Annotated in this window: 216 protein-coding genes and 2 riboswitches (3 of these 218 running past the window's edge); of the genes, 120 read left to right on the top strand and 96 right to left on the bottom strand. The window is 58.5% G+C overall.

Going from position 1 to position 228,777, the window contains the following annotated elements:
* Positions 1–1,079: the 5' portion of an AbgT family transporter gene (locus FRH_RS04195; protein ID WP_281997857.1), read on the bottom strand. It extends 427 nt beyond the left edge of the window; the window shows 1,079 of its 1,506 coding nt (coding positions 1–1,079); the start codon lies at positions 1,077–1,079; its stop codon lies beyond the left edge, outside the window.
* Between the two features lie 67 nt (positions 1,080–1,146).
* The gene (locus tag FRH_RS04190; protein WP_281997856.1) at positions 1,147–2,316 is read right to left on the bottom strand and encodes an amidohydrolase; all 1,170 of its coding nucleotides are present in this window, start codon (positions 2,314–2,316) and stop codon (positions 1,147–1,149) included.
* A 300-nt stretch (positions 2,317–2,616) separates the two neighbouring features.
* On the opposite strand from FRH_RS04190, the gene FRH_RS04185 reads away from it, so the two are divergent.
* Positions 2,617–3,933: an MFS transporter gene (locus tag FRH_RS04185; protein WP_153842927.1), complete on the top strand. Its 1,317-nt coding sequence runs from the start codon at positions 2,617–2,619 to the stop codon at positions 3,931–3,933.
* Here FRH_RS04185 and FRH_RS04180 read toward each other — a convergent pair.
* Positions 3,909–4,301, bottom strand: coding sequence for a DUF4149 domain-containing protein (locus FRH_RS04180; RefSeq protein WP_153842928.1), 393 nt, complete (start codon positions 4,299–4,301; stop codon positions 3,909–3,911). The two genes, FRH_RS04185 and FRH_RS04180, sit on opposite strands and share 25 nt — an antisense overlap.
* 133 nt (positions 4,302–4,434) lie before the next feature.
* Between FRH_RS04180 and FRH_RS04175 the strand changes: the two genes are divergently transcribed.
* The 6 genes from FRH_RS04175 (at position 4,435) to FRH_RS04150 (ending at position 9,977) form a co-directional block, all read left to right on the top strand.
* Entirely contained in the window at positions 4,435–6,198 is a 1,764-nt protein-coding gene (locus FRH_RS04175) for an ABC transporter transmembrane domain-containing protein (protein ID WP_281997855.1), read from the top strand.
* A 377-nt stretch (positions 6,199–6,575) separates the two neighbouring features.
* Positions 6,576–7,037, top strand: coding sequence for a curli assembly protein CsgF (locus tag FRH_RS04170; RefSeq protein ID WP_196781567.1), 462 nt, complete (start codon positions 6,576–6,578; stop codon positions 7,035–7,037).
* 75 nt (positions 7,038–7,112) lie between these two features.
* A complete protein-coding gene (locus FRH_RS04165) occupies positions 7,113–7,970 on the top strand; it encodes a CsgG/HfaB family protein (RefSeq protein ID WP_281997854.1) in 858 nt (285 codons plus the stop codon).
* 227 nt (positions 7,971–8,197) lie between these two features.
* Positions 8,198–9,013, top strand: coding sequence for a hypothetical protein (locus FRH_RS04160; RefSeq protein ID WP_281997853.1), 816 nt, complete (start codon positions 8,198–8,200; stop codon positions 9,011–9,013).
* Positions 9,014–9,115: 102 nt separating this feature from the next.
* The gene (locus FRH_RS04155) at positions 9,116–9,697 is read left to right on the top strand and encodes a hypothetical protein (RefSeq protein WP_281997852.1); all 582 of its coding nucleotides are present in this window, start codon (positions 9,116–9,118) and stop codon (positions 9,695–9,697) included.
* A 43-nt stretch (positions 9,698–9,740) separates the two neighbouring features.
* Positions 9,741–9,977, top strand: a complete 237-nt coding sequence (locus tag FRH_RS04150; RefSeq protein ID WP_281997851.1) for a hypothetical protein — start codon at positions 9,741–9,743, stop codon at positions 9,975–9,977.
* On the opposite strand, the gene speB (FRH_RS04145) is transcribed toward FRH_RS04150, so the two are convergent.
* Positions 9,969–10,871 (bottom strand): agmatinase, encoded by a 903-nt coding sequence (speB, locus tag FRH_RS04145; protein ID WP_139526231.1) that lies wholly within the window; start codon positions 10,869–10,871, stop codon positions 9,969–9,971. The genes FRH_RS04150 and speB (FRH_RS04145) overlap by 9 nt on opposite strands.
* A 151-nt stretch (positions 10,872–11,022) precedes the next feature.
* Between speB (FRH_RS04145) and FRH_RS04140 the strand changes: the two genes are divergently transcribed.
* The 3 genes from FRH_RS04140 to FRH_RS04130 all read left to right on the top strand — a co-directional run bounded on the left by FRH_RS04140 (position 11,023) and on the right by FRH_RS04130 (position 15,193).
* A complete protein-coding gene (locus FRH_RS04140; protein ID WP_281997850.1) occupies positions 11,023–11,946 on the top strand; it encodes a LysR family transcriptional regulator in 924 nt (307 codons plus the stop codon).
* 216 nt (positions 11,947–12,162) lie between these two features.
* A complete protein-coding gene (locus FRH_RS04135) occupies positions 12,163–13,734 on the top strand; it encodes a Re/Si-specific NAD(P)(+) transhydrogenase subunit alpha (protein WP_281997849.1) in 1,572 nt (523 codons plus the stop codon).
* 16 nt (positions 13,735–13,750) lie between these two features.
* Entirely contained in the window at positions 13,751–15,193 is a 1,443-nt protein-coding gene (locus FRH_RS04130; protein WP_281997848.1) for an NAD(P)(+) transhydrogenase (Re/Si-specific) subunit beta, read from the top strand.
* A gap of 89 nt (positions 15,194–15,282) precedes the next feature.
* Here the strand turns inward: FRH_RS04130 and FRH_RS04125 are convergent, their stop codons facing one another.
* Genes FRH_RS04125 through FRH_RS04105 form a run of 5 tightly spaced genes read right to left on the bottom strand, consistent with a single transcriptional unit; the run spans position 15,283 to position 21,092 of the window.
* Positions 15,283–18,666 (bottom strand): PilC/PilY family type IV pilus protein, encoded by a 3,384-nt coding sequence (locus FRH_RS04125; protein WP_281997847.1) that lies wholly within the window; start codon positions 18,664–18,666, stop codon positions 15,283–15,285.
* A 44-nt stretch (positions 18,667–18,710) separates the two neighbouring features.
* Positions 18,711–19,157 (bottom strand): PilX N-terminal domain-containing pilus assembly protein, encoded by a 447-nt coding sequence (locus FRH_RS04120; RefSeq protein WP_153842938.1) that lies wholly within the window; start codon positions 19,155–19,157, stop codon positions 18,711–18,713.
* A gap of 1 nt (position 19,158) precedes the next feature.
* The gene (locus FRH_RS04115; protein WP_239297186.1) at positions 19,159–20,193 is read right to left on the bottom strand and encodes a PilW family protein; all 1,035 of its coding nucleotides are present in this window, start codon (positions 20,191–20,193) and stop codon (positions 19,159–19,161) included.
* A gap of 1 nt (position 20,194) precedes the next feature.
* Positions 20,195–20,602, bottom strand: a complete 408-nt coding sequence (gene pilV, locus FRH_RS04110; protein ID WP_139525895.1) for a type IV pilus modification protein PilV — start codon at positions 20,600–20,602, stop codon at positions 20,195–20,197.
* Positions 20,603–20,621: 19 nt separating this feature from the next.
* A complete protein-coding gene (locus FRH_RS04105; protein WP_239297184.1) occupies positions 20,622–21,092 on the bottom strand; it encodes a GspH/FimT family protein in 471 nt (156 codons plus the stop codon).
* A 449-nt stretch (positions 21,093–21,541) separates the two neighbouring features.
* Here FRH_RS04105 and katG point away from each other — a divergent pair, with 449 nt between their 5' ends.
* The 3 genes from katG to FRH_RS04090 all read left to right on the top strand — a co-directional run bounded on the left by katG (position 21,542) and on the right by FRH_RS04090 (position 25,549).
* The gene (gene katG / locus FRH_RS04100) at positions 21,542–23,698 is read left to right on the top strand and encodes a catalase/peroxidase HPI (protein WP_239297182.1); all 2,157 of its coding nucleotides are present in this window, start codon (positions 21,542–21,544) and stop codon (positions 23,696–23,698) included.
* Between the two features lie 149 nt (positions 23,699–23,847).
* Positions 23,848–24,036 carry a hypothetical protein gene (locus FRH_RS04095; RefSeq protein WP_219862133.1) on the top strand — a complete coding sequence of 63 codons (189 nt, stop codon included), beginning with the start codon at positions 23,848–23,850 and terminating at the stop codon, positions 24,034–24,036.
* Positions 24,029–25,549 (top strand): sodium:solute symporter family protein, encoded by a 1,521-nt coding sequence (locus FRH_RS04090; RefSeq protein WP_281997846.1) that lies wholly within the window; start codon positions 24,029–24,031, stop codon positions 25,547–25,549. The genes FRH_RS04095 and FRH_RS04090 overlap by 8 nt, the downstream gene beginning before the upstream one ends.
* A gap of 42 nt (positions 25,550–25,591) precedes the next feature.
* On the opposite strand, the gene FRH_RS04085 is transcribed toward FRH_RS04090, so the two are convergent.
* The 3 genes from FRH_RS04085 to FRH_RS04075 are packed head-to-tail and all read right to left on the bottom strand — an operon-like array spanning position 25,592 to position 27,974.
* Positions 25,592–26,524 carry a biotin-dependent carboxyltransferase family protein gene (locus FRH_RS04085; RefSeq protein ID WP_281997845.1) on the bottom strand — a complete coding sequence of 311 codons (933 nt, stop codon included), beginning with the start codon at positions 26,522–26,524 and terminating at the stop codon, positions 25,592–25,594.
* Positions 26,521–27,225, bottom strand: a complete 705-nt coding sequence (gene pxpB / locus FRH_RS04080) for a 5-oxoprolinase subunit PxpB (protein ID WP_281997844.1) — start codon at positions 27,223–27,225, stop codon at positions 26,521–26,523. The genes FRH_RS04085 and pxpB overlap by 4 nt, the downstream gene beginning before the upstream one ends.
* A complete protein-coding gene (locus FRH_RS04075; protein WP_239297173.1) occupies positions 27,222–27,974 on the bottom strand; it encodes a 5-oxoprolinase subunit PxpA in 753 nt (250 codons plus the stop codon). Before FRH_RS04075 ends, pxpB begins: the two co-directional genes overlap by 4 nt.
* A 527-nt stretch (positions 27,975–28,501) precedes the next feature.
* Between FRH_RS04075 and FRH_RS04070 the strand changes: the two genes are divergently transcribed.
* The 4 genes from FRH_RS04070 to FRH_RS04055 all read left to right on the top strand — a co-directional run bounded on the left by FRH_RS04070 (position 28,502) and on the right by FRH_RS04055 (position 32,465).
* The gene (locus tag FRH_RS04070; protein WP_281997843.1) at positions 28,502–29,494 is read left to right on the top strand and encodes a LysR family transcriptional regulator; all 993 of its coding nucleotides are present in this window, start codon (positions 28,502–28,504) and stop codon (positions 29,492–29,494) included.
* 13 nt (positions 29,495–29,507) lie between these two features.
* Positions 29,508–30,497: a TRAP transporter substrate-binding protein gene (locus tag FRH_RS04065; RefSeq protein ID WP_281997842.1), complete on the top strand. Its 990-nt coding sequence runs from the start codon at positions 29,508–29,510 to the stop codon at positions 30,495–30,497.
* Between the two features lie 76 nt (positions 30,498–30,573).
* Positions 30,574–31,137 carry a TRAP transporter small permease gene (locus FRH_RS04060; protein WP_139525885.1) on the top strand — a complete coding sequence of 188 codons (564 nt, stop codon included), beginning with the start codon at positions 30,574–30,576 and terminating at the stop codon, positions 31,135–31,137.
* Positions 31,138–31,160: 23 nt separating this feature from the next.
* The gene (locus tag FRH_RS04055) at positions 31,161–32,465 is read left to right on the top strand and encodes a TRAP transporter large permease subunit (protein WP_139525884.1); all 1,305 of its coding nucleotides are present in this window, start codon (positions 31,161–31,163) and stop codon (positions 32,463–32,465) included.
* Between the two features lie 9 nt (positions 32,466–32,474).
* Here the strand turns inward: FRH_RS04055 and FRH_RS04050 are convergent, their stop codons facing one another.
* Positions 32,475–34,004: a GGDEF domain-containing protein gene (locus tag FRH_RS04050; RefSeq protein ID WP_281997841.1), complete on the bottom strand. Its 1,530-nt coding sequence runs from the start codon at positions 34,002–34,004 to the stop codon at positions 32,475–32,477.
* Positions 34,005–34,207: 203 nt separating this feature from the next.
* Here FRH_RS04050 and FRH_RS04045 point away from each other — a divergent pair, with 203 nt between their 5' ends.
* From FRH_RS04045 to FRH_RS04035, 3 genes are all read left to right on the top strand, one after another.
* Entirely contained in the window at positions 34,208–36,907 is a 2,700-nt protein-coding gene (locus FRH_RS04045; RefSeq protein ID WP_281997840.1) for an EAL domain-containing protein, read from the top strand.
* Positions 36,908–36,982: 75 nt separating this feature from the next.
* On the top strand, positions 36,983–37,720 hold the full coding sequence (locus FRH_RS04040; RefSeq protein WP_239297168.1) for an HAD-IB family hydrolase: 738 nt from the start codon (positions 36,983–36,985) through the stop codon (positions 37,718–37,720).
* Between the two features lie 39 nt (positions 37,721–37,759).
* Complete coding sequence (locus tag FRH_RS04035) at positions 37,760–38,653, top strand: drug/metabolite transporter (RefSeq protein ID WP_281997839.1); 894 nt, start codon at positions 37,760–37,762, stop codon at positions 38,651–38,653.
* Positions 38,654–38,678: 25 nt separating this feature from the next.
* Here the strand turns inward: FRH_RS04035 and FRH_RS04030 are convergent, their stop codons facing one another.
* The 4 genes from FRH_RS04030 to FRH_RS04015 all read right to left on the bottom strand — a co-directional run bounded on the left by FRH_RS04030 (position 38,679) and on the right by FRH_RS04015 (position 41,870).
* Positions 38,679–39,419 (bottom strand): sulfite exporter TauE/SafE family protein, encoded by a 741-nt coding sequence (locus FRH_RS04030; RefSeq protein WP_219862111.1) that lies wholly within the window; start codon positions 39,417–39,419, stop codon positions 38,679–38,681.
* A gap of 142 nt (positions 39,420–39,561) precedes the next feature.
* The gene (gene mgtE / locus FRH_RS04025) at positions 39,562–40,920 is read right to left on the bottom strand and encodes a magnesium transporter (protein ID WP_139525878.1); all 1,359 of its coding nucleotides are present in this window, start codon (positions 40,918–40,920) and stop codon (positions 39,562–39,564) included.
* Between the two features lie 156 nt (positions 40,921–41,076).
* Positions 41,077–41,418 carry a DUF6482 family protein gene (locus FRH_RS04020; protein ID WP_281997838.1) on the bottom strand — a complete coding sequence of 114 codons (342 nt, stop codon included), beginning with the start codon at positions 41,416–41,418 and terminating at the stop codon, positions 41,077–41,079.
* Positions 41,419–41,534: 116 nt separating this feature from the next.
* On the bottom strand, positions 41,535–41,870 hold the full coding sequence (locus tag FRH_RS04015) for a hypothetical protein (protein ID WP_153842955.1): 336 nt from the start codon (positions 41,868–41,870) through the stop codon (positions 41,535–41,537).
* Positions 41,871–42,055: 185 nt separating this feature from the next.
* Here FRH_RS04015 and FRH_RS04010 point away from each other — a divergent pair, with 185 nt between their 5' ends.
* The gene (locus FRH_RS04010) at positions 42,056–42,949 is read left to right on the top strand and encodes a LysR family transcriptional regulator (RefSeq protein WP_281997837.1); all 894 of its coding nucleotides are present in this window, start codon (positions 42,056–42,058) and stop codon (positions 42,947–42,949) included.
* 100 nt (positions 42,950–43,049) lie between these two features.
* On the opposite strand, the gene FRH_RS04005 is transcribed toward FRH_RS04010, so the two are convergent.
* On the bottom strand, positions 43,050–44,066 hold the full coding sequence (locus FRH_RS04005; protein WP_153842957.1) for a 1-aminocyclopropane-1-carboxylate deaminase: 1,017 nt from the start codon (positions 44,064–44,066) through the stop codon (positions 43,050–43,052).
* A 234-nt stretch (positions 44,067–44,300) separates the two neighbouring features.
* On the opposite strand from FRH_RS04005, the gene FRH_RS04000 reads away from it, so the two are divergent.
* A complete protein-coding gene (locus FRH_RS04000; RefSeq protein WP_231125584.1) occupies positions 44,301–44,780 on the top strand; it encodes an Lrp/AsnC family transcriptional regulator in 480 nt (159 codons plus the stop codon).
* A 133-nt stretch (positions 44,781–44,913) separates the two neighbouring features.
* Positions 44,914–47,043, top strand: coding sequence for a PhoX family phosphatase (locus FRH_RS03995; protein ID WP_281997836.1), 2,130 nt, complete (start codon positions 44,914–44,916; stop codon positions 47,041–47,043).
* A 70-nt stretch (positions 47,044–47,113) separates the two neighbouring features.
* Here FRH_RS03995 and FRH_RS03990 read toward each other — a convergent pair whose 3' ends face one another.
* Entirely contained in the window at positions 47,114–47,764 is a 651-nt protein-coding gene (locus FRH_RS03990; RefSeq protein WP_281997835.1) for a TetR/AcrR family transcriptional regulator, read from the bottom strand.
* 99 nt (positions 47,765–47,863) lie between these two features.
* Between FRH_RS03990 and FRH_RS03985 the strand changes: the two genes are divergently transcribed.
* The 3 genes from FRH_RS03985 (at position 47,864) to FRH_RS03975 (ending at position 53,168) form a co-directional block, all read left to right on the top strand.
* The gene (locus FRH_RS03985) at positions 47,864–49,018 is read left to right on the top strand and encodes an efflux RND transporter periplasmic adaptor subunit (protein ID WP_281997834.1); all 1,155 of its coding nucleotides are present in this window, start codon (positions 47,864–47,866) and stop codon (positions 49,016–49,018) included.
* Complete coding sequence (locus FRH_RS03980; protein ID WP_153842971.1) at positions 49,008–52,061, top strand: efflux RND transporter permease subunit; 3,054 nt, start codon at positions 49,008–49,010, stop codon at positions 52,059–52,061. The genes FRH_RS03985 and FRH_RS03980 overlap by 11 nt, the downstream gene beginning before the upstream one ends.
* 189 nt (positions 52,062–52,250) lie before the next feature.
* On the top strand, positions 52,251–53,168 hold the full coding sequence (locus FRH_RS03975; protein ID WP_139525869.1) for a GGDEF domain-containing protein: 918 nt from the start codon (positions 52,251–52,253) through the stop codon (positions 53,166–53,168).
* A gap of 60 nt (positions 53,169–53,228) precedes the next feature.
* On the opposite strand, the gene FRH_RS03970 is transcribed toward FRH_RS03975, so the two are convergent.
* Positions 53,229–54,470, bottom strand: coding sequence for a D-amino acid dehydrogenase (locus tag FRH_RS03970; RefSeq protein ID WP_153842972.1), 1,242 nt, complete (start codon positions 54,468–54,470; stop codon positions 53,229–53,231).
* A gap of 60 nt (positions 54,471–54,530) precedes the next feature.
* Positions 54,531–54,638, bottom strand: a riboswitch (glycine riboswitch).
* 8 nt (positions 54,639–54,646) lie between these two features.
* Positions 54,647–54,737, bottom strand: a riboswitch (glycine riboswitch).
* Between the two features lie 186 nt (positions 54,738–54,923).
* Between FRH_RS03970 and FRH_RS03965 the strand changes: the two genes are divergently transcribed.
* Both FRH_RS03965 and FRH_RS03960 read left to right on the top strand, forming a co-directional pair.
* Entirely contained in the window at positions 54,924–55,217 is a 294-nt protein-coding gene (locus FRH_RS03965) for a hypothetical protein (RefSeq protein ID WP_153842973.1), read from the top strand.
* A 157-nt stretch (positions 55,218–55,374) separates the two neighbouring features.
* Entirely contained in the window at positions 55,375–55,902 is a 528-nt protein-coding gene (locus FRH_RS03960; protein WP_281997833.1) for an HPP family protein, read from the top strand.
* Here the strand turns inward: FRH_RS03960 and FRH_RS03955 are convergent.
* On the bottom strand, positions 55,893–56,480 hold the full coding sequence (locus FRH_RS03955; RefSeq protein WP_281997832.1) for a gamma-glutamylcyclotransferase: 588 nt from the start codon (positions 56,478–56,480) through the stop codon (positions 55,893–55,895). The genes FRH_RS03960 and FRH_RS03955 overlap by 10 nt on opposite strands.
* A 38-nt stretch (positions 56,481–56,518) precedes the next feature.
* Between FRH_RS03955 and FRH_RS03950 the strand changes: the two genes are divergently transcribed.
* The 3 genes from FRH_RS03950 (at position 56,519) to FRH_RS03940 (ending at position 60,020) form a co-directional block, all read left to right on the top strand.
* Positions 56,519–57,442, top strand: a complete 924-nt coding sequence (locus FRH_RS03950; RefSeq protein WP_281997831.1) for a histone deacetylase — start codon at positions 56,519–56,521, stop codon at positions 57,440–57,442.
* Positions 57,443–57,456: 14 nt separating this feature from the next.
* Positions 57,457–58,335, top strand: a complete 879-nt coding sequence (locus tag FRH_RS03945; protein WP_281997830.1) for a CbiX/SirB N-terminal domain-containing protein — start codon at positions 57,457–57,459, stop codon at positions 58,333–58,335.
* Between the two features lie 98 nt (positions 58,336–58,433).
* The gene (locus FRH_RS03940; RefSeq protein ID WP_281997829.1) at positions 58,434–60,020 is read left to right on the top strand and encodes an ABC-F family ATPase; all 1,587 of its coding nucleotides are present in this window, start codon (positions 58,434–58,436) and stop codon (positions 60,018–60,020) included.
* A gap of 1 nt (position 60,021) precedes the next feature.
* On the opposite strand, the gene FRH_RS03935 is transcribed toward FRH_RS03940, so the two are convergent.
* The 8 genes from FRH_RS03935 to FRH_RS03900 all read right to left on the bottom strand — a co-directional run bounded on the left by FRH_RS03935 (position 60,022) and on the right by FRH_RS03900 (position 67,276).
* Complete coding sequence (locus FRH_RS03935) at positions 60,022–60,612, bottom strand: cell division protein ZipA C-terminal FtsZ-binding domain-containing protein (RefSeq protein WP_139525861.1); 591 nt, start codon at positions 60,610–60,612, stop codon at positions 60,022–60,024.
* A 28-nt stretch (positions 60,613–60,640) separates the two neighbouring features.
* Positions 60,641–61,108 (bottom strand): TspO/MBR family protein, encoded by a 468-nt coding sequence (locus FRH_RS03930; RefSeq protein WP_281997828.1) that lies wholly within the window; start codon positions 61,106–61,108, stop codon positions 60,641–60,643.
* A gap of 174 nt (positions 61,109–61,282) precedes the next feature.
* Positions 61,283–62,401, bottom strand: coding sequence for an alkene reductase (locus tag FRH_RS03925; protein ID WP_153842980.1), 1,119 nt, complete (start codon positions 62,399–62,401; stop codon positions 61,283–61,285).
* A 171-nt stretch (positions 62,402–62,572) separates the two neighbouring features.
* Entirely contained in the window at positions 62,573–62,944 is a 372-nt protein-coding gene (locus FRH_RS03920) for a hypothetical protein (protein ID WP_139525858.1), read from the bottom strand.
* A gap of 118 nt (positions 62,945–63,062) precedes the next feature.
* Positions 63,063–64,265 (bottom strand): Xaa-Pro peptidase family protein, encoded by a 1,203-nt coding sequence (locus tag FRH_RS03915; RefSeq protein ID WP_281997827.1) that lies wholly within the window; start codon positions 64,263–64,265, stop codon positions 63,063–63,065.
* A gap of 70 nt (positions 64,266–64,335) precedes the next feature.
* Positions 64,336–65,076: a sulfite exporter TauE/SafE family protein gene (locus FRH_RS03910; protein WP_281997825.1), complete on the bottom strand. Its 741-nt coding sequence runs from the start codon at positions 65,074–65,076 to the stop codon at positions 64,336–64,338.
* Between the two features lie 11 nt (positions 65,077–65,087).
* The gene (locus FRH_RS03905) at positions 65,088–65,783 is read right to left on the bottom strand and encodes a lysozyme-like domain containing protein (RefSeq protein ID WP_281997824.1); all 696 of its coding nucleotides are present in this window, start codon (positions 65,781–65,783) and stop codon (positions 65,088–65,090) included.
* A gap of 74 nt (positions 65,784–65,857) precedes the next feature.
* Positions 65,858–67,276 carry a PLP-dependent aminotransferase family protein gene (locus tag FRH_RS03900; RefSeq protein WP_281997822.1) on the bottom strand — a complete coding sequence of 473 codons (1,419 nt, stop codon included), beginning with the start codon at positions 67,274–67,276 and terminating at the stop codon, positions 65,858–65,860.
* Positions 67,277–67,510: 234 nt separating this feature from the next.
* Between FRH_RS03900 and FRH_RS03895 the strand changes: the two genes are divergently transcribed.
* The 5 genes from FRH_RS03895 (at position 67,511) to FRH_RS03875 (ending at position 73,264) form a co-directional block, all read left to right on the top strand.
* A complete protein-coding gene (locus FRH_RS03895; RefSeq protein WP_281997820.1) occupies positions 67,511–68,926 on the top strand; it encodes an APC family permease in 1,416 nt (471 codons plus the stop codon).
* A 29-nt stretch (positions 68,927–68,955) separates the two neighbouring features.
* Complete coding sequence (locus tag FRH_RS03890) at positions 68,956–70,407, top strand: NAD-dependent succinate-semialdehyde dehydrogenase (RefSeq protein ID WP_281997819.1); 1,452 nt, start codon at positions 68,956–68,958, stop codon at positions 70,405–70,407.
* 11 nt (positions 70,408–70,418) lie between these two features.
* Entirely contained in the window at positions 70,419–71,690 is a 1,272-nt protein-coding gene (gene gabT, locus FRH_RS03885; RefSeq protein ID WP_281998150.1) for a 4-aminobutyrate--2-oxoglutarate transaminase, read from the top strand.
* 309 nt (positions 71,691–71,999) lie between these two features.
* Positions 72,000–72,740, top strand: coding sequence for a hypothetical protein (locus tag FRH_RS03880; RefSeq protein ID WP_281997817.1), 741 nt, complete (start codon positions 72,000–72,002; stop codon positions 72,738–72,740).
* A 2-nt stretch (positions 72,741–72,742) separates the two neighbouring features.
* On the top strand, positions 72,743–73,264 hold the full coding sequence (locus tag FRH_RS03875) for a hypothetical protein (protein WP_281997816.1): 522 nt from the start codon (positions 72,743–72,745) through the stop codon (positions 73,262–73,264).
* A 250-nt stretch (positions 73,265–73,514) separates the two neighbouring features.
* Here FRH_RS03875 and FRH_RS03870 read toward each other — a convergent pair whose 3' ends face one another.
* Positions 73,515–75,095 carry an FAD-binding domain-containing protein gene (locus tag FRH_RS03870; protein WP_281997814.1) on the bottom strand — a complete coding sequence of 527 codons (1,581 nt, stop codon included), beginning with the start codon at positions 75,093–75,095 and terminating at the stop codon, positions 73,515–73,517.
* Positions 75,096–75,205: 110 nt separating this feature from the next.
* Here FRH_RS03870 and FRH_RS03865 point away from each other — a divergent pair, with 110 nt between their 5' ends.
* Entirely contained in the window at positions 75,206–75,508 is a 303-nt protein-coding gene (locus FRH_RS03865; protein ID WP_281997813.1) for an antibiotic biosynthesis monooxygenase, read from the top strand.
* On the opposite strand, the gene FRH_RS03860 is transcribed toward FRH_RS03865, so the two are convergent.
* The 5 genes from FRH_RS03860 to FRH_RS03840 are packed head-to-tail and all read right to left on the bottom strand — an operon-like array spanning position 75,477 to position 80,811.
* A complete protein-coding gene (locus FRH_RS03860) occupies positions 75,477–76,895 on the bottom strand; it encodes an amidase (RefSeq protein WP_281997811.1) in 1,419 nt (472 codons plus the stop codon). The genes FRH_RS03865 and FRH_RS03860 overlap by 32 nt on opposite strands.
* Positions 76,896–76,897: 2 nt before the next feature.
* Positions 76,898–78,169 (bottom strand): Zn-dependent hydrolase, encoded by a 1,272-nt coding sequence (locus tag FRH_RS03855; protein WP_281997808.1) that lies wholly within the window; start codon positions 78,167–78,169, stop codon positions 76,898–76,900.
* An 18-nt stretch (positions 78,170–78,187) separates the two neighbouring features.
* Entirely contained in the window at positions 78,188–79,018 is an 831-nt protein-coding gene (locus FRH_RS03850) for an FCD domain-containing protein (RefSeq protein ID WP_139525846.1), read from the bottom strand.
* Between the two features lie 11 nt (positions 79,019–79,029).
* A complete protein-coding gene (locus tag FRH_RS03845) occupies positions 79,030–80,553 on the bottom strand; it encodes a sodium:solute symporter family protein (protein ID WP_281997807.1) in 1,524 nt (507 codons plus the stop codon).
* Positions 80,554–80,568: 15 nt separating this feature from the next.
* Entirely contained in the window at positions 80,569–80,811 is a 243-nt protein-coding gene (locus FRH_RS03840) for a hypothetical protein (RefSeq protein ID WP_139525844.1), read from the bottom strand.
* A 352-nt stretch (positions 80,812–81,163) separates the two neighbouring features.
* Here FRH_RS03840 and FRH_RS03835 point away from each other — a divergent pair, with 352 nt between their 5' ends.
* The 4 genes from FRH_RS03835 to FRH_RS03820 all read left to right on the top strand — a co-directional run bounded on the left by FRH_RS03835 (position 81,164) and on the right by FRH_RS03820 (position 85,248).
* Positions 81,164–82,492, top strand: a complete 1,329-nt coding sequence (locus tag FRH_RS03835; protein WP_281997806.1) for an aspartate aminotransferase family protein — start codon at positions 81,164–81,166, stop codon at positions 82,490–82,492.
* 30 nt (positions 82,493–82,522) lie between these two features.
* Entirely contained in the window at positions 82,523–84,019 is a 1,497-nt protein-coding gene (locus tag FRH_RS03830; protein ID WP_281998149.1) for a CoA-acylating methylmalonate-semialdehyde dehydrogenase, read from the top strand.
* A 112-nt stretch (positions 84,020–84,131) separates the two neighbouring features.
* Positions 84,132–84,752 carry a TetR/AcrR family transcriptional regulator gene (locus tag FRH_RS03825; RefSeq protein ID WP_139525842.1) on the top strand — a complete coding sequence of 207 codons (621 nt, stop codon included), beginning with the start codon at positions 84,132–84,134 and terminating at the stop codon, positions 84,750–84,752.
* A gap of 40 nt (positions 84,753–84,792) precedes the next feature.
* Entirely contained in the window at positions 84,793–85,248 is a 456-nt protein-coding gene (locus tag FRH_RS03820; RefSeq protein WP_281997804.1) for an NUDIX domain-containing protein, read from the top strand.
* 6 nt (positions 85,249–85,254) lie between these two features.
* Here the strand turns inward: FRH_RS03820 and FRH_RS03815 are convergent, their stop codons facing one another.
* Positions 85,255–85,407 (bottom strand): hypothetical protein, encoded by a 153-nt coding sequence (locus FRH_RS03815; protein ID WP_239285699.1) that lies wholly within the window; start codon positions 85,405–85,407, stop codon positions 85,255–85,257.
* Positions 85,408–85,592: 185 nt separating this feature from the next.
* On the opposite strand from FRH_RS03815, the gene FRH_RS03810 reads away from it, so the two are divergent.
* Both FRH_RS03810 and FRH_RS03805 read left to right on the top strand, forming a co-directional pair.
* Positions 85,593–86,054, top strand: a complete 462-nt coding sequence (locus FRH_RS03810) for an Hsp20/alpha crystallin family protein (protein WP_281997803.1) — start codon at positions 85,593–85,595, stop codon at positions 86,052–86,054.
* 35 nt (positions 86,055–86,089) lie between these two features.
* Positions 86,090–86,500: an Hsp20/alpha crystallin family protein gene (locus tag FRH_RS03805; protein ID WP_239285695.1), complete on the top strand. Its 411-nt coding sequence runs from the start codon at positions 86,090–86,092 to the stop codon at positions 86,498–86,500.
* Positions 86,501–86,570: 70 nt separating this feature from the next.
* Here FRH_RS03805 and FRH_RS03800 read toward each other — a convergent pair whose 3' ends face one another.
* A complete protein-coding gene (locus FRH_RS03800) occupies positions 86,571–87,440 on the bottom strand; it encodes a PhzF family phenazine biosynthesis protein (protein ID WP_281997801.1) in 870 nt (289 codons plus the stop codon).
* Positions 87,437–87,628 carry a DUF1127 domain-containing protein gene (locus tag FRH_RS03795; RefSeq protein ID WP_139525837.1) on the bottom strand — a complete coding sequence of 64 codons (192 nt, stop codon included), beginning with the start codon at positions 87,626–87,628 and terminating at the stop codon, positions 87,437–87,439. The genes FRH_RS03800 and FRH_RS03795 overlap by 4 nt, the downstream gene beginning before the upstream one ends.
* A 166-nt stretch (positions 87,629–87,794) precedes the next feature.
* On the opposite strand from FRH_RS03795, the gene FRH_RS03790 reads away from it, so the two are divergent.
* The gene (locus tag FRH_RS03790) at positions 87,795–89,237 is read left to right on the top strand and encodes a PLP-dependent aminotransferase family protein (protein WP_153843011.1); all 1,443 of its coding nucleotides are present in this window, start codon (positions 87,795–87,797) and stop codon (positions 89,235–89,237) included.
* A 19-nt stretch (positions 89,238–89,256) separates the two neighbouring features.
* Here the strand turns inward: FRH_RS03790 and FRH_RS03785 are convergent, their stop codons facing one another.
* Positions 89,257–89,865, bottom strand: a complete 609-nt coding sequence (locus FRH_RS03785) for a DNA-3-methyladenine glycosylase I (protein WP_281997799.1) — start codon at positions 89,863–89,865, stop codon at positions 89,257–89,259.
* Entirely contained in the window at positions 89,865–90,605 is a 741-nt protein-coding gene (gene pcsA, locus FRH_RS03780; RefSeq protein ID WP_348773458.1) for a phosphatidylcholine synthase, read from the bottom strand. The genes FRH_RS03785 and pcsA overlap by 1 nt, the downstream gene beginning before the upstream one ends.
* 174 nt (positions 90,606–90,779) lie before the next feature.
* Between pcsA and FRH_RS03775 the strand changes: the two genes are divergently transcribed.
* A complete protein-coding gene (locus FRH_RS03775) occupies positions 90,780–91,229 on the top strand; it encodes a GNAT family N-acetyltransferase (RefSeq protein WP_219861980.1) in 450 nt (149 codons plus the stop codon).
* A 17-nt stretch (positions 91,230–91,246) separates the two neighbouring features.
* Here FRH_RS03775 and FRH_RS03770 read toward each other — a convergent pair whose 3' ends face one another.
* A complete protein-coding gene (locus tag FRH_RS03770) occupies positions 91,247–91,723 on the bottom strand; it encodes a YbaK/EbsC family protein (protein WP_281997798.1) in 477 nt (158 codons plus the stop codon).
* Between the two features lie 303 nt (positions 91,724–92,026).
* Here FRH_RS03770 and FRH_RS03765 point away from each other — a divergent pair, with 303 nt between their 5' ends.
* The 3 genes from FRH_RS03765 to FRH_RS03755 are packed head-to-tail and all read left to right on the top strand — an operon-like array spanning position 92,027 to position 95,264.
* Positions 92,027–93,472, top strand: a complete 1,446-nt coding sequence (locus FRH_RS03765; RefSeq protein WP_281997797.1) for a GGDEF domain-containing protein — start codon at positions 92,027–92,029, stop codon at positions 93,470–93,472.
* The gene (locus FRH_RS03760; protein WP_239297375.1) at positions 93,462–94,370 is read left to right on the top strand and encodes an amino acid ABC transporter substrate-binding protein; all 909 of its coding nucleotides are present in this window, start codon (positions 93,462–93,464) and stop codon (positions 94,368–94,370) included. Before FRH_RS03765 ends, FRH_RS03760 begins: the two co-directional genes overlap by 11 nt.
* A 3-nt stretch (positions 94,371–94,373) precedes the next feature.
* On the top strand, positions 94,374–95,264 hold the full coding sequence (locus FRH_RS03755; protein WP_231125589.1) for an amino acid ABC transporter substrate-binding protein: 891 nt from the start codon (positions 94,374–94,376) through the stop codon (positions 95,262–95,264).
* Here FRH_RS03755 and FRH_RS03750 read toward each other — a convergent pair.
* The 6 genes from FRH_RS03750 to FRH_RS03725 are packed head-to-tail and all read right to left on the bottom strand — an operon-like array spanning position 95,239 to position 101,569.
* Positions 95,239–95,565, bottom strand: a complete 327-nt coding sequence (locus tag FRH_RS03750) for a hypothetical protein (RefSeq protein WP_281997796.1) — start codon at positions 95,563–95,565, stop codon at positions 95,239–95,241. The genes FRH_RS03755 and FRH_RS03750 overlap by 26 nt on opposite strands.
* Positions 95,558–96,931 carry an acyclic terpene utilization AtuA family protein gene (locus FRH_RS03745; RefSeq protein WP_139525830.1) on the bottom strand — a complete coding sequence of 458 codons (1,374 nt, stop codon included), beginning with the start codon at positions 96,929–96,931 and terminating at the stop codon, positions 95,558–95,560. Before FRH_RS03745 ends, FRH_RS03750 begins: the two co-directional genes overlap by 8 nt.
* The gene (locus FRH_RS03740) at positions 96,928–97,776 is read right to left on the bottom strand and encodes a 3-keto-5-aminohexanoate cleavage protein (protein WP_281997795.1); all 849 of its coding nucleotides are present in this window, start codon (positions 97,774–97,776) and stop codon (positions 96,928–96,930) included. The genes FRH_RS03745 and FRH_RS03740 overlap by 4 nt, the downstream gene beginning before the upstream one ends.
* Entirely contained in the window at positions 97,773–98,702 is a 930-nt protein-coding gene (locus tag FRH_RS03735) for a 3-hydroxyacyl-CoA dehydrogenase NAD-binding domain-containing protein (protein WP_281997794.1), read from the bottom strand. Before FRH_RS03735 ends, FRH_RS03740 begins: the two co-directional genes overlap by 4 nt.
* Complete coding sequence (locus FRH_RS03730; protein ID WP_281997793.1) at positions 98,699–100,576, bottom strand: TRAP transporter fused permease subunit; 1,878 nt, start codon at positions 100,574–100,576, stop codon at positions 98,699–98,701. The genes FRH_RS03735 and FRH_RS03730 overlap by 4 nt, the downstream gene beginning before the upstream one ends.
* Positions 100,577–100,594: 18 nt before the next feature.
* On the bottom strand, positions 100,595–101,569 hold the full coding sequence (locus FRH_RS03725) for a TAXI family TRAP transporter solute-binding subunit (RefSeq protein WP_139525827.1): 975 nt from the start codon (positions 101,567–101,569) through the stop codon (positions 100,595–100,597).
* Positions 101,570–101,699: 130 nt separating this feature from the next.
* Here FRH_RS03725 and FRH_RS03720 point away from each other — a divergent pair, with 130 nt between their 5' ends.
* Positions 101,700–102,650, top strand: a complete 951-nt coding sequence (locus tag FRH_RS03720; RefSeq protein ID WP_139525826.1) for a LysR family transcriptional regulator — start codon at positions 101,700–101,702, stop codon at positions 102,648–102,650.
* 81 nt (positions 102,651–102,731) lie between these two features.
* Here the strand turns inward: FRH_RS03720 and FRH_RS03715 are convergent, their stop codons facing one another.
* From FRH_RS03715 to FRH_RS03695, 5 genes are all read right to left on the bottom strand, one after another.
* Positions 102,732–103,589: an ABC transporter substrate-binding protein gene (locus FRH_RS03715; protein WP_281997791.1), complete on the bottom strand. Its 858-nt coding sequence runs from the start codon at positions 103,587–103,589 to the stop codon at positions 102,732–102,734.
* A gap of 176 nt (positions 103,590–103,765) precedes the next feature.
* Entirely contained in the window at positions 103,766–105,109 is a 1,344-nt protein-coding gene (gene preA / locus FRH_RS03710; RefSeq protein ID WP_281997790.1) for an NAD-dependent dihydropyrimidine dehydrogenase subunit PreA, read from the bottom strand.
* On the bottom strand, positions 105,106–106,485 hold the full coding sequence (locus tag FRH_RS03705) for an NAD(P)-dependent oxidoreductase (protein WP_281997789.1): 1,380 nt from the start codon (positions 106,483–106,485) through the stop codon (positions 105,106–105,108). Before FRH_RS03705 ends, preA begins: the two co-directional genes overlap by 4 nt.
* Before the next feature lie 38 nt (positions 106,486–106,523).
* Complete coding sequence (gene hydA, locus FRH_RS03700) at positions 106,524–107,963, bottom strand: dihydropyrimidinase (protein WP_139525822.1); 1,440 nt, start codon at positions 107,961–107,963, stop codon at positions 106,524–106,526.
* A gap of 34 nt (positions 107,964–107,997) precedes the next feature.
* Positions 107,998–108,864 (bottom strand): nitrilase-related carbon-nitrogen hydrolase, encoded by an 867-nt coding sequence (locus FRH_RS03695; RefSeq protein ID WP_139525821.1) that lies wholly within the window; start codon positions 108,862–108,864, stop codon positions 107,998–108,000.
* 614 nt (positions 108,865–109,478) lie between these two features.
* Between FRH_RS03695 and FRH_RS03690 the strand changes: the two genes are divergently transcribed.
* Positions 109,479–110,990: an NCS1 family nucleobase:cation symporter-1 gene (locus tag FRH_RS03690; protein ID WP_281997788.1), complete on the top strand. Its 1,512-nt coding sequence runs from the start codon at positions 109,479–109,481 to the stop codon at positions 110,988–110,990.
* 64 nt (positions 110,991–111,054) lie between these two features.
* On the opposite strand, the gene FRH_RS03685 is transcribed toward FRH_RS03690, so the two are convergent.
* Positions 111,055–111,963, bottom strand: a complete 909-nt coding sequence (locus FRH_RS03685; protein WP_281997787.1) for a LysR family transcriptional regulator — start codon at positions 111,961–111,963, stop codon at positions 111,055–111,057.
* A 189-nt stretch (positions 111,964–112,152) separates the two neighbouring features.
* On the opposite strand from FRH_RS03685, the gene FRH_RS03680 reads away from it, so the two are divergent.
* On the top strand, positions 112,153–115,203 hold the full coding sequence (locus FRH_RS03680) for an EAL domain-containing protein (protein WP_281997786.1): 3,051 nt from the start codon (positions 112,153–112,155) through the stop codon (positions 115,201–115,203).
* Here the strand turns inward: FRH_RS03680 and FRH_RS03675 are convergent.
* The 5 genes from FRH_RS03675 to FRH_RS03655 are packed head-to-tail and all read right to left on the bottom strand — an operon-like array spanning position 115,183 to position 119,952.
* Complete coding sequence (locus tag FRH_RS03675; RefSeq protein ID WP_281997785.1) at positions 115,183–116,235, bottom strand: CobW family GTP-binding protein; 1,053 nt, start codon at positions 116,233–116,235, stop codon at positions 115,183–115,185. The two genes, FRH_RS03680 and FRH_RS03675, sit on opposite strands and share 21 nt — an antisense overlap.
* A 3-nt stretch (positions 116,236–116,238) precedes the next feature.
* Positions 116,239–117,231, bottom strand: a complete 993-nt coding sequence (gene moaA / locus FRH_RS03670; RefSeq protein ID WP_139525816.1) for a GTP 3',8-cyclase MoaA — start codon at positions 117,229–117,231, stop codon at positions 116,239–116,241.
* Positions 117,228–118,481, bottom strand: coding sequence for a gephyrin-like molybdotransferase Glp (glp, locus tag FRH_RS03665; RefSeq protein WP_281997784.1), 1,254 nt, complete (start codon positions 118,479–118,481; stop codon positions 117,228–117,230). The genes moaA and glp (FRH_RS03665) overlap by 4 nt, the downstream gene beginning before the upstream one ends.
* Complete coding sequence (gene mobA / locus FRH_RS03660) at positions 118,478–119,098, bottom strand: molybdenum cofactor guanylyltransferase MobA (protein WP_281997782.1); 621 nt, start codon at positions 119,096–119,098, stop codon at positions 118,478–118,480. The genes glp (FRH_RS03665) and mobA overlap by 4 nt, the downstream gene beginning before the upstream one ends.
* Positions 119,095–119,952, bottom strand: coding sequence for a formate dehydrogenase accessory sulfurtransferase FdhD (locus tag FRH_RS03655; protein WP_281997780.1), 858 nt, complete (start codon positions 119,950–119,952; stop codon positions 119,095–119,097). The genes mobA and FRH_RS03655 overlap by 4 nt, the downstream gene beginning before the upstream one ends.
* 151 nt (positions 119,953–120,103) lie before the next feature.
* Here FRH_RS03655 and FRH_RS03650 point away from each other — a divergent pair, with 151 nt between their 5' ends.
* The 11 genes from FRH_RS03650 to glp (FRH_RS03600) all read left to right on the top strand — a co-directional run bounded on the left by FRH_RS03650 (position 120,104) and on the right by glp (FRH_RS03600) (position 130,893).
* A complete protein-coding gene (locus tag FRH_RS03650) occupies positions 120,104–120,544 on the top strand; it encodes a DUF3305 domain-containing protein (protein WP_139525812.1) in 441 nt (146 codons plus the stop codon).
* Positions 120,541–121,197: a DUF3306 domain-containing protein gene (locus FRH_RS03645; protein WP_153843027.1), complete on the top strand. Its 657-nt coding sequence runs from the start codon at positions 120,541–120,543 to the stop codon at positions 121,195–121,197. Before FRH_RS03650 ends, FRH_RS03645 begins: the two co-directional genes overlap by 4 nt.
* A 197-nt stretch (positions 121,198–121,394) precedes the next feature.
* Entirely contained in the window at positions 121,395–123,107 is a 1,713-nt protein-coding gene (locus tag FRH_RS03640) for a 4Fe-4S dicluster domain-containing protein (protein ID WP_281997779.1), read from the top strand.
* Between the two features lie 4 nt (positions 123,108–123,111).
* Positions 123,112–123,765 carry a molecular chaperone TorD family protein gene (locus FRH_RS03635; protein WP_153843029.1) on the top strand — a complete coding sequence of 218 codons (654 nt, stop codon included), beginning with the start codon at positions 123,112–123,114 and terminating at the stop codon, positions 123,763–123,765.
* A gap of 76 nt (positions 123,766–123,841) precedes the next feature.
* Positions 123,842–124,045, top strand: coding sequence for a twin-arginine translocation signal domain-containing protein (locus FRH_RS03630; protein ID WP_139525808.1), 204 nt, complete (start codon positions 123,842–123,844; stop codon positions 124,043–124,045).
* Positions 124,046–124,069: 24 nt separating this feature from the next.
* Entirely contained in the window at positions 124,070–126,925 is a 2,856-nt protein-coding gene (locus FRH_RS03625) for a molybdopterin-dependent oxidoreductase (protein WP_139525807.1), read from the top strand.
* A 61-nt stretch (positions 126,926–126,986) separates the two neighbouring features.
* Positions 126,987–127,601 carry a formate dehydrogenase FDH3 subunit beta gene (fdh3B, locus tag FRH_RS03620; protein WP_139525806.1) on the top strand — a complete coding sequence of 205 codons (615 nt, stop codon included), beginning with the start codon at positions 126,987–126,989 and terminating at the stop codon, positions 127,599–127,601.
* Between the two features lie 11 nt (positions 127,602–127,612).
* Positions 127,613–128,725 (top strand): formate dehydrogenase subunit gamma, encoded by a 1,113-nt coding sequence (locus tag FRH_RS03615; RefSeq protein WP_176558214.1) that lies wholly within the window; start codon positions 127,613–127,615, stop codon positions 128,723–128,725.
* 103 nt (positions 128,726–128,828) lie between these two features.
* Positions 128,829–129,173 carry a DUF1244 domain-containing protein gene (locus FRH_RS03610; RefSeq protein WP_139525805.1) on the top strand — a complete coding sequence of 115 codons (345 nt, stop codon included), beginning with the start codon at positions 128,829–128,831 and terminating at the stop codon, positions 129,171–129,173.
* A 3-nt stretch (positions 129,174–129,176) separates the two neighbouring features.
* Positions 129,177–129,695 carry a molybdenum cofactor biosynthesis protein B gene (gene moaB, locus FRH_RS03605; RefSeq protein ID WP_139525804.1) on the top strand — a complete coding sequence of 173 codons (519 nt, stop codon included), beginning with the start codon at positions 129,177–129,179 and terminating at the stop codon, positions 129,693–129,695.
* On the top strand, positions 129,688–130,893 hold the full coding sequence (gene glp, locus FRH_RS03600; protein ID WP_139525803.1) for a gephyrin-like molybdotransferase Glp: 1,206 nt from the start codon (positions 129,688–129,690) through the stop codon (positions 130,891–130,893). The genes moaB and glp (FRH_RS03600) overlap by 8 nt, the downstream gene beginning before the upstream one ends.
* On the opposite strand, the gene FRH_RS03595 is transcribed toward glp (FRH_RS03600), so the two are convergent.
* From FRH_RS03595 to FRH_RS03560, 8 genes are read right to left on the bottom strand one after another with little or no spacing between them, the layout of a single operon-like run.
* Positions 130,882–131,250, bottom strand: coding sequence for a hypothetical protein (locus FRH_RS03595; RefSeq protein ID WP_153843030.1), 369 nt, complete (start codon positions 131,248–131,250; stop codon positions 130,882–130,884). The two genes, glp (FRH_RS03600) and FRH_RS03595, sit on opposite strands and share 12 nt — an antisense overlap.
* Before the next feature lie 12 nt (positions 131,251–131,262).
* Positions 131,263–131,802, bottom strand: a complete 540-nt coding sequence (locus tag FRH_RS03590) for a chemotaxis protein CheW (protein ID WP_153843031.1) — start codon at positions 131,800–131,802, stop codon at positions 131,263–131,265.
* Complete coding sequence (locus FRH_RS03585) at positions 131,774–133,462, bottom strand: diguanylate cyclase (protein ID WP_153843032.1); 1,689 nt, start codon at positions 133,460–133,462, stop codon at positions 131,774–131,776. The genes FRH_RS03590 and FRH_RS03585 overlap by 29 nt, the downstream gene beginning before the upstream one ends.
* Before the next feature lie 51 nt (positions 133,463–133,513).
* Positions 133,514–133,870 (bottom strand): response regulator, encoded by a 357-nt coding sequence (locus FRH_RS03580; protein WP_139525799.1) that lies wholly within the window; start codon positions 133,868–133,870, stop codon positions 133,514–133,516.
* Between the two features lie 22 nt (positions 133,871–133,892).
* Entirely contained in the window at positions 133,893–136,010 is a 2,118-nt protein-coding gene (locus FRH_RS03575; RefSeq protein WP_153843033.1) for a hybrid sensor histidine kinase/response regulator, read from the bottom strand.
* A complete protein-coding gene (locus tag FRH_RS03570) occupies positions 136,010–137,392 on the bottom strand; it encodes a protein-glutamate O-methyltransferase CheR (protein ID WP_139525797.1) in 1,383 nt (460 codons plus the stop codon). Before FRH_RS03570 ends, FRH_RS03575 begins: the two co-directional genes overlap by 1 nt.
* Positions 137,389–138,456 (bottom strand): chemotaxis-specific protein-glutamate methyltransferase CheB, encoded by a 1,068-nt coding sequence (cheB, locus tag FRH_RS03565; RefSeq protein ID WP_153843034.1) that lies wholly within the window; start codon positions 138,454–138,456, stop codon positions 137,389–137,391. Before cheB ends, FRH_RS03570 begins: the two co-directional genes overlap by 4 nt.
* A gap of 10 nt (positions 138,457–138,466) precedes the next feature.
* Positions 138,467–140,506 (bottom strand): methyl-accepting chemotaxis protein, encoded by a 2,040-nt coding sequence (locus FRH_RS03560; protein WP_153843035.1) that lies wholly within the window; start codon positions 140,504–140,506, stop codon positions 138,467–138,469.
* 280 nt (positions 140,507–140,786) lie between these two features.
* On the opposite strand from FRH_RS03560, the gene FRH_RS03555 reads away from it, so the two are divergent.
* Positions 140,787–141,743, top strand: a complete 957-nt coding sequence (locus FRH_RS03555) for a hypothetical protein (protein ID WP_281997777.1) — start codon at positions 140,787–140,789, stop codon at positions 141,741–141,743.
* A gap of 11 nt (positions 141,744–141,754) precedes the next feature.
* On the opposite strand, the gene FRH_RS03550 is transcribed toward FRH_RS03555, so the two are convergent.
* The 3 genes from FRH_RS03550 to FRH_RS03540 are packed head-to-tail and all read right to left on the bottom strand — an operon-like array spanning position 141,755 to position 143,985.
* A complete protein-coding gene (locus FRH_RS03550; protein WP_153843036.1) occupies positions 141,755–142,921 on the bottom strand; it encodes a glutathionylspermidine synthase family protein in 1,167 nt (388 codons plus the stop codon).
* 35 nt (positions 142,922–142,956) lie between these two features.
* Positions 142,957–143,559 carry a DUF1190 domain-containing protein gene (locus FRH_RS03545; protein WP_153843037.1) on the bottom strand — a complete coding sequence of 201 codons (603 nt, stop codon included), beginning with the start codon at positions 143,557–143,559 and terminating at the stop codon, positions 142,957–142,959.
* A 12-nt stretch (positions 143,560–143,571) separates the two neighbouring features.
* Positions 143,572–143,985 (bottom strand): DUF350 domain-containing protein, encoded by a 414-nt coding sequence (locus tag FRH_RS03540; protein WP_139525792.1) that lies wholly within the window; start codon positions 143,983–143,985, stop codon positions 143,572–143,574.
* 302 nt (positions 143,986–144,287) lie between these two features.
* On the opposite strand from FRH_RS03540, the gene FRH_RS03535 reads away from it, so the two are divergent.
* Positions 144,288–145,886, top strand: a complete 1,599-nt coding sequence (locus FRH_RS03535) for a solute:sodium symporter family transporter (protein WP_153843038.1) — start codon at positions 144,288–144,290, stop codon at positions 145,884–145,886.
* 95 nt (positions 145,887–145,981) lie between these two features.
* Here the strand turns inward: FRH_RS03535 and FRH_RS03530 are convergent, their stop codons facing one another.
* The 5 genes from FRH_RS03530 to dctP form a co-directional block, all read right to left on the bottom strand.
* Positions 145,982–147,505: a malonyl-CoA synthase gene (locus tag FRH_RS03530; protein ID WP_281997776.1), complete on the bottom strand. Its 1,524-nt coding sequence runs from the start codon at positions 147,503–147,505 to the stop codon at positions 145,982–145,984.
* Positions 147,502–148,857: a malonyl-CoA decarboxylase gene (locus FRH_RS03525; protein ID WP_139525789.1), complete on the bottom strand. Its 1,356-nt coding sequence runs from the start codon at positions 148,855–148,857 to the stop codon at positions 147,502–147,504. Before FRH_RS03525 ends, FRH_RS03530 begins: the two co-directional genes overlap by 4 nt.
* Positions 148,858–148,870: 13 nt before the next feature.
* Positions 148,871–150,205 carry a TRAP transporter large permease gene (locus FRH_RS03520; protein WP_139525788.1) on the bottom strand — a complete coding sequence of 445 codons (1,335 nt, stop codon included), beginning with the start codon at positions 150,203–150,205 and terminating at the stop codon, positions 148,871–148,873.
* A gap of 2 nt (positions 150,206–150,207) precedes the next feature.
* The gene (locus tag FRH_RS03515) at positions 150,208–150,729 is read right to left on the bottom strand and encodes a TRAP transporter small permease (RefSeq protein ID WP_153843040.1); all 522 of its coding nucleotides are present in this window, start codon (positions 150,727–150,729) and stop codon (positions 150,208–150,210) included.
* Positions 150,730–150,809: 80 nt separating this feature from the next.
* Positions 150,810–151,805 (bottom strand): TRAP transporter substrate-binding protein DctP, encoded by a 996-nt coding sequence (dctP, locus tag FRH_RS03510; protein ID WP_139525786.1) that lies wholly within the window; start codon positions 151,803–151,805, stop codon positions 150,810–150,812.
* 173 nt (positions 151,806–151,978) lie between these two features.
* On the opposite strand from dctP, the gene FRH_RS03505 reads away from it, so the two are divergent.
* The 3 genes from FRH_RS03505 (at position 151,979) to FRH_RS03495 (ending at position 154,934) form a co-directional block, all read left to right on the top strand.
* On the top strand, positions 151,979–152,662 hold the full coding sequence (locus tag FRH_RS03505; protein ID WP_139525785.1) for a GntR family transcriptional regulator: 684 nt from the start codon (positions 151,979–151,981) through the stop codon (positions 152,660–152,662).
* A gap of 113 nt (positions 152,663–152,775) precedes the next feature.
* A complete protein-coding gene (locus FRH_RS03500; RefSeq protein WP_153843042.1) occupies positions 152,776–153,780 on the top strand; it encodes a GlxA family transcriptional regulator in 1,005 nt (334 codons plus the stop codon).
* The gene (locus tag FRH_RS03495) at positions 153,771–154,934 is read left to right on the top strand and encodes an MFS transporter (protein WP_281997774.1); all 1,164 of its coding nucleotides are present in this window, start codon (positions 153,771–153,773) and stop codon (positions 154,932–154,934) included. Before FRH_RS03500 ends, FRH_RS03495 begins: the two co-directional genes overlap by 10 nt.
* On the opposite strand, the gene FRH_RS03490 is transcribed toward FRH_RS03495, so the two are convergent.
* From FRH_RS03490 to FRH_RS03470, 5 genes are read right to left on the bottom strand one after another with little or no spacing between them, the layout of a single operon-like run.
* Entirely contained in the window at positions 154,931–155,377 is a 447-nt protein-coding gene (locus tag FRH_RS03490) for an HAD family acid phosphatase (RefSeq protein WP_153843044.1), read from the bottom strand. The genes FRH_RS03495 and FRH_RS03490 overlap by 4 nt on opposite strands.
* Positions 155,378–155,388: 11 nt before the next feature.
* Entirely contained in the window at positions 155,389–156,471 is a 1,083-nt protein-coding gene (locus FRH_RS03485) for an MBL fold metallo-hydrolase (protein WP_153843045.1), read from the bottom strand.
* On the bottom strand, positions 156,468–157,538 hold the full coding sequence (locus FRH_RS03480) for an ABC transporter ATP-binding protein (protein ID WP_153843046.1): 1,071 nt from the start codon (positions 157,536–157,538) through the stop codon (positions 156,468–156,470). Before FRH_RS03480 ends, FRH_RS03485 begins: the two co-directional genes overlap by 4 nt.
* Positions 157,526–159,226, bottom strand: coding sequence for an iron ABC transporter permease (locus tag FRH_RS03475; protein ID WP_281997773.1), 1,701 nt, complete (start codon positions 159,224–159,226; stop codon positions 157,526–157,528). The genes FRH_RS03480 and FRH_RS03475 overlap by 13 nt, the downstream gene beginning before the upstream one ends.
* Before the next feature lie 2 nt (positions 159,227–159,228).
* The gene (locus tag FRH_RS03470; protein WP_239285652.1) at positions 159,229–160,209 is read right to left on the bottom strand and encodes an ABC transporter substrate-binding protein; all 981 of its coding nucleotides are present in this window, start codon (positions 160,207–160,209) and stop codon (positions 159,229–159,231) included.
* Positions 160,210–160,365: 156 nt separating this feature from the next.
* Here FRH_RS03470 and FRH_RS03465 point away from each other — a divergent pair, with 156 nt between their 5' ends.
* Positions 160,366–161,124: a DeoR/GlpR family DNA-binding transcription regulator gene (locus tag FRH_RS03465; protein ID WP_281997771.1), complete on the top strand. Its 759-nt coding sequence runs from the start codon at positions 160,366–160,368 to the stop codon at positions 161,122–161,124.
* Here FRH_RS03465 and FRH_RS03460 read toward each other — a convergent pair.
* A complete protein-coding gene (locus FRH_RS03460; protein WP_139525776.1) occupies positions 161,121–161,405 on the bottom strand; it encodes a YrhK family protein in 285 nt (94 codons plus the stop codon). The two genes, FRH_RS03465 and FRH_RS03460, sit on opposite strands and share 4 nt — an antisense overlap.
* A gap of 198 nt (positions 161,406–161,603) precedes the next feature.
* Between FRH_RS03460 and FRH_RS03455 the strand changes: the two genes are divergently transcribed.
* The gene (locus FRH_RS03455) at positions 161,604–162,839 is read left to right on the top strand and encodes a diguanylate cyclase (RefSeq protein ID WP_281997769.1); all 1,236 of its coding nucleotides are present in this window, start codon (positions 161,604–161,606) and stop codon (positions 162,837–162,839) included.
* Here the strand turns inward: FRH_RS03455 and FRH_RS03450 are convergent.
* Both FRH_RS03450 and FRH_RS03445 read right to left on the bottom strand, forming a co-directional pair.
* The gene (locus FRH_RS03450) at positions 162,787–163,251 is read right to left on the bottom strand and encodes a DMT family transporter (RefSeq protein WP_219861892.1); all 465 of its coding nucleotides are present in this window, start codon (positions 163,249–163,251) and stop codon (positions 162,787–162,789) included. The two genes, FRH_RS03455 and FRH_RS03450, sit on opposite strands and share 53 nt — an antisense overlap.
* Positions 163,252–163,264: 13 nt before the next feature.
* On the bottom strand, positions 163,265–163,693 hold the full coding sequence (locus FRH_RS03445) for a DMT family transporter (protein ID WP_219861889.1): 429 nt from the start codon (positions 163,691–163,693) through the stop codon (positions 163,265–163,267).
* 88 nt (positions 163,694–163,781) lie between these two features.
* On the opposite strand from FRH_RS03445, the gene FRH_RS03440 reads away from it, so the two are divergent.
* Both FRH_RS03440 and mtnK read left to right on the top strand, forming a co-directional pair.
* On the top strand, positions 163,782–164,723 hold the full coding sequence (locus FRH_RS03440) for a LysR family transcriptional regulator (protein ID WP_219861887.1): 942 nt from the start codon (positions 163,782–163,784) through the stop codon (positions 164,721–164,723).
* Between the two features lie 88 nt (positions 164,724–164,811).
* A complete protein-coding gene (gene mtnK, locus FRH_RS03435) occupies positions 164,812–166,074 on the top strand; it encodes an S-methyl-5-thioribose kinase (protein WP_281997767.1) in 1,263 nt (420 codons plus the stop codon).
* A gap of 152 nt (positions 166,075–166,226) precedes the next feature.
* On the opposite strand, the gene FRH_RS03430 is transcribed toward mtnK, so the two are convergent.
* The 3 genes from FRH_RS03430 to mtnB are packed head-to-tail and all read right to left on the bottom strand — an operon-like array spanning position 166,227 to position 168,084.
* A complete protein-coding gene (locus FRH_RS03430) occupies positions 166,227–166,775 on the bottom strand; it encodes a cupin (protein WP_139525772.1) in 549 nt (182 codons plus the stop codon).
* A 35-nt stretch (positions 166,776–166,810) separates the two neighbouring features.
* Entirely contained in the window at positions 166,811–167,497 is a 687-nt protein-coding gene (gene mtnC / locus FRH_RS03425) for an acireductone synthase (protein ID WP_281997765.1), read from the bottom strand.
* The gene (gene mtnB, locus FRH_RS03420; RefSeq protein ID WP_281997764.1) at positions 167,494–168,084 is read right to left on the bottom strand and encodes a methylthioribulose 1-phosphate dehydratase; all 591 of its coding nucleotides are present in this window, start codon (positions 168,082–168,084) and stop codon (positions 167,494–167,496) included. Before mtnB ends, mtnC begins: the two co-directional genes overlap by 4 nt.
* A gap of 105 nt (positions 168,085–168,189) precedes the next feature.
* Between mtnB and mtnA the strand changes: the two genes are divergently transcribed.
* Complete coding sequence (mtnA, locus tag FRH_RS03415) at positions 168,190–169,209, top strand: S-methyl-5-thioribose-1-phosphate isomerase (RefSeq protein ID WP_281997763.1); 1,020 nt, start codon at positions 168,190–168,192, stop codon at positions 169,207–169,209.
* On the opposite strand, the gene recQ is transcribed toward mtnA, so the two are convergent.
* From recQ to FRH_RS03385, 6 genes are all read right to left on the bottom strand, one after another.
* Positions 169,130–171,325 carry a DNA helicase RecQ gene (recQ, locus tag FRH_RS03410; protein ID WP_281997761.1) on the bottom strand — a complete coding sequence of 732 codons (2,196 nt, stop codon included), beginning with the start codon at positions 171,323–171,325 and terminating at the stop codon, positions 169,130–169,132. The genes mtnA and recQ overlap by 80 nt on opposite strands.
* A 62-nt stretch (positions 171,326–171,387) precedes the next feature.
* Positions 171,388–172,233: a carbohydrate ABC transporter permease gene (locus tag FRH_RS03405; protein WP_219861873.1), complete on the bottom strand. Its 846-nt coding sequence runs from the start codon at positions 172,231–172,233 to the stop codon at positions 171,388–171,390.
* Positions 172,230–173,114, bottom strand: coding sequence for a sugar ABC transporter permease (locus FRH_RS03400; protein WP_153843059.1), 885 nt, complete (start codon positions 173,112–173,114; stop codon positions 172,230–172,232). The genes FRH_RS03405 and FRH_RS03400 overlap by 4 nt, the downstream gene beginning before the upstream one ends.
* A gap of 63 nt (positions 173,115–173,177) precedes the next feature.
* The gene (locus tag FRH_RS03395; RefSeq protein WP_153843060.1) at positions 173,178–174,458 is read right to left on the bottom strand and encodes an ABC transporter substrate-binding protein; all 1,281 of its coding nucleotides are present in this window, start codon (positions 174,456–174,458) and stop codon (positions 173,178–173,180) included.
* A gap of 44 nt (positions 174,459–174,502) precedes the next feature.
* Entirely contained in the window at positions 174,503–175,633 is a 1,131-nt protein-coding gene (locus FRH_RS03390) for an ABC transporter ATP-binding protein (protein ID WP_281997760.1), read from the bottom strand.
* Between the two features lie 104 nt (positions 175,634–175,737).
* Positions 175,738–177,156, bottom strand: coding sequence for a sigma 54-interacting transcriptional regulator (locus FRH_RS03385; protein ID WP_281997759.1), 1,419 nt, complete (start codon positions 177,154–177,156; stop codon positions 175,738–175,740).
* Positions 177,157–177,431: 275 nt separating this feature from the next.
* Here FRH_RS03385 and speB (FRH_RS03380) point away from each other — a divergent pair, with 275 nt between their 5' ends.
* The 4 genes from speB (FRH_RS03380) (at position 177,432) to FRH_RS03365 (ending at position 182,999) form a co-directional block, all read left to right on the top strand.
* On the top strand, positions 177,432–178,382 hold the full coding sequence (speB, locus tag FRH_RS03380; protein ID WP_281997758.1) for an agmatinase: 951 nt from the start codon (positions 177,432–177,434) through the stop codon (positions 178,380–178,382).
* 137 nt (positions 178,383–178,519) lie between these two features.
* Positions 178,520–179,902, top strand: a complete 1,383-nt coding sequence (locus FRH_RS03375) for a YjiH family protein (protein WP_281997757.1) — start codon at positions 178,520–178,522, stop codon at positions 179,900–179,902.
* 10 nt (positions 179,903–179,912) lie between these two features.
* Positions 179,913–181,541 carry a 5-guanidino-2-oxopentanoate decarboxylase gene (locus FRH_RS03370; protein ID WP_281997756.1) on the top strand — a complete coding sequence of 543 codons (1,629 nt, stop codon included), beginning with the start codon at positions 179,913–179,915 and terminating at the stop codon, positions 181,539–181,541.
* Between the two features lie 9 nt (positions 181,542–181,550).
* Entirely contained in the window at positions 181,551–182,999 is a 1,449-nt protein-coding gene (locus FRH_RS03365) for an aldehyde dehydrogenase family protein (protein ID WP_281997755.1), read from the top strand.
* Between the two features lie 16 nt (positions 183,000–183,015).
* Here the strand turns inward: FRH_RS03365 and FRH_RS03360 are convergent, their stop codons facing one another.
* Positions 183,016–183,789, bottom strand: a complete 774-nt coding sequence (locus FRH_RS03360) for an SDR family NAD(P)-dependent oxidoreductase (protein ID WP_239297083.1) — start codon at positions 183,787–183,789, stop codon at positions 183,016–183,018.
* A gap of 256 nt (positions 183,790–184,045) precedes the next feature.
* Here FRH_RS03360 and FRH_RS03355 point away from each other — a divergent pair, with 256 nt between their 5' ends.
* The 3 genes from FRH_RS03355 (at position 184,046) to FRH_RS03345 (ending at position 186,984) form a co-directional block, all read left to right on the top strand.
* Entirely contained in the window at positions 184,046–185,026 is a 981-nt protein-coding gene (locus FRH_RS03355; RefSeq protein ID WP_281997754.1) for a TRAP transporter substrate-binding protein, read from the top strand.
* Positions 185,027–185,149: 123 nt separating this feature from the next.
* Positions 185,150–185,692, top strand: coding sequence for a TRAP transporter small permease (locus FRH_RS03350; protein ID WP_139525757.1), 543 nt, complete (start codon positions 185,150–185,152; stop codon positions 185,690–185,692).
* The gene (locus tag FRH_RS03345; protein ID WP_281997753.1) at positions 185,689–186,984 is read left to right on the top strand and encodes a TRAP transporter large permease; all 1,296 of its coding nucleotides are present in this window, start codon (positions 185,689–185,691) and stop codon (positions 186,982–186,984) included. The genes FRH_RS03350 and FRH_RS03345 overlap by 4 nt, the downstream gene beginning before the upstream one ends.
* Before the next feature lie 94 nt (positions 186,985–187,078).
* On the opposite strand, the gene FRH_RS03340 is transcribed toward FRH_RS03345, so the two are convergent.
* Positions 187,079–188,020: an exopolyphosphatase gene (locus FRH_RS03340; protein WP_219861860.1), complete on the bottom strand. Its 942-nt coding sequence runs from the start codon at positions 188,018–188,020 to the stop codon at positions 187,079–187,081.
* Positions 188,021–188,440: 420 nt separating this feature from the next.
* Between FRH_RS03340 and FRH_RS03335 the strand changes: the two genes are divergently transcribed.
* From FRH_RS03335 to FRH_RS03290, 10 genes are all read left to right on the top strand, one after another.
* Positions 188,441–188,737, top strand: coding sequence for a hypothetical protein (locus FRH_RS03335; RefSeq protein ID WP_219861858.1), 297 nt, complete (start codon positions 188,441–188,443; stop codon positions 188,735–188,737).
* 218 nt (positions 188,738–188,955) lie between these two features.
* Entirely contained in the window at positions 188,956–190,062 is a 1,107-nt protein-coding gene (locus tag FRH_RS03330; RefSeq protein WP_281997752.1) for a heparan-alpha-glucosaminide N-acetyltransferase domain-containing protein, read from the top strand.
* A gap of 62 nt (positions 190,063–190,124) precedes the next feature.
* Positions 190,125–191,219 (top strand): serine hydrolase, encoded by a 1,095-nt coding sequence (locus FRH_RS03325; protein ID WP_281998147.1) that lies wholly within the window; start codon positions 190,125–190,127, stop codon positions 191,217–191,219.
* Between the two features lie 53 nt (positions 191,220–191,272).
* The gene (locus tag FRH_RS03320) at positions 191,273–191,551 is read left to right on the top strand and encodes a peptidylprolyl isomerase (RefSeq protein ID WP_016915098.1); all 279 of its coding nucleotides are present in this window, start codon (positions 191,273–191,275) and stop codon (positions 191,549–191,551) included.
* A 147-nt stretch (positions 191,552–191,698) separates the two neighbouring features.
* Positions 191,699–192,634, top strand: a complete 936-nt coding sequence (locus FRH_RS03315) for an ABC transporter ATP-binding protein (RefSeq protein ID WP_219861852.1) — start codon at positions 191,699–191,701, stop codon at positions 192,632–192,634.
* Positions 192,631–193,392 carry an ABC transporter permease gene (locus FRH_RS03310; protein WP_139525750.1) on the top strand — a complete coding sequence of 254 codons (762 nt, stop codon included), beginning with the start codon at positions 192,631–192,633 and terminating at the stop codon, positions 193,390–193,392. The genes FRH_RS03315 and FRH_RS03310 overlap by 4 nt, the downstream gene beginning before the upstream one ends.
* 47 nt (positions 193,393–193,439) lie before the next feature.
* Positions 193,440–194,453 (top strand): nucleoid-associated protein, encoded by a 1,014-nt coding sequence (locus FRH_RS03305; protein ID WP_281997751.1) that lies wholly within the window; start codon positions 193,440–193,442, stop codon positions 194,451–194,453.
* Between the two features lie 59 nt (positions 194,454–194,512).
* Complete coding sequence (locus FRH_RS03300) at positions 194,513–195,013, top strand: TerB family tellurite resistance protein (RefSeq protein ID WP_281997750.1); 501 nt, start codon at positions 194,513–194,515, stop codon at positions 195,011–195,013.
* Entirely contained in the window at positions 195,010–195,603 is a 594-nt protein-coding gene (locus FRH_RS03295; RefSeq protein ID WP_281997749.1) for an exopolysaccharide biosynthesis protein, read from the top strand. The genes FRH_RS03300 and FRH_RS03295 overlap by 4 nt, the downstream gene beginning before the upstream one ends.
* 107 nt (positions 195,604–195,710) lie before the next feature.
* Positions 195,711–196,280 carry a YqhA family protein gene (locus FRH_RS03290; RefSeq protein ID WP_139525746.1) on the top strand — a complete coding sequence of 190 codons (570 nt, stop codon included), beginning with the start codon at positions 195,711–195,713 and terminating at the stop codon, positions 196,278–196,280.
* 31 nt (positions 196,281–196,311) lie between these two features.
* Here FRH_RS03290 and FRH_RS03285 read toward each other — a convergent pair whose 3' ends face one another.
* Together FRH_RS03285 and FRH_RS03280 are read right to left on the bottom strand one after the other, a co-directional pair.
* The gene (locus tag FRH_RS03285; RefSeq protein WP_281997748.1) at positions 196,312–197,307 is read right to left on the bottom strand and encodes a serine hydrolase; all 996 of its coding nucleotides are present in this window, start codon (positions 197,305–197,307) and stop codon (positions 196,312–196,314) included.
* A gap of 366 nt (positions 197,308–197,673) precedes the next feature.
* On the bottom strand, positions 197,674–197,994 hold the full coding sequence (locus FRH_RS03280) for a hypothetical protein (protein WP_281997747.1): 321 nt from the start codon (positions 197,992–197,994) through the stop codon (positions 197,674–197,676).
* A 308-nt stretch (positions 197,995–198,302) separates the two neighbouring features.
* Between FRH_RS03280 and fliD (FRH_RS03275) the strand changes: the two genes are divergently transcribed.
* From fliD (FRH_RS03275) to FRH_RS03150, 26 genes are all read left to right on the top strand, one after another.
* Entirely contained in the window at positions 198,303–199,649 is a 1,347-nt protein-coding gene (gene fliD / locus FRH_RS03275; protein ID WP_281997746.1) for a flagellar filament capping protein FliD, read from the top strand.
* A 209-nt stretch (positions 199,650–199,858) separates the two neighbouring features.
* The gene (gene fliD, locus FRH_RS03270; protein WP_281997744.1) at positions 199,859–201,259 is read left to right on the top strand and encodes a flagellar filament capping protein FliD; all 1,401 of its coding nucleotides are present in this window, start codon (positions 199,859–199,861) and stop codon (positions 201,257–201,259) included.
* A gap of 236 nt (positions 201,260–201,495) precedes the next feature.
* Complete coding sequence (locus FRH_RS03265; RefSeq protein ID WP_281997742.1) at positions 201,496–202,698, top strand: FliC/FljB family flagellin; 1,203 nt, start codon at positions 201,496–201,498, stop codon at positions 202,696–202,698.
* An 84-nt stretch (positions 202,699–202,782) separates the two neighbouring features.
* A complete protein-coding gene (locus tag FRH_RS03260) occupies positions 202,783–202,980 on the top strand; it encodes a hypothetical protein (RefSeq protein ID WP_219861835.1) in 198 nt (65 codons plus the stop codon).
* Between the two features lie 252 nt (positions 202,981–203,232).
* The gene (locus FRH_RS03255; RefSeq protein ID WP_281997740.1) at positions 203,233–204,186 is read left to right on the top strand and encodes a hypothetical protein; all 954 of its coding nucleotides are present in this window, start codon (positions 203,233–203,235) and stop codon (positions 204,184–204,186) included.
* Complete coding sequence (locus FRH_RS03250) at positions 204,179–205,399, top strand: tetratricopeptide repeat protein (protein ID WP_281997739.1); 1,221 nt, start codon at positions 204,179–204,181, stop codon at positions 205,397–205,399. Before FRH_RS03255 ends, FRH_RS03250 begins: the two co-directional genes overlap by 8 nt.
* 110 nt (positions 205,400–205,509) lie before the next feature.
* Positions 205,510–206,484, top strand: a complete 975-nt coding sequence (locus tag FRH_RS03245) for a class I SAM-dependent methyltransferase (RefSeq protein WP_281997738.1) — start codon at positions 205,510–205,512, stop codon at positions 206,482–206,484.
* A gap of 1 nt (position 206,485) precedes the next feature.
* Complete coding sequence (gene tagD, locus FRH_RS03240) at positions 206,486–206,947, top strand: glycerol-3-phosphate cytidylyltransferase (protein ID WP_219861827.1); 462 nt, start codon at positions 206,486–206,488, stop codon at positions 206,945–206,947.
* A 1,006-nt stretch (positions 206,948–207,953) separates the two neighbouring features.
* The gene (locus FRH_RS03235; protein WP_281997737.1) at positions 207,954–208,151 is read left to right on the top strand and encodes a hypothetical protein; all 198 of its coding nucleotides are present in this window, start codon (positions 207,954–207,956) and stop codon (positions 208,149–208,151) included.
* 101 nt (positions 208,152–208,252) lie between these two features.
* The gene (locus tag FRH_RS03230; RefSeq protein WP_281997736.1) at positions 208,253–208,852 is read left to right on the top strand and encodes a hypothetical protein; all 600 of its coding nucleotides are present in this window, start codon (positions 208,253–208,255) and stop codon (positions 208,850–208,852) included.
* A gap of 128 nt (positions 208,853–208,980) precedes the next feature.
* The gene (locus FRH_RS03225; protein WP_281997735.1) at positions 208,981–209,694 is read left to right on the top strand and encodes a mobilization protein; all 714 of its coding nucleotides are present in this window, start codon (positions 208,981–208,983) and stop codon (positions 209,692–209,694) included.
* Between the two features lie 146 nt (positions 209,695–209,840).
* Positions 209,841–210,608 (top strand): amino acid ABC transporter substrate-binding protein, encoded by a 768-nt coding sequence (locus FRH_RS03220; protein WP_139525732.1) that lies wholly within the window; start codon positions 209,841–209,843, stop codon positions 210,606–210,608.
* Between the two features lie 69 nt (positions 210,609–210,677).
* Positions 210,678–211,346, top strand: a complete 669-nt coding sequence (locus FRH_RS03215) for an amino acid ABC transporter permease (RefSeq protein ID WP_139526218.1) — start codon at positions 210,678–210,680, stop codon at positions 211,344–211,346.
* Positions 211,343–212,098, top strand: coding sequence for an amino acid ABC transporter ATP-binding protein (locus FRH_RS03210; RefSeq protein ID WP_219861820.1), 756 nt, complete (start codon positions 211,343–211,345; stop codon positions 212,096–212,098). Before FRH_RS03215 ends, FRH_RS03210 begins: the two co-directional genes overlap by 4 nt.
* Positions 212,099–212,349: 251 nt before the next feature.
* On the top strand, positions 212,350–212,616 hold the full coding sequence (rpsT, locus tag FRH_RS03205) for a 30S ribosomal protein S20 (RefSeq protein WP_083024671.1): 267 nt from the start codon (positions 212,350–212,352) through the stop codon (positions 212,614–212,616).
* 116 nt (positions 212,617–212,732) lie between these two features.
* On the top strand, positions 212,733–214,310 hold the full coding sequence (murJ, locus tag FRH_RS03200) for a murein biosynthesis integral membrane protein MurJ (protein WP_281997734.1): 1,578 nt from the start codon (positions 212,733–212,735) through the stop codon (positions 214,308–214,310).
* Positions 214,311–214,443: 133 nt separating this feature from the next.
* On the top strand, positions 214,444–215,481 hold the full coding sequence (gene ribF, locus FRH_RS03195) for a bifunctional riboflavin kinase/FAD synthetase (RefSeq protein WP_281997733.1): 1,038 nt from the start codon (positions 214,444–214,446) through the stop codon (positions 215,479–215,481).
* Between the two features lie 7 nt (positions 215,482–215,488).
* Positions 215,489–218,320, top strand: coding sequence for an isoleucine--tRNA ligase (gene ileS / locus FRH_RS03190; RefSeq protein ID WP_281997732.1), 2,832 nt, complete (start codon positions 215,489–215,491; stop codon positions 218,318–218,320).
* Complete coding sequence (gene lspA, locus FRH_RS03185; protein WP_281997731.1) at positions 218,313–218,861, top strand: signal peptidase II; 549 nt, start codon at positions 218,313–218,315, stop codon at positions 218,859–218,861. Before ileS ends, lspA begins: the two co-directional genes overlap by 8 nt.
* Positions 218,862–218,880: 19 nt before the next feature.
* A complete protein-coding gene (gene fkpB, locus FRH_RS03180) occupies positions 218,881–219,324 on the top strand; it encodes an FKBP-type peptidyl-prolyl cis-trans isomerase (RefSeq protein ID WP_139525727.1) in 444 nt (147 codons plus the stop codon).
* A gap of 36 nt (positions 219,325–219,360) precedes the next feature.
* Positions 219,361–220,341: a 4-hydroxy-3-methylbut-2-enyl diphosphate reductase gene (gene ispH / locus FRH_RS03175; protein ID WP_281997730.1), complete on the top strand. Its 981-nt coding sequence runs from the start codon at positions 219,361–219,363 to the stop codon at positions 220,339–220,341.
* A gap of 136 nt (positions 220,342–220,477) precedes the next feature.
* Positions 220,478–220,879, top strand: coding sequence for a type IV pilin protein (locus FRH_RS03170; protein ID WP_281997729.1), 402 nt, complete (start codon positions 220,478–220,480; stop codon positions 220,877–220,879).
* A complete protein-coding gene (gene pilV, locus FRH_RS03165; RefSeq protein WP_281997728.1) occupies positions 220,879–221,286 on the top strand; it encodes a type IV pilus modification protein PilV in 408 nt (135 codons plus the stop codon). The genes FRH_RS03170 and pilV (FRH_RS03165) overlap by 1 nt, the downstream gene beginning before the upstream one ends.
* Before the next feature lie 21 nt (positions 221,287–221,307).
* On the top strand, positions 221,308–221,781 hold the full coding sequence (locus FRH_RS03160) for a prepilin-type N-terminal cleavage/methylation domain-containing protein (RefSeq protein WP_281997727.1): 474 nt from the start codon (positions 221,308–221,310) through the stop codon (positions 221,779–221,781).
* A gap of 2 nt (positions 221,782–221,783) precedes the next feature.
* Positions 221,784–222,257, top strand: coding sequence for a PilX N-terminal domain-containing pilus assembly protein (locus tag FRH_RS03155; protein ID WP_139525724.1), 474 nt, complete (start codon positions 221,784–221,786; stop codon positions 222,255–222,257).
* Between the two features lie 49 nt (positions 222,258–222,306).
* Positions 222,307–223,329 carry a tryptophan--tRNA ligase gene (locus FRH_RS03150; protein ID WP_153843094.1) on the top strand — a complete coding sequence of 341 codons (1,023 nt, stop codon included), beginning with the start codon at positions 222,307–222,309 and terminating at the stop codon, positions 223,327–223,329.
* Between the two features lie 71 nt (positions 223,330–223,400).
* Here the strand turns inward: FRH_RS03150 and FRH_RS03145 are convergent, their stop codons facing one another.
* Complete coding sequence (locus tag FRH_RS03145) at positions 223,401–223,919, bottom strand: Hcp family type VI secretion system effector (RefSeq protein WP_139525722.1); 519 nt, start codon at positions 223,917–223,919, stop codon at positions 223,401–223,403.
* Between the two features lie 605 nt (positions 223,920–224,524).
* Between FRH_RS03145 and tssB the strand changes: the two genes are divergently transcribed.
* Entirely contained in the window at positions 224,525–225,031 is a 507-nt protein-coding gene (gene tssB, locus FRH_RS03140) for a type VI secretion system contractile sheath small subunit (protein ID WP_139525721.1), read from the top strand.
* Positions 225,032–225,083: 52 nt separating this feature from the next.
* Positions 225,084–226,568, top strand: a complete 1,485-nt coding sequence (gene tssC, locus FRH_RS03135) for a type VI secretion system contractile sheath large subunit (RefSeq protein ID WP_139525720.1) — start codon at positions 225,084–225,086, stop codon at positions 226,566–226,568.
* 15 nt (positions 226,569–226,583) lie between these two features.
* On the top strand, positions 226,584–227,018 hold the full coding sequence (gene tssE / locus FRH_RS03130; RefSeq protein WP_281997726.1) for a type VI secretion system baseplate subunit TssE: 435 nt from the start codon (positions 226,584–226,586) through the stop codon (positions 227,016–227,018).
* A gap of 18 nt (positions 227,019–227,036) precedes the next feature.
* Positions 227,037–228,777: the 5' portion of a type VI secretion system baseplate subunit TssF gene (gene tssF, locus FRH_RS03125; protein ID WP_281997725.1), read on the top strand. It continues 23 nt past the right edge of the window; the window shows 1,741 of its 1,764 coding nt (coding positions 1–1,741); its start codon is at positions 227,037–227,039; its stop codon lies off the right edge, out of view.
* A protein-coding gene (gene tssG, locus FRH_RS03120; protein WP_139525717.1) for a type VI secretion system baseplate subunit TssG crosses the window boundary here: on the top strand, positions 228,764–228,777 show its 5' end (the start). Its footprint extends 1,009 nt past the window's final position; the window shows 14 of its 1,023 coding nt (coding positions 1–14); its start codon is at positions 228,764–228,766; its stop codon lies off the right edge, out of view. The genes tssF and tssG overlap by 37 nt, the downstream gene beginning before the upstream one ends.

Genomic DNA, 228,777 nt, shown 5'->3' with positions numbered 1-228,777 from the left:
TGGCCAAGCTCCGACCAGCGGAAGTAGGCAATGAACTGCGAAATCGCGAAGAACAGCACCAGAGTAGGGGCGAGGTCGCTGGCCGATTCCGCCATGCGCTGGGGCACGTCACGGCTGCGAGTAATCTTGCCGGTGGTGATGCCGTACACCAATCCAATGGTGACGAAGTAGATAAACATCAGCGGCACGAGCGAGCGCAGAAACGGCGAAGGAATCAAACCGCCGTCTTCGTTGCGCAGCGGCGAGGCTTCGGGTAGCACCACCATCAGCACTAGGGCAATGTAGGCCAGCGTTGCCAGTCCCACGCGCTTGAGGCCGCGCTTCTCGGCTTCCGTCAACGTCGGCGTGACCACCTCGGTTTTGAAATCTTTACCCATGGGGAGCGTGCGCTGTAGTCGTGGCTCCACCACTTTATCGACCAGCAGGGTGCCGACGGCTGCTAGCACGAAGACCGAGCAGGCCACGAAGTAGTAGTTATCCACGGGCGAAATGTAGGCATCTGGATCCACCAGCCGAGCAGCATCGGTCGTGATACCCGCAAACAGCGCATCGCCCACGGTAATGAACAGGCTGGCATCGAATCCAGCCCCGGCGGCGGCGTACGCGGCGGCGGCCCCGGCCACCGGGTGCCTGCCTACCGAGTAGTAGACCATCGCGGCCAGCGGAATCAGGATGAGGTAGTTGGCATCGGAGGCGATGCTGCCGCAAATACCCGCCATAAATACGCAGAACGTCAGCAGCGAAGGCGGTGCTTTGGCGACGCTCACCTGCATCAGCGTCGACATCAGGCCGACTTTATCGGCCAGCCCAATGCCGAACATGACCACCAGAATCAGACCAAGCGGCGGGAAGTTGACGAAGTTGCTGACCACGCTGGTCAGCATGAACTCCACACCATCCGCCGAGAGCAGGCTGCGAACGGTCACTTCAGCCTCGGTTTGTGGGTTGATCGCCGAGACGCCTAGCGCCGCTAAAATGGCGGAAATGACCACCACCAGCGCGGCCAAGATCGCGAATAGGATAAACGGGTGCGGCAGCTTGTTGCCTACCCGTTCGATGGATGCGAGAACACCTTGCATGACAGTTTCCTTATTTTAAGCCTTGTTGTTGAACGTTGTTAGGCCACGTGCGTGGCGGCGAGCGCTGTTAGTCGCGCTTGAGCAGTGAGGTGGCGAGCGCCACGAACATGCCGCCTGCAACGGGCAGAATGGCATCGTTGAAGTCGTAGCGTTCGTTGTGCAGATAGGCGCTGTCGCCGTTCCCCACAAAGAAGAAACACCCCGGTACTTCTTGCAGGTAGAACGCAAAATCCTCGGCGCCCATGGTGGGCATGTAGTCCAACTGCTGAATATCGGCGCTGACGCCGTGCTCGGCGGCAATCGCCAATACGCGTTCCGACCAAGCGGTATCGTTCACGAGAGGAGGAATTTGGTGCCGATGTTCTAGCTGGAAATGCGCGCCGTGGGCGGAACACACCCCGTTAACGACCTGTTCCAGCTTGCCGACCAATGCAGCGCGGGAGCTTTCCCGGTCGCTGCGGATGTTGACCAGCAGCTCTGCTTGGCCTGGAATCACGTTGGCGGCGCCGCCAGCATGAAACGCCGCGACGGTAATCACGCCTGCTTCCAACGGTGATTTATGGCGGCCCACCAGCCCTTGCAGCTGCTGAACGAGAGACGCGCCCACATAGATCGGGTCGACCGCTAAATGCGGCATGGCCGCGTGGCCAGAGACGCCTTCGATGGTGATTTTGAAGGTGTCGTTACCGCCCATAGCGGGGCCGGGTTTGACGAACAGCTGCCCTTCGGGAAAGCCAGGGCGGTTGTGGTAGCCAAAAATCGCGTCTACTTGCGGGTTTTGGAGCACGCCCGCTTTGACCATCTTATCGGCACCGTTGCCGCCTTCTTCTCCTGGCTGGAACAGCAGTTTGATGTAGCCACAAAGCTGATCGCGCTGGGCGATGATCGCTTCAGCGGCGAGCAGCAGCGTCGCAGTGTGGCCATCGTGGCCGCAGGCGTGCATCAGCCCTTCCCGTTGGGAGCGGTGCGCAAAGCCGTTGGCTTCTTTGATCGGTAGCGCATCCATATCGGCCCGAAAGGCAATCACAGGACCTTTACGGCCGGTGTCCAACTCGGCCAGTACGCCGGTGGTGGCAATGCCCTCGGTGACCTTATAGCCCATTGACGTCAGCCGTTCGGCCACCCGTTTGGCCGTGTCGGTTTCCTCGAATTTGAGCTCTGGATGCTGGTGAAGCTGATGGCGCACGGCCACCGCGTCGTCAATTTGTGGCTGGGTGAAAAAGGGGGATGAATGCATGTCCTGTCCTTGCCGTTGTCTGTGTCGTTGTGGGCATAGGTAACGCTAAGCGACTTGGCGGGCAGGAACGAGTGCCAATAGAGATGTGTTTGTTGCTTTCAAAGCAACGATGTTCGCAGGGGAGGCGCTGATGAATGTCGGAGATGGGAATTCGAACAAAACGTAGTATTGGGTGTGATTAAGCGAGCTAAGCATGGTTTTATTCAATGAAGGAAGGCATGCATTGCTCATCACGCGTGTTGCCTGCACGATGCCCATGGACGTTACCTTTAGGCGAAGCGCGGCGGCGGAGTGCAGTGTATGAAAACCTTATCGAACATGGGCTTTGCTCTCTTTGGTGCTGCGCTGGTGGCGATCAGTTACGGGCTGGCACGTTTCGCCTTTGGTCTCTTTGTGCCCTCCATCAGTACGGAGCTGTCGATCACGCCCGCGATGATCGGCGTCATTGGGGCGTTGCCCTTTTTGAGCTTTGTGCTGGCCACGCTGATGGCGCCCATGGCGGCCGACTGGTTAGGCGCTCGATATCTAGCCATGCTCTCCGGAACGCTGGGCGTGGCTGGCCTAGCGGTGATTAGTCAGGCCGGTAGTGCCTCGCTGCTCGGCGTAGGGGTATTTATCTGCGGGGTGTGCACGGGCTTGATGATGCCTGCGCTAACGGCAGCCATGCAGGCCTTGGTGAGTCGTACCATGCATGGGCGCGTCAGTTCGATCATGAATGCGGGGACGAGTATCGGTATCATCGTGGCGGTGCCGACCGTCGTATTTCTTTCGGATGCATGGCGCGTGACGTATGCCGCCTTTGCCGTTCTTGCAGGCCTGGGCGTGTTAGCGGCTTGGCTCTTCATTCCTTCGGTCTCTCGTGTGGTGCCCGCCGACGCTGCACCACCGGAGCCTCTCTCGCGCCAGCAGTGGTCTCGCCTGGTACGCCTGGCACTCTTTGCATTTGCCATGGGCTTCGTGGCAGCGCCGTACTGGCTGTTTGCACCAGATCTTCTGGTGTCGTTGGGCGGCTTATCGGGGCACTTGACCGGCTGGCTATGGTTTGCCGCAGGCGTGGCAGGTTTGGGAGGCGCCGTGGTGAGCGATCTAGCCGATCGCAATAACCCACCGATTACCCAAGCGCTGATGCTGATGATGCTCTCAGCGAGCTTGGTGCTGCTGGCCGCTAGCCCCAATCAGCTGGGCTTGGCCATGTTCTCTGCGCTGATATTCGGCGGGGCCTATATGAGTCTGACAGGGCTTTACCTGATGACCGGTATTCGTCTCTTGCCAGGTCGGCTTTCCCTAGGGCCTGTTTTGCCGTTCATGGCGTGTGCGTTAGGCCAAGCCATTGGATCACCCGTGATAGGGGCTTTGGTCGACCAACTAGGCTACGCGAATGCGTTTTCGCTCTTTTGCGTGGCGGGCGTGTTCATTGCGCTTTTGTCGCCTCTTTATCCTGGCCATATCGATTACTTGACCGAAGAGACGCCCGCGCTACTAGACAGCGAGGAGGACACGGGGCTTCAAGCCGCTTACGATCAGCAGCTGCTCGATGAAAATGGCGAGCCTTACGAGGAGAGCGTGACCACCGAGCCCGGTGATACCAGCGCTCAAACGAACCTCGCCAATACGTAGCCACTGAGCGCGATGTGTGCCAGGCCAATGGCCACCGATAGCCCGTGAAGTCGCTTGAAGCGTGCATGCTGGCCTGAGTCAGTGGCGCGATTGATGGCAGGCATGAGCGCTTGCCGTGTAGGTATCACCGACAGCGCAATGGTCGCCATGAGAATCGACGACACATAGTCGATACGCCACATCAGTAGGGCCGTTAACATGGAGACGACGAGCACGAACAGATAAAAAGGAGGAAAAGCGCGTCGAAGTGTGGCCCTGGCGGTGTCGTTCGGCAAAACGGACAGCAAAAAGGCCGCCAAGCCAAAGGAGAACAGGCTCATTCCGCCAAATAAAATAGCCGTTAGCCAAAGCGATACGAGGTTCAGCATGGCTCTTTCCTCCTGTATTTAGTACACCACTGTTGCTTGATTATCTTTTCGTATAATTAATGTACAGCATGGCGGGCGCGTACGCTATCCAGACAACGCTAACGGCTGCCGATCACAGAGACCTTGACCGCTTATGTCTTCACCCGCCAATCGACGCACGCTTCTTCGGCTGCTGCACTTTTTGCGCCCTTACCGGCTGCGCGTAGCGCTGGCGGGGTGTGCGCTACTCATTGCGTCGGGCAGCGTGCTGCTGCTGGGGCATGGGCTGAAACGCGTCATCGACCAAGGCTTTTTGGCGGCCGATGCTCAGGCGCTTGCCACGACGCTAGGGCTAATGCTCGGTGTCGTGGCACTGCTGGCGGCCGCCTCGGCGCTACGCTATTACCAAGTGACCTGGATCGGTGAGCGCCTAGCGGCAGATCTGCGCCAGCACGTGTTCGAGCATCTACTGACGTTGGAACCCAGCTTTTTCGAAAGCGCTCACGACGGGCGTGCCGCCGGTGACATTGCCTCGCGGCTCACGGCGGATACGAGCGTGCTGCAGAGCCTGTTTGGCTCGTCGATTTCCTTGGCGCTACGCAATGGCGTCATGCTGATCGGTGCGGTCGTGCTGATGCTGCTGACTCAGCCCTGGCTCTCGGCGCTGGTGCTGGTAGGTATTCCTGTGACGCTACTGCCCATCGTCTGGTACGGCCGGCGGGTGCGGCAGCTATCGCGTACTAGCCAAAACCACGTGGCGGAATTGGGGCGCTACGCCGACGAGGTGCTCAGCGGCCTGCAAACCGTACAAGCCTTCACCCACGAAACGTCGGAACGACGCTACTACGGCCAGCGCGTCGAGCGAGCTTTTGCTAGCGCTGTGGCGCGTACCCGCCAGCGGGCGTGGTTAACCGGGGTCGCCATGCTGGTGGTGTTCAGCGCTGTAGGCGTGATGCTGTGGCAAGGCGGTCTTGCGGTGCTGGAAGGGCGCATGAGCGCGGGAGAGCTGTCCGCGTTTATCTTTTATGCCGTGCTGGCTGCGGGGGCCGTCGCGACATTGGCGGAGGTGGCGGGGGATGTGCAGCGGGCGGCTGGAGCGGCCGAGCGCTTGCTGGAGTTACTCGATACGCCCCCCACCATCAGGTCGCCGACGCAGCCAGTAACGTTAGCTCAGCCACTGCAAGGGGCGCTAACGCTAGTGCAGGTTCGCTTCACGTACCCAGGCCGCGAGCTGCCTGCCTTGGACGCGATCGATCTGCATATTCATCCCGGCGAGCGGGTCGCGGTGGTGGGGCCTTCCGGAGCGGGAAAAAGCACGCTGCTGGCGCTGCTGCTGCGTTTTTACGATCCGGACCAAGGACAGGTCATGTTAGACGGCGTCGATATTCGCACCCTGGCGCTTGGTGAGCTGCGCGGCGCGTTGGGGCTGGTGGCCCAGTCACCGGTGCTGTTCAGTGGCACGGTGGCGGATAACCTGCGCTACGGCTGCCCAGAAGCCACCGAGCCACAGCTTCGGCAAGCCGCGCAGGATGCCAACGCGTTAGCGTTCATCGAGGCGCTGCCGCAAGGATTCGATACGCCGCTGGGGCCGGGTGGGGTGCAGCTCTCGGGCGGACAGCGCCAACGGCTGGCCATTGCCCGTGCATTGTTGAAAGATCCCGCGATACTGCTGCTGGACGAAGCCACCAGCGCGCTGGACGCCGAAAGCGAACGGCTAGTGCAGAAAGCCCTCGACCGTTTGATGCAGGGGCGAACCAGCATCGTGATTGCCCACCGTTTGGCCACGGTGGTGCATGCGGATCGACTCCTCGTGTTTCAAGAAGGACGGCTGGTGGCATCAGGCACGCATGCGACGCTGATGGAGCACAGCGACCTTTATCGCCATTTGGCAGCGCTGCAGTTTAGTCAACTGAATTAAATAGTCACGGGTAGTGTGTATGCAATGCTTGGCTGTGCGTTTAGGTGACTAGGCGCGTAATGTTGACATATTGTTTTTCTGGTTATTCGGTCTTTTTTTCGTGTGGCTAAAATGCACGGATAGAATAGTAAGTTAACCTTATAGTTAAAATCCTCAAAATAACCAAAATCAACATAGCAAAACAAAGATGCAGAAGCGCTTCTAGATGTTATGGGAGTGGGTGGATATTTTTTAGTTATTTGTTGCATGGTTGTTTTGAAGCCTCTCTATTAATAATAACGTCATCATTATTTGAAGCATTGATGCTGCTTCGATTATCTCATGATGTTGTTGTACTAGAGGTTAGTGTAAAAGCCGACGAACTATAGGGGGCTTATGTGAACGTTAAATGTACAAAAAGGTTCAACAGGCGGCTTGCTTGGCTTATTTTCTTAGGTGCTGTGAGCAGTGTTTGGGGAGTAAGCGCTAAAAGCTCTGATTATGTATATCGCCCTAATAACCCCTCCTTCGGTGGCGATGCGTTCAATTCAGCCCACCTGATTGGCCTGGCCGAACGACAGAATAAACACAAAGAGACCGGCTCATCGGCAGCCTCTCGGTATAGCAATAGCCCTGCAGACCAGTTCGTACGTCAACTCCAGAGTCGCATGCTGAGCAGTCTTTCACAGCAAGTTAATGAAGCCATTTTTGGTGAGAACGCTGCTGAAGAGGGCCGCATTGTTTTCGGTGAGCAGGTGATTTCTTTCAGTCGTGGCCTCGAGGGCGTTCATCTTGTGATCGAGAACACCACAGATGGCAGCCAGACAGAAGTGACCGTTCCAACACTACAAGTGCAGTAATGATAAAAAGCAGCAGCGCCCAGTGAGCCGCTTGGCGGCCTTGATTATTCAGCCAAGTACGAACAGGACGTTGACATGACGAAATTGCAACTGACACCAAATCTCATGCTGGTATTGGCGCTGACCGTTGCACTTGCTGGGTGTGCCTCTCCACAACGTTTGCAGCCCTTCACTCCTGAGACTCGTACGACGCCAAGTTTGGCCACACTTCCGCTTCCACCTGAGCCCGTTGTCGCTGCTGTTTATGATTTTCCTGATATGACCGGGCAGCATCGCGAAACGGAAGCCGGGGCGCCCCACTATTCAAAGGCAGTTTCCCAAGGTGGGGCGGCAGTCCTCATTCGCGCTCTCCAGGACGCAGGCGGGGGTAGGTGGTTTAGGGTGTTAGAGCGTAACCGGCTTTCCAGTGTGCTAACTGAGCGGCAGATTATTCGAGACCAGCGGCAAAGCTTTGCGGATGCAAACGGTAACCCGCTCCCTCCGCCATCTCCACTGCTCTATGCGGGCGTCATTTTAGAGGGCGGCATTATCGGTTACGACACCAATACGCTGACCGGCGGAGCAGGCGCACGCTTTCTCGGTATTGGCGCGAGTTCTAGATACCGTGAGGACGTGATCACTGTGTTTCTACGAGCGATTAGTAGTCAGACCGGAGAAGTATGGAGAACGGTGGTGGCCTCAAAACGCATTTATTCGGTACAAGCTCAAGGCGATGTATTTCGCTTCGTGGATGCCGATGAAATTCTCGAATTGGAAGCCGGCTTTTCTCGTAACGAACCACGTTTAGTCGCCCTGCGTGAGGCGGTTGAGCAAGCCGTCCATGCCATGATTATGGAAGGCTCTGAGCGGGGGCTATGGAGTTTCGCTAACGCGGCAGAGGGGGCGGCAGCCCTGGCCGCCTATCGTGATAGGCAAGGCGAGTTGGTGCAATAAGTTCTAAGGCCCAACAGATAACGCTATGGCTAGCATGGCCATGTAAAGGTGATGGCTCGGCTCACCTCTGGCGGTCTCGCAACAGGCAGTCAACAAACCGCTGGAGCTAAAGAATTGGGCGTGACGGACCACCTTGGCGGGATGTACCCCGTCACACCCAGGCTGGTTGCGGCATAGGCCGTAACCAAATCCAAGTCCCAAGGGACACTACAATGGTGAGGTGTATCATGAAATTTAACAAGTCACTAATGGCAGCCAGCATCGCAGCAGCCTTCACCGTGGTTTCAGGTGCGGCTTTTGCAGATGACAACCTCGCTGACATTATGCAGCAAGGTAATCTCAACACCGCAGATCAACAGCAAGACGGTAACGCAAACGTAGCGGACATTGAACAGATAGGCTCTGGTGCGGCTGCTTCCTTCAATAATACGGCTGAACAAGACCAGGTAGGCGATAGTAATGATGCGTCTATCCAACAAAATAGTGATGCGACTGGCTTTTTGACAGGTGCAATCACCTCCTTCAATACGGCCACGCAATCGCAAACGGGTAACGATAACGATGCGATGATTGAGCAGAACTCCAGCGCAGAAGGGCTTTTTTCTGGGGCTCTTACTACTCTCAACACTGCCAGCCAGACCCAAACGGGTGATACCAATATGGCCAGCATCACTCAGGTAAGTGACGCTGGCTCGTTAAGTGTTGAAGTTACGTATGGTAATACGGCTACGCAAGAACAAGTGGGCGACTGGAACGAGGCAACGGCTAACCAGGCGGGCTATGGGAACGTGTCAGAGCAGTTCCAGCAAGGTGATAGCAACGTCTCGACCGTTATGCAGTATGGGCTCGATAACTCGGCTTACGTAAGTCAGTATGGCGACGGTAATACAGCCACTGTAGGCCAAGAGGGTTCTTACCACGTGGCGACGCTCACACAAACGGGCAATGGCAACACTGGCTCTATTTCTCAGTATCAATCCAGCAATACCGCGACGATGATGCAAACGGGCAATAACAACACGGGTACTCAAGTACAGTATTAAAAGACGCAAAAAGGCGGTGGCAATATCGCATTCGCCACTACGGGAGGGGCTCATGTTCCTCCCGTAGCGTAGCGCGGAGGTTGTTGGGTGAGGAGAGTGCCGATGAGCCCCAAGACACAGATGATAGCCAGTACACTCCTTTTTATTATGGCAAGTGTCGTGGCGCAGGCCGATACCCATCTGGCATATATCGAACAGGTCGGAGACAACCATAATGCCCGGATGATACAGGCAGGCATTGGCTTGAAGGCATCGCTCTATCAAGAGGGTGATAGCAGTCGTGCACAGTTCCAACAGCTAGGCGACCATCATACGATTCTTGGACTTGATGATGGCCCAGCTTTACAGTCTGGATATGCGAATTGGATGCTAATTGACCAAACAGGGGAGCGTAATCAAGCTTTTGTAAGTCAACAAGGCTTGGAAAACGCGATGTCGATTACTCAGCATGGTAATGGCAACCTAACAGCGGTTGGGCAGTTTGGTAATTTCAATACAGCGGATATACAACAATATGGTAACAGCAACACTGCGAACCTGCAGCAGACGGGTAACGCAAACCAAACCAACATCATCCAAATGGGAGAGAGTAGGCTACAGCTTAGCCAAGAAGGAGGGCTGCATATTCCTGAAATCGTACAGCATGCGAGCGACGTTATCGTCCAGCAATGGTCTGCATATTAAGCGCACATACTCACGCCCAACATAACGAAAAGAGACGAACGCAATGCCATCACCGAATCGGCAGCGCGGCGTGTGGCTGGGGCTCTGTTTAGGGCTGTTGGGATTGATCGTCATTGGCAGTATGTGGACGAGCGGCGCGGCAGCGCTGCCGCACGTGCTGGCAGCGCTGACCGTGTTGATTCCGCTCACCCTGTTTGGCGTCGTCCTAAAAAGCCCCTGGCCCGCCGTCGGGGCGCTCGCGCTGCTGCTGGTCATCGACGTGACCCTGCGCTTAGGCTGACTTGGACGCTGCCAGCGTATAGAGAAACTCCAAGCCCAGCGTTGCGGCGGCCAGCGAGGTAATGTCGCCGTGGTCGTAGGCCGGGTTCACTTCCACGAGATCCATGCCCACCAGCTCCATCCCCACCATACCGCGCATCACTTTCAGCATCAGATCGGTGGACATGCCGCCGCATACCGGCGTGCCGGTGCCCGGTGCGAAGGCGGGGTCCAGGCCGTCGATATCCAGCGTGACATACGCCGGGTGGTGACCCACTCGCGCACGAATCCGCTCCAGCACCGCCGCCGGGCCGTGGTCGTTCACCCAGTCGGCATCCAGCACTTCGTAGGGGTGGTTGCTCCGGTCATAGCTGGTACGAATACCGATTTGCAGCGAGTGCTCCGGCACGACCAAGCCTTCTTTGAGGGCATGGTGAAAAATGGTGCCGTGATCGAAGCGCGTGCCTTGCTCGTAGGTGTCGGTGTGGGCATCAAAGTGAATCAATGCCAGCGGGCCGTGCTCGCGGGCGTGAGCGCGCAGCAGCGGCAGGCTGATGTAGTGGTCGCCGCCCAGCGTCAGCATTTTCTTGCCCGCTTTCAACCAACGCATGGCGTGAGTTTCCAGGTTATCGACTAGGCTTTCCGGTTCACCGTAGGCGTAATCCAGGTTACCGGCATCGCATACCCGCAGGCGATCTTCCAGCGCGAAATTCCACGGCCAGCGCTTGCCCTCCCAAATCAGGTTGGCGGTGCTTTGGCGAATCGCGTTCGGCCCCATACGGGTGCCGGAACGGCCGGAGCATGCGAGGTCGAACGGCACGCCGCTGACCACCACCTCGGCATCGGTGGCGTTCGGGTCGGTGGCTTTGGGCACGCCCATGAACGTGGAGATAACATCACCAAACAGGCTGGGCATGATCTGCGCTGGGGTCACCTAATGGGTTCTCCTATCGTCGTGTATCTGGAAAAGTGGTGGGCTCGAAGAAGCGCGACGATAAGGAAGTTTTCGCGATGAATGAAATGAATGTTTAGAATGAAATCATTCATCATATGAATAGTTAGGCGCTATGCGATCACTCCGCCATTTTGACCTGAACTTGCTGCTGGTCTTCGAGATGCTCATGCGCGAGCGCCACGTCACCCGTGCCGCCGAAAAGCTCCATCTCAGCCAGCCAGCGCTCAGCCATGCGCTCAAACGACTGCGAGAAGCGCTCGACGATCCGCTGCTGGTGCGCACCGAGCAGGGCCTGCAGCCGACGCCCCGCGCCATGGCGCTGCTGCCGGTGGTGCAGCAGGCGCTGGCGGCGCTGCAAGCGGGCTTGGCTCCACCCGCCACGTTCGCGCCCGCCACCAGCACCCGGCGCTTTACCCTGGCGACCACCGACTACTTCGAAGAGGTGATGTACCCGGCATTTTTGAGCCAGCTGCTGGGCTATGCGCCCGGCATCAGTTTTTCCATCGAGCTGATTACGCCGGAGGTGCTGAGTGAGGCGTTAGAGCAGCGCCAGGTGGATATGGTGGTTGGTTTGGACAGCCAGTCATCGCTGCCCAATGGCGTGGTGCAAACGCCCTGGATGCACGAAGAGCTGGTGTGTCTGGCGGCCCAGCACAATCCTCACGTGGGGGACGCGCTGGCGCTGGAGGCATTTGCTCGCCAGCTCCACGTCGAGCTTGCCGATATCAGCGGCCTGCTGCCCAGCCGTATCGAAAACTGCCTGGCTCAGCACGGCCTGAATCGCCGCGTGATATCGAAGAACCTCAACTACATCGCCGCCGCGCGGGTCGTCGCGCTGACCGATGCGATCATCACCTTGCCGCGCCAAATGGCCGAGCGCTTCGTCGCTATGCTGCCCGTGCGCATAGTGGCGCCGCCGGTAGAGCTTCCCGAATTGACCATGACGCTGATCCAGCACACCCTCTACGCCAACGCGCCTGCCAATGTCTGGCTTTACCAGGAGCTCACGGCGTTTGCGAAGAATGCCAGTCGTTAATTCATGGCGCTGTTTCGATATCAATATGTTGTAGAAATACAACTCAGTTGAAGCAAAGGTTGAATGGCCACTGGCAGGCTTGGCGTTAGATCCTAAACTGCTAGCTGGCGCGTTTTTTTGCGCCGCAACGAATTAAAGCAGCGCTCCATGATGCTAGCGATGATTGGCTAGGAGAGGGGCGGGCGCTGGACGCGGGACAACCAAGGGAGAAAGCGTGTGAAAATAGGCGCACCAAAAGAGAGTGCCCGGGGAGAAGCGCGGGTCGCGCTGACCCCTGAGAGCGCAAAGCATCTTCAAAAGTTGGGCCATGAGTGCCTCATCGAAACGGGTGCTGGCCTAGCCGCGGGATTCAATGACGACACCTATCGTGACGCTGGCGTGACCGTGATCGAGAGCGCCGACGCGCTGTGGCGCGACGCTGAAGTGGTCATCAAGGTTCGCGAACCCTCTGATGAAGAGGCCAAGCGGCTGCGCGAAGGTCAAACGCTGATCGCCTTTTTCTGGCCCGCGCAAAACGAAGCGCTGCTGGAAGCCTGCAAAGCCCAGGGGGCCACCGTGATCGCCATGGACATGGTGCCGCGTATCTCCCGGGCGCAGAAAATGGACGCGCTGTCGTCCATGGCCAACATTGCGGGCTACCGCGCGGTGATCGAGGCGGGCAATAACTTTGGCCGATTCTTCACCGGTCAGGTGACGGCGGCGGGCAAGGTGCCGCCTGCGAAAGTACTGGTGATCGGTGCCGGAGTGGCGGGCTTGGCGGCGATTGGCACGGCGGCGAGCCTGGGGGCCGTGGTGCGCGCCTTCGACGTACGGCCCGAGGTCTCCGAGCAGATCGAGTCCATGGGCGCCGAGTTCCTGTTCCTCGATTTCGAAGATAGCCAAGATGGTTCCGAAAGCGGGGGGTACGCGGCACCTTCGAGTCCTGAATTCCGCGAGAAGCAGCTGGAATGCTTCCGCGAGCAGGCCCCGGACGTGGATATCGTCATCACCACGGCGCTGATTCCCGGTAAGCCTGCGCCCAAGCTGTGGCTGGAAGACATGGTCGCGGCCATGAAGCCCGGTTCGGTGATCGTCGATTTGGCCGCCGAGAAGGGCGGTAACTGCGACCTGACTCAGCCTGACGAGCGCGTAGTGAGCGATAACGGCGTGGTGGTGATCGGCTACACCGACTTCCCCTCGCGCATGGCGACGCAAGCCTCACTGCTTTACGCTACCAACATTCGCCACATGCTCACCGATCTCACCCCCGAGAAAGACGGCGTGATCCATCACGACATGGACGACGACGTGATTCGGGGGGCCACGGTGACGCACCAAAGCGAGATTACTTTCCCACCGCCGCCGCCGAAGGTGAAAGCCATCGGCGCGGCCAAGCCGAAGAAAAAAGAGAAAGAGCCAACGCCTGAAGAGAAAAAGGCGGCCGAGCTTGCCGAATTCAAAGTGCAAACTAAGCGTCAGGTGAGCCTGCTGGCGATAGGTGGTGCGCTGATGCTGCTGCTCGGCTGGGTCGCCCCGGCCTCGTTCATGCAGCACTTCATCGTCTTCGTGCTGGCCTGCTTCATTGGCTTCCAGGTGATTTGGAAAGTGAGCCACTCGCTACATACGCCGCTGATGGCGGTGACCAACGCGATATCCGGCATCATCATCTTGGGGGCGATTCTGCAAATTGGCTCCGGCAGCGCGGTCGTTAGCGTGCTGGCGGGTATTTCCGTACTGATCGCGTCGATCAATATCGTGGGTGGCTTCCTGGTGACACGCCGGATGCTGGCCATGTTCCAAAAATCCTAAGCGGCGGAGAGACGATATGTTAGAGCAAGGATTCGTATCTGCCGCAGCGATTGCGGCCAGCGTGCTGTTCATTTTGTCGCTGGGCGGCCTAAGTAATCAGGAAAAGGCCAAGCGCGCCGTGTGGTACGGCATCGTCGGTATGGCGGTCGCGGTGTTTTTCACCGCGTTTGGCCCCGGTATCGGCGGCTACTGGTGGCTGATTCCGATGATGCTGATTGGCGCAGCCATTGGTGCTTACGTAGCGGGCAAGGTCGAGATGACCGAAATGCCCCAGCTCGTGGCCGCGCTGCACAGTTTCGTAGGCTTGGCGGCGGTGTTCGTGGCCTGGAGCGCGGACCTGGAGCGTCGCCGGGTGATGGCGGCCCGTGCCGCTGAGGCGTCGCTGGACCAGTTCTCTGCCTTTGCGGCGCTGGTGGCCACCAAGGCCCCCGACGAGCTGATGTTCCTGCAAATCGAGGTGGTGCTGGGTATCTTCATTGGCGCGGTGACGTTCACCGGCTCGGTGATTGCCTTCGGTAAGCTGGCGGGCAAGGTGGACGGTAAGCCCAAGCAGCTGCCCGGCGGCCATCTACTGAATGCGGGTGCCGCGGTAGTGTCGCTACTGCTGGCGATTCTCTACCTCAACGGCGCAGGCTTCTGGACGCTGCTGGTGATTGCGGCGCTGGCATTCTTCATTGGGTATCACCTGATCATGGGCATCGGCGGAGCGGATATGCCGGTGGTGGTCTCGATGCTCAACAGCTACTCCGGCTGGGCGGCGGCGGCGATTGGTTTCACGCTTTCCAACGACCTGTTGATCGTGACCGGTGCGCTGGTGGGCTCCTCCGGGGCGATTCTCTCTTACATCATGTGTAAGGCGATGAACCGCAATTTCGTCAGCGTGATTCTCGGTGGTTTTGGGGGTTCTCAAGGGCCTGCCGCGGAAATCGAAGGCGAGCAGGTCTCCATCGACGCCAATGGCGTCGCTACCGCACTGAACGATGCCGATAGCATCATCATCGTACCGGGCTACGGCATGGCGGTGGCGCAGGCGCAAACCGCGGTCAGCGATCTCGTTCGCAAGCTGCGCGCGGCGGGTAAGACCGTACGTTTCGGTATCCACCCGGTGGCCGGGCGCTTGCCGGGGCATATGAACGTGCTGTTGGCGGAAGCCAAGGTGCCCTACGATATCGTGCTGGAAATGGACGAGATCAACGACGATTTCGCCACGACCGACGTGGTCATCGTCATCGGCTCCAACGACATCGTGAACCCTGCCGCCGAAGAGGACCCCAACAGCCCCATCGCGGGCATGCCGGTGCTCAAAGTGTGGGAAGCGAAGCAGGTCTTCGTCAGTAAGCGTGGTCAAGGCACCGGCTACTCGGGTATCGAGAACCCGCTGTTCTTCAAGGAGAACACCCGGATGTTCTACGGTGATGCTCGCGAAAGCCTGAATGCGCTGCTACCACTGGTGGATTGAGCCTGTAAGTACGGATGTGTAGGACTCGACGAGTGAGCAGTTGCTCGTCGTTCGCCGGGGGAGCCAATGGCTCCCCCGGTTTTTTCCGTCTACGTATCGCTCTCTTCGCCGGTCACTTGCCGCCAGGAGCGACGCCCCAAGTGATCATCGCTAAAACCAATCGTGATGGAGCCATCGCCATTCGGTGAAGCGTTCGTATCCTCTGGATTGCCCACGAAGAGACGTTCGATCTCCCCGTCATTCACGCTCACCAAGCGCTCGCCGGTGCCCGCTTGTAAACCGGTGATGGCGTCACCGTTGATGGTGGCGTCGCTGTCTGGCCGTCCATCACCGTTGAAGTCGAAAGCGGTCGAACCGCCACTTCCGCCGGTATCGGCCAGTAGCGACATGAAGAACCCGCTGCGTCCACCGCCGCAGGGGTCGGATTCATCGGGAAGCAGCGTCGAGAAGCGCACCCGCCGTGGGAGGCTGGTTGAGATCGACGGGGCGGCGATCACGCGCTCTCCAGCAGGTAGCTCCAAGCGCCATCCCACGTCGCTACTGTCAGGGGCGAAGTTGGTGCTGGCGCGGCGGTTAAAGCCACTCTGTGAGTTTTCACCCGTAATGCGTTGAAGCAGTAGATCGCTTTGAGTAATGGTCGAGCTGCGACTCACTTGGTCTCGCAGGCCAATGAGCTGCTGTATCGAAGCGTCACCAATGTCGCCGTTGCGGAAATAGCTGCCGGTGCCGAAGGAGACCAGTAGCGTATCCGGCGAGCCGCTACTCAGCGTGACGGCGGGGGCTGATGTGATGGGCTGGCTAGCGCTGCCTTGATATAGCTGGTTAACGGTGCCACTGCCGGTTAACGAGAAGCGCCACATATTGCCTGCCAAGTCGCCCGCGTAGGCAAAGCGTGCGCCGTTATAGCTCGGCCAAGCAGTGACGGTGGGGGTGGCCAATCCGTTGGGAGTATCCGTGTTGCCTACGCCTGTCTTTATTTGCTTGATCAACTCACCGGTAGCAAGGTTCACTACGAAAAGTGACGCTTGGTAGCCCATACTGTTATAGCCGTTACCAAAAATGGCGGCCCAGGTGCCGTCGGTCAGTTGCGTGATCGTGGGTTGAGAAACCCCCGTGCCCAACTCGGGATGGCGAAACTCCCAAAGCACGTCAGCAGCGCTCATGTTGCTGGGGTTGCTCACATCGATTGCAAACACCGTCCGCCCACCCGCGCCCATGGTGCCGACGGCCGCGGCAGTCGGGCCACCAGAGATGTTCACTTCCCGCACAGCAGGTGTGCCATCCATGAAGTAGCGATGGCTATAGTCAGGCTGCATCAATGAGCGAATGGCGGGCGCCTCGCCTTGGGTCAACTCAGCGGGTAAAAAGCCAAACAGTTCCCGACCGGTCTCCGCGTTAAAGCCGTGCAGCATGCCGTCGTTGGCGGCCACCAGCAGGAGCGGCATACGCTCATCAGTCCCCTTTAAGAACACCGGGTTGGCGTTGATGATATCGCCCAGCAGCGATTGGCGTGGCCGCAGCCCCTGCACGTCTTCGCCCTGTAGCCAGCGCACTTCGGTACTGGTTAAGCCGCTGTTGTCGGCACTTAGTATAACGCCGCTCCGGGTACCGCTCTCCAGCCGTCGATAGGTCAATAACCGCCGATTGCCTGCTTGCTCGGCGAGCTCGGTTTCAGCATTCCAGCGTTCGCTACGAGTACCATCGGCTTGGATCACCGAAGCGGCTAAACGCCCTGACCAGTCGTCACTGCGAAAGCCTGCGGTATAGAGCAAGTTGCCATCTTCAAGACCAAATTCGTCGCCATTGACCGCCGCGGAGGTATTGGACTGAGAGGCGGCGATGATATTGCCCAGCACCTGCTGCATGACCTGGTTCAACGAGGCTTCATCGTTGGCAAAGTACGCGCGATCGGTACCCCCTGCGCGGGCAAGATCGCCGAGTGGGTCGTCGGAGACGTTGGGTAAATTGGCGATATCCGGCGGTAGGTTAAAGCCCACCACATAGGTTCTTACCGGGTTAGGCAGCTGTGCATTGGTATCGTCGTATAGCCGTTTAATGGCCGCTTCGGCGCTGGCTAAAGCGCCGCTAACATTGTTGCCTAGTGAGTTGCCGAAGCGGTCTACCGACGGCAAACCATCGGTTAGCCAAATATTGGCATTCACTAAGCACTGCTGCGCATCGGGGTTATTGATGTTGGGAATCGCTATACCCGCACGGCGTCCCTGATTGGGGCCGAACGCGCTGCTGCTCGTGTTCAAAAAGTAGTCGCGGGCGGTATACATCGTGCCTTCGATAGGGGTCAAACCTGTCGCCAGCAGTGGCCAAGAAGGATCCGTCATGGGGTTACCGCTACCGTTCCACTCATGGCGCTGGGCACCCAGTTTTGTCTCGATGGCACTCCAATGGGCACTGTTTACCGTGCCATCGTTATTGAGCCCTCCAATGGGAACATGCAGATAGCCTAGTCCCGGTGATGATGTCGTCCGCCACTCCCATTGGTTGAGTTGTATGGAGGCTGTGTGCGCCCCCCAGTTTGGTATGCCCCGTTGGCGAAGACTGTCCACCAGCGGCAGCGTAAAATTTGAGCGAACCGGGTTGCTGTAAGAGACACCATCGCCAATAGCTGGAGAGCTTGAAAAACCTGTGGTCAGTCCACGAAAGCGTTCTGAAAGCTGATCGGATGTGGTGGTTGGGTTGGATATCCGACGCCAGTACTCAGTGACGTCATTGCGTGGTAAGCCAGACGTGAAGTTTTCCTCAAACATGTAGCCAGGTACACCAACATTGAAAAACGTGTAGATGTCGGTGTTCGGGAGCCGTGCTCTGTAACGTTTGGTGCTAGCGTTCCAGGCTCCGTCGAAGCTTGGGTCGTACCAGCTTGGGTTAGCGTTGCTGGAGTACCGTGCGGCCAAAGCACGTTCTGTTAAGCGCCAGACGACTGTATTGCCGCTAAAAGCCGCGTCTCGGGTGAGCGAGGCGGGGTTCTGCTGGTATGCCATCAACCCAAGATTTAATTCGCCTCGGTAGCGCTCAATGAGATCACGTCCCACGCGCTTCATAATGCTGGATTTACTGAGGGGTGAACGAGCACCTGCTGGACATTGAGAGGCATTGAACGTGTTGGGTTGGCAGGCGGCTAGGTTCTCCCTATCGCCTGCGTTGTTGCCTACGGCGACACGGCCATCTAGGCCTTCTTGTCCACTCTCTGAGTTATCCAGAATCAATAACACGTTAGGTGGCACACGGCTGACCACGTTCAACGGAGCAGGGGAGAGTCCCGTTTGGTCGTTTGGGATGTCGTAATCTTCATCGACGAGCTCATCGCCTCCGCCTCCTATGGGGGGCTCAGGATCAGGCTCCTCCGGCGTTGGATCAGGATCATCGTCTCCTAGATCGACCTCCTGATCCGGGTCGTAATCAGGTGGTGGCGGAGGAGAAAAACCCAGCACGGGCGCACTCGTGGCGATCAACATTACGAACACAGTGCATACAAAAAGTGTCAGGGCGGATCTTTGTATCATGGCACGATGACCTCCACTGGCTGCTGGCGAACGTAGAGGGCCTCGAGCGTGACACGGGTATCTTCACCACGGCCAAAGCCTTGAGTTTCGATCCGATAAAGCATTTCGACCGCCTCCGTCCCGTCGTTGTTGGTCAGTGATCCTAGCGGTGCCAGCGTCTGGATGCGGTAGCGTGGGTTACGGGTGAGTTCTTCCATCGCCATGTCGTGGTTACGCCATCCATTGCCAGGCGGGGCGCCGTTTTGAAGCAGCGTTTCGGCTTCGCTCAGTGCGGCCTCTGCTGCTTGAAAGGCAACACCGTAGTCGCGCTGGCTCGAGGCCATACGGTCTTGAGTGATCGCTCCTTGCATGGAAGAGAGGCTCAACATGGTGACGATGGCAAGGAAAATCAGGCTCAACACGAGCGCCATTCCTCGCTGATGCGTCAATGCGTGGCTCTGCATGCTAACGATTCCTCAAAGCGATGGTCGTCGTGAAGGCTTGATAAATCCGTCCGTTGCCGCCGGTGAAAGCGTTGTCTCCTCGAAAATTGCCGATCGCCAGCGTGGTGTCGGCATTCCGTAGATTGGGACGGTCACTTTGTACGATGAGCGTGATGCGCGCCGCCCTGACATCGGGCCACTCTGCCTCATCGATCTCGTCGGGTGGTATGTAGGCGCCGTCGAGCAGAAAGGACGTTCGCATCGCCACCACATGGCTGGCCACGACCTCATTACGAGGCGTCGTTTGGCTCACATCCAAGCGCATCAACGAGGGCACATTCGCGTTATTGGCATCTCGGCCAATGTAGTAAAGGGCGCTGTTCAAGGCACTCAGCGATACGGTTTGGCCCGCAGCATAGGTAATATCGCTCGCCTCTCCCCATTCGCTTTCGCTTGGGTCGACGTTGCCCTGCCAGCCTGCCGCCGCGCTTTTCTGCAGGGTGCGGGCGTCACTCGTGGTGTTATAGAAAATATCGCAATTCAGCAGGCCCTGAAGCAGCACCAATCGTTGATGAAAGGCGCTATCGGTCTCTCGATTCAAGGTGAGTCGTTGGCTGCTATCGATCGCGGCAATTTCCAACGACGTATCGATAAACCCCGTCCGGGCAAGGAGACCGCCACGAAACGCGAGCACATGCTGCTCGTCGAGGGGTGTGACCAAGCTGGCCGTAAAATCATGGTTGTTGGGTGTGTCCCATGCTTGCAACGGTAAGGGGAGGCTGCTGGCATCGGCCATATTGCGCATATGGACGGTCGTCTGTGGTAGCGCACAGCCACCGCTATAGTCCACCTGACGTAGCTCGCGGGCCATCGTATCCAGCGCGAAGCGACCAGTGTCCTGCATGTCGGCCAGTGCGGTTTGAAAACGGTAGCTTTGCTGAGAGGAGATGAAGAGTTGGGTTGCCCCAGCCATGACCAGTAGCCCAATGACCATGGCGACTAACAGCTCCACCAGCGTAAAGCCTGCTTGAGTCGTTCGAGGTTTGCCTCTGCCCACGCTATAGCTCCGACGCTAATTGTACTTGCCGAATATCGTTGGGCGACGTGGCGTCCTCCCATCGCACGGTGACGCTAATACGCCGATTGTCGATCTCGATGCCGCCTACGCCGCCAGGGAGCATGGTACTCACATCCGCGACCCACTCGGCTTGATCAGTCGCGGGCAATCCGCTGCCGTCGACCTCTCCGCCTAACGTGAGCGCATAGTCGGCTGCTTGCTCACGGTTGGCGCGAATGCGATCCAGCATGTCCTGGGCCATGTTGGTGGCCTGAGTCTCGAAATAGGCAGCACGGTTATGCACCAGCGACTGGGTTTGCAAGCCAAGCACACCCAATAGGCCAATCGACAGCACCAGTAGCGCAATCAATGACTCCAGCAGTGAGATACCCCGTTGTCGTGTTGGCATGGCGTGGCTCGCTAATGAATTAGTCGCAGGCTTGACGATTAGTGAGTACTCGGGAAATGCCGCTCGGCTCGATACGCACGCAGCGGCCTATCTCATTCAGCGTGACGGAGACGCGCTGGGAAGCAAAGGCTGCCGACACCAGGCGCCCTTGACTGTTGAACGTAAAACGCTCGGGCGCATTCGCAATCGTAATGTCGTCTACCTCCTGCGCCCAGCGACGTAGCACCACCTCATCGGCCTGCACTACCCAGCCGTTATCCCAACCTTCGGCCACGGGGAGTAAGTCGACGGACTGATTGCGTCGCACGGCTTCACTACGGGCAAAGCTCAGCGCAATTTTATAGTCGTTGGTGGTCGTCACGACGCGGTTTTCTTGAATGATCCTAGCAAAATTGGGTATCGCAATGGTGGCCAGCGTAGCGAATAGCGCCAGGGCCACCAAAAGTTCCAGCAGGGTAAAGCCATGTGCGGAACGTCTAGCCGTCAGCATGAGGGATTACTCTGCGCAAGCACATCAAGAGAAGTGCTGTGGCTGGCGTGTCTAGTCACGGTAATGCCCGGGTCGGCTGAATTCATTATATCGATATTTGATTTTGTGGTAGGAAAGTATAGCGTTTATAACATACGGCATGGGTGCAACAAGGCAACACGCCCTGCGGATATTCGACATACGCGTTCATTAAAGTCGCGCTATGCTCGAAAGGCGCGTCAGCATAAAGCTCTATCGACAAGAGGGAGGATATTTCCAATAGCCGAGAGCTATTACATTGGTCGTAAAATGCAAATTGTGGCTATTGCAAAGGTGCTTTAAAACTGTGGCATGTGAATAACGCACGCCGGTGCTAGTGATGGTCGCGTTTAACGTCCAGCCTAGTGCGGAGGTGCACTGCATTTGTTCCCTTGGTATCTCCAAGGCCAAGAGCAATAAGGGAGAGAGCTATGAGCGGTAAATGTCCTGTCATGCACGGCGGTAACACCTCAACCGGTACCTCTAACAAAGATTGGTGGCCGGAAGGGTTGAACCTGGATATTTTGCATCAGCAAGATCGCAAATCAGACCCGATGGACCCGGATTTCAACTACCGTGATGAAGTCCGTAAGCTCGATTTCGACGCGCTGAAAAAAGACGTTCACGCGCTGATGACCGACAGCCAAGAGTGGTGGCCCGCTGACTGGGGGCACTACGGCGGTTTGATGATCCGCATGGCTTGGCACTCCGCAGGCACCTACCGTATTGCCGACGGCCGTGGTGGCGGCGGCACCGGTGCCCAGCGTTTTGCACCGCTCAACTCTTGGCCGGATAACGTCAGCCTGGACAAAGCGCGTCGTCTGCTGTGGCCGATCAAGAAAAAGTACGGCAACAAGATCAGCTGGGCGGACCTGATGATTCTGGCCGGTACCGTGGCGTATGAGTCCATGGGCCTGCCATCTTACGGCTTCTCCTTCGGTCGCGCCGATATTTGGGAGCCCGAGAAAGACATTTACTGGGGCAATGAAAAAGAGTGGCTCGCGCCCTCTGACGAGCGCTACGGCGACGTGAATAAGCCCGAAACCATGGAAAACCCGCTGGCTGCCGTTCAGATGGGTCTCATCTATGTGAACCCGGAAGGCGTCAACGGTCAGCCGGACCCGCTGAAAACCGCTCAGCAGGTGCGTGAAACCTTCGCCCGTATGGCTATGAACGACGAAGAGACGGCGGCCCTGACCGCTGGTGGCCACACCGTCGGTAAGTGTCACGGTAATGGCGATGCCTCTGCGTTGGCCGCTGAGCCAGAAGCCTCTGACGTTGAAAACCAGGGCTTTGGCTGGGGCAACCCCCACATGCAGGGCAAGGCGAGCAACGCTGTGACCTCGGGCATCGAAGGTGCGTGGACCACCAACCCCACGAAGTTCGACATGGGCTACTTCGACCTGCTGTTCGGCTACGAGTGGGAACTGAGAAAGAGCCCCGCCGGTGCCCACCAGTGGGAACCGATCGACATCAAAGAAGAAGACAAGCCGGTCGACGCCAGCGACCCCTCGATTCGTCATAACCCGATCATGACCGATGCGGACATGGCGATGAAGATGGATCCGACCTATCGCGCCATCTGCGAAAAGTTCATGGCCGATCCGGAGTACTTCAAGAAGACTTTCGCGAAAGCGTGGTTCAAGCTGACGCATCGTGACCTGGGACCGAAAGCACGTTACATCGGCCCGGAAGTGCCGGCAGAAGACCTGATTTGGCAAGACCCGATTCCGGCAGGCAGCACCGACTACTGCGAAGAAGTCGTCAAACAGAAAATCGCGGAAAGCGGTCTGAGTATCAGCGACATGGTCTCTACCGCTTGGGACAGCGCCCGTACCTATCGTGGCTCCGACATGCGCGGTGGTGCCAACGGTGCCCGTATCCGTTTAGCGCCGCAAAAGGATTGGCAGGGCAACGAGCCGGAGCGCCTGGCCAAGGTACTGAGCGTCTACGAGCAGATCTCTGCCGATACCGGCGCTAGCGTGGCGGACGTGATCGTACTGGCCGGTAGCGTCGGTATCGAGAAAGCTGCGAAAGCAGCGGGTTATGACGTGCGCGTGCCCTTCTTGAAAGGCCGTGGCGACGCGACCGCCGAGATGACCGACGCGGACTCCTTCGCGCCACTGGAGCCGCTGGCCGATGGCTTCCGCAACTGGCAGAAGAAAGAGTACGTGGTGAAGCCTGAAGAGATGCTGCTGGATCGTGCGCAGCTGATGGGCTTGACGGGGCCGGAAATGACCGTGCTGCTGGGCGGTATGCGCGTACTGGGCACCAACTATGGTGGCACCAAGCACGGCGTTTTCACCGACCGCGAAGGTCAGTTGACCAACGACTTCTTCGTCAACCTGACCGATATGGGCAACACGTGGAAGCCGGTGGGTAGCAACGCTTACGAGATCCGTGATCGCAAGACCGGGGCCGTGAAGTGGACCGCCTCGCGCGTGGACCTGGTGTTCGGTTCCAACTCGCTGCTGCGCTCATACGCAGAAGTGTATGCCCAGGACGATAACGGTGAGAAGTTCGTCAAAGACTTCGTCGCCGCCTGGACCAAAGTGATGAATGCCGATCGTTTCGACGTCGCGTCGTAAGTCAACAATCGTGAGTCGTACTCTCTAAGGCACCCAATCGAGGCACCCAGTCGGGTGCCTTTTTTGTATGCGTACTTAGGCATCGCTGGTTCGTCAGCTTTGCTACAGTAGCGTTTGCTTCCCTTTGATGTAACAACACGAGATCGACGATGACACGCAGTAAATGGATATGGCTCGTATGGGCCGTTGTCTTATCGAGCTATGTAGTGCCTTACACGCTGTTGAGCGACGTGTCGCGGTGGTACGGCAGCTTTTTGTTCTGGACCGTGGCGGGGTTGGTCATCATCGCCCTGAATGTGTTGATCACTCAAGGTTTCAAGGAACATAGTGATGACTGAGACGCTCATTTGGGGAGGCATTGCGCTTTACCTGTTGATTGCTCTCGGCATTGCGGTGCTGTCGCGTCGTCCCCCGACGAAAGGACACACGGAAAGCATGTCCGGTTACTTTTTGGGCAACCGGCAAATGAACGGGTTCGTCTCGGCGCTGAGCTACAGTGCCACGACCTACAGTGCCTTTATGATGGTGGGGTTGGCAGGCCTTACCTATGCGGGTGGCGTGGGCGCGCTCGGTTTTGAAATCATCTACTTTGCCGGTGTCTCACTGGTGGCGATTTTCGGCCCTAAATTCTGGGCGGTCGGCAAGAAGTTCGGCTACGTGACGCCCAGCGAGATGCTCGGCCACCGCTACAACAGCAAACAGGTGGCCATGGCCGTTTCCGTTGCTAGCTGTATCTTTCTGATTCCTTACTCAGCGGTTCAGCTCGCGGGCGTCGGCTACCTGCTTCAGGGGATGTCGGGAGGCACCATCACGTTTACCACCGGGGTTGCGCTGGCCACGGTAGTCGCCATTTTCTTCTCTTATATCGCGGGGATTCGTTCGGTCATGTGGACCGACTCGCTGCAGGCCATCATGATGATCGTGGCATCCACGCTGGTGGCGCTGTTGGTGATTCATAGCTTGGGCGGTTTTGGTGCGCTCTTCGAAACACTGGCGACCGAGCATCCGCAGTCACTGACGGTGCCCGGCCCGGGCCTATTCAGCTTCGTCACCTTTTTGGGTCTTACCATTCCCTGGTTCTTCTTTAGCCTCTCCAATCCGCAGGTGAGCCAACGTCTGTTCATGCCGTCGTCGCTGCGTTCGATGCGCCACATGCTGATCGGCTTTTTAGTGTTCGGTTTTATCTATACCTTGGTCTCTGTGCTGTGGGGATTCTCCGCCTTGGCCGCTTTCCCAAGTCTAGAACGCGCCGATTTAGCCACGCCTACGCTACTGGGCTCAGAGTTCGTGCCACCCGTCTTGGGCGTGATCGTGATGATCGGCATCATGGCGGCCGCCGTTTCCACCATCGACTCGATCATGCTGACGCTGGCCTCCATGGTCTCACGCGATGTTTACGCGAACCTCAAGCCGAACGTGAGTGAAAAGCGCCAACTCCAAGTCGGCAAGCTCGTCATACCGGTCATTGCACTCATGGCGCTCGCCTTCGCTGAGCTACAGCTCGATCTCATTGCAGTGCTATCGGTGGCCGCCTCCTCGGGCTTGGTGGCCATGGTGCCCGCGCTGATCGGTGCTTTCTATTGGAAGCGCGGCACGGCTGCCGGTGCACTGACCAGCGTGGTGGGCACGAGCGCCTTTGTACTGCTGATGTATGCCACCGGCAACTCGTTGCTGGGCCTGCCTGCCGGTGTATGGGGCATTGTGGTCGCGAGTGTGCTGTTTGTGGGCGTTAGCCTTGCGACCCAGCCTCATCCAGCCTCTACCGATGCCTTTTTTGCCGCCATCGAGGATGAGCTGGGTCACAAGCGCCGCTCTGCCAGTAATTCAACGACCAAGCAGTCGACTCCTTAGGCCCCTAGCGCTAAAAGCCCCTGTCTACTGGGGCTTTTCAGCCTACTTCCACCGCAACAGCTGCTTGCGATACGCCGCCTGCGCATGGGTCGCACTGATCGGCTGCAAACGCACCTTGGTACCCGGCAAACACTGGGCGAGGCGGGCGCAGGCTATGGGGGTCAAAGCACCCAGGCGCGGGTAGCCGCCGATGGTTTGGCGGTCGTTCATCAGGATGATCGGCTGGCCGTCGGGAGGAATCTGCACGGCCCCTAGCGGAATCCCTTCAGAAACGATGCCGTCTAGGCGGCTGTTCAGCGCTTTGCCGGTGAGCCGAATGCCCATGCGGTCGGCACGTTGATCCACGGTCCATGGCTGGTTGAAGGCGTCAAACAGGCTGCGCCCGGCAAAGTGGGCGGCCTGGGAGCCCAGCACCATGTCCAGCACGGTGTCTTCTGCATCAGGCAGAGGGATCTGGGTGCCTTGGGGTAACTGACGCGGCGTGGCGCTGCTGCCTTTCCAGGTGAGCTGATCGCTGGTTTTGAGCGGTTTGCCATCTTCGTGCAGACCGCCGATGTGTTCTCTTGCCGTGCAGGCTTGGCTGCCCAGCACGGTTGGCGCATCCAGCCCGCCCGGGAAGGCGAGGTACGCGCGTAGGCCCTTTTTCGGCTGGCGAAAGACCAGCGTTTGGCCCGCTTGCATCATAAAGCTGGCGTTGGGCGCCAGCGGTTGGTCGTCCAGTGTGGCGGCAAGGTCGGCACCTGCCAGGGCGAGGCGCACGTCGCTATTGGCTACCAGCGTCAGGTTGCCGCCCATGACGATTTCCAGCGCGGCGCTCTCCAGCGAGTTGCCCAGCAGCCAGTTGGCCCAGCGGAAGGCGATCCAGTCGGCGGCACCGCCTTGCGTCACGCCTAAGTGGCCGACGCCGAAGCGGCCCGCATCTTGAATCAGCGCCAGCGGTCCGGCTTGCTTTACGGTCAGGGTAGGACGGCTCATGAGCGCTCCTCCAGCGGGGTGGTGTCGCCCCCGGCCGCTTCGAATTCGGATTGGGATATCGCCTTGAAGCGCACTTTATCGCCCGGGCGCAGCAGCGGCTCGCCGCGTTTGGCGTGTTCGAACAGCGGCACGGCGGTTCTACCCAGAATGTTCCAGCCGCCCGGTGAAAGCAGCGGGTAGATGGCCGTTTGTCGGTCGGCAATGCCGACGCTGCCCGCCGCGACACGGCGGCGGGGCGTTTTCAAACGCGGCGCGGCAATCGCCTCATCCACCAAGCCCATAAAGCCGTAGCCAGGGGCAAAGCCCAGTGCAAACACGCAGTAGTCGTGACTGCAGTGTCGCTCGATCAACGCCTCGACGCTGAGACCGGCGCGCTTTGCCACGGTGGGCAATTCGGGGCCAACGCTATCGTCGTACCATACGGGAATTTCGTGGAGCTGGCCCTGCTGGGAGTCGGCAGGGGCTAAATTGCGTAGGGCACTGCGTACGAGGGTCGTGGCCTGGGCAAAGGTGAGCTTTTGGCAGTCGTAATGCACCAGCAGGGTGGTGTATGACGGGATCAGGTCGATGAGCGCGTGATCGAAAGCGCGCCGCAGCGCCTCGTCGGCGGCCATGATCCACGCCATATTGGTTTCATCGATGGCGTCGAACAAGCGCACCGTTAGGGCGTCCATCGCCGCTGTTTCTAAGCGCAGTTTCACGCGGACTCCAACGCCGTAAAGGCCTCGCGAATGGCGCGCACGGCGGCCACGGATTCGGGATTGTCGCCATGCACGCAGAGCGTATCGCAGGGTAGCAGCAGGGCGCTGCCATCGCGGGCGGTGAGGGTTTCCCCTTTGGCCAAGGCGACGGCTTGGGCGACGATGGTGGCTTGGTCGTGGTGCACGGCCCCCGGCAGGCGGCGTGAGGCTAAGTGCCCGGTGGCCTCATACGCGCGGTCCGCGAAGGTTTCAAACCAGAGGGTGATGCCCATTTTTTCCGCTAGCTGACGATGCGGCGCTGGATCGGCGGTGGCCATCACCATTAGCGGCAGGCGGTCATCGAACGCCTTCACGGCGCGCATGGCGCCTTCCAGTAGCGCCACATCGGCTGCCATGTCGTTGTACATTGCCCCGTGGGGTTTGACGTAGCTCAGTGCGGTGCCTTCTGCTTGGCAAATGCCTGCCAGGGCGCCGATTTGGTAGAGCATCATGTCTTCCACTTCGGCAGGCGAGCAGGCCATGGAGCGGCGGCCAAAGCCCATTAAATCAGGGTAACCGGGATGGGCACCGATTTTTACGCCGTGCTGAACAGCAAGCTTCACTGTCTTGCGCATCACATGGGGGTCAGATGCGTGGTAGCCGCAGGCAATGTTGGCACAGTCAACGTGGGGCATGACCTCAGCGTCCAAGCCAATCGACCAGTTACCGAAACTTTCGCCCATATCGCAGTTAAGCAGCGGAATCGCCATAACGTCTCCTGCTGGGTTGTGTGTTGTTAGTAATTGATATCGCTATTCATTAGCCAAATGAGACAGTCTATTTGCTCATAGTAATGACGTGTTAGTGAGCCTATATATGGTGTTGTTAGCGCAAAAATAATATATGGAGAGCGCGTTCCAAGTGCCAATCGTTTTTAGCGATATTGAGTATCGGCTGTTCCTATCATGCTGTTATTTAGTGGAAAAATAGTTGACGCTAGAGCGTGATACGATTATCAACTATTGAAAGCGACTCAAAAAAGATTACAAAAGAGACGCCCTGATCCGCCGGATGTCGCGCGTTTGCGCTACCTATAACAATGGCTAGGAAAGGGTGATGTCTGAGGAGTGCCACATGCGGTTGCCAGCCCCGCGACAGCTTGCCTGTGCCCAGCACGGCAGGTTGCATATACATCTGCATAACGACGCTTCACCTGGATTACCAACGGTGGGCGGCATGGTGAATGCGCCTACTGGGGTGCTTTGCCCGAGTGCGTTTTTGACAGGCTGGTGAGACGATGCTGGATTTTAAGGAACTCGATGCCTTTGTGTGGGCGGTGAAACTTGGCTCTTTTCGTAAAGCGGCCGCCAGGTTACACATCACTCAACCCTCGGTGTCGGAGCGTATTTCTCGCTTAGAGAGCACGGTGGGCGAGCTGCTGCTCGAACGCTCGGCGCGACCGATTCAACCCACCATGCGTGGCCGAGAGTTCTTTCTCCATGCCGAACGCATGCTGGCTCAGCGCGATGAAGCCCTGAAACTGTTCGACAGCGAAGAGGATTTTTCGGCGCCGCTACGTCTGGGCACCATCGAAACCATCGCCCATAGCTGGTTTCCGCGCTTCATGCAGCGCCTCACCGAGCGCTATCCCAAGCTCATCATCGAACTGACCGTCGACTACTCGCCCGCGCTCAATGAGCGTTTGACCGGCAATGAGCTGGATATCCTGCTGGCCATGAACGGCTACCTGCCCCAGGAGCAGATCGACCAAGAGACGCTCAGCCCTTACGAGATGGGCATGTTCGTCTCGCCACGCCACGCCCAGCGACTTAGCGAACGCCCCCACGCCTGGTGCACCACGCTGCCGTTCATTTCTTTTGGCAAGCTGGCGCGCCCTTATGAGGAGCTGGTGAGCTACCTCGCCGCCCAGGGGGTGGCGCAGCCACGTATTCATAGCGTGAGCACGCTGATGACCATTGTTCGCTTGACGACCGAGGGATTAGGCATCGGCGCGCTGCCGGTCGCTACCGTGCTGGACGAGTGGCGACGGGGCGAGCTGTATCGTCTGGCGCTCCCCGCGCCGTTACCCGCCATGCACTATGATGTGATTTGGCGCAGCGCCAATCATCCGCGCTTTTGTCGCGGCGTGGGCCGATTGGCCCAAGAGTGCGCGCGTGAGTATGCCACTGAAAAGCATAACGAGATTACTAACATGTGTTTTACCGGGCGTTGGGTGACCCCTAACGCCGCCTCCTCCACCCCTGTGCAGCACCTCCATCCCTATGAATAAGAGGACTTTACCTATGCGTACTCGCATTGCGACCCCCCTGCTTCTTGCCACGGCGTGCAGCCTTGCCGCTGCCGCCACGGCTCAGGCCGCCGAGTGGACCATGGCCACGCCCTACGGGGATGCCAGCTTCCACACCCAAAACACCAAGCAGTTCGCGGAAGATGTGGCGGAAGCCACGGACGGCGAGCTCACCATTACCGTTCATAGCGGTGGCTCGCTAGTATCCCACGGGGAGATCAAGCCCTCCGTGCGTCGTGGCACCATCGATGCCGGTGAGGTGTTCCTGTCGATTCTCTCTAACGACGACCCGATTTTCGAAGTCGATACGCTGCCTGGCGTGGCCGGTAGCTACGATGACGCCTACGCGCTGTGGGAAGCGACCAAGCCGATGATTACCGAGCTGTTCGCCTATGAAGGGCTGATTCCGCTGTATGCCGTTGCCTGGCCTGCACAGGGCATCTACACGGCGGAACCGCTGACGGATCCGGCACAGTTCGAGGGGCTGCGCGTGCGTGCGCCGAACATCAACACCCAGCGCTTCGTCGATAACCTAGGCGGTAGCCCCACCGAAACCGAAGAGTCTGATATCCCCACGGCCTTTAGCACCGGCCGCGTCGACGCGATGATTACGTCGAGCTCTACCGGCAACTCCATGGCCGCTTGGGACTACGTCACCGACTACACCGATGCCAACCTGTGGCTGCCGAAGAACATCGTTTTCATCAGCCAGCGCAGCTTCGATCGTCTTGACGAAGCGACGCAAGAAGCGCTGATGGAAGCGGCGGCCCGTGCCGAAGAGCGCGGCTGGCAGATGAGCCGTGAGAACAATGACGAGAGCCTCGCGGCGCTGCAAGAGAACGGCATCAGCGTGTCCGAACCCAACGCTGAGGTAGCCGCTGCGCTGCAAGCGGCGGGTGACGAGCTGTTCGCCGATTGGCAGTCCCGCGCCGATGACGAAGCCAAAGCGGCTCTGGAAGCCTACCGCGCCCAGCGTGGCAACTAACCCTTCGTTGCCACTGTAACGCCTGGGGCAGCCCGCGGGCTGCCCCTTTCCCTACGCGCTCTGTGAGACTGCGAACATGACGTTTAAATTCGACAAACTCTACCGCCTGGGTGCCTGGGGCGCAGCAGCGTGCATGGTGGCTATTTGTGCGCTCATTGCGCTGCAAGTCACTTTTCGTTTGGTGGATGCTCTGTTGGTGCTGGTGGGCCTTAGTCGACTCGGCATCAGTATCACCGGCGTCTCGGAAATGGCCGCCTATTTATTGGTCGGCGCGACGTTTCTGGGTCTGGCTTACACCTTCGTGCATCACGCCCATATACGGGTCACGCTGCTCATTTCGCGTCTGCCGTCGGCGGTGCGCGTGTGGTTTGAGGTGTTTGGTCTGCTGATTGCGCTGGTCATCAGCGTGCTGCTGACCTATGGCTTGATCGGCTTGGCGAGGGAGAGCCTGGAATACAACGATGTGTCGTCGGGCTTCTTGTCGATTCCTCTATGGATCCCGCAAGTGGTGCTGGCCGTTGGCGTTGGTCTGCTGGCCCTGGCACTGCTGGAGGCGCTATGGATGGCTGGGCGTATTGCCCTGCGAGACCCGTCAAGCTTTCGTGAAGCCATGTCCATCGACGATAACGACGCGCACTAAGCGGCGACTCGGGAGATACCCTCGTGCTACTACTCAGTTTAGCGACTATTGTGACCCTCGTGGTGCTGTTGGGCAGCGGGGTGTGGATTGCCTTTGCGCTCATCGGCACCGCATGGATTGCCCTACAATTTTTTAGTCCTTTCGATCCAGGCCCCATTTTGGCCTCTGATTTTTGGGGCGCCAGCTACGGCTGGGACTTGACGGCGCTGCCCATGTTCATCTGGATGGGCGAAATTCTGTTTCGTTCGGGGCTAGCGGACAACATGTTCCGCGGGCTGTCGCCGTGGCTCAACCGTCTGCCGGGCCGCCTGCTGCATACCAACATCATTGGCAGTGGCATGTTCGCAGCGGTATGCGGCTCGTCAGCCGCCACCTGTGCCACGGTGGGTAAAATGACCCTGCCGGAGCTCGAACGCCGCGGCTACGACAGCAACATGGCGATTGGCACGCTGGCCAGCGCGTCCACACTGGGCTTGTTGATACCCCCCTCGATCGTGCTGATCGTGTATGGCGTGGTCACCGAGCAGTCGATCTCGCGGCTGTTTATGGCGGGCATTGGCCCCGGCCTGATGATCTTGGCCATGTTCATGACGTATTTGGTGCTCTGGGCGCTGCTCAAAGGCAACCGTGCTGGCCTGACGGGTGCCGACGAATCGGATATGAGCATCGCTGAAAAGCTGCGCAATACCTGGGCGCTGGTGCCTATTTTGCTGCTGATTGGTGGCATCATCGTATCGATTTACGGCGGGCTGGCTTCGCCAACGGAGGCGGCTGCGGTGGGCGTGGTGCTATCGATGATCATTGCTCGGTTCAATGGTCACTTCGACCGGTCGATTTTTACCGACTCGCTCTTTGCGGCAGTGCGCACGGCCTGCATGATCGCCTTCATCATTGCCGGTGCATCGTTCTTGACCTCGGCCATGGGCTTTACTCAAGTGCCCATGAAGCTTGCTCAGGCCATTGGCGAGATGGGACTATCGCCCACCATGCTGCTGGTGGCACTCACGCTGCTGCTGCTCATCATGGGCTGCTTCTTGGACGGTATTTCGCTGATTCTGCTGGTGACGGCCATTATCATGCCGGTGGTGAGCGCGGCGGGCTTCGATCTGATCTGGTTCGGCATCTATTTGGTGATCGTGGTCGAAATGTCGCAAATCACGCCGCCGGTCGGGTTTAACCTATTCGTGATTCAAGGCTTGACCGGTAAGGATATTCTGACCATCACCAAAGCGACGCTGCCGTTCTTTTTACTGATGATGCTGGCCATTGCGCTGATGCATCTCTTCCCCAGCATTGCGCTTTACCTGCCTTACGCCATGACCGGCTAATTGGCCGAGTCATTGACCATAGACCGACACACCGCCCCGGCCAGAGCGCTTGATGAAGTACATGCTCTGGTCGGCGGCATCGATTAGCTCGCGTTCATTACCAAAACCGCCGTCGGTCAAACACGCCACGCCAATCGATACCGAGACATAGAGCGGCTCTTGTTCGATCTGCGCCATGGGCCGCTCCTGCAAGCGCCGAGTAATGCGTTCGGCAAAGCGTTTTGCGCCTTCGGCATTTTCATCCGGCAGAATCACCAGGAACTCTTCGCCACCATAGCGGCCCGCTAGATCGCCCACGCGCACCAGCGAGGCGAGCATCTTACCAAAGCGGGCCAGTACCTCGTCGCCGGCCTGATGACCAAAACGGTCGTTGAGCACTTTGAAGTGATCGAGGTCGATGAACACCACCGACATGGTTCGCTTGGTCGATAGGCAAAGGTGGAATCGCTCTCGCAGCTGTTCCTCTAGCCATGCGCGATTGGCCAGTTGGGTCAGCGGATCGATCCGGCTGCGCTGCTCTAGCTGGGCGTAATCGTCGAGCAGCGCATCCCGCGCCTTTTGCTGAGCGTCCAGACGGGCGCTAAGCGACAGCGTATGCTCGTACAGCAGCTGCTGAGCCTCTTGTAACAGCCTAACGCTATCGATCGAGACGGGTTGGCTTAGCCCCAGAGTCTCCATCAAGGGCGGCAGAGTGTATTCGAGGTGTGCCAAAAGGCCGGCAAGGGCCCACTCGTCAGCGGTGGCCAACGTTCGAAGCTGACGCATCACGCCCGCTAATGCTTGGGCGGGATCGGCCGATAACCAAGCATCGGCAAGTGCACCCGAGACGCGCAGGCAGAGAACCGAGGGATTGTCGGTCTCGAGCCCTTCGTGGCTGCGCTGGATGGCGCGAATCAAATCGTCATGAGCGCCCCATTTCGCGAGTAACCAAGCGCCGATCAGCGCGTGGTCGCAGCCAAAGTAGCGTTTTTCGACCTGCTGGGTATGGCCATGAGAGGCCTGCTCGGTCCCGTATAGCCGCTCAGCGTCGTTGGGGTAGGCGGTCTGCAGCGCCAGGATGCCAATGTCCTGCAGTAGTGCTGCTGTAAACACGCTGCCCGCTTGGTGAGGGCAGAGCTGTTGCGCGAGATAACTCGCGGCAACGGCTGAGGTAATGGCTCGCCGCCAGAAGTGCTGGCGGCCGCGTGCCGAGTGGTCATTTTCGAACAGGCAAAAACTCAGCACCGTGGCCAGCGTGACATCTAGCCCCATACGCTGGGTGGCTTCGAAACACGTATGAGGCGGCTGGGCGGCGCGCAGATAGTGCACGCTATTGGCCACGCTCATCACCCGTGCCGTCAAGGCCGGGTCGTGCTCGATGGCGCGTGCATAATCGCTCAAGGTGGCATCCGAGGTGCGGGTGATCTCCAGCACGTTGAGCGCCACCGCCGGCAAAGACGGTAGCCGCTTGCACTGCAGCAAAGTGCTGCTGAGAAAGCTGGGAAGCTGGTTGGCCAGCGAGGTATAAAGCGTTTCGCTGACGGCAGTAGGCCCCGTCATAGTGTCTCCTCAATGCCGTGCAGCGAAGTAGGCAGTCAGTTGAATAACGATCGTTTTTTTTATCATATTGTCAGGTTGGCCGATACCGCTTGGCGCGATCGGCGTCTTCCAAAAGGTAGCTGTTTATGGTGCAAACGTCGCCGTGCTTTGTTAAAACAGTGGCAAAGCTTAGCTGCTCTATAACGACATAAGCGAGTGCAACGATGCACACACGAAAAGAAGCAGCAGAGATTTTTCGCCAGCTAGCAGAAGGGGTGGGGCGTAGCAGTCAGCCCAACTTCTTTGCCTCCCTGGTGGAACAGCTTGCTCGTTTACTGGCCGTCGATCATGCGTTGATCGCGGTCGTCACTGATGCCAATATAGCGGAAACCCTGGCCGTTTGGTCAAGCAATGGTTTACAAGCCAATATCACCTACCCCTTGGCAGGCACGCCTTGCGAGACCGTGGTTGGCCATGAACCATGCCTTTACGCCTGCGACGTACAATCCCGCTTTCCTAAAGACGATCTTTTGCGCCAGCTCGGTGCCGATAGCTACATGGGCCTGCCGCTATTTGGGCCGGATGGGGCGGCCATCGGTCTGCTAGCGGTGCTGAGCAATCGCCCCATGGCGTTCGATGGACTAGAAAACGAAGTGTTGCGAATTGCCGCCGCACAAGCGGGTGCTGAGCTAGGCAGGCGTCAAGCAGAAAACGCGCTACGCAAAAGCGAGGCCGCCGCCAAAGAGAGCGAGCGACGGCTGAACACCTTGCTCGATCACCTGCCCGGCATGGCCTACCGCTGCCTGAACGATCATGACTGGACCATGCTGCTCGTCAGCCAAGGTGCCGAAGCGCTGACCGGCTATCGGCCGGAAGAGTTGGAAAACAGCCGAGTGACGACCTTTGCCAGCCTGGTGCACGCAGATGATCAAGCGCGGCTGGCGCAAGAGGTAGCGGCTGCGATTCGCCAGCGCCGTCCTTATCGCGTGACGTTTCGCATTCGGCACCGCGACGGTAGCGAGCGCTGGATGTGGGAGCAAGGGCAGGCCGTCTTTTCCAATCAAGGCGAGGTACTCTGCTTGGAAGGCTTCATTACGGATGTGACCGACCAGCAAGAGGCGCAGCGGGTACAGCAGGCGGTGGTTCAAGTGGCCTCGACCGTCACTTCTAGGGTGGGCGACGATTACTTTCAGCAACTCATTGCCACGCTGACCACGCTGTTGGAAGCCGATGCGGGATTCATCGCTCTGTTGGACCAACCGGTGCCGCCTGCACCACAGGGCCATTCTCATCCCAATAATCTGTTGCCTGCCACTACGGGGCATACCGTGAGTCTGGTCGTCGCTGGCCAGACCCGTAAAAACCACACCTTCTTGCTGCGCGGCACGCCCGTCGAACGCGTGGTGCTCGAACAAGAGAGCGTCGTACAGCAGGGGCAGCGGTTTAGCCTGCCGGGCGCCACGATGAACGCGCAAGCCTGGATCGGACGCCGCTTGGATAACGCCAAAGGGGAAGCCATTGGGGTGATGATGGTGTTTTACCAAACGCCGTTAACCACCAATGCCTTTGCTACCTCCGTGCTGCAGATTCTCTCCACGGGGGCTGCTGCCGAGCTCGAGCGACGCCGCGACCACCGCCACATGCACCAGTTGGCCTACACCGACAGCACGACCGGCTTGCCCAACCGGGTGCAGTTCATGGATCTCTTGCGTGATATAGGCGAGCGGGCCGAGCAGCAGGCGTCGCCGCTGGCGCTGTTGCTGTTGGATTTGCGCCGCTTCAAAGAGGTCAACGACCTGCACGGACATCAAGTCGGTGATCAACTGCTGGCAACGGTGGCGGCGCGTTTGCGCCACTTGGATATCGCCAACTTGCACTGCGCGAGGCTATCGGGGGATGAGTTCGCGCTGCTATTACCACGCGTCGAACGCGCAGCGCTGGATGAGCTTGTCAAGCAGCTTTGCAGCTTGGTGAGACGGCCGATTCGTCTAGAGCACCGCGTCTTCAATTTGGACGTAAGCATTGGTTTTGCGCGCTACCCAGGCGATGTGGCCAACACCAGCGAGCTGTTCAATGCGGCCAGTATTGCACTACATCACGCCAAAAAGCGTGAAACCAATATCTCCCCCTACACGCAAGCCATGCGCCATACGCTGGAACGCCGCCAATGGATGACCGAGCGGCTGCACATGGCGATTTTAGAGCAGCGGCTAGAGCTCTACTTCCAGCCCCAGGTGGATTTAGACACGAAAGCGCTGACCGGTGCAGAGGCGCTGTGCCGCTGGCACGACCCAGAGTGGGGGTGGGTCAGCCCTGGGGAGTTCATCCCCCTAGCCGAGGAGCGCGGGCTGATTCGTTTACTCGGTGACTGGGTGCTGGAAGAGGCCGCGCGTCAGTTGAGCGCTTGGCAAGCAGCGGGCACACCGCTTCCGGGGCGGCTGTCGATCAATATCTCCGCGCAGCAGTTTGCCGACCCGCGACTAACGACTCATATTGCCGCACTCACCTCCAGCGTCTCGCCCAGCGCGATTGCCATTGAGCTGACCGAGAGCGATTTCATGCGCGACCCGGATCAGGCGGTCATCATTACCCAGGCCATGCGTCAGGCAGGCTATGCGCTGTTCATCGACGACTTCGGCACCGGGTACTCCTCGCTCTCTTATCTGCGCCGCTTTGCCGCCGACGCGCTAAAAATCGATATCTCGTTCGTGCGCGAAATGCTCGATAACCACCACGATCGGGCCATCGTGCAGACGATCATTGCCATGGCCAACACGCTGGACATGAAAACCCTTGCCGAAGGTGTCGAGAGTGCCGCCCAAGCGGCGCTTCTGGCCGAGATGGGCTGTAATCAGGCGCAAGGTTACTTTTTCGGCAAGCCGCTGCCAGCCGATCGCTTTGCCCATACCTGGCTGAGTCGCTAGGCGCACGTTCGTCATCTTACTGTCATCATGCGTGGCATACCCTACGCGCGCCAAACCGCGACGATAGGAGTTCCCATGCGCCTGGCCCTGTTTGACCTTGATGATACGCTCCTGGACGGAGACTGCAGCGACCGCTGGAATTTATGGATGATCGAGCAAGGATGGGTCACCGACGCGGAGCGCTTCATGACACGCGCCGAACAGATGCAGCAGGCCTACCATGCGGGCAAGCTCAAGCTAGACGAGTACCTGGCCATGACGCTGGCACCCCTGAAGGGGCGGCGAGTGGCTGAGGTGGAAAAGGAAGTCGAGCGCTTCGTCGCTACTCATTTGCAGCCGCGTATTTTCGATCAAGCGTGGCGCTGCCTAGAGAGCCATCGACAAGCGGGCGATACTTTGATTTTGATCTCTGCCTCGTCTCGCCATTTGGTGGCACCCATCGCGACAGTGCTCGGCATCGAGCATGTGCTGGCGGTGGAGCCGGAGATCACTATGTCCGAAGAGGGTCGTGTTTACACCGGGAGCAGCCAAGGCGTGCTTTCGTACCGAGGCGGCAAGGTGATCCGCTTTCAGCAGTGGCTGGCGGAGCACGCCATCACGCCGAGCCACACCACGTTCTATTCCGACTCGCGCAACGATTTACCACTGTTGCAGTACGTGGATTGCGCCGTGGCGGTCAACCCCGACCCGGTCTTGGCCGAGGTGGCTAGCGTAGAAGGGTGGCGACGCTTAGACTGGCGGGCATTCTCTTTTAGTAATGACCGCTTATCTAGCTCCGTTAATAGTGAATACTCCAGTCTTGCTAAAACATGATGGTCGTTTCATAGGTACTCTCGTTGTCAAGGCGACCACATGAGTCCAGCGGCCCTCGCCCTGGTACTGGTCTCGGTGTGTATGCATGCCGGATGGAACGTGCTGGGCAAACGCAACACGCCCTCGCTGGGGGCGTTCGTTCTGGCCTATGGCGCTGGCGGTGTCGTGATGCTGCCGCTGTTAGTGCTGGGGCCACCGCTCATGGCGCTTCCAGGCGCATTTTGGGGGTGGCTGGCGCTCTCGGGGCTATGCCAGATGCTCTATATGGGAGGCTTGGCCTGGGCCTATGCACGGGGGGAGGTGAGCGTGCTCTACCCCATCGCCAGGGCGCTGCCTGTCGTGCTGGTGCCGCTGGTCTCCATTGCGTTGCTAGGTAGCCGCGTGCTGGATGCGTGGGACGGCCTAGGGATGGCACTGGTGGTTTTGGGTGCGCTCTGTCTGCCGCTCAGCCACCCGGAGGCGCGCCGGGTGTCCACCTATGTCACGCCCGCCATGGGGTTCGCGCTGCTGGCGGCGGCGGGCACGGTGGGCTATTCGCTCATCGATAAGCAGGCCTTGGGCCTGATGCAGAGCGCGGGTCACAGCGGGCTCACCGCCGGAGCCGTCTTTATGGTGCTGCAAGCGGTGATGACGCTGACTTGGGCAGTGCCGCTGCTGGCGCTGCTGCCCGCTGAGCGTCGCCGCTTGCCGCTACTTCGCCAGCAAGGCCTGCCCGTGTTAGTGGTGACCGGGCTGATGATGACCTGCACCTACGGCCTCGTGCTGGTGGCCATGGCGATGACCGATGAAGTGAGCTACGTGGTCGCGCTGCGCCAGCTCTCGATTCCGGTGGGCGTGTTGATGGGCGTGCTGTGGTTGAAAGAGCCTGCCTCCACCGCTAAAACACTCGGCACCTTGGTGATGCTGGCGGGGTTGGTGATGGTGGCGCTGTAGTCGCGCCACCTTCTTGCTCTCTAAACTAGAGCGCCTGCCACACCAAGTTGATCCCCACTAAGAACATGGCGATGATCACCAGACGGTAAAACAGCGTTTCATTGACGCGGCTCTGTAGCCAAAGACCGTTACGTACGCCGATCCACGCCACGGGCACCAGCAGCAGCGAGGCCCAGGCGCTGGTCATGTTGACCTCGCCCAGCCACATGTACGGGCCGAGCTTGATGGTGTTGACCACCGCGTAGGTCACCGTGCAGGTGGCAATGAAGGTCTCTTTGGTGAGCTTACGCGGCATCAGGTACATGTTCATCGGCGGCGCCCCCGCGTGGGCGATGAAGCTGGTAAAGCCGCAGACGCTGGCAGCGGGCAGCGCCCAGTGGTGGGAAATGGGCTTTTTCGCCACCGGCTTGAGCAGCATGTAAGCGGCGAAAACCACCGACAGAATGCCCAGGGCCATGCGCACGCCCTGCTCGCTCAGGCTGCCAAACAGCAGCGTACCCACCGCCACGCCGATGAACAGCCCCGGCACGAAGCGCCACACTTCCGCCCGGTCGTGTTTGCCCCACCACGCCTTGACCGCAAAGACATCCATCACCAGTAGCAGCGGCAGCAGCAGCCCGGCCGCCTGGGTGGGGCTAATCGCCAGCGCCATCAGCGGTACCGAGAGCGTACCGAAGCCACCCGCAAAGCCCCCCTTGGAGACGCCGGTGAGATACACCGAAAAAACGATCAACAGCCAGGCGATAAGGGAGTAATCCGGGAGCATGGAGGCCTCAAAGGGTGATGAAAATAGGGTGATTGAAAACAGCTGCCACAAAAAAGCCCCGCAGGAGCGGGGCAGCACAGGATAGCATTAGATAAATGTTAGCGGGCGAATAGAAAGGTGGGGCGCCTTGTCATCGCGTTGATCACAAAATGATCACCGTCGCCAGCCCTAAGAATGACAGAAAACCCACCACATCCGTGACCGTCGTCAGAATCACCGCGCCGGAGAGGGCTGGGTCGATTTGTAAGCGTTTCAGCACCAGCGGAATGAGCACGCCGGAGAGGTTGGCGAGGCTCATGTTAATGAAGATGGCTAACGTGATGACCAGGGTAATCAGCGGGTCGCTAAACCACAGATAGGAAATGCCGCCTACCACCAGGGCCCATACCAGGCCGTTGCTCATGCCCACCCACAGCTCTTTGTTATAGAGCCACTGTTTGTTGTTACCCGCGATTTGGCCGAGCGCCAAGCCGCGTATGACCACGGTCAGGGTTTGGCTACCGGCAATGCCGCCCATGCTGGCGACGACAGGCATAAGGATGGCCAGGGCGACGATTTGATCCAGCACCGCTTCGAACTGGCCGATGACGAAGGCGGCGAGGAAGGCGGTGAGCAGGTTGATGCCCAGCCAAATGCCGCGGCTCTTGGCACTGCGTAGAATGGGGGTGAACACCTCTTCTTCGTCGCTCACGCCCGACATGTGCTTCAACGTCATGTCGGCGTCGTCCTGGGTGATTTCCAGCACGTCGGCGGCGTTCAGCTGGCCGACCAGCAGCCCGTCGCTGTTGCACACCGGCACGAAGGGCAGCTCTTTGGAGCGCAACAGGGCGGCGGCGTCGCTGACCTTCATTTGGTCATTCAGCGAGTAGGGCGCATCGTCCATAAACGCGTCGACGGTACTCTCCTGGGGCTGTTTGACCAAGTCGATCAGCGTCAGGGTGCCCAGTAGGCGCTTGTCCTTGTCGGTGATCATGATCTGCTGCGAGTCGTCGTCTAGCAGATGGTGAATCCGGATGTAGCGCTGCACGGCTTCCAACGACACGCCCTGCTTTACGTTGACCGTCTCTGGGTCCATGTAACGGCCGACCATGTCCTCTTCATAGGTATAGAGGTTCTCGACCTGAGCGCGAATCTCCTGGTCCAGGCTGGCGTAGACGGTGGTTTTGATTTCTTCATCGGCGACATCGAGGACTTCGGCGACTTCCTGAGCATCCAAGCCTTTAACGATTTGCTCGACGTCGCTGGCGGTCAGGTCTTCGATGTAATCGGCGCGAATGTCCTCGTCGACTTCGGCAAGTACTTCGCCGAGCATCGCTTCTGGAATGTACTCCCACAGCCGGTCACGGGTTTTGGCAGGAAAAGACTCAAGGGTGCGCGCAATCGCTAAAATATCGAGCTCATTGAACAGCTCGTTCAGGGCAACCGTATCTTCCTCGTCGAGCAATTTTTGAAGATAGAGAAGCTGCTCCTCGGTGTTGGTGTATTTCTCTTCATCGCGCATAGAGTCCATCCTTTGGTCATTAATTTTTAACACAACTACTTGAAAGCGCTCGATGGCTCACTATGAATCTTATCGGCAGCCGCAGTTGAAAGCCATGCGGGCTTTTTTACCCTCATGACCAGGTCCCTCTAGTCGCCCAGGTGAAACGGGAACGTGTCAGTGCCGAGTTACAAAGGCCACGCGTACGCCATGCTGAAGCCGCTGTTGGGCAGAAACAGGTTGCGTAGGGTGGCCGATCATCTCATCGGCTGCATCGGCCCAAGTAAGAATTCCGTGGGTGAAACCCAGCGGTGCCAGCGTGCGGCTTACCCACTGGGTACCACTAAAACGCTTCGTGTCGCCCTGAGAATCGACTAATAGGCTGACCGAGTCATCGCGATGCAGGCGCACGATATACCAGCCCATATCAATCCCATGCAGCTCAACGTCGGGCAGCGGCTTGGCCAGTTGGGCAAGCGCAGCCAGGGTTATACGAGGAGGAAGGGGCAAAACCATCATGGCACCTCATTGGCTCAATGGTGTTTATGTAGAGTCTAATGATTGTGATGGTTTTGCATAGTTTTTTGGGTGAGAAGAAACCCCTCTGCCGTCCTAAGGGCGACGCCTTTCTGAGGTTAGCGGTGCAGGATATGACATTTTTTCTGCCGAGCCTTTAACGCCTGTAGGGCATCGACCTTTAATGGCAGCTGGTTGGCCCAGAGGATGTCTTCTCGGCGATGGCCAATATCGCGCAGTATCTGATCGTCGTATTTCAGTAGTGGCACTATATGCCTGCGGAACAGCCAGCGCCGCCGACAGCGCCACCAAGCCATATCGATGACACGGATCAGTCGCATTGATGGCATGGCCGGCATGTAAAACGGCAACTGGGGTGGCTTGGGCGGTGGTGCCAAGCGGCTAGCTTTCTCCCAAGCGTGCTGGGCATGTTGGCAAGGGGTTTCAAACGTCATCGCGCACCTCCATCGTTACTTTCGCTTTATCCAAAGCGGTACCTCCCCAACGACTGGGCAGGTGTGAACTGTGATGAGTAAGTAGGAGGGTCGCGACCTCTGGCTAGAAGCTTGGCGCTTTGCCTTGGATCAATCAAACGAAAAGATTTACACTGAGGGTTAAGTTTTTCTGAAAGGTTAGCGTGATGAGCCAACTCTCTACCCTGCCACCCAGTCGGGTCGCCTTGCCGCTATTGGATAGCGAGGTGTTGCGCACCTTTGTAACGATTGCGGAAAGTGGCAGCTTTACCCGCGCCGCCCAACAGCTATGTCGCACGCCTTCCGCCGTGAGTATGCAGATTAAACGCTTGGAGGAGACGCTTGGCCAGACGCTCTTTGTACGCGAAGCGCGGCACGTACGCTTGACGACCGAGGGAGAAGTGCTGCTGGGCTATGGTCGACGGCTACTTAAACTGAATGCAGAGGCCGTGACCCAGTTTCTAGCGCCTACCATCGAGGGGCGCGTGGGGTTGGGGCTCACCGACGATGTGGTAGGTCGTATCCTGCCGACTGTGTTGGCTCAGTTTGCCCGCTCGCACCCAGCGGTGCAGGTCGATGTCGAGGTGGGGCGCAGCAAAGACCTGCTCGTCAGGCTGGACGAGGGCGAACTTGATCTCGCCCTCGTGATGGCTGGAGGGCCTGGACAGGCTGGACGAGGAGAGATCGTCCATAGTGAACCGCTGGTGTGGGCGGGCCGCGAGGATGGCGTTGCCGTACAGCGCTCGCCACTGCCGGTGACGCTGGCGCAACAGGGATGTGAGTGGCGCAGAATTACTCTCGATGCCCTCGATCAAGCGGGTATCACGTATCGAATTGCTTACTCCTGCGACCATTGTGCCGGGCAGGAGGCCGCCATGCTGGCTGACTTGGCCGTGACGGCTTTCCCCAAAAGCCTGGTTCGCTCGCCGCTCAAGCGTCTCCACAACGAATCGCTGCCTCCACTAGGCGATTACCAGGTAGCGCTGGTGAAGCGTCCAGGTGTTGGTAGTGCCAGTGAGGTGTTAGCCGAACGGGTGGCCGAAGCCTTCCGAGAAGGGTAAGTCTTGTTCTCTGCATACAGAGGGGGCAGTAGCGTCAAGCCCAATGGCCCGAGCAGTCGGCTGCTCGGGCCGTGGCACGGATCAGCGACGCTTGGCCTGATTAGCCGTTGCGGAACAGGAAGCTGTAGGCATTGAGAGCGGGCACGCCGCCCAGGTGGGCATACAGCACCTTGGAGCCCGCCGGGAATTCTCCGTTGCGCACCCTATCGATCATGCCGTGCATGGATTTGCCTTCGTACACCGGGTCGGTGAGCACCCCTTCCAGGCGGGCGCAAAGGCGAATGGCCTCTAGCGTGCCGTCATTGGGCAGGCCGTATTCAGGGCCGCCATAGCGGGTGTCCAGGATCACGTCGTCATCGGCAATGCCGCCTTCCAGTTCGACTAGCTCGGCGGTGTGGCGAGCAATCCGCAGGATCTGCGCACGGGTTTGCTCGGGCTTGGCCGAGGCGTCGATGCCAATCACCCGCTGGGCGCGGCCATCGGCGGCAAAGCCGACCACCATCCCGGCCTGGGTGCTGCCGGTCACCGAGCACACCACGATGTAGTCGAAGGTGAAGCCCAGCTCTTTCTCCTGCTGGCGCACCTCTTCGGCAAAGCCGACGAAGCCCAAGCCGCCGTAGGGGTGTTCGGAACAGCCCGCGGGAATGGGGAATGGTTTGCCGCCCTGCTGGCGCACATCCTCCATGGCCTGCTCCCAGCTAGGGCGAATGCCGATATCGAAACCGGCGGCGTCCAGGCGAACGTCGGCCCCCATGATGCGCGACATCTCGATATTGCCGACCCGGTCATACACCGCATCGGAGTAGTTCACCCAGTTCTCCTGAACGAGGACGCACTTCATACCCAGGTGCGCCGCGACGGCAGCCACCTGACGCGTCTGGTTGGACTGGATTCCGCCAATCGACACCAGCGTATCGCAGCCCTGCTCCAGCGCTTCGGGGATGAGGTACTCCAGTTTGCGGGTCTTGTTGCCGCCGAAAGCCAGGCCGCTGTTGCAGTCCTCGCGCTTGGCATACAGCTCGACCTCGCCGCCCAGATGGGCGCTCAGCCGTTTGAGAGGTGTGATCGGGGAGGGGCCGAACGTCAGTGGATAACGGGGGTAGCGTTCAAGGTTCATGGCAAGCTCCTGCATTGGCAATCAACGCGATAGACAAGGATCGCTGGGTAACGGTGGTTGGAACGTTGGCGTGCTCCCTGAGGTTTATATTAGGCGTTAGTGTGTTCAGGCGGGTTGCGAAATAAGGGCTTTATAAACAACAATGGATTGTCTGATTGCGTTTATAGGTTTGATTAATTCGTAAATTTATTCTTTGAGTAAATAATAATGTGTGCCAAACGAGCGGGAGGGGCCTTGGAGCCCCATGCCATGGGCGGTGAGCTGGATCGTATCGACAAGCGTATTCTCAAGCTGCTTCAGGAGGATGCGACGCTTTCCAATGTGGCGCTGGCCGAGCAGGTGAACCTCAGCCCTGCGGCCTGTTTGCGGCGTGTCGAAAAGCTGAAGCGGGACGGGGTGATCAGCCGGATCGTGGCCCACCTGAACCCGGAGCCCCTGCAGGCAGGCATGGTGGTGTTGATTGGCGTGGTGCTGGACCGCTCGACGCCAGAATCTTTTGCGGCGTTCGAGGCGGCGGCTCAAAAAGTGTCGGGCTGCATGGAGTGCCACGTGGTCACGGGGGAGTTCGACTACTTCATGCTGGTGCGCACCAGAGACAGCCAAAGCTTCAACCGGCTACACGCCGAGCAGTTGCTCTACCTGCCAGGCGTGCGTCAGATTCGTTCGTTCATGGGGCTGCGGGAGGTGGTGTCGACCCACAAGGTACCGATTTAGTCCTAATGGCCCACGGCATGCCCGACGTCAATAAACCGTCGTGATTGCGTCATACATCTTTCATCTTTACCTAATACTCTCCCTCGAAAACAACACGTAGTTCGTACGGGCTAATGATGACGAGGGGAGTACCATGAGCAAGGCAATCGAAGATCACCGCCTGTTTAACCACAGCCATAACCAGCCATTTGCCGAGGTACTGGCAAAGCACGTCTCTCGGCGCGATGTGATGCGGGGCGGCCTGGGGCTGGCGGCGTCGTCGATGTTGGGGTTTGGCGGCGCAGCCCAAGCGCTAGCAGGCGAGCAGGCCAAGACGCCGCTGACTCTCGCATTTGAAGCGGTGCGTGGTTCTCGCACCGATGCGGTGGTGGTACCGGAAGGCTACGTGGCCCAGGTGTTGGTGCCCTGGGGCACGCCGCTCACTCCATCCGCAGAGTGGCAGCCCGATCTTCACATGACCGCCGAGCGCCAGGCCGATAGCGTTGGCATGAACCACGATGGTATGGCCGGATTCGCCTTGGATGTCGACAGCGCGTCGCGGCGTTTCGTGCTAGCGCTCAACAATGAGTATATCGAGCAGGATGCGCTATGGGCGCCCCAGGGTGGCCCTACCAATGCGGGAGGCAAGCGCCCGGCGGAAGAGTCGCGCACCGAAATCAACGCCCATGGCGTCACCCTCGTGGAGGTTGAAAAAAACGCCAGCGGGCAGTGGTCGCACGTGACCGACTCTCCCTATAACCGCCGCTTCACCAGCGCCACGGTGATGGACCTTGCCGGCCCCGTGGCCGGTAGCAACTATGTGAAAACCCAATTCTCCCCTGACGGCACGCAAACCCGAGGTACTAACAACAACTGTGGTAACGGCGTGACCCCCTGGGGCACCTATATCGCCTGTGAAGAGAACTGGCCCGATATCTTCGTCAACCGTGGCGAGCGCTTCCAAGACGATGCACGCATCGGTATTCCTACCGATAAAAGCCGCTACGGTTGGGATACCTCGGCAGCCGACGCGACAGAGCAGAACGGCGAGTTCGCGCGCTTTGACATCACCCCGCGCGGTGAGCGTGCCGAAGATGACTACCGCAACGAAGCGCGTACCTTCGGCTACCAGGTCGAAGTCGACCCCTATAGCGGTGCTCGCGCGGTGAAACGCACGGCGCTGGGGCGTTTTCGTCATGAAGGATGCTGGTTGGGCAAGTTAGAAGCGGGCAAGCCGATCGTTTACTATTCAGGCCACGATGCCCGCAACGAATACGTCTACAAATACGTCTCTGATGCCGCCTGGGATCCCGCCGATGCCAACCGTCCCGGCGCGGAGTACGACCGTCTCGCCATTGGCAGCAAATATATGGATAACGGCACGCTGTACGTGGCGCGCTTCCATGCCGATGGTAGCGGCGAGTGGCTGCCGCTCACACCGAGTGCCAAAACTCAGGATGGTCGCACGCTAGCTGCCGCACTTGGCCTAGCCGAGAACGACCTGGCGGGCATCATCATCAATACCTGCGATGCGGCCGACCTCATGGGCGCAACGCCAATGGACCGTCCCGAATGGGCGACGGTGGATCCGGCCTCCGGCGAGGTGTACCTGACGCTCACCAATAACTCCCAGCGCAGCGAAGAGGGCAGCGATGCGACCCTCACCAACGATGGCAGCGAGCTGGCCGAGCCGGGAGTAGGTTTCGCAACGGCGCCCGTGAACGCCGCGAACCCCCGTGCCAATAACGAAGCCGGGCACGTGATCCGTTGGCGGGAGAGCCGGTTGCCCAACGCCTTTACCTGGGAGGTCTTCGTGTTCGGCGCGGCGGCTGACGATGCGGACAATCACTCAGGTTTGAACGAGATGAACCAGTTTGCCAGCCCCGATGGCCTGTGGTTCGATGAGCGCGACGGTGGCCAAGGTATTCTGTGGATTCAAACCGACAACGGCTACGAAGGTGTTACCGAGCATACCAACGATCAGCTTTTGGCCGTGGTACCCAATGGGCTGGACGACATTCGCGGCACGGGCCCGGTCATCAACAGCAGCAACCAGCAGCAGCTCAAGCGCTTTGCGGTGGGTCCGAACGGCTGCGAAGTCACCGGTATCTTTGCCACGCCGGATAAAACCGCGCTGTTTATCAACATCCAACACCCCGGTAATTGGCCAGCAGATGGCAATGCCTTAGTGCAAGACGCCACTGCGTCAGCGAGTGGCCAGGTGCGCCCGCGTGCGGCCACCGTGGTCATCCAGAAGCGCGATGGAGGGCCGGTGGGGGTGTAAGTCGTGAACGTGGTAACGGCACTTGAAACAGTATTTCAAGCCCTGCAACTGCAGGGCTTTTTAGTCACCATCAGCGTCGTCCATACGCCGCCAAAAACACATCCACAGCGCTAGTGATCTGGCGCTGTAGTTCCTCTTCGGTAGGCGGTGGGCGCACGCCCATGCGGACCTCCTTGGTCAGCATGCCTTGCCACATACTGCATAACTGGTCGGCGGCGCGCTCTGGGTCGGGGAGGCTCAGGTGGCCTGCGCTGGCCAACCCTTCCAGCTTCTCTTGCAGCCACTGGAGCATGGCCCAGGGACCTGCCTCGAAAAACGCCAGCAGCAGCTTGGGGTGTTGCTCACCCTGATGGCTCATCACACGCTCGACCGCCAGCACATGGGGTTCTAGTAAGAAGCGGACCATGCTCACCCCCACATCGATCAGCGATTGGCGCACCGCGTCGTGGGTATCGGGAAGCTGTGATAATCCCTGCCGAATCGTCGCGGTTTCGCGACGAATGACACTGCCAAATAGGGCTTCTTTCGACGCAAAGTGCCCATACACCGTCACTTTGGAAACGCCTGCCTCGCGAGCCACTGCCTCCATGGTCACGGCTTCCAAACCGTTACGAAAAAATAGGCACGCCGCGGCGTCCATCATCGCATTGCGTTTGGCCATGTCCTTCGGGCGGCCGACGCTGCGTTTGGGGTCGGATAACGGCGGTTGAGCGTCTGTCATGCAATAAACCCATGCCTATTAAAAAATAGTTATTGAACGGAAGCGTACACATATTATAGTAAACGCTACCGTTCAAGAATAAACCATTTCGAGGCCAACATGGGCACGTCAAAGACTTCTTGGGGACACCGGCTGCGGGGGGCGCTGGCAGCCCTGTCGATGATCGGTGCGACGCTGGTCGTGGTGGCCCTGGTAAGCAGCCAGCACAGCAGCGCCCAGCAGGCTCGGCAGCAGGGGGCGGATAACGCCTTGCTCCAAGTCGCCACGCTGCCGCTCGAACAAGCCGAAACGCTTACCCGTGAGGTGCGATTGACCGGGCGTGTGGTGGCGCGCCAGTCGGTGTCGTTGGCCTTCGAACCGGCCGGGCGGGTGGAATCCCTGTTAGCCGACCGAGGAGATGCCGTGGAGCAGGGCGACGTGCTGGCGAGTCTCGATACCCGGCGACTGGAGAGCCGCCTGGCCGAAGTAGCGGCGCGAAGCGAAGAGGCCCGTGCCAGTCTCGCGCTAGCCCAGCGTCAGGAAGAGCGAGAAGCGCAATTGAACCAGAGCAACTTTGCGAGTCGCACGGCGCTCGATCAGGCCCGCACTGACCGTTTGACCCTGCAGGCGCGCCTCTCTGCCCTGGCCGCCGAGCGCGATAGTCTGACGGCCGATCTAGAAGACAGCATGCTCAAAGCGCCGTTTGCTGGCCGGGTGGTCGAGCGCTACATCGATGTTGGTAGCCTTGTGAGTAGCGGTACGACGGCGTTCGATTTGATCGACACGCGTCAGTTAGAGGCTCATCTCGGGCTACCCGCGCGTCTCGCGGCGACGTTTACCGTAGGCGAGTCCGTGACGCTGCAGGTGAACGGGCAAACGATCGCGGGCCAAGTACGGGCGCGGTTGCCTCAAGTGGATGGTGATAGTCGTACACAGACCCTGGTCGTGGCGATGACGGGCGACCATCGCGCCGTGCCAGGCGACTTGGCCGAACTGGATTACTCGATCAGCGAACCGGCGCGCGGTTACTGGGTGCCGCTAGCGGCGCTGCGTGCGGCCGACCGTGGCCTGTGGAACGTCTTGATTGCCGAACCGGATGAAGACGAGCGCTACCGGGTGGCGCAAGCCAGCGTCGAGCTACTGCATACCGAAGGAGATAGCGCCTTCGTGCGCGGCACCTTGGCGCCCGGCATGCACCTGATCCGCAGTGGTACTCACCGCATTACGCCAGGGCAGCAGGTCACGCTCAGTGAGGATGTCGCCCATGCGCATTGAGTGGCTGTTCAATCGCCGCCTGCTGGCGCTCATACTCGGTTTGCTCGTCGTCTCGGGGCTGTCGGCCATACAAACTCTGCCCAGGGCGGAAGACCCCCATTTGGTGGCACGCATGGCCACGGTGCTCGCGCCGTTTCCAGGCGCTACGCCGGAACAAATCGAAGCGTTGGTCGCGCGACCTATCGAGGATGAATTAAGGACCATCTCGGAAATTCACGTGTTGGAATCCACGTCGCGCCAAGGCATTGCGCTGCTGAGTGTGGAGCTGGGTGACGAGGTCACCGACGTCACGCCGGTATGGAGCCGCGTGCGCGACAAGCTCGGCGATGTCGCCCCGTCGTTGCCAGAGGGCGTGCAAACGCCTGAGCTGCTGGATGATCGCGGCTATGCGTTCAGTCTCGTCGCCGCGCTGCGCTGGACGCTAGACACGCCTCCCTCGCCGCCCGTCATGGAGCGTTACGCCGAGCGCCTGGAAGATGCGTTTCGCCAAGTGGCCGGCACCGAATATACCCACCGCTTTGGCGTCGCCGGCGAGCAGGTCGAGGTAGTGGTGGACCCCATGGAGCTCAATGCTCTCGGGCTATCCGTGGGGCAGTTGGCGGCCACCATCGAGGCCAGCGATGGGCGACGCACGGCGGGCGAAGTCGTGACCCAAGGACATCGGCTCACGGTAGGTCTGAGCGGCGAGTTCGACGCGCTGGATCGTCTGCGGGAGATCAACGTGACGACCCGGCAGGGACAGAGCGTCAAACTGGGCGAAATCGCCGAACTGCGCCGTGGTGTGCAAGACCCGCCCAACGCCGTGGCGCTGCTCGACGGTGAGCGCGCCGTCTATGTGGGCGCACGCATGGCGCCTGGTCAGCGGATCGATCTATGGGTAGCGCGGGCGCAGGAGCGACTTGCCGACTTCGCCGATGAGCTGCCGGTCGGTCTTGCCGTCGAAGAGGTCTTCGAGCAGGCCAGCTACACCAACCAGCGGCTGAGCGATGTAGCGCTCAGTCTGCTAATGGGCTTGGTATTGGTGGTCGCCATTCTATTTCTGACCATGGGGTGGCGTTCTGCCTTGACCGTGGGCTTGGCCATTCCCGCCACGGCGCTGCTGACACTGGCGCTATTCCGGCCGTTGGGCATGGAAATTCACCAAATGAGCATCATCGGCATCATTGTCGCGCTGGGGCTAATGGTGGATAACGCTATCGTCATGACCAACGCCCTCCGGGAGCGCTTTTTACAAGGTGATTCTGCGCTGGCCGCGACCCGCGATGCGTTACGCCATTTAGCGGTGCCGCTGCTCGCCAGTACGCTGACGACCATTCTGGCGTTCATGCCCATCGTACTCATGCCAGGCCCGGCGGGAGAGTTCGTCGGACCGCTGGCCATGGCGGTCATGGTGGCGCTAGTGAGTTCGTACCTGGTCTCACTGTTTCTGGTGCCGGCGCTGTCACCCATGCTGCTGGCCAAGGTGGCGGCCAAACCGCCTGCCCCGCGCGACCACTCGCTGAAGCGTGCCTTTCGTGGCACGGTGCGGAGCGCGTTGCGCCATCCTGTGGCCGCCATGGTCATTACCCTCTGTGTGCCCGTGGGTGGAATCGCGTTAATGCCCACGCTAGACGTCGCATTTTTCCCGCCGGCGGACCGCGATCAGTTTCATATCGAAGTACGGCTACCCGCTGCCAGCAGCATCGCGCAAACGCAGGCCTTGGCCCATGAGGTGGAGCACATGGTGCGGGAGGTGCCGGGCGTGCTACGCGTCTCTGCGTTCATCGGCGAAAGCGCTCCGATGATGTACTACAACGTGCTGACGAATGAAGATAATAACCCTGCTTTCTTGCACTTGATCGTGGATACAGAATCGTTAGACGTCACCAATCGGCAGGTGCCCCCCTTGCAGCAGGCGTTGGATAGACGCTTTCCACAGGCCCAAAGCGTGGTGCGCAAATACGAGCAGGGGCCGCCGTTCAAGGCTCCCATCGAGCTGCGCGTCTATGGCAATGATTTGAACGTACTCTCGTCGCTCGGACTCGAGCTAGCAGGCCTGATGCACCAGCTTCCGCAGGTGACTCATGTGCGCGCCGGGATGCAGCAAGATTTACCCCGCCTGATGCTGGATATCGACCAAACCGCGCTGAACAATGTCGGGCTATCGCCGCAAAATCTTGCCGAGCAGGTGGGGGCGGCGCTCTCTGGTCAACCCGCGGGCGTATTACTTGAAGACACCCAGCAGCTGCCCGTGCGCGTGCGCTATGCCGACGACTGGCGTACCGACGCCGAGCAGCTGGCGGCGTTACGCCTCGTCAGTGAGCACGCCAGCGAGGGATTACCGCTCGCGGCCGTCGCCGACAGCGGCTTGGTGCCTTCGTGGAGCGTCATTACCCGCCGCAACGCCGAGCGTGTCCAGCTCGTGCAAGGCTATTTGGTAGCCGATGCGCTGCCAGCCATCTCCATGGCACAGCTCGAGACCAAGCTTCAGGCGGCCATCGATTCGGGCGAGATACGTCTTCCCCCCGGTTATCGGATCGAAACCGGTGGTGAAGCCGCCGAGCGTGACGAAGCCGTCAGCCAGCTGCTCGCCTCGGTGGTGCTGCTCGTCATTGCGATGTTGGCGACCGTGGTGCTGGCCTTTAACTCTTTCCGTCGTGCCGCCATCGTCTTTATCGCTGGGGCGCAGGCGATGGGCATGGGCATCGTGGCCCTACTGCTGAGCGGGCACGCGTTCGGGTTCGTGATCATCGTCGGCATCATGGGGTTGGTGGGGGTGGCGATCAACGCCACGATCATCATCATTGCTGCCTTCGATGACGATCCGGCTGCTCGGCAAGGGGATAGCGAGGCAATGTTGGCAGTGATCAGCGGGCCAACCAGCCGACATATCGTGTCGACGACCATCACGACCTTTGCGGGGCTCATTCCGCTCATGGTCGCCGCCGGTGGGTTATGGCCTCCCTTCGCACAAACGGTGGGCTTTGGTCTACTCTTGGCCACATTAGTGTCGTTTTTCTTTACGCCAGCGCTCTATCGGCTTTGGGTCGCAAGAGCCGCGTAACGGTCGCTACTTTTCGCGTATTCATAACGTGGACTATATTGCTATTGAGTAAGCGCGCGTATCCTCCGTGTAATGGCGACGTGGCCAGTGCATTGAGGGTGCGTATTGTCGAAAGACGTTTCGCGCTTGGATATCACGGCTCGTTTCTGGGACGAAACGACCCCAACGCCGACTTTCATTGGATGAATTATGGTAGAAACATCGCAAGATCAAGAGCAAGGAGCGCCGCTGTCCATCAGCGAACCCAGCAGTCAGGCCGTCGCGATGCTTGGCAGGTGGCCCGATGGTGGTGGCATTCGGGTGCTGGATGTTAGCGAAGAGTACGTTCAATTTTGGGGGGGCGATCGCTACCGTTGGTTGGGGGCGTCCCCTAAAATCGTCCATCAAGCGGCGGCGAACGAGCAATTGTTGAGTCAGCTCGACCAAGCCTTGTCTGCCGGTGAGCTGAAGGTGGGATATTCGCTCTCCGGTCTGGATCATGAAGAGGAGGCGTTGCTCTCCAAAGCGCCACGACCGCTCATCGAGTGGCGTATCACCGCGATGTCGATGCCCGGCTATGCGTCGACCGTTCTAGTGCTAGTTCAGCGTGATATCACCCGGCGGGTGGAAAAAGAAGCCGAATTAAAGCGCCTCGCCACCACCGATATGCTGACCGGGCTGATGAATCGCTCGAGGTTCGATTACCTGCTGAAACACGAGCTAGGTCGCTTAAGCCGCTATGTGCGACCATTTTCGCTCATCATGCTCGACATCGACTATTTTAAAACGATCAACGATAGCCAAGGTCACGACGTGGGCGATCAAGTGCTGCGCGCGTTGGCAACGCTGCTGGAGACCAATTTGCGCAGCGCCGACTACTGCGCCCGCTGGGGAGGCGAGGAGTTCATCATTCTGGCTCCCGAAACGCCCCGTGAGCAAGCGGCCAAGCTCGCTGAGAAGATACGTCAGCGTATCGCTAGCGCCTCTTTTCCGGGGGCCGACCGTGTCACCGTTAGCTTGGGGGTTGCCGAGGCCGCTGCGCACGATACGCCCAAGAGCATGATGAAACGGGTCGATAACGCGCTGTATCACGCCAAAGAGAGCGGACGGGATAGGGTCGCATGTTAGCCATGTTGGCCATGTTAACAAAGGGGCCTGGTGGCCCCTTTTCGTTATGGGTTACCGCGTCTAGCGGGTGATCGCGAGTGACGTGGCATGTGAGTGATCGACCGCGTCGGCGAGCATCTCGGCAGTGATCGCCGAGAGCGTCCAGCCTAGGTGGCCATGACCGGTATTGTAGAAAACGGTTGGCAATTTGCCGGGGCCGACCTTGGGCAGCATGTTCGGCATCATCGGGCGCAGGCCCGCCCACGGCACTACTCGCTGGGTACTCACGCCAGGGAAACACTGCTCCACCCAGCGCACCAGTGGCTGAATCCTGTCGTTACGAATGTCGCGGTTGGCGCCGTTGAACTCTGCCGTCCCCGCCACGCGGAAGCGGTCGTTGCCCAAGCGGCTGGTGACGAGTTTGGTCTCGTCGTCCAGCAGGCTGACCGTGGGAGCGGCCTGCTGTGATGCCTCGTCATCCAACTGTACTGTGATGGAGTAGCCTTTGACCGGGTAGATGTTCATACGGTCGCCTAACTTGGCGGCGATGGCGCGACTGCCAATGCCCGCACACACCACTACGCTATCGAAGCTCTGATGAACCTCTTCGCCGTCGACCACCGCGCTGATCCAGGCGCTGCTCTCATCCGCACCCAGGTCGGTCACTTGATGACCGTAGTTGAGCTGCACGCCGCGTTTGGCAGAGGCTTTCGCCAAGCCGTTGGTGTACTTATGGATATCGCCCGTGGCATCGCTTTCGGTAAAGAAACCGCCGTAATAGTTACCCGCTAGGGTGGGCTCGATGGCGCGCATCTCTTCTGGGGTGACAGCGCGGCGCTCGAGCCCACCTTTTTGGAGCAACTGTGACACCTTGGCTGCGTGCTCGTAGCCTGCTTTATCGCGGTAGATATGCAAAATGCCTTTTTGCTTCACATCGAACTCGATCTGCTCATCGCGGGCCCACTGAAACAAGTGCTCTCGGGCAGCAATCGCCAAGCGTGCTGTTTCGGTGGTGTTGTCGGCATAGCGGGGAATGGCGGCGATGAACTCGGCAAACCAGCTCAGCTTGTGCCAGGTGGGGCGAGGGTTGACGAGCAGCGGGGCGTCGCTTTTCAGCATCCAGCGCAGGCCTTTGATGACCGTGGGCCAGTGGTTCCATACCTCGGCATTCGAGGCGGACAGCTGACCGCCGTTGGCAAAGGAGGTTTCCATTGCCGCGTAGCGATGTTTCTCGAAGACGGTGACGTCAAAGCCGCGTTTAGCGAGGGCGTAGGCGCTGGTGATGCCGGTAATGCCACCGCCAATGACTGCAATGCGTTGCATGATGATCTCCACAGATTGTATGAGCGTCGGGCGATACCCTCAGCAAAGGTGTTTGCTAGGGGTACCCCTTCCGTCATGGAACCTGAGAGATTCACGCCAATGTGGCGGCGCTTGCTCCTTCGGTGGGTTGAGTGACGCCGTCATCAACCACTCTTCGGAACGTATTGGTAAAAACGTTAGCGATTGCGGTCCGTTGGCCTGAGAGTTTCCGGGGTCGTTGCTCCTTCGGCGCTGGCGTCGTGCACCAGTCTCTCCCGCACATGCATGCTTATTGTTGTAACGCGGAAGTGCTAAAAAGGGAATAGGCGAAAGGTGGAAGCTGCCCATGACGTGGTTTTGCCAGTTCGCGTGTTTTCACACACCGCGTTTTCACACACAATGCCGACTATCGTTGAGCACTTAACTTCCCGCTATTCTTTTTAGACGATCATCTTCGAGCAACGGACAACACGCATGCAGGCAAACGGATTTTTTGAAGGTATTGGTGAAGCGATTGGTGAGGCCATCCGCGTGGTGGTGGAGTTTTTGGTGGGAATCTTCACCAATTTTTTTGGTGCCTTCGATGACTTCATCGGCGGGCTGACGCGTTCGCTGGGCATCAACGACTCGTTCTTGAGCCTCGCGATACTGGTGATCGGTCTACTGATCCTATGGGGCGGGCTGCGAGCGTTTCTGCGCGGTTCCATCATCGGCGGCATTTTCCGCACGCTGGTGGCACTGTTTATCCTGTCGTGGCTGATGATGTAGCACCGCGGCGGGAGGGCAAACGCTAAAGCGTCGGCTCGTCCGGCTGTCTTCGGTAACGTTGGCTTGAGCGAATCTCATCTATCCATGACGCATTGTCATTTGCTTCTGTGGTGCATTTTGTCATCATCTGCACTCTTTTTGTGCAAAGGCGAGTGCGATGAAGACGTATCTTGGCAAAATGCGCGGAGAACGGACGCCGCGCCCTCGGGTGGGTTGGCAAGATGCCTGCTGGTCATGGCTGGGAGCCTTTACCGGCATGGCGCTGATTTGCTGGCTAAGCTCCGAATGGCTCTCCCAGCAGCTGTTGATCGTGGGCTCGTTCGGGGCAACCTCGGTGCTGATTTACGCGGCCCCGGAAAGTCCGTTTGCCCAGCCAAGCCACGTGCTGTTTGGTAGCGTGCTCTCTGCCTGTGTGGGGGTAGGCTGCTATCAATGGCTGGGCGCCACGCCCCTTTCCATGGCGCTGGCGGTGTCGCTCTCCATATTGATCATGCAGCTCACCCATACCGTGCATCCGCCAGGAGCTGCCGCAGCGCTGATTGCCGTGGCAGGCGGCGCTAGCGTGCATCAATTGGGCTGGTGGTATCCGCTGATGCCCATTGGCGCGGGCTGCATCGTCATGCTGTTGGTCGCGATATTGGTCAATAACCTCGCCCGCCACCGCCGCTACCCGCGCTACTGGTAGCGCTGTAACTGCTCCTCCAGGGCAAAGATATGCGCATCCTCGGTGCCCAGTTCGCGCAGCGCCTGGGCTAGGTTCAGCAAATAGGCGCTGTTGGGTCCGCTGGGGCCGTGGGCCTGGGCAATTTGCTGGGCGATCTCGGCCAGCGGCGCATCGCCTAAAAACGCTGGGTTATCCTCGCTGGCCAGATAAATCAGCCCGTCGGTAGGCGCTTGTGCGGGGTCGGGATGGCCCGCTTCATCCAGAAAGGTCAGCGTGACTTTCTCCCGTAGATAGCCGTTTTTCTCCCGCATATCCAGCGGGGCAAGCACTTCTGGGGTGATGCGGTAGGCCATTCCGTGGCACACCGCGCCTTCGGCACGAATCAGGGTGGCCACACGTCCCGGCGCGTCCGGCGTGCCCCGGTGGTCGTGGGAGCCCTGCCAGAAGCGCCGCGCCCAGCCGGTAATGGCCGCCGGGCGCCGCTCTAGATACTCAAAATCGGCCTTCCAAATCAGCGAACCGTAGCCAAATAGCCAAATAGCCGCATGGCCGTCGAAGAAGTTTCTCTGCTGGTTTAACGTCGTGGTATCAAGCAACATAAGCGATCTACATTCGTGACCAAAGTGGCAACACGCGCATGGCGTTAACGGTGGTTCATCATCCGGGTTATACGATTGATTTGCCAGCCAATCATCCTTTTCCGATGGAAAAGTTTCGGGTGCTTCGGCAGCTGTTGGGCGAGCAAACGTTGGCGTGTCCCATCGAGTGGCACCCGCCCCAGCCGGCCACCCTGGAAAGCCTGCAACGCGTGCATACCCCAGAGTACGTGCATGCGTTTGTGCACGGTCAGCTCGATCGTGCCGCCCAGCGGCGCAGTGGATTCGTATGGTCCGAGGCCTTGGTGGAACGAGTGCGGCTGGAAACCGGCGGCACGCTGCTCACCCTGGAAGCGGCCCTGGCCACCGGGCTTGCGTGTAACTCGGCGGGCGGCACGCACCACGCCCATACAGATGCCGCCAGCGGCTACTGCTTGATCAACGACTTAGCCGTGGCCGCCGCCCACGCGCTGGCGCAGGGCTGGGCAGAGCGGGTGCTGATCGTGGATTGCGACGTGCACCAGGGCGATGGCACCGCACGCCTCTTTGAAAAGGTGCCAGGCGTGTTTACGTTGTCCATGCACGCGGCGCGAAACTTTCCCGCCCGCAAAGCAAAAAGCGACCTGGATATCGCCCTGCCCAACGGCATGGGCGATGCTGCGTATCTGGCCGAACTGACCTCTTGGCTGCCTGGGGTGCTTGCTGCCTACCAGCCAGACGTGGTGCTCTACGATGCGGGGGTAGATGTGCATCACGACGACCGCCTGGGCTATTTATCGCTAAGCAGCGACGGGCTGTATGCCCGAGATCACTATGTGTTGAACCTCTGTCGCGAGGCGGCCATTCCCGTCGCGGCGGTGATTGGCGGTGGCTACGACCGCGATATCATCGCTCTCGCCGCACGCCACGCCCAGCTACACCGAGCCGCTGCGGATGTGCTGGCGGCTCATCCACGCTTTGACTGAAAAGGACGAACGCGATGCGCGCTATTTTTCTTGTCGATAACGGCTCTCTACGCCCCCAAGCGACCCATAATCTGCGTCGGGTGGCGGCGGCGCTAAGTGAGCAGCTCGGGGAAACCGTTCAAGCGGCCTCGCTGCTGCACTCCAATAAAATCCCCGCCGAAGAGGTCGATGGCATTCCGGCCATCACGCTGGGCCCCGCTGCCGAACGCAGCGCCGAAGCGGGGGCCACCGAGATCGTCGTGCTGCCGTTTTTCTTCGGCCCCAGCAAAGCCCTCACGGGGTATTTACCGGAGCGGATGGCCGCGCTGCAGGCACGCTTCCCTGATGTGACGGTGCGCGTCGCACGGCCGTTGGTGGATGAGCTCGGTCATAACGACCTGCGCTTGGCAACGTTATTGGCCGATCACGTGCGCGCCCTGCTACCTGAAAAAAGAACGGCGAAAGTCGCGCTGGTGGATCACGGCAGCCCGATTCCCGAGGTCACCGCCGTCCGTAACCGCCTGGCCGGGCAGTTGAGCGTCCTGCTGGGCGACGAGGTGGGCTGCGTGGCGGCCGCTTCCATGGAGCGACGTGACGGCGATGAGTATCGCTTCAACGAGCCACTCTTGGAGGACCTGCTGGATACTCCCGAATTCAACAGCGGCCACGTGGTGCTGGCGATGCTGTTTCTCTCTCCAGGCCGTCATGCCGGTGAGGGTGGTGACATTGCCGAGATTTGCGCCGCCGCCGAGCACCGCCATCGCGGATTGACGGTAGCGACCACCGCGCTAGTAGGTGAGCACGCGGGCATTGTCGAGATTCTCCACTCGCGACTCCGCCAAGCGATTGATGGTGAACGTTTTCTGCTCGACATGCCCGCGCAGCCAGTAAAAGACGGTGAGCAGAAGCCTTGAGGGGAGATGTAACGTGGCCCAAAGGCGCGTAGAATCGCGTGCTTTTGCACGCATGCCGCTCCTCCAACAGGGCTATGTCGCCAACCAGGGTCTCTATCTTGATCGCCACCGCCAATATCACCATGCAGTTTGGGGCCAAGCCCCTGTTCGAAAACGTCTCCGTCAAGTTCAATAATGGCCATCGCTACGGGTTGATTGGCGCGAATGGTTGCGGCAAGTCCACCTTCATGAAAATTCTCGGTGGCGAGCTGGAGCCCACGTCCGGGCAGGTGATGCTGGACAGCAGCACGCGTCTGGGCAAGCTGCGTCAGGACCAGTTTGCCTACGAGAACGAGCGGGTGATCGACACCGTCATCATGGGCAACGCCGAGCTATGGAAAGTGGCCGCCGAGCGCGAGCGCATCTACTCGCTGCCCGAGATGAGCGAAGAAGACGGTATGGCCGTGGCGGACTTGGAGGTGCGCTTTGCCGAGCTGGACGGCTATACCGCCGAGTCCCGCGCGGGCGAGCTGCTGTTGGGCCTGGGCATTCCCATCGAACAGCACGCCGGCCCCATGAGCGAAGTCGCCCCCGGCTGGAAGCTGCGTGTGTTGCTGGCCCAGGCGCTGTTCTCCGACCCGGACGTTTTGCTGCTCGACGAACCTACCAACCACCTGGATATCAACACCATTCGCTGGCTGGAAGACATTCTGAAAGCGCGCAGCAGCACCATGGTGATCATTTCCCACGACCGCCACTTCCTGAACAGCGTCTGTACCCACATGGCCGATCTGGATTACGGCGAAATCACCCTGTTCCCCGGTAACTACGACGACTACATGACGGCGGCCACCGCTGCGCGTGAGCGTCAGTATGCCGAAAACGCCAAGAAGAAAGCGCAAATTGCCGAACTGCAGCAGTTTGTCAGCCGCTTCTCGGCGAACGCATCGAAAGCGAAGCAGGCCACCTCGCGGGCGCGCCAGATCGACAAGATCAAGCTGGAAGACATCAAACCCTCCAGTCGCGTCAGCCCGTTCATCCGCTTCGAACAAAACAAGAAAATCCACCGCAACGCGGTGAACGTCGATGCCATTACCAAAGGCTACGACGGCGAGCCGCTGTTCAAGCGCTTCTCCATGACCGTGGAAGCGGGCGAGCGGATTGCCATCATCGGCCCCAACGGCATTGGTAAGACCACGCTGCTGAAAACCCTGGCCGGTGACCTGCGCCCTGATGCTGGCGAAGTGAAGTGGACCGATGCCGCCGAGCTTGGCATCTTCGCTCAGGATCATGCCGACGACTTCGCCAATGACGCCACCCTGTTCGAGTGGATGAGCCAGTGGACCAAAGGGGGCGAGCAGGTGGTGCGCGGCGCGCTGGGCCGCATGCTGTTCTCCAGCGACGATATCGGCAAATCGGTGAAGGTGATTTCCGGCGGCGAGCAGGGGCGTATGCTGTTCGGTAAGTTAACGCTCACCAATCCCAACGTGCTGCTGATGGACGAACCCACCAACCATCTGGACATGGAGTCCATCGAAGCGCTCAACCTGGCGCTGGAAAACTACCCCGGCACGCTGCTGTTCGTCAGCCATGACCGCGAGTTCGTCTCCAGTCTCGCCACACGCATCATCGACATGCAGCCGGAGGGCATCGTCGATTTCAGCGGCAGCTACGACGACTACCTGCGTAGCCAAGGCGTGGTATGAGTTAACCGATGATCTGGGCGTAGGTGGATTCGCTGGCAGGTTCCCTGTCGGCATCCAGCATGTCGCCGCTGAAGGTCTCGTTCATCTCCTTGGCGAGTTCCACATACACGTGCATCTGCTGATTGCGGCGTTTATGCAGCGGCGGCTTCACCAGCAGGCTAACGCCGCGGATCGGCTCGTGGGTTTCCCCGCGTAATAGGTCAGGCATCTCTCCCGGCGGGAAGGCATTCGCCACGGTAATGGGGTTAGACGCTTGCTGGCCGTCGATCAAAAACACCTTCTTGATGGCGTCGTAATGGGCGCCTTTGCTCCGCAGCCACTCGGTCAAACGCGCGTCGGTGGTGTCATCCGGCTGGTTAAAAATGACGAACAGCGAGTGCTGCTTGACCTTGCCCGTGCGCTTGGTGGGGGCGGGCGGCGGCTCGTCCGCAGGAGGCGGCGTGGGCGTTGCGACCGGTGCGGGAGCCTCAGTGGCCTTGGCCTTGGCACGGCGCCGTTTTGGCAGCACGACATAAGCAAAAATCACCACGGCCACCACGCCGAGTAGCAGCGAGGTAAAGGCCAGTAGAACGGGAAGTGACGTTGTATCCATGGGGTGAAACCTTTTCGTTATGTAACACCTAGGCGCGATTGAGCCGCAAAATGGTGGCGTTGAGTGCCAGCGCAAGGGCGACCCACAGCCAGTAAGGCACCATTAGCCACGCGGCGAAGGTATTCACCTGGGCAAATAGGCCAATGGCCAGTGTAATCAATCCCAACAACACCACGATATCCACCAGCGCCGCGCCGATCTGCTTGCGCCCAAAGAACAGCCAGGACCACGCTGCATTGGCCAGCAGCTGGGCGCCATAGACGGCCAAGCTCGCGCTGCGTAGCGGCGAGTCGTCCGCCATATAGATCCGCCATGCCGCGATCGCCATCAATAGATAGAGAATACCCCAGGCAATGGGAAAGGCCAGATCGGGCGGGGTCCAGCGGGGCTTGCGCAGTGTTTGATACCAGCCGTCTGGGCGAAAGCGCGCGCCCGTCATGGCGGCAGCTCCCACCAGCAGGAGCGAGACGAGCAGCGCCATCAAAGAACCGAACATGAGCGACCTCTCCAGCAGTAGGGTTATCGCGTTAAAACGATAGAATCAACAGATTAACAGCGTTTTACGCGTTCAAGGCATAAAAAAAGCACCACCTAAGTGATGCTTTTCAAGAATAAGGGTTCCCCATATGGGGGAACCCTCGTCATGCCTTAGCAACGTCAGCAACGTCGCTTAGCTCATGCGGTCGTAACCGTTATCCATGAATGGGTAATCGGTATAGCCCTTCTCATCGCCGCCATAGAACGTTTCCTGGTTCGGTTCGGTCAGCGGGGCATTGACGCGGAAGCGTTCCGGCAAATCGGGGTTGGCGATGTAAGGACGGCCAAAGGCCACGGCATCGGTGGTGTTTTCCTTGATGCGTGCTTCAGCGTGCTCGGCGTCGTAGTTGCCGCAGTAGATCAGGCTGCCGCTAAAGCGCTCGCGCATCTGCTCACGGAAACCGGCCGGGAAGGTGATATCGCCGCCCGCCCAGTTCGGCTCGTTCAGGTGTAGGTAGGCGAGGCCGCGCTTGGAGAGCTGCTCGGCCATGTAGAACGCCATCGCTTCCGGCTCGTCGTCGGTCAAACCGAACAGCTCGATGAACGGCGTCATGCGAATGCCAACACGCTCGGCACCAAACACTTCTACCACTGCATCGACCACTTCCAGAGGGAAGCGGGCACGGTTTTCCAGCGAACCGCCGTACTGGTCGGTGCGCTTATTGGTGCCGGTGGCCAGGAACTGGTTCAGCAAGTAAGCGTTGGCGGCGTGGACTTCGACCATATCGAACCCGGCGCGCTTGGCGCGGATGGCCGCTTGGCGATAGTCATCCACAATGCCGGGAATCTCGTCGGTTTCCAGCGCACGCGGCGTGCTGGTGGGGTGCTGACCAGCGGTGCCATCTTCGAATTCGACGAAACACTGAGCGCCTTCGCCTTTCAGCGCGCTGGGGGCTACCGGCTGCTGGCCGTTGGGCTGCACCATTTCGTGGGAAACGCGCCCAACGTGCCACAGCTGCAGCGCCATGCGGCCACCTTTGGCATGAACGGCGTCCACGACGCCTTTCCACCCGGCTTCCTGCTCGTCGGTCCAGATGCCGGGTGTGTACACGTAGCCACGGGCAGTGGGAGAGATGTTGGTGGCTTCGCTGATGATCAGGCCTGCCCCTGCGCGCTGGCCGTAATACGCCTCTTGGATCTTGCCCGGGATGCTATCCGGCGTGCGAGCACGTGTCAGTGGTGCCATGATGACGCGGTTAGGAAGTGTCAGGCTACCCAGCGTAATGGGGGTAAACAGCGTTTCATACGCCATAGAGCAAAACTCCTTTTGAAGTAGTGGGTATCATCGTGGCGAATAGAATAGACCAGTTTACTAGTAAGCGCCAACGACGATGCGATGGCTATGGTTAATGGGGACGGTCGCGTAAAACAAAACCCCGCCGAGCAAATGAGGCGGGGTTAAGGGGCGTCAATGAGCGTTCGTTTAGTGCCGTTGCCAAGGCCAGCGGCGCTTGGCAGGCGTATCGATTTGGCGAATGGCGCTGGCGAGCGGCAGCATGATCGCGCTGAGCTGACGGTGGCAAACGGCACTGCTGAGCACGCCGGGGCACTGTTTGAGCAGCAGGTCGCATTGCTGGGAGGCGATAAAGAGCTGCTCTACGACCGCAGGCGCGAACAACGGCTTGGCCTGCTGGCAGCAGCGGGTCAGCTCTCGGGAGAGCATGGAGAGCATGCTGGTGTCTAGCCAGCAGGGCAGCGGGTCTTCTAGCCGTCCGGCAATGGAGTGCTGAATGGCTTCAAACGAGGTGCGTAAAAACAGCAGAGTTTGACGAAGCTGGCGCTGTTCACTGGTCATGTGACGTCCCTTTACCTCAACGGCTCTTTATCTACCCGGTTGCTGGCTAAAAAGAGAGTGTTTCTCATTTACATTTCTGTTGAAGATAGCCTCCCTCAATCGTGGTGTCAATCTTAGGCTATGGGTGCATGGACGTATTGCTGGCGTGATAAAGCTGCCAATCGTTGTTGGTGAGCGGCTTGGCACCCTGCTCGGTGACCACCACGGTATCGCTCAGGCCAACGCCCCATTGGCCGGGTACCCGCAGGCAGAGCGGTAAATGAAACACCATGTTGGTTTCGAAGGAACGGGCTTGGCCTTTGGCAATGTATCCCGTGCCCTCTACCCAACTGGGTGGAAACTGTGCCCCCACGGCGTAGCCAAACACCCCCGAAAAAAACAGCTCGTCGCGTCGCGGGGCCAGCAGCGCATCGGCGGCTTGGGCGGCGGCATCGAAGGAGTGGCCGGGATGCATGGCTTCGCAGAGGGTTTCGAAGATCGAGCGGCAGAGGTCTTGGGTGGCGGTGAGGGCGGCGTTCGGGGTGCCGGTTACGGCGGTGCGCATCATTGGTGCGGTGTAGCGCTGATACGCTGCGCCGAACTCTAAAAACACCGGCTCGTTGGGCTGAATCACGCGGCGCTTATGGTTCACGTGAATCACCCCAATGCGGTGCCCGCTGGTCACGATAGGCTGTAGGCTCATAAACTCGCTGCCGTTTTCGAGCAGCGCCTTGGCGCCAATGGCGGCAATGTCGTTATCGGTCATACCGGGGTGAATGGCGGCCATCGCCGTCTCTAAGCCAGCGGCGGTGATGCGCGCACTCTCTTTAAGCATCTCGAGCTCGGCACTGCTTTTGACAATCTTGATGGCATCCAGCAGGTCGCCCGCTTCAAAAAAGCGCTCTTTCCCCACTGCCTGGGCGAGGGCGTTCATCACGCCCACCCGCAGCCCACTGCTCCAGCCGTCGATGCCAATGCGCGGGCAGGGGGTTAACAGGTCGGCCAACGGGTCGATGATTTCATTCAGGTTTTCCCATCGGTAGCCAATGATCTCATCTACGCGGGCGGTGACCACCGCGGCACCCGTTTCAATCGAGGCCACTTGAAGAACGAGCTTTTCCTGTGTGCAGACCAAGCAGGCATGCACCGACACCTCAAAGGTGTGGTAACCGGTCAAATAATTGATATCCGCGGGATCGGTGAGAAGTAGCGCATCCAACTCGCGCTTCGCCATGGCGTGGCGCACCTTCTCAAGGCGCGCTTGATACTCAGCGGGGGAGAAGGGCAGCTCGCTTTGGGCAAGCGAGGTGGCAAGGGCTTCGCGGTAGTGGTGGTAATCCATGGCGACCTCCAGCGTTTGGTAAGGTCAGTATAGGTCGCCATCCAAAGCGCGCCGCTAAGGCCATCAACGGTCAACGGGTTAGCAGATACACCCCCTGCAGGAAGTAAAACACGCCAATGCCGGTCACGATCCAGCGGGTCCAGGTGCGGAAGTTGGCGTCGGTCAGGCGGTGCAGAATCCGTGTGCCGGTTTGCGTGCCCAGCATGGCAAACGGGGCGGCTAGTAGCACGATGCTCCACTCACCCACGCTGAGCGCAAGGGCGGCACCTAAGTAGAAGAGAATTTTAATGGAGTGGGCGACCACTTGAATCATGGCCTTGGTAGCGACGACTTGGCGGCGGTCCATCTGCGAGCGCACAAAGAAGATATCGATCAGCGGGCCGGATACCCCGGCGGCAATCGTGAGGCCGCCCGAGGCGATTCCGCAGCAAAATGCGTGGCTGGCGCGATGGGCGTCTAGCTGGAACCAGTGCTTGGGCGTCCATACCAAGATGGGCAGCAGCCCGATCAATAAAGAAACAGTGGCCGCATTGGGCGTGTAGTTAAACAGTAGCAGAAGCCCTGCCGCGCTGAGTACGCCCAGCGCCATCAGTGCCACAATGCGCCAAACAATAAAGCGCCGCGACAGCCACGCCCGAGAGGCATTGGACGTTAACTGAATCACCCCATGCACGGCCATGGCAGTACTGGCGGGAAACACCACCAGCAGGAACCACAGCAACACCAGCCCGCCCGCCATACCAAACACGCCGGAGAGCATGGAAGTGAAAAACACCACGCCGACAAAGGCAAATCCCATTAACAGTGTCATGAAAGACGCCCTCAGCTACGACAGAACGGCCACACCTGATAGAACTTGCGGCACTGGAACTCTGCCTGGCAGCTGTTGAGCTGGGCCTGGTAGCGGTTGGAAAGGCTCGCCACTTGGCGGCCCGCGTTGAGCACCTGGGGTTTGCTGCGATAGGTGCCCCGCTGATAGCCGCCTGCGCCCTCGTGGTAGGCGTAATAGAGGTGTTCAGGATTGTTGAGCGAGATACCCGTTTGGGCGCGAGTGCGGGCGTTGTACCAGCCAATGAAATCGGTGGCGTGCTTCATGTGCGTGCGCCGGGCAAACAGACTGCCCGCTTGATCTTCGTACTCGCCCCATACCGGGTCTTGGGCCTGGGCGTAGCCTTTGGCGGACGACGGGCGCGGGCCGGGGATGAAGCCCAGGTAGTATTTGCGGTCTGGGCGCACGTGGCTGCGAAACGAGGACTCCCGCTGAATGAACGCCATTTGGGTCGCGATGGGCGTTCCCCACTTCTCCTCCGACTCTTTCGCGTAGTCGTACCAGCTCGGCTGTTCGCGGAAAATCTCGCAGATATTGGTCTGATCCTTCGGCGGGCTGGGCGCAAAAGTGGCGCACCCAGAGAGCAGCAGTAGGGCCGTGACGGCCAGCCATCCGCGGAGCGAAGCGGTGGAAGAGGAGGCAGCGGTAGAGAGCGCAGAGACCCAAAAGCTATCAACAGGGCGATGCATAGGACGGTCCTTGTGGATAAGTCGTGTTACTCACGTTGTGTGTAGTGTACTGACGAATAAAGCGCGTTGGCCGCTTAGCGCAGCAGCGTCTCCAGGCAGCGGCGCAGGCGCTGCGCCTCGCGCACCAGCGTTTCCCCTGACAGCATGCCCACCCCCATCACCAAGCCAGCGCGCGGGTCGTTCGGTGCACACACCGGGCTTAACGGCCGCACGATCAAGTGCTCTTTCAGCAGCGATTGGGCGATGGCCACATCGTTGATGCCCGGCTCGAACTCCACGCACAGGCTGATGGCACTGCTGGGCGGTGACACCGAGCGCACCTGGGGCAGCGAACGTAGCTGGTCGTGCAGCACCTGCTGGCGGCCTAAGTAGTCGCGCTGAATGCGCCGACACCAGGCATCCAAATCACCATCGAAAATGAACTGGGCCAGCACGGCTTGGTCCAGCATACGGCCCTCACGAAACAGCTCGCTGCGCAGGCGGTTCATGGGCCCTGCCAAATGGCGCGGCACCACCAAGTAGCCCAGCCGCAGGCCGGGAAACATCATCTTGGAGAAAGAGCCTACCAGCAAATGGCGTTCGGAGTGGGCATCGAACAGCAGGTTAGGGTGGTCGTCGCGGTTAAATTCATAGTCATCTTCCACCACGTAGGTAGGCGATAACGCCTCACATAGCTGACGTTTATGCGCGGCGCGGGTCGGCACGCTGAGCGGGTAGTGGTGCGAGCCGGTGAGGTAAGCCAGCGCCACGGGGCCGGGGGAAGTAGGCAGTGCATGGCCCTGTTCCGGCCGCCACGGCAGCATGTCGATGTTCAGCCCGGCGGCGGTAAACACGTTGCGCGCCCCCCAGTAGCAGGGCGACTCCATCGCCACCGTATCGCCCACGTCTGCCAAGGCAACGGCGCACAGCTCGATGCCGTTGTGGGTGCCATCGGTAATGATGATCTGCTCGGTATCGCAATGGATATCCCGCCAGCGGGCCAGAAAATCACGAATCGCCCGCTTTAGTGGGCCGTAGCCGCCGGTGGAGTAGGAGAGCAGCAGCGCATTTTGCGGCACGGTGACGCTGGCGTAGAGCTGGCGCCACTTGCGCATGGGGAACTGGGCGATATCCGGAATGCCGGGCACGAAGGCCCCGCTCTGAATCATGCTGGCCCCAGGGCCTTGCAGCACCCGCTGGGCCCGCTGGGAGAGCTGAGCGTGGGTCGGCGCTGGGGGCGGTGGCGCGGTGGGTTTACACGTCCAGGTTCCCTGGCCGTGGGCGGTTTTCAGCAACTCCTCTTCCAGCAGTGTGCCTATTGCCAAGGCCAGGGTTTGGCGCGCGACGTTCACGGCATCGGCCAACACACGATGAGAGGGCAACCGCAGCCCGCTGGGCCACTGCTGCGTAATGGCCTGGCGCAGCGCTTGCTCGATGCGCACCTGCTTACTCAGCCGCTCCGGTTGGAGTGCATAAAGTTGCTTGAATTGGTGCAAGACCTGCTCGCGATCCATATCAGCGCCCCCTTTCCCGCGTGAAGCCCGCTACCATCAGGCGTTTAGACGAAAGCATGATGCCATGTATGCACTTATTTGGTGCGTTGAAGAAGTGGTCTAGTCGAACGCCAAAGTGGTGCATTCGCGTTCTGAGCGCCGCCTGCTAGCGTGTCACTATTCCGCCACCGGAATCAGGACACTGCGCCAAAGAGCGCCAACGACAACATCCAATAACCTGCAGGATACTGTGCGATGACCACTCCCTCTTCTGAACAGGACAAGCTCGTCCGGGTACTGGCCCGCGGCGACGTATTAGCCCTCGCCTTCGGCGCGATGATTGGCTGGGGCTGGATTGTATTGACCGGCACCGCGATTCAATCCGCTGGCAGCATCGGTGCCATTTTAGCGTTCATTATCGGCGGTTTAGCGATCGTCATGGTGGGCCTGACCTACGCTGAGCTGGCCTCTGCCATGCCCAAAGTAGGCGGCGAGCATGTTTACAGCTATCGCGCCCTGGGCCATCTCCCCTCGTTCTTGTGCACCTGGGCAATCATTTTAGGCTATTTGAGCGTGGTGGCTTTCGAAGCCGTGGCGCTGCCCACCGTGATCGAGCATCTGGCACCGAACTACGCGGTTGGCCACTTATGGACCATCGCGGGCTGGGAAGTGAAGGCGACGTGGGTGGCCGTGGGTGTCGGCGGCTCGCTCGCCATGATGATCATCAACTACTTCGGTGTGACCACCGCCGCGCTTCTCCAGAAAGTCGTGACCGGCATGATTTTGCTGGTTGGCGTGCTGTTTGTCACGGGCGCGCTGTTCGAAGGCGAGACCATCAACATGATGCCGCTATTCACCCAGGCCGATACCGGCGTGATGGCGGGCATCGTCGCGGTGCTGGTCATGGTGCCGTTCCTGTTCGTGGGGTTCGACGTCATTCCCCAAGCCGCCGAAGAGATCAACCTGCCTTACAAAGCCATAGGCAAAGTGCTGATGATGTCGGTCATTCTGGCGGTGGTGTGGTACGCGCTGATCATTCTGGCCACTAGCCTGGCCCTGAACAGCACCGAGCTGGCCGCCAGTTCCCTGAGCGTGCCGGATGCCATGGGCAGCCTGTTCAACGCCCCCTGGGCCAGCAACCTGATGGTATTGGCCGGTATTGCGGGCATCATCACCAGCTGGAACGCCTTCTACATCGGCGGTTCGCGGGCCATTTACGCCCTGGCGAAAGCGGGCATGCTGCCTGCGCCGTTTGCCAAGCTGCACCCGCGCTATAAAACGCCCACTAACGCCATCTTCCTGATGGGCTTCCTCTCCTGTATCGCCCCGTTCTTCGGCCGCCCCGCGCTGGTGTGGATCGTCAACGCCGGTGGCCTGGGCATCGTGATTGCCTACCTGTTCGTGGCCATCTCCTTCGTGGTGCTGCGGGTTCGCGAGCCGGATATGCCGCGCCCGTTCCGCATTCGCCACGGCAAGCTGTGCGGCACTTTGGCGGTCGTGCTCTCCTTTGGCATGGCCTGCCTTTACCTGCCCGGTAGCCCGGCGGCACTGAGCGGCGCTGAGTGGTCGATCTTCGCGGGCTGGTCTTTGCTCGGTGTGGGCCTTTACATTCACGCGCTGCGCACCTACGGCCGCGCCTACAGCGACCAACACATGATGGCTGACCTGTAAGCCGTTCCAACACTTTAAAGGAGCACGCTATGAGCTTTATCGAACAGTGGTTGCACGATGCCGTACCGGCCCTGGTGGGCGGTGTATGGCGCAAAGGCCAGCAGACCTTTGCCGTCGATAACCCCGCCACCGGCGAAACCATCGCCCACGTGGCGGACTTGAGCGCCGACGACACCCGCGACGCCGTGGCCGCCGCTTACGAAGCCGGTGCCGCCTGGCGCGCCACCCCGGTGAAACAGCGCTCCGCGCTGCTGCGTCGCTGGTTCGAGCTGATCAATGAGCACGCCGACGACCTAGCCCGCCTGATGACCCTAGAGCAGGGCAAGCCGCTGGCGGAAGCCAAAGGCGAAGTGACCTACGGAGCATCGTTCATCGAATTCTTCGCCGAAGAAGCCAAGCGTATGGCGGGGGAAGCCCTGCCCAGCCACGGCGCCGACAAGCGCCTGCTGGTACTGCGCGAACCGGTGGGCGTGGTGGCCGCGATCACCCCGTGGAACTTCCCGCTCGCGATGATTACCCGCAAGTGCGCCCCGGCCCTGGCAGCGGGCTGCACCGTGGTCATCAAACCCGCCGAAGCTACCCCGCTCACCGCCCTGGCCGCCGCCTACCTGGCGCTGGAAGCGGGCCTGCCCGAAGGCACTATCAGCGTGGTCACCGCTTCCAAGCCTGCCGCCGTGGGCGAGGTGCTGACCACCGACCCTCGGGTGCGCAAGGTGTCGTTTACCGGCTCTACCCCGGTGGGTAAGCACTTACTTGCCCAGTGTGCCAGCACGGTGAAGAAAACAGCTATGGAACTGGGCGGCAACGCGCCGTTCATCGTCTTCGATGACGCCGATGTCGACGCCGCCGTGAACGGAGCCATCGCCTCCAAATTCCGCAACGCCGGGCAAACCTGCGTGTGCACCAACCGCTTCCTGGTGCAGGACGGCATTTACGATGCCTTCGTCGCCAAGCTCACCGAGCGCGTGAACGCACTGAAGGTAGGCGACGGCCTGGCCGACGGCAGCATCATCGGCCCGCTGATCAACCAAGCGGCGGTGGATAAAGTGCAGCGCCACGTCGATGACGCGGTGAACAAAGGCGCGCGGCTGCTGTGCGGCGGCCACCCCCATGCGGCGGGGGAGCGCTTCTTCACCCCCACGGTGCTGGCGGATGTGACCACTCAAATGGCCGTCGCCGATGAAGAGACTTTCGGCCCGGTCGCGCCGGTGTTCCGCTTCCAGCGCGATGAAGAAGCCATCGCCATGGCCAACGACACCCCGTTTGGCCTGGCCGCCTACTTCTACGCCACGGATTACCGCCGCATCTGGCGCACCATGGAAGCGCTTGAATACGGCATGGTCGGCGTGAACGAGGGGCTGATCTCCACCGAGCTGGCGCCGTTTGGCGGCGTGAAAGAGTCCGGGCTGGGCCGTGAAGGTTCCCACCACGGGTTGGATGAATTTACCGAACTGAAATACGTCTGCGTTGGCGGTTTATAAAGAGAACGATGATGACTAACCAAGAATTGAACGACCTGAAAAACCGCTTCGTGGCCAACGGTGCCGCCACGCCGACTACCCAGTTTGCCGAGCGCGCCGAAAACGCCGAGCTGTGGGACGCCGACGGCAAACGCTGGATCGACTTCGCGGGCGGCATTGGCGTGCTCAACCTGGGCCACCGCCACCCGAAAATCGTCGCGGCGGTCGAAGCGCAGCTCAAAAAAGTCATGCACACCAGCGCCGCGGTCATCTCCTACGCGCCCTACGTGCAGCTGTGCCAAAAGCTATGCGAACTCACCCCGGTGCGCGGCCCCGAGCGCAAAGCAATGCTGGTGAACACCGGTGCCGAAGCGCTGGAAAACGCCGTGAAGATCGCCCGCGCCGCCACTGGCCGCACCGGCATCATCACCTTCGATGGTGCCTTCCACGGCCGCACCATGATGACCCTGGCGATGACCGGCAAGGTGCTGCCCTACAAGAACGACTTCGGCCCCATGCCGGGCGACGTGTTCCGCGCATCGTTCCCCAACCCGCTGCACGGCATCAGCGAAGAAGCCTCGCTGAACGCCATTCGCACGCTGTTCAAAACCGACATCGCCCCGCACCGCACGGCGGCCATCGTGATCGAGCCGGTACAGGGCGAAGGCGGCTTCTACATCGCTTCACCGGACTACCTGAAAGCCCTGCGCGCCCTGTGCGACGAGCACGGCATTCTGCTGATCGCCGACGAAGTACAGTCCGGCTTTGCCCGTACCGGCAAGCTGTTTGCGCTGGAACACAGTGGTATCGAAGCGGATATTCTCACCACCGCCAAGAGCCTCGCCAACGGCATGCCGCTCTCTGCCGTAGTCGGCACCGCCAAGGTCATGGACGCCTCCGGCCCCAACTCCCTGGGCGGCACCTACAGCGGCAACCCGCTCTCCTGCGCGGCGGCCCTGGCGGTAATCGAGGCCATCGAAGAAGAGAACATCCTGGCCCGCAGCGAGCAGATGGGCAACATGCTGGCCGAACGCTTCGCCGTCTGGGAAGAACGCTTCCCCGCCGTCGCCCACGGCCGCCAGCTCGGCGCCATGGCCGCGTTCGAACTGCTCAACGGTGAAGGCAAGCCCGACCCACAACTCACCGGCGCGCTCTGCGCCAAAGCCCGCGAGAAAGGCCTGATCCTGCTTTCCTGCGGCTTCTACGGCAACAGCATCCGCATTCTGGTACCGCTGACGGTATCGTCTGCGGTGTTGGAGGAAGGGTTGAGCATTATTGAGGAGTCGTTGGAAGCGCTGAGCTAGTAGCCTTCCAAGCGGCACTAAGCCCGCCCATCGTCAGGTAGCGTAAGCTGTTTGGCGGTTGGTGGGCTTTTTTGTGGGCGTTGAAATTTTGACGCTGAGATCGTCTGTCGTCCTAATCATCCTGTGCTAGTCTGGATTTGGTAAGGTAACTACCCAGAGTATCAAAAGCGCGAGATTTGGTTATGCAGTCTAGCAAAACAAAGAATCAAAGGGGCGAGCTGCGTTTTTCGGACAATTATGCTAACGCGATCATCCAACTAGCTCCCTAAAATCTGTTACAGCCTCGAAAATTACATTATGGAGTAGGAAATGTCCGAAAAAATTAATTTACCTTCGTCATCCTTTGATGAGCTCGTTAAAATTATCAAAGGGTACTCACATGCATCGAAAGGAGCATCACTTGATGAAATAGCGAAGCTGACGGGCTTAAATAAATTTGCTATTAGTGGTAATAACAAGTTCTTGTCAGATATTGAGCTAATTGAAGGTGGAAGGGCCAAGTCAATCACTGATTTAGGAACCAAGCTTGCACGAGCTATAGAACACTCTCAGGTTCAAGACGCTAAAAAGTGTTGGAGTGATGCTGTCAGCTCTAACGAGGGTGTCTCAAGGCTTGTTACAGTAGTTCGTATAAAAGGTGGGATGAGTTTAGAGGAGCTAGCAGCTCATATATTGTATGTCTCTGGTCAAGGGAATAATGCTAAAAATAGAGCTGGCTCTAGGACTGTTGTTGAAATTCTCATACAATCGGGTTTGCTTGAGAGTGTAGATGGTACATTGAAAGTAGCGACTCCATCAAACGAACACTTGGCTGAGAGCGAAGACTCTGAGGAAATGGGAAAAGTTGTTGAATCAGCCGCAAAGCAACACGGCTCTGAAAGTGAAGGAAAACCCGATTCACTCCCTCCAGAAATAAACCTTACAGGTTTGACGACTCCACCGCAGATTGCGATAAATATTCAGCTTCATCTTCCCGAAACGGATAACGCTGAAGTTTATGAGAAGCTGTTTAAAGCACTGAAGGACAATTTGTTATCTGGGAATAATTAACAATGGAAATGCTCCCGCTTGTAAGGAAGTCGAGGCTGGCTGAGAAAGCTGCGCATGAGATTCTATCTCAGCATGAGCTCTCTACTTCTCGGATAATTCATCTAGAAGCATTAAGCAAACGCCTTTCTGGAGCTCCCATAGATGTCCAGAATTACTTCAAAGAATCAATAACCTGCCTTGAGCAAGGATTATATCGAGCGGCCATTGTAATGGCTTGGGCTGGCCATTTTAACTTGTTCTTCGAGGCTCTATGCCAGAAGCATGAGGAAGACATTCGCAAAGCAAGGCCAAAGTGGAATTTTAAAGATGTAGGTGAGTTAAAGGAGAGTTATGCTGAAGCTCACCTGATTGAAGTAGCGAAAGTTGTAAGTTTCATAAAAAGAGCCGAGCTGCGCATTATGGATGGTCAGTTATCTGTTAGGAATCAATGCGCACATCCGACAATGTACCGACCGTCGCACAATAGTGCAATTGGATATGTAGACGAGATGATCACTCAGACAATCAAGTATATTAACTCATAATCTGTCGTCGTGCCGGATATGCTGATGGATTTAGCGTTTCATTTTATTTGCAATTGATTAAGAAAATATTTAACATTTCTAAGACGAGACGCGGGGTCAAATTAACTTTCAGTATTGCTGAAGCGGTTTTTTAATAATATGAGTAGAATAGGGGCAACAAGCTCTTTCCCTTGACGCATATATCATGCCGTGTTGTTCTCCCGATACGGTCGCTACTTCTAGTGACAACCTATTTATTAAGCGCAATCCGCTATCTATCCTCTAACCCGCCCTCATCAAACAGCGAAAGCTGCTGGCGATTAGTGGGTTTTGCTTTTTTAGTACGCCGAGAGTGAGGTCTTCGCTGACTCGCCAGCTTCTCCACAATCGCTTGGCTGGCGTCTCTCGCCTCCGGCGTTCGGCGCAGTTCGTACAGCATCGTCTTCCAGTGGCGCGCTTCGGCTTCGAAGTCGTTGGGAATGGGGTAGTCGACGCCCGGTTGAAAGCCGAACCGCTTTTGCAGGCTTTCCGGTAGTGCCCAGGGCTTGGCACGCCATTCCATGGGCAGGGGCGACAGCTCTGGCACCCAGCGGCCGATGAATTCGCCGGTGGGGTCGTTATCTTCTGCCTGCTTGATCGGGTTGTAGACCCGCATGGCGTTGGTGCCGGTAGCGCCTGCTTGCATCTGTACTTGGGGGTAGTGAATGCCGGGTTCGAAGTCGGTGAATAGCCGCGCCAAATGTAAGGCTGGCTCAACCCAGTGCAGCCCTAGGCCGAAGGTGGCGTGGGAGAGCAGCATGGCGCGCATGCGAAAGTTGATCCAGCCGGTGGCGGTCAGGCTTCGCATGCAGGCGTCCACCAGTGGCACGCCGGTTTGGCCCTGTTTCCAGGCGATCAGGTGCGGGTGTTCCGGGTCGCGCTCCCGCAGGCCGCGCAGCGCCGGGTGCAACGTTTGATGCTCGATGCTGGGTTCGCTCTCCAACTTCTGAATGAAGTGGCAGTGCCAGTAGAGTCGCGAGGTAAAGGCGCGCAGTGAGCGGGCCCAGGCGGTGTCGTCGGCGTGCTTTTGCCGCTGGCGGCGCAAGGATTGCACCACTTCCCGCATGGAGAGTGTGCCCCAGGCCAAGTGTGGGGAGAGCCGCGAACCAAACTCCCAGGCCAGTAACGGTTTAGAGAGCGAGCCGCGATAGCGCCGCCCGCGCTGGGTAATAAAGCTCAGCCACAGCGAGCGGCCTTCACTGCGCCCGCCCCGCTGGCGTTGGGGGCAGGGCGTGGTATCGAACCCCAAGGTGAGCGAGGGCAGTTGCGCTACGTCTACGTAATGAAACGCTTCCCAACCGGGTGCGGCCACCGCTGTTGGCGGGGCGGGGTAGGTGGGGGCGGCCATAAGCGATTCCCAGTGGCTTTCCCAGCGGGATTGATGCCCCGTGCGGCTGCTCAACCCGCGAATCACGCCCTGCTGGCGGGCTTCCTGCCAGTGCACTTGGTGGGCGTGGCACCACGCTTGAACGCGCTGGTCGCGTTCGAAACTCCAGGCGTTGCCCGTCTCTTGGTGGGAGTGCAGCACTAGTTCGCCGTAGTGCGCTTTTAGCGCCGCCAGGCACTCCACCATATCGCCCTGCCACAGGCAGAGCGGCAAGCTCAGCGTGTTGAGCGCTTGGGCAAGATCAACTAGCGAATCGGCGGCAAACTGCCAGTGGCGCAGGGCGCTGTCGGGCGATTGCCACTGTGCGGGCTCAATAGCAAATAGCGGTAGCACAGGGCCCGCCGCTGCGGCGTTGGCCAGCGGTGCGTGATCGTGAATGCGTAAATCGCGTTTGAACCAAACGACCTGAAGGGGTGCCTGAGCCATTAGCCGTACGCCTGTTCGTCACTTATCTATTCGTGATGCAGTGATGACGTTACCATCAAGCGATTGTTTGCGTAACCAACTGAGTCACACCCGCTCACAGGAGAACCACTATGTATATCGCCATGAACCGTTTCCGGATTGCCCCAGGCCGCGAAGAGGATTTTCTAGAGGTATGGCGCAACCGCGATTCCCACCTGGACGAAGTGCCCGGCTTCAAACAGTTTCACATGCTGCAGGGCGAAAGCCAGGAAGACCACACCGTGTTTATCTCCCACAGCGTGTGGGAATCCGAAGAGGCCTTCCGCGCCTGGACGAAGTCAGAGGCTTTCCGCAAGGCCCACGCCAATGCAAAATCGCCGGAAGGCATTTACCTTGGCCCGCCTAAGTTCGAGGGGTTTGAGGTGGTGTTGTAGGCGGCGTTAACGGCGGCAAATAGCGTTCAAGTAACTGGGCCGCATGCAGTACCTTGAGGTCTTGATATTTACCCGCCACTAAGTGCAAACCTACCGGCAGCCCCTGGTTGTCTAACCCGCAGGGAAGGGAGGCCGCGGGCTGTTGGGTCAGGTTGAAGGGGTAGCTGAACGGCGTCCAGTCCATCCAATCTCGATAGTGCTTGCCCGGTGGTACGTTGTGGCCCGCCGCAAAGGGTGCAATGGGCATCGTAGGCGTTACCAGCAAATCATAGCGTTCGTGAAAGGCCGCCATGTGGGCGGTCAATTCGCTGCGCTCACGCCGGGCGGCGAGGTAGGCGGAAAGTGATACGTCTTGCCCGCGTCGTGCAATCTCCAGAAAGCCAGGATCGAGCGCTGCCTGTTGCTGTTCGTTCAGTTTTTCGAGTGCCTGCGTGGCCCCCGCAAACCAGAGCGTATTAAACGTTTTAAGCGGATCGCTAAAGCCTGGGTCTATACGTTCTACGGTGGCCCCCAATGCTTCTAAATAAGCAATGGATTCCTCGACTCGCTGGGCAATATCCGGCGCTACGTCTACATAGCCAAGGTCAGCACTAAAGGCGATGCGCCAGCCCTTTAGGCTAGCCGGTGGCGGCGTGAGCCAACCTGGCCCTTTGGGGTTGCCTGAGTAACCATCCCGAGCATCGGGCTGGGCCATGACGCTGAGCATGAGGGCGCTGTCACGTGAAGTGCGCGTCATGGGCCCTAAGTGAGACAGCGTACTCATGGTGCTGGCAGGCCACTGAGGCACCCAGCCGAAGGTGGGTTTAATACCGAACGTGCCGGTAAAGCTACATGGAATACGTATGGAGCCGCCCGCGTCGCTGCCTTGATGAAGCAGGCCCAGGTTAAGCGCCGCGGCCGCTCCCGCGCCGCCGGATGACCCTCCCGGCGTTAGTTCCGTGTTCCATGGGTTGCGGGTGATGCCGTGTAGCGGATTATCGGTGACGCCTTTCCAGCCAAACTCGGGCGAGGTGGTTTTGCCGACCACAATGGCCCCGGCATTGCGCAGGTGACGGCTAATGGGCGCATCTACTTCCCAGGGGCCATCTGGTGCCGTGGTGGTGGAACCCAGCCGTGTAGGCAGGCCCTTGGTTAGGGTTAAATCTTTGATCGTCACTGGGATGCCGTCTAGCGGGCCGCAGGGAGTGCCTGCTTGCCAGCGTCGAGCGGATTCTGCCGCTAAACGGCGTGCCTCTTCCCCGTTAATACAGGTGAAGGCATTTACCTTGGGGTTATCCCGCTCAATACGCGTTAAGCAGTCCTTCACCAGTGTTTCCGGCGAGAGCGAGCCCTCGCTGAAGCGTGCCAATGCATCGGTTGCCGTCAAGGTTTCAAAGGTATCCGCCATGGTTACTCCCCACTCTTCACACCCGCCGCATTGAGCATGGCATGCAGTAGAACGTTACAGCCTGCGTGTACATGTTCCGGGGTAGCGCTTTCGATCTCGTTATGGCTGATGCCATCTTTGCAGGGAATGAAGATCATGGCGGCGGGTGCTACGCGGCCAACGAACATCGCATCGTGCCCGGCTCCGCTGATGATATCCATGTGTGACAGCTGAAGTTTTTCAGCGGCTTGTCGGACGCTATCCACGCACGTTTGATCGAAATGCTCAGGCGCAAAATCTGCAGTGGGTGTGAGCTCGTATTCCAGCCCGTGGCGTTGGCAAATGTCTTCAACGGCGGTCGTCACCGCTTGGCCCATGGCGATCAGGGCGTGGGGTTCCCAGTGGCGCATATCCAGGGTCATTTTGACTTGGCCGGGAATTACATTGCGCGAACCTGGGTGTAGCGTCATACAGCCTACCGTGCCGCGCCCGTGGGGTTGGTGCTCATGGGCAATTCGGTTGAGCGCTTGAGTAACTTCTGCGGCCCCCATCATGGCATCCCGACGAAGATTCATTGGGGTGGGGCCTGCATGGGCTTCAAGCCCTGTGAGGGTTAGATCGAACCACTTCTGCCCAAGCCCACCGATGACAACGCCAATGGTGGTGTCGGTATCTTCGAGAATGGGGCCTTGCTCAATGTGTGGCTCAAAATAGGCTTTGATCTCGTCGGGTGAGACCTCATCACTACCGCGATAGTGAATCGCGTCTAAGGCATCGCTGACCGTAACACCATCGGCGTCGGTGCGCGCCATCATGGCGTCAAACGCCAGCTCACCAGTGAATACCCCGGAGCCCATCATACAGGGGGGAAATCGGCAGCCTTCTTCGTTGGTCCACGCGACCACTTCAATCGGCGATTGCGTGGTGATGTTGTGCTGGTTTAGGGTGCGAATCACTTCAAGGCCAGACATGACACCAAAGCAGCCGTCGTATTTACCGCCGGTGGGTTGGGTATCCAAGTGGCTGCCCGCCATGACGGTTTTGGCACTGGGGGCGCTGCCTTCCCGGCGGGCAAAGATATTGCCGACATTATCGATGCGAATCGTGCAGCCCTCGGCACGGCACCACTGAATGAAAAGGTCGCGGCCCTGGCGGTCTAGATCGGTCAGCGCCTGACGGTTCACGCCGCCCTTGGGCGTGGCCCCTAGTTTAGCCATCTCCATGAGCGACGCCCAAAGGCGGTCGCCGTCAGTGAGTAGGTCGGACTCTTTGATGGGCGTAACGTAGGTATTCATTTCACTCTCCTCGCAAAGTTAAACGGATGTGTTGTCCGTTAATAAGTCGTGTAGCTTGGAACGGTGATTCTGATGAGTGGGTGAATCGTTGCTGACTAGCATCTGTATCGCCATTTCAGCTTCCAGCGCACTCATGTGATGTTCCGCATCGGCCATGTGCTCGGCCATGATCTGTCGCACACGCGGGGCATCTTCAGCGCGGTAGGCATCCACTAGCTGCCGGTGGTAATCCTGATTGGCGTGATCGAATTGCTTTCGCTCCGGGACGTACGCTTTTTTGATCACCACCAAATCGCGCAGCATGTCGTTTAAAAACTGGCACATAAACGCGAGCAATGGATTCGGGCAGGCGCGGGCCAGCAGCTGGTGAAACTCCAGCTCTAGAAAACGTTGGTGTCGGTGATCCTCTTCATGACTCGCACAGCAGGCGCAGGCCGACATATTGGCTTCCAACTGTTGGAAGTCCTGCTCGGTGAGCTTACCCACCACGGAGGCTGCCAGTTCTACTTCCAGCAGTTTGCGTAACTGGTATACCTGCTTTCCATCCAATTGTTGGAAGTGCAGGAAGTTACGCAGCATGCGGCTGGCGGGCTCCATGCTGGGCTGATTGATGACCGCGCCTCCTTTTGGCCCGGTTTTTAACGTGATGAGCCCCTCAACCTCTAGGATCTTGAGCGCTTCGCGCACGGTGCCCTTAGCGCTACCGTAAAGCTCCATCAGCGCTTTTTCGTTGGGCAGCCGGTCACCTTCTCCCAGTGACTCTGCGGCTATCCAGCGCTTGATGTCGTCGCTAATCAGCTCGGCAAGCTTGGGTCTGCGCGGCGAGGTCGAAACAGGGGCTTGAGTCATCAACCCACTCCTTATTGTTGGTTAGCGCTTCGGGTGATTTCTTGTGTATAGGCGGGCAAACGCTCTGGATGGTACTCGGCATCATAGTCATGGCGTGCTTGGGTAAAGCGTTCCACGACCGCTGTATCGCGGCGATGCAGCGCGTGGCTGAGCCCAACAAACAGCGCAGCATTCAGCAATAACCCCCAGATACCCGCATGGTAGCCAAATGGTGCGCTGAGCGGGCCAAAGGTCATGAGGAGCACGCAGGCAACGCCCGCCCACAAACCCGCCAGTGCAGCGGTGGGGTGCGCTTTTTTCCAGGTGATGGCCCCGATGGTGGGAATGATCAACTGCGCGGTGCCCGCCAATGCCGCAATACCAATGGTGACCAGTACGCCCGGTACGGTGAGCGCCATGATATAAGCGGCCAATGAGAAACCCACTAGCGATAAACGACCGATATACACGATACGCGCTTGGCTGGCATCGCGGTCGATATAGCGTTTGTAGATATCCATCGTCACCACGGTAGACACCGCGTGGATCTGCGAGTTAGCGGTAGACATGGCGGCTGAGGCGCCGGCTGCCATGATCAACGAGGCGAGCAGGTAAGGCGCATACTCCATCAGCATGATGGGCAGTATCTGGTCAGGGTTTTCTACGTTGGGTTCGAGCAGCACGCCTGAATAGCCAGATAGCACCGAGCCTACATAGGCAAAGGCCGCCAACCCCAATAAAAACGGCATTAGGTTAAACAGTTTGCCGTGTTTGACCGAGTACATGCGCAGCCAGATTTGCGGGCCCATAAAGGCACCGATGGCGGTAATGGCAAACAGCGAGAACCACATGGGGTAGCCCATCGTGCCGTTCGGCCCAGGCATGGTGAGATGATCAGGAGAGCTTTGCTGCAGCTGACTAAATAGCGCCGTGGGGCCCCCTACCTGGGTGGAAATGTAGTAACCGGCATACAGCATGCCGAAGAACAACAGCGCGCCATAAATGACGTCGGTCCAGGCAATGGCGCGAATGCCGCCAATCCACACGTAGATAATGATGATGAAGTAGAACAGCAGGGCGGCGAGCCAGAAAGGAATCAACCCACCCGAGGCAACCTCGATTAAGTAAGCGCCGCCAGTGAGCTGGATCTGCAAATAAGGTACGGTAAAAATCAGCGTAATCGCGGCAACGGTAATGCGCAGCGCCTCGCTGTTATAAAAATCGCCAATTAAGTCTGAAGGTGTTAAGTAGTTGAATCGTTTGCCTAAAAACCAAACTCGTTTGCCAATCCAGTAATACATGAAGCCAAACAGCAGGTTCCAGGCTAACGCAGTAAGAAATACCGGCCCGTTGGTATAAAAGGTGGCATTAGAGCCGAGGAACGCAAACGCGCTCCACCAGGTGGCCGCGACGGTGAAGAAGACCGCGATACTGCCCATGGCACGGCCCTGAACGAAAAAATCCTCGCTGGTTTCTTGTGATTGACGAGCGGATAAAACCCCCACCATCAAGGGAATGATCATAAACGCTGCAATGATGATTAAGCTTCCGGTCATGATATACCCCTTCATTTACCGCTGTTGGGTGGCGTGGATAGTGGAAGGCTCGGGACTACCCCAGTTGGTGAAATAAGCCACCAAAAATAGCGCCGTTAATACGAACCACCAGAACAAGTTCCACACCAGCAGAAAGGGGAGGCCCATCACCATGGGCTCTATACGGTTAGCCAGCATAATGAGGGGGCTTTCCAGCATGATAAAGCTGAAGAGCATGCCGCCATATATAGACAGCTTTAAGGGAGTCAAGTATTTCATAGCAAGTTAGCCCTTTGTTTATATTGAAATTGTGAGCAGTATTCATAGTGCACGCAGGCAACAACAGCACTGTTGGGGCGCATTGTCTATGCGAGTGCTACTTAGGCGTGTTCCACTGATTTGTTGTATTTATTCGTATAAATATAAGAATTAGGCGCTTTGAATCGTCCCGTCAAGATGGGTAGGCGCTGTTTGATGCTCTATTACGTATGTATTTTCTAACGTGAACTCAAGAAAAGCATAATTTTACAAACGTAGTGGGTGGCGCATGCTGAGGGCATGTCTCAAAGCGACGGAGCTAGACACTATGTTTGGTTTAAAAAGTAAAACAACCGCTCAGTCAGCGGAAAAAATGGCTGAGCAGCCTGTATCAGGCACCGCCCTCAACCAGCACTTCTGGATGCCGTTCAGCGCGAACCGCGATTTCCGCGCCAACCCGCGCATGATAGCCGGGGCGGAAGGGCGCTATTACATCGATGACCAGGGGCGCAAACTGTTCGATTCGCTCTCTGGCCTATGGACCTGCGGGGCAGGCCACAACCGTGAAGAGATCCAAAAAGCCGTGGCGGCGCAGCTGGGCACGCTGGATTTTGCCCCCGGCTTTCAGATTGCCCACCCGTTGGCGTTCAAGCTGGCGGAAAAGGTCGCGAGCTTGACGCCTGCTGGGTTGGATCACGTGTTCTTCACCAACTCCGGTTCAGAAGCCGCTGACACCTCGGTCAAGATGGCCAAGGCCTACTGGCGTTTAAAAGGTAAGCCGGAAAAAACCCGCATGATCGGCCGCGCCAAGGGCTATCACGGGGTGAACATCGGCGGCACCAGCCTGGGCGGCATTGGCGGCAACCGTAAGCACTACGGCCAATTGATGGACGTAACGCACCTGCCCCACACCTTGCAGGCGGGCCATGCGTACACCCGTGGCCAAGCGGACACCGGCGCTGAGCTGGCCGATGCGCTGCTGGATCAAATCGCCCTGCACGATGCCTCTACCATTGCGGCGGTGATCGTGGAGCCGATGTCGGGCTCGGCGGGGGTGATCGTGCCGCCAAAAGGCTATCTGGATCGGCTGCGGGAGATCTGCACCGCCCACGACATTCTGCTGATTTTCGACGAGGTCATTACCGCCTTTGGCCGCAGTGGGGCGACCACGGGTGCCGAGGCGTTTGGCGTCACGCCGGATATCATGAACGTGGCTAAACAGATCACTAATGGCGCGGTGCCGATGGGCGCAGTGATTGCCACTAGCGAGATTTTCGACACCTTCATGCACGCAGGCGGTGCCCAGCACGCCATTGAATTCCCCCATGGTTACACCTACAGCGCCCACCCCGTGGCCTGCGCTGCGGGGCTGGCGGCGCTGGAGATGATGGAGCGTGAAAACTTCCCCGCTCAGGTGAGCGCCATCGCTCCCGCGTTCGAGCAGAAGCTGCACGCCCTGAAAGGCCACAATCACATTGTCGATATTCGCAACTACGGCTTGGCCGGTGCCCTGCAGCTAGCGCCGCGCAACGGCGACCCCACCATTCGCCCCCGCGATGCGCATATGGCGCTGTGGGAAGCGGGCTTCTACGTGCGCTACGGCGGCGACACCCTGCAGTTCGGCCCTCCCTTCGGCACCACAGAAGCCGAGCTCGAGCGTTTGTTCGATGCCGTCGCGACGACCCTGGATTCACTGGCGTAACCCTGGCCCACCCTGTTTTGGAGTTTCATGATGAGTGTTGTTTCCCACCTGATAAATGGTGAGCTGGTGGAAAGCCAGCGCACGCTGGAGGTCACCAACCCTTCTACCGGAAAAGTGATTCGCCACGTGGCGGATGCCAGCGCAGCGGATGTGGAGCGGGCGATTGCTGCGGCTCAGGCGGCGTTTCCCGCCTGGCGCGATACGCCGCCCGCCAAGCGTGCCCAGGTCATGTACCGCTTCAAGCAGCTGCTGGAAGAGCACGCGTACCGCCTCGTGCAACTGGTCAGCGAAGAGCATGGCAAAACGGTGGAAGACGCGATGGGCGAGCTGAAGCGCGGCATCGAGAACGTCGAATACGCCTGCGGCGTGCCGGAGCTGCTGAAAGGCGAGTACTCCCACAACGTGGGGCCGGGCATCGATGCGTGGTCCAACTTCCAGCCGTTGGGCGTGGTGGCGGGCATTACCCCGTTCAACTTCCCTGCCATGGTGCCGCTGTGGATGTACCCGATGGCGATTGCCTGCGGTAACACCTTTATCCTCAAGCCCTCCGAAAAGGACCCGTCGGCGGCCATGGCCGTGGCTGAACTGCTGCAAGAGGCGGGGCTGCCCAAAGGCGTGATGAACGTGGTGCATGGCGGGCGCGAGGCGGTGGAAACCCTGCTGGATGCCAAAGCCGTGAAGGCGATCTCGTTTGTCGGTTCCACGCCCGTGGCAGAGGCGATCTACTCCCGTGGTTCGGCGGCGGGCAAGCGCGTTCAGGCCCTGGGCGGGGCGAAGAACCACGCGGTGATTCTGCCGGATGCCGACCTGGAAAACGCCGCCAACACGCTGATGGGTGCCGCCTACGGCAGCTGCGGCGAGCGCTGCATGGCGATCTCGGTGGCGGTGTGCGTGGGTGACGACACCGCCGACCGTCTGGTCGAAACCATGCTGCCCAAGATCGCCCAGCTGAAGGTAGGCCCGGGTACCGACAAAGGCCTGGATATGGGCCCGCTGGTGACCGCAGAGCACCGCGATAAAGTGCTTGGGTTTATCGAAGAGGGCGTGAACGCGGGCGCTTCGCTCGTGGCGGATGGGCGCGGCCTGAGCGTGGCTGGCCATGAAGAGGGCTATTTCGTCGGTGGCTGTCTGTTCGATCACGTCACTGCGGAGATGCGCATTTATCAGGAAGAGATCTTCGGGCCGGTACTCTGCGTGGTACGGGTCGGCAGCCTGGACGACGCCATGCAGCTGATCAACGACCACGAATACGGCAACGGCACCTGCCTGTTTACCCGTGATGGCGAAGCCGCCCGCCGGTTCACCGACGGTATCGAGGTTGGCATGGTGGGGGTAAACGTGCCGCTGCCCGTACCGGTGGCCTACCACAGCTTTGGCGGCTGGAAGCGCTCGCTGTTTGGCGACCTTCACGCCTACGGCCCAGACGCGGTGCGTTTCTACACGCGCCGTAAAGCGGTTTCCCAGCGTTGGCCCTCCGTCAGCGAAGCCACCCGGGCGGAGTTCTCGTTTCCCGCCACCCAGCGTTGACGCGATGCGCTAACTGCGCCATCTTCACTGCACCACCGCCTGCATCCTCGGGGGACGGTGGTGCATTTTTGTTGCGTGTGATTAGCGGTCAGAGCGGCAAAGGGATACCAGCGTGGCGAGAACTCAGGACGAAATTCGGCAAACGAACGTCAAGAAGATCCTTCAAGCGGCGGAGCAGCTGTTTGCCGAGAAAGGCTATGCCGGAGCCTCCATGGGAGAGATCGCTCAGTTGGCCGACCTGCCAAAGTCCAACGTGCACTACTATTTCGCGACCAAGAAGGCGCTCTATCAAGAGGTGCTGCTGGCGCTGTTAGCGGTGTGGAAGCAGGACGCACTCTGCTTCGAGCTGTACGACGACCCCCGGGTGGTGCTCTCCACCTACATTCGCGCCAAGATGAATCACTCCCGCTACCGCGCCCACGGCTCCAAGATCTGGGCGGCCGAAGTGATGCAGGGCGCGCCGATTCTCAAAGAGCGCCTGCGGGATCACCTCTACGAATGGACCAAACTGAAAGAGTCGAAAATCCGCGAGTGGATCGAGGCCGGTCAAATCAATCCCGTCGAGCCCTCCTACCTGCTTTACATGATCTGGGCCTCCACCCAGCACTACGCCGACTTCGACTATCAAATCTCACTGCTCAACGACGACAAACCGCTGGACGACCTGCAGTTCGAAAAGGCCGTGCAGTCGGTGACCTCGGTGATATTGCGCGGCATTGGGCTGACGGCTTAGGGTATCGGCGTGTGCCAACCGACCTGCAAAAGGGGGAGCGATGAACGATACCGCACGACCTATCATCGGCGTGGGGGCGATAGTCATCCGCCCGGATGAAAGCGTGCTGCTTGGGTATCGCGATAAACCGGGGGAAACGCCGTGCTGGTGTTTGCCCGGCGGCCATGTCGATGCGGGAGAGTCCTTTGAGACGTCGGCTGCTCGCGAAGTCGCGGAAGAAGCGGGCATTACCGAGCTGCACGATTTGGCCTTGCTGGCGATCACTCAGAACCTCGACAGCGCCGCCTCCATGGTGACGGGAGCCGTCATCGCCCACGTGAAACAAGAGGCCGAGGCCTTGCTGCTAGAGCCTCAGGTGTTCACGGAGTGGCGCTGGTTCCACCCCGGCGCGCTGCCCGCGCCGCTATTCCCGGCAAGCCAAGCAGTGCTGGCCCACTGGCAGGGTCATCAGCCGCCCATCGGTTGGCGCACCTATCCTATCACGCCAGTCGCATGAGTCGTGCTATGTCGCAAGCAGGCTCTCCATGGGCACCGATAGATCGAACTTATGGCGCTTACGCGAGAGTAACGTGCGGAACTTGCGCAGATTGTCATCGCCATAGAGTACGCGGTCGCAGAAGCAGTCATACGCCTCTAAATCGGTGACGGTCAGCACACTGAGCTCAACACATAAATATCGGTTAGGCGATTTAGAACGCGCCAAAAAAATGGCCATCAGACGCTTGAAATACGAACGAACGCTCCTATTTTTCGTACCGTAGAGGCTGCTTCGGTGGAGTGGAAAAGGGGCCGCCTCTCATCGCAAGTCTCACAGTCTGCTTTACGTAGGAGGTATTCGACATGTTCGATGATCTCAAGCGTTTTGAAACGGGCTCGTCTGAGCAGTTTGACTGGCTCAGCCAGTTGCTGGATGGCTTCTTTCTTGATCGCAATACCATGGATATTCGCGCGGTTCCGCGGGGTAGCTTTCCCATGATCAATATCGCCCGCAGCGACGAGGCCGTTAGGGTCTACGTGTTTGCCGCAGGGTTGGCCCCTTCGGATCTAATCATCGATGTTCAGGACAATGTGCTGACACTGCGTGGTCAACGAGACTCCGTGTCGGGCCAACATGAGGAGGGTGAGTCGCGTCAGGTTCTGCGCCGTGAGCGCGCCAGCGGGGAATTCGTTAGATCGATCGCCTTACCCGAGGGAATCGACGTCGAGCGGTCAGAGGCGCGTCATGCCTATGGGGTATTCGAGATCGTGCTACCCAAGCGCGAAGAACTCAAGCCACGGCGTATTGATGTTCAAGCGGCGTAAATCATGCGTTTAACCAGGTTTTGGAGGGTCGAATCATGAATGACATCGTCCGTTCATCCCACTCCCATCACTCCCCGCTGCAGCAGGAGCAGAACGGCCAGAATCGGCACTATAAGGAGGCGCTTCTACCGGCGGTGGATATTATCGAAGAGGCTAACGCGCTCAAGCTAGTGGCCGATATGCCCGGTGTGACACCGGAGACGCTCAAGGTAGAGGTCGATGACCAAGTGTTGAGTCTGGAAGGGGAGATAGCGCTGAATATGCCGGAAGGACTCAGCGCTTTGCATGCCGAAGTGCGCGGTCAACGCTTCGCGCGGCGCTTCAACCTGAGCCGGGAGGTAGATAGTGAGGCCATTACGGCCACTATCGTCAACGGCGTGCTGACGTTGACGCTTCCCAAGAAAGAGAGCCACCGCGCGCGCCGTATCGAGGTCCAGGCGGCGTGACGCTAGGCAGTGCATGGCGATAAGAGCGAGTGTCCGCGATATCGTGGACACTCTTTTTGCTTTTAAGGCTTCACGGTAGGTAAAGCGTCCCCTTACCCACCACGATGGCGTGCCCTCCCACCGTCACGAACCCCGGCGTCATATCACCATTGGCCGCCGTATAAATAACGCTGGGCCGCCCCATTTCAATGCCTTGATGTATCTCGCAGCGCAACGCTTCGGTCTGGAGGGAGGCTAGATAGCCGGTTAACGCTGCGGCAGCGCTGCCGGTTGCGGGGTCCTCGCAGAGGCTGTCGTGCATGCAGAACATACGGCTACGAATCACGGTCGCTTGCCCTGCTGATGGCTCCCTAACGTACAGGTAGATTTGAACCGCACTACTGGGCAGCACGGTACTGGCCCAGAGAGCAGGTGAAATAGTGACGCTCTCCAAGGCCGAGGTATCCGATAGCTCGATCAAGTGATAGGGCAGCCCGAAAGACGCGATAATCGGGTCGCCGACTATTTGGTGGCTATCCAATCCCAACAGCGCCACGGCAGTGGAGCGATCGAGCGTACTGGTTGACAGCATAACGGCTTGCGACGTTGTGAACTCCGTTCTGCCGCTGGTCGATGTAATGGCCAGCTCCCCGATAGGTGGATGAAGTACCAGCGGTTGCGTCGGGTGGGCGAGTTCCAATGCTGCCAGCAAGTGTGCGGTACCTACCGTCGGATGGCCTGCAAACGGGAGTTCTCTCGTCGGCGTAAAAATCCGCATTGGATAGTGGTTCGGTTGCGTGGCGGCACTCAAAAAAACCGTTTCCGCCAGATTCAATTCATTGGCCAGCGCTTGCATGGTGTGGGCGTCCAATCCATCCGCGTTGAGAAACACGGCCAATGGGTTGCCCGTAAACGGCTGCTCGGTAAAGACATCCAGCAAGTAGTACTCGGCGGTAGTCATACATCCCCCTTATTGGAGAGCCTCTGTTTCCAAAAGGTGCGTTTTCCCTCTTGGCAGGCCTGTTCACGGGTGAGGCCGATGTCTTGCAGCAAGTGATCCTCTAGTGTGAGCAGTTGGCGACGGCTGCGGCGGCGTTGTTGGTAGCGGCTTAGCTGATAACGCAGCTGAGTGAGGCTGAAGCGTGGCATGGCGGCTCTCCGGGTGGTGGGGTGCCTATCTAGGTTACGTAGCCTTCCAGCTGCCATACAGATATAGGTTTTTTTATTTTTACGATACAGATGGGGCGTGTTATACCTCTGTATGGCAAAGCGGGATGCCTTCTGTATGGCGAATTAACCGAGTGAGGTGGGCGTGATGACGCGCTACGAAGAGGTGGCGGTAACGTTGCGGGAGCGAATCGAGCACGGGATTTATCGCGTGGGCGACCGGCTACCGTCTATTCGAGCGGTCTGCCAAGAGCTGAATGTGAGTATCTCAACGGTACAAGAAGCGTATCGCCAGCTCATGGACGCCGCGCTGATCGAGTCCCGGCCAAAGTCGGGGTACTTCGTGTTGCCGTGTCGTATTCCCTCTGTACTACCCTCTGTCTCGCGGCCTGCTCAGTGCCCGCTGGATGTCTCCCAATGGGATCAAGTGTTAGAACTCGTCGCTACCCAGCGGGACGATAAACGGCTGCTGCTTGGGCGCGGCGTTCCCAATCTTGAAGTCGAGTCGTTAAAGCCACTGTCGAAAATCCTCGCCGGGCTGCACCGTAGCAACGATCTGCACGGCTTCAACTACGACAAACTCAGCGGTAGCCCTGAACTGCGCCAGCAGGTGGCGCGCTTGGCGGTGGCATCTGGCTGCTTGCTGCACCCGGATGACATCATGATCACTACGGGGTGTCAGGAGGCGCTGGCCATTGCGCTGCGCACACTCACCCAGAATGGTGATGTGGTGGCAGTGGATTCGCCCAGCTTTTACGGCACCATGCAGATTCTGAAAGCCAACGGATTAAAGGCGCTGGAGATTCCCACCGACCCGCAAACCGGCATTAGTCTGGAGGCGTTAGAGCTGGCGCTAGAGCAGTGGCCTATCCGCGCCATTCAGGTCACGCCTACCTATAACAACCCCTTGGGTTATACCATGCCGGAAGCGCGCAAGCGGGCGCTCTATCAGCTTGCCCAACGTTTTGATGTAGCGATTATCGAAGACGATATCTATGGGGATTTGGCCTATACCCAGCCCAGGCCACTGACGATTAAATCCTTTGATACCGATGGGCGTGTGCTGCTGTGTAGCGGCTTCTCGAAAACCTTGGGGCCGGGCCTGCGAGTGGGTTGGTTGGCCCCTGGCTGCTATCGGGAAAAAGCACTGCATATGAAGTACGTCTCCACCGGCGCCTCTGCCACGCTACCGCAGTTAGCGGTGGCGGAGTTTGTCGCCAAGGGCCATTTTGAGCGCCATTTGCGCGCGGTTTCCCGCCAGTATCAGCGCCAGCGAGACATCATGATTAGCTGGGTGCAGCGCTACTTCCCCAAAGGGTCGGGCATTAGCTATCCGCAAGGGGGCTTTTTACTCTGGGTAGAGCTACCGGCGGATGTCGACTGCGTGCGCCTGAACGAGCGTTTAGCGCAGCACGCCATCCATGTGGCACCGGGGTCGCTGTTCTCGGCCTCTGGGAAGTTTCGCCAGTGCTTGCGGTTGAACTACGCGTTTACCCTAACGCCTGCGATTGAAGAGGCGGTGCGTACGGTGGGCGAGCTAGCGAGTGAGATGCTCAACGAGGTAGGTGAGCCTTTACTAGCGATGAAGTAAGCAACGATTTCGCGCTGACTTACGAAGGCCGCTGAAACGCTGCGCGTGCCTGCTCAACCCGTTCACGTGTGACGCAGTTTAACGAGTGATCATTAATCAGCCCCATGGCCTGCATGTATGCAAACGCGGTGGTGGGGCCGAAAAATGTCCAGCCGCGCTTTTTAAGCTCTTTTGCTAGCGCAATCGATTCTGGCGATGTGGTTTGCGTTTGTGGGTCTGGACGGGATGCGCTGTCTGGTTCATAGCGCCAGAAAAACGCCGCTAGCGAGCCTTCCTGAACCACCATCTCCTGGGCCCGACGTGCGTTATTGATAGTAGCTTCGATTTTTCCGCGATGACGAATGATGCCTGCATCCTGCAGTAAGCGCTCCACGTCCTCTTCCGTAAAGCGGGCGACGTGGTGGAAATCGAAGTGGTGAAAGGCGGTGCGGAAGCTCTCACGTTTATTCAAAATCGTGCGCCAGCTTAAGCCCGATTGAAAGCTCTCCAGGCAGAGCTTTTCAAATAGCCGCTGGTCATCACTCACGGGAAAGCCCCACTCCTGATCATGGTAGGGCAGGAACTCCGCCGCTCCGCCACACCACTGGCAGCGGGGGTGACCGTCGGGGGCGATGAAGTCATGAGCCATTAGCGCGGTACCTGACCGCCGAACCACTCTTGAGCCGTGCGCCAAAAGCACATGCCCGCGAAGTACAGAGAAGTCAAACCTAAGCCCCACCGTGCCCAGGCGGTGTGATCAGGGTGTGAAAGAATTAACGAGGTGGCACACACGCACCACAGCAGCGTGACGGCGATATTGAACGGCATGAACAAACGCACACGAAAGGGGTGCAGAAACTTCATTTTGGTCACCGTCAGCATCGCTAAGACCAGTATGGCGGTAAACGTGATGAACGGCGGTAAATCGAGAATGTAAAAATAGGCCGCGGCAATGTTCCAAGCGGCGGGGAAGCCAACGAAATAGTTATCCTGGCTTTTCATCTCGACGTTACAAAAACAGAACATCGACGATAGCAGTATGATGAAGACGGAGGTCAGCCCTAAATAGGGCGGTAGTTCGATGAAGTAATAAATGAATAGCGCGGGAATGAAGGCCCAGGTGAGGTAATCGATCACCATATCCAGCGTTGATCCATCGAAATGCGGCAGCACGGACTTTACTTCATATTTGCGTGCCAGCGTGCCATCCACCCCATCGATCATCATCGCCGCCCCCAGCCAGAGCAGGCAGGCCACCGGGTTATTGTCGATTAGCGCTAGCAGCGCCATCGTGCCTAGCAGTACTCCGCTGGCGGTAAAAACATGCACGCTCCAAGCTTTGTAAATCGGTGCTCGGGATTCGGTTTGAGTAAAGAGTGTTTGGACCACGGTAACCCCAGTGGGAACACGTGGTCCCCTTGCTGTTAGATGGATCGATAAACGGTGAAAAGACGATACACTACATTCAGAACGTCGTCAGAAAATCCGCGGCAAATCGTCTGGTCTCAGCGTTTGGCGGTGTGCCAGACACTCGGTGGCTCACCCATATAGGAGTTATAGCGCATGTCCCACGTTCGCTCTGCCACGATTCATGATCTCGACGCCTTGACCGAGCTACTAGACGGCTATCGGCAGTTTTATCAGCAGCCAAGTGATAGGCAAGCCGCGCGTGACTTTTTGCGCCAACGGTTTGGGCAAGCAGATTCGCGCATCATGGTGAGCGAAGGTGAGGATGGCACGCTCACCGGGTTCGTTCAGCTCTATCCGGGCGTGTCCACCGTGGGGCTAAATGCGCGCTGGACGCTGAACGATCTTTTCGTACGACCAGCGTGCCGAGAGAACGGCACGGGGCGAGCGCTGATGGAAGCGGCCACTCGATTGGCTCGTGAACATGGTGTTGCGCGTTTGATATTGATGACGCAGGTCGACAATGAGCGCGCCCAGCGACTGTACGAGTCGCTGGGCTGGCAGCGCAATACGGCGTTTTATGGCTATGTGCTCGATGTGACCTAAACGCGCTTCATCGTCACTTAGCGGATGCTCTCTGGTAGCGTACACACATCGACCCATTGAGCGCTTACTAAGTCGGCTAAGCGTTGTGGGCTCAAGCGCACGGCACTGTTCGGTGAGCCCGCCGCGGGTAGCACTTCATCGAACGCGTGCAGGGATTCGTCGCAATAGACGGGAAGTTGGGTGGCCAGTCCAAACGGACATACACCCCCTACCGGGTGGCTGGTCAGTTCCATCACCGTGTCGGCATCCAGCAGTTTGGCTTTGCCACCGAAGGTATCGCGGATCTTGCGATTATCAATCCGCGCATCGCCACTGGCGACGATCAGTAGCGGCTTTTCTCCCACTTTGAACGCCAACGTTTTGGCAATTTGCCCAGAGACCACACCGTGCGCCTCGGCGGCGAGCTGTACGGTGGCGGTGCTGGTGTCTAGCTCTTCGATGGTCACCTCGGGCGCGTGCTCGGCAAAAAATTGGCGAACGGTTTCGATGCTCATGATGGGCTCCTTGAGAGTATTTATCACTAACTTAGCGTGTCTCCCGCTCGCTAGCCAAGCGGGGATGAGATACCTGCGCCTAGCGATTGGCTGAAGCTCGCAAAGGGCATGCCAGAAAAGCGACATGACTCATGGATAAAACGTTTAAATAGTGTGCTTATTCAGAAGGCATTTGGTGATAATTTATCAAACAACCATGGGCCTGCAGCTGTTGCTGAAAGGTGAGACATGTCATTTCAAGATGTTGGTCGCTAAACGCATCGATACGGATGGCTAAAACGCCGATTGAAGGACACCTGCTGCATGCAAGAGGCCAGCGCCGATAACGCCCCTGATTCGAAGGCTTCACTTCCTTGGCACCGAACGGTGGTGGGGAAAGTGGCTATCTTCATGCTGATGGGCGTCATCTTTGCCTATCTGATGGGCGCGATGCTGGGCTTCACCATGGTTGAGCGCAGCGCCCGGGATCAGTGGGGGCGCGAAGCGCAAATGAATGCACAGATGGTCAGTGCCACTATTCGGCGTATTTATACTTCTGTTGCGGTGCGTACCGATCCTGGCGGGCAAGTGACGCAGCTGGTATCGACACGCCCGATTGGCGATGAAGAGTCGGTGTTGAGCACTGGCTTCAGCCCCATCGATGTCTTGGCGCTGGCCAGTGCGCAAACGCGCCACAATGTTTGGCTCTTTTCACTGACGAATAGCCGCCGCTTTACGCCGGTCGCCAATGCGTATAGCGATGCCGCCGGTGAATTAGTGTTTCCGAATGCCGCTGAGCTTGGCAATGCTCCATTTGCGAACGACTTCTATGTGGGGTTTGCGCGCATTGGGGGCGAGGCGCACTTCGTGAGTTCGCTGCCTATCATCAGCCCTCAGGGCGATCTGCATGGGGTCGTGGTGTCGAGCATTGGCTTGAAGAGTGAACTGTATCACTTACATCGTGAACTGATCTTGAAGATTGTGGCGTCGTTGGGCGTGGTGCTGCTGGCAACGGCGCTGCTGCTGAGTATGTTGATGCATCGACTGTTCAAACCGGTCCCTCGCTTGATCCGGGCCTTGACGCATATTGCGCACAATCGAGCGGATCGGGCCACGCCCTATACTTGGCGCAGCGATGAAATTGGCTGCATGGCCCAGGCCATCGAGACGTTGCGTAAAAAGGTGGAAGAGCGAGAGCACCTATTAGAAGTGAAAGAGCAGGCACTGCGTTACCAGCACCTAGCGCATCACGACGCGCTGACCAAGCTGCCCAATCGCGTACACTTCAACGATGCGCTACAGGAGGCCGTGACACAAGCCCCACACGGCGCACCTTTCAATGTCATGATTTTTGATCTCGACCGCTTCAAGGCGGTGAACGATACGCTTGGCCATGCGGCAGGCGATACCTTGCTGATAGAGGCGAGCCAACGCGTGCAAGCGCTGCTGGAAGAGAGCGACCTCGTTGCGCGCTTGGGAGGCGACGAGTTTTCGATCATTCAGCAAGCTCGCCATGACGGATTGGCAAAAGCCCAGCAGTTGGCTCATCAACTGGTCGAGGTCCTGAAAGAGCCGTTTGCCATCGATGGTCACGAGGTACACATTGGGGTAAGCGTCGGTATTGCGCTGGCGCCCCGGGACGGAACCAGTAGCCATACGCTATTACGCAGCGCAGACGTGGCACTGTATACCGCGAAAGCGATGGGGCGTGGCCGCTATGCGGTCTTCAACCCTGCCATGACCATGGGGGGCGCACCGCATGAGGGCTAACAGTGTCGGCGTGTTGGCTCTGACACTGATGAGCCTGCATGTAAGCGCGGCACCTATTGCCCTTGAAACCTCGCCTACCTTGACGCGGATCGCGCAGCAGCAGGCCATCACGCTGGGTCACCGCCTTCAGGAAATTCCTTTCTCTTACGTGGTCGATGGGCAGCCTGTCGGCTACTCCATCGATCTCTGTAGGGCGGTGGTCGCGGGTCTTCAACAGCGGTTGGGCGGCGTGCCGCTCGAGGTCCGATTCGTGCCGGTCACGCCGGTCAATCGTTTCATTCTACTGCGCCATGGGGAGATCGACCTCGAGTGTGGCGTCACCACGCGCACGTCGGAGCGGCTCGAACAGGCGGCTTTCTCATACCCGCATTTTTACACCGCGACGCGCTATGTCGCCTTGGCAGAAAACGCGATGCGCACCGTAGCAGATCTCGCGGGACGCAGCGTGGTATCGACGACAGGGACGATCAATATCGAGCAGCTCAATGCACTTAACCGCCGTCATGGGCTGAACATTGCCGTGATGCTTAGCCGTCGCCATGAAGAGGCGTTCGCCATGGTCGATAAGGGACAGGCCGCCGCGTTCGTGATGGACGACAGTTTGCTTGCCAGTCTCGTCGCCCGTGCGGATGCCCCCGAGCGTTTTCGTATTTCTGACGAAGCGATCAGCGACCCCCAGCCCTATGGCTTGATGATGCCGCTAGCGGATGCGGTCTTTGCGGAGGCGGTCAACCAGGCGCTGCATGAGTACTACCAAAGCGGGGCCATTCATGCGCTGTACGATCAATGGTTTTTGCAGCCCATACCGCCCGATAACCAAGTGATGGGTTTACCGATGAGTGCAGAGCTGGCGGCCACGTTCGAATGGCCCGATGCACATGACCCCTCCAGGAGGTGAAACGTGAAAATCCTAGTGCAGTGGTGGGTAGGACTTCTCATGTCGGTGTGGGCTGTCTCCTCGGCGGCGGCTTCCGATATCGATACGCTGCAGCGGCTGAGCGAGACAGGCACCTTACGCGTGGGCTATGGCGATACCGCGCCCTTTTCTTACACGGATGACAACGGCAACGTGCTCGGATACTCCATCGACTTATGCCAGCAGGTGGCGTCGCAACTCCAAGAGCAGCTCGGCCTGCCCTCCCTCGCCATCGAGTACGTGTTTAGAACGCCCGGTAATCGTGTGCAGATGCTCAATAGCGGCGAGATCGATATCGAATGCAACGCCAGCACCAATAATGAAGAGCGCCGACGCAGCGCTGATTTTTCGCTGAGTCACTTTTTTGTCTCCGTGCGCTTCGTCTCACTCAAAGAGAACCATTACGACACGCTTCAGGATTTGGCCGGACGCAGTGTGAGCGTGGCCCGGGGCACCGTCAACGTCGGGCAAATCAACCAAGCCAACCGTGAACGGCGGCTGAATCTTTCCGTTGTGCCGGTCGAGACGCTGCAAGCCGCCTTCGATCTCGTCACCGATGGCCGCGTCGCCGCGTTTGCCATGGACGACATTCTGCTCAGCACGATGATCGCAGAGTCAGAGGATCCAACGGCTTATGCCCTCTCAGAAGAGGCCATTACCGCCGAAGAGCCACTGGGCTTGCTGATGCGTAAAGACGATCAGGCGTTCGTGGCGCAGGTCAATCGAGCGCTGCGCACCATTTACCAGCAAGGGGACATGCAGGCACTCTACGAACGCTGGTTCCAGCAGCCTTTGCCCGGTAAAGGCATTACCCTCAACGTGCCGATGAGCGATACGCTAGCGCGGTATGTTAGGGAGCCGCTTCGGGAGGAGTGACCTCCATGGACAAAAGTAGAGCGGACAACGTTTTTCCATGTCCATCCAGGTTCAACGCGCCATTGACGCCCCCTTGCAGCGCATCGTCCAACACTAAGTTGATACCTTTGAGATGAGGTAATAAATACCGAGTGACGTGATGCACATTTCGATGCGCAAATAGCGCTGCAACGTTCGCTTCCGAGAGCTGTTCGACCAGCCAGGAATAGTGCGCTTCCTCGTATACAAACACGCCTAAGCTGAGCCGATCGCCTTTATCGCCTGCCCGGGCATGGGCGTAGCGATGCAATAATTCACGCATTACCCTCTCCTCTATGCAGTGTCACGATGGGGGTAACTTGTTGTCTGGGTACCAAATACGAAGCGGTTTTTAGGCGTTGAGTATGGTGTCTCCTGACGCCGCCACCGCCAGCAGGTCCGCAGCAATAAAGGGCTAATAACTCCTGTGTTGCCAGCTCCACCACGCGCTGGTCGGCATGCTCGACGGCGAGACGGAGGCGAATATCGCTAGCGGCTTGGCCGATGTGATGGGGATTGTATTGCGAGTCACCATCGAAAACGCTGGAGACACCAATCAAGTCGAAGCGCGCTCGCAAATTGGCGGGGCAGCGTAACGCCAGCCGTTGTCGCAGCGTGTCTCTGGCGAGACGGGCTCTGGCAAACGCATTAGGGCCTGCATAAGAGATTTCGGCTTCACCTTGGTAGCCACCCAGAAAACTAACGGTGGTTTTTAAACGAGCAGGTGCTGGTTTGCCGCGGACACCCGTGATTTCGACACGGTCTTTGGCCAGTTGTCTGACGCTGACATGCGCCAAATCGATGACGACATCAGGAGTGATGTAAGCACTGGGATCATGTATTTCATACAACAGCTGTTCTTTCACCGTTTGCTCGGTGACCAAGCCACCCGTACCGGGTGGTTTGGTCACGATCAGTCGCCCGTTTCGCTCCACCTCCACCAGGGGGTAACCCAGCGAGGCCATACCAGGGACGTCTTTGAAACCAGGGTCAGCAAAGTAGCCCCCGGTGACTTGCGTGCCACACTCAATCAAGTGACCTGCCAATGCCCCAGCGGCAAGCCTGTGCCAGTCATCGCTTGCCCAGTCGTGGTAGTAGCACAGTGGGGCGAGTGCCAGCGAGGGGTCGGCCACGCGCCCGGTAATCACGACGTGTGCCCCTCGTGCCATCGCCTCTATCAGCCCATCTGCGCCGAGATAGACATTGGCGGCAACCACGTGCTCGAGTGCTGACAGAGACCGTTTTTCGCCCTCCCAGGCCTGCCAGTCGAGGGCATGCAACTGGTCTCTCACGTCATCGCCGTGAATCGTGGCCAAGCACGCTTCAGTGTGACCCAAGCGCTTGGCTAGCTGCTGAATACGACGGCAGGCGGCCTCAGGGTTGGCCGCCCCAAAGTTGCCCAACACCGTAATGTGATGGGCGAGGCAATCGCTCAACACGGGCGATAAAAACTCTTCCAGCAACGGCTCATCACCGCTGTCAGGATCTTTGATGCGGCGTAATTGAGCCGCCGCCAGCGTTCGCTCACCCAATGTTTCGAACATGAGCGCACGAGGCGCATCGTACGACATGAGTGCATCGACGAGCGGCCTGGCTGCATCGGTACGATCACCGGAAAAGCCCGCACCACAACCGACTACGACCGTCATAAGGTGACTCCCGTGCGTGCATTGGTAGTCAAGGCAAGGAAGTGGCGTGCTTCGGGTGCCGTCATCACTCGGCGTCCCGTTGCTTCGATACGCGCCTTGGTCTCAGCGACCAGCTCGGCATTGTGGGTGGCGAGTTGGCCATCCGCCCGCCATAGATTGTTTTCAAAGCCGACTCGAGCATGGCCGCCTTGCTGGGCTGCTAGTGCTAAGCAATCACCTTCGGTGGGGCCAAAGGCACACACCGCCCAATGGTCGCCAGCCGCCAATGCTTGTAAAAAACCTGGTAAACGGCCAGGGTCGGCAATGGGCGGGTCTGCATAGCGTCCAAGCACGCAGAGCAAAAACGCCGGGCCGTGGGGTACTACACCTTTATCTCTTAATTTATTGAAATGATAAACATCTTCAGGTGAGTAAACGATGTATTGAATATGGGTGCCACGACTTACCAAGTGACGGCACAGCTCGCCACTGGCGTGAACTTCATACGCATCGCCGAACCATTCACGCACCGCGATAGACACATACTCTGGCTGTAACGCCTCAATCACACGTCGCTGTTCTGAAGGTGAGTAACGTCCACCGGCTTCGCTGGTGACCTGAAGGAGTAATTGATCTCCAACGGCGCCTTGGATGGCGCTAAGCGCCTCTTGGTAGGCCGCAGCATCGAGTAAATGACGTCCATCGGCCTCTCGTACATGCAGATGCATGGCAGAGGCTCCCGCCGCTAGACACTCTTGTGCATCGCGTGCAAGCTCTTCTGGGGTCAATGGAATGGCAGGGTGGTCTTGATAGACGCGCCGTGCGCCGTTGGGGGCAACCATTAGCAAACAAGGTGAGGCGCTCATAGAGACTTCTCCTGTTTGCCATTACTTGCTAGCGCGTGCTGGATGGCCGTTAACTGACGGTCTCGTTCAGAGAAAAGGTCCGGCAGTGAGTGACCATGCGTGGCTGACTCTACTCCTTGGATGACTTGCTCGTAGAGTTCGTCGCTCATGGTCGGTTGCCCTAAGCTTGCCCAGCGATACTCCTGGCTAGGGCCGAGATGTTCCAGATAGTGGCGAATGCCCCCTTGGCCACCGCCTAGGTGATAGGTCAGGAATGGGCCTTGAATGGCCCAGCGCAACCCTGGGCCTGCCGTCACCGCTAGATCGATGTCTTCGACGCTGGCCACGCCCTCCTGTAACAGATAAAGCGCTTCTCGCCACAAGGCTGAAGAGAGGCGGTTCGCAATATGGCCGACCATCTCTTTACGCAGCACCACCGGCTGCTTGCCGATGCTGTGATAAAAATCGGCCAAGCGCTGCACCCGTTCACTATCTGGCCCGTAGAGTTCGACCAGTGGCACTAAGTGGGGGGGGTTGAAGGGGTGCGCGATAATGATGCGCTCAGGTGCAGGCGTCCCCTCAGTGATATCAGAGTGCTTTAGAGAGGAGGTGCTGCTGACCACCAGCGCTTGCGAGGGCGCTATCCGTTGAATATCGGCTAATACCTGCTGCTTGAGCGCGATGGACTCGGACGCATTTTCGACGACCAGTTCTGCCCCCTGTAGCGCCTCTTCCAGGGTGGGCGATACCACTGGCGTGATAGGATCGACGCCAAGCGTACGCATATCCTCAGCGACGCGCTGAGCAAAGTAGGCTCGGGCGTTGGTATCCGGGTCAAAAGCCGTGACGAGTAAACCGCGGGAAAGAAAGTAGGCGGCCCAACTGACGCCGATCGTGCCACAGCCAATCACAGCGATCGTCGTCATGTTCACTTCTCGATGACTCATAGCTCCGCTCCTTGAAGTGCAATACGCCGAGAGGATTGCCAAGCCCATAGATAGAGCCCTGTCAGGCCCGCGATGCCGAGTAACCCAAGCGCACTATTGGGTACCAGCGCTAATAGTCCTGTGATGGCCAGCAGCGCACTATCCAACCAGCGGTGACCGAAGAAACGAGCGCCCCCTAATATGCCGGCAAAAGCCAAGACAAAGGCCATGGCACGCGCAGCGGCTAGGGTAATGTCCCAGGCATCGCCTAAACCGATAAGCGCCGGGTACGCCAAAATCAAGAAGGGGATAATGTAAGTGGTCGCCCCCAAGCGGATGGCTTGGCCAGCGACCTGCAGCCAGCCCGCCTTAGCAATGCCAGCGGCAACGAACACCGCAATACAGACCGGTGGAGTGATGACCGATATCGTCGCGAAATAGAAAACGAACAGATGGGCGACTAACGGTTCGATACCGATGCGCGTTAGCGCAGGGGCTAGCACGGCAGCCACCAACACGTAGGCCGCCGTAGTCGGAATGCCCATGCCCATAATGAGACAGATGACGGCGACGATCAGGGCCACTAGGAAAACCTGTTCACCCGCAACGCTGACCACGAGCGTCGACAGCGTGACACCAATGCCCGTTAGGTTGAGCATGGCGACCAAAATCTGTGCGCCAGCGAGTAACACCCCGATGATCACCATGCCCTTACCCGCATCTTCCAAGCCGGTCACAAGCGAACGGGCTATTTGACGGGGCGGTGTTCGGTCTAGCAACGCAAAGAAAAGATAGCTGACCAGCAGCAGTGTAATGCCTAAAAAAGCAGCGAATTGGATGGAGTAGCCGTTTAGAACACCCCCAAATAAGCCACCCAGCGCGGCAACAATGGGGGTTAATCGTCTCAATTGAAGTACATCGGGCCAAGCGGGAAGCTCGCTCTCCGGTACCAAGGGGAGGGCTTTGCGTACCGCTACCAAGTGGAGCGTAAAGAATACTGCGACATAGAAAAGCAGCGCAGGTAATACGGCAGCGAGGGCAATGGTGACGTAGCTGACCCCCAGTATCTCTGCCATGATGAATGCCGCTGCCCCGAGAATAGGCGGTGCGATTTGGCCCCCTGTGGATGCCACGGCCTCTACGCCGCCAGCAAAGGCCGGAGGATATTTGAGCCGCTTCATCATCGGAATGGTGAAGTTGCCGGTGGTGGCCACGTTCGCTACTGCACTGCCGCTGACCATCGCAAATAGGCTGGAGGCCACGGTCGCAATTTTGGCGGCGCCCCCTTGGCTACGCCCACCGATGCGCATTGAAAGGTCAATGAACGTTTGGCCTCCCCCCGTATGAAGCAAAAGGCTACCAAAAAGCACAAACGCGGCAATGGTCGTGGCTGCGACGCCTAGCAACATCCCCCATACGCCTAAATCCCCGAGAAACAGCGTTTCCGTCACGAAGCTAGCATCAAAACCCCGGTGGCTAAGCGGTCCTGAGAGTCGGTCACCCAGTAGGGCATAAGCGATGCCGATGGTGACTAACAGCGGAAAGACCCACCCAATCGCCCGTCGAGCGACTTCCAAAATGGACACCACCAACATGGCCGTGAGTGCCATATCTTGGGGGGTTGCCCAGGGAAGCGTGGTCAAAATGCGGTTAGCGTTGAAGGTAATGAACAGGCAGGCGGTGATGGCGCCCAGGGCTAATAACCCATCGATCGCTATCCCTAAGGGGCGCCAGGATTTTCCAGCGCCCAGTGGATAGGTGAGTAGCCCCAGCCCGATGACCAGCGCAAGAAAGAGACTGCGATGAACCAAGCTTTCAAAAGGCCCGGTTGCTGAGGTATAGAAGATGAAGCCGCCCAACAACAGGGCGACCAGCATGAGCAGCTTATTGCGCATGGAACCGAGCTCCTTTCCTTATTCTGACGGCATCAGACGGTCAGGAATGTCGTATCCCTGCTCTTCGAAATAGCGCGCGGCACCCGGGTGAAAGGGCACCGTTCCGCTACTGAGAGTGAGTTCGGCGATGTCGACCTCGGCGAGATTAGCGAGTGCACTGACTTGCGGGTCGGGATTTTCCATCACGGCTTTAACGATTTGGTAGGCCGTTTCTTCGTCAAGCTCGGGACTTGCATGCATCGCTAAGCCAAAGCTCCACGTCGTGTAAGCGGGCATGCCCTCGGCCGCTCCCTCAGGAATATTGACCACGGAAATATCAGGCATCTGTGCATTCAGCGTTTCAGCCTGTTCATCGCTGAGGGACAGCACTTGGATCGGCGTGAACGTCGCAATGTCCATGGAGGACCCGTCCAGCTTTTCGCCCACGCCAGATTTGACGTATCCCGCCATACGGTTGTCTTTGACACCGGCGACCACATCCGTCGTAGAACCGCGCACATACTCTGGGGTAAGCCCCAGCGTCTCCATCACGGCAATGGTCGTGGCCTCGGTGGCAGAGCCGGTAATCCCCGGATTCAGGCGCACGCCGTCTAGTTCTGCCATGCTGGTAACGCCGGAATCTTCGCGCATCACGACATTTTGTGGTGCTTGGGAGTAAACCCAAAGAAGACGGTTATCCACGGGGCGACCTTCAAACTCACCCTCGCCTGCATAGGCGTGATAGCCCACGTTGGTGGTAACGAGCCCCATATCGATTTGGTTTCTTAAAATGCGCCGCAAATTGTCAACGGTGGCACCGGTTTCTACGACAGAGGTGCGCACACCATCGACATGCTGATTGATAATTTGTCCAACGGCGACGAAATAGCCGTATTGGCTAGACGATGTGGAGGTCGAGCCAATCAAGAGCTGCTCTTCGGCGTGAACGGCCGTGCCTGCGATCAAGCCAGCACTGAGAATGGCGGTTAAGAGTGGCGTTTTGAGTGAGTACATAGCAGTTGCTCTCTCTGGGTATTGTGGGTTGTTGGTTCCAGAAGATGCGTGTCATTTGACTTATTAAGAATGAGAGAGCCTGCTAGTATTTGTCTAATATAATTATATGAATGAGACTTTTACTTTATTTATGCAGCCTTCCATTCGTCAGCTAAAAGCCTTCGTGGCGATTGCCGAGTTCGGCAGCTTCGTCGAAGCATCGGAGCGGCTGCACATGTCGCAGCCAGCCTTGAGTATTGCCATTCGCAAACTAGAAGAGTGTGTGGGAGGCGTGCTGTTCAACCGTTCCCCTCGCGGCGTGCAGCTCACCCCAGAAGGCAAGTTCTTTTTGCCAACGGCTAGGCGATTGATTAGCGATTGGGATGACGCGCTGGGTGATCTTGGAGAGCTATTCAATAAACAGCGAGGCAAAGTAACGCTGGCTGCGCTGCCAACGCTAGCGGCAGGATTCTTACCGACCGTGCTAGCCGATTATCGGCATCGATTTCCCAATATCGCGATCAGTGTTCACGATGTGCTGGCCTCCCAGGTAGATGACCTGGTAAGTGACCACCGGGCAGACATTGGATTGTCGGTACAGCCGCTTCGTGTAGAGGCAACGCATTTCGAGCCGCTCGTTGAAGACTATTTCGTCGCGGTTTGCCCCGTGGGGCATCCCTTGTTAGCGATGGACACCGTGCCTTGGGAGGCGCTGCTGCGTTATCCCATTATCGGCGTGAGCCGCCTATCGAGCACGCGTGCTGCCATTGAGAGCGTATTAGAACAGACACGCCTTGAGATGGACTTGATGTGTGAAGTCAGTCAGATTGGCACCGCTGGACGGATGGTGGCGGCGGGATTAGGAGTGGCAGCGCTTCCTTCATTCAGCTTCCGACAGATATCTGCAGAGGGCATTGGCTGGCGTCCTTTGATCGAACCGTACGTACCCCGCTCTTTGGGGATCATTACACCGGTCAGAGGCTCCCCGTCTGCCGCAGCAACCGCCATGCTGGAAAGCATAAGAGCTCATGCAGGGCAGCTAGGCGGCACCGCCGCTTATGTGCCACCACGGCCGCCCGAAGGCGACCGTGATCCGTCTTAGCAAGCGAGCCCTTCAGATGGCTGACTATCCGACGCAGTACATTGACCAGCGCAACGGGAACCGGCTCGTAAAGATGATGATTTAAAGCTGTGTTGCTAGCGCACTGGTGACTTCGTCAATTTGCAGCGCCAGGCTTTGTAAGCCACCGCCTGATAGGTACCAAAGGGCCGGTGTGAGCATCACGAGTCTAGGCTTGGCGCCAGCCTCCGCCAGGGTGGCGCGCAGCGCGTCGGCGTCAGCAGGTTCATTGCCAATGGCTGCGCTGCGGTCGATCACGAGCACTACCTCAGGAGCGATCTCGGCAATCGCTTCAGCGGAAAGCGGTGTAAAAGTGCGTTCGCCACGTACTTCGGGGGTGACACTCTCGGGCATCTCCAGTGTTGCAATGCCCAAGACGTCGTGGACCACCGGGTGCTGATTGAGCATCAGGTTGCCGCCATTATGGGTGACGACCAGCGTTGTCGGCGCGTCGCTCAACGCTTCTCTTTGCTGCTCGATCTCGGTATGCAGCGTGGCGAGTGCCTCTTCCGCGTTATTTTCTTCGCCTACCTGTCCGGCGAGTTCGCGCACGTTGGCATCGAAGGCGGTCAGGTAATCATCGCCCGTCAGGCTGGTATTGAGCAGCGGAGCAATCTCGCCCAATTCCGCTTCCCACTCGGCTTGACGGCCGGTGTAAAGAATCAGGGTTGGATCGGCGTGTTGCAGTGCCTCCATCTCCGGCGAGCGCAGGCCGCCAATGTCGCTATAAGCGTCGGCAGCGTACTGGTCGAGATAGCTGTGCAAACTCGCTTTCGGCACGCCGACGACCTGCTCACTCACCCCTAGGGCGTCCAGCGTATCCAAGCTGCCTAGATCAAACGTGGCAATGCGCTGGTCCGCGCTCGCGGCGGCGCTGACGCTGGCCAGCAGCAATGTGGCAGCGATGGCTTTTACTGTCATGTGGCATCCTTTTCTTTGAGAAATATAGCTATATGCAATATTTTCTCATCATCGCAGTAAGTCGAGGCGTTGTCGTGTGCCACTGGGGGAACGGTAGGTTGCAGAAAATGCGACCGCCTCTTTATCAAGAGGCGGCCATGTCGACCTGAGTCGGCGTAGGTGTGGCTGAGTAGCGCCTAAGAGGCGACGCGGAAGGGGTTGCGCGGGTCGTCGTCCCAGGCGAGGAAGGGTTTGCCGGTTTCCTGAGGCACCATGGTGATGCAGCTCTCCACCGGGCAGGTGATTTGGCACAGGTTGCAGCCCACGCACTCGTCTTCGATGACCTCGTAGCGGCGCGCGCCGTCCTGCTCGGTGAGCTTGGCAATCGACTGGTGGGAGGTGTCCTCGCAGGCGATATAGCAGCGGCCACACTCGATGCACAGGTCCTGGTCGATATGGGCGATGGTCTTGAAGTTGATGTCCAGGTGCTTCCAGTCGGTGGTTTGCGGCACCGCCTTGCGGGAAAACGCCTCGATGGAGTCGTAGCCTTTTTCCGCCATCCAGCGGGAGAGGCCGTCTTTCATTTCCTCCACGATTCTAAAACCGTTGAGCATTGCCGCGGTACATACCTGCACGCTGCCCGCGCCGAGTGCGATGAATTCCGCGGCATCCCGCCAGGTGGAAATCCCGCCAATACCGGAAATGGGCAGCGTGGGCGTGGCCGGGTCACGGGCAATTTCCGCCACCATGTTCAGGGCGATGGGTTTCACCGCGCTGCCGCAGTAGCCGCCGTGGGTGCTCTGGTGGCCCACGGTGGGTTTGGCGACCATGTTGTCCAGGTCGATGCTGGTAATGGAGTTGATGGTGTTGATCAACGAGACCGCATCGGCCCCGCCCCGCAGCGCCGCCTGGGCGCCCACGCGAATATCAGTGATGTTGGGGGTGAGCTTGACGATGACCGGCTTGGAGTAGTGCTTTTTACACCAGTAGGTGACTTTTTCGATCAAATCCGGGTTTTGGCCCACCGCCGCGCCCATGCCGCGTTCCGGCATGCCATGGGGGCAGCCCAGGTTGAGCTCGATGCCGTCCGCGCCGGTCGCTTCCACCCGCGGCAGGATATACGCCCAGGCTTCCTCGTTGCAGGGCACCATGATGGAGACGATCAGCGCACGGTCCGGCCAATCCTTCTTCACCTGGGTGATCTCTTGAAGGTTGATCTCCAGCGAACGGTCGGTAATCAGTTCGATATTGTTGAAGCCGATCACCTCGCGGTTTTTGCCGTAATGGGCCGAGTAGCGGGAGGAGACATTCACGGCAGGCGGCTCTTCACCGAGGGTTTTCCATACCACGCCGCCCCAGCCCGCCTCATAGGCGCGCACCACGTTGTAGGCTTTGTCGGTGGGCGGGGCCGATGCCAGCCAGAAGGGATTGGGAGCTTTGATGCCAGCAAAGTTCACCGATAGGTCGACGCCGTTCACCACGCTGTCGCCGCTGTTTTTCTTGCCTGGAAAAGAGAGGGTGTTGAAAGGTGTGGTATTCATGCGGCCTCCTGCTGGGCGGCGAGCGCTTGATGAATGGCGTGGGCGGCCAGCTTGCCGTGCTGCACGGCTTGTACGGTGAGGTCCTGGCCGGGTTTTACGCAGTCGCCACCGGCATACACGTTGGGCAGTGAGGTTTGGAACATTTCATCCACGTGGATGCGCTCGCCATCCCGGGCCAGTTCGGCGGCGGTGGCATCGCGTAGGCTGTCGCCCGCAAAGCCCTGGCCGATGGCGGTGAAAATGGCATCCGCCGTGATCTCGAAGGTCTCACCCGTGGTGGAGAGGCGGCCCTGCTGCTCGGTGGTGTTGGCAAAACGCATGCCTGCCACGCGCCCTTGGGCGTCCAGCAGAATTTCGTCCGGCTGGGCCCAGGTCACCATGCGCACGCCGTTGGCCTTGGCGATCTCCTGTTCGTGGTCGGTGGCAGACATCGCCTCAGTGCCACGGCGATACACTAGGGTGACCTCTTTAGCCCCCAAACGCGCCATTTGCGTGGCCATATCGATGGCGGTATTGCCTGCGCCAATCACGATACAGCGCTTGGCCACGGCCAGGCTGCCCAGGTCATCGGTTTGCCGCAGGGGTTTGATGTAGTCCACGGCGGGCATCAGGCCCGGTGCATCTTCGCCGGTCAGCCCTAGCGTACGGCTGGCGCCCAGCCCTAATCCCAGGAATACGCTGTCGTACTGTTGGCGCAGGGTGTCGAGAGTGAGGTTGTCGCCCAGGCGTTGGCCGTACTGGAGGTCAATGCCGCCAATCCCCAGCAGAAACTCGACTTCCTTGCGGGCAAAATCGTCGGTCATCTTGTAGCGGGCAATGCCGTACTCGTTGAGCCCGCCAGGCTTTTGCTCGGCCTCGAAGATCGTTACCTGATGGCCCAGCATGGCCAAGCGATGGGCGCAGGAGAGCCCCGCTGGCCCCGCGCCCACCACGGCAACATGGCGGCCAGTGCTGGCGGCCCGCTTGAAGGGGTGGCTATCGAACTGCATATGGTCGGTGGCGTGGCGCTGGAGCAAACCGATCAGCACCGGCTGGCACTCGGCGTCGTGGTTACGCACGCAGCTGCGCTCGCAGAGGATTTCCGTAGGGCACACCCGGGCGCAGCTGCCACCGAGGATATTGGCTTCCAGAATGGTTTCTGCTGCGCCATTGATGTTGTTGTCACTGATCTGACGGATGAAGCTGGGAATGTCGATGTCCGACGGGCAGGCCTCGACGCAGGGGGCGTCGTAGCAGTAGAGACAGCGCTGGCTTTCGATGATGGCCTGGCGCGGCGTCAGCGGCGGATGAAGATCGCTGAAGTTGCTTGCCAGCGTTGCTGGGTCGTAGGTGCCGACCTCTTTTGCGTTGGGCAGATGATCAAGTGAATGGGTCACGGTCGTTTCTCCATGGCTCTGTTCTGAGAAAGGGCGGGTTAGCGCGTTACCGCCATGGGTGCGTTTAGCTCGGCACGTTTGGCGAGTAGTTCAAACACACCGGGGTAGGCGGGACGTTCTAAATAGCGCCCCGCACCGCGCTCGGCGTACAGCTCCCCGTCGCGCCATGTCCACTTGCCCTGGCTGATGGTATGGCGGGCAATGCCGCGTACCGTCTTGCCCTCGAAGATATTGAAATCGACGTTCTGATGATGGGTCTTGGCTGAAATCGTGCGGGTGCCGTTGGGGTCCCAGACCACGAGGTCGGCATCGGCACCCACCTGGATCGCCCCTTTGCGCGGGTAGAGGTTGAAGATCTTGGCGGTGTTGGTGGAGGTGACCGCTACGAACTCCTGGGGCGAAAGCTTGCCGCTATTCACCCCTTCGTCCCAGATAACCGCTAGGCGGTCTTCCACACCAGCGGTGCCGTTGGGGATCTTGGTGAAGTCATCTTTACCAGCGGCCTTCTGCTCTTCGCAGAAACAGCAGTGGTCGGTGGCGGTGGTTTGCAGGTTGCCAGATTGCAGGCCGTGCCAGAGCGCTTCTTGGTGGCCCTTGGGCCGGAATGGCGGGCTCATCACATGGGCGGCGGCAGTGGCCCAGTCCGGGTGCTGGTAAACGCTGTCATCGATCACCAGATGGCCCGCCAGGCACTCGCCAAACACCGGGTGGCCCTGCTGGCGGGCGTAGGCGATTTCATCCACCGCGTCTTTGGTGGAGACATGCACCAGGTAGACCGGTGCGCCCAGGGTGGAGGCAATACGAATGGCACGGCTGGCGGCTTCGCCTTCCACCTGCGGTGGGCGAGAAAGCGGGTGGGCTTCCGGGCCGGTGATGCCTTGGGCCAGCAGTTTCTGCTGCATGTGGTAGACCAGCTCGCCGTTTTCAGCATGTACGGTGGGCACCGCTCCCAGCTCCAGGCAGCGGGAAAAGCTCTCCACCAGAATGTCATCGGTGGCCATGATCGCGCCCTTGTAGGCCATGAAGTGCTTGAAGCTGTTGACCCCGTGCTCGCGTACCAGGGTGCCCATCTCCTCTTTGACGCTCTCATCCCACCAGGTGATCGCCACGTGAAAGGCGAAGTCAGTGGCGGCTTTCTCCGCCCAGCCCTGCCAGGTTTCGAAGGCTTCCAGCAGCGACTGGCCGGGGCTGGGAATCACGAAGTCGATGATCGTGGTGGTGCCGCCCGCCATGGCGGCGGCGGTGCCGGTGTAGAAGTCTTCGCTGGCCACCGCGCCCATGAAGGGCATCTGCATGTGGGTATGGGGGTCGATGCCGCCCGGCATCACCAATTGGTGGCTGGCATCGACGATCTCGCAGCCTTCCGGCACCTCCAGGTCGGTGCCAACGGCGTGGATTTTGCCGTCGACACACAGCACATCGGCGCGGTAAGTGTCAGCGTGGGTGACCACCGTGCCGCCCTTGATCAATAAGCTCATGGTTCGCTCCTGTCGTTGTGTTTAGCCAGCAGAATCATTCACCGTCGGTGAGGCGGGTGTAGGTCTCGGGGCGGCGGTCGCGGAAGAACTGCCAGTTGTTGCGCACCTCGCGCACCATATCCAGGTCGATCTCATGCACCAGCAGCTCGTCTTCTGTGGCGCTGGCCTGGGCCTCGATCTTGCCGCGTGGGTTGACGATGTAGCTGGAGCCGTAGAAGTCGCCGATATTCCAGGGCGCCTCGGTGCCAACCCGGTTGATGGCGGCGATGAAGCAGCCGTTGGCGGCGGCGGAGGCGGGTTGCTCCAGCTCCCATAGGTATTGGGAAAGACCGGCCACCGTGGCAGAAGGGTTGAAAATCACTTCGGCGCCGTTGAGCGCCAGTGCCCGCCAGCCTTCCGGGAAGTGGCGGTCGTAGCAGATGTACACGCCGATCTTGCCGTAGGCAGTATCGAAAACCGGCCAGTTGGATTGCCCCGGCTTGAAGAAAAACTTCTCCCAAAAGCCAGCCACCTGGGGAATGTGTGTCTTGTGGTATTTGCCCAGGTAGCTACCGTCAGCGTCGAATACCGCCGCCGTGTTGTAGTAAACGCCGGTCTCGGTCTCTTCATAGATAGGGACGATGATTACCATGCGGTGCTCGGCCGCGAGCTTCTGCATCATCTGGCAGGTGGGGCCTTCCGGAACCCGCTCGGCGGCGGCGTACCACTTGCTGTCCTGGCTGGGGCAAAAATAGGGCTGATTGAACACTTCCTGGAAGCACAGCACCTGCACGCCTTGCTCGGCGGCTTGCTGAATCATGGGCAGGTGCGCTTCGTTCATCGCGTCACGAATGGCGCCGGGTTCTTGATCAGTGCTGGTATTCAGGGCCATCTGAATCAGGCCAATCTTCATTTTCTGCATGGACTACCCCTCTTTTGTCATAACGCGCCGACCATCCGAATGGATGGGAGGTCAGCTATGGGTGGCTTTTCTGCCGGTATCGATGAGTGGCGGAAAAGATCGCTAGGCGTGTCATGACATCGACTCATGGTCGACACTTATAATTGTTAGCAAAGCTGTCATGATAGACAGTTTTTTGAACATAGCGCTGATTGAAGACGTTTTGCAAGAAGTTTTTATAAAAAGCCTGGTTGTCTTTCAAGTGACTGTTTTTTCTGTTTTTTAAATTTTAAGTTGGCCGTTTTTATCAATTTGGTGAGATGCTGCACTATTATGGCGTTTCTTTTTTATGATTTTAAATCAATAGTTTGTGTTTTGTTTTTTTATTTTCATATTGATTCTTTGCATTCTTATGGTGCGTTTTATGAATATGTCGCTACCCTGTTTAGTAAGTTTTAATACCCGTTGCTATAACAACAATGATGTAGAGAGTTTCTTTTTTATATATGTCTTTTTAGTCAGCTTTGTGTTCAATGAGTTAGCGGTGAGTGTGTGGTTTTGGGCACGCTTATTGCTGGGTAACCTGTTGAACTTTTGAAGATAAAAAAAGCAATGGCGAGGCTAAGGAGACAACGATGACGGCAGCGAAATCTCGAATGATCGATCAGCAGGGGTTGGTCGAACTGGCAGTGGAAGACGATGTACGTGAAAGCGCCCGCTTCAACGAGGATATTGCGCCCACCGAAGCAAAAGAGCGTACCTGGAGCAAATGGAACATTGCGGCGCTGTGGGTCGGTATGTCGATCTGCGTACCCACCTACACTCTGGGCGGCGTGCTCACGGCCTACTTTGGGCTGAGCGTTGGCGAGGCGCTGTTGGCCATTCTGCTGGCCAACGTGATCGTGCTGATTCCGCTGACGCTGAACGCTTTTCCCGGCACCAAATTCGGCATTCCCTTTCCGGTGGTGCTGCGCTCTTCGTTTGGTATCCTGGGCTCCAACGTGCCCTGCCTGGTGAGGGCGCTGGTGGGCTGCGGCTGGTTTGGCATTCAAACCATGTTTGGCGGGCTGGCCATTCACCTGCTGCTGTCGGCGCTGTTTCCCGCCTGGGCGGCGCTGGGAGGTGTCGGCGAGGTGATTGGCTTCTTCGTGTTTGGCGCCATGAACCTGTACGTGGTGATTCGCGGGGCCGAGTCGATCAAGTGGCTGGAAACCCTGGCAGCGCCGCTGCTGCTGGCCGTAGGGATCGGGTTGATGATGTGGGCGTGGCCGCACATGTCGATGACCGAGCTGCTGGCCCAGCCGCCGTCGCGCCCGGAAGGGGCTTCGGTGTATGGTTACTTCTTTGCTGGCCTGACGGCCATGGTGGGCTTCTGGGCAACGCTGTCACTGAACATTCCTGATTTCAGTCGCTTCGCCAAGAGCCAGAAGGACCAGATCGTCGGGCAGATCCTGGGCTTGCCGTTGACCATGTTCTTCTTTGCTGCCCTTGGTGTGGTGCTTACCGCAGCGTCTGAGTCGCTGGTAGGACAGACCATTGCTGATCCAGTCAATTTGATTGGGATGATTGACAGTCCTGCTTGGGTGGTGCTGGCGATGGTATTGATCATTATCGCGACACTCTCCACGAATACTGCCGCTAACATTGTTTCCCCTACCAATGATTTCCAAAATATTGCGCCTAAATTTATCAATCAAACGCGAGGAGTGCTGCTGACAGGGGCTGTAGGGGTGTTGCTGATGGGTTACGACCTGCTGCAAAAGGCGGGGGTGGTGAGCCAGGGCGTTTCTCTGGAGCAGATGTACTCCAACTGGCTGCTGGGCTACTCCAGCCTGTTAGGGCCCATCGCTGGCATCATGGCGGTGGATTACTTCCTGATTAAAAAGCAGCGTTTGGATGTGCCGAGCCTGTATATGGACCACCATGCTTATCCCGCCGTCAATATCGCCGGTTTTATCGCCTTTGGTGTTCCGGTGGCGTTAACGCTGCTCTCGCTGCTGACCGGTACCATGAACTGGTTCTATGACTACGGCTGGTTTACGGGCTCCGCGCTGGGGGCAGTCGTCTATTACCTCGCCAGCCAAGCACTGGCAAAGTCGCCTCAGGTGGGGCCTGTACCTCTCGCGGCGAGTGAGGTCGTAAAATAAGTCGTTATCCGGTTTGATGACTGAACCACGCTATGACGCCCGGCACTTTGCCGGGCGTTATGCTTTATGATTCGCGTTGTTCGACAAACCCCAAAAACGCATCGACCACACGGTTGGGTCGTCGGTCGTGGCGCGTGACCAGCACGAAGGGAATGCGATAGTGCCGAGTGGTCGGATGCAGGGCGCGCATTTTGCCTGTGGCGACCCACTGTGCGGCGACATGCTCGGGTAGAAAGCCGATGAATCGGCCGGTGAGGATCAGGAACGCCGCGCCCTCCCGGTCGGAAGCGGAGGCTTGTAGGTTGAGCGCTTCGTGGGCCTGACGTGCCATGTCGGGAAGCGGATAGCGGGGTCGAATGGCCGGGTATCGAGCGAGCTGGGCGGCGCTCTCGGCGTCGTCGGGTACGCTGAACAGCGGGTGGCCAGCGGAGCAGTATAGGTAAGAGGGCTCGTCGTAGAGCAAGCGTGTTTCCAGGCTGGTGGGCAGGTTCACGGCGGGCACGACGCCCACGTGTAGATGGCCGTCCATCACGCCGCGAATCACCGCATCTGAGGGCTCCATATGAATGTGTACCGTGACCTCATGGTGGGGGGCGGTCAGTGCGGCTAGCGCATGGGTGACATTCATGGCGGGGAGGGTGACGAGATTGTCGGTAATGCCGATGTTCAGCTCGCCTTTGATGGTATGGTGTAGCGCATTCACATCGCTTTTGAACGTTTCCAGCGCCGTAAGCAGTGTGAGTCCCGCCTGGTAAATCTCCTTACCCTCTTCTGTCAGGCTAAAGCCTCCACGCCCCCGTTGACATAGCGAAAAGCCCAGCCTGCTTTCAAGGTCGCTCATGTGCTGACTAATCGCCGAGCGGCTAATGCCCAGCGTGGTCTCGGCTGCAGTGAAGCCTCCGCACTCCACCACCGTTTTAAAAATACGCACTAGACGTATGTCGTAGTCGCTCATTTGGCCTAGCGATGCCATAACTGCCTCTTCTTGATAAAAAGGGCGCTTATTGAAGAATTAAGCTGGCTAAAAACTGATATACATCAAAAAAACAACGCGCCACTATGGGGTGATGTCATCTTGGCCTGGCGTTGGTGTATCTTCCACTGTTCTTTTTTACACTGTATCAGGTGCGCCTGCGGGATACCTGAATAAGGTCGATGTGCCATGTTTCCTTCTCGCAGTGATGCAACGAGCCGCGATGTGCCCGTATTGCCACGTTATCGACGTTTGCAGCGACGCGCGATCGGCTTTTTCTTTTTGGCGCTGTGTGTGGTGGTGTCGCTGTTTGGTTGGCTATTGACTGGCCAGTACCAGCAGGAGATTCGTGCGGCAGAAGCCCGGGCCTCTGCCCGCTCTAACGTCATGACCGAGTGGGCGAAAGGCGTCTTTGGGCAGAGCGGGCAAGCACTTTTCACCTTGGCTCAGCACGTTGAGACCCGCGGGTTCGATAGCGTTGACGGTATGGCTGACATACAGGGGGCCGTAGAAGCCTTGACCCGGTATATGCCGCTGATCAATGAGATCGGTATTCTCAACGACCAAGGACGCGTATGGATCAGTAGTCGTGATAATCGCCATGCGGGCATCGATATTAGTCACACTGATTTTTTTCGCTCATTTCAGCAAGGGGGCCAGCGCGAGCTCGTGACGCCGCTTTACTGGTCGGACGAGGATCGTCAGTTTTATCTCTATCACGCTCGGCGAATCAGCGGCGAAAACGATCGTTTCGATGGCGTCGTGGTCGCGCGTTTGGTGCCCCAAACCCTGATGGACGCTCTTCAACAAATGCGCGTTTATGATGGCGAAAGCATGAGCTTGGTCGACGGTAGCTTGAAGCTCATCGCTCGTCATCCCGTGCCTGATCCACCTGCCTTGGTGGGCATGCAGATCGACGATCCGGCGACACGGCAGTGGCTGACCACCCAGCAAGCCTCTCAAACGTTTACGGCTCGCTCGCCGCTGGACGGGCGCGAGCGCCTGTTCCATATGCAGCGTGTCGGCAATTACCCCGTACTGGTAGTGGTCGGGGTCGATGTGCAGCGCCAGCTTGCCGGTTGGCGTCAACGCGGCCTGGTTCTCACGCTGGCAATGGGAGGGATGTTGCTACTGGGGGCCTGGGGCGTGCGGCACTATTTGAATCGACTGTCGCTCTCGTATCGGCTGCAATCCCGGGAGGCGCGCTTGGACGCGCTGATCAACTCGTTGCAAGATTTGATTTTCGTCTTCGATGGTCAAGGGCGGTTTCGCTTCGTTCACGCCATCGAGAAGGACAAACTTCTGCTGGAAAGCCAGCAAGCGCTAGGGCGACATTATGATGAAGTACTGCCTGCCACGCTGGCCAAGACCTTTGATAAGGTGTTCCACCAAGTCCAGCGCTCCGGACAGGTGGCGACGTTCGAATATCCGTTACTGCTTGGCCAGCAGCAGCGTCACTTTCACGCCACGGTGAGCCCGTTGGCCAGTCACACTCATCACATCGAAGGAGTTTTATCCGTGACCCGCGATATTACCGACGCGAAACAAGCAGAAGTCGAGCTGAAAATCGCGGCTGCGGCTTTTCAGGCGCACTTGGGCATCATGGTGGCGGACGCGCGGGGTAACATTTTAAAGGTCAACGATACCTTCAAACGCATTACTGGCTACAGCGATGAAGAAGTGGTGGGCAAGAACCCGCGCATGTTCAGCTCGGGCCACCATAACGCGGCGTTTTATCGTCGTTTGTGGCGCAGCGTCATGGCCACGGGGAGTTGGGAAGGAGAAATTTGGAATCAGCGCAAAAACGGTGAGCTGTTCCCCGAGTGGCTGACCATTAGTGCGGTATACGACGCGGCGGGCGAGCTGACTCACTACGTCGCCACCATGAGCGATATCAGTGAGCGCAAAGCTGCCGAGCAGGAGATTCACCAGTTGGCGTTTTACGATCCGCTCACCGGATTCGCCAACCGGCGTCTCTTCATGGACCGTGTCGGCACGGCGCTGAAGGAGCTAAACCGCCATCAGCGCTGTGGCGCGCTCTTGCTGATCGACATCGATAACTTCAACCATGTGAACGACACCTTGGGGCATCACGCGGGGGACCAACTGTTGCAGTGCGTGGCCCGCCGATTCGGTCAAATGCTGCGTGACACCGACACGCTCGCTCGGCTGGGCAGTGACGAATTTGCCGTGTTGATCGAAGGCGTGGATGGTAGCCCACGCCAAACGCACGCGTTAGTCGAGCACATCGCCAAAAAACTGTTAGCGGCGCTGGACGAGCCCGTCCCAATTGGTGAAGAGAGTGCCGTGGTGAGTGCCAGCGTGGGCATTACCATCGTGTCGGATAGTCAGCGGAGCGCCGACGACTATCTACAGCAGGTAGATATGGCGCTCTCTCAAGCCAAGACGGGCGGGCGACAATCGCTGCGTTTCTTCGATCCCTCCATGCAGGCCGCGCTGCTGGCCAAAGTGAAGCTTGAGGCGGAACTGCGCCAGGCATTGGAGAATCAGCAATGGCGACTTCACTATCAGCCTCAGGTGGATCGCCACGGTATGCTCACCGGGGTGGAAGCGCTGCTGCGTTGGCAGCACCCCGAGCGTGGCATGGTCTCTCCGGGGGAGTTTATTCCACTACTGGAGAGCACCGGGCTGATCAACGACGTGGGCGAATGGGTATTGGAGGAGTCCTGCCAGCAGCTTGCTCGCTGGGCGCCTTCACCGCTGCTCAGCCACCTGACGATCTCGGTCAACATCAGTCCGCTGCAGTTTCGCGAGGCGGACTTTTTGTCCCGCGTGGAGCACGTATTTCAGCGCACCCAAGCGCCGCTGGCCCAGCTCAAGCTCGAAGTCACCGAGTCACTCTTCGTGGAGGCCCGTGACGACGCTCGAGATAAAATGTTGAGCTTGAAGGCGTTGGGTGTGCGCTTTTCATTGGACGATTTTGGCACCGGCTACTCGTCGTTGGCCTATTTGGCTCAGTTGCCGCTGGATCAGCTAAAAATCGATCAGTCCTTTGTACACCAAGTACTTGAGAGCAAGGCCAATGCGGCGATCGTGGAGAGTACCATCGCCCTGGCCAAGAGCTTGAACCTCGACATCATTGCCGAGGGGGTCGAAACCCAGACCCAGCAGGTGTGGCTCATGGCTCACGACTGCCACGCCTTTCAAGGCTATTTGTATGGTCGCCCGGTTCCGGTCAGTGAGATCGAGGCGATGGTATCAGGGCGCTTCCACTCGTGAGCGAGCCAGCTGTGCATGCAGGGTGGCGATGAGCGCCGCGTGTTCGATAGTGTCGATAGCGTCGGAGGGGATAGGGTCGGGGGTAATCACTTCGATCCGCGAGTCTTGCCGCCAGGCGCTGCTGGCGACGCTGAGCGCTCCGTCGGCGCGGTTGAGCCGTTTCCAGCCATCCGTGGTGTGAAACACGCCCTTCACCCGAGCGGAGGTAGGTAATTCACCGACACAGTGGGCAAGCAGGTCGAGGTCGAAGCGTTCGGTGGGGTGCCAGCGCAGGCCGGTACTGGTGTAGCCCAAGGTGTTGGCGGTTTGCTGCTGAGGTGCCCCGGGCGGCGGTGGGAAATCGAAAAACGCGCCATCCAGGCTCGGGGCCGCCGCCAAGGCGTGGTGCGCGTCAGGCATCGCGGTCTGCGCTGGCTGGCTGGCCTGACCGCTCTCCAGCAGCAGCGCCACGGGAAGTTTGCCGTGGTCGACGATATGCACCCACTTTGGCGTTGGCCATAGCGCACCGACAAACTGCTGCGCTCGACGATGCTGGGCCTCGCTTGCTTGGTCACCCATCGTAATGGCGATGGCATCGGCCATCTGCAGCTGGTCTTGAAACGTCTCGTGCTCGCGCACGCGGGTGTCGTCCAGGCGACGAGGGTCGAGCGTGGCGATAATATCTTGTACGGCTACCACATCCTGAAACGCCTCACCGCGCAGCAGGTCGAGCAACCCCGCCGGGTGGCCAAGGCCGGAGGGCTCGATGATCACCCGGTCAGGCTTGCTGCGCGCCAACAGATTGACCAGCGCGGCCTGTAACACGAACGCAAGCTGACAGCACAGACAGCCGCCGGGTAGGCCCTTCACCACCACATCGTCGCGGCGATCGAACATGGCTTGGTCGATGCCGATCTGACCAAATTCGTTGACCAGAATGGCCCACTTCTCATCCACAGGCTTTTGTTCGATCAGGCTGTGGATAAGCGTGGTTTTACCGCTACCTAAAAAGCCGGTGACGATGTGAACGGGTACGCGTGACGCAGCAGCCAACGGTTAGCCTCCGGTCATGTTCATGAAACGCACCACCTGCACATCACCGTCGGTGGTGAAGTGGTGGCGTTCTGGCTTGAGCGGCAGGGCGTTGATAATGGCGGTTTTGAGCGCCTGCATGTCGCCAGGGTGGCGGCGCAACACGGCGCGCAAGTCCACCGAGTGTTCATTCCCTAAGCACAGCAGCAGACGGCCTTCCACGGTGACCCGAACGCGGTTACAGCTATCGCAGAAGTTGTGGCTATGGGGCGAGATAAAGCCTACGCGGCTATCGCTGTCGGCCATTCTGAAGTAGCGCGACGGCCCGGGCGTGGTCTCGGTAGTCGCCGTCAGCGGGTAGCGGGTTTCGATCATCGCCTGGACGTCGTCGCTGGAGTAGAAAGTCTCCGCCCGGGAGTGATCCGATACATCGCCCAGCGGCATCTCCTCGATGAAACTGATATCGAGGCCTTCCTGGCGGGCAAAGGTCACCAAGTCGAGCACTTCGTCTTCGTTGCGGCCCTTCAAAATTACCGCGTTCAGCTTGATGCGCTCGAAGCCCGCCTCTTGGGCGGCGTGGATGCCGTCGATCACTTTGGCGAGATCGCCGGTGCGCGTGAGCTGCTTGAAGCGCTCGGGATCGAGAGAGTCGAGGCTGATATTGAGCCGACGCAAGCCGCCTTGGTAGAGCCGCTTGGCGTGTTTACGTAGGCTGGCACCGTTGGTGGTCATGGTGAAGTCGTCCAGCCCCGGCAGAGCGCCGATGTCGTCCACGAGTTGCTCGATGCCTTTACGCACCAGCGGCTCCCCCCCGGTCAGGCGGATTTTCTCGACACCCAACTCGGTGAAGGCGCGTGCCACCATGGCCAGCTCTTCCAGTGTGAGGACTTGCGCACGGGGAAGAAACGTCATTTCCTCGCTCATGCAGTACACGCAGCGAAAGTCGCAGCGGTCAGTGACCGACATGCGTACGTAGCGTACCCGGCGGCCAAAATCGTCGATCAGTTGTTCGGTCATTGCCAGCTCGTTATGGGTTGAATGCAGACCGCCTCGCCTGGCTGAGCGCCTGCTTGGTCATCGCCAAGTTCGATCAAACAGTTGGCCATCACCATGGATGTCAAAATACCCGAACCCTGGGCGCCGGTGCTGCGCACGTGCAGCACTCCCTGGTCATCGCACGTATAGACACCGCGCAAAAAATCCGTGCGTTTCAAACGACTTTTGAGAGACGTTTGGGCCACCGCCGTCAGCCGTCGCGGTGCTGCCGGTGGTTGGCTTTGCAGCCGCTGCAGCAGCGGCACCACGAACTGACTAAACGTTACCATGACGGCCACCGGGTTGCCCGGCAGACCCACGAACGGCGTGCGCGAATCGCCTAGCTGGCCGCAGGCCATGGGGCGACCGGGGCGCAGCGCCACTCGCCAAAAGGCCAGCCGCCCAAGGGCCTCCAGCGCGGTGCGTGTGTAATCCGCATGACCGACCGATACGCCACCACTGGTGATCACTAGGTCGCACTGTGTCGCAGCCTCGGCCAGCGCCCGTTCGATGGTGTGCGGGTCGTCGGGCAAAATGCCTAGATCCACGACCTCGGCCCCTTGCTCGCTGAGCATGCCCATCAGGGTAAACCGGTTGGTATCGTAAATCCCGGCGTTGGGCAACGGCTCCCCTGGCGGCGTGACTTCGTTGCCGGTAGAGAAAATCGCGACCTTGGGACGACGATACACCGTGATCTCGGCATAGCCCAGCGAGGCTGCCAGACCCATGCCTGCAGCGTCCAGCCGGGTGCCTGCCGTCAACGCCACATCGCCCTCGGCAATGTCCTCGCCCGCTTGGCGAACGTGCTGCCCGACGCTGACGCGCTCAGGGCGTTCGACGGTGACACGGTGCGCCTCTTCGATGAGCTGTTCACGCATGATGACCGTATCGGTGCCGCTAGGCATGGGCGCGCCGGTGGTGATGCGTACGCACTGGCCGGGCAGCACGCGACCGTCGAACGCTTGCCCGGCAACGGCGTCGCCGATGATCGGAAAGTGCGCATCATGAAGCGGCGCTTCGGGCCATGCCAGGGCAACGCCATCCATCGCCGCGTTGGTATTTTGCGGCACATTGATTCGGGCAGTGATGTCGACGGCCAGCCTGCGCCCGTAGGCGCGGCTCAGCGGCACCTGCTCGACGGCCACCGGCGCTTCCACCAGCGTCATCAGCGCCGCTCGGGCGGCCTCGACACTCAGCATCTGCTCGCCCAGCTCGAAACACGATAGGCTCATGGCACCTCCTGGGAGGATGTCGTCATGGCCTGCTCCAAACGCGCTTTTTCCTCTTCGGTGTTGAGGTTGGCGAACGCTTCCGGGCAATCCGACATATCGACGCGGCACCAAGCGTGGCGGGCGTACCAACGGTCGATTTTACGCTCGCCGTCGGCCAGCGTCGCGGCCAGATCGTCGGCCAGCGACGTGCGCAGTAGCGCGATGACCGGGTGCAGGCGCTCGCCATCGAAGGCCACGGCAATGTCGTGTTCGACACCTTCTTGGATAACCCCCGCGATCATCCGCGACACCAAATCGAAGGGCAGCGCCGGGGAGTCGCAAGGGGCGACCAATAGCCACGGCGTTTGGGCGGCACATAGGCCGCTGTAAATACCCATCAGCGGACCTTTGAAACCGCCTTCGGCATCAGCGATGACGCGGTCGGCAAACAGCGCGTAGGCATCGCCGTTGCGGTTGGCGTTGATCATCAGCTCATGCACATGACCGTCAAAGCGTTTGACGGTATGCGCCACCAGCGGCAGGCCCGCGAAAGGCTCGAGCCCCTTGTCTCGACCGCCCATACGGCGACCCTCGCCGCCGGCGAGAATCATTCCGGTGAGATCCTGCTTGGCCATCATACGCCTGCCTCCTTGGACGAGCGCGCGCTGGGCGGTTTGGGGGGAATGGCGTCTAGGGTCAAGCGGCCAGCGGTGTTGATCGCTTGGAAGCTTTTGCCTTTGGCCCGAGCGATCAGCATGACGCCGAAACGTTCGGCCAGCTCTACGCCTTTTTGCGTCACGCCTGAGCGCGATACCAGCACGCTAATGCCCATTTGCGCGACTTTAAGCACCATTTCGGAGGTGAGGCGGCCGGTGGTATAGAAAATATCGGCGCACTGGCTGTCCGCTTGATTGAGCCACTGGCGGCCGGCCAGCGTATCGACGGCGTTATGGCGGCCCACGTCTTCGACGAAATCCAGCACCCGCGCTTGGTGGCACAGCGCACAGCCGTGAACCGCCCCCGCGCTGCGATAGGTGTCGTTATAGGTGTTCAAATTAGCCAATAAATCATACAGAGTGGATTGCGCCAACGGTGTCTCGGGCAGCGCGGTCAGGGCGGTTTGCTCCAGCAGGTTTCCGAACACGGTACCTTGGCCGCATCCGGTCGTCACGGTGCGTTTGCCCAGGCGCGCTTCCAAGTCCTCCGGCAGATGGCGAGTGACGATCACCGCTGCTTCGACGTCCCAATCGACCTGCACGGCAGCCAAATCCTCGGCGCTGCGCAATAGACCCTGATTACGCAAGTAGCCTACCACCAGCGCTTCTGGGTCGTCTCCTAGGGTCATTAGCGTGACGATCTCGCGCTTATTGAGGTAGACCGTGAGCGCACGCTCGGCGGCAATCGCCTGGGCGCGCGTGTCGCCGTAGGCATCCATGACATCGATGGTGGTCGTGGCCGGTAAGCGGGCTCGGCTTAGCTGAAGGGCGGGCATCCGCAATCCTCACTGATACCAAAACGTGGTGTGGGTAACGCAAACACGGCGAACATTACGATAATAGTTGAGTAAAATAGTCTGAGTTGACGATGATGGCGCTCAAAAGGCTTACTTGTCTACCCGTTCAAGGTCTAAGGGGGTGAAACCCATGAGTGATAATTTGCGCGCGCTGAGCGTCACCTTGATGGCGGAGGCCAAGCAGGTGGGACGTTTCACACAGACCCAGTGGCGTATTGCCGAGCTCGTGCCGGGCGACCAGGGGGAGTGTGTTCTCAACTTGCAGCTCTACATGACCGAGCGAGCGGCCTACCGGTTCAACCTTACCTCGTCCACACCGCGCCTGTTCGTGCGTGCTGGATTCACGGGGCAGACCCCGACGCCCGATGCGATGACCGCCAGCCAAGACGTCGCCGCGGGCTGGCTCGATGGCGAGCAGCAGGTGTTGGAAGCGCCCATGCCGATGGCGATTCAAGTGTGGATCGAGCACTACCTCGCCCGCCACGGTGACGCCCCGGTGGAAACCCGCAAGAAAAAACGCAAAGGAGCCGGGCGTGGTAAAGAGACCCCGGCCAAGGAGCAGCCGCAGTGAGCCGTTTTGAGCGCTGGTCGCGTAAAAAGCGCGGTCTCGATGACGATAATCTTCCGCCTAGCTCGTCTGAAACTGACTCTTCCGAGCCTACGGGTGTCGAGCAAGGTGAGCGCGTCAGGCCGTCGGCGGAACAGCGCGCTAATGTTGCCGATCATGGGGCCGATGACGTAGCAGTCGAGGCAGCCACTGACGAGCAAGAGACGTCAGCGTTGCCACCCCCCGGTAGTTTGGACCACACGCTGCCCGATCCGGATACGCTGCCTGCTGGCAGTGATTTCAGTGCCTTCATGGTGCCTGGCGTGAGCGCCGCCCTGCGCCGTCGCGCACTACGCAGGCTCTGGGCCACCGGTAACTACAACGTGCGCGATGGTCTGGACGATTACGACGCTGACTACACTCAGCAATTGAAGCCGATGGCGAGCGAGCTGGCGGGCAAGCTGCGGCGCTGGGCCAATAAAGCAGAGGAGGCCCTCGATAAGCTGGACGAGTCCGCGCAAAACGACGCAGAACGCGCGGGCCATGATGAGGATGAGAAGGGAGCTGGGCAGGGGAGCGCTTGCACAAGTGATGACAGTTTTGTACAAAGTGTCTCACTAGACGACCGGTCTGATGATTCCGATCACGCTCTGGGAGAGCGAAAAAAAGACGGTTAGCTTTTTGAATCAGTGGGTTGTAAAAAACCGAGCAGGCTTGCGTTGACAGCGATTCGACCAATGGAAGTGGCAAAAAAGCGGTTTGCGCCGTACGCTGATACAATAAGCTATGTCGATATAACGTCGAAAGTCATCCTCGAAATGACGACATCTAAACGCTAATTATAACAAAAACGACCTCTTGACCGTGAGAATGCATGAACCAACGAATCCAACTGGCGTCGATCGACGACCAGCGTAACGCCGCCGCCCGTGAAGCGGTGCGTCGGCGTATCTCATGGCCGGTGAATTTAACGCCTGCCAACGTGACCTACCATAGCCGAGGGCACGTATTGCTACTGGGTCGTGCAGCGTCCGTCAGCTCAGCGGCGCGTGCGCTGCAAGGTCGTGGGCTCGCGTCGCTGACGCTGCTGACGACGGATGTCGCTGTCGATCTTCCTGCCACCAGCGAGCCGGTTACCGCACACCTGCTGAGCACACATCAGCAGCCCCAACTGCGTATTGCGGGCCACCTGGGCGGGTTCCGAACCACCCTGGCTCAAGCCGATGGCGACGCGCTCAATCTGGCGCAAGCATTGATCGAACGCGACGTTTTCGACGTGGTGCTGGATCTCACCGAAGGCGCATTGGACGTGGCTGCATGGGAGTTGCCGCCGCCGGGCTACCTGCGCCTCGCGTGGGAGCGTCAGGAGGCAGAGCGTGCCGACGTGCTGGAGAGCGTGACCGAACTGGTGGGCGAATTCGACAAACCGCGCTATTTCCAGGTCAATACCGATCTTTGTGCCCACTCGTCCAGTGGTAACGTTGGCTGCACCCGCTGTCTCGACGTCTGCCCGGCGGATGCGATTGCCAGCATCCAAGGCCGTATCGAGTCGCGCATCGAGATCGATCCGTTTCTCTGCCAGGGCGTGGGGAGCTGCACCAGCGCGTGCCCGACCGGTGCCATCGAGTTTCGCCTACCGGAAACCCGCCGGCAGCAGGATACGCTCGCCACTTGGCTATCTGCCTACCGCGACGCCGGTGGCGAGGTGCCGGTGCTGCGCTTCATCACCCATGACTCGCTGGAAGCCGAGCGCAACGCAGGTATTACCACGCCGGGTCATATCATCGATGCACCCTTAGAAGAACTGGGCGCGGCGGGTCACGACCAGTGGCTGACGGCACTTGCCAGCGGTGCCGCCGAAGTGCGCATTCAGCTTCACGATGACATGCCGAATCGGCTCAGCGCGTTTTTAGAGCAGCAAATCGCCCAGGCGCACGCGCTACTGACCGCGCTTGGCCACGACACGGCACGCATCAAGCTGCTGCCTGCTGGAGCCGAGAGCGAGCGCGATGCGCTGCCGAGCCTCACTCCGCTCACCGAGTCGCCGTTGAACTTCGACGAGCCTAACAAGCGTGCCCGCCTGAACGTGGTTCTGACGCGACTGGCCGAGTTGGGTGCGCCCAGCGGTGAACGTCATGTCATGCCTCAGGGCGCGGCGTACGGTGGTATTCAGGTGGATAGCGCGGCCTGCACGCTGTGCCACGCCTGCGTCAGCAACTGCCCAACGCCTGCGCTCAAGTCAGGGGGCAACGCCCCCGCGCTGAGTTTTCTCGAAGCAGACTGCGTGCAGTGCGGGCTCTGCGAACAGGCCTGCCCGGAAGACGCCATTACGCTGGCGCCGGGGTTCCTCGCCGCGCCCGAGCGCGACACACGGCACATTTGCCATGAGGAGGCGGCGTTCGAGTGCATCGGCTGCGGTAAGCCGTTCGCCACGGCCAGTACCGTGGCCACCATCAAAGCCAAGCTGGCCAATCACCCTTATTTTGCCGGGGATGCCATGGCGCGGTTGGAAATGTGCGAAGACTGCCGGGTGAAAGACGTTTGGAAAACCATGGCGCGCGACCCTAACGCGCAACTAAAGGTATGAAGCTATGAGCGATGCAATGCCGACGCTAAGCGACACCGATGCACTGCGCATGGATATCTACCAACTGCTCGCCAGCCTGCTGCGCCAAGCGCCGGATGGCGAGCTGCTGGCGTGGTTGGCGAGCTTGGATAACGAGCAAGACGGTAGCCGTATTGCCGAGTGTTGGGCGGCGCTGTCGCTGGCCGCGGCCCAGAGCGATGTCGACGGCTTGAAACGGGCGCATTTTCGCCACTTGGTCGGCGTGATTCAAGGCGACGTAGTCCCCTATGCGTCTTGGTACCGAAATGGCGAATTGATGGAAGCCGCGTTGGTCGCACTGCGCCAAGACCTCCGAGCGCTGGGCTTCGAGCGCTGCGAGCATACCCGGGATCCAGAAGATCACCTGGCCGCGGTGTGTGAAGTGATGGCCATGCTCATCGCGGCACAAAATGGCGAGCAATTTACCTTTTTTCAACGGCATCTTGCCCCTTGGGCCAGCCGCTGTTGGGATGACCTTGCCAACGTAGACACCGCTTTCTATGCAGCGCTGGGGCAGTTGGGTAGCGCTTTCATGGAGAGCGAACAGGCACGCTTGAGCGATCAGACGGCCTATCGACCGGTACGCATAGTGGAGCCTGCTTCCTATGATGCCGGTGCAGCGCGCAAAGCCACACCGTGACGTGACCGTGCGCAGCGGTAAGTGAACGACAGGCCTGCTGGCCACGTATAAGAAAAGCATGAAAGAGGAGAACCCCATGCACCAGTCACATAACCCTGAGCGCCGCCGGTTTATGAAAACCGTTGGTTTAGGCACCGCTGCTGCGGGTGCCGCCGCTGCGGTCGGCCACGTCACCTTGGCACAGGCGGATGACAAGAGCCCGGTCGAGCGCGATAAGCAGACGGTGAACTACCGTGAGACCGACCATATTCGTGCTTACTACGCATCGCTGCGTGACTGACGGCGAACTGCCAGGAGATTTGCCATGCGTTTAACTCGTAAAACGAACGCCCCTGCGACCACTGGACTGGGTATTTCCCGTCGTCAGTTCTTGAAGCGTACGGGCGTCGCCACTGGCGGCGTTGCCGCAGCAGGCTTCATGGGCGCGCCGATGATGCAGCGCACCGAAGCGGCGAATAAAACGCCGGTGCTCGACTCCCCGGTGGAGACCAAGCGCACCATCTGTTCCCACTGCTCGGTGGGTTGTGGTGTCTATGCCGAAGTGCAAGAGGGAATCTGGACCAAACAGGAGCCTGCCTTCGACCACCCGATCAACCGTGGGGCCCACTGTGCCAAAGGCGCGTCGCTGCGCCAGCACGGCCACTCCACGCGCCGCTTGAAGTACCCGATGAAGTTAGTGGCGGGCGAGTGGCAGCGCATGGACTGGGACGAGGCGGTCAACGAGATCGGCGACAAGCTGCTCGAGCTGCGCGACAGCTACGGCCCGGACAGCGTTTACTGGTTGGGCTCGGCGAAGTTCAACAACGAGCAGGCGTATCTGATGCGCAAGCTCGCCTCCATGTGGGGCACCAACAACACTGACCACCAGGCACGTATTTGTCACTCCACGACCGTGGCGGGTGTAGCCAATACCTGGGGTTATGGAGCGATGACCAACTCGCTCAACGATATGCACAACAGCAAGGCGATCCTGTTCATTGGCTCGAACCCCAGTGAAGCGCACCCGGTCGCCATGCAGCACATCCTGATTGCCAAAGAGCGCAACAACTGCGACATCATCGTCGCAGACCCGCGCTTTACGCGTACGGCGGCGAAAGCCAACAAGTACGTGCGCATTCGCCCCGGCTCGGACGTGGCTTACATCTGGGGCTTGCTGTGGCACATCTTCGAAAACGGCTGGGAAGATAGTGAGTACATCAGCCAGCGCGTCTATGGCATGGACGATGTGCGGGCCGAAGTCGCCCAGTTCCCGCCCAGCGTCGTCGAAGACATTACTGGCGTACCCGAAGCCGAGATGTTCGACGTAGCCAAGCGTCTTGCCGACAACCGCCCCGGCTGCGTGGTGTGGTGCATGGGCGGTACTCAGCACACCACCGGCAACAACAACACCCGCGCCTACTGCATTCTAGAGCTAGCGCTGGGTAACATCGGTAAATCCGGTGGCGGCGCCAACATCTTGCGTGGTCACGACAACGTGCAAGGCGCGACCGACTTGGGGCTAGGGTGTGACTCCCTGCCGGGTTACTACGGCTTGGCAGAGGGGGCATGGCAGCATTGGGCCAAGGTGTGGGACGTGGACTACGAATGGCTGAAAGGCCGCTTCGACGACACCGAGTACGCCGATGGCAAACCGATGTACTCCAGCGGTATCACCGTCTCTCGCTGGGTGGATGGCGTGCTGGAAGAGGATGACAACATCTCCCAGCGCACTGCGTTGAAAGCGATGTTCTACTGGGGCCACGCGGTCAACTCGCAAACCCGCGGCGTCGAAATGCAGAAGGCGATGCAGAAGCTGGAGATGATGGTCATCGTCGACCCGTATCCCACCGTTGCCGCTGTCATGCATGACCGTACCGACGGCGTGTACCTGCTGCCCGCCGCCACCCAGTTTGAAACGACCGGTAGCGTCACGGCAACGAACCGCTCGATTCAGTGGCGCGACCAGGTCATCGAGCCGCTGTTCGAGTCCAAGCCGGACCACGAAATCATGTATCTATTTGCCAACAAGCTCGGCTTTGGCAACGAGTTCGTGAAGAACTTCGCGATGGAAGGCAATCGACCGGTGATCGAAGACGTACTGCGTGAAATTAACAGCGGTATGTGGACCGTCGGCTACACCGGCCAAAGCCCAGAGCGCTTGAAAGAGCACCAGCAAAACTGGCACACCTTCAGTTTTGAGAACCTGCGTGCCCAGGGCGGCCCTGCCGATGGCGACTACTACGGCCTACCGTGGCCCTGCTGGGGAACGCCTGAGTTCAAGCATCCCGGCTCGCCCAACCTCTACGACACCAGCGTCCCGGTCATGGAAGGCGGCATGGGCTTCCGCGCCCGCTTCGGTATCGAGCGCGACGGTGTGAACCTGCTGGCGGAAGGCTCGGCACCGGTTGGCGGTGACATCGACGACGGCTACCCGGAGTTTACCGATCAGCTGCTCAAAGATCTGGGCTGGTGGGATGATCTCACCGATGAGGAGAAAGCAGCGGCCGAAGGCCAAAACTGGAAGACCGACTTCTCCGGCGGTATCCAGCGGGTGGCCATCGAACACGGTTGTGCGCCTTACGGCAACGCCAAAGCGCGCGCCGTGGTGTGGACCTTCCCAGATGCCGTTCCGAAACACCGGGAGCCGCTCTACACCACCCGCCGTGACCTGGTCGAGCGCTACCCGACATGGGACGATTTCGACTCCATCATGCGTCTGCCCACGATGTACAAAACCATCCAGGACCGTGACAACAGCGCGGAGTATCCGATCATTCTGACCTCCGGTCGCTTGGTCGAGTACGAAGGTGGCGGTGAAGAGACGCGCTCCATGTCCTGGCTGGCCGAGCTGCAGCAGGAGATGTTCGTCGAAATCAACCCAGCCGATGCCAACGACATTGGCATCCGCGATGGCGATCAGGTGTGGGTCGAAGGCGCCGAAGGTGGTCGGGTCAAAGTAAAAGCACTGGTGACGCCCCGCGTGGATCGTAAAGTGGCGTTCATGCCGTTCCACTTTGGCGGCGTGTTCCAGGGCGAAAGCCTGCACGACCGCTACCCGGAAGGCACCGTTCCCTACGTGACTGGTGAAGCGGCCAATACCGCGACCACCTACGGCTACGATCCGGTGACACTGATGCAAGAGACCAAGTGCACCATTTGCCGTATCGAACGCGCCAGCTAACACGACCTGACCAGACAGCATGCCGGTGTGGCTACCCCCGCACCGGCACGAGGAGAACACCATGGCTCAAATGAAATTTATGTGTGACGCCGAGCGCTGCATCGAGTGCAATGGCTGCGTCACTGCCTGTAAGAATGCCAATGACGTCGAGTGGGGCATTCAGCGCCGCCGCGTGGTGACCCTGAACGACGGTGAAGCGGACGAAATGTCCATCTCCGTTGCCTGCATGCACTGCGACGATGCCCCCTGCATGGCGGTATGTCCCACCGACTGCTTCTACAAAACCGACGACGGCATCGTACTCCACGATAAAGACCTATGTATCGGCTGTGGTTACTGCCTGTACGCCTGTCCCTTTGGCGCGCCGCAGTTCCCGCAGCAAGATGCGTTCGGCGAGCGCGGCAAGATGGACAAGTGCACCTTCTGCGCTGGTGGTCCCGCCGAAACCAAAGAAGAGGAGTACCAGAAGTACGGCTCTAACCGCATCGCAGAAGGCAAGCTGCCGCTGTGCGCCGAGATGTGCTCCACTAAAGCGCTGCTGGCCGGAGACGCGCAGGACGTTGCCGATATCTTCCGTCAACGCGTGGTACACCGTGGCCATAAAGATGGTGCGTGGTCGAACAATCCTCAGGCTAGCACTGACAACCTTGCCTACGATGCTGCCCGCAAAGGGTAAGGAGGCGTGTCATGACAACCTTGACCATGACAAAGGTGCCCTCACGGGCGCCTAGCGGCACCGCTAGCTGGCTACAGCGCGGCTGGCGTCTCTGTCTCATGCTGGTACTGTTGGTGGCCAGCCTGGGCGTCACCCAAATGGCCGTGGCGCAAGCCGATCCAGATCGTGAAATGACCACGGCTGCGCCGGGCATCACCGCCGACCAGTGGCGTCAGGTGCGCAGCGGAGAAACCGGGCCCAACTACCGCGACTCGCGGCATGAAAGTAACTACAACCTGATCAACGCGAGCGGCGAAACGTGGCGCATTCTGCGTAATCGCTGGGTGTCGCCGTTTGGCATGATTGCCATTGGCGGCATGGCAGCACTGATCGCGCTGTTCTACTTCATCGTCGGGCGGAAGTATCTGGAAGAGCCGCGCACCGGTCGTCTGCTACTGCGCTGGTCGCTGCTAATGCGCGCTCTACACTGGACCGTCGCCACGCTGTTCATCACCCTGGCATTGACCGGACTCAACCTGCTGCTGGGTAAGTTCGTGTTCCGCTCTCTATTTGGCGATGCCGTATGGGGCTGGATGGTGTCGGCCTCCAAAGTGCTGCACAACTATTTGGGACCGATCTTCGGGGTGCTGCTGGTGATCATGCTGATTAGCCTGATCAAAGAGAACATTCCCAAAAAGCACGACTGGGTATGGTTCAAAAAAGGCGGCGGCATGATTGGCAAAGGCCATGTCGATGCGGGCTTCTGCAACGGCGGTGAAAAAGCCTGGTATTGGCTGCTGGCATCCGTCGGCATTCTGGTGGTGGCGAGCGGCTTCGTGCTCGACTTCCCCAATTTCGACCAGGGTCGCGACACCATGCAGTGGGCCAACATCATCCACGCCGTAGGAGCGCTCGGCCTGACCGCCGTGTCGCTGGGCCACATCTACATCGGCACGCTGGGCACGGAAGGCGCGCTGGAAGGCATGACCACCGGCTACGTGGATGAAACCTGGGCCAAAGAGCACCACAATTTGTGGTACGAAGAGGTCAAAGATCAGGCCATCAGCGAAGAAGAGATAGCGGCGCGTAAAGCGGGTGACAGCGGCGAGCATTCGGCAGCCAACTCTGCCGCTAAGCCAAGCTGAGTCACTCCGTCGACATCAGTGAACGTGAATGCCCTTCGACACCGCCTTCGGGCGGTGTCTTTTGTTATGCTGCACTTCCATGCATTGGGAAAGAGGAATGACCATGGCGACATTTGACGAACTGGATGCCACCACCCGCACCGAGCTGGAGGCCGCCGCGTTTCGCCGCCTGCTGAAGCATCTGGATGACAATAAAGACGTGCAGAACATCGACCTGATGATTCTGGCGGACTTCTGCCGTAACTGCCTCTCGAAATGGCTGGTGACCGCCGCTGATCAGCACGGCACCGAGCTGGATCTGGAGGCCGCCCGCGAGTATGTCTACGGCATGCCCTACAGTGAGTGGAAGGCGCATCACCAGGGCGAGGCGACGCCGGAACAGCTCGCCGCGCTCGAGGCGCGTCAAGCCAGGAAACAAGCCAATGCTCGAAATGAGCGCGAGGAGTAGCCGATGGATGCCATGGAAGCGCTGAACATCGCGGTGCTCACCGTCTCGGATACTCGCACGGAAGAGACCGATCGCTCGGGCCAATCGCTGGTGCAGCGGTTGACCGAGGCGGGCCACCGCTTGGCCGACAAGCGCATCGTGCCGGATGACGTGTATCAAATTCGGGCGGTGGTGGCGCAGTGGATCGCCGACCCCAGCGTGCAGGTGGTGCTGACCACCGGTGGCACCGGATTTACCGGGCGTGACTCCACACCCGAGGCGGTCTCGGTACTGCTGGATAAACGCATCGAAGGCTTTGGCGAGCGCTTTCGCCAGCTGAGCGGCGATGAGATCGGTAGCTCCACCATTCAGAGCCGCGCGCTGGGCGGTTTTGCCAACGCCACGGTGGTGTTTTGTCTGCCGGGCTCCACCGGCGCTTGCCGCACCGGCTGGGACGGCATCCTGGCCGAGCAGCTCGATAGCCGCCATAAGCCCTGTAACTTTGCCAACTTGGTGATTCCAGGCCGGGGGCAGCATGGCTGAGCTGCAGCCGATCGAAACGGCGCTCGACGCGCTGCTGGCCGAGGTTATGCCGCTAGCGGTTGAACGAGTCGCGTTGAACGACGCCGCTGGCCGTGTGCTGGCCGAGCCGGTCACGGCGACGCTGGACGTGCCTCCTTTCAATAACAGCGCGATGGATGGCTATGCGCTGCGCGCTGTAGACGCCGGTAAGTGGCTGTTGGTCAGCCAGCGAGTTGCGGCGGGCGATACGGCACAGCCGCTGGCAGCGGGCACCTGCGCGCGGATTTTCACCGGCGGGCAGATGCCCCCCGGCGCTGACTGCGTAGTGATGCAGGAGCGGGTGGTCGAAAAGGAGGGCGAAGCGCTTATCCCAGACGATGTGCCTGCCGGTGATAACGTGCGCTTGCAGGGGCGCGACGTACGTCAAGGCGATCTGCTGCTCAATGCAGGTGAGCGCTTGGAGGCCGCAGCGTTAGGGCATTTAGCGGGGCAGGGCATCACCGACGTCAGCGTTCGTCGTCGTCCTCGGGTGGCGCTGCTCTCCACCGGTGATGAGATCGTCGATCCCGGTACGCCGCTCGAGCCTGGCCAGCTGTATAACTCCAACCGCCCGATGCTCAAGCGCCTGCTAGAGACGTTTGGTGCTGAGGTGGTTCAGTTGGTGAGCGTACCCGATGACTACGCCCAGACCGTCGCGCTGTTGAACGCCGCAGCTGCCGACGCCGACGTGGTGGTGAGCACGGGTGGTGTGAGCGTGGGTGAGGAAGACCACGTCAAAGCGGCCCTGGAATCGCTAGGCCAGCTCGATATGTGGAAGCTGGCGATTCGTCCCGGTAAGCCCCTGGCGTTGGGGCGACTCCCCCGTGACGACGGTAGCCTTGCGCGTTTCGTGGGGTTACCGGGCAACCCGGTATCGGGGTTCGTGGGCGCATGGCTGTTTCTGCGGCCGCTCATTGGGGCGCTCCTAGATTGCCCCTCGCTTGGGTCGTTGCCGCGACTGACGGCCACGGCTAGGTTCGCCACTGACACCGGTCCGCGCCAGCATTACATGCGCGTGGCGTTGCGCTTTACCGCCGAGGGGATAGAGGCCGAGGCGTTCGACGACCAAAACTCAGCCGTGCTCTCTTCGTGTATTGCGGCTGATGCGTTGGCCGTGATCGAACCGCACTGCCAAGTAGAGCCGGGCAGCCGGGTGACCTGTTTGTGGTTAGTCCACTGAGTCAGAATCGACGGGCAGGCCGAGTCGTCCACCCTCAAGAAGAAGCGTCATGGACGCTCCTTCCAGGGCGACGCCGCAAAGCGCCGGGTAGGAAGTGCGGGCGGCCAAAAGCGGCGGCAGAGGGTGGAGGTCAGCGACCTGGAGAGGGATAAGCTCGCTGTCGCCAGGCAGGCCAAGCTGCCAAGGGCCTTGGCGGTCGATCAGCGTGAGCCAGCGACTCGAGTGTCCAGGTCCTCGGCACATGAGTGTCTCGAAAGACACGTAACGTGCCAGCGTCGCGGCGCTATCGATACGCCTGACGTGGTGAGCTTCCAGCGCCCACTGATGGCCGCAGGCGTTGAAGCGAACACAGGTCACGGTACTCACTGGCTAGCCAAGACCCTGTAGGTACGCTTGAAGCAGTGCGTCGGGGTCGAGGAGAGCCGTGGCGCGCTGCGTGTCATCGGATTGCCAAAGCGCGCTTACGTAGGGACGCAGCGCACTGGGCAGGGTGTCGGGAGGCGTCTTCAAAGCACTTATCGGCAGCTCGCAGACATCCTGCAACTGATCGATGCGGACCGCGCTGCGGATGCCGGCGCCTTTCACGACAAGCATCATGCCGTCGGTTTGAGACGGAGCAAGGCCCAACAGCGGCTGCAACGTGATCAGTGATTCGATCTGGCCGCGCAGGTGAATTACCCCTTCGGTGGAATCTGGCAAGCCAGGGACGAAATACACTGGCGTGTCGCCTTTCAAAATTTCGCTCACTGCCTGGCCGGGCAGCGCAAACGGTTGACCGGAGAGCTGGAAGAGTACCACCTGCTGACTGGGCTCATCCACCTCCACAATGGCTGTCTCATCGCCGCGCGCGTTGAACGCCTGCGCGAAGGTGGCGTTCGCCTCAGGGGCAGTCCGTGGGGAGTCCGTCATCGTCCTGCTCCGTGCTGGTGACCACTTGGTTGCGCCCCTGATGCTTGGCGCGGTAGAGCGCCTGGTCCGCACTCAGGCGCAGCGACTCGGTGGAGGGGTGGTTAGGAAAACGGCTGATGCCGGCACTGAACGTACAGCGAAAGCGCGTGCCGCCCGCATGAAAGTCCACCTGGGCAAAGTCGTGGCGCAGTGCATCGATCAGCTCGCAGGCGCGCTCGTCGCTGACCCCCTTGAGTAGCACGACGAACTCTTCGCCGCCGTAACGCCCGATGATATCCGACATGCGCAGGCGGGTTTTCAGCAACCTTGCCAGGGTGATGATGACCTGATCACCGGCAAGGTGGCCGTGGGTATCGTTCACCGCTTTGAAGTGGTCGATGTCGATCATCGCCATGGCATGCTCGGTGTTGTCACGGTGCGCTTGTGCCAATGCTTTGCTGATGAGTTCGGTGGTGGTGCTGTGGTTATATAGCCCGGTCATGCTGTCACGGGTCATCAGCGAGCGCAGTAAACGTAGGCGCTCGGCGCGCAATGTGACGGCCGAGACCAGTTCATCGGGGATTACGGGTTTAGTGATGAAGGCCTCGACGCCCGCCGTCATGGCCGAGAGCTGTTTTTGGCTGTCGGTTTCGCTCGATAGATAAATGATCGGTAGACCCACGTGTTCGGGCTGTTGGCGAATGATGTTCGCCAGCTCTTCGCCGGAACAAACGGGCATGTAGACATCGACGAGCAGCAGGTCGGGACTAAATCGCTCGAGGGCCGTCAGCGCATCGGCGGGGTGATTGACCTGCTGTACGGCCATCCCCGCTTGCTCCAGCAGGAGGGCATGATATGCCGCGACCTCTGGTTCATCGTCCACGATCAAAATGCGCAGCGGCTCTTCGTCGCTGGGCGTGGTGAGCTCATCCACGGCCAGCATCAAGTCCAGCGGTTTCACCGGTTTCGTGAAGTAGCCGTTACAGCCTGCTCGCACGGCGCTGAGGCGTGAGTGAAAATCACCGTGGGCGGAGAGGACGATCGAGGGCAGCGGTTCACCGGTCAGCTTGTTGAGGCTGGCGAGCGTCTCGGTGCCCGCCGTATTACCTTGAGGGAATTGCACGTCCATGATGATGGCGTCGGGACGACGCGTGATCACGGCGTTGAAGAACGTATCCGTGTCTTCGAAGTGCACTACCTCGTGGCCGAAGCAGCGCAGGTGGTGCAGCAGTTGGCTCACTTGGTCCGGTTCGTCGTCGCATAGGTAGATCAGCCGCTGACGCTTGCTGCGGGTTTGCACTGGCTTTGGCGAGAATTCGACGCTGGTCATGGCGGCCAGTGCCCGCTGTTGCTCAGGCAGTGACTGCAGCCGCTGCTGCTCCTCGGCGAGGTGGACGAACACCTGCTCCACCACCTGCCCGGCAGGTGCTTGGCCGTCGAGAGCGGCCTCGCCCTGCTCGGCCAATAGCGCAATGCGCTCGAAGCCCAGTGAGCGTCCGGTGCCCTTCAAACTATGGAAAAACCGATGCAGCTCTGGGCCAAGTCGTGCCTGTGCCTCGGCGGAGGCCTGGCTCTGTTGCCACAGCCCGACAGTGAGCTGTAAACGCGCGGGTAACTGGTCGATGAAACGCTGACGCAGTTGATTGAGTTTATCGTGCAGCGAAGAAGCAGAGGATGACATCAGGCTACCTGTGCGAGTGGACGAGCCGGGCATAGCTGGGTAACGGCATGGCTACGCACCAAGCGCTTGGGCAACGGCGCGCTCTAATGACGTGTCTAGCGCGGCATCTTTCTGTAAGCAAGCGCTGAGCCCTGGGGTCTGGCGCAGTGCATCATCCGGCGTGTCACCAGTGAGCAGTATGAAGGGAAGCATGACACCCTGCTCTCGCAGCATGTGCAAAAGCTCGATGCCGTTGATCAGAGGCATATACATGTCGCTGACGATCAGCGCGATATCGTCATGGGAATCCAGTTCGTGGGTGGCTTCCATGGCGTCGTTGGCGAGCAGGACGTCGTGGCCCTGAAACTCCAGCAGCGCCCCGGTCATTTCCCCGGCTAAGGGGTCGTCGTCTACGACCAATATTCGCATGGTTATCCTCGTGGCGGGAGACTCAGCCCAACAAGGCTTTGAGCGTCTCCACTAAGTTGTTCTGATCGAAGCTGCCCTTCACGATGTAGGCATCGGCCCCCACCTCCATCCCCCGCTGGCGGTCGCTCTCTTTTTCGCGAGAGGTGATGATGATGATCGGCTTATGACGATATAGCTCATTTTCGCGCAGTCTGGCGGTCAGCGCAAAGCCATCCATCACGGGCATTTCAACGTCGGTAAGCACGGCATCGAAAGACTCGGCCAGGGCTTTGTTCAACCCATCGCGACCATTCTCTGCCAGGGTCACCTGATAGCCCCACGCTTCCAGCACGTCTTTTTCGATCTCCCGAGTGTTCAAAGAGTCATCCACGACCAATATCCGGTGAGCGGTGCCGCTGGGTTCTACGCCACGGGGGGTGAGCGTATGGTGCTTGGCGCGTTCAAACAGCGCCGGGACGTGGAGAAGGCTGACCAGCGCATTACGCCCCTGAGACACCATGCCCGAGATCATGGGAAGGTAGCGTAGATGCTCGGGAAGCGGCTTGATCACCATGTCCCGCTCGTCGACCAGCGTATCCACGATCAGCGCCAGTTTTTGCTGGCGCTGATGGACGACGACCAGTAACGCCGGATCGGGCAGCGTGTCGGCCACGGGCAGATCCAGCAACTGGGCAAGCGGCACTACTGGCACGAACTCGTTACGTAAGATCAACGTAGGCTGCCCCGCTGCGTCGATGAACTGCGCCGGTGAGCACTCGACCAGCTCCGCCACATGGGGGGCAGTGATACCGAGCGTTACGTTGCCGGCTTTGATGAGCAGCACCCGCATCAATGCCAGTGATAGTGGAAGACGCAGCGTAAAGCGCGTGCCCTTGCCTGCCTCGCTGGTGAGCTGCAAATCGCCGCTCAGCTCGTCCATGATGGTGCGTTTCACTACGTCCATACCCACGCCGCGTCCCGAAAAGTCGGTGATCATCGCCTTGGTCGAAAAACCGGGCAAAAAGATCAGGTCGAGCGTCTCTTGTTCACTGAGCGCCGACAGTTGCTCTTCGCTGAGCAGCTGCTTGGCCAGGGCTTTTTGGCGGACGGCGTCCAGCGCAATACCTGTGCCGTCGTCGTGCATTTCCACCACGACCCAGTTGCCATCCTGCCAAGCTTCAAGTACGAGCTGACCTCGGGGGGGTTTGCCTGCCGCTTTGCGTTGCTCTGGTGTCTCTAGACCGTGATCCAGCGCGTTACGCAGCAGGTGAATCAGCGGGTCGGAAAGGCGGTCGATCAGTTGGCGATCCAGCTCGATCTCACTGCCCCGCACCCGGCAGTCCACATGCTTCCCTAGTGACTGGGCAAGCTCCCTGGCCATCTGCGCCAGCGGGTCGAAGACCACGCCGAGGGGCAGCATACGCATCTGCAGGGCGCGCTCGTGAAGGTCGCTCATTAACGCATCGTGGCTCAGCACACTGTCTTTCAAGTCGCGGTTGAAGGCATGAATGGCGCTGCGCTGATCGCCAGGCAGACGCGCTTCCAACGCCTGCGCCTGTTCGACCAGCGTATGCAGATGGTGATGCCCCGAGAGCACTTCGCCCATCAGACGAATCACATCGTCCAATCGCTCCAGGCGCACGCGCACCGTATCGCTGAGTGCCAGGGTCGCGCTGCCAGCGGGCCGCGGTGGGTTTACCGGTGGAGACAGCGGCAGCGGTGCTGTGGGTTCGGGGGCTTCCTCCGCGTTGGAGAGAGTGGCCGTGCTGGGTTGAGCAGCGGCTTCCAACGCCTGGCAAAGCACCGGGTCGGCGACGGCGAGCGTCTCAGGAGACGCGCCCTGGGCGAGTTGGGCCACATCGTCAGCGAGCGCATCGGTGGCTTGGTATAGCAGACTGATGCTATCGGGACCAGGCACTTGGCTGCCGTCTCGAAAAGCGCTGAGCAGCTCCTCCATGCTGTGGGCCACCGCGGTGATAGGGGTGAGCTTGAGCATCCGCGATGAGCCTTTGAGCGTATGCGCGGAGCGAAATAGCTCATTGATACGCTCTTTATCAGCGGCGCCTTGCTCCAAAGCGCTGATGCCTTCGCGCAAGCGGGGCAAGTGGTCAGCAGCCTCTTCGACGAACCGCTGAATGAAGCGTCGAATATCGAGCGCCATTAGCCCGCTCCCTGTGTGACGGCATGTTCGTTCATATAGCGTTTTGCCAAGAAGCAGGCATCGCCGGGAGGCAAAGGCGAGGCAATCACTTTTAATCCGCCACTGGCTAGCGGAGAGGCGTCTAGCAAGCGTACGACGGCGGCGTAACCGCGCTGCCGCTGAGTGGGCTGGTCAGGTAACTCGCCTTGGCGTAGCAGCTCCGCTTGATAAAAGTGGGCTGGCCAGCACTCGGGGGACACGTAGAGCGCACGTTTGAAATAATCGTACGCGCGCTGAGGCTGCTGTTGCCAGCGGGCAACGAGGCCCGCCAGTAGCAATGCATCAACGCTCCACGGGTCGTCGGCCAACAGCGGCATCAGCAGGGTATTCGCGTCGTCGAAGCGGTTTTGATTCAGCGCATCGTGGGCGTGCTGCAACGTGTCGTGGTTAGCGGACGGTGGCGCTGAAAAGGGCGGCGGCTCCTCTTGGTGACTGGGCTCGGCGGGCAGAGGCTCCGCATGGGGGGCGGGCTCGCTCGCCACCGGTGCGTTCGTTGCCTGCGGGGCGACGGGCACGAGTTCGTTGACGGAGCGCGCTGACATCGGCAGCTCAGCTTGAAAGTAGAACACCCCCTGCTCCTCCTTGAGAGAGAACACGCCTAGATCGTTACCTAAGGTTTCAGTCACGCCACATAGCAGAATGCCGTTAGGGGCTAAAAGCTGCTTGAGCTGGTGCTGAATGGTACGGCGCGTAGCTTCGTCAAAATAGATCGAGACGTTGCGAAACAGGATGACATCGAACGGGCCATCCATGTGGCAAGCGCTCGTCGACAGCAGGTTCAGCGGCTGAAACGTCACCCACTGACGCAGCGTGGTATCCAGCTGAAAACTGCGCCCGACCGGGGTGAAGAAACGGGCTTTTAGTGAAGGGTGAAGGGCACGAAACGCCATGCCCGCATAGCGCCCTGCCTGCGCTTTTTTCAGTACCTGCTGGTCGACGTCGCCGCCGGTAATGGTGAACAGCGTTTGAGCGCGGTCGCCGTAGCGCTCTTGTAGTGCCATGGCGACGCTATAGGGCTCCTCCCCCGAGGAGCAGCCAGCGCTGAGTAAGCGTAGCGGACCGCCTTGCTCGGCCAGCCGACGTGGCAGGTACGTCTCTACCAGCCAGTGAAGGGTTTCCGGTTCGCGGAAGAAGTACGTTTCGTTGACCGTCAACTGGCTAACAAAGCGGTCGAACAGCGCGTCATCTTCCGCCAAACGAGTCAGCATGACGTGGCTGTCTTGTGTACCGAGTTCGACGTGCAAGGCTTCGATGGCGCGCACCAAACGCGCTTCAGCGAGTCCTTCCAAATGTAGCCCGCAGCGTTGATGCACCCACTGCTTGAACGGTGCCAGTGAACTCATTGCGGTGCCCGCCAGGGTGAGGGGGTGAAGCGCACGTCGCGAAGCAGGCGCGTCGGGATCTCGTCTAGCCCCAACACCTGCTGTACTACGCCCGCATTGATGGCTTCTTGGTTCATACCGTAGATCACCGAGCTGGCTTCATCCTGTGCCAAGGTGGTGCCTCCCGCGAGCTGAATCGCGCGCATGCCGCTGACGCCGTCTCGGCCCATACCGGTTAAAATCACCCCAATACTATCGGCTCCATATACGCTCGCCACGCTATGAAGCATGGCATCACAGCTTGGATGGTAGAGCGCCTGTGCAGGGCCGGGTGACAGCTGCAAACGGTGTTGTGCCGTTACGTTGATCTGACTGTCGGGCGGACACAAATAGATGTGTCCGGGCAGAAGGCGCTCGCTACTTTGGGCGACGCTCACTGGCAGCGTACAGAGCGACCCTAGCCATGTCGCCATACCTTCGATGAAGCCAGGGCTAATGTGCTGGGCAATCAAGATGGGAGCGGGAAACTCTTTGGGGAGCTTGCTTAACAGCCGCGCGAGTGCCTGGGGGCCGCCAGTCGAACAGGCAATGGCGACCACCCGCTGAAAACCGCGTGAGGCGGTCGGGCACATAGGGACAGCCGCAGGCCTGGCAGGCGCGAGCGCGGGTGTCGCAGGAGCGCGTCGGCGCAGTCGGGTGATCACGGACACGCCTGCCAATAGCCGCACCCGTGCCAGAAGGCGCTGAGCATCCTCGTCGTCCAGCCCCGGCTTGGGCAGCACTTCCAGTGCGCCGACTTCCAGCGCGCGATAGGCCGTTTGGGCGTCTGAACGGTCACTAATCACGACGATGGGCACCCCTTTGGTGTGCATGATCTCTTCGATGGCGCTGAGCCCATCCATTATGGGCATCGTCAGGTCCATGGTAATGAGCTGTGGGCTCAGCCGCCGCGCCATCTCGACGGCTTCTTGACCGTTGGTCGCTTCACCGACGATCTCGATATCACCATCCCGAGTGAGTATGTCGCGCAATACCTCGCGCGCTAGCGGGCTGTCATCGGCCATCACGACCCGAATTGCACTCATCGACGCCTCCTCAGGAAGGACGTGGCTTATCGTCGTTCGGTTTGGCGCTCTGCTCATCGAGAGTGAACTCCTGAACGAGCGCGTTCAGCTCGGCAGACATCTGTACCATGTCCTGGCTGATCTCCGTGATGCTGCGCACGGAGTGGGCATTGCGAGCGCTGGCCGTGTCGATGTCTCGTAGGGCAATCACCACCTGACTGCTGGCGGTTTTCTGCTGTTGGGTCGAGAGCGAAATTTGCTGCGCGGCGCTGCTCGTTTGGCTAGCGGCTTTGAGCAGCGCTTCCAGGTCTTGCGCGGTGCTTTGGCTGGCCTCGACGCCCTGTTCGATCGATGTCGCGCCCTTTTCTGAGGCCACGACCAAGCGATTGATCGCTTGCTGGATATCGTCGGTGTGTCCCTCGATCTCTTGAGTGGAGTCGGTCACGCTATCGGCCAAGCGGCGTATCTCATTGGCGACCACGGAAAAGCGACGGCCGGACTCCCCTGCGCTGGACGCTTCGAGTGCGGCGTTGAAAGCGATCAGTTTGGTCTGAGCAGCCAGTGTATTGATCAGCTCCATTACTTTACTGATCTGTTTGGACTTCGCGCCCAGCGTCATGATTTCCGCGAGGCTCTGCTCACTGTCGCTTCTAATATCCTGCATTTTGGCCTGAAGCAGCTGCATGGCGGTACTGCCCTTGCGGCTGCGTTCAAGGGTTTGGTTCGCCACGTCCACCACGGACTGCGAGTGATCGGCAATTTGCGTGGAAGACGTGGAGAGTTCTTCCATGGTGGAGGTGATTTCGGCAACCGAAGAGGCCATCTCCTCGACCGCAGCAGCCATGGTCTGGTTGGCTTCATGTTGTATGTCGCCGCCCTGTATGCCGGAGAGCCCGGCCGTCTGTGCCAAGCGGTCGGCTACTTGATTGAGCGCTAGCGCGTTGGACGACACCGCCGCAATCGCGCGGGAGAGACGCTCCAATAGCTGATTGGTTTGGTCGGCCAAGTCGCCCAGTTCGGCGCGGTCGTCGGTTTCCACTCGGCGGGAAAGGTCCAGACTATGGGTAATCTCTTTGAGCTGGCGCTGAAAGCGATCGAGCGGGCGAATGAGACTGCCCGTCAAGGGGTAAAGCAGCAGCAGTCCGGCGACGAGAAGCAGTAGGCCAAGTTCAACCGAGCTCAAAAAGCGCTGGCGAATGCTGCTGGTGTACTCTTCTTTGGAGACCTCGACCATGAGATAGCGCTGTAACTCTGGCAGCCAGCGGGTGGTGACGAAATAGGGGTGGCCATTGCGCTCGATTTCACTGACGCGAATGTCATTATCCTGGCGCAGTAGCGTATCGGTTTCCTGGGGTTGAAGTGCCGAGATATTGGTTTCATTACTGGTGACCATGAAGGCGCCTTCGGCACTCAAGATCGACGCTCGACCGGTGTCGCCCAGACGATAGTCACGGATGAGCTGGGCCATGCGCGATAGGTCGAGCCCCGCGCCAGCGACAACGCTGGGACGGCCATTGGTAGCGGTCGCGCTGCTGCGGAAGTTCAAAAAGACGAAGGCCTCCTCTGGGGAGAAGGTGTCGCTGTCTAAATTTAAGTTGTACGGAGCGTCACTGTCGGTGAACTGATAGTACCAGTCGTCGTCGCCACCGGGACGCTGGAGCGGACGCTGCATGAAGTTGCCGTCACGGTACTGGAAGTAGACGCCGCGCCCTTGTGTTTGAGCGGCGATAAAGAGCAGCTCGGTGTCCAATTGGTTCATGAGGCGTGACAGGTAGCGCTCGATGTCCGGTTGTTGGATGGCTGGCAGCCCGTCGGCAACCCACTGCTCGATGAAGTAACTGTTGGCTAGACTTTCAGACAACGCCAACGCTGGACTCAAGCGGAGGTTGATGCGTGTGGCTAGCTCTTCAACCTGGGCAGGTAACTCGACGTTCAGCAGGTTATCCAGACGAGCTTGGCCGTGTGCCCGCGCCTGCAGGTAGAGCGCTAGAAACATGGCAATGGCCAACACCGTGCCGAAGGAGATAAACAGACGTAGCCGTAATGGCAGGGTTTTCCAGCGCGCTGTCATTATCGCGGTTGCTCCAAGTGGGACGAAAACGCTTAACGAAAGGCATGAGGCATCAGCATTGTTCATTGCTGAGTCGCCTCATACCCTTTGGCATGATAGCAACGATTTCAGCGGCGTTTGGCAAGAGCATCGACTATTTCTACCAACGATTGGCCTTCAGGTCCGGCTTATTTATACAAGTATTAGCTAGCAAGCTTGATATAAGTTAATACTTTGACAAAAGTGATACATGTGAGTAATCTGGCAACCTAATGGAACGACGATTTGCTAAGGAAGCATCATGTTGTCACTGACCTCACCCACTCTGATTGCCGTGTTGCGAAGTATGTTGGCGCGCTACGGCAACCCGCAAAGCGATATGCTGCCTGCCGCGGGGACCCCCGAGCGAGAAAGCCTGGTCGATTCGGTCAAACGTCGCTTTGGCCTGACGGACGCCGACGTACTTTCTGATTCTTCTATTACCGTGGATGAGTGGGCAGACGCGTTGAACGAGCGTGGTGACATTACCCACTTACAGTTATTCGATAGCGACATCGGCGGCGCGTTCAGCCATCGACTCCAACGTCAGCATCGCTACAGTGCGGCGTCGCTGCTGCAAGAAGCAGAGGCGCTCGCGACGTTGTTTGATCAGGACGGGCAGCCAGTTCGTAGCGTGGTGAGTTGGCTATCGGCACAGACGGCCGCAGGTTTTATGCTCGGTGCGCTGCTTCCGCAGCTGGCGGGCTGGTCGTCGCGCTCTCTCTTTGATCATGCCAACGCGCTTTGGGAACTCAATGCGGGTGACATCATGGTGACCAGTGCAGACCGCTGGTGTCAATTGGCGCAGCGGCTTCCCTCACTGCCCATGAACATCACGGCCGTCTCGACCTCGACATTGGATAAGCACACCTACCGTGCGCTACTGGCGAAAGGCGTTGCGCACATCATCGAACTGCACTGCCAGCCCGGTTTGGGTGTGCTGGCCGCACGTCGTTCGCCTCAAGCGCCCTTTGAGTTACTGACCCACTGGCACCCAACCGAGAGCGATGACTATCTCTTGAGAATGATGAAGGGCGGAATGCCTGAAGAGGTACAGCTAGCCGAGCCGTTGCGCTGGGTGGGAGCTCGCCACTTCTTACCCGGCCTAGCCGAGCCGAAGACCGAGCGCTTGGTCTTGGCAGAGGAGCAAGCTGCGAGTATGTCCCCTGTTTGGCGGTTGTCGCAGCACAGCGATAGCTCGGTGGCGAACGCCGCCTAGGCTGCCCTCCGTCATACGATTGCGTGGGGAACGAAGCACGACGTATCCTTGGTGATACGTCCCACGTCTTCGCGAATACCCATGCCACAAGCGCGGTCGCCCACCACCCAGCTACCGATGAGTGCGTGTTTATCGCCAAAGCGAGGCAGCGGCTGATAGGCCTGACGAATCCATGGGCTATCGGTGTAAGGGCCGCTCACGCTCTCCGCTTGCCCGCCCGGCGTAACTAGGCTGACGTTGCTTCCTTCCCGCGAAAAGAATGGCTTGCGCACCCAGCCGGGTGCTAGCGCCGAGTGACTATCCTTCTCGAAATAGGCCGGTAGCAGGTTGGGGTGCCCTTCGTACTCTTCCCACAACAGCGGCAGAATTCCTTTATTGGAAAGAACGGCTTTCCAGGGTGGCTCGAACCAGTGGGTGTTGAGCTGCGTGACGGCCTCACCAAAGGCTTCTACCGCCATCTCCTCCCACGGGTATAGCTTGAACAGCGCGGCAATCGGCTGGTCGTCCAAATCGACGAAGTGCTCGACTCCCGGCGCTACGCCGATGTCTTCGATGTAAATGAACGGCGCCTGCAAGCCCGCTTGTACGGCGATGTCTTGCAAGTAGTGAACGGTGGCTCGTTCTTCGTCGCTGCCTTTGACGCAAGAGAAGTAGAGCGTACGATTCGGAAGACGATCGCCAAGATGCGCCATGGCGTTGAGCAGACGCTCTTGTATCGAGTTGTACTGGTCGGCATGGCGGGGCAGGATGTCTTGCTCGATGGCTTGTTCCAACCACACCCACTGGAAAAAGCCCGCTTCATACAGCGAGGTGGGCGTATCGTAATTGAGCTCCAAGAGCTTCGCAGGGCCGTCGCCTGAATAGGCAAAATCCATACGCCCATAGAGCGGCGGCTGTCCGCTTCGCCAGGAGTGGTGGATGATGTCCCACATGTGCTCAGGAATCGCGAGACGCTGCATCAAGGCATTGGAGTGACACACCTTATCCACTAGCGCCATGCACATCTCGTGAAGGGCTTCGGTGGGTGCTTCGATCTCTCTCTCCACCTGTGCCAGGGTGAACTGGTAGTAGGCGTCCTCTTTCCAATAGGGCTCGCCATCGATGGTGTGAAAATGAAACCCCAGCTCTTTGGCCAGGGCTTTCCATTGCGGTCGTTCAGAGACGTTGATGCGCAGCATGGTGGCTCCCAAACGGTGGTCAATACCCCAAAATGCTAGGAACCCCAAGAGGCCGATCGTGTGCCCAAACCGCGACGGGTCGTGGCTTGGCGGTTTTGCACCACCGAGCTGCGCAGGGCCTCGTTGCGCTGATTGACCCGTTGCGTCGCCTGGCTGGCCGCAGCATTCCAGTTGCCCTGGTTTTGGCGGTTACGGTAGACCGGCTCTTGATACACGCGCTCGAACGAGCGCCCTCGGCTGGTATTCGCCAGCATATTACCGACCATATAGCCCATCATGGCAGGCATGAACCAACTGCCGCCGCCCGCGGCCTGGGCCTGTTCGTCGGTGGGGGCTGCGCAGGCGCCCTCGCCGTGTTCGGCTTCGCAGGCTTCCAGAGTATCGAAGCGGGGGACGGACGCCAACGAGGCCTCGTAGGCGTCTTCGCAGGCGCTGCGGGTGTAGACGTTGGCGGCCACGCACTCCTTGACGCCCTGATAGCTTCTAGGCTCGTCGAAGCGCACGTCGGTCAAATGCTCATCTTCGGCGGGCTGGGTGCAGGCGGTCAAACCGAAGGCGCTCGCGCCCATCATCGCCAGCGAGAGGCGCGCGCTGCGCTTACGGCGGGGCAGGTGGGTAGGTTGGGTCTGCTTTTCCATGAGAGCGCTCCGTTACCAGGTCATTGAAGCCGCGTTGATCAGGCCCACGGCAATCGAGATGCTGCCGACCAGCGTGCCGTAGGCCTGGTGGCCTTCGGTGATGTGCTGAGACAAACTCTCGCCCTGACGACGCAGAAACAGTTTCAGGCCAAAGAAGGTGGCGATCTGCACGCCGAACGCCACCACGCCCCACAGTATGAAGTCGAGATAGCTAATCGAGTGGGCCATGGCGCTGTAGAGCGGGAGGGTAAAACCCAGGATAGAGCCGCCATAGGCGGTGGCCGCCGCCGCATTGCCTGCTCGAATCAGCGCCCACTCATGGTGAGGGGTCAGGCGACTATAGCAATACATAAACGCCACCAGCAGCGCGAGCGCGCCGAGCAGGTAGGCAAAGAAAGAGGGGAGTCCTTGTAAATAGTGCAGCATGGCGATGAGCATCCTTGTGGTTAATGACGTGCGGTCAATCAACAGCCGACATTGTGACATAGCTTAGCGGAGGCGCGGGCATTACCGCCCCTCTTTCGTTGTCGACGCTATACGTGGTTAAAAAACGTCTTTATGACAATTTCTTAATACTAAAGGCTAATAGATGAAACGTGTCACCCGCTTAGAATCCCGCGATGCTTGGTATTTTTACCTAAATTCACCGTGTCGTATCGCTTGATACCGCTCTTCGTGCCCGTGTTGGGCACCGCTTCAGACGCGACCGCACCGAAGGACTTTCCCCCATGCATGCCCTAACCCTGGCATCGTTTCTGTTTTTTACGGGCCTGGTGGCCTTTGTCACGTGGCGCATCACACGGCGTGACGATCATCGCAGCACCAGTGGTTATTTTCTGGCAGGCCGAACGCTGACGTTTCCACTGATTGCAGCGTCCATGCTGATGACCAACCTCTCCACCGAGCAGATGGTGGGGCTGAACGGTTCGGCCTTCACCGACGGCTTGAGCGTCATGGCCTGGGAAGTGATCGCCGTCATTGCGTTGGTGGCATTGGCGCTGTTCTTCCTGCCGCGCTTTTTGAAAAGCGGTATTGCCACGCTGCCGCAGCTGTTGGCGATTCGTTTTGACACGGGCACACAGCTGATTGCCAACGTCATTTTCCTGATTGCGTACGCGGTGGTGCTACTGCCGATCATTCTTTATTCCGGTGCCATTGGTCTTCAGGGCATGCTGGATTTACAGGGCTTGACCGGCATTGGCTCCAGCACGGTGCTGCTCTGGGCGACGGTATGGGCGGTGGGGCTGATTGGCGCGGTCTACGCGCTGTTTGGCGGCCTGCGCACCGTTGCCGTTTCTGACACCTTGAACGGTGTCGGCCTGCTGATTGGCGGTTTCATCATCGTTTACTTCGGCTTACAAGCGGTCAGCGGTGGCAGTGGTGTGATGGAGGGCTGGAGCATTCTAAAAGAGAGTGATCCTAGCAAGTTCAACTCCCTCGGCGGGCCGGATCAGCAGGTGCCGTTCTCGACCATTTTTACCGGCGTGCTGTTGCTTCACCTTTTCTACTGGACCACCAACCAGCAGATCATTCAGCGCACCTTTGCCGCGAAGAACCTGGCAGAAGGTCAAAAAGGGGTGCTGCTGACCGGCTTTTTCAAGCTGTTGGGGCCGCTGTATCTGGTGATGCCCGGCATCATCGCCTACCACTTGTATGCCGACCAGGGTATTCGCGCGGACGAGGCTTACGGCCACTTGGTCTTCAACGTGTTGCCGCCTTACCTGACCGGCTTCTTTGCGGCGGTGATGGTCGGGGCGATTCTCTCCTCGTTTAACTCCGCGCTGAACAGCACCACGACGATCTTCAGCCTGGGGATCTACAAAGGCGTGCTGAAAAAGGACGCCACGGAAGAGCAGGTGGTGAAATCCGGCAAGGTGTTTGGCTGGATCATGGCGATTACCACCATGATCATTGCGCCGCTGCTGGCGGGCCAGGAGAGCCTGTTTGGCTACCTGCAGAAAATGAACGCAATCTACTTCATCCCCATTCTTGCCGTGGTGCTAGTTGGCCTGCTGACCAAGCGCGTTCCGCCGATGGCTGCAAAAGTCGCGCTGGTCGGGGGCTGTTTGCTGATTGCCGCAGGCTACTTCGTGCCGCCGTTCAACAAGCTGCCGATGGTAATGCACGAATTCCACTTCGTCGCGGCGGTGTTCGTGCTGCTGGTGGCGGTGATGCTGGTGATCGGTAAGCTGCGCCCTCGTGCCACGGACTGGGTGCAGGAAGACTCCGGCGACGTCGATCTCACACCGTGGAAAGGCGCGGTGCCCACCGGTATCGTACTGGTGATCCTGGTGGTGATCATGTACGCCTCCTTTGCAGGCGGCTGATCACGCCAACATTTGAAAGTAGCGTTCAAGAAAAAACACCCACGCCCCGCACTGCGGGGCGTGGGTGTTTTTGGTGGGCCATTTTAAAGAATCGGCTAAGCGGCGTGGTAGGTGGTGTCGAAGCGCTTGCGTAGCTCGTTCTTTTGTACCTTACCCATGGTGTTGCGCGGCAGCGAATCGACGAAAAAGACCCGCTTTGGCTGTTTGTATTTGGCCAGCCGCCCGGCGAGATGATCCAGAATGGCGGCTTCATCCACCTGCTCGCCTGGCTGGGGCACCACCACGGCGGTGACGCCTTCGCCGAAGTCGGGGTGGGGCAGGCCAATTACGGCAGACTCGGCCACTTGCGGCAGCTCATCGATCACCTGCTCGACCTCTTTGGGGTAGACGTTATACCCGCCGGAGATCACCAAGTCTTTATCTCGGCCCACAATGTGCACGTAGCCCTGCTCATCGACCATGGCGAGATCGCCAGTGATGAAAAAGCCATCCTCCAAAAGCTCTTCACGGGTCTTTTCTGGCATGCGCCAGTAACCAATGAACACGTTCGCGCCGCGAATTTGCAGCATACCGATCTCACCCTGTGGCACCTCTTCGCCGGTTTCCCGGCTGGTGATACGCATCTCGACCCCCGGCAGCGGCATGCCGACGGTGCCCGCTCGGCGTGCGCCGGTGTAGGGGTTAGAAATATTCATATTGGTTTCGGTCATGCCGTAGCGTTCGAGAATGGCGTGGCCGGTTTTGGCTTCGAACGCTTCGTGGGTTTCCGCGGTGAGCGGCGCCGAACCCGACACGAACAGGCGCATCTGGGCGGTCACTTCGGGGGTGAGGCGTGGGTCTTGAACCAAGCGGGTATAGAACGTGGGGACCCCCATCATCACGCTGCCTTTGGGCAGTTCGTCGAAAATGACATCCGCATCGAATTTGGGCAAAAAACACATACTGGCCCCGGCCATCAGCGTGACGTTGCACGCCACGAACAGGCCGTGGGTATGAAAAATAGGCAGCGCGTGGATCAGCCGATCGTCGGCGCTAAAGTGCCAGGACGAGACCAGCGTTTCAGCGTTCGAGGCGAGGTTGCGGTGGGTCAGCATGGCGCCTTTCGAGCGCCCGGTAGTGCCCGAGGTGTATAGAATCGCCGCTAAATCCCGTTCGCCCAGCGTGACGATGTCGTCTCGGGGGGCACTTTGCTGCGCTTTCTCCATCAAGCTGCCATCGGCATCGGTGCCCAAGGTTTCGACCGCCGGGCAGCCGGTATCGCGGGCTATGGTACGGGCGGTGTCGATATCGGCGGGCCTGCAGACGAACAGGGCGGGCTCGGCATCGTTCAAAAAATAGCGGATTTCATCGCCGGTATAGCCGGTATTGAGCGGTAAATAGACGCCGCCAATGCGCAGGCAGGCGAGGTAGAGCAAAATGGCTTCCGGACTTTTATCCACCTGCACCGCCACGCGGTCGCCTACGTTCACGCCTAGCGAGGTCAGCGCTCCGGCAAGCTGGGCACTTTCATTCAGCGCGTCTTGGTAACTGTAGTAGCGGCCCTCGCGGGTGGTGATAAAGGGGGCGTTGCCACGCTCGCGCATGCGCGCGGCAAAGGTATCGAATAAGTTGTGGTTCATTTGGTGGTCTCTCCCTTGGCCAGCTTGCGGGCGCGGCGAGCGAGGTCGCGCACCTCGCTCGAACAGGCAACGGTGGCCTTTGCGGTATAGTTTTCATGATTGCGCTCGATATCGTCGAGCACGTAGAGGTAGTTCACCATCAGCCCTGCCGCTTGTTTCATTCCCTTGGTCGAGACATCGCCCAGCCAGTTGATGCGATGCAGCTCGGCACCGTTGCCCAGGTGGAAACGCGCCACTGGGTTCAGCGGCAGGCCGTGGCGATTCTTCTGATCGACCAGATAGTGGGCCGCGAGCGGGCGAATGGCGGTTTTGAGGCGCTCTTCGCGGGCTTTATCCTGCTGCCAGTTGGGCGTCTCCAACGCGTCGAGCGCCTCGCGGATAGGCTCGGGCCACTGATCTTCCTGCTGCTGTTCGGCCAGCCACTGGGCGAAGCCGGGCACCGGGGAGAGGGTAACGAAGTGCTTGAGCTGGGGGAGCTCCTGACTCAATTCCTGCACGACTTGTTTGATGAGGAAGTTGCCAAACGAAATGCCGCGGAGCCCGGTTTGGCAGTTGCTGATACCAAAGAAGGCGGCGGTATCGGCATCATCGGGGTCCGCCAAGCCATCCTCTTCCCCTGCCAAAATCGGCTGTATGCGGCTGGGCAATCCTTTGTGCAGCGCTACTTCCACAAAAATGAGCGGCTCGTCGCCAATCGCGGGGTGAAAAAATGCGAAGCAGCGGCGGTCTCGGGCATCCAGTCGCCGCCGCAGATCGTTCCAGTCCTGAATCTCATGCACGGCTTCATAGCGGATGATTTTTTCCAGAATGGACGCTGGGGTATTCCAGTCGATTCGCTTGAGCATTAAAAAGCCGCGATTGAACCAGGAGCCAAACAGGTGCGCAAAATCATCGTCGATAGGCGCTAAGTCAGGCTCCTCGCGCAGCAGTTGCAGCAGATCTTCGCGCATTTTGACCAGGTCATAGGTGCCGTCGGTGGCGAGGTTCAAGCGCCTAAATAGCTCCTGGCGGCGCGGCTCGCAAGCCTCGAACAGCGCTTGAAGCGTGTGGTTGTCGCGGGCCTGTTGATAGGCTTGGTAGGCGCTATCGATCTGCTTGGGTTCAGCGGCAAAGTCGTCGGCCAGGCGCTTAAAAAACGCGCGCTTTTCCCCTTCCGAGAGCCGCTGGTACAAGGCCAGTGCGCGGCTGGCCAGCGCGATGCTGGAGGCCTCGCCGTCACTGGCCAGCAGCGCTTGGCAGGCTTTGACCAGTTGATGATGGTCGGGCGTCAGTGTTTCTGGATGTTTTCGCCGTAACAGCGCGTCGCGCTGGGTGATGCTGTTAAACATCTCTTGGAGAAAAGTCATGTTCACGATGCGTCCCCCGTTAACCCATGATCAGGTTGGGTAGCCATAGCGCAATACCTGGGAATAGGCAGAGAAGCAGAATGCCCAACACCATGCACAGTGCGTAGGGTAGGCTGCCCATCAAAATATCCCGCAGCGAGATATCGGGTGCGATACCTTTGATGATGAACAGGTTGAGCCCCACCGGCGGTGTGATCAGGCCGATTTCCAAATTGATGGTCAGAATCACCGCGAACCAATAGGGGTCGAAATCGGCCGCCAAAATGATCGGTAGCAGGATCGGCGCGGTCATCACGATCACGGCCACGGGCGGCAAAAAGAAACCTGCCACCAACAAAAACAAGTTGATGACGCCCATCAGTACCCAGCGATTCACCTCTAAATCGGCAATGGCGGCCGCTACGGTCTGGGTAATGAACATCGACGAAAGCGCGTAAGCGAATACTTCGGCAGTGGCAATCACCAGCATGATCATCACGCTTTCCCGCAGCGAGTCGCGCATGATTAGCTTGATGGGGCCAAGCTGCCACATCCGATAAATCAAAATCGCCAACGCCAAACAGAGGAATGCGCCGACACCTGCGGCTTCCGAGGGTGTTGCCACGCCTCCGTAAAGGGCGAACAGAATACCCGCGACGACACCTAAGAAGGGCAGCACTCGTACGAGCGCCTTCATATTGCTATCGACGTTCTGTTTGATGTTCTCCTTCAGTTTTTCAGCAGAGGCCGCTAGCGGGTTGTTGTAACCCCCGGCCAGCTTGCAGGCGATCATGGTCCAGATCATGAACAGGCCAGCGAGCATGAAGCCGGGCACTACCCCGGCAATGAACAGGCGGCCAATCGAGGTTTCGGTCGAGATGCCATAGATGATCATGGTGACCGAGGGGGGAATCAAAATCCCCAATGTGCCGCCTGCTGCAATACAGCCCGCCGCCACGCCGTCGGGGTAGCCACGAGTGCGCATTTCAGGAATGCCCATTTTACCAATGGCGGCGCAGGTGGCCGGGGAAGAGCCCGAGAGCGCGGCGAAAATGGAGCAGGCCCCGATATTGGAGACGGCAAGGCCTCCAGGCAGACGACCCATCCACAAGTCGAGCGAGCGGTAAAGATCGCGCCCGGTTGGAGAGGAGGCCACTGCCGCGCCCATCAGAATGAACATCGGGATCGCCACGAAGCCAAACTCGGCGATGCGATCAAAAAACGTTTCGCCAAAGTAGGTGAGTTCCGGCAATCCCCGGTCGTAGAGCAGCGCCAACAGCGACACGCCGCCCAACGCGAACGCAATGGGGGTGCCAATCGCCATCAGTACGATCAAACCGACGGCGACGATGATGCCTAGTGTAATGGGATCCATGGTCAGCCCTCCCCGCGCATGATTTCAGCCACGTACTGTAGCGAGAGCAGCGTGGCTCCCACGGCCATGGGCAGAAGAGCAGGCCAAAGTGGCGGGTTCCACACCGAGCCGGTGGTCCACTCGCCGTGCAGCGCTTCGAACACGTACACCCAAGAGGCGTAGGCCAGCGCCGCGCAAAACAGCAAGCCAAACAGCGATGCCACCAAACGCATGGCTTTTTGCGCCAGGCCGCCAAGGGCATCCGGCACGATGGTGATCGCCACATGGCCGCCAGTCATCAGGACATACGGGCTGCCCATCAGCATGGCGCCAGTCACCGAAAAAATCGTGAATTCCGTCTGCCAGCTCGTGCTCATGCCCAACACGTAGCGAATGAACACCATTTGGCAGATCACCAAAACGCCCGCCACGAACATGGCGCAGGCCAAGTAAGCCGACACGCGCGATAGCGTATCCATCAGGCGGATGTAGCCGCCAAGAACCCCACTGCGCAGGGCAGGGGGGTGAGTGGTTGAAGTTGCCATAGTTCCCTCGTCAAGCTCAGCAAGCAGCGGACAAACGTGGCCACTCAACGAGTGGCCAGCACGGTCAAATAGCAAGCGCCTTACTCGACGGCGAGCGCCGCATCGATGATGGCCTGACCGTTGGGAACGTTATCGGCGAAGTTTTTGTAGGAGGTGTCGCGGGCAATTTCGAGCCAAGCGTTGTAGTCATCCTCGCTCATGCTGACCACCTCGACGCCATTCTCTCGGTACACGTCGACCATCTGCTGGTCGATGGCAGCCGCCTCTTCTGCGAAGTAGATCTCGGCAGCCTCGCCCGCTTCCATCAGCGCGGCCTGCTGCTCTTCGGTCAAGCCCTGCCACACCTGTTCGGAGATCAAGATGGGCTCGTACATGAACCAAAGGGCAAACTCGCCGGGCTCGGTCAGACACTCCACCTGCTCATACAGACGGAAAGAGACGAACGACATGGAGGAGGTGTTGGCGGCGTCCAAAACGCCGGTTTGCATGGCGGTATACACCTCGGATGAAGGCATGGAGGAGATCGATGCCCCGGCTGCTTCCAGCATCTCTTCGAACGCAGGTCCCGCCGCACGGATGTTCTGCCCTGCGACCGTTTCCGGTGAGGTGATGCACTGCTCGCTGGAGGCAAAACCGCCCGACAGCCAAGCATCCGCGAGCACGCGCGCACCGCCATCGAGGATGACGTCTTTGATCATCGTCATGTACTCGGAGTCGTTCAGCCGCTGGGCGTGGGCCTGGTTACGTACTAGCCCCGGCATCAGCGTGGCAGAGAATTCCGGGTGGCGACCGCTCGCGTAATCCAGCGGCAGCGAGGTGATGTCCAGGCGGCCCCGGGCGATGGCACCCCACTGCTCGCGCGCTTTGAACAGCGACTGGCCGGGATAGACTTCGATGGTCAAGCCGACATCCGCATCGGCAACGTGGCGGGCCATCATTTGCACCATTTCATCGCGAATATCGCCCTGACCACCAGGGAACTGGTGCGACGCTCGGAGTACGGTATCGGCACTGGCGTGGGAGGCGGCAATGGCGAGGCCGAGGGCCGCAGCGGTGGGTAGTAAAAAGCGTTTCATGTAGCGTCTCCAACCGTTGTTGTTGTGTTTTTGGATTAACGTTGTGTGTTTGGATTGGTATTGTGTGTTCATCAGGCGAGCTGATATATATTTCAATAGCGGCTATGTATGCTAATGTCAAATTTATGCCATATTAATGTCATCGCCTGCGGCGTTATTGAAGGAGGTACTCGATGGTGGATACAAAGCGCTCTAACGCACAGCGGCTAAGAGACTCGTTAGAAGATGACATCATTAACGGACGGCGTGCTCCTGGGGAGCGGCTAGACCCAGAAGCCCTAGGACGAGAGTTCAACGTCTCGCGCACGCCGGTACGCGAAGCGTTTCAGCAGTTGGTCGCCAGCGGGCTAGTCACGGTCTCCCCAAAGAAGGGCACGTTCGTCGCTAAGGTAGGGATCGATCAGCTCATCGAAATGTTCGAAGTGATGGCCGAGCTCGAGGGCATGTGTGGCCGCCTGGCCGCGCGGCGCATCAGCGACACTGAGCTTGCGGCGCTCAAGGATGCGCACCAACGTTGCGAAGCGGCAGCATTGGCGGGCGACACGGATGAGTACTATTACGAGAACGAAGCGTTTCATGACTGTATCTACACCGCTAGCCACAACACGTTTCTAGCCAGCGAAGCCCGCCAGCTCAAGCAGCGCCTGAAGCCTTACCGCCGTTTACAGCTCCAGGTACGCCAGCGCATGCACAACTCGCTCCATGAACACCAGACGATCGTCGACGCCATCGAGCAGGGCGACGCAGCCCAGGCCCAGCAGGCGCTCTGCGACCACGTGCTGATCCAAGGCGAGCGGTTCAGCGACTTCGTTGCCAGCGTGCGCCGTATGGAAGCGCCGATGGAGCGTACGGGCTAACGCCGAGCCCAAGCACCCTCGTCATGTCTTTATCGGTGGGGTGATGGTCCTTGCCGACATAGGGCGTAGCGCCGAGACTCTCTCTAGTTCCATTTTCTTATTGGAGAGAGTCTGTGACGCGACATGTTGCTCTGCTTGCCTACCCCGACTGCCAACTGCTGGATGTCAGCGGCCCTTGGCAGGTTTTTGCCAGCGCGAACGCGCTGAGCCCTCAGCCGCTGTACCAGTTGACGCTCGTGGCCGAGGCCACGGGGCCCGTGTTGACCAATAGCGGCTTGGGCGTCCTTGCGACCCACACCTACCAACAGCTCCCTCAATTACGGCCGTTGGATACGCTGCTAGTGTCAGGCGGCAGCGGCGTGATGCAGCAGCGAGACGTCGCTGCCGTCAAGCAAGTGCTGTGTGAGATAGCCCCCGACGTCAGACGGCTTGGCTCCATTTGCTCCGGGGCGTTCTTACTGGCTGAGGCTGGCTTGCTGGACGGCTGCCGTGTGACGACCCACTGGCGGCATGCCCAGCAATTATCGGAAGAGTACCCGGCGCTGTGGGTGGAGCCCGATGCGCTCTATATCGAAAGCCATGGCCGGTATACCAGCGCTGGGGTGACCGCCGGCATTGATCTAGCGCTATCGCTGGTGGAGGCCGATCATGGTGCAGAGCTCGCGGGACAGGTGGCCCGAGAGCTAGTGGTATTTCTACAGCGCCCTGGCGGCCAGTCCCAGTTCAGTGAGGTATTGCGTCGTCAGCAGTCGGCAGGGCCACTGCGCCGTCTCTTGGACCGACTGCATGCCGATCCCAGCGAAGCCGTCGACCTGGAGAGCATGGCCGAACAGATGGCGGTTTCGCCACGTCATCTGACACGGCTATTCAAGCGGCATTTAAACACCACGCCGGGCGCGTATGTGACGCAGCTACGCTTGGAACAAGCCCGGTTGGCGCTGCTCAACGAGCGAGAACCACTCTCCCTGGAGCGTCTTGCACAGCGCTGGCGGCTGGGTGGTGCCGAACAGCTGCGCCGCCAGTTTCAGCGCTACTACGGCGTCTCCCCCTCGGTGTATCGCCAACGCTTTGCCTCTTCCCGAGCCGCTGTCAGTCAAGAGGACCGCTCATGCCCGTAACCGTCTCTCTCTTGTCACTGTGCCAAGCGTTACTGGTGACCGGCAATGTGCTACTGATCGGTATCTCGCCGCTGATCGGCGCGTCGCTGGCGCCTAGCGACGTATGGTCGACGGCTCCCGTGGCGACGCAATGGCTCGGCCTAATGTGCGCGACCATTCCAGCCTCGCTGATCATGGCGCGGTTGGGCCGTAAACGGGGCTTTATGCTGGGCAACCTCGTGGGGCTGGTGGGGGCTCTGTTGGCCGCGCAGGCGCTGATCGGCGAGCGGTTTGGGCTGTTTTTATTTGCGACCTGGTTAATCGGCGTGGGCATTGGGTTTGGTCAGCTCTACCGCTTTGCCGCCGTTGAGGCCGCGCCAGCGCCACTGCGCGACCGAGCGATTGGGTTGGTGATGGGAGGCGGTGTGCTAGCGGCGTTTGCCGGGCCGTGGCTGGCAAGGGCAAGCCGTGAGCTGGGCGAGGTGCCGTTCTTGGGGAGTTTCATCGGATTGGCAGCGCTTTACTCACTGGCTCTGCTGGTGTTGATAGTGACTCGATTACCGCCCGCATCCCGAACCCACAGCGAAGGTACGCCACTGCCGCTGGGTAAGATACTCCGCCAGCCGGGATTCATCGTGGCGGTGAGTGCCGCGATGGTGGGGTACGGGGTGATGAACCTGGCGATGACCGCCACGCCGCTGGCCATGGAGAGTGCGGGGCACCACTTTCACCATGTCTCGATGACCATTCAGTGGCATGTCGTGGCGATGTTTCTGCCCTCCTTCTTTACCGGCCACTTGGCCGCTCGCTTCGGCGCCAAGCCAGTCATCGTCGCGGGGTGTTTGCTGCTGGTGGCCAGCGCGATGGTGGCTCAGGGGGAACTCGGCTTGGCCGGTTTCAACGTGGCGCTGGTGCTGCTTGGGCTGGGCTGGAACTTCACCTTCCTGCCCGCCACGGGCCTACTCACCGAGAGTTACCGCCCGGCGGACAAAGCGCGCACCCAGGCGGCCAACGAATTTTTGGTGTTTGGCACCGCTGCTTGCACTGCCCTGTTGGCAGGCCCTCTGGTCAGCGGTTTAGGCTGGGCAACGCTCAATCTGGTGCTGATGCCTATCTCACTCGTGCCCGTGGCGGTACTCCTGTGGCAGCGGCGCTCGCGCCTCGCCGATGCTTAAAAGTCTCCCGGCGCGCACTGTAGGCAGGTCAGCCCGAGTGCGCGCCACTGGGCGACCACGGCGTCGCGATCGTCCAGCACGAGCCAAGGGGCAAAGCCGTCGCGGTGCATTTGATTCAGTAGCGCCGCTTTCACCTCTTCGTCATCCACATGGTCATCACCTTCTGGACGCAGGTACATGGCGTCGAAGGGGATTTCATGGCGAGTAAGCCATGTGTGGGTGTGCGCTCTATGGCTGTCGGGGCGGCCGCTGCAAATGACGATCTGCTGGCCTTGGGCTTTTAGCAGCTTGACCAGCCGGGCGACGGGCTCAATGACCGGCGCGTTGGCCATGTGGGCGAAAAAGGGATCCCACTGTTTGGCGGGACCCAGTACCCATTCGTGGACATCGGCAGGATGAAATTCGGCCAGCGTGCCGTCGACATCGACAATGACTGCGTTCATAGAGATATTTCCTACGGTGTTAACAGGGGCGAAGAGAGCACTTTCGTCTGCGCTTCGACGTCAAGCGAAGGCTGTGTGATGAGCCGTGTGCCCAGCAGGTCACGCCAGGCGGACTCAGCATCGGCATGGAGCGGCGTAAAGAGCGGTGCCACTTGGACCGCTTGGAGCTGGTGGGCCAGGGCTACCAAATGCGAGGCGCGCAAATGGACGTTCCAGCGTTGCCAGAGCACCTCGCCCGCCGCGAGCTGTTGGCGACGCTGCGGCGTCAAATAGCCGGTGTGCAGCAGACGATGATGCGGCCAGTCGGGCGGATCATCGTCACGGTCGCTGACCAGCCAAAGCGCCGGATGGCGGGCATTGGGGCGCTGCAAAAGCGCCTGGATAGCCGCGTCCAATCCTTTTCGGCGAAGGTCATTGGGCAGCGCGAGTAGGGCGGCCAGGTTATCGCGAATGATCGGGTCAATCGCCAAAGGAAGGTGGCGTTGGTCCGCCTCTTCCGAGAGCCATAGCGCCATTTCCAGGGCACGCCCCGTTTCCGGTACCGGCAGCACCAAAGGGTGGTCCAACGCCTTGCCAATGGCGTGGATGCACTGCGCTTGGGGCTGGTCGTAGCGGCCATAGGAGGCATCTAGCAGCGCCGTGTGGGCGGGTGGGGGCGCATCGAACGGAAACAGGCGCGACTCGAAACAGGCATCGCCACTGTAAAAAATACCGCCCGCGTCGTCGAGATGCAGCCAGACGCCGCCCAGCGAATGCCCCGCTTGACCGGTGGTGACCGCAATGCCTTCAACGTCAAGACGGCCCCGATAGGGCAGCGGCTGCCACGCCCGCTGCGGGGGTAGCGTCTTGGCGACTAACGGCGTGCAGTAAAGCGGTATCTGCGCGGGCAGTTCCACGACGCCGCCAATGTGGTCCACGTGGTCATGGCTGATTAACACGGCGTCCACGGCGAGCCCCTGTGCCCAGGTAACCGGCTCGCCGGGGTGCAGTGCGCCGCCGGCATCCAGCAGCAGGCGTTTGCCTTGCGCTTCGACCACGATGGCCGCGGGCCCTTTGTCGCCCAGCCCGCTGAGGATTTGAATCGTGGCGCTCATTGGTCAGGCTCCAGGCACCAGCCTTCCAACAAGCGCACCGCGACGTGCTGGCCCTCGTTGAGCGCCGTGTGATGATAGGCCAGCAGCGCTTCTCCCGTGGCTAAGCGCAGGTGTAGCTCATAGCGTTCACCGCGAAAGGTGAGCCGCTCCACGCATCCGGTTAAGTCGTATGGGCTAGGCGAGTGCGCGGACGACGGTGCAGGGGAGTGTGCCTCAATACGGATATGTTCAGGACGTACCAAAACGGGCTGAGTGCGCGCCGTGAGCGGCGCGGCCAAGCCTTGCATCAGTGCTGACTCATCCAGCCGCTGGCCCGGGGTACCGCCTGCGACCTTTAGCTGACTGCCTTGGCCAATGAACTGAGCGACCCACTCACTGCGCGGCGCTCGATAGAGCGTTTCAGGCGTTGCCCACTGTACCAGCGCGCCGTCACGCATCACCGCAATGCGATCCGCCATTGCCATGGCTTCGCTTTGATCATGGGTCACGTACACCATGGTGGCTTGGGTGCGGCGGTGGAAGTCGACAAAGCTGTGCTCCATAGAGGCGCGCAGGTTGCGGTCCAGGTTGGCGAGCGGCTCATCGAGCAGCACTACGTCTGGATCGGTGACCAAGCAGCGCGCTAACGCTACCCGCTGGCGCTGGCCACCGCTGAGCTCCTGTGGAGCGCGCTGGGCGTAGGGAGTAAGCGCAACCTGCTCCAGCGCGTGAGCGACCCGGCGCTGATACTCGCTGCCCTGAACGCGGCGAAGTTTCAGCGGGTAGCCCACGTTGTCGGCCACGCTCATGTGCGGCCATAGCGCGTAGGACTGAAACACCATCGCCATATTGCGCTGCTCAGGAGGCATGTGATGCTGGTCGCTGGCGAGGAGGGTGCCGTTGAGTGTCAGGGAGCCGCTACTGATCTGCTCGAACCCGGCCAGCATCCGCAGCATGGTGGTTTTGCCGCAGCCGCTGGGGCCGAGCAGGGCGACGAATTCGCCAGGGGCTATCTCCAGCGACAGATCATCCACCGCCCGGTGATCGCCAAACTGCTTGGTAACACGATGAATCGCTAGCCCTGCCACGGCACGACTCCTTTAGGTAAACGGGGGGCCAGCAGGCTGAGCGATAGCATCAGCGTGGCGACCATGATCACCACCAGCACGGAAACGGCCGCTGCCAGCACGCTCTCGCCGCCCTCGTCCAGGTTGAAAATCAGCACGCCCAGGGTTTCATTCCCGGCGCTCCAGAGCAGCGCGGAGACGGTCAGTTCGTTCACCGCCAGCAGAAACACCAGCAGCCCTCCGGCGAACAGCGAGGGCGCCATTAGCGGAAGCAAAATGGTGATGAGCCGACGCCAGGGGCCCGCGCCCGCAAGCTGAGCAGCTTCTTCCAGAGAGGGATCTAGCTGGGCCAAGCTGGCGCTCACCGGTTTCAGGCAGACCACCAGAAAGCGCGCCAAATAGGCCACGAAAATCAGCCCGAGCGTGCCGTAAAGCGCTAGGTCGATAAACGGTAAGGGGCGTACGAATAGTAGAATGCAGGCAATCGCCAGCACCACGCCGGGCAGCGCGTAGGGCAGCTCGATGGCGCTCAGGGTGAGCTGCTGCAGGCGAGGGGGAAGCCGCTGTAAACGGTAGGCGAGCGGCAGGCTGCAGAGCATGAGCACCAGCGCGGCACCGCCCGCCAGCCAAAGACTGTTACTCACTGCCCGCCAAGTGGCGCCTTGACGACCGATCACCTCGTGGTAGGCATCGAGCGTGACGGTGTCAGCGCTAAGCGGCACGCCCATCGCCGGTACCAAAGAGCTCACCACCAGAGCGGCCAGCGGCGCGACCAGGATCACCATCAGGACACCGACCAGCAGAGCCGTGACCAGCGGGCGATAGCGGCCCAGTAAAAAATCGTGGGCGCGGCCGCTATGGCCGCCTAACCCAAAGCGGCTGCGGTTCATCCAGTACTGCTGCAAGGCTACGCAGGCCAGTGCCAGGACGCCGATCAGCATCGAAAGCGCCGCCATCTCTGCCAGCACGCCGGTGCCAAAGCTGGCCATGCGTTGATAAATCAGCGTGGGCAGCACGTAATAACCGGCGGGAATACCGAGCATCGCGGGAATGCCAAAGTTACCCAGGCTGGAGATGAACGCCATGGCGGCTCCCGTCACCAAGCCGTGGCGGGTGATGGGCAAGATGATATGGCCCCACACCTGAGCCTGTCGCGCGCCGCTGATGCGGGCGGCTTCGATCAATTCGCGGGGTAGCGATAGCAAGGAGGTGCGTAGCGCCAAAAATACCAGCGGCGCACTTTGGATACCCAGCAGCAGGGCAATACCCTCTGCGGAGTAGAGCGGCTGCGGGCTACCCAAGGGCGGTGCCATACCGATGCTCTTCAATAGCGGGCTGGCCGGGCCGAATAGCTGCAGCCAGCTCAGCGCGGTGACCTGGGGCGGGATCATCATGGGCAGCATAAAGCAGAACACCAGCCAGGCCTTGCCGCGAATGTTCGTCAGGGTGATCACGAAGGCGAACAGGCTGCCCAGCACCAGGGCGATCAGCATACCCAGGCCCGAGGTATACAGGCTGTGCCATAACGCATGCCACGTACTGGCAGCGTTGAGCACTTTCCACAGTGGCGCCTGGCTGCCCTGGCCAAGGTCGCTAAGCGCTTCGACGAGTAGCCGTACGCTGGGCGCGAGGCTGAGCAGAACGATGAGCAGGGTGATCAGGCTAAGCAGCCAGCGGTGCTGGCTGCCAAGGTTGAGCGAAGGGGTCATGGTTAGCCGCCGAACAGATCGCTAAAGCGCTGCTTGAGGATCTCTTCCTGCTCGAGTGCCTGTTCGATATCCACCGGCATGAGGTCGATGCTGCTTCGCTCAGGGAAGCCCTCAGGCGGTGTCACGTCCGGATGAGCAGGCAGGTAACCCTGCTGGCTGACCAGTGTTTGCCCCTCTTGGGAAAGCACGAAGTCGACGAATTTTTGCGCGGCGTCCAGGTTCTCGGCCTCCTGCATGATGGCTACGGGCTCGGTAACGGCGCTCACGCCCTCTTCAGGAAACACGAACGCCACGGGTGAGCCTTTCGCGGCTTCGCGGATGGGCAGGAAATCGACCACGATGCCGTAGGGCTTGGTGCCCGCGGCCACGGCGTTGAACACGCCGCCGTTACCGCCCTGGGCTTCCGTGCGGTTGGCTTGAAGTGCTTCGTAGTATTCGAGTCCTAACGCTGGATTCTCCGCGATGGCTGCCATATGAATCAGCGCTGCGCCGGAGTACAGCGGACTAGGCATGGTGACGAGGCCTTCATATTCAGAGCCGGTCAGATCTTCCCAGCGCTTTGGCTGCTGCTCGGCGCCGGTGTTGTACACGATGCCGGTGGTGATGAGCTTGGTGCCGTAGAAGTAGCCCTCCGGGTCGTAAAGCGCTTCGTCGTAGGCGTCGCGCTCGGGGCTGAGGTAGGGCTGTAAATGGCCCTCTTGTTTCAGCGAGGTCATGGTCATGCTGTCGGCAATCAGCAGCACGTCGGGGTTGCTGACACCGGCAGCTAGCTCCGAGCGCAGGCGAGTCATCAGGCGGGTGGTGCCGTCGCGCACCCACTCCACTTCGATGTCTGGATAGGCGGCTTGGAAAGCATCGACCGTTTGCTGGGCATCGCTATTGGGCTGGCTGGTATAGAGCACCAGCTTCTCATCAGCGAACGACGAGGTGGAGAGGGCAATGCTTGCGAGAGTCACGGCGGAACACAACGAGCGCTTCAACATCGAGAAAACCTCCAGTAGGTGAACAGTCACCACACTACTGTCATCGGCTTACAACATCGTGACACTACGCTTTCGTTTGATAGCGAAAAGCTTTCGCTAGCGGGAATGGTTTTTTCGTTTTTCCAATGGAAACGATAAAAGGAAAGGTGGCGCGGTATGAACGTGACAGAGAGGCGGCGTGCGGTATTAGCGCACGTGCGAGAAGAGGGGCGGCAAACGCTTGCGGCGCTGGCCCATCACTTTGGCGTCTCCGTGCAAACCCTGCGTGGGGATATTCGCGTGTTAGCGGAGCAGGGGCTGATTTTACGCCGTCACGGCGAAGTGATGCCCTTTCCTGACCAAGAGAACGTGGGCTACGACCAGCGCCAAATCGTCAATCAGGCGGGCAAACGACATATTGCACGTCAGGCCGCCTCGTTGATTACGCATCACCAATCGCTCTTTCTGGGGACGGGCACGACGGTCGAGCAGTTAGCCGATTCGCTGCACGACAAGCAGGGCCTGCAGATCATGACCAATAACCTGCACGCCTTGATCAAGCTATGCGCGTTGGAGTGTGAGCTGATAGTGGCCGGCGGTCGGGTGCGCCGCCGCGACCAGGACGTGATTGGCGGCGACGCGTGGCGCTTTTTTCAGCGCTACCGGGTGGATGTCGGCATTGTCTCCGTGGGCGGTATGGATAGCCACGGCCAGCTTTACGACTACAACGACGACGAAGTGATGGCCCGCGAAGCCCTGCTGGCCCATGCGGCGTACCGCATTCTCGTGTTGGACAAGACCAAATTCGACCTGCCGCTACGCTGTGCCGCCGGGTCGCTGGCAGATTATCACGCCGTCATCACCGACAGCCCCTTGCCCGACCGGCTAAGAAGCCCGTTAGCTGCCCAGGGCGTGCGTTTCATGAGTGGCGCTTAGGCATCGTGCTGTTCGTCGGGCAAACGTTTGAAATAGACGTAGCGGTGCAGGCGGATCGCTGGGCGTATCAATAGTTGCACGCTGCCAATGACGAAGAGCCAAACCCCAGCGGTTTGTACTGCACCCTCGTAAAAAAAACAGACGCTACCGATGACGAACCAGATGCCGATTAGAAAGTCGTTGACGATACCGAGCACCTCATAACGGCGGTGAATGACCAACTCTTCGCGGCCCATGGTAAAGGTGAGATCACGCTCTGACGAGACGGTTTGTCGGGTCATGTGTGCTCCTTTGTGAAAAAAAGAAAAATTTAAAACACTTTCTTGAATTGCAGTTTTTAGATAGTTGTAAGAGGACATGAAAATAGATTAACTAGTGCTATTAAGCGAGCGCTGACGGCTGTCATGATCGTTTGGCAACATGATGGCAAGTTCTCGTATCTGCACGATTGAGAAGCGCAGTTTCTTCGCGAGGTGTGAATGACCAGTGACTCTTTTGCTAGCACCATTGAGCACGAGTTATCCCACCCTAAATGGCATCTGCGTTTTTCGCGCGCGCTAGAAGCTCGTTTCGAGCGCGACACCCAGCCCCAGCGAAACCGCAATATGGTCGTGGCGGGCCTGATAGCGGCACTGATCTACAGCCTGTTTCTCATTAACGATTACAGCTTTCGCCCAGAGGTGTTTTGGCTCTCTGTGCTGATCAGAGGAGTCGTCGTTATACCGTTTGGCCTGCCCATCTTATGGGCAGTCCACCAAGGGGTATCGGGAAGCGCGCGCGAAACATTGATGGCAAGCACGGTCGTCGTCGGCATGGTGGCATCGTGCTTGATCTCTGTATCGTCGAAGTCGCCTTACTCTTATCTCGATATTTTTTCGTTTGGCCTTATTTTAGTCGTTGGGAATATTCTCTATTCACTGCGCTTTTCCTATGCCCTGGGGTCGTCGCTGTTGAGCGTGGCGATTATGGTGTACTTCGTCATTGGCTACGACCCGATGCCCACCGAGGTCAAGAGACTGGCGATTTTCTCGATCTGTGCCAAAGCAGTATTCACCTTGGTGGCTAATTACCGCCTGGAAGCCAGCGAACGTAAAGCCTACCTGCTGTTGCTGCGCGAAACCCATCGGACCGGGCATGCGCTGCGCAGTAATGCGGAATTGTCCAAGTTGTCGTTGACCGACCCGTTGACGGAGTTAGCCAACCGCCGCCAGTTCGATGCGCTGTTCAACCACTATTGGCAGCAAGCCGTGGAGGAGCGTGCCACGGTAGGCCTGATGGTGATCGATATCGACTGTTTCAAAGCTTATAACGACTACTACGGCCATTTGCAGGGCGATCACTGCCTAAAAAGTGTCGCCAGCACGCTAGCTACCCATGCGAGCAGCGCCTGCGTGGTGGCGCGCTTTGGCGGTGAAGAGTTCGTCGTATTGAGCAAAGGGCAGCCGCATCAAGCGGTGTTGGATCAAGCCGAGCAGCTGCGCCATGCGGTGGAGGCGCTGCAGCTACCCCACCTTGGCCGGGTCGCGCCTGATTACGTCACCATTAGCGTGGGTGGCGCGGTGCTCCAGCCCACTGTGGGCGTGAACGCCTCTCAGCTATTCAGAGCTGCCGATCAGGCGCTTTACGAGGCCAAGCGACAAGGGCGTAACCGCGTGGTGATGATCAGTTCGCTGGATGCGCTGAGCGGCGATGGCCTAGGTATATCAATAGAATAGCCAACAGTAAGAGCACCATCGCCACGTAGCGTGAACCATCCAGTGACCGTTCGGCGTTATCGAGCCAGCCAAAGTGATCGATTAATAAGCTCATTAGGAGCTGGCCGGAAATCACCGAGACCGTCGCTGCCGCTGTACCAACACGTGGCACTGCAAACACAATCGCCAGCATATACACCACGCCAAACAGCGCGCCGGTCAGCTGCCACTTGGGCACGCTAAACAGAGTCGCTTCGTGGTGCGGCTCAAAAAACAGCACCAGTAAAAAGGTCAGCACGGCACCTACCACAAAGGTCAGCCAAGCGCTTTCCAGCACACCCGTCTGCGCGCCCAAGCGGCCATTAATAGAGGATTGGGCGGCCAAGACCGCACCACCGGCCAGCAGTAGGACAAAAACGATGGGTAATAGCATGACGTCTCTCCTGTTACATCAACCAAAGCGCTGCAAGAATCATGACCAGGGCCGCTAAACGGTAGCCATCGACCTGACGACGTTCGCTGCCCAGCCAGCCAAAATGATCAATGGCTAGGCTTGCGGCGATCTGACCGCACAAAATGCCCACCATGGTCATACCAACACCCACTAGCGGCGTAGCCAAGGTCAAGACAATGACGTAGACCGGGCCCAGTACGCCGCCGGACAATAGCCAGCGTGGCTGCTCGAACAGTGCGCCCAACTGTCGTTTGGGAGAAAACAGCAGCGCTAGTGACAGCAATAGTGATCCCACCAAAAAGATTGAGAGCGTGGCGGAAAAATGCCCCACCTGCTGACCGAGTGGCCCCAGTAGCCCCGCTTCCACGGATAAGCCCATGCCAGCGATGAGCACGCCAAGCAGAATCAATGCGTGTTGCATGTGGTGCTCCTTATCAAATGAGAGGAAGCACTCTAAAGAGGTAGTCTTGTTGCTACAATGCGCTGAAAAGACAAAGGACTATTGCATTTTGGACAACTCTATACGGCTGCTGACGCTACGGCTATTTGTACGCGTGGCCGTCAGCGGCAGTTTTTCGGAAGCGGCGCGTTACTTCGGGGTGCCTACCTCTTCTGCTTCTAGGCATATCGCTAGCCTGGAGCGGGCTTTGGGCCAGCGATTACTCTATCGCCATACCCGCGCGGTGAAACTCACCGAAGCGGGCGAGCGCTATTTCCACGAAGTGCGCGATGCGCTGGCGCGACTTGAGTTAGCTACCGAGCAGGTGATGGGTGGCGCGCAGCATCCTCAGGGCGTGCTGCGTATCAATGCGCCCGTGGCTTTTGGGCGTCGTCATATCGCGCCGCACTTGGCGCGGTTTCAGCAGCAGTACCCGGGAATTCAAGTGGAATTAACGCTGGAGGATCGCTTTATCGATCCAGTGCAAGAGGGAGCCGACGTGGTGATTCGCGTAGGAGCGCTGGCGGATTCGAGCTTGGTGGCCCGCGGTATCGCCCGGCAGCGTTTTGTCGTCTGCGCGTCGCCGGAATATCTGGCAACACACGGCTCACCCGCGTCGCCAGAGGCGCTCAGCCAGCATAACTGCCTGCTGTATAGAGGCAGTAAGGGAACGCAGTCATGGTATTTCCAGGAACGGGGCTCGCCACGAGCGATTCGCTATGCGCTGTCGGGGAATTTGGTCGCCAACAATGCCGAGAGCTTGGTGGAAGCGGCAATCGCTGGGCAGGGCGTGGTGATGTTTCCCTCTTGGCTGCTATTCGAGCCTCTTCGCCAGCAAACCTTGGTACCGTTACTGACGCAGTGGAAAGCCTCTGAGGATGGCTATTTAGACAACATTTATGCCATTTATCCTGAAAACCGCCTGCGTTCGTCGAAAGTATCCGTCTTTATGGCCTACCTAGGGCGCACGATTGGCAATGTTCCCTACTGGGATGCAGGGTCGAAAATGTAAGGCCAGTCGTTAGGCTGTTAGTTTTCTGAATTGACAATGTAGTGAGCGTATGACAAACACAACCCATTTTTTGCGCGAGGAACAGAGGGTGGCAGAAGAACAAGCATACCAGGCGTTGACGGTAGAAACGTTAGCCCAGCGACTAGGCGATGTGGAGGCCGTCGCTAGCCGCGTGGGGGGATATCCTGCTAAGTGGCGCATCCGTGAGGTGGGCGACGGCAACCTCAACTTGGTATTCATCGTCACCGGCAGCATTGGTAGCGTGGTGGTCAAACAGGCGCTGCCCTACGTGCGCATGGTGGGCGAGAGCTGGCCGCTACCGCTCTATCGCGCTCACTACGAGTACTTTGCCCTGGTGCGCCAAGCCGCGCGGGCGCCCGGCGTGGCGCCCGAGGTGTACTACTTCGACAAGCCCCAGGCGCTGATCGTGATGGAGTATCTGCATCCGCACGTGATTTTGCGGCGCAAGCTGATCAGCGGCGAACGGGTAGAGAAGCTGGGCGCTACGTTGGGTGAATTCTGTGCGCGCACGGCGTTTCGCGGCTCGGAGCTTTCCATGGCCAGCCCAGACAAAAAAGCCGACGTGGGGCTGTTCTCTGGAAATGTTGCGATTCCCGCGATCACCGAGTCGCTGGTGTTCACCGACCCCTACTACGGCGCGGAGATGAACCGCCATACGCCGGAGCTATCGCCCGTGGTGGATGAGCTGCGCCGCAACGCCCGCCTGAAGGCCAAGGTGCAGCGGCTGTTGATGAAGTTCACCTCGAACACCGAAACCATGCTCCACGGCGACCTGCACTCCGGCTCCATCATGGCCACCGACACCAGCGTGCGCGTCATCGACCCCGAGTTTTCCCAGTACGGCCCCATGGCATTCGACCTGGGCATGGCCGTGGCGAACTTCTTCATGGCCTACTTCAGTCAGCCAGCCCACCGCAAGGAAGACGAGCTAGACGCCTACCAAGCCTGGATTTTAGCGGTCATCACCGAGTGCTTTACCCGCTTCGACGAGACGTTTCGCCATCTCTGGCAAACCGAGCGCACCGGCATTCTATTCCCCAGGTCGCTGTTCGAAGACCAGGGCAACAGCGCCGACGACGCCTGCGATGCGCTGCTTGAGGAGATTCGTGAAGATGCCCTGGCCTACTGCGGCATCGAAATGCACCGCCGCGTGCTCTCGCTGGCCCACAACGCCGACTTCGAAGAGATCGAAGACACTGGCTTACGCGCCGAGTTGGAAGCGCGCAACGTGCTGATGGGGCAAACGCTGATCATGGAGCCGGAAGCCTACTGTGATCTCAACGCACTGGCAGAGCTGGCCAAAACGTTTAACCAGAAAGCAGTGTTGTAGGAAGAGGTTATTAAAGACAGAACGGCGATGTGAGAAGGCCGGGACAGACCGTAGCGGGGGTCTTTCGCCATGGATGGCGAAAGTAGCGCCCATGGATGGGTTCACAGCGCCCCCGCATAGGTGTGTATCGGCCTGGGATCAGTCTTATTTATTCAAAGCTGATCTAAACGATCGAATTTTCCGGCGATGTCGCTTTCGGTCCAGTGGGGGACCCAGCCTTCCACGTTGTCGAAGAAGCGCAGCGCGGTGAATTCCGGTTCTGGCCCCATGTCGAACCAGTGCGGGGTGTTGGCGGGCACGCTGATCAGGTCGTTGCGGGTGCAAAGCACTTGGTAGACCTTATCCTTGATGTGCAGGCAGAACAGCCCCTGGCCTTTGACGAAGAAGCGCACTTCGTCTTCGTGGTGGCGGTGCTCGTTCAGGAATTTCTGGCGCATGGCGTCTTTATCCGGGTGGGTGGGCACCATGTGCAGCACGTCGACGGTTTGGTAGCCGCCCTTGGCTTTGACCCGGTCGATGTCCTCCTGGTAGAGCGCCAGAATCTCTTCCTGGGTGGCATCGTCGGCAATCTCGCCTGGGGTTGCCCAGCGCTCGAACAGTACGCCTACCTGGTTTAGCTCAGCGGTAATCCGTTCGCCGTCGGTGGTGTCGATGAGGGCATCATGGGGATTGTTATCGGCAAATACTTTGAGTTGCGACATCGTAAGCTCTCCTTGAAAGTGACGAGACAGAAACGTTACAGGGGGATCTCGTCGAAACGGGTGACGCACGGGTGGCGGGTGCCCGCCTGGGTACCTTCACGCACCAGCTGTAGCGTTTGCATGCCCGCCTGCTGGGCCGCGTCCAGCTCTTCGACCACATCCGACAAGAACAGCACTGCCTCCGCGGGCAGGTCAAGCTCAGTGACGATACGCTGATAGGCGGCGGCCTCACGCTTATGGCCAATATGGGTGTCGAAGTAGCCGCTGAACAGCGGGGTCAAATCGCCCTCATCGCTATAGCCAAACAGCAATTTCTGCGCCTGCACCGAGCCCGAAGAGTACACATACAGCGCCTTGCCTTCTGCCTGCCACTGGCGCAGCGCTGGCGCGACATCCGCGTATAAATGGCCAGTGAAGTCGCCGCGCTGGTAGCCGTCGGCCCATACCATGCCTTGCAGGGCTTTGAGCGGCGTCACTTTCTGGTCGGTATCGATCCAGTGCAGCAGCGTGGCGATTACCGCTTCCAGCGTGGCGTTGGCGTCCTTCATGACATCACGCACGGCATGGATCTGCTCGGCCACCGCCAGGGCCTCTGCGTTCTCGCGCAGAAAGTCGGGCAGCTTGGCGTAGGCGTAGGGGAACAACACGTTATGGACGAAATTGATATCGGTGGTGGTGCCTTCGATATCGGTCACGATAGCGCGAACGGTTGATTGACTCATTGGGACCACCGGCTCTCTTCCAGTACACAGGCAAGTAAGAATTCGATGGCTTCCAGATGGCGGCGGCAGCTGGCAATGCTGTCGCCGACGGCGTAAATACCGTGGCCCTCGACCAAAAAGCCCCAGGGCATCGGCCAGCCGAGTCGTACATGTCTAGCCAACTCAACCATATCTTGTTCATTAGGTACGACCGGCAAGCGAATAGTGGCTTCGTGGGTCTCGTTACCTGTCAGCGCCTTTTGCATCTCGAAGCCGCTCAGTTCGATGCCGTCAGGAAAGCGCCGCGACAACACGGTGCTGGCCACGGTATGAACGTGCAGCACACAAGCAATCGTCGGTTCATAGCGATAAAGCGCTGCATGCAAGTCGCTTTCTGCACTTGGCTTGCAATCGCCGGAGCGTACATTGCCATCAAAGTCGCAGTGCAGCAGATCGTCCGGCTGGAGTCGGGTTTTATCCCGCCCGGAGGCGGTGACTATATAGCCCGTTTCGGTACGCGCGGAAAAGTTGCCGCCGGTGGCGGGCGTCCAGCCTTGCTGGGCCGCCCAGGAGATGGCGTCCAGCAGTTCGGTGTGTAAGGTGTTCATCGGGTCAGCATCGCCTCGTCTAGTGGCGGCCATTCTATATGATAAGCTTCGCGCCTGATAAGCCGCGCGCCGCGTTCACCGGTTCAAGACCTCAAGGAGCCCTTCATGGTCAATTTACAGTCACGCAGTTTACGGGTGTATGCCGACGCGCTCGAATATTTGGACCAGACCCGGCTCCCCCAGGCCGAAGAGTGGGTGCGCTGCGATTCTCCCGAGGCGTGGCAGCACGCGGTCAAACGCCTTGCCATTCGCGGGGCGCCGCTGATCGGCTTGAGCGCCGCCTTTGTATTGGCCCAGTACGCGGCGCGCCATCCGCAAAGCGAGTGGCAGTTAGTGAGCGACCGCTTACGGGCAACGCGCCCGACGGCGGTGAACCTAATGTACTGCCTGGACGCCATGGAAGCCTGTTTTGCCCAGGGCGCGGACGCCCTGGCCGAGCGTGCCAAAGCGCTGTTCGAAGAGGACCGCGCCCTGTGCCAACGCATGGCCGAGCGGGGCGCCGACCTGCTGGCCTCCGGCGACCGCGTGCTGACCCACTGCAACACCGGCGCGCTGGCCACGGCGGGCGTAGGTACCGCGATTGGCGCGCTGGCCATCGCCCAACAGCGCGGCATCGATCTGCATGTCTACGTGGATGAGACCCGCCCGCTGCTGCAGGGCGGCCGCTTGACCGCCTGGGAAATGGCGGACCTGGGCATTCCCTACCAGTTGATCACCGACAGCATGGCGGCCAGCCTGATGGCAGCGGGCAAGGTGGATAAAGTGATGGTCGGGGCGGATCGCATCTGCGCCAACGGCGACTTTGCCAACAAAGTGGGCACTTACATGCTGGCGGTGGCGGCACACTACCATCAGGTACCGTTCTACGTGGTGGCCCCTTACACCACGGTCGACCCCGCCTGCGCGTCCGGCGCGGCTATTCCCATCGAGCAGCGCGATGGCGCGGAAGTGCGCGGTGTTGCAGGGGCGTTTGGGGAGGTGGAGTGGGCGCCCTCTGAGGCGCCGGTGTGGAACCCGGCGTTTGACGTGACGCCCGCGTCACTGGTCACCGCCTGGGTGTTGGATACCGGCGTGTTCGACTCAGCGGCGATTGCTCGGGGCGAGCATCTGCGGGGATGGCGCTAACCCTGGCAGCCAGGGAAGCCCGCACGCAGTGCAGTATCGAGTAATCGATACGCCCCTCCAGCGCTTCGAACACCACTTTCAGCCCCTGGCCTGGAAACTGTTCGAAGGCGGCGTGAATCTGCGCCAGGGTCGCCGGGTCCAGGTTGACCACCTCTTCCAGGGCCAGTTCGCCGCCTTGAATGGCATCGCTCAAATGGCGGTAGACCGTGTTGGCGGCCAGCCCGCGCTGCTTGGCGACTTGTTCGGGGGTGAACCCCTGGCGCAGCAGCGTGGCAGATTCCATGGCGCTATTGCCGATGTCGGCGGGTATCTCGGGCTCGTTTGGGTGCGCCAGTACCACCGCCAGAAATCCTTCACCGTAATCGGCCAGCTTGCGTGCGCCGATGCCCGAGATGGCGCCCAGTGCCTGCAGCGTTTGCGGTTTTTGCGCGACCAGCTCGGCCAGGGTGGCGTCGTTGAAGATCACGTAGGCGGGCACGCCCTGGGCATCGGCCAGCGCCTTGCGATGCTGGCGAAGCGCCTCCCACAGTGCGCCGTGGCCCTTGGCCGCAGATGCCCCTTTGGCTCCACGCCGCGCGGGCTTGCTGGGTTTGCGCAGGGTGAGACGTTGCTCGCCGCGCAGTAGGGGCCTGGCATTGGCGGTGAGCTTGATGCCGCCATGTCCCTCCATATCAACGCTCAGATAGCCGCTGGCGATCAGCTGACGAAACAGCGCTTTCCACTCGCTGGCGGTGAGCTCCTGGCCGATGCCGAAGGTGCTCAGGCTGTCGTGGCCAAAGCGGCTGATACGCTCGTTGCGCTTGCCGAGCAGCACATCCACCAAATACGTGACGCCAAAGCGCTGTTCGGTGCGGTAGACACACGACAGCGCCTTCTGCGCGGCCACGGTGGCCTCCCAGGTGTCGGGCGGGGTGAGGCAGTTATCGCAGTTGCCGCAGGGTTCATCTAGCGAATCGCCAAAGTAGTGGAGCAGCGCCTGACGACGGCAGCTGATAATCTCGCAGAGCCCCAGCATGGCATCGAGCTTCTGTTGCTCGATGCGCTTCTGCTGGTCGGCGGCACCGGAGTCCTGCTGCATCTGGCGCAGGGTAATCACGTCCTGAAGTCCGTAGGCCATCCAGGCATCGGCGGGCAGCCCGTCGCGCCCGGCGCGACCGGTCTCCTGGTAGTAGGCTTCGATGCTTTTGGGCAGGTTGAGGTGCGCCACGAAGCGCACGTCGGGTTTGTCGATGCCCATGCCGAAGGCAATGGTGGCGACGATCACCACGCCATCTTCGCGCAGAAAGCGGGCTTGGTGCTGCTGGCGCTGCTCGGCGGGCAGCCCGGCGTGGTAGGGCAGCGCGGTCAGTCCCTGGCGCGCCAGCCAGGCGGCGGTCTCTTCCACCTTGCGGCGAGAGAGACAGTAGACGATGCCCGCCTCGCCGTCGTGATGCTCGCGGATGAAACTCAGCAGCTGCTCTTTGGCATTGCCCTGATTTTCAGCGATGTGGTAGCGAATGTTGGGCCGATCAAAGCCGTTGTTGTAGAGCGCGGCGTCCTGAAGCTGCAGGTGCTCCATGATGTCGTGCCGCGTAGGCACATCGGCGGTGGCGGTGAGCGCGATGCGCGGCACGTCAGGAAAGCGCTGATGCAGGTGGGAGAGCTGGCGATACTCGGGGCGGAAATCGTGCCCCCATTGGGAAACGCAGTGGGCCTCGTCGATGGCGAACAGCGCAATGCGCGTCTGCTCCAGCAGCATCTGCATGCGCGCCGTGGCCAGCCGCTCGGGCGCGACGTAGAGCAGGTCCAGCTCGCCTGCGCGCAGGCGGTTCTCCACCTCCATCGCCTCATGCATCTCAAGGCTGGAGTTGAGATAGGCGGCGCGCACCCCGTTCTGAATCAGCGCGGCCACCTGATCCTGCATCAGCGCGATGAGCGGCGAGACCACGATGGCGGTGCCAGAGCGCAGCAGCGCCGGGATTTGATAGCACAGCGATTTGCCGCCGCCGGTGGGCATCAGCACCAGCGCGTCTCCGCCGCCCGTCACGTGCTCGATGATGGCCTGCTGGGGGCCACGAAAGCGCTCAAAGCCAAAGACGTCTTGCAGTACCTTGAGGGCTGCCGGGTCGCCGTGCATCGCTGCTCTCCTTGTCGTGTGCGTGAAGGAGAATTGTCGCACGAAAACTCGAGTGAGTTGGGTTAGCGAATCCCCGCCCGTAAAAACGATTGCACGAACTGGCGCTGGAACAGCAGAAAAGCCACCAGCAGCGGCGCAATACTCAGCAGTGTGGCAGCGCTGACGGTGGCCCAGTTGACGCCGGTTTCTGGCGCGGAGAACACGCCCAATCCCACCGTCAGCGGGCGGCTCTCCACGGAGTTGGTCACCACCAGCGGCCACAGGAAGTTGTTCCAGTGGTGGCTGATCGACACCAGCCCGTAGGCCAGATAGGTGGGCTTGGCCAGCGGCACGTAGACCTTCCACAGAATTTCCAGCCAGCCACAGCCCTCGATACGGGCGGCGTCCTCCAGCTCTCGGGGGATGGTCTTGAAGGTCTGACGCAGCAGGAAAATGCCGAAGGCGCTGGCCACGTAGGGCAGGCCAATGCCGGTGATGGTATTGATCAGCCCCAGCTCGCTGGCAATACGGTAGTTCTCGACGATCAGCACTTCGGGAAACACGAATAGCTGAATCAGCACCAGCATGAACAGCAGGTGCTTGCCGGGGATCGGAAAGCGGGCAAAGGCAAAGGCGGCCAGCGTGCAGACCACGAACTGGGCCAGTACCACGCCGGTCACCAGCGCGAAGGTGTTCAGGTAGTAACGCGCAAAGGGGGCCTGGGCCCAGGCGTTCATGAAGTTATCCAGTGTGAGCGGGGCGAACAGATCGAAAGTCACCATGAATTCGCTGGGGTGGAAGGCGGCCCAAAAGGCGTACAGCAGTGGAAAGATCCAAATAACCGCGAGTAGCCATGCCGCTATCGTTTCCAACGCTGGTAGGGAGTAGTCGAAGCGCGCGCGGGGCGCGTAGGTAGCGGGCGTATTCATTGGTAGTGCGTCCTACGGTCCAGGATTGTGAACTTCAGCGTGGCCACCACCGCCAGTACCAGCAGAATGACCACGGTGATGGTGGCCGCCATGGTGCGGTCGAAGAAGGAGAACGCGTTCTCGTAGACGTAATAGAGCAGCAGGTTGGTGGCGTTATTGGGCCCGCCCTTGGTCAGAATGAACAGGTGGTCGACCACCCGCACCGCATTGATCAGCGCGTTGATCAGCACAAACAGCGTGGTGGGCATCAGTAGCGGAAAGGTGACCCGCCAGAAAAAGCTCCAACGGTTCGTCCCTTCAAGGTCGGCAGCCTCTTTTAACTCGGGTGGGATGCTCTGCAGCGCCGCGAGATAGAAAATCATAAAAAAGCCGGCTTCTTTCCACACCGACATGACGATGACCGAGCTTAACGCAACGCTTGGATCGCCTAGCCAGTTAACGCCGGAAAATCCCAGCGCACCGAGCACACTGTTAAACAGCCCAATCTGCGGCGCATAAAAAAACATCCAGATATTGGCCGCGGCGATCATGGGTAGAATCGTCGGCGTAAAGTAGGCCATACGTACAAAACCGCGCCCCGGCAGTTTGCCGTTGACGAATAGCGCCATGCCCAAGGCCAGCGCAATAGAGGTGGGAATGGTACCTAGTGCATAGAACAGATTATTGCGGGCTACCTGCCAAAACGTTGGGTCATCGAACAGCACCTGATAGTTCTCGATGCCTACGAATTCAGGGGGCGCACCGCGGAAGCCGGGTAAGAAAAGGCTGTTAATGACCGTAGAAACGGTCGGCAAATAGGCAAACGTTGTCAGCAGCACCGCAGCGGGTAGCAGCAGAAGCGCGCCATAGAGCTGCATGTTGCGGTGGTCGTTGAATGACATAGAGCAGTACCAGACGTTGGAAAAGCCGGGGCATGCCCCGGCGAACAGTCATATGTCTGACGATTAGCGTGCGTAGCGGCGCAACACGCTGTCGGCTTCTTGTTGTGCTTGGCTAAGTGCTTCTTCTGGCGACATCTGTCCGGTCAGCGCCGCTTGTACAGCGTTATCCAGGGCGCGGCGAATGCGGCCACCTTGGTAGGTGGAAAGCTCCGCCGTGCCGTGTTCCAGCTGGTCACGGGCGACCGCTGCGGGTGGGAACTCTGCCACATAGCGTTGTAGCGCGTCGGTTTCGTAAGCGGCGGGGCTAACGCCCATGTAGCCGGTCTCGATCGACCATGCGGCGGCACGCTCGGGCGCGGTCATCCAGCGGATGAAGGTCATCGCCGCGCGCTGCTCTTCTTCGCTGGCATCTTCAAAGATGTAGAAATTGCCGCCGCCAGTGGGGCTGCCGCGCTGGGTCTTCATGGGCAGCATGGCGACGCCAAATTCGAAATTGGCCTCGTTGCGTACGGCGGTCAGGTTACCCGTCGTGTGCCACATCATGGCGGTGGACTGCTCTAGGAAGTTCTGGCGCAGAGTGCCCCACTCGATGGTGCCGCTAGGCATGGCATCGTGCTCGGTAGCCAGCGACACCCAGTATTCGAGAGCTTCGATGGCGGCCGGGTCGTCAAAATAGACCTCGGTGCCATCGTCGTTCATCAGGCGATGGCCGTTCTGGAAGGCGAACGCCTGGAACATCCAGTAGGGGTAGCCGGTGGACGGTACCATCACGCCCCATTGTTCTCCGTTCGAGGCTTCGCGCACGGCAGCCGCCATCTCGGCCATCTCTTCCCAGTTTTCCGGCGGCGTTTCCGGGTCCAGGCCAGCGGCTGCAAAGGCGTCCTTGTTCCAGAACAGCACGATGGTGGAGCGCTGGAAGGGGATACCGTAGGTCTTGCCATCCAACTGACCGTTCTCCATCAGCCCGGGGTAGAAGCTATCCAGCCACGCTTGCTCTTCCTCGGTGTCGATGAGGTCATCAAAGGCCACGATGGCGTTCTGCTCGATCAGCTCGTACAGGTCGATGGAGAACAGCACCGAGAGCTGAGGCGTATCGCCCGCTTCCATGGCGGACATGGCGCGCACGCGAGTGTCGTCGTAGTTGCCTGCGTAGATGGCTTCTACGTTGATATCCGGGTGTTCGCTTTCGAACTCGTCCACCAAGTTGTCAACGACCTCGGTCAGTGCGCCACCTACGGAAACAGGGTAGTACATCGTCAAGTCGACACTGTTAGCGCTGGCGTGACCGGCACCTAACAGTGCTGCGGCGATGGCTGTCATTGCAAAAGAGAACTGAGAACGCATGAGAGACTCCACAAGTGTTTGTGATGTTGTCAGGATGAGAGCGGTCAGTGTTGGAAAGAGCCCACGGCGGGCGGGCGCGGTACGCTTCGATGCGAAGCGGGTAAGGCAAGAGGCGCTAACGCTTGCTGACGCAGACCCTGTTGATCAAACAAATGGGCGCTATCTGGCGTCCAGTAGAGTTTGCAGGGCTTACCCGAGAGCGCTTGCTTACCGCTAAGGCGAACGCGCACGGTGTGATTGCCGACGGCGACATGGGCAATCGTGTCGGCACCTAAGTACTCATCACTGAGTACCTGGGCCGGAATGCCTGCCTCGGATGCTGGGCGCAGTTCGATATCTTCAGGGCGCACGCCCAGCTGCCCCCCGGCGGCCTCCATGGGAGCCACTGGGGTCGAGGGTTCGCCCTCGATAACGGCCCCCTGGTCACCTTGCACTAGAGGCAAAAGGTTCATGGCCGGGCTGCCAATAAAGCTGGCAGCAAAAGCGCTGGCGGGCTGGTTATAAAGTTCGTCGGGTGTGCCGTCCTGCACGATATGTCCTTGTTGCATCAAGATCACACGGTCTCCCATGCTCATGGCCTCCACCTGATCGTGAGTGACGTAAACCACCGTCATATCGAGTCGTGATTGCAGGGCTTTGATCTCCCTGCGCATATCGCTGCGCAGCCGCGCATCGAGGTTGGACAGCGGCTCATCCATCAAACAGATGGGGGGCTCTGAGATAATCGCTCGCGCCAGCGCCACCCGCTGACGCTGGCCGCCGGAAAGCTGGGCCGGTTTGCGGTGCAGGTAATCCGTCAGGTCCACCAGCTCGGCCACCTGGGCCAGGCGCTGCTGCCGTTCTGCCTTCGCTACCTTCCGGCTGCGCAGGCCAAAGACGATGTTGTCGGCCACGCTCAAATGCGGAAATAGCGCATAGGACTGAAACACCATGCTCAGCCCACGGTCGCCAGGTGGCAGGCGTGTCACATCGCGCTCACCAATATGAATCTCCCCGCTGCTGGCTTCTTCCAAACCTGCGATCATGCGCAGCGTGGTGGATTTTCCACAGCCTGACGGCCCCAGCAGGATGACGAACTGCCCAGGCTGAATGTCGAAGGAAATGTCGTTGACTGCCGTGGTCGCGCCCCAGTGCTTGGAAACGCTTTGAAGGCGTATTTGCGGCTGTTGTGACATAGCACCTCCAAGATTGGCCGTGGGCTTATCGGTCAATCATGTGATGGAGGTGTTGCGGTTGAATGACGCTCGTGTGGCAGGGGTGTGACGTATGGGGCTAAGCATCAACGAGAGATGTTAATGCCGTAACGCTGCAACCGGCGTACGACGCTGGATTGGCTGATACCCAGCCGCTTGGCGATGGCGTAGGTGCTGGGCAGCGTGTGACACAACGTTCGTAGCGCGTCCCGCTCTAACCGCTCTAGGTACTCTTTCAAGCTTTCGCCTGAGGCGAGCGGTGCCGCGATAGGTGAAGCAGATACATTCGCCAAGCGGTGGGTATGCTGTTCGATATAGGCCTGCGTTGCAGGCACTTCAATTTGATCGGTGGGGCTTGAAAGCCAGGCTCTCTCCAGCCAGTTTTCCAGCTCCCTGACATTACCCGGCCAGTCGCTGCCCATGAGGGTCGACCATACGTGATTACCGAGAATTTTCTGCCGCCCATAGCGCTGGTTGAGCCGGTTTAAACACGCTTCAACCAGGACGGGAATATCCTCACGTCGGTCGCGCAGCGGTGGCAGAGTGACCGGGATGACGTTGAGACGGTAGTAAAGGTCGAGGCGGAAACGCCCCGCTTCTACCTGTTTGCCCAAATCCTGATTGGTTGCCACGACCAAGCGAAAATCGACCCGACGGGAGCGCGTATCACCCAGGCGCGTCAGGCTGCCATCCTGAATGACTTTAAGCAGCTTGGTTTGCATCAATAGCGGCAGCTCGCCGATTTCGTCCAGAAACAGCGTGCCGCTTTCGGCCTGCTCTAACAGCCCCGCTTTGCCTTGCCGGGCTGCACCGCTGAAGGCGCCGGGCTGATAGCCAAACATTTCGGACTCAAACAGATTTTCCGGGATTGCCGCGCAGTTCACTTCAATAAAGGGGCCGTCGCAGCGCTGGCTCCACCGGTGTAGCTGCTTGGCGAACGCGGTCTTGCCGACGCCTGATTCGCCGAGCATCAGCACGTTGGCATCCGACGGCGCGACACGCTTGAGCAGCAGGGCGATTTCCCGCATCACATGGCTTCTGACCTGCAGGTTATCCAACGCGTCATCCAACGCCTGCTCTTCGGCATCGGGCGCGGCCTGGCTGCGCTTTAAGTGTTCGCTAAAGCGTTTTTGTAGCAGGGCGTACTCGTCCTGCAGAAGCTGTAAGTCGGTGAGATCTCTTGAGCGGCTGATAATGCGCTCTAGCGTGCCGTTGACGAACACCGGGTAGGCTTCTGCGATGACGCGGCGACCCGTGCCGGTGATTTGCATTAGCTGAGCGGGCTGGCGGGTGCGCATCACTTCCAGGGTGATGGAAGGTTTCAAAACGCCGGCCGCCTGCAGCTGTTGAACGCTGCTGGAGAGCAGCTCTTCCCGCGAGACGCCGTACACCGCCTCGGCACCTGGGCTTATATCCAAGATTTGACCGTCGCCACTGACAATAAAAAAGTGGTCATTCGCGGTTTCCACAATGGTTTGCAGTACGCGCCTGTCGATTTCACTCATGCGTCCCTCCTTATCTACCGCACCCGCTTTTGTATCGTTGGATGAACAGGACAATGCAAATATGACTCGTTGATTCATTTTTGCATCGTTTCATTAGCGTTGCGATTCATTTTTGCATCGATGGGGCGGTAAACCTCCCTACTTATCAGCGCAGGTGACTTGGCATGGTCTGTGCACTGATCTGTGCATCAACGATGCATGAGCGGTATGAGCTGGATAAATCGCTGAAGCGCCGAGCCCTTCAGGCTGGCCACAATAAATCCAAGGAGAGAACGATGTCGGAATTCAATCAGCCGCTGGGCGGCAACACCATGCCGCGCTTTGCAGGCCCTGCCACCATGATGCGCCTGCCCACACAAGAGAGTGCCGAAGGGCTGGATGCAGCGTTTATCGGCATTCCCATGGATATCGGTACATCGAACCGCCCCGGTACCCGCCTGGGGCCACGCCAGATTCGCGATGAGTCGCGCATGTTGCGCCCCTTCAACATGGCCACGGGGGCAGCTCCCTTCGAGCGTCTTCAGATCGCCGATATCGGTGACGTGCCCATCAACACCTTTCATCTGCCGAAAAGCGTCGACATCATCACCGCCTTCTACGACGACGTGCTGAAGCATGACTGCATTCCTCTCACGCTAGGGGGCGAGCACACGCTGACGCTGCCGATTCTACGCGCCATGGCCAAAAAGCATGGCCCGGTGGGCTTGATTCATATCGATGCCCATGCGGATGTGAACGAGCATATGTTCGGTGAGCCGATTGCCCATGGCACGCCGTTCCGCCGCGCCCAAGAGGAAGGGCTGCTGGCTCATAACAAGGTCGTGCAAATCGGCCTGCGTGGAACCGGCTATGCCCCGGAAGATTTCGACTGGTGCCGCGAACAGGGTTTCCGCGTAGTGCCCGCCGAGGAGTGCTGGTACCGCTCGCTGGCCCCACTGATGGCCGAAGTGCGTGAGCAAATGGGCGATACCCCGGTGTATATCAGTTTTGATATCGACGGGTTGGATCCCTCCGTTGCCCCTGGCACCGGCACCGTGGAGATGGGCGGGCTGACCTCTGCCCAAGGCTTGGAAATCGTGCGGGGCGCTGCGGGCTTGAATATCGTTGGTGGCGATCTAGTGGAAGTGTCGCCGCCGTACGACCCCAGCGGCAACACGGCGCTAATGGGCGCCACGCTGCTTTATGAAATGCTCTGCGTACTGCCCGCAGCGCAACGCCGCCCGTAAGCGCTGCCTGCAAAAGTGCCCTGCACCAAGCGCCGACCTAACAAGGCGCAGATGACAATACATGAGAAGGGAAGCCTCGCTTCCCTTCCGGACGCCGCCAGCCCACCTCCAATAATCACACTCAAAAGGTGAATCGTATGTCTCATTCTCAAGCGAAGTCGGAAGAACCGACATCGACGGCCCCCATCCCTAGCCGAGATTTACTGAAGTTTCTGATCCCTTCCATCATTGGGGTAATGCTGTTTTTGGTGCCTTTCCAAATAGGTGATTCGATCAATATTGGCATGGGGATCATGGCAGATGGGCTGCAATCTCTGCTGGAGGACGCCTTACCCGCTATCGCGTTGTTCGTATTGTGCCTGTCAGTCGTCGTGACGCTCTACGTTAAAGTCACCCAACCTGCCTGGGCGAAAAGTGGGCCTTTCCACGATATGTTCAATGTGGGCGCGATTTGGATAGCCATGCGGGTCTTGGGCGCCGTTTTTGTCATCATGACCTTTTTCCAGTTTGGGCCTGAGTTCGTCACTGCGTCGTTTACCGGCGGTGTCATGCTCAATGACTTAGCCCCTGTGTTGTTGACCTTTTTCTTCTTTGCTGCCGTATTGCTGCCATTTCTGGTCGAATTCGGTTTCATGGAGTTCATTGGCACCATGGTACGCAAACCGTTTCGCATTATTTTCAACTTACCTGGGCGAAGCGCTATCGATGCGACTGCCTCTTGGATGGGGTCGGGAACGGTGGGTGTGCTAATTACTGCCCAACAGTACGAGCAGGGCTACTACAATGGCCGCGAAGCCTCGGTGATTGCAACGAACTTCTCTGTCGCTTCCATCGCTTTTAGTCTGTTAGTAGTCAATTTCGTCAATCTCAATCACCTGTTCGTGCCGTTCTACTTTACCGTCGTGGTGTCGGGCTTAATTGCTGCGGTGGTTGTCTCGCGGATTCCGCCGCTGTCGCGTAAATCCAATGACTACTACGAGCCGGTCGGCTGCCAGTTAAGCGAGGAGCGCACCGAAAACGTGGGCCTGTTCCGCTACAGCCTGTTGCAGGCCACCCGCCGCGCAGCGGGCGCACCAGGGCCAAAAGAACTAGCACTGTTGGCGCTGCTCAACGTCATCGATATCTTTCTGACGCTGCTGCCATTGGTGTTTGCGATTGGCACCGTGGCGCTGATTTTGGCCGAGTTCACGCCGCTATTTACCTGGCTCTCTTACCCCATGGTGCCGGTGCTGGAGCTGTTGCGTCTTCCCGAAGCCCAGGCGGCCGCCCCTGCCACGCTGGTAGGGTTCGCGGACATGTTCCTGCCTGCCGTGCTGGCCACCAACATCGATAGTGAGTTGACCCGCTTCGTGATTGCCTGCCTTTCCATGACGCAGCTGGTGTATATGTCGGAAATTGGTGCACTGCTGCTCAAGTCGAAGATTCCCATCAGGTTCTGGGAGCTAGCCGTGGTGTTTCTGCTGCGTACGGCCATTACGCTGCCAATCATTGCCTTCATGGCCCATACGTTTTTCTTCTAAGAGGTCATGTATGAACGAGTCAACGACGATGACCTGCGCCGATCTGTTGATCCATCTGCTGCGCGATACCTACGGCGTGCGGGCACTGTTTGGCATTCCCGGTGTACACACAGTAGAGCTGTACCGTGGCCTGGAAAGCAGTGAGGTAGAGCACATCACCCCGCGCCACGAGCAGGGGGCTGGCTTCATGGCCGATGGCTATGCCCGTGCCAGCGGTCAGCCGGGGGTGTGCTTGATCATCACCGGGCCGGGGATGACCAATATAGCCACCGCCATGGGCCAAGCCCTGGCGGACTCCATCCCCATGCTGGTGATCTCCAGCGTTAACCGACGCGATACCCTGGGCTTGGGTCAGGGGCGGCTGCACGAACTGCCCAGCCAGCAGCAACTGATCAGCGGCGTGGCGCGGTTTAGCCACACGCTGCTGGATGCCAGCACGCTGCCGGAAGTACTGGCCCGCGCCTTTGCCGTGTTCAGTGGTGCTCGCCCAGGCCCGGTACATATCGAAATCCCTATCGATCTGTTTAATGCGCCTGTCAGCGTGCCGACTAGCTGGCAAGCGCCCACGCTATACCGCGCGGCTCCCGACCCGGAAGGGCTGGCCGAGGCGGCTCGGCTACTCAAGGCGGCGCAGCAGCCTCTGGTGCTGTTAGGGGGTGGTTGTGTGTCAGCGCCAGACGCCGCCAGGGCCCTGGTAGAGCAGCTGGATGCCCCCACGGTGACGACCATCAACGCCAAGGGACTGCTGGGGCGTGATCACCCGCTGGACCTGGGAGCCAATGCCGCACTGCCCGCTGTGAGGGAGCTGGCTGCCAGTGCCGATGTGATTTTGGCCATAGGCACCGAGCTGGGCGAAACCGACTATGACGTCGTTTTCGACGACGGCTTTCATCTCAACGGCACGCTGATTCGTATCGACATCGATCCCGAGCAGCTGGTGCGCAATCAGCGTACTACGCTCGGCCTGGTGGGCGATGCCGGGCGGAGTTTGCAGCTTCTGCTCAAGCATTTTTCTGAGCCTCTGAAACGTCAGGGCGTCGAGCGAACGGCCTCTACTCTGAACGCTTTGGATTTGGCCAACGATCCCGCGTTTAGCGATTTCGTGCCCCTCTACGCAACGCTGGCCGACCATTTGCCTGACGCCATTCTCGTGGGCGACTCCACCGCGCCGGTGTATGCCGGCAACCATCTGGTCAGCCAGCCTGCGCCCAGGCGCTACTTCAATGCCTCTACCGGCTACGGCACCCTGGGCTATGGGCTGCCTGCGGCACTTGGAGCACAGCTAGCCCGGCCTGATCTCCCCGTCGTGGCGCTGGTGGGAGACGGCGGAGTGATGTTTACGCTCTCGGAACTCGCCACCGCCGTGGAAGCCCGCCTGCCCGTGGTCGTCGTGCTATGGCATAACGCGGGCTACGAAGAGATCCGCCGCTATATGGATGCCAACGGCGTGGCGCGCTTGGGGGTCGATATTCAAGCGCCCAACTTCCTGACTCTGGCCGAAGGCTTCGGCTGCCCGGGCATGCTGGTAGAGAGCCCCGACGAGCTTTCCGAGGCGCTCGCCAACCGTGCTCCCAGCGGGCCGCTACTGATCGAGATCGACGCCGCTGCTTGGCAGCGCGCGTGCTCACCTTCTGACTAGGACGTTTCCATGCAGACACTCAACCAGCAGTTCATCAACAACCAGTGGGTTGCATCGAAGGGCACCCGTTTGCTCGACGTGATGAATCCTTACCTCGAGGAGCGTATTGCCCAGGTCACAGCGGGAGATGCGACAGATGTCGATCTTGCCGTAAACGCCGCTCAACAGGCTCAACCTGAATGGCAGGCGTTGGGAGGGGCCGCACGTGCCAACTACCTCGATGGATTTGCTGATGCACTAGCGTCTCGTCGAGAGGCATTGATCACCCTGTCGGCTACCAATAACGGTAAGCCTCTGGTGGAAGCAGGTGTTGATCTGGACGATGCGATTGCCTGTTATCGCTACTACGCCAAGCAAGCCAAAGCGCTGGGTGCCCGGCAAGGGGAGCGGGTCAATGTCGACATGGACGGCGTTGAAGCACGCACGTATCACGACCCTGTCGGCGTCGTGGGGCTGATCGCACCCTGGAACTTCCCGCTAGTGACCAGTGCCTGGAAGCTGGCGCCTGCCTTGGCTGCAGGCTGTACTGCCGTGCTCAAACCGTCGGAAGTGACGCCACTGCCTGAACGGGTGCTGGCGGAGATCGCGCTGGAAATCGGCTTGCCCGCAGGGGTGTTGAATCTGCTCAATGGTGACGGTGAGGGCATCGGTGCGCCGCTGACGAACCACCCTGGCGTGGATAAAATCTCCTTTACCGGCAGTAACCGCGTGGGCGAGGCCGTCATGCAGGCTGCCAGTACCCGCACCGCGAGCGTATCGCTGGAGCTGGGCGGTAAATCGCCCATTGTAGTGATGGAAGACGCAGACCCTGCCCAAGCCGCTGACTGGGTCATGGCCGGTATCTACTTCAACGCTGGGCAGATCTGCTCAGCCACGTCGCGTCTATTGGTACACGAAGACATTGCCGAAGCACTTTATGCGGCGCTTGCCGAACGGATGGATGCGCTGACACTGGGCGACCCGCTTGCCGAAGGTACCGACTTAGGGCCGTTGACCAGCGCCAAGCAGCGCGATGCGGTAAAGCGTTATCTGGATATTGCCGAGCAGGAAGGCCTCACGGTAGTGCGCGATGGGCGGCACCGCACGCTACCCGCGCAAGGCTATTTTCTAGCACCCACACTTTACCGGGATGTGCCGGTAGAGAGCCGTTTGTGGAAAGAAGAGATCTTCGGCCCCGTGCTTTGCGGCCATAGCGTGACCAGCGATGCCGAAGCCATTCGGCTTGCCAATGCCAGTGACTTTGGCCTCGCCGCCACGGTGATCAGTGGTGATCCGGAACGCGCCAAGCGCATTGGCCGCCAGTTGAGGGCAGGCAGTATTTGGTACAACAGCGAGCAGCTCGTACTGCCCGAAACCGCCTGGGGCGGCTTCAAGCGTAGCGGCATTGGCCGCGAGTTGGGGCCTTGGGGACTGAGTGCCTACCTAGAGGTGAAGCATGTGGTTGGCCCAGCGACGTAATGCGCCGAGCCAACACTCACGTCTGGTTGCGCAAAATGGTCGGTGCTGACCACTGCTGACACACGGGCATGACTTCCAGGCGGGTGATGTTGACGTGGGCAGGCAGGGAGGCCACATGCAGCGCCTGCGTGGCCACGTCTTCTGGCTGGAGCGGTTGAGCACCTTCGTAGTAGCGGTCGGCGACGCTCTGGTCGCCCTTCATGCGCACCAGGGTGAACTCGCTGGCCGTCATGCCGGGGGCCAGGTCCGTGACGCGAATGCCCAGCGGGCCCACGTCACAGCGTAGGTTATAGCTGAACTGCTCCACGAAAGCCTTGGTGGCACCGTATACATGGCCGCCCGGGTAGGGCGTATTGGCGGCAATGGAGCCCAGGTTGATGATTGTGGCCCCTGAGGGAGAAGCGCACAGATGCGGCAGCAAGTGTTTGGTGACGTTGACCAGCCCTTTGATGTTGGTATCGATCATACGGTGCCAGTCATCCAGTGATGCTTGCGGTGCCGGATCCTTGCCCAGCGCCAGCCCGGCATTGTTGATCAGCGTGCGCACCCGCTGAAAAGGCTCGGGCAAGGCCGCCACGACGTTGGCCACCGCTTTGGCGTCGCTGACGTCCAGCGCCGCCGTATGAGTCGGCACTTGTTTTTCAAAGGTCGCCTGTAGCTGCTCTAGACGTTCCTGGCGTCGGCCTGTCAAAACGAGTGCCCAGCCTGCCTGGGCAAAGAGGTGAGCGCACGCGAGCCCAATGCCGGACGTCGCACCGGTGATGAACACGACCTGCTTGGTTTCGTGCATGGAGAATACTCCCACAGTGACTTGATATTGAACTGCTCGGGAAAGCGTCATTGGGTGACGAATCCGAGCGCTTGAGTATCCATCTTTAGTCGCACTCTTTCGCCGCATCTCTGAAAAGGCGCCATTCTCTGGGCGATTGCAGCCATCGTCATTGACGAAGCCTGCCTTCTCGAACGCCGATTTGAGCGCCTTGGCGGCTTGTTTCAAGATCGAGCCAGCATCACACCCAATAACGACAACCATAGAGAGCCTTCCCATGCGGAAACACCTGCTTGCCACGCTGGCGACCTTAGGCATGTTGACGACAGCCCCGTTCGCACTGGCCAACCCCATTGAGATTCAAGTCAACAACACCATGAGCGAGGGCGGTTCCGAAAGTGCCGCCGTGGAGCGCTTCGCCGAGTATTTGGAAGAGAAAGCGCCCGGCCGCTTTGACGTGCGGCCTTTCCTAGCCGGTTCGCTAGGCGGCGAAAACGCCGTGCTGGAACTGCTCAACTTGGGTCAAACCCAGCTCTCCATCACCGGCGGTAACTGGCGCCAGCAGTATGCGCCTGAATATGACGCCATTACGGTTCCTTTCGTATTCACCACTTGGGAGGAAGTGGATGCCTACATGGAGAGTCCGTCCGGCCAAGCGCTGGTGGAGCAAGCCGAAAGCCAGGGCGGCTTGAAGTATTTTGGTTTGCAGCACCGCGGCCCCCGCCATATGACGGCGAATAAAGAGATCCACACGCCGGACGATCTGGAGGGTTTCCGCCTGCGCCTACCGTCGCTGCCAGTATGGCTGGAAGTGTGGGAAGAGATCGGTGCTCAGGTCGTCAACGTACCCGCACCCGAAATTTATCTTGCCATGCAGACCGGTCAGGTCGATGGTCATGAGAACTCGCTCTCCTCCCCCTACACTCGCCGTCTCTGGGAAGTACAGGACTACCTGATCATGACCAGCCACGTGCAGTTCCCGTGGAGCTGGGTGGCCAGTTCGCGCTGGTGGGACGGCCTCGAAGCCGAGGACCAAGCGCTGATCGAAGAGGCAATCGACGTGGCCCGTCAATACGGTTCAGAGCAAGAGCGCGAACTCGACGAGTTCTATCTCGAGGCCCTTCAAGAGGAAGGCATGACCGTGATTGAGCCAGACGTTACGCCTTTCCGTGAAGCCGCGTTACCGGCCATTGACCGCGTCATGGCGGATATGGCCGACGGTGTTCGTGAAGACGCGCTGGGTCATCAAGACCTGTAACACACGTAGCACAGCGCTCGCGACGGCCCCTTGGGTCGTCGCTGTTTTAGACGTCAGGTCAATACGCTATCAACGACTAGTTTCCATTTGCGATCAAAAAACGTTCAGATAAGGAGCTTTCTGGTGGAAGACGCGGTAGCGCCCAGCAAAGGGTTGGATCGAGTGGCTTTCTATACGCTAAGGAGTGTGACTCGTCTCTGCGACGGGGTGGGCGTTGCGCTCATGGCCGCTATTCTGTTGCTAATCGTGGCGGCTGTGATTGCCCGCGACCTGCTCGGCATTGGGATGCCCTGGACAGAAGAGGTGGCTTCGATGCTAGCCATCTATGCCATTGGTTTTGGGTCTCTATCGGCTTGGGTGCGCGGCGAGCACCTAGCCGTTGATCTGTTTAGTCACAAGCTTTCCGGCCTGGGTCGGCATGTTCAATATCGTCTCACGGCGCTGATCTCGTTTGGCTTTTTCGCGCTTGCCGCTTGGGGGGCTTGGATCATGTCGGACGTGAGCGCCAACAATAAAACCGTCTCGCTCAGCATCAGTTTCAGTTACCTCTATTACGGTGTCTTTTTCAGCTTTGTGGGCATGGCGCTGATCGCCCTGTGGCAATGCGTGCGCGGCCCCGTGGTGTGGTTGGGCGCGGCCCGTGAAGAGGAGGCCTCTCGGCCATGACCGAACTACTGATATTCGTCGGCGGCCTGCTAGTGCTCATGGCAATAGGCTTGCCTGTCGTGGTCGCCATCGGCGTGACGTCCTTTGTTGCTCTCGTCGTAACGGGAACCGGCGGGTTGCCCGTCGAACTGTTGCCATTACGGATGGTACAAACCCTCAATAACTTTACGCTTTTAGCAATCCCGCTGTTCATCTTGGCCGCCAATATCATGAATATCGGCTCCACCACGACGCGCATTTTTGACTTTGCCACCGCTTTGGTGGGCTTTACCAAGGGTGGCCTGGGCCACGCTAACGTGGTCGCCAGCTCTATTTTTGCCACTATGTCGGGCACTGCCGTGGCCGACGCTGCCGGGCTTGGCAGCATCGAAATCAAAGCCATGAAAGAGCGTGGCTACGCACTGGGGTACTCGACCGGCATCACGGCGGCCTCTAGTGTGATCGGCCCCATTCTCCCGCCCAGTATCGCCCTCGTGGTCTATGGCTGGCTGGCCAATGTGAGTATCGGTGGGCTGTTCATGGCGGGGCTACTGCCGGGCATATTGATGGCGCTGCTGCTCATGGGCATGACGCTATTGCTATCGGCCAGTGGCAAGGTGGTGATGCCGAAGCCGGTTCCCTTCGATGCGTGTGAAGTCGCCCGCACGGGAAAACGTGCCATTCTGCCGTTGATGATGCCGGCGATCATTGTCGGTGGCATCTGGGGCGGCTTTTTCACACCGACGGAAGCAGGCGCGATTGCCTCGCTCTATGCGGTGATTTTGGGTGGCTTGATCTATCGCGATTTGAGTTGGCGGGATCTTTTCAATGCTTTCCGTCGCACCCTGATGTTCAGTGCGGTGATCCTGCTGATTATCGCGGTGTCTAGCTTCTATGGCTGGATTCTCGTGCGTATGGGCATCCCCCAGGCGCTGGCGGGCCAAGTGGCTAGTATCGATATGCCCATGTTCGTGCTGCTGCTCTGCTTTGCGCTGTTCTTCCTGCTGATCGGCTGCTTCATGTCGGTGATCGAAAGCATCCTAATTTTTACCCCCATTGTCGTGCCCGCCGCGCTGAGCGCCGGGCTAGACCCCGTACACTTCGGTATCGTCATGGTGATTACGCTGTCGGTAGGCGTGATTACCCCGCCGTTTGGCACAGTGCTGTTCTTGATGGTGGGCATTACACGCTTACGCTATGACCAAGTGGTGACCGCGATACTGCCCTTCTTGCTGCCCATCCTGGCGACCATTCTGCTGCTGATCGCCGTACCTGGGCTGGCCACTTGGCTGCCCGATGTCATGGGGTATTGAAGAAGAGTCGTTTGCTTCGCCCCTTAGACGCTAGTGACGTGAGGGGCGAAGACGAGGTGGGTATTAGAAGAACGAAGGTAGATAAGTAGCTTCTTTACCCATCCGCTCTAATCTTCCCGACAATCTCCGCCAGCGCTTTCTCTGCCTGGTCGTTATCGACTTGGCAGGTGCCCGCGTTCAGGTGACCGCCACCGCCGTAGCTTAGGCACAACTCGCCAACGTTGGTGCGGCTGGAGCGGTTGAGGATCGATTTACCAATCGCTAGCACGGTGTTCTGCTGCTTGAGCCCCCACATTACGTGAATCGAGATATTGCAGTCGGGGTACATGGCGTAGATGACGAAGCGGTTGGTCGCGTAGATGATCTCCTCGTTGCGTAGGTCCAGCACCACCACGTTGCCATGTACGGTAGCGCAGCGCTTGATCTGCTCTTTCGCTAACGTTTCGTGTTCACGGTAAAGCGTAGTGCGCTCGTGTACATCGTCGAGGGCGAGGATTTCATCGATGGTGTGCTCTCGACAGTAATCGATCAACTTCATCATCAACTGATAGTTGGAAATACGAAAATCGCGAAAGCGGCCCAGGCCCGTGCGGGCATCCATGATGAAGTTCAGCAGCACCCACCCCTGAGGATCGAGAATCTCGTCTTTATTGAACTGGGCAGAATCACCTTTATCGACGGCGTCCATCATGTCGTCCCAGCGGGCGGGGAAGGCCTCATGTCCGCCGTAGTACTCCCACACCACGCGGGCCGCAGACGGGGCGTCTGCATTGATGATGTGGTTGTCGGCCCGCTCGACGTTACGCACCGTTTCGCTCAAATGGTGATCGAAAGCCAAGTGGCAGCCAGGCACGTAGGGCAGGTTGGTGGTGATGTCGTTGGCATCGATCTCAATGTTGCCGTCCTGCATGTCCTTCGGATGCACGAAGGTAATGTCGTCGATGAGGCCCAAATGCTTGAGCAGGGCACCGCAAACCAAACCATCAAAATCGCTGCGGGTCACTAAACGAAACGTGGATGCTTGTTGGGTAGACATTTGTTTTCTCGATACGATGAACGGTGACCAAAAGATACCAGCAGTTATGTTGGGTTAAAATAAGCCTTTCTGGCCTTGCAACCTCTCCCACCAACGCTTCTGCTTTGACCGCTATCTCTGATGCTTAATTAGCCTGCGTGCTGAATGGCATGAATCGCTGGGTCCCATGTGTCAAACATAAACAAGTTTTCGCTAATTAAAAGTCGCGAATCAGTGGATATATAACCGCGCATTTATTAAATAAGTTTTTGAAAAATATATGATATATGAGTTTTTGGTATGCCCTGGTACGTTGACTGCAATGACTGGGCAAGAGCGAAAAGTTAGGACGACTCGCCGCTCTTATCGATCGTGAAGTTGCAACGTTGTGAATATTGAACGCTGAATTGAACGAAAGAGTTGCCATTAGGAGGCACGACCATGAAAAAGGAAGCTCTCAAGAAACTGGGTATTCTGGGTGTATCGTTTGGTCTGGTAGCAAGCCCGTTGGCGTTTGCGATGGAAGAGCACGAAGAGCAGCCTACAACACCGCAAGAAGAGACCATGCAGGATGAGCAAGGCACCTATAACTCCTACGACACCGGTCAGGAGCAGGATGCCACGACGGATGACGTGACCACCGAGTACGAAGAGGAAGAGCAAGAATTTACGTATGAAGAAGAGGAAGAAGAGCAGGAGCAGTGGGAAGCGGAAAAGGACGACACGTCCGGCCAGTAACCCCCTCTTAGCGAAAGGAAGTCCTTTACCTCACGCTCATGGATGAGCAGCACAGTGCCCCGCCATTGCGGGGCACTGTTGTGTTGGAATTATTGTGTTGAAATTATTGTGTTGGAAGAGTGGCAACGTTTAATAACGCGCCGTATCTCACTAGACGGATAGGCTATGGTAAAAGCAACGCTTCACTAACACGAACACCCTACAAGGACGTTGCTAACGTGTTTACCTGGCAAGAAGTGCCGCACCTTCCCCGTGCGGAAGGGCGTATAGATGCGATCGATCTCGCCCGTGGTATAGCGATTGGGCTGATGATTCTCAGCCACACGGTGAGCGGGCTGATTGGCATACGCAACGTGCCCGATTGGGGCATGGTGCCCGTCCACTTTCTTACCAAGTTCTCTTCTTCTCTGTTCATTTTAGTATTTGGGATTGCGCTGGCCGTGGCGTTTTTAGCGTCTACCCAAACGGATGCATGGCCAAGAAGGCGGCTAAAACTGTGGGTGCGCGCGATAGAAGTGTGGTTTTGGTACAAGGCGCTCACCATCGTCGAGATGCTGCCGTATTACGCGCCTGGCGATATTGTCGATGCGCTGCTTTACCAGCGCTTTGCGATTTGGGTAGAGATTCTCGGCTTTTACGCCATTGCGCTACTCTGGGTGCCGCTCGTGCTGCCGCTATGGGCGCGCGCACCGCTATGGAGTCGGTGTGCGCTCATTATTGGCTTGACCGCGCTTTCTGCTTGGCTGCAGGGGTTAAGCTTTGGCGGTAACGATACCTTGAAAGCGTTGCTGGTCGATCATGAAGACCACTACACCTGGGGGCAGCTCAGCCGCGCGCCGCTGATTTTGACGGGCCTGCTGATCGGTGAAGCCCTGCTACGCTGCTATTTTGATACGGCGCTGCGGCGACGACTGGTGCTGGCGCTGTTGGGCGCAGGGGCGGTGATGGTCGCCGCATTCTATGGGTTGGCCTTGGCCGAAGGCGATGTGTCTGCCGCGATGTTGGCGGTGGCGAATAACGATGGCAAGCACCCGCCTGGGCTAAAATTCACGCTGTACAGCGTGGGTGGTGCGCTGGTGATTCTGGGCATGGCGCTAGCGGGTGGGTCGGCGGCATCTCGGGTGTTGACACCGCTGACGGTCGTGGGTAGCGATGCCCTCAAAGCGTTCATTTTTCACATTGTAATGATTTTTCTGGTGCTGCGTTTTCTGCTGGAAGGAGAAGGCATGTACACCTATCCACAGGCGCTTGGCGTCGGTGGGCTGTTGATTATTGGGGCCGCGCTGTGGATTTGGCTAACGCGCTGGATCGCCCGATACAAATAATTCGCCACCATCAGCGGTAGGAGGTACGGTTGCGACAGTTTAAATGCTGGCTAGCGGCAGCGCTGGTAGGTGTTTTATTGCCCGCCAGCGCCACGGTATGGGCTAACACGAACTGGTATTACGAGGTCGATAAGCAGAGCCCTTGGCAAGGCGATCTAGACGCCCGAATAAGCGCCATTGAAGACGTATTTGGCGGAGCACTTGGCGTTTACGTTCAGAATCTCGCAACGGGCGAGGCGTACGCGTGGCAGGCAGACGCCCCCTGGTATTTGGCATCGCTGATTAAAGTGCCCGTGGCGGCTCAGGTGCTGGCCGAGCGTCAGGCGGGCACGCTCTCCTTGGATGAACGCCTGATCCTGGCACGTAGCGACTTTGTCGATGGCGCAGGGCCGGTCAATTGGCACGACCCCGGCACGCCGATCTCGGTGCGCTACCTGCTCGAGCAGATGCTTACCGTCAGCGACAACACCGCCACGGACATGCTGATCGACCGCGTCGGCCTGGAGGCCGTGAATGCTCGTGCCCGCCGTATGATCGCTGCCAGCAACGGCCAGCCGGAGCATCTCGGCCCCATCAGCAAGCTGGTGGACGTTCGCCAAGGCGTGTATGGCCAATGGCATCCCGGGGCTCGCCAGCTGAGCGGGTTAGATTTTATCGCCCTGCGTCAACACGGTGTGAACCAGCGCTCCGCTGCGTTGGCCCGTGTGCTGGGCGTGAGCGAAGAAAGCTTCGGTCAACCCGACTATGACCACGCCTTCGATGCTTATGAAGCCACGGGTGAAAACGTCGGCACGCTGCGCGCCTATGGCGACCTACTGGCCAGCTTGCATCGCGGTGGCATGGAGGATATGAATGCCGAACAGCGCCAAACGCTGCTTGGCATCATGCAACGAACCCAATCCGGTGAGCACCGTTTGAAACGGGGCATGGGCCGCGCATTTACCTTTGCGCACAAAACGGGCACGCAGCATCGGCGAAGCTGTGATGCTGGTATTGCCTCTCGCGACGTGCTCGCCTCCCAGGAGAGCCGCGCCGGAAACGGCCCTTGGGTCGTGGTGGCGTGTACCCGTGGGCCGCTCTCGGTGCAGGCGCACGAGCGCGCTTTGGCGAGGGTGGGCGAGGCGCTGCGTTATAGCGGTGCCTTGGGTCACGACTAGCGGCAGGCGTGGTAAACTGGCCCGCCAAATTGGTTTTATTAAAGGAGTTCGTTATGGCACGTGCCAGCGCCCGTCATATTTTGGTAAGCAGCGAAGAGCAGTGCAACGCGCTGAAACAAGAGATCGAAAACGGTCGTGATTTCGCCGATGTCGCCAAGCAGCACTCTAGCTGTCCTTCTGGTCGCCAAGGTGGTGACCTGGGTAGCTTTGGCCCCGGCCAAATGGTGCCTGAATTCGACAAGGTCGTCTTCAGCGGTGAACTCAATAAAGTGCATGGGCCGGTACAGACTCAGTTTGGTTATCACTTGCTCGAAATCACCAGCCGCACCTAGCACTCTGTCTGACTGGCGGCGCACGCCGCCTTTCCAGACATCGTCTAATCCCTTTTAAAGGCCGTCATGCACCGCGACTGCCGTCGCGGTGCCATTGGCATCGTGCTGTGCCGGTACTGCGCTGGCCCGCGATGTAAGGAGCACGCCTTGAACGACCCTATCATCACCATCGATGGCCTGAATAAAACCTACGAAGGTGGCTTTCAGGCGCTCACCCGTGTGGATTTGACCATCCAACGCGGTGAAATCTTTGCTCTGCTCGGCCCGAACGGGGCGGGTAAAACCACGCTGATTAGCGTGGTATGTGGCTTGGTTAACCCAAGCGAAGGCCATGTCATCGTCGACGGCTTTGATAGCGTGCGCGATTACCGCCAAGCCCGCGAGCGGATCGGTCTCGTGCCGCAAGAACTCACCAACGAAGCGTTCGAAACGGTGTGGAACACGGTGAGTTTCAGCCGCGGCCTGTTTGGCAAATCCCCCAATCCAGCCCATATCGAAAAAGTGCTCAAGTCGCTCTCACTGTGGGATAAGCGTCACAACCGCTTGATGACGCTCTCCGGCGGTATGAAACGCCGGGTTTTGATTGCGAAAGCACTCTCCCACGAGCCGCGCATTCTGTTTTTGGATGAGCCGACCGCCGGGGTGGATGTCGAGCTTCGCCGGGACATGTGGGACGTGGTGCGCGGGCTGCGCGATGAGGGGGTGACGATCATTCTCACGACCCACTACATCGAAGAAGCCGAAGAGATGGCCGACCGCATTGGCGTCATCAATCGCGGCGAGATCGTACTGGTGGAAGAAAAAGCCGCGCTCATGAAAAAGCTGGGCAGCAAGCAACTGACCCTGCAACTGCATAGCCCGCTGGCGGAATTGCCGCCCGCACTGGCGCAGGAAGCGCTCAGCTTGGCCGCCGACGGTCATGAGCTGGTGTACACCTACGATGGTCGCCAGGAAGAGGAAGGGCGCGGGATCTCTACCTTGTTAACGCAGCTAGAGCAGGCGGGCATTGGCTTTAAAGACCTACACACCCGGCAGAGCTCGCTGGAAGACATCTTCGTTGACTTGGTGAAGGAGCGTTCATGAACCTCTATCCCGTTCGCGCGATTTACATGGCGGAGATGGCGCGCACCCGCCGCACGCTGCTGCAAAGCGTCGTCTCGCCGGTGATCTCCACCTCGCTCTACTTCGTGGTGTTTGGCGCGGCGATTGGCTCGCGGATCACGGAAATTGGCGGCGTGAGCTACGGTGCCTTCATCGTGCCTGGCTTGATCATGCTCATGCTGCTGACCCAAAGCGTCTCGAACGCCTCGTTTGGCATCTTTTTTCCCAAATTCTCCGGCAGCATCTATGAGATTTTGTCGGCGCCGATCTCCTATCTAGAGATCGTCGTGGGCTACGTAGGGGCGGCGGCCTCGAAATCGATACTGCTGGGGCTGATCATTCTCGGCACCTCCAGCTTCTTTGTGCCCCTGCAGATCGCCCACCCGTTCTGGATGCTGACGTTCCTAGTGCTGACCGCCGTCACCTTCAGCTTGCTGGGGTTCATCATCGGTATCTGGGCAGATGGCTTCGACAAGCTGCAGCTCGTGCCGCTGTTGGTGATTACCCCGCTCACGTTTTTAGGCGGCAGCTTCTACTCCATCGATATGCTCCCGCCGTTTTGGCAGAGTGTGACCCTGGCGAATCCGGTGGTCTATCTCGTCAGCGGCTTCCGCTGGAGCTTCTACGGCATCAGCGATGTCAGCTTAGGGGCCAGCGTGGCGATGATCTTGCTGTTTCTGGCGGCCAGTCTTGCCACCATTGCCTGGATTTTCCGCACTGGCTACCGCTTGAAGCCTTGATATCGATGTGCGCTAGTCGACGTTTTTTCAAAAGGTGATGTTTGTTTATGCCGCTACTACACAGTACCGTTTACCGCTTGGAGCCTTCCCTCGACGGCGAACGCTTGAGTGTGACTGCCCCACCTACCGAGGCCGACACCGCCAGCGATGACGCGGTGATGGCAAGCTTGGTGAACGCGCTAAACGACACTTACAACACCAAGGCAAAAGGCTGGGGGCGTTTTGCCGAGCAGGGTGAGCAAGCGGGGCCGTTGGTGGCGTGGCTCAAGACGTATCAAGCCGACGAGCAAACCTTTGCCCAGTTGGCCAGCGCCATGGCCGAGCGGCTGGCTCAAACGCTGCAGGGCCAGCTCTCGGTGGGCGGTTTCTTGGTCATCGCCCATCTTCGTCAAGGTGACACCGAAACGCTGTTCATGGCGCTCGTGCATCAGCGGGAAGGCATTGGCTTCAACGACGCACACCAGGCGGTGCCCGCCGCCCAGCTCAATACGAGCCAGCTCACCCTGGCGGCCCGCATCAACCTGACCCAGTGGCAGAGCGGTACGGAAAGCACGCAGTACGTGTCGTTCCTGAAGGATCGCGGCGGTAAAAAGCTGGCCGACGGCGTCGCGGCGCTGCTAGGGATGGAGGAGGGCATCGATGCTCCTGCCGAAACCCGTACGCTGCTGAAAGCCTTTAGCGACTACGTCGAAAAAGAGGACCTGGACGACGATGCCAGCCGTGAAAAAACCGATACGCTGGTCGACTACGCCCACGAGCAGTTACGCCGTGGCGAACCCATGACGCTGGAAGAGCTCTCCGAGCTCGTCGACGAGCAGCAGCCCAAGGCGTTTTACGACCATATTCGCAACGCCGACTACGGCCTTTCGCCGGAAATTCCGCCGGACAAACGCACCATCAGCCAGTTTCGTCGCTTTACCGGTCGCTCTGGGGGCGTCTCGATCAGCTTTGATTCACACCTGCTGGGTTCCAGTATTGAATATGACGAAACCCAAGATCGGCTGATCATCAAACAAGTGCCCAAACAGCTCAAAGAGCAGCTTGCCAAGCGCAAGGATTGAGGCGGCACTCTCGAGGCATCTTGGAGTCCTAAGCTAGCCACTGACAGGAGGAGTTCGCCGTGCTGGATGCCATTCACTCTTTTTTTCAACAGGCCCTCTCTGCGCCTGAGCAGCGTGATGATCAAAGCCTGACCCTGGAGCTAGCCTCGGCAGCGCTACTGTGTGAGGTGATGCGCGCGGACTACGATCAGAGCGACGTAGAGCGCGCGGCCCTCAAGCAAATGCTGATGGCGCGCTACCGGCTCGATGAGCAAGATGTCAGCCAGTTGATGGCATTGGCAGAGGCGGAGGTCGACGATGCAGTGGATCACTATCAGTTCGTTAGCCTGATCAAACAGCACTACGACTACGATCAGCGCCTGGAGCTGGTGAACCTCATGTGGGAGCTGGCCTGGGCCGATGGCTCGCTCGACCCGCTGGAAGAGCATCGCATTCGTCGGCTGGCGGATCTACTTTACGTCAGCCACAGCGACTTCATTCGCAGCAAACTCAGCCATTCACCTGACGAGAGCGCTATCCATCGCAACACTCACGGCAAAGGAGCGCCGAGACGCCCATGAGCGATACGCAGGAAGCAACGAATTTAACCGAACTGATCCACACCATGGAACGGATGGAGCGGGAAAACGCGCAGGTTAGCGTGGATGATGTGGTGCATGCGGTGGGGCGGCGCTCGTTTGGTCCGCTGCTGCTGTTGGCAGGCTTGATTACGCTGGCGCCGATCATTGGTGATATCCCCGGAATGCCAACGCTGATGGCCGCCTTGGTGCTGCTCACGTCGGTGCAGCTTTTGATCGGTCGAGCAACGTTTTGGCTACCTGGTTGGTTGCTCAACCGCTCTTTGTCTCGGCATAAATTCGATAAAGGGCTGCACTACATGAAAAAACCGGCCCGTTGGGTCGATGGACTGCTGGGCGTGCGCTTGGCGTGGATGACGGGCTATATCGGTATTCGGGTGACGGCCTTCGCTTGCCTGCTGGTGGCGTTAGCGATGCCACCCATGGAGTTCATCCCTTTCAGTGCCAACGGCGCTGGATTGGCACTTTCGCTGTTTGGGCTGGGGTTGGTGGCGAGAGATGGCCTGATGCTCGCGCTGGGGTTTTTGCTGACGGGCGTAACGTTTACGGTCGTCTTGATGAATCTTATTTAATGCTTACCAAGCGCTGCTTGTGAACTGGCTCCGCTGGTCGACGTGTTAGGCAGAGTCAAGGTACGTTTGTGATGGGCTTGGATACCATAAGGAGCAATGCGTCTACGATGAGTCACTCACCTTCACCTCAGTCGACACCGCCACCCAAGCCGCCTCACGAGCAGTCTACTTGGGAGAGGCGTATCGAGACGGCGCTGTGGAATTCGCGCTTTTTGGTCATGCTGGCGGTGGTGCCAAGCCTGCTGGGCTCGCTGATGCTGTTTATCGTCGGTACGTTGGATATTTTCAAGGTAGTGGGGGATGTGCTGCACTACTACTTGGTGGACGACAGCCAAAATATCCATGACACCCTGGTGCCCGACATCATTATCGCGGTGGATATCTATCTGATTGCCATCGTGCTGCTGATTTTCGGGCTGGGCGTGTATCGATTGTTCGTCTCGCGTATCGACCAAGCCGAGGTGCGTTACCCCGCCCACCCCTTCAACGTCGCCTCGCTGGATCAGTTGAAAGACAAAATCGCCCGCGTGGTGATTCTGGCCGTGATCATCGAGTTCTTCCGCGCTGTGGTGGACATTCGCTTCGCCACACCGCTGGATGCGATCTACTTGGCACTGTCCGTACTGGCGCTGGCCGCTGCGCTCTACTTGATGAGTTTGGCGCATAAAGGGGAGTAGTTGGCGAGGGCGTGACGTTTCTTGCGCCGCGCTACTCATCCTCCAATAAACCGACGACCAGCTCATTCAACCATTGCTGAAATTGACCGCCGGGAGAGGGCGGCGTTGGGTCTGACGTAATCACCACCGTCATGTCGCGCTCAGGAATCACATACAGCGCCTGCCCGCCATATCCTCTCCCGTAAGCAACGTCTTCACCCGCGAGCGTCGTCATAAACCAGCCAAAACCGTAGCCATCGCCTGTCCAAGGCGATTGGCCTCTGGGCGTCCAAGAGGCTTCTACCCAACCCTCCGGCAGCACGCGCTGGCCATCGGTCCTGCCGTCATTACGGTATAGCTCCCCAATCGCAATGAGCGCGCGTGGGGAAAGCTGCATGTCGTTCCCACCAAAATAGATCCCTTGAGGGTCCTGCGGCCAAGGGGGAATCGCAATACCAAGCGGCTCGCCCAGCAAGCGCTGCGCAAGTGCAAGCGTGCTTTCGCCGCTGGCCTGAGTCAGCGCTGCCGACAGCAAATGGCTGGTGCCAGTAGAGTAGAGCATTCGACCACCAGGACGGTCGACGAACGGGCGTGTAAGCGCATCGTTGACCCAGTGAGCGCTAGCTACCCAAGCGCCGTAGTTGCTGCCGGAGGTGCGCTCCAACCCAGCCTGCTGGGCCAACAGGTGAGCGACCGTGATGTCGTTGACTCGACGATCGGCGCTGCTCGGCACGCTATCGAGTAGCGCTACGAGGGGCTGATCCACCGATTCGATAATGCCTGATTCGATGGCCGCGCCGGTCACGGCGGCCAATACCGTTTTAGAAAGCGACTTGACGTTGGCAGGCTCCGAGACGCCGGGACCGCCCTGATGATGCTCATGAATGATCGTACCGTCATGTGCCACCACGACGGTGTGTAGACGATCGAGGGTTCGGGCCTGTCGATCGAGTGCTTGCAGCGCCTCCGATGAAGGGGCTGACGCAAGGACCGGCGTAACGGTCAACGCACTTATTGCACACGCCAGCATAAAAGCCGTCGTTTTCATGGCGATACCTGAGAAGAGAGTGGTACGGCTCTGAAAGCCATGCACAGACAAGGTTCCCTCAGCGGAACGCTGACGGACATTACGCAAACCGATGAAAAGCCTGCTACGCTAAAAGCACCCGTTGAAGGGAAGCAACCCTTTGATTTCCATGAAACGCAAAAGCAAGGAGTGCCATTATGCGTAACATCATCTATATCATCGGCCTGATCGTTGTCGTGCTGTTTATTCTTTCGCTGTTAGGGCTGCGCTAAGCGGTTCTCTCAGAATCGAAGCGTTAGTACTGAAATATCAGTGCTAACGCAGCGCGACATCAGCATCTGCCAACGCCCGCTTTCTCAGCGGGCGTTTTCATATCGCTAATGATGCTCAAGCGCAGTCGGCGGCACCTTGACCAAACATATCGAACATTAGCTCTCGGCCCAATGGCGTCAACACCAAGCGGCCATAGTCATTGAACATGGCGGCGTCGCTCTTTTCCAAGGTGGTTTGGCAAATCGCCCAGCGCGGGTGCTGCTGGCGAAGCCTATCCAGCTCTTGGCGGGACAGACCTCGCTGTGTCAGTGTGATGGTTTCGAGCACGTGTCCGCTCTCATACAGCATTTCGGCCACGCTGGAGAGACAGTGTCGTAAGCTGCGCTGAATATGGAAGGAGGCGGTCGACGCAGAGTGTAACGCTTCGGCGGGCATGGGGGAGGCTCCTGCATTCGCAGCAAAATGGATGTGCTGCAGTGCATTATAATGCAGGAGGGGGATTAGACCAAGGTCTATATCAGGTGCTGGGTAGCGTCATCCAATCGCCATGTAGGCTGTCTACACTGGCCAACAAAGTAGATGGCTCATCCAGGGAGTGTGAGGATTGTCACCCAGGATGGGGGGCGCCCTAAAGTTTTTGAAACGCTGGCCGATAAAACATCAATAACTACTTCGACATCGAATCGTATTGGATAAGGGGCGTCAGCACGGCAGGCGGCTTTTTCAAAAAAGGACAGTAACGTATGGCTTCCATTTCTTCATTGGGTATCGGTTCAGGGCTGGATCTCAACGGCCTGCTCGACCAGTTGCAAGACGCTGAGCGCGGCAAGCTGGCTCCCATCGAACGGCAACTGGAAACCCAGCAAACCAAGATATCTGCCTACGGCCAGCTGCAAACGGCTTTGTCTGCTTTTCAAGACGCGGCCGACGTACTCAATGACAGCTCGCTTTATGAGAGCCTTTCTACCAACGTGGGAGGTGAGGCGCTCTCGGCAACGGCGAATGGCGAAGCGCAGCCCGGGAGTTATAACGTTACGGTGGATACGCTGGCGACTCGCGGTACCTTGGCATCGGTAGGCGTGACTGCCCAGGACGAGGCGCTTACCACCACTGAGCAGACGCTAACGTTCACCTTTGGTGATGGCAGCACGCAAGGCGTAACCATTGCCGCAGATAGCTCCCTCGAAGACATACGCGATGCTATCAATGCCAGCGAAGAGTCCGGCGTTAATGCGACTATCGTTTTCGATGGAACGGATTACCGGCTAGCGCTAAGTTCGAGTGAGACGGGCGCCGAGGCCTCTATCACCAATTTTAGCTTTTCTGACACGGCACCTTTTGCTGCCGATATTGATAACACATTGCAAACCGGCACCGATGCCTCTCTGAATGTAAACGGCATTGCCATTACCAGCCCTACTAATCAAGTAGAGGGTGCGATTCAGGGCGTCACGCTCAACCTTCAGGCCGAAGGCGACAGCACGGTGAAAGTCGAGCAAGATACTCGTGCAGTGCGCGAAGCGATTACCGGCTTTGTCGATGCCTACAACGATCTAAAAGGCACCATTGGCGAACTCACTAGCTTTAATGCTGAAACCGGCGCTGCCGGTGAACTGCTGGGTGATAGTGCGGTACGCACGGTGGAGTCTCGTTTACGCAGCGTGTTGGGTGGTGGCGTAGAGGGCCAGTTCTCCATGCTGACGGATATCGGTATTTCGTTGCAACGAGACGGCACGCTGGAAATCGATAGCGGCAAGCTAGATGATGCCATTGCCAATGATCAGGATGCGCTCTCTGCCTTTTTTGCAGGCGCTGCCGATAACGAAGGTATGGCAGGCCAAGTCAACCAAACCATCGAGCAGCTGTTAGGTAGTAATGGCACGGTATCCGGTGCTATTTCTGGTGCTGAAACCCGCATTGAGTCGCTGGGCGAGCGTTACACGCGCATGGAGCAATCCATCGAGCAGACCATTTCTCGCTATCGTACCCAGTTTGGTCAGTTGGATAGCATGATCGCTCAAATGAACCAAACCAGCAGCTACCTTACCCAGCAGTTTGATGCGCTAGACGCTCAGTTAGGCCGCGACTAAATGCACTAGAGCTAAAAATGTTGCAAAACGCCTGCGCTAAGCAGGCGTTTTTGTTGAAGGAATGAGCTATCTGTCGTTAAGAGGTAAAAAAAGCCTAAAGTTGGCCGCTGTTCCGTCGATAAACATGCTATCTATCCAGTCGCAACGCCACCGTTGGCGCATTTTATTAATGACTGTGGGTTTAGCCTTTTGCATCGAGGAACATCTGCATGGCGACAATAACCTCCCTAGGCGTCGGCTCTGGCCTGGATCTCACCGGTTTATTAGATCAGCTTCAAGAAGCGGAGCGCGGTAAACTCGCGCCTATCACGCTGCAGAAAAAGCAGCAGCAGGCAAAAATTTCTGCCTATGGCCAGCTGCAAACGTCATTGAACAGTTTTCAAGATGCGTTAGCAAAGCTCAACGACCCGAAACTCTACCAAAGCCTTTCTGCGAACGTGCGTGGTGATGCCATTAAAGCCACGACGTCTGCCAGCGCGCTGCCCGGTAGCTATCGGGTAGAGGTATCGCAGTTAGCCACTTCCGGCACGCTGGCCTCAACCCGTGTGACTGACCGAGACACCGCGCTAGACCTCCAGGGCGCGACAGCCCTACGGCTGGCTTTTGGCGGTGCGGACTCTGTGGATATTGATATCGCCCCTGGCAGCAGCCTCTCCGCGATACGCGATGCCATCAACGCCAATAAAGATGCAGGCGTTAACGCCACCATCATCAACGATGGCCAAGGCTACCGGCTGGCGCTCAGCTCTAAAAATACCGGCGCGGATGCTTCTATTGCCAGCTTTAGCTTTGTCGATACCAGTCAAGACCCGGCGGTAACGGTAGCAGGCCCTTTTGGTGAAGATACCGCCACCAAGCGTGCGGGCGAAGATGCAGCACTGACGGTCAACGGTATTTCCATTAGCAGTGCCAACAATCAAATAGAAGGGGCCATTCAAGGGGTCACGCTGAACCTAGCCGAACTCAGCATTGCCGATGGCGAAACGGCGACCAGTACCATCAATATCGAGCGCGACACGCTAAAGCAGCGCGAAGCCATCAACGGCTTCGTAAAAGCGTTCAACGATTTAAAAGGCACCATTGGCAAGCTCACCAGCTTCAGCGGCGATGCTGACACCGCCGGTGAGCTGGTAGGCGATAACACCGTACGCACCATTGAAGGTCGCCTGCGCAGTGTGCTAACGGGCGGTGTGGAAGGTGGCGAGCTAGGCACCTTGAACCAGTTAGGCATCACTTTGCAGCGTGATGGTAAGTTGAAAGTGGACGACGCTAAGATGAGTGATCTCGTCGCCAATAGCCCCCAAGCGCTGAGCGATTTTTTTGCAGGTGATAAAACCGCGAACGGAATGGCAGGGAAACTCACTACCACCGTAGAGCAAATGCTCGGCAACAACGGAGTCGTCAAGCTGGCCATTAGCGGCGCTGAAAACCGCGTGAAAAGTCTAGACGAACGCTTTGTACGCATGGAAGTGACCATCGAGCGCACCATCAGCCGCTACCGCTCTCAGTTCGGCCAGTTAGACGCGATGATTGCGCAAATGAACAGCATGAGTTCCTACCTCACCCAGCAATTTGATGCGCTGGATGCACAGCTGGGGCGTAAGAGGTAATCGCTACCCGTTGTCCGCTAGCCCCCATCGTCAGGGGGCTTTTTCACTTCTGAGGTAAGAGGCAGCGTCGAAGGTGACTCCAGCCTACTACCGATATCGCCCAGTTACCAAATATTACATAATTTTTTACTACTTCCCCTAAAGGTTCTCCTCATCAGGCCGTTAATCAATATAACGGCGCAACAAGTAGCCGAAAAGCGGGCCTGACGGCCAGTTCACACGCAAGGAGAATCACCATGTCAGTGATCAATACCAACATTACTTCCATGATTGGCCAGCAGAATCTGCGCGAATCTCAAAACGCGCTTACGACTAGCATGGAGCGTTTGAGCTCTGGTATGCGCATCAACAGCGCAAAAGACGATGCGGCTGGTCAAGCAATTGCAAACCGTATGACTGCGCAGATCACCGGCCTGAACCAAGCTAGCCGTAATGCTAATGACGGTATTTCTATTGCGCAAACTGCTGAAGGTTCACTGAACCAAATTAACGACAACGTCCAGCGTATTCGTGAACTAACTGTTCAAGCACAAAATGGTACGAACAGCCAAGCTGACTTGGGTTCTATCCAAGATGAAATTACCCAGCGTCTAGCAGAAATCGATCGTATCTCCGCTGAAACAGACTTCAACGGTACCAAGGTGCTTGCTGATGGTGTTCAGGCAATGGACATCCAAGTGGGTGCAAACGATGGAGAAACTATCTCTATTGCGCTTCAAGCTATCAACTCTAGCGCCCTGAATATTGATGACTTCAGTGTTCGTGGTATTGAGCAGCCCGAAGCCGTGACCTTTGGCAGTGGCTCAACTGAATTGTCTACATTAGTTGTAGATGGTACCACCTTTAATTTTGGTTCTGCAGCCTCAGCTGATGCTAGTGCGAATGCAGTAACTTTTTCTGCTGCGCCGACCTTGAATACCTCCGCCGTACCTGCAGGCGTGACTTCAGCAACGCTTGTACAGCGTGAAGATGGCAGTTTCCTTGCACGAGTTGGTTCTGGTTCTGCAGCAGATTTCTACGAGGTTGATTTCGCTGTCGCCACCGCAGGTACTGCTTCAGCAGCGGCCGTACTTGAGTTTTCTATTCGTGGCGGAGCTGAGGCACAACCCCTAGATGCCGCCCGTGCAGGTCTAACCGATGTAGCAGCTAATGTAACAGAAGCCACAGCTAACCCATTGGCTACGCTTGATAGTGCACTGAGTACTATTGATGGTTTGCGTTCTGAGCTGGGTGCGGTGCAAAACCGTTTCGAAGACGCCATTACTAACCTTGATACCAATGCTACTAACCTCTCTGCTGCTCGTTCACGCATTGAAGATGCGGATTATGCCGTTGAAGTGGCAAGCATGACCCGTGCTCAGATCCTTCAGCAGGCGGGTACCTCTGTTCTGGCACAGGCTAATCAGATTCCGCAGAACGTTCTTTCTCTGCTGGGTTAATCTGACACTTAGCCGAAAGGTTGAAGTAGTGCATACCGACGGGAGCCTAAGGGTTCCCGTTTTTAATATATAGGAGATATTATTTTGTCTATTTCTAACGCTGAAAAAATCGAATCAAAAAAGAAAATCGATGGTCTTGTCACTAAGGTGATTGCAAACTCCGTAATTGCTGGATCTATGTCGGGAAAAACCGAACAAGAAAAGGAGAAAATTGCTAGTAAGGCTGCAGGAGCGATTGTTGAGCTAAAGACAGAGATTGATAGCCTTTTTAACAAAATATAAGCTTCTGGCTTAGCAACTCGGAGGTCATCGCCATGGATGAGCACATGCCAGAAAATTACAGCACACTGCGGGAGCCATTGGTGTAATTGCTTTGACCGATAACCACGTTTTGTGACGGGTATTTACTGCTTTACGTTATCGTTTTCTTGTTATCCTAAGGTCATGATTTGCTGCTTTATTGCGGGCTAGTACCGGCTCAGCCGCAGCGCCTAACGCCGCTTTTGCTTCCGCCCGGAGAATAACAGGCTAAAAATGCACACAGACCGCACCGATACCACTGCCGATTTCAGCTGGCAGTTTCAGGGCCGCATCATGGTGATGGATAACGGCGCTCGCCTGCCGTTCCAGAAAAATTTTGATGACCTGATGAAGCTGAATGCTCTCGCGACCATCATTTTCGACCCTGCTAGCCGCTTGACGGATAAGGAAGAGCTAAAAGGCCTGGATGAGTTTCAGGTGTTTCCACATGCGCTGCTTGGCAACGGTGAACCGGCCACGCTTTACGCCTGCATGGCCCCGGAGAAAAGCGGTACCCTGGAGCCGCTGGCACCCGAGCAGCTGCCCGAGCGCAAGCGTAGCGATTCACAAGTGCTGGCTAAAGTGCCCGTGCCTACCCTCCAGTTAGACGCCATCGAGGGCCTAAATCAGGTCGATTGGCTGTTACTGGATGAACTCAACGACAGCCTGGCCGTGCTGGAAAATGGTACGCAATATCTAAAAGAAACGCTGCTGATCCACGTGCGCCTGCCGTTAATGCCCACTTGTCAACGTCAGCCCGATGTGGCGACTATTTTTCAGTGGATGACGCAGCACGGGTTTCAATGCTACCGCTTTGATCAGCCTATCCACCATAGCCACTTGCCTAGAAAGCAAAAGCTAGAACGCCAGCAAGCCACTCAACTAGATACCATCGAAGCCGTGTTCACACCCGATGAACATCGTTTGGCGTGTATGGCACCTACCCGATTACTTAAGCTGGCTTTTTTAATGGACGCCGTTCATGGGGTGCATGACTTTACCCACCGGCTGTTGAGTAGCATTGACCCAGAGATGGCCACCCACTATTTAGCAACGCGTGGCTATCTCAGCCAGTATGATACCGAACCGGACACCTTCACCCTAACGGCCAAATATAGCCCAGCACCTTGGGACAAGCAGGGCCAGCATCCAAGCAGCCAGCCGCAAGCAGGAGGGTCAAGTGAGTAAAAAGAACAGCCGTAAGAACAGCAGCGTTGCAAAGCCAAAACAGTCATCACCGGCTAGTATCTACATCAACCGTGCGCAAGCTTTTTTACGTGACAACGAAATACAGCGCGGCATTAACATGCTACTGCAAGGCATTAAATTAGCGCCTGAAAATGCTGTGCTACACGCAATGCTAGGTGAGCAGTTAGGCAAGTATGGACGGGCTGAAGCCAGTATCAAGCATTATGAGAAAGCGCTGGATCTTGATCCCGGCATGCTGATGGTGCAGACCAACCTTGCTCAAGCTTATAGTCAACAAAACCGCTTTAATGACGCAGAACCGCTCATAAAAAAAGCATTGAATGTTGCACCAAACAACCCTTCCGTTTATATGGCCTATGGCGTTATGCAACAACGGCGTGGCAAACTGCCCGAATCGGTAGAGCACTTTCGTAAGGCGCTAACGCTTAAGCTTGAACAGCCTGAAGTTGTTGCTATAGATAGTGTTAAAAAAACAACATCGAAAAAAAAACGTGAAGATTTCAATAAACCTGAAACCGAAGAGCTCTTGTGGGATACTTTGAATCAGCTAGCGATGGCTAACGTGCATGCGTTTGCCCTCTATGGCACTTTGCTAGGGCTGGTGCGTGAAGGCGGTCTGATCAGTTTTGATAAGGACATCGATGTGGGGCTTCCCCATACTGAAATGGAGCGGGCGGTACGTTGTTTAGAAAACAACGGCTGGGTAGAAACTCCCAACCAGTTTTTAAATAACCCTCGATCAATGGTGCACTCTGTAAAAAAAGTCACGGTAGACCTTTCTGGCTTTGTAGTTGATAAGGAAAGTAACCAAGTATTTACTGGTTTTTGGTTAAAAGAAGAAGTGCCACACGAATGGAATGCTAACACTTATTACCCACCGCTTACACTTAAAAAAGATACCACACCGGCGGGCGAACCTATCTGGTCCTTAATAGATCCGAAAGCTTGGCTTGTGGCGCTATACGGTGAAGGTTGGAAAGAGCCTGACCCCACGTTCGATACGGTAATTCGAGCCAAAAACTATTTCAGATTTTCCTTATTGGTACAGTGCTATGCATTTTCTCGTATTTACAAGAAATGGCATGAAGGGGAAATCAAGAAGGCGATGGCTATGGTACAGGGCTCATTAGTGCACCTGCCGGACGACACGTTACTGCAACAGATTGAAGCGCGTTTGGAGTCGTTGTTATAACCCTTAAGGGCTCGAGAGCCCTATTTAATTAATCGATATGTTTTACGAAATAAGAAGCAGAGCGGTGTGCTAATTGCCGCTCTTGGTTTTTAGGCTTAAAGGATTTTTTTATGACGTGGTTTTCAGAAAACACAGGTTTTTCTTGCCTACTTTGTCATTATCATGATTATCAGCTACATTTTCAAAACGTTCGCGGTGATGAGTCAGGGAATTTAAAGATCGTGAATTGTGCTGCATGCGGGCATCGCCAGCTTTCTCTGCCAGTTTACAATCTTTCACATTACGAAAAAGATATGCAGGTTTACTCCTCCATCGAGGAGTGCGGTACCCCCCTGAAGAAGTTTATTGAAAATTCCTGGCTAGAAGCTCAACGCCGTGTAAACCGTGTTTTAACGGATCGGCTAATGCCCCAAAGTCAGCAATTTATGCCGGCTTGTCTTGATATTGGTGGGGGGTACGGGTTCTTTTCTCATTTGTTAAAGAGCGCACTACCCGGTGCACAAGTTGATATGCTCGACCCGAGCGAGGCGCGCATTGAAACTGGCAAAAAGTTAATAGAAGAGCGTGACGAAGTCCCAACGCAAATTCGTTATATCGCGGGCTTGCTTGATAATATCTTTGCTCATAATCATCAATCTACCTACGACCTTATCACGCTATGGCATGTGGTGGAACATGTTCCAGAGCCGATTCAATTGGTGAAGGATGCGTGGCAGTTGGTAAAGCCCGGCGGTTGGCTATCCATCGAAGTACCTAATGCGAATGACGAGCTTCTATCGCTGTCATCCGCTTTCGCTAATTATTCCTATATGATTGAGCATCTGTCGTATTTTTCGCCAGATAAGTTGAGTGAACTGATCGAGCTAGGGACGGATCGAAAACCTGATAATCTATATGGCTATCAGCGCTACGGCATTTTTAATTACATGCACTGGATTTATGCTAACGCCCCGCTAGGAGCTGAACCTGATTTTTTCCCAGGAGAAGACCGCTGGTGGTTAGAAAAGACGTGGCGAGAACAGCGAGCTGATGCACTAACAACAGATGCATTAGTGGTCAATATACAAAAACCGGAGCGTGGATGAAATGAGTAAGGTTGTCATTACTTACGGTACATTTGACTTATTGCATGTTGGCCATATACGCCTGCTCAGGCGCCTAAAAGCTCTGGGAGACACCCTTATAGTAGGTGTCTCTACAGATGCGTTCAATGCTCAAAAGGGTAAGGCATCAATTTATCCGTTCGACGAACGACGTGAAATTATCAATTCAATTAGTTTCGTCGATAAGGTTATTCCCGAAGAAACCTGGGATCAAAAAGCCAGTGATGTGAAGGAATACGGAGTGGATATTCTGGGGATGGGAGATGATTGGGCTGGCAAGTTTGACACACTATCCAATGATGTGGAGGTTGTTTATCTGCCGCGTACGGAAGGGATTTCCACGACAGATATAAGAACTGTTATTTCGCGTCTCGAAGAAGATAAGTTGCTCGCCCTGGAGTGTGCAATAGATCAAGTTAGCCGACTAGCGAAAAAATTACGTTAATTAGCAATATCCGTTTATTCGCACAGCAATCTGCAATCTCTATTTTTAGTGGCTTTTGATATCTAGACTGGATATGAGATATTCTGAATGGTTAGAAAAATAAAGCTCTAAAACAGAGCAGTCTTTAGTAGACTGCTTTCATAATTAACATCTCGATGGCTGAAGTGAGAGCTATATGACCACTCAAGTTATGAAGTCTATCGGGAGTTTTGTGCAAAATAGATTGGGTTAATAAGTTTCAAAAGTAAATGTGAGGGTTTTTAGTTGAAGGTAAAGCGAAAAAGACTCTGATGATACTATCGTTGTAGTGAAAGTTTGGGTTATAAGGGAAGGGCTTGTCGAGGGTGTCGGATTTTACGAAGCCAGAAGACAGTTTTTCTATGACGGCTGAGAGTCGCAGGTTTTTTGTTAGTTAAGCTCCGGCAGTTATATGGCTTTTCTCAAAACACATGCTAGTAACGTGTTCCTTTATGATATTGTTTTAAATGAAGGTAGAGCAGGTGTGTCTTCAGTTTCTGCTGTATTTGTGTATGAATTAACTAATCTCAACTTGGTGTAGAAATCAGGAAGAGGACGTTGCATAACTATGGTAAGTGATGCAGCGTTGACAACAAGCAAAGCATGGGAATCCGTGCTTGGAAACACCTTTATAGATGAAAATACTTATAAGAGCTGGATTAATGTTAACAAATCTGATCACTATTTTTGTGGATGGTCAGTCCAGGGTTGTTGATTTAGGCAGGATTGATATGTAATTCTGGTAAGGGTGTCGCCGCAGCTAAGTATGCGTAGTGTTACTATGGGAGACATTGTCTATTGGTCAGTAATTAACGCTCATTAAATATACTGATGCTAATTTAAATTAACAAAAGGTGAGGGGTGGTCACATAAGGTCTACGCCAAGACATGTTGTCATGTCTAGATGCCTTTGAGGCTACTGTACTGGAAAATGCCTAGATGTTTTATTAGCTTGTGCAATAGTTACAGGAACACAGCTGAGATGGGCATGACATCGCAAGGCCATAAAACTGTTATATTGGAATTAGATACCCTCATCAGAGGAACGCGGTTGCTGATTGAAAAGGTAGAGCTGCACGGATTAGACCAAACCCAGCCAGAGGATTACGACCAGCTGCTGGCTATTTTGGGAAAAGCCGTTAACCAGCAGCGTGAACATACGATGCAAATGCTCAACAAAGAGTGACACAACGTAACAGATAGTTAGCTTGCAAATTTTCTGTCCTAGGCTAATGTTTCATGCATAAAAATAAAGCTTTGCTTGGCTAACAACATGAGATATGGGCAATGGACACGCAAACCCTTTTATTGGTGCTGGCGATTGGTGCGATTTGGCTAAGTGTTACTTGTGGGTGTGTAGCACTATATCTATTTCTGGTGCGTGGAAGGGCGGGGGGCGTGCCTGTTGCCCAGGGTGCAGCTGTCGTTTCCAATGATTCGCTGTCTCCCCAGTCAGCACCGGTGTTACTCAATCAACAGAGCGCCGCTTGGGAAGTTCAGGTGCTGTTTAAAGCCCCCTCTCCCGCGTTGAATGACCGCCTAGGCGTGACGCTATCATCCGCAGGCGCGGTATACGAACAGCGCAGCAAGACCTTTGCCGTGACAGGAGATTCCTCGCGCACGCCGATCGTCATCGAAAACGCTGTAGGCGCTGGTCAGCTTCCCCCCTTAACCGAATCTCAAGCGAGCCACCCGCCAATTAAGGGGGTGAGCATTAAAATTGTTAAAAACAGCCGTACACTGACACCTAGCAAACTTCAGCTGGCGAAATTGGTATCGCTATCTAAAAAGCTGGCGCGCTTAGGGGGCACGGTGGTGGATGCCGAACAGCAGCCGATTACTTCCGCAGGTTTTCATGCGGTGATTCAAGGGCAGGCGAGAGTATAACGCTTATATGTTTGCCTCACTTCCCTGCTATAGGGCAAAGGTCTTTTCATTACGATGATTTCCCCCTGCCCATCACTTTCCTGCTAAATTCCCAACAGGGCATCGGGCCCGACGGCGGAGAGACACGGATGGGTAAGGTTCACTTTATTGGCGGTGAGAAGGGTGGGGTGGGGAAGTCGATGACGGCGCGGGTGTTGGCGCAGTACTACATCGATCACGAACGGCCGTTTTTGGGCTTTGATTGCGACGCCTCCCACGGCACGTTTTCACGCTTTTATCAAGAGTACGCCTCGCCGGTGGTGGTAGGCGACGACGACAGCCTGGACGGCATGCTCTCGGCGGTCGAGGAGCACCCGGAACGCGATTTGATCATCGATTTGGCTGCGCAATCGGCCCAGCCCATCAATCGCTGGATCGATGAAACCGATGTGTTCGGCCTGCTCGATGAGTTGGGTATGCAAGTCGTGTGGTGGCACGTGATGGACGATGGCGCCGATTCGGTGACGCTGCTGTCTCAGGTGTTGGCGCGCTACGCATCGCAACCCGTCGACATCGTGGTGGTGCAGAACAAAGGCCGCGGCGAACATTTCGAGCGCTTTCTGCAGTCAGATACCTATACGCAAGCTTTTGACCAGGGGGTGGCGCTCATCGAGCTTCCAAGACTGCATGCCAAGCTCACCCAAAGAATCGATTTCAATAACAGTAGCTTCTGGGCGGTGGCCAACGACCGCCGCCTGATGAACATTGCCGAGCGCCAACGTATGAAGGTGTGGCTACGGCATGCCTATGAGCAGTTAGAGCAGGTCGTCGGCCTGGGCGGCGAGTCGATGCAGTCAACTTGAGAGATGGCTAGTTCCAAAAAATCATAAGCAGGCGGTTTATTATTTCTTTTTTGCTGGTATCTTGTCGGCATTGCGCTGGTGACGGGCACCCCGACGCCAGTGCCCCTGTCTCTACGAGGGGCCTAAGGCCCGATGAGGAAAACCGTATGATGAACGTAAGCCGTTTGAAAAAGACTGTGATGGCGCTCTCCTTGGGCGTTGCGGGATGGGCATCCATGGCTGCCCAGGCCGACACGCTGCGTGTCGGTATGTCGGGTGGCTACTTCCCGTTCACCTATGTCGAGCAAGATGAGCTGAAGGGTTTCGAAGTCGATGTGATGAATGCAGTAGGGGAGATCACCGGCGACGAGATCGAATTCGTGACCGCGAGCTTCTCGGGCTTGGCGGGCATGTTGGAATCGGGTCGCATCGATACCATTGCCAACCAAATCACTATCACCGATGAGCGCAAAGCCAAGTATGCCTTTACCGCGCCTTATGTATACGACGGTGCCCAAGTGGTCGTACGTGCCGGTAACGACACCATCGAAGGCGTCGACGATTTGTCCGGCAAAAGCGTGGCGGTGAACCTAGGCTCTAACTACGAGCAGCTGCTGCGTGAGCAGCCGAACGCCGACGAGATCGATATCCGCACCTACGAATCCAATGTGGAGCAGGATGTCGCGCTGGGCCGTGTCGATGCCTTCGTGATGGATCGAGTGAGTGCCAGCCAGGTCATTAGTGAGCGCGGTTTGCCGCTCGCCTTGGCAGGTCAACCGTTCACCACCATCGAAAACGCGCTGCCGTTCCGTGACGACGAGGAGGGGCGGGCGCAGCGCGACCGCGTCGACGCTGCGCTGTCTGAACTGCGTGAAAACGGCACGCTGGGTGAAATCTCCCAGAAATGGTTCGATACTGACATCACGACGCCATAAGCTCGGCGAACCTCTGATGATGGCGGCCGTGGCATGACCACGGCCGTTTTGTTGATAAGCGATACGACGATGCTAAATGTGGAGTATATGTGGGGCCTGTTGCCGGTCCTTCTGAGTTATTTACCGCTGACGCTGCAGATGGCGAGCATCGCCATGGTATTTGCGCTAGTCATTGCCTGCTTGTTGGCGGTCGTGCGGGTGTTGAAGATTCCCGTATTGAACGGCGCCGCGCTGCTGTTCATTTCGTTTTTTCGCGGCACGCCCCTGCTGGTGCAACTATTTCTGTTCTACTACGGTCTGCCCCAGCTCATCGATGCGCTGATTTCCATTAATGGCGTGACCGCAGCGGTACTGGGCCTGACGCTGCACTTTTCGGCCTATATGGCGGAATCCATTCGTGCGGCCATCGTAGGTATCGACCGTAGCCAAACCGAAGCGGCGCTCTCGATAGGCATGACCCAGCCGCAGCTGATGCGGCGGATTATCCTGCCCCAAGCCACCCGCGTGGCCACGCCCACGTTGATGAACTACTTCATCGATATGATCAAGGCGACCTCGCTGGCCTTTACGCTCGGCGTGACGGAGCTGATGGGCGCCACCCAGAAAGAGGCATCGGGCAGCTTTTTGTATCTGGAAGCCTTCCTGTTGGTGGCGATCATCTACTGGGTCGTGGTGGAAGCCCTCTCTTGGGGCCAGCGCCGCTTGGAAACGTATTTGAATAAGGCGTACCAGCGATGATCACGCTTGAATCTGTCAGCAAGCAGTTTGGACAGCAGCCGGTCTTCAGTCATGTCGATTTACACCTCGAGCAGGGTGAGATCATCGTGATCATCGGCCCATCGGGCACCGGTAAGTCGACCCTGCTGCGCTGTATCAATTTTTTAGAGCGCCCAGAGGCAGGGCATATTACCGTCGGTGATCTGCGCGTCGATGCGCGAAAGGCGAGTCGGGCGGATATTTTGGCACTGCGCCGTCGCACCGCCTTCGTATTTCAGAATTACGGCCTGTTCGCCAATAAAACCGCGCTGGAAAACATTAGCGAAGGCATGATCGTGGTGGACAAGCTACCCAAGGCGCAGGCCCACGCTCGCGCCAGGGAGATCCTGGCGCGCATCGGTTTGGCGGATAAAGCGGATGCTTACCCTGCATCGCTCTCCGGCGGCCAGCAGCAGCGGGTGGGCATTGGCCGTGCCATGGCGGCGAATGCCGACGTCATTTTGTTCGATGAGCCGACCTCGTCGCTCGACCCGCAGTGGGTGGAGGAAGTGCTGGCTCTCATGAAGCAACTGGCGGCCGAGAAGCAAACCATGATCGTGGTCACCCACGAGATGCAATTTGCCAGAGACGTCGCCGACCGTGTGGTGTTTATGGACGAAGGTCAAATCGTCGAGCAGGCGCCACCAGAGCAGCTTTTCACCAATCCCCAAGACGAGCGCACGCGGCGCTTTTTGCGCAAGATTTTGGCACCCACGGGCCAGGCACTGCCGTAAGTGCACCATCGAAAAGCATTGACACCGGCTAGTAAGCCCGCTTTGCGCGTGATAGACTACGCCATCCTCTCAGACAAGACCCGTGAGCGGGCAGCTATAAGACTGCTCGTTACACTATTTAGCAGTGTTGAAAACCCTGCTAGATCAATTGGTTGTTACGGAAATGTCGTGATTTGGCAACTGCCAGCCGACAAACACATAGTAAATTCGTTGCCGTTGATAGGCAGCCCTTATTCTCCAAGGAGATACCTGTGGCGAACAGCAAGCAAGCACGCAAGCGCGCCCGCCAGGCCGAGACTCGTCGCGTCCTGAAAGCCAGCCAGCGCAGCATGGTCCGCACCTACATCAAGCGTGTGATCAAAGCGATCAACACCGGCGACCATGGCAAAGCGATGGAAGAGTTCAAGGCAATGCAGCCGGTCGTTGACCGTATTGCTGACAAAGACGTTCTTTCCAAGAAGAAAGCTGCACGTCTGAAAAGCCGCTTGAACAAGCGCATTAAGGCTCTGGCGGCGTAAGCCGGCAGGCGCCATAAAAAAACCGGCTGCGGCCGGTTTTTTTGTGCCTGAACGTCGCCTCGCAGGCGATGTGCGAGTCTCTATTTAGCCTCTAGTCGCCTGTAGGAAAGTACTTGATGAGCGCCGATACATCACCGCATGCCAATATGCCGCCACCCCGTCGAGGACTGATGCGTTCTGGGTTGGTGGTCAGCGCCATGACCATGCTCTCCCGGGTGATGGGGTTGGTGCGCGATGTGGTCGTAGCGACGTTCCTAGGAGCGGGCAATGGCTCCGATGCGTTCTTCGTGGCATTTAAGATTCCCAATTTCCTACGCCGTCTCTTTGCCGAGGGCGCATTCAATCAAGCCTTCGTGCCGGTGCTCTCGGAGTACTCTTCTCAGCGCACCAAGCAGGAGATCCGTGAGCTGCTGAACGCGGTGGCGGGCAGTCTGACGGCCCTGCTAGCGCTGATCACGGCGCTGGCGATGCTGGGCGCGCCCTGGCTGGTGTGGCTGTTTGCCCCTGGCTTTGGTCGCGACCCTGATAAACTAGCGATGACCGCCGATATGCTGCGGCTGACGTTTCCGTATTTGCTGCTCATTTCGCTCACCGCGTTCTCAGGCAGCGTGCTGAACACTTGGAACCGCTTTGCAGTGCCCGCATTTACCCCAGTACTGCTGAACTTGTCGTTGATCGGTGCGGCGCTGTTTTTGATGCCCCTGATGGAAGAGCCCGCCATGGCGCTGGCGTGGGGCGTGCTGATTGCAGGGGCGGCTCAGCTTGCGTTTCAGGTGCCGTTTTTACTGCGTTTAGGGCTTTTGCCCACGCCGTGGCCCAACTTTGCCCATGACGGCGTCAAGCGTATTTTAAAACTGATGGCCCCGGCGCTGTTTGGCGTATCGGTGTCGCAGATCAATTTGCTGTTGGATACGGTGCTGGCATCGCTGTTGGCGGCGGGAAGCGTCTCGTGGCTCTACTACTCGGATCGGTTGGTAGAGCTACCGCTTGGCGTGTTTGGGGTGGCGATTGGCACCATTATCTTGCCTGCACTTTCCAAGCGGCACGCGGAGCAGTCCACCGAGCACTTTTCCGCCATGCTGGACTGGGGGCTTCGCGTGGTGCTGCTGCTGGGCGTGCCGGCGGCATTGGCGCTGGCGGTACTGGCCGAGCCGTTTTTGATTACCCTGTTTCACTACGGGGCGATGACCGATAACGATATTCAGATGGCGGCCATGAGCCTGCGTGCCTACGCCTTCGGTTTAGTGGCCTTTATGTTGATCAAGGTGCTCGCGCCGGGTTTCTTTGCTCGCCAAGACACCAAAACGCCAGTCAAGGTAGGCATTATCGCCATGGTTGCGAACATGGTCTTCAACCTGGTGCTGATTTGGCCGCTGGCCCACGCGGGCTTGGCGCTGGCGACGGCGCTCTCGGCGTTTTTGAATGCAGGGCTGCTGGGGTACTTGCTCTATCGCCAGCAGGTGTTGGTGTTCCAGCCGGGCTGGGGGCGGTTTGGCGTACAGTTGATCGGTGGCAGCGTACTCATGAGTCTCGCGCTCCTGGTCGTCTCGCCTGAGTGGCAGGCATGGCTCGACTTCGGTCTATTGCAGCGCGTGGGGTGGGTGGCGGCCTTGGTCGTGTTGGGCGGCGGGCTCTACTTCATCTGGTTAACGGCGCTTGGCCTGCGGCTGCGCCACTTTAGAATGAACGGTTAAGTTAGGCGTTGGGGGCGATGATCTACTCCTGCACCTGGCCTGCGTGTTCGTTATAATTAAACGCTTTGATCACGGCCAGCGCTTTTGAAACCTAACGTTTTTAAAAAACTAACGCTTTTAAAACAGGGGTGCCATGCACGTCATTCGAGGTCTGCACAATCTGACAGCGTCCCATCGTGGCTGCGTGGCGACCATTGGTAATTTCGATGGGGTGCACCGGGGGCATCAGGCGATCCTGCAGCAGTGCCGTGAGCACGCTGCGCGCCTGGGCGTTCCGCTGACTGTTGTGGTGTTCGAGCCTCAGCCCCGCGAGTTTTTTGCCGGTGATCAAGCGCCGCCCCGTTTGACACGGCTACGCGAAAAGGTGCGCCTGCTACGCGACCACGGTGCCGAGCAGGTACTTTGTCTGCCGTTCAACGATGCGCTGCGCAGCCTGACCGCCCGTGAATTCATCGATCAAGTGCTCATCGAGGGGTTGGGTGTCAAGCACTTGGTGGTGGGGGACGACTTTCGATTTGGCTGCGACCGAAAGGGGGACTTCAGCCTGTTGGAAGCGGTCGGGCGTACCCACGGTTTTGGCGTCGAGCACACCCGCACCTTTAAAGTCGATGACGAGCGCGTGTCGAGCACCCGTGTGCGCACCCTGCTGGCCAGCGGCAACTTCGACGTAGCTGCCCGTTTGTTGGGCCGGCCCTACTCGCTGCATGGCCGCGTGGTGCGCGACCAGCAACTGGGGCGCACCATTGGCGTGCCAACTGCGAACCTACCGCTGCTGCCCCAGCCGCTGACGCTGCGTGGCGTGTTTGCGGTCGTGGCCGAGCTTGCCAGCGGTGAGCGCTATCCCGCCGTGGCGAACGTCGGCTTTCGGCCCACGGTGGGAGCCAAACGCCCCACGCTGGAAGTGCACCTGTTGGCGTTTACGGGCGATTTGTACGGCCAGCGGCTGACGGTTTACCCCTGCGCACGGCTACGGGGGGAAGTGAAGTTTGACGATTTCGAGGCACTGAAAACACAGATTCACCATGACCAAGCCAGGGCGCGCCGTTACTTTGCGGCCGTGGAGACTGGCATTGCACTCTCTCTTCCGCTGGCCTCGGCCCCGCTTGGGCGTGAGACCGCTTCTTCTGATTTCACTTCGGCGGATGACGCCGCCGATACAAACGACGGCTGACCGGACTATGGATTATAAGCATACGCTAAACTTGCCAGAAACCGACTTTCCCATGCGCGGCATGCTGCCGAAGCAGGAGCCAGGGCGCGTTTCCCAGTGGCAGGACATGAACCTGTACCAGCGCCTGCGCGATGCCCGTGCGGGTGCGCCGCTGTTCGTACTGCACGATGGCCCTCCCTACGCCAACGGCAGTATCCATATCGGTCACGCCGTGAACAAGATTCTCAAGGACATCATCGTCAAGTCCAAAAACCTGGCGGGCTTCGATGCGCCCTACGTGCCGGGTTGGGACTGCCACGGCCTGCCCATCGAGCACAAGGTAGAGACCACCCACGGCAAGCACCTGCCGGCGGATAAAGCCCGCGAGCTGTGCCGAGAGTACGCTGCTGCCCAGATCGAAACCCAGCTGGTGGATTTCGTGCGCCTGGGCATCATTGGCGACTGGAACCACCCTTATCGCTCCATGGATTACGCCAATGAAGCGGGTGAAATCCGCGCGCTGGCCGACATGGTCGACGCGGGCTATGTCTTCAAAGGTTTGAAACCGGTGAACTGGTGTTTCGACTGCGGCTCGGCGCTTGCCGAGGCGGAGGTAGAGTACGCTGACAAGAAGTCCGATGCCATCGACGTGGCCTTCCCCGTGGAAGACGCCGACAAGCTGGCAGCGGCGTTCGGTCTGAGCGAGCTGGCCAAGCCTGCGGCGGTGGTCATCTGGACCACTACGCCTTGGACCATTCCCGCCAACCAGGCGCTGAACGTTCACCCCGACTTCACCTACGCGCTGGTCGACACCGGTGAGCGCCTGCTGCTGCTGGCCGAAGAGCTGGTCGAGAGCTGCCTAGAGCGCTTTGGTTTACAAGGCGAGGTGGTCGCGACGACTCAGGGCAAACACCTGGACCTGATCAACTTCCGCCACCCGTTCTACGACCGTCTATCGCCTGTCTATCTGGCGGATTACGTCGAGTCTGAAGCCGGCAGTACCGGTATCGTTCACTCTGCCCCTTCTTACGGTATGGATGACTTCGTCACCTGCCGTGAGCATGGCATGAGCTTTGATGACATGCTGAATCCGGTACAGGGCAACGGCGTTTACGCCGATGACCTGCCGTTCTTCGGCGGCCAGATGATCTGGAAAGCCAACCCGAACATCATCGAGAAGCTGCGTGACGTGAACGCGCTGATGGCTCACACGCCAATCACCCACAGCTACATGCATTGCTGGCGCCACAAAACGCCGGTGATCTACCGCGCCACGGCCCAGTGGTTCGTTGGCATGGATATCAAAGGCAAAGATGGCAAGACTCTGCGCGAGCGCGCGCTAGCCGGTATCGAGGCCACCGAGTTTACCCCGGCCTGGGGTCAGGCGCGCCTGCACAGCATGATCGCCAACCGCCCAGATTGGTGTATCTCTCGCCAGCGTAACTGGGGCGTGCCGATTCCGTTCTTCCTGCATAAGCAAACCGGTGAGCTACACCCGAACACCGTGTCGCTGATGGAAGAAGCCGCCAAACGCGTGGAACAGCAGGGCATCGAGGCATGGTTCAAGCTCGACCCCGCCGAGCTGCTCGGCGCAGAGGCGTCGGATTACGAGAAAGTCACCGACACGCTGGACGTATGGTTCGACTCGGGCACTACCCACCGTCATGTGCTGCGCGGCTCGCACCCCCACGGTCATGAAAGCGGCCCGCGGGCAGATTTATACCTGGAAGGTAGCGACCAGCACCGCGGTTGGTTCCACTCGTCACTGCTCACCGGTGCAGCGATCGATGGTCATGCCCCGTATCGCCAGCTGCTGACCCACGGCTTCACGGTGGATGCCCAGGGCCGCAAGATGTCCAAATCCATTGGTAACGTGGTCGCGCCGCAAAGCGTGATGGATAAGCTGGGGGCCGATATTTTGCGCCTTTGGGTGGCGTCGACCGACTACTCCGGTGAAATGGCCGTCTCGGATGAAATCCTCAAGCGCACCGCCGATGTCTATCGCCGTATCCGTAACACTGCCCGCTTCCTGCTGTCCAACTTGAACGGGTTCGATCCCGCGCGGGATCAAGTCGCGTTTGGCGATATGCTGGCGCTGGACCAGTGGGTGGTGGACCGTGCCGCACAGCTTCAAGGCCGCATCGAAACCGCCTATGAGGAGTACCGCTTCCTGGATGTGTATCAGCAGGTGCACGGCTTTTGCGCCCGGGAGCTAGGCGGCTTCTACCTGGACGTGATCAAGGACCGCCAGTACACCACCCAAACCGACTCGCTGGCCCGCCGCAGCGCGCAAACCGCGCTCTATCACGTGGTGGAAGCGCTGAGTCGCTGGGTGGCGCCGATTCTGTCCTTTACCGCCGAAGAGATTTTCGAGCATATCCCCGGCGAGCGTGGCGATAGCGTACTGCTGGAGACCTACTACACTGGCCTCTCCACGCTGGACGAGGGTGCCGAAATGGGCCGGGCGTTCTGGGAGCAGGTGCTGGAAGTGAAGCACTCGGTGAACAAGTGCCTGGAAGACGCGCGTAATGCCAAAGTGATCAAGGGCAGCCTGGCGGCCGACGTGACGCTGTTCGTCAATGAGGAGCTGCACGCAACGTTAACCAAGCTTGGCGACGAGTTGCGCTTCGTGATGCTCACTAGTGAAGTGCATTTAGCGCCGCTCGCAAAGGCCGCCCATGCCGAAAGCACCGAGCTTGCTGGTCTGAAGGTCGCGGTGAGTGCCAGTGAGCACGCCAAGTGTGAGCGCTGCTGGCATCATCGGGCGGACGTAGGCAGCATTGCCGAGCATCCTGACCTGTGCGGCCGCTGCGTGAGTAATTTACCCGACGGTAGCGGTGAGATTCGTCATTATGCCTAACGCCTCTTCAGCGAACGATCTACACTCCCAGCGGCCGCCCATGCGTCGGCCGCTGCGCTGGTTGTGGCTTGCCGTCGCGGTCATCGTAGTGGACTTGACCACCAAGTACGCCGCTAGCCATTTCCTGAACTATGCTCAGCCGGTCGAGGTGCTGCCATTTTTCAACCTCACGCTGCTGCATAATACGGGGGCGGCGTTTAGCTTTTTAGCCGAGCATCCCGGCTGGCAGCGCTGGTTCTTTGCGGCGATTGCCATCGGTGCCAGTATCGGTCTCACAGTGTGGCTATCTCGGGTGCGCGCCGATGAGACGCTGTTGGCCATCGCGCTGCCGCTGATCATCGGAGGCGCGTTGGGCAATTTGTACGACCGCTTGGTCCACGGCTATGTGGTGGATTTTCTCTCCTTCCATGCGGCGGGCTGGTACTACCCTGCCTTTAACGTGGCGGATATCGGCATTACCCTAGGGGCCGTGGGCTTGATTTGGGAGTCGGTCATGGGTGAGCGTCGGCGTAAGAAAGCCGCGCAGTCATCCTCTTCTTAACATCAATGAGTGAGGCACCATGGACTACCTAATTGACGATGGGATGGAAATCACCCTGCATTTTACCCTGAAGCTGGAAGATGGCACGGTCGTCGATTCCACCAAAGAGAAAGCGCCAGCGACGTTCCAATTTGGCGATGGCAATCTGCCGCCCGGCTTCGAGCATCCCATCAAAGGCATGGCCGCAGGCCAGAACGGCTCGTTCGATATCACGCCAGAGCATGCGTTTGGCCAACACAATCCGCAGAACATTCAAACGCTGAAGCGGGAAGACTTTGGTGACGAATCGCCTGAGATCGGCATGGTGATGTCGTTTGCCGACAAAGCGGGAACGGAATTGCCTGGCGTGGTCAAAGCCATTGATGGTGACCGCGTCGAGGTCGACTTCAACCATCCGCTGGCGGGGCGTACATTGACATTCGATGTCGAAGTGCTCGACGTCACGCCGATCACCAAACACTAATTTCCTGAGCGATGCAGGTTGCATCAAGGCGCTTTTATGCAGTCATCAGAGTCATCTCAGCCCGTACAGATCAAGCTAGCCAACCCGCGCGGGTTTTGTGCGGGCGTCGACCGCGCGATCGATATCGTCAACCGTGCGCTGGATGTCTTCGGTCCGCCGATTTACGTGCGTCATGAGGTGGTGCACAACCGCTTCGTGGTGGAAACCTTACGTGAACGCGGCGCGGTCTTCGTGGAAGAGCTTCACGAAGTGCCCGACGATGTGATCGTCATCTTCTCCGCCCACGGCGTTTCCCGCGCGGTGCAGCAAGACGCAGAACAGCGTGGCCTAAAGGTATTCGATGCCACCTGCCCGCTGGTCACCAAAGTGCATATGGAAGTGCTGCGCTACGCCAAGCGCGGCCAGGAGTGCATTTTGATTGGCCATGAAGGCCACCCGGAAGTCGAAGGCACCATGGGGCGCTACGACACCTCCCATGGCGGCAAGATTTACTTGGTCGAAGACGAGCAGGATGTGGCCAACTTAGTCGTGAACGACCCCTCGGCACTGGCGTTCGTGACGCAAACAACACTCTCCATGGACGACACCGCCAAGGTGATCGACGCGCTACGGGACAAATTTCCGGAGATCCAAGGGCCGCGTAAAGACGACATCTGCTACGCCACTCAAAACCGTCAGGACGCGGTGCGTGACTTGGCGGCGGATAGCGACCTAGTCTTGGTGGTCGGCAGCCCCAATAGTTCGAATTCCAACCGGCTGCGTGAGCTTTCCGAGCGAATGGGCACTCCTGCCTATTTGATCGATAACGCTGAGCAAATTGATGCGACTTGGCTCGACGGCGTCAAGCGTATTGGCGTCACTGCCGGGGCGAGCGCCCCTGAAGTGCTCGTCAAAGGCGTTATTGATAAGCTGCAGACACTGGGCGCGGAAGCCCCCGTCGAACTGCAGGGGCGTGAAGAGACGATTACGTTCTCGATGCCAAGAGAGCTGCGTGAACGAGTGATCGTCAGCGAGTAACGCGCTTTACAAGATGAGTGTGCTGAAGCGCTCATCGGTGAACTTGCGTGAGTGAATAGACGTCAGCGAGTGATGCAAAGCGTATCGGTTTCCGACATACTCGAAGTATGGTTTAACCGATACAGGAGCTGACTCGGTGCCTAGCCCTTCATTTTCCCTTGCTGGCGAGCAGGAGACTCACCAGCGAGGTTTTACCCTCATCGAAATGCTGATTGCCGTGGCCATCATTGGCATCGTCGCAGGTATCGCCTATCCCAGTTACACACGCTATGTAGAACGCTCGCTTCGCACTGATGCGCATGCGGGGCTGCTGCAAGCCGCTTCTGAAATGGAGCGCTGCTACTCTCGTCGATACAACTACACCGGCTGTGCCATCACCACGACGTCGCCTGATGGCAACTACACCCTTTCTGTCGCGGCAGGGGGAGAGAGTGACGGCGGTTTTCTTCTCACTGCGACCACCCCTCAGGCCGATGGCTGTCATGGCGATATTCAACTCAATGCGCGCGGCGAGCGCACGCCGGTAGTCTGTTGGTAATGCAGACACACCAGCGAGGACTCTCTATGGTGGAAGCGCTGGTCGCGCTCGTCATTTTGTCAGTGGGAGTGCTCAGTGTGGCTGCAATGCAGCTGAAATCGATGCAAAGCGCTCACAGCGGTTATCAACGGTCGCTGGCCTCCGTGGCTGCATTGGACGCGCAAGAGCGTGTGTGGGCCGCCATCTATCATATAGAAGCGTGCCAAGACGTACCGGTCGCCTCGATTGAAAACGCGTGGCGTGACGCCTGGTTTCTGGCGAAGGGGGCCCCTCTACGACATAGCGTGAACCCGGGCCAAAGTGGGATTGCCCGGTCGGGCTGCCAGTTCGATGTCACGGTGCAACTCGATACGCCCCAGGATGAGAACGGGGGCAGAATGGAGTATCGGTTCTTATTACCGCTTTGAAGTAAGGGTCAAGGAGTCTCTGTGCTAAAGGAAAGGCAGCGCGGTTTTACCCTAACGGAAGTCATGGTAGCGATGGCGATAGGGCTAGTCATCGTATTAGGGGCAGGGCAGCTATTTCTAGGCACGCTGAAAACCCATCGCCATGTCGATATGCTGAGTCGCCAGCAGGAAGCACTGATTTTTGCAGTGACGACGATGACACAAACCCTGCGACGGCAGGGGCCTTATGATGCGTCGGGGCAGGCGTTTTATCATTTACGTTGCCAGAGCGTCGCCAAAGAGTGCCGCTGTACGTTGCAAGACATGTCGCGCGCTCAACCCATGGTCAATTTTGCCACCCCCTCGACGAGTACGTGCGAACGCGATGTACCGTTGGGAAGCCAAACGGCTGACGGCGCCAATAGCCTCGTGTCATTGCCATTAGGCCCCGGCGGCAGCGAATTGCGTTTTCATGTAACGCACCGTGCCAGTCTACTAGCACCCCAAGGGGAATAACCATGGAGAAGAGCGGAGTGAAGCAACAGCAGGGCGCGGCTTTGGTCATCGTCATGGTACTGCTGGCCAGCGCGTTGGTCATGGCGCTCGTCAGTATGCAAACGGCACTGATCGACGAGCGCTTGGCAGGTAACTTTCGTGCATCGATACAAGCGCAAATGCGATCTGAAACGGCGGCGTCAGAAGCCTTGGCCCGTTGGGAGGAACTCGATTGGCAGGGCGCTCCACTGCTAGATGCGCCCGAGACGGCACGTTTTGAGGAGTATGGCACGCACGCCAAAGTATCGACATCGCATCACTGTCCCCAGCACAGCTGTTTCTATATGCCGGTCATTTACCATAGCGAGCGATGGGTCATGGCCATGGGGGCCACCTTCGAAGGGAGCGGGACGGTGGTCGCACAAAGTGCGCCGCTGCTCATTCGCCGCGAAAACCCTCATGAAGTAGGAGCAGAGGCAGCGGTGGTTTGGCAATAAGCGTACAATAGCGTATCGTTTTTGACCTTCATTCAGTTGGATTCAGATCATGAGTCAGACAGCCAAAACCCGCGTGCTGACCGGGATTACCACGACCGGAACGCCGCACCTTGGTAACTACGTGGGCGCTATCAAGCCTGCCATCGAAGCAAGCCAAGACCCGAGCGTGCAGTCGTTCTATTTTCTCGCTGACTATCACGCGCTGATCAAGTGCCAAGAGCCCAAGCGTGTGCAAGCGTCGCGTTTAGAGATTGCGGCCACGTGGCTGGCGCTGGGTCTGGATACCGACAACGCCATTTTCTACCGTCAGTCGGATATCCATGAGATCCCTGAGCTGATGTGGATGCTCTCCTGCGTCTGCGCGAAAGGGTTGATGAACCGTGCTCACGCGTATAAGGCCGCCGTGGCCGAGAACGAAGAAGCGGGCGACCAAGACCCCGATAAAGGTATCACCATGGGGCTGTTTGGCTACCCGGTGCTGATGGCCGCCGACATACTGATGTTCAACGCCAACAAGGTGCCGGTAGGGCGCGATCAGATTCAGCACATTGAAATGGCGAGAGACATCGCGGGTCGCTTCAATCACCTTTTCAAAGGTCAGTACTTCACTCAGCCAGAAGCGGTGGTGAGCGAAAAGGGCGAAGTATTGAAGGGCTTGGATGGTCGCAAAATGTCCAAGAGCTACAACAATACGATCCCGCTGTTCGTTAGCGAGAAAAAGCTGCAAAAGCTGGTGCGAAAAATCAAAACCAACTCGCTCGAGCCGGGTGAGCCGAAAGATCCTGATACCTGCACGCTGTTCCAGATTTACGCTGCTTTCGCCAGCGATGCTGAGACGGCGAATATGCGCGAGCAATACGCTGAAGGCATTGGCTGGGGGGAGGCGAAAGACCGAGTGTTCGATTACCTCAACGCGCATCTCAGTGAGCCAAGGGAGCGCTATAATGCGCTGATGGAAGATCCCGGACATATCGAAGCCGTACTTCAAAAAGGCGCCGAGCGTGCCAGAGAAGAGGCGACGGTCACGATGGACCGGTTACGTTCTGCGGTCGGTCTAGGCCGGTTCGTGTGATAGGTATGAGTTGGCGGTAATAACGAGAAAGGCCCTCCATAAGGAGGGCCTTTTGCGTATCGAAAGGGGACTTAGCTTTCGATAGGCGCGCGCCAGTCGTCGGAACCCGACGTGCCAGCCACGGTGTGTTCCCAATCGATTTTGCGGTAGGCGAGGGAAACATCCATGAGCTGGGTGAATTCGGCTTTCGTCATATCCTGAGCGTGCGGCATGCGCAGGTTGATATCGACGATCGTGGCATCGGTCAAGGTCGTGGTGAAGAAGTGCTCTTGTTTGCCTTCTACCGACGTGCGGTACCACTTGAGCTCTACGTTCGGCAGCATCTCGCCGGATGCCAGCGCGTTGTACATGAGCGGCACGGCTTTATTCAATGCAACGGTAAAGATAAATGGTTTGTGGGCGCGTTGGCCAGACGGTTGACCAGACTGCGGATCAGTAGGAACTGTGACGACGTGTTTGAATTCCTGAACCAGCATTTGATCTTCGTGGCCTTCCACGTAGATGTTACCCACTGAATCAGGGGTAAATGCGCCAGCAGTGATATTGCCCTGAGTTTGGCCTTCGATACTGATATAGCATGGAGTTGGCATAAGTCTGCTCCTTGACGGATTGAGTTAACGTTGTCCGATGGACGCAGTGTTATTGCAATTCAAATGCCATCCTGAATTTTCGTTTTAAAAACAAGCACTTAAATTTTTATATTGAGGGTATTTATTTTTAATTAGGCAATTTTTTGCCTGTCATTAAGCAACCTCTTGCCATTGGCAAAAGGTTGCCTAATCCATACAGGGCGTATTAAGTCTTTGTGGCAGATCGCACGCAGATGTTAATAAATGTAGCTTTAAATGAAGTCAAAGAAATAAATGATGAGGGATCTTAGTTGACTAATTGGCCGGATCAAACGGTCGTTTTTTATGGCTGTTGTAAGTGATTTCTGTCTATTCGCTTAAGAGATTGCCGATAGTTTTTGTAAGAAATATCTTACAAATTATACTTTGTCAGTATTTTTGTTTTATAAAGCTGCTAACTCCTAAAAAAATGAATGAAACGGTAGCTATCTAGGCAGTAGTTGGCGATTAGGTTGTCAGGATCGATATTTAGAGCGGTTGGCATGGAGAAGAATAATTCGGTAATTTTCCCTGATTGAGAACCGTTCGCGGTTACATTCGGTCACTTTTCTCTAGGGCTTATCCGCATGGCTAAACAAGGAACTGTCGCGCCAAAAGAGCGCATCAACATCAAGTATGTGCCGGCAACCGGGGATCAACAATCAGAAACGGAGCTTCCTCTCAAGCTATTGGTCGTGGGTGATTTCAAAGGCGGTGAGGAAGAGACGTCGATTGAGGAGCGCCAAGCAGTTTCCGTCGACAAGAATAATTTTCAATCGGTCATGCGTGAGGCTGGGCTAACGCTTCAGGCCTCTGTTCCGAACCGCCTTGCAGACGATGAAACGCCTAGCGATATGGCGGTCGACCTGTCGTTCAAGTCTTTGGATGACTTCTCCCCTGATGCCGTTGCCAAGCAGGTACCCGAACTGCGTAAGCTGGTCGAGCTGCGTGAAGCGCTGGTCGCCTTGAAAGGGCCGCTGGGCAATGTGCCCGCCTTCCGTGATCGTTTGCAAAAACTGCTGGAGGACGAAGATGCTCGCCAGCAGCTATTAAGCGAGTTGGAGCTACTGGAGTCAGACCGCCAGGGCGAGTAAGCCGTGGCAGTTCTCTTAGCGATCCCACCGTCAACGATTTCGAGGCATGGCAATGAGCAAAACGGCAAAGCAGCAGTCTGCAGCAGTGACAGAGACAGAATCAGAGCTTTCCCTGCTAGATCAGGTAATGGCTCAAACGCGTATGGCACCCGCCGATGAAGGCTATGATGTCGCCAAACAAGGCGTGGCCGCGTTCATTGCAGAGCTGTTGAACAACAGTGATTCGGTGCAAAACGTCAATAAGTCGCTCGTCGACGGTATGATCGTCGAACTCGATCGTAAAATTAGTCATCAAGTCGATGAAATTCTCCATGATCGTGGCTTTCAACAAATGGAGTCTGCTTGGCGCGGTTTGAAGCTGCTAGTAGATCGCACGGATTTTCGTGAGAACATCAAGCTCGATGTGCTCCATGCCACGAAGCAGGAGCTGTTAGAAGATTTCGAGTTTGCCCCCGAAATCAGCCAGAGTGGCCTTTATCACCACGTTTATAATGCAGGATATGGCCAATTTGGCGGTGAGCCGGTCGCGGGCATCATCGGTCATTACGATTTCTCACCCTCGACTCCTGATATGAAGCTGCTGCAGTACACTTCGGCGGTGGGCGCCATGTCTCATGCGCCGTTCATGTCTTCCGTGGCGCCCTCCTTTTTTGGGATCGACAGTTTCGAAGAGCTGCCCAACATCAAGGATTTCAAAGCGATCTTCGAAGGGCCGAAATATGCGCGGTGGCGCAGTCTGCGTGAGTCCGAGGATGCTCGCTATCTTGGCTTGACGGCCCCTCGCTTTTTATTGCGAACACCTTACGACCCCATCGAAAACCCGGTTAAGACGTTCAACTACCGCGAGAACGTCAGCGAAAACCACGATCACTATCTATGGGGAAATACCGCTTATCTGCTCGCAGAGCGCCTGACCGACAGCTTTGCCAAATATCGTTGGTGTCCGAACATCATTGGTCCGCAAAGTGGCGGCGCGGTGGAAAATCTCCCCGTGCACACTTATGAGGCGTTCGGTCAGCTGCAAGCCAAAATCCCAACGGAAGTGCTCATTACCGACCGCCGCGAATTCGAAATGGCCGAAGAGGGCTTTATTTCGCTCACGATGCGTAAAGGTAGCGATAACGCAGCCTTCTTCTCTGCTAACTCCGTTCAAAAGCCGAAAGTGTTCCCCAATACGGCGGAAGGGAAAGCCGCAGAGACCAACTTCAAGTTGGGCACTCAGCTGCCTTACATGTTCATCATCAACCGCTTGGCGCACTACGTCAAAGTGCTTCAGCGTGAACAAATTGGCTCTTGGAAAGAACGCCAAGACCTGGAACGCGAGCTCAACACGTGGATTCGCCAGTACGTCGCTGACCAGGAGAACCCGCCTGCCGATGTTCGTAGCCGTCGTCCCCTGCGTGCCGCCTCTATCCAAGTGTCCGACGTCGAAGGCGATCCGGGCTGGTATCAAGTGTCGATGGCCGTTCGCCCGCACTTCAAATACATGGGGGCCAACTTCGAGCTGTCTTTGGTCGGTCGACTCGACAAGGAATAAGAGGGTGGAGCCAGGATGGCAATGGAGAGCAGTCGTAGGCGATTAGGCAACCGTTTGTTCGAGCGTCTTGCCGCACCTCAAGCGCACCATGCAGAGGCGAGCGAGAGTCCGCTGGAAGTCGTCGTTGCATCCATCAAACGGCATTTGGTGGATTTGCTCAATAGTCATCCTGGCAACAGTGCGAGTGTGCCCGAGCTTGGCCTGCTGGATTTCAATGATGCCACCATCGGTGTGTTGGATCTGGAACTCAATATCAAGCAGGCCATTCGGCACTGTATCGAGCGCTACGAGCCACGCGTCCAGCATGTCGACGTCGAGTCGTTGCCCAACTCAGGTGACCCTCTTCAGCTGCGCTTTCAAGTACATGCAACGGTGGCTTTAGGAAATAGCAGTACGCACACCACGATCGACCTGTTGCTCAACAACAAGCGTTATCAGTGTCTCAACTGATAGACCAACGAGGCACTCATGCTCAATCGCTACTACCGAGACGAACTCAATTTTCTGAAACGACAAGGGCGGGAGTTTGCCGACGCAAACCCTGGCCTTAGCCGTTTTTTATCGGAACGCAGCACCGACCCGGACGTCGAGCGTCTGTTGGAAGGCTTTGCCTTTCTGACGGGGCGCATGCGCGAAAAAGTCGAGGATGAGTTTCCTGAGCTGACCCACTCGCTGATCAGCATGCTGTGGCCAAACTATTTGCGTCCGGTGCCCAGTATGACGGTCGTGCAGTTCACGCCGCAGGTGAACGCGTTGAGCCAACAGCAGGTCGTTGACCGTGGGACAGAGATGGCGAGCGTGGCGGTTAACAACACGGCTTGCTTATTTCGCACCTGTCATGATGTTGCGTTGTACCCATTGGCACATGACGGTGTCACTGCGCGGCATACCCGGGAAAGCTCCGTCGTCGAATTGGCGATGTCCGTGCACAGTGACCAGCCCATGAACTCGCTGGGTATCGACGCGATACGGCTCTATTTGGGTGGAGATTCGTATACCGCAAGGACGCTGTATCTGTGGATGAGCCACTATCTGGCGCGACTAGAGCTGGAGATCGACGGCGTTGCGTACAGGCTGCCAGCGGATACGTTACAGGCGGTTGGCTTCGATGGAGACCAAGCCTTGCTGCCCTACCCGCGAAACGTGCATCAGGGGTATCGAATCCTGCAGGAGTATCTCTGCTTCCCCGAGGCCTTCCATTTTTTCGATGTACAACATCTCGCGCAAACCCTGCCTGCGACCCCCGGTCGTCGTGCCACGCTTCGTTTCGAGTTTTCTCGCCCTTTACCGACGGATGCGCGGGTGCAAGACGAGCATTTGGCACTGTACTGCACGCCAGCGATCAACCTCTTCAAGCATGACGCTGAACCTATCGACCTGACGGGGGAGCGAAGTGACTATCGTATTCGGCCTAGTAGCCAAACTCCCGCGCATTTCGAAACGTTCAGTGTCGATGACGTCGTCGGGCGCCTAGAGGGCGATAAAAACAGCGTACAGGCAGCCGCGCGTCGTTATGTGCCCTTCGAGAGCTTTCAGCATCAAATCGAGCGCGACCGAGGACGCGAAACGCTGCATTACCGGGTGCGGGTGTGTAACAGCGTAAGAGGTGATGGATTTGATCACGACATTGCCTTCATCCGAGGCGATGAGCAGCAGTGTCTGGGGCTGCGGGAGACCATCTCATTGAGCCTGACCTGCAGTAATCGTGAACTGCCCGAGCAGCTCACGATTGGTGACGTGTGCGTAGGCACCGAGAAAAGCCCCACGTTCGCAGCATTTCGCAATATCACCAAGCCCACGCCCGTACTGCGGCCCGCCATCGATGATGGTTTGCTGTGGGTGCTGATTTCCAATTTATCGCTGAACTATCTGTCGCTACTCAATAGAGATGCGCTATGTGCCGTGCTGAAAGCCTACGACTTTCGAGCGCTGGTCGACCGGCAAGCAGAACGCATCGCACAAAAGCGCCTGGCCGGGATCGTGGATATTCAGACGCAGCCTGTCGACCGTTTACGCAGAGGTTTGCCAGTACGCGGATTGCGCTCGGTCATGACGCTTGATCAAGAGGCGTTTGGCGATGAGGGCAGCCTCTATCTCTTTGGCAGCGTATTAGCACGCTTTCTGTCTTTGTACGCCAGCATCAATTCGTTTCACGAATTGCAGGTGGTCAATCGTCATAACCAAGAGCGCTATGTATGGAGCTTGCAAG

The sequence above is a fragment of the Halomonas sp. A020 genome, from assembly GCF_027943625.1.
Lineage (GTDB): Bacteria > Pseudomonadota > Gammaproteobacteria > Pseudomonadales > Halomonadaceae > Vreelandella > Vreelandella piezotolerans.
Note: the sequence above shows the minus strand (reverse complement) of the source record. Positions and strands in the feature narration are given on the sequence as shown.

Bases quoted from the DNA above. Each gene is read 5' to 3' on its own strand.
- FRH_RS04190 (WP_281997856.1), bottom strand. From the start codon at position 2,316: ATGCATTCATCCCCCTTTTTCACCCAGCCACAAATTGACGACGCGGTG.
- FRH_RS04185 (WP_153842927.1), top strand. From the start codon at position 2,617: ATGAAAACCTTATCGAACATGGGCTTTGCTCTCTTTGGTGCTGCGCTG.
- FRH_RS04180 (WP_153842928.1), bottom strand. From the start codon at position 4,301: ATGCTGAACCTCGTATCGCTTTGGCTAACGGCTATTTTATTTGGCGGA.
- FRH_RS04175 (WP_281997855.1), top strand. From the start codon at position 4,435: ATGTCTTCACCCGCCAATCGACGCACGCTTCTTCGGCTGCTGCACTTT.
- FRH_RS04165 (WP_281997854.1), top strand. From the start codon at position 7,113: ATGACGAAATTGCAACTGACACCAAATCTCATGCTGGTATTGGCGCTG.
- FRH_RS04160 (WP_281997853.1), top strand. From the start codon at position 8,198: ATGAAATTTAACAAGTCACTAATGGCAGCCAGCATCGCAGCAGCCTTC.
- FRH_RS04155 (WP_281997852.1), top strand. From the start codon at position 9,116: ATGAGCCCCAAGACACAGATGATAGCCAGTACACTCCTTTTTATTATG.
- FRH_RS04150 (WP_281997851.1), top strand. From the start codon at position 9,741: ATGCCATCACCGAATCGGCAGCGCGGCGTGTGGCTGGGGCTCTGTTTA.
- speB (WP_139526231.1), bottom strand. From the start codon at position 10,871: ATGCCCAGCCTGTTTGGTGATGTTATCTCCACGTTCATGGGCGTGCCC.
- FRH_RS04140 (WP_281997850.1), top strand. From the start codon at position 11,023: ATGCGATCACTCCGCCATTTTGACCTGAACTTGCTGCTGGTCTTCGAG.
- FRH_RS04130 (WP_281997848.1), top strand. From the start codon at position 13,751: ATGTTAGAGCAAGGATTCGTATCTGCCGCAGCGATTGCGGCCAGCGTG.
- FRH_RS04125 (WP_281997847.1), bottom strand. From the start codon at position 18,666: ATGTTGATCGCCACGAGTGCGCCCGTGCTGGGTTTTTCTCCTCCGCCA.
- FRH_RS04120 (WP_153842938.1), bottom strand. From the start codon at position 19,157: ATGCAGAGCCACGCATTGACGCATCAGCGAGGAATGGCGCTCGTGTTG.
- pilV (WP_139525895.1), bottom strand. From the start codon at position 20,602: ATGCCAACACGACAACGGGGTATCTCACTGCTGGAGTCATTGATTGCG.
- FRH_RS04105 (WP_239297184.1), bottom strand. From the start codon at position 21,092: ATGCTGACGGCTAGACGTTCCGCACATGGCTTTACCCTGCTGGAACTT.
- katG (WP_239297182.1), top strand. From the start codon at position 21,542: ATGAGCGGTAAATGTCCTGTCATGCACGGCGGTAACACCTCAACCGGT.
- FRH_RS04095 (WP_219862133.1), top strand. From the start codon at position 23,848: ATGACACGCAGTAAATGGATATGGCTCGTATGGGCCGTTGTCTTATCG.
- FRH_RS04090 (WP_281997846.1), top strand. From the start codon at position 24,029: ATGACTGAGACGCTCATTTGGGGAGGCATTGCGCTTTACCTGTTGATT.
- FRH_RS04085 (WP_281997845.1), bottom strand. From the start codon at position 26,524: ATGAGCCGTCCTACCCTGACCGTAAAGCAAGCCGGACCGCTGGCGCTG.
- FRH_RS04075 (WP_239297173.1), bottom strand. From the start codon at position 27,974: ATGGCGATTCCGCTGCTTAACTGCGATATGGGCGAAAGTTTCGGTAAC.
- FRH_RS04070 (WP_281997843.1), top strand. From the start codon at position 28,502: ATGCTGGATTTTAAGGAACTCGATGCCTTTGTGTGGGCGGTGAAACTT.
- FRH_RS04065 (WP_281997842.1), top strand. From the start codon at position 29,508: ATGCGTACTCGCATTGCGACCCCCCTGCTTCTTGCCACGGCGTGCAGC.
- FRH_RS04060 (WP_139525885.1), top strand. From the start codon at position 30,574: ATGACGTTTAAATTCGACAAACTCTACCGCCTGGGTGCCTGGGGCGCA.
- FRH_RS04050 (WP_281997841.1), bottom strand. From the start codon at position 34,004: ATGACGGGGCCTACTGCCGTCAGCGAAACGCTTTATACCTCGCTGGCC.
- FRH_RS04045 (WP_281997840.1), top strand. From the start codon at position 34,208: ATGCACACACGAAAAGAAGCAGCAGAGATTTTTCGCCAGCTAGCAGAA.
- FRH_RS04040 (WP_239297168.1), top strand. From the start codon at position 36,983: ATGCGCCTGGCCCTGTTTGACCTTGATGATACGCTCCTGGACGGAGAC.
- FRH_RS04035 (WP_281997839.1), top strand. From the start codon at position 37,760: ATGAGTCCAGCGGCCCTCGCCCTGGTACTGGTCTCGGTGTGTATGCAT.
- FRH_RS04030 (WP_219862111.1), bottom strand. From the start codon at position 39,419: ATGCTCCCGGATTACTCCCTTATCGCCTGGCTGTTGATCGTTTTTTCG.
- mgtE (WP_139525878.1), bottom strand. From the start codon at position 40,920: ATGCGCGATGAAGAGAAATACACCAACACCGAGGAGCAGCTTCTCTAT.
- FRH_RS04020 (WP_281997838.1), bottom strand. From the start codon at position 41,418: ATGATGGTTTTGCCCCTTCCTCCTCGTATAACCCTGGCTGCGCTTGCC.
- FRH_RS04015 (WP_153842955.1), bottom strand. From the start codon at position 41,870: ATGACGTTTGAAACCCCTTGCCAACATGCCCAGCACGCTTGGGAGAAA.
- FRH_RS04010 (WP_281997837.1), top strand. From the start codon at position 42,056: ATGAGCCAACTCTCTACCCTGCCACCCAGTCGGGTCGCCTTGCCGCTA.
- FRH_RS04005 (WP_153842957.1), bottom strand. From the start codon at position 44,066: ATGAACCTTGAACGCTACCCCCGTTATCCACTGACGTTCGGCCCCTCC.
- FRH_RS03995 (WP_281997836.1), top strand. From the start codon at position 44,914: ATGAGCAAGGCAATCGAAGATCACCGCCTGTTTAACCACAGCCATAAC.
- FRH_RS03990 (WP_281997835.1), bottom strand. From the start codon at position 47,764: ATGACAGACGCTCAACCGCCGTTATCCGACCCCAAACGCAGCGTCGGC.
- FRH_RS03985 (WP_281997834.1), top strand. From the start codon at position 47,864: ATGGGCACGTCAAAGACTTCTTGGGGACACCGGCTGCGGGGGGCGCTG.
- FRH_RS03980 (WP_153842971.1), top strand. From the start codon at position 49,008: ATGCGCATTGAGTGGCTGTTCAATCGCCGCCTGCTGGCGCTCATACTC.
- FRH_RS03975 (WP_139525869.1), top strand. From the start codon at position 52,251: ATGGTAGAAACATCGCAAGATCAAGAGCAAGGAGCGCCGCTGTCCATC.
- FRH_RS03970 (WP_153842972.1), bottom strand. From the start codon at position 54,470: ATGCAACGCATTGCAGTCATTGGCGGTGGCATTACCGGCATCACCAGC.
- FRH_RS03965 (WP_153842973.1), top strand. From the start codon at position 54,924: ATGCAGGCAAACGGATTTTTTGAAGGTATTGGTGAAGCGATTGGTGAG.
- FRH_RS03960 (WP_281997833.1), top strand. From the start codon at position 55,375: ATGAAGACGTATCTTGGCAAAATGCGCGGAGAACGGACGCCGCGCCCT.
- FRH_RS03955 (WP_281997832.1), bottom strand. From the start codon at position 56,480: ATGTTGCTTGATACCACGACGTTAAACCAGCAGAGAAACTTCTTCGAC.
- FRH_RS03950 (WP_281997831.1), top strand. From the start codon at position 56,519: ATGGCGTTAACGGTGGTTCATCATCCGGGTTATACGATTGATTTGCCA.
- FRH_RS03945 (WP_281997830.1), top strand. From the start codon at position 57,457: ATGCGCGCTATTTTTCTTGTCGATAACGGCTCTCTACGCCCCCAAGCG.
- FRH_RS03935 (WP_139525861.1), bottom strand. From the start codon at position 60,612: ATGGATACAACGTCACTTCCCGTTCTACTGGCCTTTACCTCGCTGCTA.
- FRH_RS03930 (WP_281997828.1), bottom strand. From the start codon at position 61,108: ATGTTCGGTTCTTTGATGGCGCTGCTCGTCTCGCTCCTGCTGGTGGGA.
- FRH_RS03925 (WP_153842980.1), bottom strand. From the start codon at position 62,401: ATGGCGTATGAAACGCTGTTTACCCCCATTACGCTGGGTAGCCTGACA.
- FRH_RS03920 (WP_139525858.1), bottom strand. From the start codon at position 62,944: ATGACCAGTGAACAGCGCCAGCTTCGTCAAACTCTGCTGTTTTTACGC.
- FRH_RS03915 (WP_281997827.1), bottom strand. From the start codon at position 64,265: ATGGATTACCACCACTACCGCGAAGCCCTTGCCACCTCGCTTGCCCAA.
- FRH_RS03910 (WP_281997825.1), bottom strand. From the start codon at position 65,076: ATGACACTGTTAATGGGATTTGCCTTTGTCGGCGTGGTGTTTTTCACT.
- FRH_RS03905 (WP_281997824.1), bottom strand. From the start codon at position 65,783: ATGCATCGCCCTGTTGATAGCTTTTGGGTCTCTGCGCTCTCTACCGCT.
- FRH_RS03900 (WP_281997822.1), bottom strand. From the start codon at position 67,276: ATGGATCGCGAGCAGGTCTTGCACCAATTCAAGCAACTTTATGCACTC.
- FRH_RS03895 (WP_281997820.1), top strand. From the start codon at position 67,511: ATGACCACTCCCTCTTCTGAACAGGACAAGCTCGTCCGGGTACTGGCC.
- FRH_RS03890 (WP_281997819.1), top strand. From the start codon at position 68,956: ATGAGCTTTATCGAACAGTGGTTGCACGATGCCGTACCGGCCCTGGTG.
- gabT (WP_281998150.1), top strand. From the start codon at position 70,419: ATGACTAACCAAGAATTGAACGACCTGAAAAACCGCTTCGTGGCCAAC.
- FRH_RS03880 (WP_281997817.1), top strand. From the start codon at position 72,000: ATGTCCGAAAAAATTAATTTACCTTCGTCATCCTTTGATGAGCTCGTT.
- FRH_RS03875 (WP_281997816.1), top strand. From the start codon at position 72,743: ATGGAAATGCTCCCGCTTGTAAGGAAGTCGAGGCTGGCTGAGAAAGCT.
- FRH_RS03870 (WP_281997814.1), bottom strand. From the start codon at position 75,095: ATGGCTCAGGCACCCCTTCAGGTCGTTTGGTTCAAACGCGATTTACGC.
- FRH_RS03865 (WP_281997813.1), top strand. From the start codon at position 75,206: ATGTATATCGCCATGAACCGTTTCCGGATTGCCCCAGGCCGCGAAGAG.
- FRH_RS03860 (WP_281997811.1), bottom strand. From the start codon at position 76,895: ATGGCGGATACCTTTGAAACCTTGACGGCAACCGATGCATTGGCACGC.
- FRH_RS03855 (WP_281997808.1), bottom strand. From the start codon at position 78,169: ATGAATACCTACGTTACGCCCATCAAAGAGTCCGACCTACTCACTGAC.
- FRH_RS03850 (WP_139525846.1), bottom strand. From the start codon at position 79,018: ATGACTCAAGCCCCTGTTTCGACCTCGCCGCGCAGACCCAAGCTTGCC.
- FRH_RS03845 (WP_281997807.1), bottom strand. From the start codon at position 80,553: ATGACCGGAAGCTTAATCATCATTGCAGCGTTTATGATCATTCCCTTG.
- FRH_RS03840 (WP_139525844.1), bottom strand. From the start codon at position 80,811: ATGAAATACTTGACTCCCTTAAAGCTGTCTATATATGGCGGCATGCTC.
- FRH_RS03835 (WP_281997806.1), top strand. From the start codon at position 81,164: ATGGCTGAGCAGCCTGTATCAGGCACCGCCCTCAACCAGCACTTCTGG.
- FRH_RS03830 (WP_281998149.1), top strand. From the start codon at position 82,523: ATGAGTGTTGTTTCCCACCTGATAAATGGTGAGCTGGTGGAAAGCCAG.
- FRH_RS03820 (WP_281997804.1), top strand. From the start codon at position 84,793: ATGAACGATACCGCACGACCTATCATCGGCGTGGGGGCGATAGTCATC.
- FRH_RS03810 (WP_281997803.1), top strand. From the start codon at position 85,593: ATGTTCGATGATCTCAAGCGTTTTGAAACGGGCTCGTCTGAGCAGTTT.
- FRH_RS03805 (WP_239285695.1), top strand. From the start codon at position 86,090: ATGAATGACATCGTCCGTTCATCCCACTCCCATCACTCCCCGCTGCAG.
- FRH_RS03800 (WP_281997801.1), bottom strand. From the start codon at position 87,440: ATGACTACCGCCGAGTACTACTTGCTGGATGTCTTTACCGAGCAGCCG.
- FRH_RS03795 (WP_139525837.1), bottom strand. From the start codon at position 87,628: ATGCCACGCTTCAGCCTCACTCAGCTGCGTTATCAGCTAAGCCGCTAC.
- FRH_RS03790 (WP_153843011.1), top strand. From the start codon at position 87,795: ATGACGCGCTACGAAGAGGTGGCGGTAACGTTGCGGGAGCGAATCGAG.
- FRH_RS03785 (WP_281997799.1), bottom strand. From the start codon at position 89,865: ATGGCTCATGACTTCATCGCCCCCGACGGTCACCCCCGCTGCCAGTGG.
- FRH_RS03775 (WP_219861980.1), top strand. From the start codon at position 90,780: ATGTCCCACGTTCGCTCTGCCACGATTCATGATCTCGACGCCTTGACC.
- FRH_RS03770 (WP_281997798.1), bottom strand. From the start codon at position 91,723: ATGAGCATCGAAACCGTTCGCCAATTTTTTGCCGAGCACGCGCCCGAG.
- FRH_RS03765 (WP_281997797.1), top strand. From the start codon at position 92,027: ATGCAAGAGGCCAGCGCCGATAACGCCCCTGATTCGAAGGCTTCACTT.
- FRH_RS03760 (WP_239297375.1), top strand. From the start codon at position 93,462: ATGAGGGCTAACAGTGTCGGCGTGTTGGCTCTGACACTGATGAGCCTG.
- FRH_RS03750 (WP_281997796.1), bottom strand. From the start codon at position 95,565: ATGCGTGAATTATTGCATCGCTACGCCCATGCCCGGGCAGGCGATAAA.
- FRH_RS03745 (WP_139525830.1), bottom strand. From the start codon at position 96,931: ATGACGGTCGTAGTCGGTTGTGGTGCGGGCTTTTCCGGTGATCGTACC.
- FRH_RS03740 (WP_281997795.1), bottom strand. From the start codon at position 97,776: ATGAGCGCCTCACCTTGTTTGCTAATGGTTGCCCCCAACGGCGCACGG.
- FRH_RS03735 (WP_281997794.1), bottom strand. From the start codon at position 98,702: ATGAGTCATCGAGAAGTGAACATGACGACGATCGCTGTGATTGGCTGT.
- FRH_RS03730 (WP_281997793.1), bottom strand. From the start codon at position 100,576: ATGCGCAATAAGCTGCTCATGCTGGTCGCCCTGTTGTTGGGCGGCTTC.
- FRH_RS03725 (WP_139525827.1), bottom strand. From the start codon at position 101,569: ATGTACTCACTCAAAACGCCACTCTTAACCGCCATTCTCAGTGCTGGC.
- FRH_RS03720 (WP_139525826.1), top strand. From the start codon at position 101,700: ATGCAGCCTTCCATTCGTCAGCTAAAAGCCTTCGTGGCGATTGCCGAG.
- FRH_RS03715 (WP_281997791.1), bottom strand. From the start codon at position 103,589: ATGACAGTAAAAGCCATCGCTGCCACATTGCTGCTGGCCAGCGTCAGC.
- preA (WP_281997790.1), bottom strand. From the start codon at position 105,109: ATGAATACCACACCTTTCAACACCCTCTCTTTTCCAGGCAAGAAAAAC.
- hydA (WP_139525822.1), bottom strand. From the start codon at position 107,963: ATGAGCTTATTGATCAAGGGCGGCACGGTGGTCACCCACGCTGACACT.
- FRH_RS03695 (WP_139525821.1), bottom strand. From the start codon at position 108,864: ATGCAGAAAATGAAGATTGGCCTGATTCAGATGGCCCTGAATACCAGC.
- FRH_RS03690 (WP_281997788.1), top strand. From the start codon at position 109,479: ATGACGGCAGCGAAATCTCGAATGATCGATCAGCAGGGGTTGGTCGAA.
- FRH_RS03685 (WP_281997787.1), bottom strand. From the start codon at position 111,963: ATGGCATCGCTAGGCCAAATGAGCGACTACGACATACGTCTAGTGCGT.
- FRH_RS03680 (WP_281997786.1), top strand. From the start codon at position 112,153: ATGTTTCCTTCTCGCAGTGATGCAACGAGCCGCGATGTGCCCGTATTG.
- moaA (WP_139525816.1), bottom strand. From the start codon at position 117,231: ATGACCGAACAACTGATCGACGATTTTGGCCGCCGGGTACGCTACGTA.
- glp (WP_281997784.1), bottom strand. From the start codon at position 118,481: ATGAGCCTATCGTGTTTCGAGCTGGGCGAGCAGATGCTGAGTGTCGAG.
- mobA (WP_281997782.1), bottom strand. From the start codon at position 119,098: ATGATGGCCAAGCAGGATCTCACCGGAATGATTCTCGCCGGCGGCGAG.
- FRH_RS03655 (WP_281997780.1), bottom strand. From the start codon at position 119,952: ATGCCCGCCCTTCAGCTAAGCCGAGCCCGCTTACCGGCCACGACCACC.
- FRH_RS03650 (WP_139525812.1), top strand. From the start codon at position 120,104: ATGAGTGATAATTTGCGCGCGCTGAGCGTCACCTTGATGGCGGAGGCC.
- FRH_RS03640 (WP_281997779.1), top strand. From the start codon at position 121,395: ATGAACCAACGAATCCAACTGGCGTCGATCGACGACCAGCGTAACGCC.
- FRH_RS03635 (WP_153843029.1), top strand. From the start codon at position 123,112: ATGAGCGATGCAATGCCGACGCTAAGCGACACCGATGCACTGCGCATG.
- FRH_RS03630 (WP_139525808.1), top strand. From the start codon at position 123,842: ATGCACCAGTCACATAACCCTGAGCGCCGCCGGTTTATGAAAACCGTT.
- FRH_RS03625 (WP_139525807.1), top strand. From the start codon at position 124,070: ATGCGTTTAACTCGTAAAACGAACGCCCCTGCGACCACTGGACTGGGT.
- fdh3B (WP_139525806.1), top strand. From the start codon at position 126,987: ATGGCTCAAATGAAATTTATGTGTGACGCCGAGCGCTGCATCGAGTGC.
- FRH_RS03615 (WP_176558214.1), top strand. From the start codon at position 127,613: ATGACAACCTTGACCATGACAAAGGTGCCCTCACGGGCGCCTAGCGGC.
- FRH_RS03610 (WP_139525805.1), top strand. From the start codon at position 128,829: ATGGCGACATTTGACGAACTGGATGCCACCACCCGCACCGAGCTGGAG.
- moaB (WP_139525804.1), top strand. From the start codon at position 129,177: ATGGATGCCATGGAAGCGCTGAACATCGCGGTGCTCACCGTCTCGGAT.
- glp (WP_139525803.1), top strand. From the start codon at position 129,688: ATGGCTGAGCTGCAGCCGATCGAAACGGCGCTCGACGCGCTGCTGGCC.
- FRH_RS03590 (WP_153843031.1), bottom strand. From the start codon at position 131,802: ATGACGGACTCCCCACGGACTGCCCCTGAGGCGAACGCCACCTTCGCG.
- FRH_RS03585 (WP_153843032.1), bottom strand. From the start codon at position 133,462: ATGTCATCCTCTGCTTCTTCGCTGCACGATAAACTCAATCAACTGCGT.
- FRH_RS03580 (WP_139525799.1), bottom strand. From the start codon at position 133,870: ATGCGAATATTGGTCGTAGACGACGACCCCTTAGCCGGGGAAATGACC.
- FRH_RS03575 (WP_153843033.1), bottom strand. From the start codon at position 136,010: ATGGCGCTCGATATTCGACGCTTCATTCAGCGGTTCGTCGAAGAGGCT.
- FRH_RS03570 (WP_139525797.1), bottom strand. From the start codon at position 137,392: ATGAGTTCACTGGCACCGTTCAAGCAGTGGGTGCATCAACGCTGCGGG.
- cheB (WP_153843034.1), bottom strand. From the start codon at position 138,456: ATGAGTGCAATTCGGGTCGTGATGGCCGATGACAGCCCGCTAGCGCGC.
- FRH_RS03560 (WP_153843035.1), bottom strand. From the start codon at position 140,506: ATGACAGCGCGCTGGAAAACCCTGCCATTACGGCTACGTCTGTTTATC.
- FRH_RS03555 (WP_281997777.1), top strand. From the start codon at position 140,787: ATGTTGTCACTGACCTCACCCACTCTGATTGCCGTGTTGCGAAGTATG.
- FRH_RS03550 (WP_153843036.1), bottom strand. From the start codon at position 142,921: ATGCTGCGCATCAACGTCTCTGAACGACCGCAATGGAAAGCCCTGGCC.
- FRH_RS03545 (WP_153843037.1), bottom strand. From the start codon at position 143,559: ATGGAAAAGCAGACCCAACCTACCCACCTGCCCCGCCGTAAGCGCAGC.
- FRH_RS03540 (WP_139525792.1), bottom strand. From the start codon at position 143,985: ATGCTGCACTATTTACAAGGACTCCCCTCTTTCTTTGCCTACCTGCTC.
- FRH_RS03535 (WP_153843038.1), top strand. From the start codon at position 144,288: ATGCATGCCCTAACCCTGGCATCGTTTCTGTTTTTTACGGGCCTGGTG.
- FRH_RS03530 (WP_281997776.1), bottom strand. From the start codon at position 147,505: ATGAACCACAACTTATTCGATACCTTTGCCGCGCGCATGCGCGAGCGT.
- FRH_RS03520 (WP_139525788.1), bottom strand. From the start codon at position 150,205: ATGGATCCCATTACACTAGGCATCATCGTCGCCGTCGGTTTGATCGTA.
- FRH_RS03515 (WP_153843040.1), bottom strand. From the start codon at position 150,729: ATGGCAACTTCAACCACTCACCCCCCTGCCCTGCGCAGTGGGGTTCTT.
- dctP (WP_139525786.1), bottom strand. From the start codon at position 151,805: ATGAAACGCTTTTTACTACCCACCGCTGCGGCCCTCGGCCTCGCCATT.
- FRH_RS03505 (WP_139525785.1), top strand. From the start codon at position 151,979: ATGGTGGATACAAAGCGCTCTAACGCACAGCGGCTAAGAGACTCGTTA.
- FRH_RS03495 (WP_281997774.1), top strand. From the start codon at position 153,771: ATGCCCGTAACCGTCTCTCTCTTGTCACTGTGCCAAGCGTTACTGGTG.
- FRH_RS03490 (WP_153843044.1), bottom strand. From the start codon at position 155,377: ATGAACGCAGTCATTGTCGATGTCGACGGCACGCTGGCCGAATTTCAT.
- FRH_RS03485 (WP_153843045.1), bottom strand. From the start codon at position 156,471: ATGAGCGCCACGATTCAAATCCTCAGCGGGCTGGGCGACAAAGGGCCC.
- FRH_RS03475 (WP_281997773.1), bottom strand. From the start codon at position 159,226: ATGACCCCTTCGCTCAACCTTGGCAGCCAGCACCGCTGGCTGCTTAGC.
- FRH_RS03470 (WP_239285652.1), bottom strand. From the start codon at position 160,209: ATGTTGAAGCGCTCGTTGTGTTCCGCCGTGACTCTCGCAAGCATTGCC.
- FRH_RS03465 (WP_281997771.1), top strand. From the start codon at position 160,366: ATGAACGTGACAGAGAGGCGGCGTGCGGTATTAGCGCACGTGCGAGAA.
- FRH_RS03460 (WP_139525776.1), bottom strand. From the start codon at position 161,405: ATGACCCGACAAACCGTCTCGTCAGAGCGTGATCTCACCTTTACCATG.
- FRH_RS03455 (WP_281997769.1), top strand. From the start codon at position 161,604: ATGACCAGTGACTCTTTTGCTAGCACCATTGAGCACGAGTTATCCCAC.
- FRH_RS03450 (WP_219861892.1), bottom strand. From the start codon at position 163,251: ATGCTATTACCCATCGTTTTTGTCCTACTGCTGGCCGGTGGTGCGGTC.
- FRH_RS03445 (WP_219861889.1), bottom strand. From the start codon at position 163,693: ATGCAACACGCATTGATTCTGCTTGGCGTGCTCATCGCTGGCATGGGC.
- FRH_RS03430 (WP_139525772.1), bottom strand. From the start codon at position 166,775: ATGTCGCAACTCAAAGTATTTGCCGATAACAATCCCCATGATGCCCTC.
- mtnC (WP_281997765.1), bottom strand. From the start codon at position 167,497: ATGAGTCAATCAACCGTTCGCGCTATCGTGACCGATATCGAAGGCACC.
- mtnB (WP_281997764.1), bottom strand. From the start codon at position 168,084: ATGAACACCTTACACACCGAACTGCTGGACGCCATCTCCTGGGCGGCC.
- mtnA (WP_281997763.1), top strand. From the start codon at position 168,190: ATGGTCAATTTACAGTCACGCAGTTTACGGGTGTATGCCGACGCGCTC.
- recQ (WP_281997761.1), bottom strand. From the start codon at position 171,325: ATGCACGGCGACCCGGCAGCCCTCAAGGTACTGCAAGACGTCTTTGGC.
- FRH_RS03405 (WP_219861873.1), bottom strand. From the start codon at position 172,233: ATGAATACGCCCGCTACCTACGCGCCCCGCGCGCGCTTCGACTACTCC.
- FRH_RS03400 (WP_153843059.1), bottom strand. From the start codon at position 173,114: ATGTCATTCAACGACCACCGCAACATGCAGCTCTATGGCGCGCTTCTG.
- FRH_RS03395 (WP_153843060.1), bottom strand. From the start codon at position 174,458: ATGCGTTCTCAGTTCTCTTTTGCAATGACAGCCATCGCCGCAGCACTG.
- FRH_RS03390 (WP_281997760.1), bottom strand. From the start codon at position 175,633: ATGTCACAACAGCCGCAAATACGCCTTCAAAGCGTTTCCAAGCACTGG.
- FRH_RS03385 (WP_281997759.1), bottom strand. From the start codon at position 177,156: ATGAGTGAAATCGACAGGCGCGTACTGCAAACCATTGTGGAAACCGCG.
- speB (WP_281997758.1), top strand. From the start codon at position 177,432: ATGTCGGAATTCAATCAGCCGCTGGGCGGCAACACCATGCCGCGCTTT.
- FRH_RS03375 (WP_281997757.1), top strand. From the start codon at position 178,520: ATGTCTCATTCTCAAGCGAAGTCGGAAGAACCGACATCGACGGCCCCC.
- FRH_RS03370 (WP_281997756.1), top strand. From the start codon at position 179,913: ATGAACGAGTCAACGACGATGACCTGCGCCGATCTGTTGATCCATCTG.
- FRH_RS03365 (WP_281997755.1), top strand. From the start codon at position 181,551: ATGCAGACACTCAACCAGCAGTTCATCAACAACCAGTGGGTTGCATCG.
- FRH_RS03360 (WP_239297083.1), bottom strand. From the start codon at position 183,789: ATGCACGAAACCAAGCAGGTCGTGTTCATCACCGGTGCGACGTCCGGC.
- FRH_RS03355 (WP_281997754.1), top strand. From the start codon at position 184,046: ATGCGGAAACACCTGCTTGCCACGCTGGCGACCTTAGGCATGTTGACG.
- FRH_RS03345 (WP_281997753.1), top strand. From the start codon at position 185,689: ATGACCGAACTACTGATATTCGTCGGCGGCCTGCTAGTGCTCATGGCA.
- FRH_RS03340 (WP_219861860.1), bottom strand. From the start codon at position 188,020: ATGTCTACCCAACAAGCATCCACGTTTCGTTTAGTGACCCGCAGCGAT.
- FRH_RS03335 (WP_219861858.1), top strand. From the start codon at position 188,441: ATGAAAAAGGAAGCTCTCAAGAAACTGGGTATTCTGGGTGTATCGTTT.
- FRH_RS03320 (WP_016915098.1), top strand. From the start codon at position 191,273: ATGGCACGTGCCAGCGCCCGTCATATTTTGGTAAGCAGCGAAGAGCAG.
- FRH_RS03310 (WP_139525750.1), top strand. From the start codon at position 192,631: ATGAACCTCTATCCCGTTCGCGCGATTTACATGGCGGAGATGGCGCGC.
- FRH_RS03305 (WP_281997751.1), top strand. From the start codon at position 193,440: ATGCCGCTACTACACAGTACCGTTTACCGCTTGGAGCCTTCCCTCGAC.
- FRH_RS03295 (WP_281997749.1), top strand. From the start codon at position 195,010: ATGAGCGATACGCAGGAAGCAACGAATTTAACCGAACTGATCCACACC.
- FRH_RS03290 (WP_139525746.1), top strand. From the start codon at position 195,711: ATGAGTCACTCACCTTCACCTCAGTCGACACCGCCACCCAAGCCGCCT.
- FRH_RS03285 (WP_281997748.1), bottom strand. From the start codon at position 197,307: ATGAAAACGACGGCTTTTATGCTGGCGTGTGCAATAAGTGCGTTGACC.
- FRH_RS03280 (WP_281997747.1), bottom strand. From the start codon at position 197,994: ATGCCCGCCGAAGCGTTACACTCTGCGTCGACCGCCTCCTTCCATATT.
- fliD (WP_281997746.1), top strand. From the start codon at position 198,303: ATGGCTTCCATTTCTTCATTGGGTATCGGTTCAGGGCTGGATCTCAAC.
- fliD (WP_281997744.1), top strand. From the start codon at position 199,859: ATGGCGACAATAACCTCCCTAGGCGTCGGCTCTGGCCTGGATCTCACC.
- FRH_RS03265 (WP_281997742.1), top strand. From the start codon at position 201,496: ATGTCAGTGATCAATACCAACATTACTTCCATGATTGGCCAGCAGAAT.
- FRH_RS03255 (WP_281997740.1), top strand. From the start codon at position 203,233: ATGCACACAGACCGCACCGATACCACTGCCGATTTCAGCTGGCAGTTT.
- FRH_RS03245 (WP_281997738.1), top strand. From the start codon at position 205,510: ATGACGTGGTTTTCAGAAAACACAGGTTTTTCTTGCCTACTTTGTCAT.
- tagD (WP_219861827.1), top strand. From the start codon at position 206,486: ATGAGTAAGGTTGTCATTACTTACGGTACATTTGACTTATTGCATGTT.
- FRH_RS03235 (WP_281997737.1), top strand. From the start codon at position 207,954: ATGACATCGCAAGGCCATAAAACTGTTATATTGGAATTAGATACCCTC.
- FRH_RS03230 (WP_281997736.1), top strand. From the start codon at position 208,253: ATGGACACGCAAACCCTTTTATTGGTGCTGGCGATTGGTGCGATTTGG.
- FRH_RS03225 (WP_281997735.1), top strand. From the start codon at position 208,981: ATGGGTAAGGTTCACTTTATTGGCGGTGAGAAGGGTGGGGTGGGGAAG.
- FRH_RS03220 (WP_139525732.1), top strand. From the start codon at position 209,841: ATGATGAACGTAAGCCGTTTGAAAAAGACTGTGATGGCGCTCTCCTTG.
- FRH_RS03215 (WP_139526218.1), top strand. From the start codon at position 210,678: ATGCTAAATGTGGAGTATATGTGGGGCCTGTTGCCGGTCCTTCTGAGT.
- FRH_RS03210 (WP_219861820.1), top strand. From the start codon at position 211,343: ATGATCACGCTTGAATCTGTCAGCAAGCAGTTTGGACAGCAGCCGGTC.
- murJ (WP_281997734.1), top strand. From the start codon at position 212,733: ATGAGCGCCGATACATCACCGCATGCCAATATGCCGCCACCCCGTCGA.
- ribF (WP_281997733.1), top strand. From the start codon at position 214,444: ATGCACGTCATTCGAGGTCTGCACAATCTGACAGCGTCCCATCGTGGC.
- ileS (WP_281997732.1), top strand. From the start codon at position 215,489: ATGGATTATAAGCATACGCTAAACTTGCCAGAAACCGACTTTCCCATG.
- lspA (WP_281997731.1), top strand. From the start codon at position 218,313: ATGCCTAACGCCTCTTCAGCGAACGATCTACACTCCCAGCGGCCGCCC.
- fkpB (WP_139525727.1), top strand. From the start codon at position 218,881: ATGGACTACCTAATTGACGATGGGATGGAAATCACCCTGCATTTTACC.
- ispH (WP_281997730.1), top strand. From the start codon at position 219,361: ATGCAGTCATCAGAGTCATCTCAGCCCGTACAGATCAAGCTAGCCAAC.
- pilV (WP_281997728.1), top strand. From the start codon at position 220,879: ATGCAGACACACCAGCGAGGACTCTCTATGGTGGAAGCGCTGGTCGCG.
- FRH_RS03155 (WP_139525724.1), top strand. From the start codon at position 221,784: ATGGAGAAGAGCGGAGTGAAGCAACAGCAGGGCGCGGCTTTGGTCATC.
- FRH_RS03150 (WP_153843094.1), top strand. From the start codon at position 222,307: ATGAGTCAGACAGCCAAAACCCGCGTGCTGACCGGGATTACCACGACC.
- FRH_RS03145 (WP_139525722.1), bottom strand. From the start codon at position 223,919: ATGCCAACTCCATGCTATATCAGTATCGAAGGCCAAACTCAGGGCAAT.
- tssB (WP_139525721.1), top strand. From the start codon at position 224,525: ATGGCTAAACAAGGAACTGTCGCGCCAAAAGAGCGCATCAACATCAAG.
- tssC (WP_139525720.1), top strand. From the start codon at position 225,084: ATGAGCAAAACGGCAAAGCAGCAGTCTGCAGCAGTGACAGAGACAGAA.
- tssE (WP_281997726.1), top strand. From the start codon at position 226,584: ATGGCAATGGAGAGCAGTCGTAGGCGATTAGGCAACCGTTTGTTCGAG.